Source organism: Aeromonas sp. S12(2024), assembly GCF_041402305.1.
GTDB lineage: Bacteria > Pseudomonadota > Gammaproteobacteria > Enterobacterales > Aeromonadaceae > Aeromonas > Aeromonas veronii.
In genome coordinates this window covers 57,672-258,564 of the sequence record NZ_JBGLRB010000004.1, presented here as the reverse complement: position 1 = coordinate 258,564, position 200,893 = coordinate 57,672, and the positions used below count along the sequence as shown (strand labels likewise).

189 protein-coding genes, 5 tRNA genes, 1 rRNA gene and 1 other RNA gene (1 of these 196 running past the window's edge) are annotated in these 200,893 nt (G+C 59.2%); 98 read left to right on the top strand and 98 right to left on the bottom strand.

The window, feature by feature from the left end:
- Nucleotides 1-70 (bottom strand): 16S ribosomal RNA (locus ACB035_RS06305); the annotation flags it as partial.
- Between the two features lie 492 nt (nucleotides 71-562).
- On the opposite strand from ACB035_RS06305, the gene ACB035_RS06300 reads away from it, so the two are divergent.
- Entirely contained in the window at nucleotides 563-1,759 is a 1,197-nt protein-coding gene (locus tag ACB035_RS06300; protein ID WP_371166921.1) for an NnrS family protein, read from the top strand.
- Between the two features lie 16 nt (nucleotides 1,760-1,775).
- Here ACB035_RS06300 and ACB035_RS06295 read toward each other — a convergent pair whose 3' ends face one another.
- Entirely contained in the window at nucleotides 1,776-2,345 is a 570-nt protein-coding gene (locus tag ACB035_RS06295) for a helix-turn-helix domain-containing protein (protein ID WP_371166920.1), read from the bottom strand.
- A 119-nt stretch (nucleotides 2,346-2,464) separates the two neighbouring features.
- Here ACB035_RS06295 and ACB035_RS06290 point away from each other — a divergent pair, with 119 nt between their 5' ends.
- Nucleotides 2,465-3,640 carry a benzoate/H(+) symporter BenE family transporter gene (locus tag ACB035_RS06290; protein ID WP_371166919.1) on the top strand — a complete coding sequence of 392 codons (1,176 nt, stop codon included), beginning with the start codon at nucleotides 2,465-2,467 and terminating at the stop codon, nucleotides 3,638-3,640.
- Nucleotides 3,641-3,762: 122 nt separating this feature from the next.
- A complete protein-coding gene (locus tag ACB035_RS06285) occupies nucleotides 3,763-4,827 on the top strand; it encodes a DUF3103 family protein (protein WP_021231648.1) in 1,065 nt (354 codons plus the stop codon).
- Nucleotides 4,828-4,896: 69 nt separating this feature from the next.
- Here the strand turns inward: ACB035_RS06285 and metF are convergent, their stop codons facing one another.
- A complete protein-coding gene (gene metF / locus ACB035_RS06280; RefSeq protein ID WP_005340191.1) occupies nucleotides 4,897-5,787 on the bottom strand; it encodes a methylenetetrahydrofolate reductase in 891 nt (296 codons plus the stop codon).
- Between the two features lie 329 nt (nucleotides 5,788-6,116).
- On the opposite strand from metF, the gene ACB035_RS06275 reads away from it, so the two are divergent.
- Nucleotides 6,117-6,917, top strand: coding sequence for a GNAT family N-acetyltransferase (locus tag ACB035_RS06275; RefSeq protein ID WP_110304485.1), 801 nt, complete (start codon nucleotides 6,117-6,119; stop codon nucleotides 6,915-6,917).
- A gap of 73 nt (nucleotides 6,918-6,990) precedes the next feature.
- On the opposite strand, the gene ACB035_RS06270 is transcribed toward ACB035_RS06275, so the two are convergent.
- The 3 genes from ACB035_RS06270 to ACB035_RS06260 form a co-directional block, all read right to left on the bottom strand.
- Complete coding sequence (locus tag ACB035_RS06270) at nucleotides 6,991-8,454, bottom strand: ABC transporter substrate-binding protein (protein ID WP_216950078.1); 1,464 nt, start codon at nucleotides 8,452-8,454, stop codon at nucleotides 6,991-6,993.
- Nucleotides 8,455-8,462: 8 nt separating this feature from the next.
- On the bottom strand, nucleotides 8,463-10,442 hold the full coding sequence (locus ACB035_RS06265; RefSeq protein WP_371166918.1) for a methyl-accepting chemotaxis protein: 1,980 nt from the start codon (nucleotides 10,440-10,442) through the stop codon (nucleotides 8,463-8,465).
- A 221-nt stretch (nucleotides 10,443-10,663) separates the two neighbouring features.
- Nucleotides 10,664-11,260: an OmpW family outer membrane protein gene (locus ACB035_RS06260; RefSeq protein ID WP_005340187.1), complete on the bottom strand. Its 597-nt coding sequence runs from the start codon at nucleotides 11,258-11,260 to the stop codon at nucleotides 10,664-10,666.
- A gap of 330 nt (nucleotides 11,261-11,590) precedes the next feature.
- Between ACB035_RS06260 and ACB035_RS06255 the strand changes: the two genes are divergently transcribed.
- Nucleotides 11,591-11,722 carry a hypothetical protein gene (locus ACB035_RS06255; RefSeq protein ID WP_019445201.1) on the top strand — a complete coding sequence of 44 codons (132 nt, stop codon included), beginning with the start codon at nucleotides 11,591-11,593 and terminating at the stop codon, nucleotides 11,720-11,722.
- Here ACB035_RS06255 and ACB035_RS06250 read toward each other — a convergent pair.
- From ACB035_RS06250 to ACB035_RS06210, 9 genes are all read right to left on the bottom strand, one after another.
- Nucleotides 11,719-13,392 (bottom strand): diguanylate cyclase, encoded by a 1,674-nt coding sequence (locus tag ACB035_RS06250; protein WP_100652624.1) that lies wholly within the window; start codon nucleotides 13,390-13,392, stop codon nucleotides 11,719-11,721. The two genes, ACB035_RS06255 and ACB035_RS06250, sit on opposite strands and share 4 nt — an antisense overlap.
- 120 nt (nucleotides 13,393-13,512) lie before the next feature.
- Nucleotides 13,513-16,341: an excinuclease ABC subunit UvrA gene (uvrA, locus tag ACB035_RS06245; RefSeq protein WP_371166917.1), complete on the bottom strand. Its 2,829-nt coding sequence runs from the start codon at nucleotides 16,339-16,341 to the stop codon at nucleotides 13,513-13,515.
- Nucleotides 16,342-16,430: 89 nt separating this feature from the next.
- The gene (csgH, locus tag ACB035_RS06240; RefSeq protein WP_233267781.1) at nucleotides 16,431-16,721 is read right to left on the bottom strand and encodes a curli-like amyloid fiber formation chaperone CsgH; all 291 of its coding nucleotides are present in this window, start codon (nucleotides 16,719-16,721) and stop codon (nucleotides 16,431-16,433) included.
- A gap of 134 nt (nucleotides 16,722-16,855) precedes the next feature.
- The gene (locus tag ACB035_RS06235) at nucleotides 16,856-18,445 is read right to left on the bottom strand and encodes a curlin (RefSeq protein ID WP_167566681.1); all 1,590 of its coding nucleotides are present in this window, start codon (nucleotides 18,443-18,445) and stop codon (nucleotides 16,856-16,858) included.
- A 34-nt stretch (nucleotides 18,446-18,479) separates the two neighbouring features.
- Entirely contained in the window at nucleotides 18,480-19,001 is a 522-nt protein-coding gene (locus ACB035_RS06230; protein ID WP_371166916.1) for a curlin, read from the bottom strand.
- A 186-nt stretch (nucleotides 19,002-19,187) separates the two neighbouring features.
- Nucleotides 19,188-20,027 (bottom strand): CsgG/HfaB family protein, encoded by an 840-nt coding sequence (locus ACB035_RS06225; protein WP_005355003.1) that lies wholly within the window; start codon nucleotides 20,025-20,027, stop codon nucleotides 19,188-19,190.
- Nucleotides 20,028-20,034: 7 nt separating this feature from the next.
- A complete protein-coding gene (locus tag ACB035_RS06220) occupies nucleotides 20,035-20,436 on the bottom strand; it encodes a curli assembly protein CsgF (RefSeq protein ID WP_019445195.1) in 402 nt (133 codons plus the stop codon).
- 11 nt (nucleotides 20,437-20,447) lie between these two features.
- Nucleotides 20,448-20,891, bottom strand: coding sequence for a curli production assembly/transport protein CsgE (locus ACB035_RS06215; protein WP_371166915.1), 444 nt, complete (start codon nucleotides 20,889-20,891; stop codon nucleotides 20,448-20,450).
- Nucleotides 20,891-21,538 (bottom strand): LuxR C-terminal-related transcriptional regulator, encoded by a 648-nt coding sequence (locus ACB035_RS06210; protein WP_042080923.1) that lies wholly within the window; start codon nucleotides 21,536-21,538, stop codon nucleotides 20,891-20,893. Before ACB035_RS06210 ends, ACB035_RS06215 begins: the two co-directional genes overlap by 1 nt.
- Nucleotides 21,539-21,964: 426 nt before the next feature.
- Here ACB035_RS06210 and ACB035_RS06205 point away from each other — a divergent pair, with 426 nt between their 5' ends.
- Together ACB035_RS06205 and ACB035_RS06200 are read left to right on the top strand one after the other, a co-directional pair.
- Nucleotides 21,965-22,552 carry a single-stranded DNA-binding protein gene (locus ACB035_RS06205; RefSeq protein ID WP_005340181.1) on the top strand — a complete coding sequence of 196 codons (588 nt, stop codon included), beginning with the start codon at nucleotides 21,965-21,967 and terminating at the stop codon, nucleotides 22,550-22,552.
- Between the two features lie 149 nt (nucleotides 22,553-22,701).
- Complete coding sequence (locus tag ACB035_RS06200; protein WP_371166927.1) at nucleotides 22,702-23,445, top strand: substrate-binding periplasmic protein; 744 nt, start codon at nucleotides 22,702-22,704, stop codon at nucleotides 23,443-23,445.
- Between the two features lie 72 nt (nucleotides 23,446-23,517).
- Here ACB035_RS06200 and ACB035_RS06195 read toward each other — a convergent pair whose 3' ends face one another.
- On the bottom strand, nucleotides 23,518-23,643 hold the full coding sequence (locus tag ACB035_RS06195; RefSeq protein WP_019445191.1) for a hypothetical protein: 126 nt from the start codon (nucleotides 23,641-23,643) through the stop codon (nucleotides 23,518-23,520).
- Between the two features lie 461 nt (nucleotides 23,644-24,104).
- Between ACB035_RS06195 and ACB035_RS06190 the strand changes: the two genes are divergently transcribed.
- The 8 genes from ACB035_RS06190 (at nucleotide 24,105) to ACB035_RS06155 (ending at nucleotide 31,793) form a co-directional block, all read left to right on the top strand.
- The gene (locus ACB035_RS06190; RefSeq protein ID WP_371166914.1) at nucleotides 24,105-25,007 is read left to right on the top strand and encodes a cation diffusion facilitator family transporter; all 903 of its coding nucleotides are present in this window, start codon (nucleotides 24,105-24,107) and stop codon (nucleotides 25,005-25,007) included.
- 145 nt (nucleotides 25,008-25,152) lie between these two features.
- Complete coding sequence (gene yjbD, locus ACB035_RS06185; RefSeq protein ID WP_005340165.1) at nucleotides 25,153-25,437, top strand: DUF3811 domain-containing protein; 285 nt, start codon at nucleotides 25,153-25,155, stop codon at nucleotides 25,435-25,437.
- Between the two features lie 593 nt (nucleotides 25,438-26,030).
- A complete protein-coding gene (cspA, locus tag ACB035_RS06180; RefSeq protein ID WP_005316548.1) occupies nucleotides 26,031-26,243 on the top strand; it encodes an RNA chaperone/antiterminator CspA in 213 nt (70 codons plus the stop codon).
- Between the two features lie 305 nt (nucleotides 26,244-26,548).
- Entirely contained in the window at nucleotides 26,549-27,907 is a 1,359-nt protein-coding gene (locus ACB035_RS06175; RefSeq protein WP_005340164.1) for an NCS2 family permease, read from the top strand.
- A 238-nt stretch (nucleotides 27,908-28,145) separates the two neighbouring features.
- Nucleotides 28,146-29,216 (top strand): dihydroxyacetone kinase subunit DhaK, encoded by a 1,071-nt coding sequence (dhaK, locus tag ACB035_RS06170; protein WP_371166913.1) that lies wholly within the window; start codon nucleotides 28,146-28,148, stop codon nucleotides 29,214-29,216.
- A 15-nt stretch (nucleotides 29,217-29,231) separates the two neighbouring features.
- Complete coding sequence (dhaL, locus tag ACB035_RS06165; RefSeq protein ID WP_371166912.1) at nucleotides 29,232-29,861, top strand: dihydroxyacetone kinase subunit DhaL; 630 nt, start codon at nucleotides 29,232-29,234, stop codon at nucleotides 29,859-29,861.
- A gap of 1 nt (nucleotide 29,862) precedes the next feature.
- Nucleotides 29,863-30,579: a dihydroxyacetone kinase phosphoryl donor subunit DhaM gene (dhaM, locus tag ACB035_RS06160; protein WP_371166911.1), complete on the top strand. Its 717-nt coding sequence runs from the start codon at nucleotides 29,863-29,865 to the stop codon at nucleotides 30,577-30,579.
- Between the two features lie 131 nt (nucleotides 30,580-30,710).
- Nucleotides 30,711-31,793, top strand: coding sequence for a glycerol dehydrogenase (locus ACB035_RS06155; protein ID WP_042032199.1), 1,083 nt, complete (start codon nucleotides 30,711-30,713; stop codon nucleotides 31,791-31,793).
- Between the two features lie 94 nt (nucleotides 31,794-31,887).
- On the opposite strand, the gene dhaR is transcribed toward ACB035_RS06155, so the two are convergent.
- Entirely contained in the window at nucleotides 31,888-33,789 is a 1,902-nt protein-coding gene (gene dhaR, locus ACB035_RS06150; RefSeq protein ID WP_371166910.1) for a dihydroxyacetone kinase operon transcriptional regulator DhaR, read from the bottom strand.
- A 501-nt stretch (nucleotides 33,790-34,290) separates the two neighbouring features.
- Here dhaR and ACB035_RS06145 point away from each other — a divergent pair.
- Genes ACB035_RS06145 through ACB035_RS06130 form a run of 4 tightly spaced genes read left to right on the top strand, consistent with a single transcriptional unit; the run spans nucleotide 34,291 to nucleotide 36,774 of the window.
- Nucleotides 34,291-34,752, top strand: coding sequence for a hypothetical protein (locus ACB035_RS06145; protein WP_236373226.1), 462 nt, complete (start codon nucleotides 34,291-34,293; stop codon nucleotides 34,750-34,752).
- Nucleotides 34,752-35,171 (top strand): TIR domain-containing protein, encoded by a 420-nt coding sequence (locus ACB035_RS06140; protein ID WP_371166909.1) that lies wholly within the window; start codon nucleotides 34,752-34,754, stop codon nucleotides 35,169-35,171. Before ACB035_RS06145 ends, ACB035_RS06140 begins: the two co-directional genes overlap by 1 nt.
- A 27-nt stretch (nucleotides 35,172-35,198) precedes the next feature.
- Nucleotides 35,199-35,408 (top strand): LPXTG cell wall anchor domain-containing protein, encoded by a 210-nt coding sequence (locus ACB035_RS06135; RefSeq protein WP_236373236.1) that lies wholly within the window; start codon nucleotides 35,199-35,201, stop codon nucleotides 35,406-35,408.
- Nucleotides 35,380-36,774: a hypothetical protein gene (locus ACB035_RS06130; protein WP_371166908.1), complete on the top strand. Its 1,395-nt coding sequence runs from the start codon at nucleotides 35,380-35,382 to the stop codon at nucleotides 36,772-36,774. Before ACB035_RS06135 ends, ACB035_RS06130 begins: the two co-directional genes overlap by 29 nt.
- Before the next feature lie 828 nt (nucleotides 36,775-37,602).
- On the opposite strand, the gene ydiK is transcribed toward ACB035_RS06130, so the two are convergent.
- Both ydiK and ACB035_RS06120 read right to left on the bottom strand, forming a co-directional pair.
- The gene (ydiK, locus tag ACB035_RS06125) at nucleotides 37,603-38,688 is read right to left on the bottom strand and encodes an AI-2E family transporter YdiK (RefSeq protein ID WP_371166907.1); all 1,086 of its coding nucleotides are present in this window, start codon (nucleotides 38,686-38,688) and stop codon (nucleotides 37,603-37,605) included.
- The gene (locus ACB035_RS06120; protein ID WP_371166906.1) at nucleotides 38,685-40,073 is read right to left on the bottom strand and encodes a phosphatase PAP2 family protein; all 1,389 of its coding nucleotides are present in this window, start codon (nucleotides 40,071-40,073) and stop codon (nucleotides 38,685-38,687) included. Before ACB035_RS06120 ends, ydiK begins: the two co-directional genes overlap by 4 nt.
- 185 nt (nucleotides 40,074-40,258) lie before the next feature.
- On the opposite strand from ACB035_RS06120, the gene ACB035_RS06115 reads away from it, so the two are divergent.
- The 9 genes from ACB035_RS06115 (at nucleotide 40,259) to ACB035_RS06075 (ending at nucleotide 48,394) form a co-directional block, all read left to right on the top strand.
- Nucleotides 40,259-40,639, top strand: coding sequence for a hypothetical protein (locus ACB035_RS06115; protein WP_005340143.1), 381 nt, complete (start codon nucleotides 40,259-40,261; stop codon nucleotides 40,637-40,639).
- 256 nt (nucleotides 40,640-40,895) lie between these two features.
- Nucleotides 40,896-41,294, top strand: a complete 399-nt coding sequence (hslR, locus tag ACB035_RS06110; protein WP_005340141.1) for a ribosome-associated heat shock protein Hsp15 — start codon at nucleotides 40,896-40,898, stop codon at nucleotides 41,292-41,294.
- Nucleotides 41,295-41,371: 77 nt separating this feature from the next.
- A complete protein-coding gene (hslO, locus tag ACB035_RS06105) occupies nucleotides 41,372-42,256 on the top strand; it encodes an Hsp33 family molecular chaperone HslO (RefSeq protein WP_005340140.1) in 885 nt (294 codons plus the stop codon).
- Between the two features lie 149 nt (nucleotides 42,257-42,405).
- A complete protein-coding gene (gene pckA, locus ACB035_RS06100) occupies nucleotides 42,406-44,031 on the top strand; it encodes a phosphoenolpyruvate carboxykinase (ATP) (protein ID WP_005340139.1) in 1,626 nt (541 codons plus the stop codon).
- Between the two features lie 193 nt (nucleotides 44,032-44,224).
- On the top strand, nucleotides 44,225-44,890 hold the full coding sequence (locus ACB035_RS06095) for a GntR family transcriptional regulator (protein ID WP_005340138.1): 666 nt from the start codon (nucleotides 44,225-44,227) through the stop codon (nucleotides 44,888-44,890).
- Between the two features lie 33 nt (nucleotides 44,891-44,923).
- Nucleotides 44,924-46,726, top strand: a complete 1,803-nt coding sequence (locus tag ACB035_RS06090) for an aminopeptidase P family protein (RefSeq protein WP_371166905.1) — start codon at nucleotides 44,924-44,926, stop codon at nucleotides 46,724-46,726.
- Nucleotides 46,727-46,814: 88 nt separating this feature from the next.
- Nucleotides 46,815-47,219: a nitrous oxide-stimulated promoter family protein gene (locus ACB035_RS06085; RefSeq protein WP_139438560.1), complete on the top strand. Its 405-nt coding sequence runs from the start codon at nucleotides 46,815-46,817 to the stop codon at nucleotides 47,217-47,219.
- A gap of 112 nt (nucleotides 47,220-47,331) precedes the next feature.
- On the top strand, nucleotides 47,332-47,829 hold the full coding sequence (locus ACB035_RS06080) for a GNAT family N-acetyltransferase (RefSeq protein WP_058054152.1): 498 nt from the start codon (nucleotides 47,332-47,334) through the stop codon (nucleotides 47,827-47,829).
- A 97-nt stretch (nucleotides 47,830-47,926) separates the two neighbouring features.
- Nucleotides 47,927-48,394 (top strand): glycine zipper 2TM domain-containing protein, encoded by a 468-nt coding sequence (locus ACB035_RS06075; protein ID WP_005340126.1) that lies wholly within the window; start codon nucleotides 47,927-47,929, stop codon nucleotides 48,392-48,394.
- Between the two features lie 82 nt (nucleotides 48,395-48,476).
- Here the strand turns inward: ACB035_RS06075 and amt are convergent, their stop codons facing one another.
- Nucleotides 48,477-49,904: an ammonium transporter gene (gene amt, locus ACB035_RS06070; RefSeq protein ID WP_371166904.1), complete on the bottom strand. Its 1,428-nt coding sequence runs from the start codon at nucleotides 49,902-49,904 to the stop codon at nucleotides 48,477-48,479.
- Nucleotides 49,905-50,409: 505 nt separating this feature from the next.
- Between amt and ACB035_RS06065 the strand changes: the two genes are divergently transcribed.
- The gene (locus ACB035_RS06065; RefSeq protein ID WP_139732667.1) at nucleotides 50,410-51,333 is read left to right on the top strand and encodes a GGDEF domain-containing protein; all 924 of its coding nucleotides are present in this window, start codon (nucleotides 50,410-50,412) and stop codon (nucleotides 51,331-51,333) included.
- An 82-nt stretch (nucleotides 51,334-51,415) separates the two neighbouring features.
- Here the strand turns inward: ACB035_RS06065 and ACB035_RS06060 are convergent, their stop codons facing one another.
- Nucleotides 51,416-52,039: an outer membrane beta-barrel protein gene (locus ACB035_RS06060; protein ID WP_201974789.1), complete on the bottom strand. Its 624-nt coding sequence runs from the start codon at nucleotides 52,037-52,039 to the stop codon at nucleotides 51,416-51,418.
- Nucleotides 52,040-52,287: 248 nt separating this feature from the next.
- Between ACB035_RS06060 and ACB035_RS06055 the strand changes: the two genes are divergently transcribed.
- Nucleotides 52,288-52,926, top strand: coding sequence for an exopolysaccharide biosynthesis protein (locus ACB035_RS06055; RefSeq protein ID WP_371166903.1), 639 nt, complete (start codon nucleotides 52,288-52,290; stop codon nucleotides 52,924-52,926).
- A gap of 66 nt (nucleotides 52,927-52,992) precedes the next feature.
- Here ACB035_RS06055 and ACB035_RS06050 read toward each other — a convergent pair whose 3' ends face one another.
- Both ACB035_RS06050 and ACB035_RS06045 read right to left on the bottom strand, forming a co-directional pair.
- Nucleotides 52,993-54,267, bottom strand: coding sequence for an amino acid permease (locus ACB035_RS06050; protein WP_371166902.1), 1,275 nt, complete (start codon nucleotides 54,265-54,267; stop codon nucleotides 52,993-52,995).
- 471 nt (nucleotides 54,268-54,738) lie between these two features.
- Nucleotides 54,739-55,629: a diguanylate cyclase gene (locus tag ACB035_RS06045; protein ID WP_371166901.1), complete on the bottom strand. Its 891-nt coding sequence runs from the start codon at nucleotides 55,627-55,629 to the stop codon at nucleotides 54,739-54,741.
- A 348-nt stretch (nucleotides 55,630-55,977) separates the two neighbouring features.
- On the opposite strand from ACB035_RS06045, the gene ACB035_RS06040 reads away from it, so the two are divergent.
- Together ACB035_RS06040 and ACB035_RS06035 are read left to right on the top strand one after the other, a co-directional pair.
- Nucleotides 55,978-56,295 carry a hypothetical protein gene (locus tag ACB035_RS06040; RefSeq protein ID WP_005355042.1) on the top strand — a complete coding sequence of 106 codons (318 nt, stop codon included), beginning with the start codon at nucleotides 55,978-55,980 and terminating at the stop codon, nucleotides 56,293-56,295.
- A 224-nt stretch (nucleotides 56,296-56,519) separates the two neighbouring features.
- A complete protein-coding gene (locus ACB035_RS06035; protein WP_371166900.1) occupies nucleotides 56,520-57,095 on the top strand; it encodes a hypothetical protein in 576 nt (191 codons plus the stop codon).
- A gap of 371 nt (nucleotides 57,096-57,466) precedes the next feature.
- On the opposite strand, the gene ppc is transcribed toward ACB035_RS06035, so the two are convergent.
- Nucleotides 57,467-60,100 (bottom strand): phosphoenolpyruvate carboxylase, encoded by a 2,634-nt coding sequence (gene ppc / locus ACB035_RS06030; protein WP_005356550.1) that lies wholly within the window; start codon nucleotides 60,098-60,100, stop codon nucleotides 57,467-57,469.
- Between the two features lie 231 nt (nucleotides 60,101-60,331).
- Nucleotides 60,332-61,477 carry an acetylornithine deacetylase gene (argE, locus tag ACB035_RS06025; RefSeq protein WP_371166899.1) on the bottom strand — a complete coding sequence of 382 codons (1,146 nt, stop codon included), beginning with the start codon at nucleotides 61,475-61,477 and terminating at the stop codon, nucleotides 60,332-60,334.
- Nucleotides 61,478-61,748: 271 nt separating this feature from the next.
- On the opposite strand from argE, the gene argC reads away from it, so the two are divergent.
- The 5 genes from argC to argH all read left to right on the top strand — a co-directional run bounded on the left by argC (nucleotide 61,749) and on the right by argH (nucleotide 67,380).
- Complete coding sequence (gene argC / locus ACB035_RS06020) at nucleotides 61,749-62,756, top strand: N-acetyl-gamma-glutamyl-phosphate reductase (RefSeq protein ID WP_371166898.1); 1,008 nt, start codon at nucleotides 61,749-61,751, stop codon at nucleotides 62,754-62,756.
- Between the two features lie 22 nt (nucleotides 62,757-62,778).
- Nucleotides 62,779-63,558 carry an acetylglutamate kinase gene (gene argB, locus ACB035_RS06015; RefSeq protein ID WP_043851575.1) on the top strand — a complete coding sequence of 260 codons (780 nt, stop codon included), beginning with the start codon at nucleotides 62,779-62,781 and terminating at the stop codon, nucleotides 63,556-63,558.
- Between the two features lie 25 nt (nucleotides 63,559-63,583).
- On the top strand, nucleotides 63,584-64,495 hold the full coding sequence (locus ACB035_RS06010; protein WP_371166897.1) for an ornithine carbamoyltransferase: 912 nt from the start codon (nucleotides 63,584-63,586) through the stop codon (nucleotides 64,493-64,495).
- 56 nt (nucleotides 64,496-64,551) lie between these two features.
- A complete protein-coding gene (locus tag ACB035_RS06005; RefSeq protein WP_033115910.1) occupies nucleotides 64,552-65,787 on the top strand; it encodes an argininosuccinate synthase in 1,236 nt (411 codons plus the stop codon).
- 207 nt (nucleotides 65,788-65,994) lie between these two features.
- Nucleotides 65,995-67,380 carry an argininosuccinate lyase gene (gene argH / locus ACB035_RS06000; protein WP_371166896.1) on the top strand — a complete coding sequence of 462 codons (1,386 nt, stop codon included), beginning with the start codon at nucleotides 65,995-65,997 and terminating at the stop codon, nucleotides 67,378-67,380.
- 75 nt (nucleotides 67,381-67,455) lie between these two features.
- Here the strand turns inward: argH and ACB035_RS05995 are convergent, their stop codons facing one another.
- Both ACB035_RS05995 and ACB035_RS05990 read right to left on the bottom strand, forming a co-directional pair.
- On the bottom strand, nucleotides 67,456-67,911 hold the full coding sequence (locus tag ACB035_RS05995; RefSeq protein WP_139494793.1) for a hypothetical protein: 456 nt from the start codon (nucleotides 67,909-67,911) through the stop codon (nucleotides 67,456-67,458).
- Between the two features lie 253 nt (nucleotides 67,912-68,164).
- Nucleotides 68,165-68,680: a ClbS/DfsB family four-helix bundle protein gene (locus ACB035_RS05990; RefSeq protein WP_371166895.1), complete on the bottom strand. Its 516-nt coding sequence runs from the start codon at nucleotides 68,678-68,680 to the stop codon at nucleotides 68,165-68,167.
- A 133-nt stretch (nucleotides 68,681-68,813) separates the two neighbouring features.
- Between ACB035_RS05990 and ACB035_RS05985 the strand changes: the two genes are divergently transcribed.
- Nucleotides 68,814-69,146, top strand: a complete 333-nt coding sequence (locus tag ACB035_RS05985; RefSeq protein ID WP_371166894.1) for a hypothetical protein — start codon at nucleotides 68,814-68,816, stop codon at nucleotides 69,144-69,146.
- Between the two features lie 86 nt (nucleotides 69,147-69,232).
- On the opposite strand, the gene ACB035_RS05980 is transcribed toward ACB035_RS05985, so the two are convergent.
- The 6 genes from ACB035_RS05980 to plsY form a co-directional block, all read right to left on the bottom strand.
- Complete coding sequence (locus ACB035_RS05980; protein ID WP_236563405.1) at nucleotides 69,233-70,405, bottom strand: nucleoside recognition domain-containing protein; 1,173 nt, start codon at nucleotides 70,403-70,405, stop codon at nucleotides 69,233-69,235.
- Nucleotides 70,406-70,510: 105 nt separating this feature from the next.
- Nucleotides 70,511-70,586: transfer RNA gene (locus tag ACB035_RS05975), tRNA-Asn, on the bottom strand.
- An 8-nt stretch (nucleotides 70,587-70,594) separates the two neighbouring features.
- Nucleotides 70,595-70,670 (bottom strand) — tRNA-Phe (locus tag ACB035_RS05970).
- A gap of 3 nt (nucleotides 70,671-70,673) precedes the next feature.
- Nucleotides 70,674-70,749, bottom strand: a tRNA-Thr gene (locus ACB035_RS05965).
- 51 nt (nucleotides 70,750-70,800) lie between these two features.
- Nucleotides 70,801-70,876, bottom strand: a tRNA-Phe gene (locus ACB035_RS05960).
- Between the two features lie 47 nt (nucleotides 70,877-70,923).
- Complete coding sequence (gene plsY, locus ACB035_RS05955; RefSeq protein WP_139405176.1) at nucleotides 70,924-71,586, bottom strand: glycerol-3-phosphate 1-O-acyltransferase PlsY; 663 nt, start codon at nucleotides 71,584-71,586, stop codon at nucleotides 70,924-70,926.
- Between the two features lie 157 nt (nucleotides 71,587-71,743).
- Here plsY and folB point away from each other — a divergent pair, with 157 nt between their 5' ends.
- The 3 genes from folB (at nucleotide 71,744) to ACB035_RS05940 (ending at nucleotide 73,239) form a co-directional block, all read left to right on the top strand.
- Nucleotides 71,744-72,115, top strand: coding sequence for a dihydroneopterin aldolase (gene folB, locus ACB035_RS05950; RefSeq protein ID WP_335848659.1), 372 nt, complete (start codon nucleotides 71,744-71,746; stop codon nucleotides 72,113-72,115).
- Nucleotides 72,115-72,624, top strand: a complete 510-nt coding sequence (folK, locus tag ACB035_RS05945) for a 2-amino-4-hydroxy-6-hydroxymethyldihydropteridine diphosphokinase (protein WP_323926754.1) — start codon at nucleotides 72,115-72,117, stop codon at nucleotides 72,622-72,624. Before folB ends, folK begins: the two co-directional genes overlap by 1 nt.
- Nucleotides 72,625-72,750: 126 nt before the next feature.
- Complete coding sequence (locus tag ACB035_RS05940) at nucleotides 72,751-73,239, top strand: YbaK/EbsC family protein (protein WP_371166893.1); 489 nt, start codon at nucleotides 72,751-72,753, stop codon at nucleotides 73,237-73,239.
- Here ACB035_RS05940 and mdtD read toward each other — a convergent pair.
- Nucleotides 73,211-74,614 (bottom strand): multidrug transporter subunit MdtD, encoded by a 1,404-nt coding sequence (gene mdtD, locus ACB035_RS05935; RefSeq protein WP_371166892.1) that lies wholly within the window; start codon nucleotides 74,612-74,614, stop codon nucleotides 73,211-73,213. The genes ACB035_RS05940 and mdtD overlap by 29 nt on opposite strands.
- A gap of 11 nt (nucleotides 74,615-74,625) precedes the next feature.
- Nucleotides 74,626-75,234 carry a TetR/AcrR family transcriptional regulator gene (locus ACB035_RS05930; protein WP_005336110.1) on the bottom strand — a complete coding sequence of 203 codons (609 nt, stop codon included), beginning with the start codon at nucleotides 75,232-75,234 and terminating at the stop codon, nucleotides 74,626-74,628.
- Between the two features lie 90 nt (nucleotides 75,235-75,324).
- On the opposite strand from ACB035_RS05930, the gene ACB035_RS05925 reads away from it, so the two are divergent.
- Together ACB035_RS05925 and ACB035_RS05920 are read left to right on the top strand one after the other, a co-directional pair.
- A complete protein-coding gene (locus ACB035_RS05925) occupies nucleotides 75,325-76,425 on the top strand; it encodes an efflux RND transporter periplasmic adaptor subunit (protein ID WP_371166891.1) in 1,101 nt (366 codons plus the stop codon).
- Complete coding sequence (locus ACB035_RS05920) at nucleotides 76,422-79,529, top strand: efflux RND transporter permease subunit (RefSeq protein ID WP_371166890.1); 3,108 nt, start codon at nucleotides 76,422-76,424, stop codon at nucleotides 79,527-79,529. The genes ACB035_RS05925 and ACB035_RS05920 overlap by 4 nt, the downstream gene beginning before the upstream one ends.
- Here ACB035_RS05920 and ACB035_RS05915 read toward each other — a convergent pair.
- The 5 genes from ACB035_RS05915 to ACB035_RS05895 form a co-directional block, all read right to left on the bottom strand.
- Entirely contained in the window at nucleotides 79,514-80,641 is a 1,128-nt protein-coding gene (locus ACB035_RS05915; RefSeq protein ID WP_371166889.1) for a GTP-binding protein, read from the bottom strand. The two genes, ACB035_RS05920 and ACB035_RS05915, sit on opposite strands and share 16 nt — an antisense overlap.
- Nucleotides 80,642-80,650: 9 nt before the next feature.
- Nucleotides 80,651-82,045 (bottom strand): D-arabinono-1,4-lactone oxidase, encoded by a 1,395-nt coding sequence (locus ACB035_RS05910; RefSeq protein ID WP_371166888.1) that lies wholly within the window; start codon nucleotides 82,043-82,045, stop codon nucleotides 80,651-80,653.
- A 162-nt stretch (nucleotides 82,046-82,207) separates the two neighbouring features.
- Nucleotides 82,208-83,794 (bottom strand): EAL domain-containing protein, encoded by a 1,587-nt coding sequence (locus ACB035_RS05905; protein ID WP_021231269.1) that lies wholly within the window; start codon nucleotides 83,792-83,794, stop codon nucleotides 82,208-82,210.
- A gap of 271 nt (nucleotides 83,795-84,065) precedes the next feature.
- The gene (acnB, locus tag ACB035_RS05900; RefSeq protein WP_371166887.1) at nucleotides 84,066-86,663 is read right to left on the bottom strand and encodes a bifunctional aconitate hydratase 2/2-methylisocitrate dehydratase; all 2,598 of its coding nucleotides are present in this window, start codon (nucleotides 86,661-86,663) and stop codon (nucleotides 84,066-84,068) included.
- Nucleotides 86,664-86,892: 229 nt separating this feature from the next.
- Nucleotides 86,893-89,154 (bottom strand): patatin-like phospholipase family protein, encoded by a 2,262-nt coding sequence (locus tag ACB035_RS05895; protein ID WP_371166926.1) that lies wholly within the window; start codon nucleotides 89,152-89,154, stop codon nucleotides 86,893-86,895.
- A gap of 234 nt (nucleotides 89,155-89,388) precedes the next feature.
- Here ACB035_RS05895 and ACB035_RS05890 point away from each other — a divergent pair, with 234 nt between their 5' ends.
- The gene (locus ACB035_RS05890; protein WP_371166886.1) at nucleotides 89,389-91,299 is read left to right on the top strand and encodes a methyl-accepting chemotaxis protein; all 1,911 of its coding nucleotides are present in this window, start codon (nucleotides 89,389-89,391) and stop codon (nucleotides 91,297-91,299) included.
- Between the two features lie 84 nt (nucleotides 91,300-91,383).
- Here ACB035_RS05890 and ACB035_RS05885 read toward each other — a convergent pair whose 3' ends face one another.
- The 6 genes from ACB035_RS05885 to ampD all read right to left on the bottom strand — a co-directional run bounded on the left by ACB035_RS05885 (nucleotide 91,384) and on the right by ampD (nucleotide 100,414).
- On the bottom strand, nucleotides 91,384-92,346 hold the full coding sequence (locus ACB035_RS05885) for a sensor domain-containing diguanylate cyclase (RefSeq protein WP_236382013.1): 963 nt from the start codon (nucleotides 92,344-92,346) through the stop codon (nucleotides 91,384-91,386).
- A gap of 124 nt (nucleotides 92,347-92,470) precedes the next feature.
- On the bottom strand, nucleotides 92,471-93,898 hold the full coding sequence (gene lpdA, locus ACB035_RS05880; RefSeq protein ID WP_005341659.1) for a dihydrolipoyl dehydrogenase: 1,428 nt from the start codon (nucleotides 93,896-93,898) through the stop codon (nucleotides 92,471-92,473).
- Nucleotides 93,899-94,046: 148 nt separating this feature from the next.
- A complete protein-coding gene (gene aceF, locus ACB035_RS05875; RefSeq protein WP_005336125.1) occupies nucleotides 94,047-95,936 on the bottom strand; it encodes a pyruvate dehydrogenase complex dihydrolipoyllysine-residue acetyltransferase in 1,890 nt (629 codons plus the stop codon).
- 119 nt (nucleotides 95,937-96,055) lie between these two features.
- The gene (gene aceE, locus ACB035_RS05870; protein ID WP_371166885.1) at nucleotides 96,056-98,716 is read right to left on the bottom strand and encodes a pyruvate dehydrogenase (acetyl-transferring), homodimeric type; all 2,661 of its coding nucleotides are present in this window, start codon (nucleotides 98,714-98,716) and stop codon (nucleotides 96,056-96,058) included.
- A gap of 79 nt (nucleotides 98,717-98,795) precedes the next feature.
- Nucleotides 98,796-99,560 carry a pyruvate dehydrogenase complex transcriptional repressor PdhR gene (gene pdhR, locus ACB035_RS05865; protein ID WP_005336127.1) on the bottom strand — a complete coding sequence of 255 codons (765 nt, stop codon included), beginning with the start codon at nucleotides 99,558-99,560 and terminating at the stop codon, nucleotides 98,796-98,798.
- Nucleotides 99,561-99,838: 278 nt separating this feature from the next.
- Entirely contained in the window at nucleotides 99,839-100,414 is a 576-nt protein-coding gene (gene ampD / locus ACB035_RS05860; protein ID WP_371166884.1) for a 1,6-anhydro-N-acetylmuramyl-L-alanine amidase AmpD, read from the bottom strand.
- A gap of 130 nt (nucleotides 100,415-100,544) precedes the next feature.
- On the opposite strand from ampD, the gene ACB035_RS05855 reads away from it, so the two are divergent.
- The 9 genes from ACB035_RS05855 (at nucleotide 100,545) to yacG (ending at nucleotide 108,345) form a co-directional block, all read left to right on the top strand.
- Nucleotides 100,545-101,015, top strand: a complete 471-nt coding sequence (locus tag ACB035_RS05855) for a TIGR02281 family clan AA aspartic protease (RefSeq protein WP_371166883.1) — start codon at nucleotides 100,545-100,547, stop codon at nucleotides 101,013-101,015.
- A 3-nt stretch (nucleotides 101,016-101,018) separates the two neighbouring features.
- Entirely contained in the window at nucleotides 101,019-101,894 is an 876-nt protein-coding gene (nadC, locus tag ACB035_RS05850; RefSeq protein WP_371166882.1) for a carboxylating nicotinate-nucleotide diphosphorylase, read from the top strand.
- A gap of 315 nt (nucleotides 101,895-102,209) precedes the next feature.
- Nucleotides 102,210-102,632 carry a prepilin-type N-terminal cleavage/methylation domain-containing protein gene (locus ACB035_RS05845; protein ID WP_371166881.1) on the top strand — a complete coding sequence of 141 codons (423 nt, stop codon included), beginning with the start codon at nucleotides 102,210-102,212 and terminating at the stop codon, nucleotides 102,630-102,632.
- On the top strand, nucleotides 102,623-104,338 hold the full coding sequence (gene tapB / locus ACB035_RS05840) for a PilB family type IVa pilus assembly ATPase TapB (protein ID WP_335861463.1): 1,716 nt from the start codon (nucleotides 102,623-102,625) through the stop codon (nucleotides 104,336-104,338). Before ACB035_RS05845 ends, tapB begins: the two co-directional genes overlap by 10 nt.
- 239 nt (nucleotides 104,339-104,577) lie before the next feature.
- On the top strand, nucleotides 104,578-105,819 hold the full coding sequence (locus ACB035_RS05835; protein ID WP_371166880.1) for a type II secretion system F family protein: 1,242 nt from the start codon (nucleotides 104,578-104,580) through the stop codon (nucleotides 105,817-105,819).
- 61 nt (nucleotides 105,820-105,880) lie between these two features.
- Nucleotides 105,881-106,753 carry an A24 family peptidase gene (locus ACB035_RS05830; protein ID WP_371166879.1) on the top strand — a complete coding sequence of 291 codons (873 nt, stop codon included), beginning with the start codon at nucleotides 105,881-105,883 and terminating at the stop codon, nucleotides 106,751-106,753.
- A gap of 13 nt (nucleotides 106,754-106,766) precedes the next feature.
- On the top strand, nucleotides 106,767-107,381 hold the full coding sequence (gene coaE / locus ACB035_RS05825) for a dephospho-CoA kinase (RefSeq protein ID WP_107684319.1): 615 nt from the start codon (nucleotides 106,767-106,769) through the stop codon (nucleotides 107,379-107,381).
- A gap of 37 nt (nucleotides 107,382-107,418) precedes the next feature.
- Entirely contained in the window at nucleotides 107,419-108,141 is a 723-nt protein-coding gene (zapD, locus tag ACB035_RS05820; RefSeq protein ID WP_005356622.1) for a cell division protein ZapD, read from the top strand.
- A 9-nt stretch (nucleotides 108,142-108,150) separates the two neighbouring features.
- Entirely contained in the window at nucleotides 108,151-108,345 is a 195-nt protein-coding gene (gene yacG, locus ACB035_RS05815) for a DNA gyrase inhibitor YacG (RefSeq protein ID WP_005336142.1), read from the top strand.
- 77 nt (nucleotides 108,346-108,422) lie between these two features.
- On the opposite strand, the gene mutT is transcribed toward yacG, so the two are convergent.
- The 20 genes from mutT to rsmI all read right to left on the bottom strand — a co-directional run bounded on the left by mutT (nucleotide 108,423) and on the right by rsmI (nucleotide 131,325).
- On the bottom strand, nucleotides 108,423-108,827 hold the full coding sequence (gene mutT, locus ACB035_RS05810; protein ID WP_368171058.1) for an 8-oxo-dGTP diphosphatase MutT: 405 nt from the start codon (nucleotides 108,825-108,827) through the stop codon (nucleotides 108,423-108,425).
- Nucleotides 108,828-108,902: 75 nt separating this feature from the next.
- Nucleotides 108,903-111,623 carry a preprotein translocase subunit SecA gene (gene secA, locus ACB035_RS05805; RefSeq protein ID WP_371166878.1) on the bottom strand — a complete coding sequence of 907 codons (2,721 nt, stop codon included), beginning with the start codon at nucleotides 111,621-111,623 and terminating at the stop codon, nucleotides 108,903-108,905.
- A 59-nt stretch (nucleotides 111,624-111,682) separates the two neighbouring features.
- Entirely contained in the window at nucleotides 111,683-112,588 is a 906-nt protein-coding gene (locus tag ACB035_RS05800) for a peptidoglycan DD-metalloendopeptidase family protein (protein WP_371166877.1), read from the bottom strand.
- A gap of 140 nt (nucleotides 112,589-112,728) precedes the next feature.
- Nucleotides 112,729-113,652, bottom strand: a complete 924-nt coding sequence (gene lpxC, locus ACB035_RS05795; protein WP_005336146.1) for a UDP-3-O-acyl-N-acetylglucosamine deacetylase — start codon at nucleotides 113,650-113,652, stop codon at nucleotides 112,729-112,731.
- Between the two features lie 99 nt (nucleotides 113,653-113,751).
- Nucleotides 113,752-114,903, bottom strand: coding sequence for a cell division protein FtsZ (ftsZ, locus tag ACB035_RS05790; protein ID WP_005336147.1), 1,152 nt, complete (start codon nucleotides 114,901-114,903; stop codon nucleotides 113,752-113,754).
- A 39-nt stretch (nucleotides 114,904-114,942) separates the two neighbouring features.
- Nucleotides 114,943-116,202, bottom strand: a complete 1,260-nt coding sequence (gene ftsA, locus ACB035_RS05785; protein WP_005336148.1) for a cell division protein FtsA — start codon at nucleotides 116,200-116,202, stop codon at nucleotides 114,943-114,945.
- Nucleotides 116,183-116,935 carry a cell division protein FtsQ/DivIB gene (locus ACB035_RS05780; RefSeq protein ID WP_005336149.1) on the bottom strand — a complete coding sequence of 251 codons (753 nt, stop codon included), beginning with the start codon at nucleotides 116,933-116,935 and terminating at the stop codon, nucleotides 116,183-116,185. The genes ftsA and ACB035_RS05780 overlap by 20 nt, the downstream gene beginning before the upstream one ends.
- 97 nt (nucleotides 116,936-117,032) lie before the next feature.
- Complete coding sequence (gene murC / locus ACB035_RS05775; protein WP_005336150.1) at nucleotides 117,033-118,487, bottom strand: UDP-N-acetylmuramate--L-alanine ligase; 1,455 nt, start codon at nucleotides 118,485-118,487, stop codon at nucleotides 117,033-117,035.
- A 111-nt stretch (nucleotides 118,488-118,598) separates the two neighbouring features.
- Nucleotides 118,599-119,681: an undecaprenyldiphospho-muramoylpentapeptide beta-N-acetylglucosaminyltransferase gene (gene murG, locus ACB035_RS05770; protein WP_371166876.1), complete on the bottom strand. Its 1,083-nt coding sequence runs from the start codon at nucleotides 119,679-119,681 to the stop codon at nucleotides 118,599-118,601.
- Complete coding sequence (gene ftsW / locus ACB035_RS05765) at nucleotides 119,681-120,862, bottom strand: cell division protein FtsW (protein WP_005336154.1); 1,182 nt, start codon at nucleotides 120,860-120,862, stop codon at nucleotides 119,681-119,683. Before ftsW ends, murG begins: the two co-directional genes overlap by 1 nt.
- Nucleotides 120,859-122,142 carry a UDP-N-acetylmuramoyl-L-alanine--D-glutamate ligase gene (gene murD, locus ACB035_RS05760; RefSeq protein WP_371166875.1) on the bottom strand — a complete coding sequence of 428 codons (1,284 nt, stop codon included), beginning with the start codon at nucleotides 122,140-122,142 and terminating at the stop codon, nucleotides 120,859-120,861. The genes ftsW and murD overlap by 4 nt, the downstream gene beginning before the upstream one ends.
- 4 nt (nucleotides 122,143-122,146) lie before the next feature.
- The gene (gene mraY / locus ACB035_RS05755) at nucleotides 122,147-123,229 is read right to left on the bottom strand and encodes a phospho-N-acetylmuramoyl-pentapeptide-transferase (protein ID WP_005356635.1); all 1,083 of its coding nucleotides are present in this window, start codon (nucleotides 123,227-123,229) and stop codon (nucleotides 122,147-122,149) included.
- Complete coding sequence (murF, locus tag ACB035_RS05750; protein ID WP_129503153.1) at nucleotides 123,223-124,578, bottom strand: UDP-N-acetylmuramoyl-tripeptide--D-alanyl-D-alanine ligase; 1,356 nt, start codon at nucleotides 124,576-124,578, stop codon at nucleotides 123,223-123,225. The genes mraY and murF overlap by 7 nt, the downstream gene beginning before the upstream one ends.
- The gene (gene murE / locus ACB035_RS05745) at nucleotides 124,575-126,107 is read right to left on the bottom strand and encodes a UDP-N-acetylmuramoyl-L-alanyl-D-glutamate--2,6-diaminopimelate ligase (protein WP_371166874.1); all 1,533 of its coding nucleotides are present in this window, start codon (nucleotides 126,105-126,107) and stop codon (nucleotides 124,575-124,577) included. The genes murF and murE overlap by 4 nt, the downstream gene beginning before the upstream one ends.
- On the bottom strand, nucleotides 126,040-127,794 hold the full coding sequence (locus ACB035_RS05740) for a peptidoglycan glycosyltransferase FtsI (protein WP_005336163.1): 1,755 nt from the start codon (nucleotides 127,792-127,794) through the stop codon (nucleotides 126,040-126,042). The genes murE and ACB035_RS05740 overlap by 68 nt, the downstream gene beginning before the upstream one ends.
- Nucleotides 127,791-128,105, bottom strand: coding sequence for a cell division protein FtsL (gene ftsL, locus ACB035_RS05735; RefSeq protein ID WP_005336166.1), 315 nt, complete (start codon nucleotides 128,103-128,105; stop codon nucleotides 127,791-127,793). The genes ACB035_RS05740 and ftsL overlap by 4 nt, the downstream gene beginning before the upstream one ends.
- A 3-nt stretch (nucleotides 128,106-128,108) precedes the next feature.
- Complete coding sequence (gene rsmH / locus ACB035_RS05730) at nucleotides 128,109-129,047, bottom strand: 16S rRNA (cytosine(1402)-N(4))-methyltransferase RsmH (RefSeq protein ID WP_194495598.1); 939 nt, start codon at nucleotides 129,045-129,047, stop codon at nucleotides 128,109-128,111.
- Nucleotides 129,048-129,506 (bottom strand): division/cell wall cluster transcriptional repressor MraZ, encoded by a 459-nt coding sequence (mraZ, locus tag ACB035_RS05725; RefSeq protein WP_013723406.1) that lies wholly within the window; start codon nucleotides 129,504-129,506, stop codon nucleotides 129,048-129,050.
- Between the two features lie 443 nt (nucleotides 129,507-129,949).
- An RNA gene (rnpB, locus tag ACB035_RS05720) (RNase P RNA component class A) lies at nucleotides 129,950-130,336 on the bottom strand.
- 155 nt (nucleotides 130,337-130,491) lie between these two features.
- Nucleotides 130,492-131,325, bottom strand: coding sequence for a 16S rRNA (cytidine(1402)-2'-O)-methyltransferase (gene rsmI / locus ACB035_RS05715; RefSeq protein WP_362775126.1), 834 nt, complete (start codon nucleotides 131,323-131,325; stop codon nucleotides 130,492-130,494).
- Between the two features lie 199 nt (nucleotides 131,326-131,524).
- Here rsmI and ACB035_RS05710 point away from each other — a divergent pair, with 199 nt between their 5' ends.
- Genes ACB035_RS05710 through dolP form a run of 4 tightly spaced genes read left to right on the top strand, consistent with a single transcriptional unit; the run spans nucleotide 131,525 to nucleotide 134,808 of the window.
- Nucleotides 131,525-133,312, top strand: coding sequence for a penicillin-binding protein activator (locus ACB035_RS05710; protein WP_371166873.1), 1,788 nt, complete (start codon nucleotides 131,525-131,527; stop codon nucleotides 133,310-133,312).
- Entirely contained in the window at nucleotides 133,254-133,625 is a 372-nt protein-coding gene (locus tag ACB035_RS05705) for a YraN family protein (RefSeq protein WP_371166925.1), read from the top strand. The genes ACB035_RS05710 and ACB035_RS05705 overlap by 59 nt, the downstream gene beginning before the upstream one ends.
- Before the next feature lie 9 nt (nucleotides 133,626-133,634).
- Nucleotides 133,635-134,225, top strand: coding sequence for an SIS domain-containing protein (locus ACB035_RS05700; RefSeq protein WP_005336275.1), 591 nt, complete (start codon nucleotides 133,635-133,637; stop codon nucleotides 134,223-134,225).
- A 4-nt stretch (nucleotides 134,226-134,229) separates the two neighbouring features.
- Nucleotides 134,230-134,808 carry a division/outer membrane stress-associated lipid-binding lipoprotein gene (gene dolP, locus ACB035_RS05695; RefSeq protein ID WP_005336277.1) on the top strand — a complete coding sequence of 193 codons (579 nt, stop codon included), beginning with the start codon at nucleotides 134,230-134,232 and terminating at the stop codon, nucleotides 134,806-134,808.
- Nucleotides 134,809-134,852: 44 nt separating this feature from the next.
- Here the strand turns inward: dolP and ACB035_RS05690 are convergent, their stop codons facing one another.
- The 8 genes from ACB035_RS05690 to zapE all read right to left on the bottom strand — a co-directional run bounded on the left by ACB035_RS05690 (nucleotide 134,853) and on the right by zapE (nucleotide 141,026).
- A complete protein-coding gene (locus tag ACB035_RS05690) occupies nucleotides 134,853-135,278 on the bottom strand; it encodes a ClpXP protease specificity-enhancing factor (protein WP_005336278.1) in 426 nt (141 codons plus the stop codon).
- The gene (gene sspA, locus ACB035_RS05685) at nucleotides 135,275-135,904 is read right to left on the bottom strand and encodes a stringent starvation protein SspA (RefSeq protein WP_005336279.1); all 630 of its coding nucleotides are present in this window, start codon (nucleotides 135,902-135,904) and stop codon (nucleotides 135,275-135,277) included. The genes ACB035_RS05690 and sspA overlap by 4 nt, the downstream gene beginning before the upstream one ends.
- Before the next feature lie 87 nt (nucleotides 135,905-135,991).
- On the bottom strand, nucleotides 135,992-136,726 hold the full coding sequence (locus ACB035_RS05680; protein WP_005336280.1) for a cytochrome c1: 735 nt from the start codon (nucleotides 136,724-136,726) through the stop codon (nucleotides 135,992-135,994).
- Nucleotides 136,723-137,940: a cytochrome bc complex cytochrome b subunit gene (locus ACB035_RS05675; protein WP_005336282.1), complete on the bottom strand. Its 1,218-nt coding sequence runs from the start codon at nucleotides 137,938-137,940 to the stop codon at nucleotides 136,723-136,725. The genes ACB035_RS05680 and ACB035_RS05675 overlap by 4 nt, the downstream gene beginning before the upstream one ends.
- A 2-nt stretch (nucleotides 137,941-137,942) precedes the next feature.
- The gene (petA, locus tag ACB035_RS05670) at nucleotides 137,943-138,533 is read right to left on the bottom strand and encodes a ubiquinol-cytochrome c reductase iron-sulfur subunit (protein ID WP_005336284.1); all 591 of its coding nucleotides are present in this window, start codon (nucleotides 138,531-138,533) and stop codon (nucleotides 137,943-137,945) included.
- Between the two features lie 295 nt (nucleotides 138,534-138,828).
- Nucleotides 138,829-139,221 (bottom strand): 30S ribosomal protein S9, encoded by a 393-nt coding sequence (gene rpsI / locus ACB035_RS05665; RefSeq protein ID WP_005336286.1) that lies wholly within the window; start codon nucleotides 139,219-139,221, stop codon nucleotides 138,829-138,831.
- Nucleotides 139,222-139,236: 15 nt separating this feature from the next.
- Complete coding sequence (gene rplM, locus ACB035_RS05660; RefSeq protein WP_005336289.1) at nucleotides 139,237-139,665, bottom strand: 50S ribosomal protein L13; 429 nt, start codon at nucleotides 139,663-139,665, stop codon at nucleotides 139,237-139,239.
- Between the two features lie 266 nt (nucleotides 139,666-139,931).
- Nucleotides 139,932-141,026, bottom strand: coding sequence for a cell division protein ZapE (zapE, locus tag ACB035_RS05655; RefSeq protein WP_371166872.1), 1,095 nt, complete (start codon nucleotides 141,024-141,026; stop codon nucleotides 139,932-139,934).
- A 140-nt stretch (nucleotides 141,027-141,166) separates the two neighbouring features.
- On the opposite strand from zapE, the gene ACB035_RS05650 reads away from it, so the two are divergent.
- From ACB035_RS05650 to ACB035_RS05595, 12 genes are all read left to right on the top strand, one after another.
- Nucleotides 141,167-141,547, top strand: coding sequence for a YhcB family protein (locus tag ACB035_RS05650; RefSeq protein ID WP_005356646.1), 381 nt, complete (start codon nucleotides 141,167-141,169; stop codon nucleotides 141,545-141,547).
- An 81-nt stretch (nucleotides 141,548-141,628) separates the two neighbouring features.
- A complete protein-coding gene (locus ACB035_RS05645; protein ID WP_005336295.1) occupies nucleotides 141,629-142,990 on the top strand; it encodes a Do family serine endopeptidase in 1,362 nt (453 codons plus the stop codon).
- 109 nt (nucleotides 142,991-143,099) lie between these two features.
- The gene (gene degS / locus ACB035_RS05640) at nucleotides 143,100-144,203 is read left to right on the top strand and encodes an outer membrane-stress sensor serine endopeptidase DegS (protein WP_265061976.1); all 1,104 of its coding nucleotides are present in this window, start codon (nucleotides 143,100-143,102) and stop codon (nucleotides 144,201-144,203) included.
- A gap of 313 nt (nucleotides 144,204-144,516) precedes the next feature.
- On the top strand, nucleotides 144,517-144,876 hold the full coding sequence (locus ACB035_RS05635) for a transcriptional regulator (RefSeq protein WP_371166871.1): 360 nt from the start codon (nucleotides 144,517-144,519) through the stop codon (nucleotides 144,874-144,876).
- Nucleotides 144,877-144,893: 17 nt separating this feature from the next.
- Complete coding sequence (locus ACB035_RS05630) at nucleotides 144,894-145,259, top strand: SFCGS family glycine-rich protein (RefSeq protein WP_005355141.1); 366 nt, start codon at nucleotides 144,894-144,896, stop codon at nucleotides 145,257-145,259.
- Nucleotides 145,259-145,555, top strand: coding sequence for a DUF4312 family protein (locus ACB035_RS05625; protein WP_100652517.1), 297 nt, complete (start codon nucleotides 145,259-145,261; stop codon nucleotides 145,553-145,555). The genes ACB035_RS05630 and ACB035_RS05625 overlap by 1 nt, the downstream gene beginning before the upstream one ends.
- Nucleotides 145,556-145,594: 39 nt before the next feature.
- Entirely contained in the window at nucleotides 145,595-146,371 is a 777-nt protein-coding gene (locus tag ACB035_RS05620) for a DUF4311 domain-containing protein (RefSeq protein ID WP_100646903.1), read from the top strand.
- A gap of 11 nt (nucleotides 146,372-146,382) precedes the next feature.
- Complete coding sequence (locus tag ACB035_RS05615; RefSeq protein ID WP_005341755.1) at nucleotides 146,383-147,033, top strand: DUF4310 family protein; 651 nt, start codon at nucleotides 146,383-146,385, stop codon at nucleotides 147,031-147,033.
- A gap of 42 nt (nucleotides 147,034-147,075) precedes the next feature.
- Nucleotides 147,076-148,215 carry an amidohydrolase/deacetylase family metallohydrolase gene (locus tag ACB035_RS05610; RefSeq protein ID WP_371166870.1) on the top strand — a complete coding sequence of 380 codons (1,140 nt, stop codon included), beginning with the start codon at nucleotides 147,076-147,078 and terminating at the stop codon, nucleotides 148,213-148,215.
- Complete coding sequence (locus ACB035_RS05605; protein WP_371166869.1) at nucleotides 148,199-149,314, top strand: DgaE family pyridoxal phosphate-dependent ammonia lyase; 1,116 nt, start codon at nucleotides 148,199-148,201, stop codon at nucleotides 149,312-149,314. The genes ACB035_RS05610 and ACB035_RS05605 overlap by 17 nt, the downstream gene beginning before the upstream one ends.
- Entirely contained in the window at nucleotides 149,314-150,054 is a 741-nt protein-coding gene (locus tag ACB035_RS05600) for a KDGP aldolase family protein (RefSeq protein ID WP_042079669.1), read from the top strand. The genes ACB035_RS05605 and ACB035_RS05600 overlap by 1 nt, the downstream gene beginning before the upstream one ends.
- A 107-nt stretch (nucleotides 150,055-150,161) precedes the next feature.
- Complete coding sequence (locus tag ACB035_RS05595; RefSeq protein ID WP_371166868.1) at nucleotides 150,162-152,066, top strand: transcription antiterminator; 1,905 nt, start codon at nucleotides 150,162-150,164, stop codon at nucleotides 152,064-152,066.
- Between the two features lie 17 nt (nucleotides 152,067-152,083).
- On the opposite strand, the gene npr is transcribed toward ACB035_RS05595, so the two are convergent.
- The 10 genes from npr to ACB035_RS05545 form a co-directional block, all read right to left on the bottom strand.
- The gene (npr, locus tag ACB035_RS05590) at nucleotides 152,084-152,356 is read right to left on the bottom strand and encodes a PTS phosphocarrier protein NPr (protein WP_005336318.1); all 273 of its coding nucleotides are present in this window, start codon (nucleotides 152,354-152,356) and stop codon (nucleotides 152,084-152,086) included.
- Between the two features lie 20 nt (nucleotides 152,357-152,376).
- On the bottom strand, nucleotides 152,377-153,243 hold the full coding sequence (gene rapZ / locus ACB035_RS05585) for an RNase adapter RapZ (RefSeq protein WP_021231839.1): 867 nt from the start codon (nucleotides 153,241-153,243) through the stop codon (nucleotides 152,377-152,379).
- 45 nt (nucleotides 153,244-153,288) lie between these two features.
- Nucleotides 153,289-153,735 carry a PTS IIA-like nitrogen regulatory protein PtsN gene (gene ptsN, locus ACB035_RS05580; RefSeq protein ID WP_129503140.1) on the bottom strand — a complete coding sequence of 149 codons (447 nt, stop codon included), beginning with the start codon at nucleotides 153,733-153,735 and terminating at the stop codon, nucleotides 153,289-153,291.
- A gap of 2 nt (nucleotides 153,736-153,737) precedes the next feature.
- The gene (gene hpf, locus ACB035_RS05575; RefSeq protein ID WP_005336323.1) at nucleotides 153,738-154,025 is read right to left on the bottom strand and encodes a ribosome hibernation promoting factor; all 288 of its coding nucleotides are present in this window, start codon (nucleotides 154,023-154,025) and stop codon (nucleotides 153,738-153,740) included.
- A gap of 20 nt (nucleotides 154,026-154,045) precedes the next feature.
- Nucleotides 154,046-155,485, bottom strand: coding sequence for an RNA polymerase factor sigma-54 (locus tag ACB035_RS05570; protein WP_005336331.1), 1,440 nt, complete (start codon nucleotides 155,483-155,485; stop codon nucleotides 154,046-154,048).
- Between the two features lie 65 nt (nucleotides 155,486-155,550).
- Entirely contained in the window at nucleotides 155,551-156,276 is a 726-nt protein-coding gene (gene lptB / locus ACB035_RS05565) for an LPS export ABC transporter ATP-binding protein (protein WP_005336333.1), read from the bottom strand.
- A 3-nt stretch (nucleotides 156,277-156,279) separates the two neighbouring features.
- Nucleotides 156,280-156,807, bottom strand: a complete 528-nt coding sequence (gene lptA, locus ACB035_RS05560; protein ID WP_040068817.1) for a lipopolysaccharide transport periplasmic protein LptA — start codon at nucleotides 156,805-156,807, stop codon at nucleotides 156,280-156,282.
- A complete protein-coding gene (gene lptC, locus ACB035_RS05555; protein WP_139740506.1) occupies nucleotides 156,794-157,354 on the bottom strand; it encodes an LPS export ABC transporter periplasmic protein LptC in 561 nt (186 codons plus the stop codon). Before lptC ends, lptA begins: the two co-directional genes overlap by 14 nt.
- On the bottom strand, nucleotides 157,351-157,905 hold the full coding sequence (kdsC, locus tag ACB035_RS05550; protein WP_108542371.1) for a 3-deoxy-manno-octulosonate-8-phosphatase KdsC: 555 nt from the start codon (nucleotides 157,903-157,905) through the stop codon (nucleotides 157,351-157,353). Before kdsC ends, lptC begins: the two co-directional genes overlap by 4 nt.
- The gene (locus ACB035_RS05545) at nucleotides 157,905-158,900 is read right to left on the bottom strand and encodes a KpsF/GutQ family sugar-phosphate isomerase (protein ID WP_058057518.1); all 996 of its coding nucleotides are present in this window, start codon (nucleotides 158,898-158,900) and stop codon (nucleotides 157,905-157,907) included. The genes kdsC and ACB035_RS05545 overlap by 1 nt, the downstream gene beginning before the upstream one ends.
- Before the next feature lie 207 nt (nucleotides 158,901-159,107).
- Here ACB035_RS05545 and mlaF point away from each other — a divergent pair, with 207 nt between their 5' ends.
- From mlaF to murA, 7 genes are read left to right on the top strand one after another with little or no spacing between them, the layout of a single operon-like run.
- Nucleotides 159,108-159,908, top strand: coding sequence for a phospholipid ABC transporter ATP-binding protein MlaF (gene mlaF / locus ACB035_RS05540; protein WP_005336343.1), 801 nt, complete (start codon nucleotides 159,108-159,110; stop codon nucleotides 159,906-159,908).
- A complete protein-coding gene (gene mlaE / locus ACB035_RS05535; RefSeq protein WP_005336345.1) occupies nucleotides 159,908-160,687 on the top strand; it encodes a lipid asymmetry maintenance ABC transporter permease subunit MlaE in 780 nt (259 codons plus the stop codon). The genes mlaF and mlaE overlap by 1 nt, the downstream gene beginning before the upstream one ends.
- 7 nt (nucleotides 160,688-160,694) lie before the next feature.
- Nucleotides 160,695-161,192, top strand: a complete 498-nt coding sequence (gene mlaD, locus ACB035_RS05530) for an outer membrane lipid asymmetry maintenance protein MlaD (RefSeq protein WP_005341789.1) — start codon at nucleotides 160,695-160,697, stop codon at nucleotides 161,190-161,192.
- A 2-nt stretch (nucleotides 161,193-161,194) separates the two neighbouring features.
- On the top strand, nucleotides 161,195-161,827 hold the full coding sequence (locus ACB035_RS05525) for a phospholipid-binding protein MlaC (RefSeq protein ID WP_005336350.1): 633 nt from the start codon (nucleotides 161,195-161,197) through the stop codon (nucleotides 161,825-161,827).
- On the top strand, nucleotides 161,824-162,096 hold the full coding sequence (locus ACB035_RS05520) for a lipid asymmetry maintenance protein MlaB (protein ID WP_005336352.1): 273 nt from the start codon (nucleotides 161,824-161,826) through the stop codon (nucleotides 162,094-162,096). The genes ACB035_RS05525 and ACB035_RS05520 overlap by 4 nt, the downstream gene beginning before the upstream one ends.
- Entirely contained in the window at nucleotides 162,096-162,353 is a 258-nt protein-coding gene (gene ibaG, locus ACB035_RS05515) for a BolA family iron metabolism protein IbaG (RefSeq protein ID WP_005306001.1), read from the top strand. The genes ACB035_RS05520 and ibaG overlap by 1 nt, the downstream gene beginning before the upstream one ends.
- 19 nt (nucleotides 162,354-162,372) lie before the next feature.
- The gene (gene murA / locus ACB035_RS05510; protein ID WP_371166867.1) at nucleotides 162,373-163,629 is read left to right on the top strand and encodes a UDP-N-acetylglucosamine 1-carboxyvinyltransferase; all 1,257 of its coding nucleotides are present in this window, start codon (nucleotides 162,373-162,375) and stop codon (nucleotides 163,627-163,629) included.
- 87 nt (nucleotides 163,630-163,716) lie between these two features.
- Here murA and pmbA read toward each other — a convergent pair whose 3' ends face one another.
- A complete protein-coding gene (pmbA, locus tag ACB035_RS05505) occupies nucleotides 163,717-165,060 on the bottom strand; it encodes a metalloprotease PmbA (RefSeq protein WP_040068810.1) in 1,344 nt (447 codons plus the stop codon).
- A gap of 114 nt (nucleotides 165,061-165,174) precedes the next feature.
- Between pmbA and yjgA the strand changes: the two genes are divergently transcribed.
- Nucleotides 165,175-165,699, top strand: a complete 525-nt coding sequence (gene yjgA / locus ACB035_RS05500; RefSeq protein WP_321146112.1) for a ribosome biogenesis factor YjgA — start codon at nucleotides 165,175-165,177, stop codon at nucleotides 165,697-165,699.
- A 395-nt stretch (nucleotides 165,700-166,094) separates the two neighbouring features.
- Complete coding sequence (locus ACB035_RS05495; RefSeq protein WP_371166866.1) at nucleotides 166,095-166,877, top strand: gamma-glutamyl-gamma-aminobutyrate hydrolase family protein; 783 nt, start codon at nucleotides 166,095-166,097, stop codon at nucleotides 166,875-166,877.
- Nucleotides 166,878-166,889: 12 nt separating this feature from the next.
- Here the strand turns inward: ACB035_RS05495 and ACB035_RS05490 are convergent, their stop codons facing one another.
- Nucleotides 166,890-167,273, bottom strand: coding sequence for a hypothetical protein (locus ACB035_RS05490; protein ID WP_040069030.1), 384 nt, complete (start codon nucleotides 167,271-167,273; stop codon nucleotides 166,890-166,892).
- Between the two features lie 145 nt (nucleotides 167,274-167,418).
- Here ACB035_RS05490 and ACB035_RS05485 point away from each other — a divergent pair, with 145 nt between their 5' ends.
- Together ACB035_RS05485 and ACB035_RS05480 are read left to right on the top strand one after the other, a co-directional pair.
- Complete coding sequence (locus tag ACB035_RS05485) at nucleotides 167,419-168,945, top strand: cyclic nucleotide-binding domain-containing protein (RefSeq protein ID WP_371166865.1); 1,527 nt, start codon at nucleotides 167,419-167,421, stop codon at nucleotides 168,943-168,945.
- Between the two features lie 45 nt (nucleotides 168,946-168,990).
- Nucleotides 168,991-169,389, top strand: coding sequence for an STY0301 family protein (locus ACB035_RS05480; RefSeq protein WP_270905766.1), 399 nt, complete (start codon nucleotides 168,991-168,993; stop codon nucleotides 169,387-169,389).
- A gap of 76 nt (nucleotides 169,390-169,465) precedes the next feature.
- On the opposite strand, the gene ACB035_RS05475 is transcribed toward ACB035_RS05480, so the two are convergent.
- From ACB035_RS05475 to ACB035_RS05450, 6 genes are all read right to left on the bottom strand, one after another.
- Nucleotides 169,466-170,176 carry an HAD-IA family hydrolase gene (locus ACB035_RS05475; RefSeq protein WP_139442781.1) on the bottom strand — a complete coding sequence of 237 codons (711 nt, stop codon included), beginning with the start codon at nucleotides 170,174-170,176 and terminating at the stop codon, nucleotides 169,466-169,468.
- A 32-nt stretch (nucleotides 170,177-170,208) separates the two neighbouring features.
- Nucleotides 170,209-171,186 (bottom strand): tyrosine recombinase XerC, encoded by a 978-nt coding sequence (xerC, locus tag ACB035_RS05470; RefSeq protein ID WP_043821861.1) that lies wholly within the window; start codon nucleotides 171,184-171,186, stop codon nucleotides 170,209-170,211.
- Entirely contained in the window at nucleotides 171,179-171,859 is a 681-nt protein-coding gene (locus ACB035_RS05465; protein ID WP_043821859.1) for a DUF484 family protein, read from the bottom strand. The genes xerC and ACB035_RS05465 overlap by 8 nt, the downstream gene beginning before the upstream one ends.
- Nucleotides 171,860-171,950: 91 nt before the next feature.
- Nucleotides 171,951-172,781 (bottom strand): diaminopimelate epimerase, encoded by an 831-nt coding sequence (gene dapF, locus ACB035_RS05460; protein WP_005336371.1) that lies wholly within the window; start codon nucleotides 172,779-172,781, stop codon nucleotides 171,951-171,953.
- A gap of 75 nt (nucleotides 172,782-172,856) precedes the next feature.
- Nucleotides 172,857-174,107, bottom strand: coding sequence for a diaminopimelate decarboxylase (lysA, locus tag ACB035_RS05455; RefSeq protein ID WP_371166864.1), 1,251 nt, complete (start codon nucleotides 174,105-174,107; stop codon nucleotides 172,857-172,859).
- Between the two features lie 32 nt (nucleotides 174,108-174,139).
- Nucleotides 174,140-174,316 (bottom strand): lipoprotein, encoded by a 177-nt coding sequence (locus tag ACB035_RS05450; RefSeq protein WP_371166863.1) that lies wholly within the window; start codon nucleotides 174,314-174,316, stop codon nucleotides 174,140-174,142.
- A gap of 73 nt (nucleotides 174,317-174,389) precedes the next feature.
- Here ACB035_RS05450 and cyaY point away from each other — a divergent pair, with 73 nt between their 5' ends.
- On the top strand, nucleotides 174,390-174,704 hold the full coding sequence (cyaY, locus tag ACB035_RS05445; protein ID WP_069554181.1) for an iron donor protein CyaY: 315 nt from the start codon (nucleotides 174,390-174,392) through the stop codon (nucleotides 174,702-174,704).
- A complete protein-coding gene (locus tag ACB035_RS05440; protein ID WP_371166862.1) occupies nucleotides 174,701-175,354 on the top strand; it encodes an alpha/beta hydrolase in 654 nt (217 codons plus the stop codon). The genes cyaY and ACB035_RS05440 overlap by 4 nt, the downstream gene beginning before the upstream one ends.
- Nucleotides 175,355-175,420: 66 nt before the next feature.
- On the opposite strand, the gene ACB035_RS05435 is transcribed toward ACB035_RS05440, so the two are convergent.
- A complete protein-coding gene (locus ACB035_RS05435) occupies nucleotides 175,421-177,940 on the bottom strand; it encodes a class I adenylate cyclase (RefSeq protein WP_371166861.1) in 2,520 nt (839 codons plus the stop codon).
- Nucleotides 177,941-178,263: 323 nt separating this feature from the next.
- Between ACB035_RS05435 and hemC the strand changes: the two genes are divergently transcribed.
- From hemC to ACB035_RS05415, 4 genes are read left to right on the top strand one after another with little or no spacing between them, the layout of a single operon-like run.
- Complete coding sequence (gene hemC, locus ACB035_RS05430; protein ID WP_371166924.1) at nucleotides 178,264-179,193, top strand: hydroxymethylbilane synthase; 930 nt, start codon at nucleotides 178,264-178,266, stop codon at nucleotides 179,191-179,193.
- Entirely contained in the window at nucleotides 179,190-179,924 is a 735-nt protein-coding gene (locus tag ACB035_RS05425) for a uroporphyrinogen-III synthase (protein WP_371166860.1), read from the top strand. Before hemC ends, ACB035_RS05425 begins: the two co-directional genes overlap by 4 nt.
- The gene (locus tag ACB035_RS05420) at nucleotides 179,921-180,970 is read left to right on the top strand and encodes a uroporphyrinogen-III C-methyltransferase (RefSeq protein WP_064339218.1); all 1,050 of its coding nucleotides are present in this window, start codon (nucleotides 179,921-179,923) and stop codon (nucleotides 180,968-180,970) included. Before ACB035_RS05425 ends, ACB035_RS05420 begins: the two co-directional genes overlap by 4 nt.
- 10 nt (nucleotides 180,971-180,980) lie before the next feature.
- Nucleotides 180,981-182,144 carry a heme biosynthesis HemY N-terminal domain-containing protein gene (locus ACB035_RS05415; protein ID WP_371166859.1) on the top strand — a complete coding sequence of 388 codons (1,164 nt, stop codon included), beginning with the start codon at nucleotides 180,981-180,983 and terminating at the stop codon, nucleotides 182,142-182,144.
- 69 nt (nucleotides 182,145-182,213) lie between these two features.
- On the opposite strand, the gene ACB035_RS05410 is transcribed toward ACB035_RS05415, so the two are convergent.
- Together ACB035_RS05410 and glpX are read right to left on the bottom strand one after the other, a co-directional pair.
- A complete protein-coding gene (locus ACB035_RS05410; RefSeq protein ID WP_005336384.1) occupies nucleotides 182,214-182,465 on the bottom strand; it encodes a YkgJ family cysteine cluster protein in 252 nt (83 codons plus the stop codon).
- Between the two features lie 134 nt (nucleotides 182,466-182,599).
- Nucleotides 182,600-183,610 (bottom strand): class II fructose-bisphosphatase, encoded by a 1,011-nt coding sequence (glpX, locus tag ACB035_RS05405; protein ID WP_005336386.1) that lies wholly within the window; start codon nucleotides 183,608-183,610, stop codon nucleotides 182,600-182,602.
- Between the two features lie 221 nt (nucleotides 183,611-183,831).
- On the opposite strand from glpX, the gene ACB035_RS05400 reads away from it, so the two are divergent.
- The 8 genes from ACB035_RS05400 (at nucleotide 183,832) to ACB035_RS05365 (ending at nucleotide 194,195) form a co-directional block, all read left to right on the top strand.
- A complete protein-coding gene (locus ACB035_RS05400; RefSeq protein WP_019444867.1) occupies nucleotides 183,832-184,887 on the top strand; it encodes a porin in 1,056 nt (351 codons plus the stop codon).
- A gap of 120 nt (nucleotides 184,888-185,007) precedes the next feature.
- Entirely contained in the window at nucleotides 185,008-185,928 is a 921-nt protein-coding gene (locus tag ACB035_RS05395) for an ABC transporter substrate-binding protein (protein WP_371166858.1), read from the top strand.
- Nucleotides 185,929-185,961: 33 nt separating this feature from the next.
- A complete protein-coding gene (locus tag ACB035_RS05390; protein ID WP_371166857.1) occupies nucleotides 185,962-186,840 on the top strand; it encodes an EamA family transporter in 879 nt (292 codons plus the stop codon).
- A gap of 435 nt (nucleotides 186,841-187,275) precedes the next feature.
- Nucleotides 187,276-188,742: a glutamate/gamma-aminobutyrate family transporter YjeM gene (yjeM, locus tag ACB035_RS05385; protein WP_371166856.1), complete on the top strand. Its 1,467-nt coding sequence runs from the start codon at nucleotides 187,276-187,278 to the stop codon at nucleotides 188,740-188,742.
- Between the two features lie 259 nt (nucleotides 188,743-189,001).
- The gene (gene pbpG, locus ACB035_RS05380) at nucleotides 189,002-189,913 is read left to right on the top strand and encodes a D-alanyl-D-alanine endopeptidase (RefSeq protein WP_005336410.1); all 912 of its coding nucleotides are present in this window, start codon (nucleotides 189,002-189,004) and stop codon (nucleotides 189,911-189,913) included.
- 221 nt (nucleotides 189,914-190,134) lie between these two features.
- Nucleotides 190,135-191,172, top strand: coding sequence for an acyltransferase (locus ACB035_RS05375; RefSeq protein WP_115521635.1), 1,038 nt, complete (start codon nucleotides 190,135-190,137; stop codon nucleotides 191,170-191,172).
- Nucleotides 191,173-191,465: 293 nt separating this feature from the next.
- Entirely contained in the window at nucleotides 191,466-193,508 is a 2,043-nt protein-coding gene (locus ACB035_RS05370) for a TonB-dependent receptor (RefSeq protein WP_371166855.1), read from the top strand.
- Nucleotides 193,509-193,529: 21 nt separating this feature from the next.
- Nucleotides 193,530-194,195, top strand: a complete 666-nt coding sequence (locus tag ACB035_RS05365; RefSeq protein WP_323670611.1) for a PepSY-associated TM helix domain-containing protein — start codon at nucleotides 193,530-193,532, stop codon at nucleotides 194,193-194,195.
- 238 nt (nucleotides 194,196-194,433) lie between these two features.
- Here ACB035_RS05365 and ACB035_RS05360 read toward each other — a convergent pair.
- Nucleotides 194,434-194,519 (bottom strand) — tRNA-Leu (locus ACB035_RS05360).
- Between the two features lie 143 nt (nucleotides 194,520-194,662).
- Here ACB035_RS05360 and ACB035_RS05355 point away from each other — a divergent pair.
- Nucleotides 194,663-195,196, top strand: a complete 534-nt coding sequence (locus ACB035_RS05355; protein WP_162511651.1) for an RDD family protein — start codon at nucleotides 194,663-194,665, stop codon at nucleotides 195,194-195,196.
- A 74-nt stretch (nucleotides 195,197-195,270) separates the two neighbouring features.
- Here the strand turns inward: ACB035_RS05355 and lptG are convergent, their stop codons facing one another.
- Nucleotides 195,271-196,341 carry an LPS export ABC transporter permease LptG gene (lptG, locus tag ACB035_RS05350; RefSeq protein WP_005355217.1) on the bottom strand — a complete coding sequence of 357 codons (1,071 nt, stop codon included), beginning with the start codon at nucleotides 196,339-196,341 and terminating at the stop codon, nucleotides 195,271-195,273.
- A 25-nt stretch (nucleotides 196,342-196,366) separates the two neighbouring features.
- On the bottom strand, nucleotides 196,367-197,479 hold the full coding sequence (gene lptF / locus ACB035_RS05345) for an LPS export ABC transporter permease LptF (protein ID WP_005356742.1): 1,113 nt from the start codon (nucleotides 197,477-197,479) through the stop codon (nucleotides 196,367-196,369).
- Nucleotides 197,480-197,651: 172 nt separating this feature from the next.
- Here lptF and pepA point away from each other — a divergent pair, with 172 nt between their 5' ends.
- The 3 genes from pepA to ACB035_RS05330 all read left to right on the top strand — a co-directional run.
- Nucleotides 197,652-199,160, top strand: a complete 1,509-nt coding sequence (gene pepA, locus ACB035_RS05340) for a leucyl aminopeptidase (RefSeq protein WP_005336423.1) — start codon at nucleotides 197,652-197,654, stop codon at nucleotides 199,158-199,160.
- 174 nt (nucleotides 199,161-199,334) lie between these two features.
- Complete coding sequence (locus tag ACB035_RS05335; RefSeq protein WP_005336425.1) at nucleotides 199,335-199,790, top strand: DNA polymerase III subunit chi; 456 nt, start codon at nucleotides 199,335-199,337, stop codon at nucleotides 199,788-199,790.
- Between the two features lie 64 nt (nucleotides 199,791-199,854).
- Nucleotides 199,855-200,893: the 5' portion of a valine--tRNA ligase gene (locus ACB035_RS05330; RefSeq protein ID WP_371166854.1), read on the top strand. Its footprint extends 1,814 nt past the window's final position; only the first 1,039 of its 2,853 coding nucleotides appear in the window; the start codon lies at nucleotides 199,855-199,857; the stop codon falls past the right edge of the window.

The window sequence follows — 200,893 nt, the reverse complement described above, 5'->3', positions numbered from 1 at the left end:
GCCGCTCGACTTGCATGTGTTAGGCCTGCCGCCAGCGTTCAATCTGAGCCATGATCAAACTCTTCAATTTAAGTTTGGTTGCTTCGAAAAGCGGCTCAATGAATTGCTGAATTAACTGCTGCAACTTTCGTTGCTTTGGTCACTTCACCAGACATTGAAAATCAAAAATTGTTTTTGATGCTCGATGCTGTGAGTGCCCACACAGATTGCTTGATTCAAATTGTTAAAGAGCGTCACGCTTGTCGCGTTGAGGAGGCGCATGTTACGCCTCTCACTTCGAAAGTCAAGCGATTGTTTTCGCTTTTCTTTCGGCGCCCACTTCGCTAGGAAGCTGGCTCATCAGGTTGGCGTGTTCCGCCGTGCTGGTAGGGGCGCATTATAGGGAGCCGCGCCGGGATGACAAGGGCTTTTTCAGCAAAAAAGGTTCGTTCGCTCAGATATCAAGCAACCACCTCTTTTCTTGCTCAAAATGACATCAATCCTGACTATTGCCGGATTTAAATTGAACATTTGAAAAGCCAATTTATAATTGCCATCTCAAATGTTCAATTGGAATGCCCTCATGCATCAAATCCTCGATAGCCATAAGGAAGAGCAAATCGTCCCGCTGTTCCGCTTGGGGTTCCGACCCTTCTTCTTGTTCGGGGCTCTGTTTGCTGCCGTCGCCATGTTGCTCTGGCTGGGGCAGCTCAACGGTTGGCTAACCTTGCCAGGGATTGCCAACCCGATCTGGTGGCATGGTCATGAAATGCTGTTTGGTTTCGGTGCAGCCATCGTCGCGGGCTTTCTGCTCACCGCGGTGCAGAACTGGACGGCCCATCCCGGTATTCGGAGCTGGCCATTGGCGCTGGTGGTGGGGTTGTGGATATTGCCAAGGACCTTGTTACCCTGGCTGGGTGAAGAGAATACGCTCCTGATGGTGGCAGACCTGCTCTGGTTGCCGCTTTGCACCTGGTTCCTTGCCAAGCCTATCTTGATAACCCGGCAATGGCGCAACCTCTTCTTCGTGCCCCTGTTGCTGATACTGACCTTGCTCAATGGTGCCAGCTGGTTATGGCAGGCCGATTGGACCACCGTTGAGCACCTATTGATCACCACTGTGCTGTTGTTTACCACCCTGATCGCCGTGATGGGGGGAAGGGTAATTCCGTTCTTCACCGCCCGAGCAACCGGTCAGGAGAAAGCTGCACCTCTACTCTGGCTGGAACGGACTGCGCTCGCGACACTGTGGCTTATCTTGCTCTGCTGGCTGTTACTCCCCACCCAATGGGTCACCAGCATATATATAGTGCCTCTCTATATAGTGGCGGCGAGTTTGCATCTGTGGCGGCAACTACGTTGGCATCTGCCATCGACCCTTGCGCATCACCTGCTGTGGTCACTCCATCTCGCCTATCTGTTTATCCCTCTTGGCCTGCTCGCCCTTGCGGCACATAGCGCGGGTCTGCCCATCACGTTGTCGATGGCCAGTCACCTGCTCAGCGCAGGCTGTATGGGCACCATGATCCTGGGCATGATTGCGCGAGTCTCCCTCGGCCATAGCGGTCGGGCCTTGCAGGTAGGACGCAGGATCACTGGCGCATTCGCCCTGGTTATCGCTGCCGCTACAATGCGGGTGACGATTCCGCTGTTCTGGCCTGCTTATACCCTGCATGGCTGGAACCTCAGCGCGCTTGCCTGGATCGCTGCCTATGGTCTGTTTGTCTGGGTCTATACCCCGATACTGATCCGCCCCAGAGCAGATGGTCGACCGGGTTGATGACTGCGGAACATGTTCAGGGTGTTGCCACCGGATAGTGGATGAGGTTGTGGAAAATCGCCGGGGCTATGCCCAGATTGCGATAACCGTGGGGACGGTCGGCAGCAAAACGCACCGCCTCTCCTTGCACCAATGAACGCCACTCCCCTTCCACCAGCACCTCCATCATGCCGCTGATGACGATGACATGTTCGGTCACTCCCGGCTCATGGGGCTCGGATTCACGCTGGTAACCCGGCAACAGGGTTAGCTCAAGCAACTCGAAACCAAACCGGTTTTCATAAGGGAAGAGCGGTGCCACTTGCATGCCCTCTCCCGCAGGCTGCTGGCGAATAGCATCGGCGGTGCGATAGAGCACCTCTGCCTGCACTGCGGGTGTGGGCTCAATGAAACTGGAAAATGAGACTCGAAAACCGGTGGCTATCTTCCACAGCGTCGCCACTGTCGGGCTGGACTCTCCCCGCTCAATCTGCCCCAGCATCGCCTTGCTGACACCCGTTTCGCGCGCGGCGGCCTCCAGGCTCCAGCCGCGCTCGCTGCGCAGCCCCTTCAGTCGAGCAGCCAGATGCTGACTCATCTCTTGCATAACTGCCTCTTTATTACTCTTGCACGATGCGCCTTGTGCGCTATAGCGCCCGGCGATATAGTCAAAGTTTTATTGTACGTAATAACGCACAGCGCGTCACAACGCCAAGAGGAAGAGTCATGCCCTTCGCACTCCCCCATCTGGTCGCAGGCTTTATCGCCGTGATGGTCGGCTACACCAGTTCCGTTATCCTGATCATCCAGGCCGCCACGGCAGCAGGTGCTGATACTGCTCAAGTCGCCTCCTGGCTCTGGACGCTGGGGATCGGCATGGGGGTGAGCTGCATCGGCCTCTCTCTCTATTACCGCATACCCATACTAACCGCCTGGTCCACACCGGGCGCGGCACTGCTGATCACCACGCTGGGCAACTTCACTCTGGCGGAAGCGATCGGCGCCTTTGTGATCTCCTCCCTGCTGATCACTCTGTGTGGCATCAGCGGCTGGTTCGACCGTTTGATGAAACATATCCCGGCTCCACTGGCCGCCTCCATGCTGGCTGGCGTGCTGCTCAAATTCGGGTTGGATCTGTTCAAGGTCGCCCCGCAAGATCCCTTGCTGCTTGGCACCCTGCTGCTGACCTTCCTGCTGGGTCGTCATCTCTGGCCCCGCTATACCATGGTGCTGGTACTGGGAGTGGGGATGCTGATCTGCAGCGTGCGGGGGGATTTGCAAATGGGCACCCTTCACTGGCAACTCGCCAGCCCGGTCTGGACATGGCCAGCCTTCTCCCTTGATGCTCTGTTTGGTATCGCGCTGCCGCTGTTCATTGTCACCATGACATCGCAAAACATGCCGGGGATTGCCATCTTGCGAGCCCACGGCTATCAGCCTGCCACCTCCTCGCTGATCAGCTGGACCGGCCTGACCGGCCTGCTGCTCGCCCCTTTTGGCGGCTATGCCTTCAATCTGGCCGCCATCACTGCCGCCATCTGCATGGGAAAAGAGGTCGACCCGGATACCAAGCGCCGCTGGCCTGCTGCGGTTTGGGCGGGTTGCTTTTATCTCGTGACCGGCTGCTTCGGTGCGACCGTCGCAGCCCTGTTTAGCGCCTTTCCGGCAGCCCTTGTCACCTGCATCGCTGGTTTGGCCCTGCTAGGTACCATCGGCAGCAGCCTGCACTCTGCCTTGCAAGAGAATGAAGCGCGAGAAGCTGCGCTGCTCACCTTTATCATTACCGCGTCCGGGATCAGCCTGCTCGGCATCGCGGCAGCCTGCTGGGGTCTGCTGATTGGTCTGGCTATCTATCAGTTCCAATTATATCGACAAAGGAATCAATTGAACCTCAAACCGTGAACCTCTGCACACTATCCAGATAAAATGATTCACAAGTGAAACTAATTTCCCTCTAGTGGTGTCAGGGCGCCAATCTTCCCGGACATGGTGCCCTGTCAGGTTCCATGCAACGGAGTATAAAAATGAAAAATCAGGCTGTCTTGTTACTACTGGCCATACTGGGTGCTACGAGCGTCCAGGCTGCCGATACGGATCGAGAGCTGGCTCGCCAGCTCGCACTTCAGCAGAAAAACCTGCTGCCCCTACTGAGCAATCAGCAATACCAGAGCCCGCTTCCCAACCTGCTGCAGAAGGCCAGCCCGCGCCTTAAGCGGCAGGCGAGCGATGCCAACCAGGCAGCCATCAGCCGGCAAGGACTGGATGGCGAGGTCAAGCAACTGATGCAGTTGCGGCTGGCCAACACCGATCAGGCCGCCGCACTGCAACAAGGGGTCGAACCGCTGGTCGCCTATGTTCCAAGTGGAGACGAGAAGAGCTGGAGCGCCATTGAAGCGTTCGACAGCGCTGGCAATCCCGTCTATCTGGATGTGGACAAGGCACCGGCCCGGCCGGTTCTGGTAGTCGAAGCCGATCCCGTCAAAGCCAAAAACGCAGGCTTGAAGGTGATGCGCAAGGCGCTGGCCGATGCGGATCTGCAAAGCGCTCCGCGAGTAGCAGCCAGCACGGCGCCACTCAAGACCAGTATCCTGAAAAAGATCAGACTGAAGGATGATCAGGAGCCCTGGCTGCTCGGCGCAGCCGAAGTGTATGCGGTGGTCGCAGGGGTTAATCCCAGCCGGGATGAGCCTGTGGTCGATATTGTCGACATGCCCTACCTCGACTATGACAACACAGACTACACCCCCAACCAGATCCTGGTTTACTGGGATCGCTATCGTTGGGGTGCCGTCGATGTGGTGATGATGGAGCAGGATGACAACGTCAACTACAAGGAGCTGAGCGCCCTGCTGATTGAAGCCCTCAAACTCGGCTTTACCGCGGGTGGCGTGCCGGAAGCCCTGCCCTTCCTCGATCTCGGCGGTCGCATCGTCAAGGCGCTGCCCGACTCCTGGATGACCAACAACGACGACTATCTGGATACCTTCTACACACTGGAGCAGGATCAGGTCTATCGTCAGTATCCGGGGGCTGCCGGTAATGCGGTTATCGATCTTGAGCCAAAAGAGATCGCCCCGACCAGACCTTGATAATCGGCCATAACGAAAAAGCCAATGAGCAACTCATTGGCTTTTTGCTTTTATCGCGGTGACCACCGGTCAACCCTTGGGACGAACCCCCAGAGTATGGCAGATGGCATAAGTCAGCTCGGAGCGGTTCAGGGTATAGAAGTGGAAATCCTTCACCCCTTCCTGACTCAGCACGCGCACCTGATCGATGGCGATGCTCGCCCCCACCAGATTGCGGGTCATCTGATCGTTATCCAGCCCCTCGAAACGCTGATGCATCCAACGCGGGATCTTCACGTTGGTAAAACCGGCAAACTTGGCCAGGGTCTGATAGTTGGAGACCGGCAGGATCCCCGGCACGATTTCGGCATCGATACCGATGGCGGCACAGCGATCCCGAAAGCGCAAATACGTTTCCACATCGAAGAAGAACTGAGTGATGGCGCGGTTGGCACCGGCATCGATCTTGCGCTTGAGGTTGAGCAGGTCGGATTGCGCACTCTTGGCCTCCGGGTGCCCTTCAGGATAGGCGGCAACCGAGATATCGAAGTCGGCCTCTGACTTGAGCAGGGCAACCAGATCGGTGGCATACATATCCGGCTTCTCCAACCCCTGCGGCAAATCACCGCGCAGAGCCACGATGTGACGAATACCGCTATTCCAGTAGTCGCGGGCGATGGTGCGCAGCTCGTCGCGACTGGCATCGATACAGGTCAGGTGCGGCGCGGCAATCAGGCCTGTCCGCTCCTTTATGTCCTTGATCACCTTGTGGGTGCGATCACGGGTGCCAGAGTTGGCACCATAGGTGACGGAGACGAACTTGGGTTCCAGCACTTTCAGCCGTTCGATGGACTGCCAGAGGGTATTTTCCATCCCTTCACTGTTGGGCGGAAAAAACTCGAAACTGACCGATATATCGCCATTCAAATCTGCCAAGCTCTGGTTGAGCGCCTCAACCTGACGTGCACTGTGAAAACCCATCTGCTCTTCTCCCTGTCCTGCAATCCATCTGTCTACGTCAAAACGGATGTTTGGACGTCTAAACGTCTTTATATTTATGGGCAAAACGACACAAAGTCAACAGGGATTTACCTCACATCCGATCTGACGAACTTCATATTTACAAAATTAACGGTACGTAACCGAAAAGTGCCCATCCCAAAATTGCCCCACTCGAGTTATGATGGGGGCAGATCGTCCTGGACGTTCTGAATCTGCGTGTGATTGTTTGGCCGGAGGTTTCTCCGGCCCCTTTTCATCTATTTCCCACTCCTGCCGATAACAGAATGAGTCTTTGCAGGAGCACCATCATGGATACCCACCCCGGCTTTGCCACCGACTTGCTGTTTGATCGCTACCAGGGCGAGGTCATCCAGCATGAGCAGTTCTGGACGGTTCGCACGCCGGATGCTCCCGACTACTACTTCGGCAACTACCTGCTACTCCCCAACCCACCCAGCGACCGTGACAAAGGCTGGCTGGAAGCCACATTTGATCAGCTGATCGGCCAGGATCCTCGAGTGCGCCACCGCACCTTCCAATGGCCACTGGCGGCCGGACAAAACAGCCGGATCGCCGGTTTTGTCGCAACGGGTTACCAATATATGGAGTGCGTGGTGCTGGCGCTGGATGAGCAGAGCTGCCCACCCCCTCACGACGACATGAACAAGGTTGAGGCACGCACCTTCACCACTGCCGATTGGCCTGAGTGGCTCGACTTCGAACTCCATGAGCGGGATGAGGGGCACTCGGAACAGAGTTATCTCCCCTATCTGCAATCCCGCCAGGCGCTCTATCAGGCCATGATTGCCGATGGTCTCGGGGACTGGTGGGGGATCTGGCGAGAGGGTCAACTGGTCGCCAGCTGTGGCCTCTTCTTTTGCGGCACACTTGGGCGCTTCCAGTTGGTACGCACGCACCATGCGTGGCGCAATCAGGGGTTATGCCGCCAGCTGCTGAGTCAAGTGGCTCGCGCAGGATTGTCACGCGCCAAACAACTCATCATAGTGGCTGACGAGCACTACCATGCCCAGCGCATTTACCGCTCTCTGGGGTTTGCCCCGGTTGCCCGCATCGGCAGCCTCTGCCGCTGGCCCCACGAAGCACAATAAAGCGATACATGCTGGCCACGAGCCATAAAAAAACGGGAGGCTGATGCCTCCCGTTTTTATTGATGCCGATGACCTATTGCTGTGGCTGCTGTGGCGCTTCCAACTCGTTGGAGAGCGCCTGCTCCACCTCATCCGACGGCGCCGGTAATGGGGCCGCTGATACGGGTTCTGCGGGAGTCACAGCAGGTGACACCACGGCCGATGTTTCACTGGTCGCGGGGGCTGCGGACACCTCAGTCGTCGGCGCTGAAACAGGAGCAGGGGCAACCGCATCACACTGACAATCCGTGCTCTTGGCCTTGTTGCCCTGATGAGGGGCATACCAGCCCCTCAAGCCACCTTCCAGTCGATCTGCGGCAGCCTTGGGCTCCATCTTGCCAAGCAACACAGCCTGACTCACCTCGGCCAGTTCATCCCCCAACTTGGGCGTACCACGGGAGAGGATCTGGGTCGCCACCCGAATGGTCGAGTCACACTGATCACGCCACTCCATCATCTCTTTGGCCGCCGGATTGGTGACATCGAAGAAGTGGTTGGAGAGGGAGAAGAATCCCGGCAACGAGTTGGTATAGAGCTCGGCAAATTGCGGCGTCGTCAGCCACTGCAGGAAAGCCATCGCCCCCTCTTTGTTCTTGCTGGCAGGGTTCATCCCCATACCGATATCGGTATGGTCGGTAAAGAAACAGCCATCACCCTGTTTGGCCACCGGCGGACGCATGACGCCAAAATCGACCTTGCCGGTGAAGGGAGCAATCTCCCAGGAGCCCGCCACATAGAAGGCAGCCTTGCCCGAAGTGAACAACTCGTTGCTGGTCGCGTAATCGCGGCTCTCTCCACCTTCACCGAGGTAGGAACGCCAGCGGGCCAGCTCGTCGAACACCTTCACATATTGCGGGTTGTCCAACCGCTCCTGCCCGCCAATCAAAGCCAGACGGCCGTCCTCTCCCTTCCAGTAGTTGGGGCCAATGTTCTGGAACCCCAGTTCGGAGGCAACCCAGCTCTCGGAACCGCTCATGGCCAGCGGCACATAGCGACCGTCGGCCTTGATCTTGTCCAGCACGGCGAAGAACTGATCGCGGGTTTGCGGCAAGGTGAGTCCCAACTCACTGAAGATCTTCTTGTTATAGAAGAAGCCATGGATCACCGAGGCCATCGGCACGCAGAAGGTCTGGGCACCGGAATCGGTCTGCCAGGGTGACTGGGCAAAACTCGGGAAGTTCTCCATCCCCGCCATTTCGGTCAACTCGGCCAGATGGCCCGCCTTGAACAGGGCGAGCGAGTCATCAAACGGACGACAGGTAATGAGATCCCCCGCCTTACCGCCTTTCAGGCTCTCCCACAGGGTGGGCATGTAGTTGACGTTCTGCACCGGATGAAAACTCACCTTGATACCGGGATGCGCCGCTTCAAAGGCCGGGATGATTTTCTGCTCCCACAACGCCTTGTCATCGGTTCGCCAGCTTTCAATCACCAACTCGCTGGCCATCAGCTGGCCACACAACAGGAGACTCAGGGCTCCAATCCACTTTTTAGACATAAGCCCTCCTAGACCTTGAAATGTGCGATCAATTGCTGCTGTTTGGCGACCAGGTCGGCCAGTACTTCACTGCTGCTGGCGGATTCGCGCGCCTCCCGCTCGGTCTCGTATGCCACATCGGCAATACCGGCGATATGACGAGCGACCCCCTGACTGACGGAGATCTGCTCCTGAGCAGCATGGGCCACCTGATCCGCCATCGACTTGATGGCCCCCATCCGATCGGCAATGGATTGCAGCGCCACATCCATCTCGCGAGTCTGCTCAACACAGCTCTGGGTCTGCTCCTGGCTACGCCCCATCACTTCAACCACATGCTTGCTGGAACTTTGCAGGTTCTCAATCATCCCCTGGATCTCTTCGGTCGAAGTCTGGGTGCGATTGGCCAGCGCCCGTACCTCATCGGCCACCACCGCAAAACCGCGACCTGCATCGCCAGCACGGGCCGCTTCGATGGCGGCGTTCAACGCCAGCAGGTTGGTCTGCTCGGCAATGCTGCGGATCACATCGAGAATGCTGCCAATGTTGTTACTGAATTCCCCAAGTTTGTAGGTGATCCCGACCGCCTCTTCCATGGCGCCAGCCAGCTGCTCGGTGATCCGGCGAGTGGTGGCCACTTTCTGGCGACCATTGCGCGCCTCTTCGTCAGCCAGATCCACTTCCCGCTTGGTGCCATCGGTAGAGCGGGCCACCTCGGTCGCACTCACTTCCAACTCGGTAATGGCGGCGGCTACCTGATCAGTCTGGCTCTTCTGCTCCTGCACCCGGGACATGGCCCGTTCGCTGATCTCGGCAGCGCGACTCGCCTCGTCCACCAGATGGCGGGAGCCCGCATTGATTTGGGAGAGCAGCTCGCCAGTCTTGCCCGCCAGCGTATCGATGGAGCGAGAGAGGCTGCCAAATTCGCAACTGCTGCGGTAGTTGATGCGCCGTGTCATGTCGCCGGCCGCCATGTAATCGAGCTCCTTGTTGATCATCTGCAACGGACGCTGAATGCTGCGTGCCGTGGTATAGCCGATCACCAGTGCGGCAGCAGCCGACATCGCGGCAACCACCAGGATCCAGAAGCTGGCACTGCTGACCGCCTCATCCGCATTGACACGGCTCTCGCTGGCGATGGCTCCGGCAGACTTGCCCATCTCATCGAGCAAATTGAGGCTGTTGACCAGACTGGCATCCAGCTGTTGATTCTGAGTAGCCAACGACAGCTCCAGTTGTTGGGCCTGACGCATGGTCGCCAGCAATCCCTGAGCGCCGAGCGCCAGCTCCTGCATCCGATCCAGGTTGGAGACAAAGCGCGCTTTCACATCATCGGGCACCAGCACCCGCTCCAACCGCTTGCGGGCCATCTCGATATCCTTGCTCAACACCTTTTCCAGCTCGTTCAGGTCGGTTTTGGCATCGGCACGACGGATATTCTTCAGATCGCGGGCGATACCCGAGGTAATAAGCTCCGCCTTGTTGCGCATGGAGCGTTTGCTGGCGGTCTGTTGCAGCAGCAGATCCGCCGCCCACTGGTAGGTATCCTCAAGGCGGATAAATTCCATCTCCAGCTTGTGGCGCTGATCTAATGCACTAACCCACTGCCGATGCTTGGCCAACACCTGATCCGCCAAGCCATAAAATTGAGTGGTAGCACTCTCGACCTGCTGGAAGCGGGCACGAGCATCCGCTACATCGGTAAATTTACCCATCTCCTGACTCAGCTGGGCGAAGCGGTTCTGCTGCTCCTTGAACTGATTGGCCAGCTGCGGCAACTGGGCGGCATCTTCACTGGTGCGGTAGACCAGCACCCAGCGGTTACTATCCTGCAGTGCACCCTTGAGACCTGCGACAGCCACTACCAGCGGGGTTGCCCGGTCAGATACGGCAGAGAGGCCGTCATTTATACCCTTGATTTTAAAGGTACTGATCACACCAAGCAGGATCAGCAACAGCAGCATCAACACGAATCCGGCGATGATCCGCTGCACGATAGATAAGCCCATGGAGACATCCTCACTCATTGGGGGAAGGTAAAGTGAACATAGTCACTATCGGCAGGGGTGGCGAATAACTGAAATAAAGCGGCAGGTATTTAATTGATTTGTATCGGGTTGGATCACAGTACAGACAAAATCAGACAACCAAAAAAGCCCGGCACAAGCCGGGCTGAAAGAGACGTACTTTGCTATCTTCCGCGGTCCGTTCAGAACCGCAGTCAGAATCATTAGAAGCGGTAGCCAACACCCACCATAAAGGCCATCGGGTCGACCTTGGTATTAATGGTGCCAATCGCTGTATGCACATCGGTATCGATATCCATGATCCAGGCTGAACCGTTGACAAACCAGCGGTCAGTGATCGCCATATCGATACCAACTTGTCCGGCAACCCCCCAGGAGTCATCGACTTTGACATCGGTTCCTGACAGTGCACCACGACCCTCTTCATCAAAGAAGGTGGTGTAGTTCACGCCAATACCGACATACGGGCGAACCTTGCTTTGAGCATCGCCAAAATAGTACTGACCCATCAGAGTCGGCGGCAAATGCTTGATCTTGGCAACTTCAGCGCCACCCAGTTTGACTGAATGAGAGAAGGGGGTTGCAGCCAGCAATTCGACACCCCAGTTATCAGTAATCATGTAAGAGAGAGTCAATCCCAATTGCATGTTGTCATTAATTTCCAGCTCTACAGGCGTGCTGCTTTCCTGCGGCGATACAAATGCCAAACCACCACGAACCAGAATATCACCAGCCTGATGGGCCATGGCGAAAGGAGAGGTCACTGCAGCGGCAATCATCAGAGGAAGTAATTTTTTCATCACGTAATCCCTTTTTTTGTTTTCATTTGATGCTGTAAGCCCGCTGACTATATGCCCTTGTAAATGCAAAGTTATTGACTTGGAGCAAAGGTTGCACAGAAATAAATCGATTGGTGTGACATCTTTGCGCGCCATCCCAATCTCGTTGAGTCCCCAGACAACAAGCCGAAATACCTGTTTCGACAGGTTGTAACTACCCGCACCCAGCGCCAAAAGGAGCAAACAAACCACACCTTATTGCGCGGCAGAGCGGCTATTAATTGTTGTTAATATGGGCAAATCAGCGTATTTTTTGCGCCATACAAGTTACTGGGAAGTAATGGTTTATTTATGAAAAATGAGTCGAAATGGCAAAAGGTGGGGGCCTTTCTCGCGGCCGTGTGGGGAATCGGATCCTTTCTCTTTATCCTGCTCGGTTTTATTGTCGCCCTGGCCTATCTGGTATTGGTACGGCAGGGTTAATCCGGATTGATAGAGTGCAGCAGGGTGATATTCCCCCCTTCAGCAAGCTGTTCCGGAGTCTGGCCCATTCCCTCAGCAGAGAGGCTACCAGCGTAGCCACACCACCGATTTCGCCCGCCGACTTTGGCCTGATACAGCGCCATGTCCGCCAGTTTGAAGCTATGACTCCAGAATGAATCCGGGTACTCCGGGTGCAACGGATAGCGGCAGAACCCCAGCGACACCGTCAACCAGAGTGGCGCATCCTCTTTGCCAAAGCGGTGCTGAGCGACACGCTGGCGCAGATATTCGACCCGCAGCGCCAACTCTTGCTCGTCATCCACCTGCAACAGCAACAAGAACTCCTCCCCGCCCAGCCGGATGATCGGCTCGCGCTCTCCTGTCACCACCTTGCGCAGCAGATCCGCCAGCTGTTTCAGCACCAGATCCCCGATGTCATGGCCAAGGCGGTCATTGATCCGCTTGAAATGATCCAGATCCAGCAGCAATAACAGACAAGGTTTGGCCCGGTTGGCCTGCAACCAACCATCGAGATAGCGACGATTGAAACAACGGGTCAAGGGGTCGGTGAATGCAGCCATCTCCATCTGGCTGGATTTTTCCAACAAATCATCGTGTTGCTGCCTGACCTTGCTGGCCATCTCCTTGAACTTGCCGCTCAAGGTCGCCATCTCGGCGCTGCTGTCGATATAGGGGATCAAGGTGGCATCTGGCCGATCGCCAAAGCGTTGCAGCGCCGACACCAGCTGCTGCAACGGGGTAAGCACAATGCTGTTAAGCCGATACATGGCGATCATGACGCAGATAAAACTGATAAACAGCATGCCGATAAAGGTCCAGAGCGCCCCCTCCATGACGCCACTCAAGATCTTTCTCTCCTCCTCAATCACCAGAGTCAGCACCGGCTGGTTATCGCTGTTGAGCAGTCGCACCTCTCCCCTGAGCCGGGTGAGCCCAAGGTCAATCAGGCGATACGTTATTTGCGGTTTCAGTGGTTTGAAGGTAGCGGTGACATCCAGATTGGCGTGGGAGATCGCCAGAGGCAGCGCGGTACGCTCCGATACCTGCTCGAGATAGGCCTTGTCGAGCCAACGTACAACCAGCAAGAAACCGTTGAACGGTGCCGACTCGTCACTGTTTCTGATCGGCTGCCACGAGTACATCAGCGGCCCCCACTGGGAAGCACGGATCCCATGCAGATTGATGCCCCCTTGCGCCACCGAGCGCGCCCTTAACTGCTTTTTCAGTTCATCAAGGAAGTAGGGAAACTGGTCCGGATTGATCCCCGGCGCATCGGGTAGCAGGGTGCGCGTCCAGATTTCGTAACCGGCGAGATCCATGAAGCTCATCAGGTTGAGACTAAAATCCCGCATCGGCATATCACTGAACAGGTTGGATTCGATGTACGCCCTGCTTTTGTTGTCCATAAAACGGTGACTGTCATCCCAGATGCCCCAATCCCGACTGAATGCATCCAGAGCGGCCACATCCGCCTGCACCGCCTTGGTCACGCGCAGCAGATGCTCCTTCATTCGCTGCTCTTCAATCCGGCTGGCAGACGGGATCTGGGCCCACGCCAGCAGGACCAGCAATAGCAGGATCGCCCCCAGCCAGATGGGGAACATGGAGTAAGCCAACTGATGATCAATCGTGCGCGGAGCCTGAGCCATAACCCGATATATCCATTACCATGACGCTGAGATGCCAAGCCTGCACCACTTGACGAGCTTCTCCCTATGCTCCCGATTTTTATAACAAAAAGGGGCCAAAGGCCCCTCGATTATAACGGCTTATCGCGCCAATAGCGGTCGTAAAAAACGAGCTGTATGAGACTCTTTATTGGTGCAAATCTCTTCCGGCGTCCCCGTCACCAGAATGCTGCCACCACCGGCGCCTCCCTCCGGTCCCAAATCGACGATCCAGTCGGCAGTTTTTACCACATCAAGGTTGTGCTCGATGATGACGATGGTGTTGCCGCGATCCCGCAACTGGTGCAGCACCTTGAGTAGCTGCTGGATGTCGTGGAAGTGCAGCCCTGTGGTCGGCTCATCCAGAATGTAGAGAGTCTGACCGGTGTCCCGCTTGGAGAGCTCACGCGCCAGCTTGACCCGCTGCGCCTCGCCGCCCGACAGCGTGGTGGCCGACTGGCCGAGACGGATATAGGAGAGGCCCACATCCATCAGGGTCTGCAGCTTGCGTGCCACCGCCGGCACCGGATCGAAGAACTCGCGGGCATCTTCCACCGTCATCTCGAGGATTTCGTGGATGTTCTTGCCCTTGTATTTCACCTCCAGGGTCTCGCGGTTGTAGCGCTTGCCCTTGCAGACGTCGCACGGCACGTAGACATCCGGCAGGAAGTGCATCTCTACCTTGATGACCCCGTCCCCCTGGCACGCTTCGCAGCGGCCCCCTTTCACGTTGAAGGAGAAGCGGCCCGGCTGATAGCCGCGTGAACGCGCCTCCTGGGTGCCGGAGAGCAGCTCGCGGATCGGAGTGAACAAACCGGTATAGGTGGCCGGGTTGGAGCGCGGGGTACGGCCGATGGGGCTCTGGTCGATATCCACCACCTTGTCCAGATGCTCCAGCCCCTCGACGCTGCGATAGGGTGCCGGGGTGGACTCGGTGGCCTTGTTGAGCTCGCGGTGGGCGATGCGGAACAGGGTGTCGTTGATCAAGGTCGACTTGCCGGAGCCGGAGACACCTGTAACGCAGGTCATCACTCCGATGGGCAGATCCAGGTTGACGTTGCGCAGGTTGTTGCCGCTCGCCCCCTTGAGTTTCAACCACTTGCCGGTGAGCGGGGTGCGCTCGGCCGGAATGGCGATCTGTTTGCGACCGGAGAGGTAGTCACCGGTCAGCGACTCCGGATTGTCGATGATCTGCTGGGGGGTGCCCTGCGCAACAATTTCGCCACCGTGCACGCCCGCCCCCGGGCCGATATCGAGCACATGGTCGGCGAGTCGAATGGCATCCTCATCGTGCTCCACCACGATCACCGTGTTGCCCAGATCGCGCAGATGGGTGAGGGTCTTGAGCAACCGCTCGTTGTCGCGCTGATGCAGACCGATGGAGGGCTCATCCAGCACGTACATCACCCCCACCAGACCGGCACCGATCTGGCTGGCCAGCCGGATCCGCTGCGCTTCGCCGCCGGAGAGGGTCTCTGCGCTGCGCGACAGGCTCAGGTAGTTGAGACCCACATTCACCAGGAAGCCAAGCCGCTCGACGATCTCTTTCAAGATCTTCTCGGCAATCTGGGCGCGCTGGCCGGTGAGGTTCAACCCTTCGAAGAAGGCGAGCGCATCGCCGATGGACTGCTCGGCAATGGCCGGCAGGTTGCGGTTGTCGACGAAGACGTGACGCGCCTCTTCCCGCAGTCGGCTGCCACCGCAGCTGGTACAGGATTTGTTGGCGATGTATTTGGAGAGCTCTTCACGCACCGAGTTGGACTCGGTTTCCCGGTAGCGTCGCTCCATGTTGTGCAGGATCCCCTCGAACGGGTGCTTGCGCACCACCACATCGCCGCGATCGTTCATGTAGCGGAACTCGATCTCGGTGCGACCGGAGCCACGCAGGATCACCTCTTGGGTCTTGAGCGGCAGATCCTCCCACGGCGTCTCCAGATCGAACTTGTAGTGCTCGGAGAGAGATTTCAGCATCTGAAAGTAGTAGAAGCTGCGCTTGTCCCAGCCACGGATGGCGCCGTTGGCCAGACTGATGGCCGGATCGCCGATCACCTTGGCCGGGTCGAAGTACTGCTGCACCCCGAGACCGTCACAAGTCGGGCAGGCACCGGCCGGGTTGTTGAAGGAGAAGATGCGCGGCTCCAGCTCCGACATGGAGTAGCCGCACTCCGGGCAGGCGAAGTTGGCGGAGAAGGTCATGGGGGCGACCCCCTCCTCCCCGTCCATCGGCACTACCAGTACGATGCCACCGGAGAGGGTCAGCGCCGTCTCGAACGACTCGGCCAGACGCAAGGCAAGGTCCTCGCGCACCTTGAAGCGATCCACCACCACCTCGATGGTGTGCTTCTTATGCAGCTCCAGAGTCGGAGGATCTGAGAGATCGCACACCTCGCCGTCGATGCGGGCACGGATGTAGCCCTGAGCCGCCAGATTCTCCAGCAGCTTTGTGTGCTCCCCCTTGCGGTCACGCACCACCGGGGCCAGCAACATCAGCTTGCTCCCCTCCGGCTGAGCCAGCACCTGATCCACCATCTGGCTGATGGTCTGGGCGGCAAGCGGAATGGCGTGGGTCGGACAGCGCGGCTCACCGACCCGGGCAAACAGCAGACGCAGGTAGTCGTAGATTTCGGTGATGGTGCCGACGGTCGAGCGCGGGTTATGGGAGGTAGACTTCTGCTCGATGGAGATGGCGGGCGAGAGCCCCTCGATATGGTCAACGTCCGGCTTCTCCATCAAGGAGAGGAATTGGCGAGCATAGGCGGAGAGGGACTCCACATAGCGGCGCTGCCCCTCGGCATAGAGGGTATCGAACGCCAGAGAGGATTTGCCCGAACCGGAGAGGCCGGTGACCACGATCAGCTTGTCGCGGGGCAGGGTCAGATTGATGTTCTTGAGGTTGTGGGTGCGAGCACCCCGGACCACGATCTTTTCCATCTTGTTGCACGCTCGATACAGAAACCTGAGCGAGTCAGTATGGCATAGAGACTACTGGATGAATAGACAGTCATGAGATGAAATGCGCATCATCCGGCGCACCCCATCTGCTCTTTTTTCTCCACCAGCAGCCGCTCGTTTTGCCATATCCGGGCGGTGACCTCGACCCGATAGGGGCAACGCAAACCCAGCCCTATTTTGCCAACCGCCATGACCACTCCAGCCTGCAGCGACAGATTACGGCTCTGGCGCTGAGTCGTGCTCCCGGCCGCCCCTTCGCCATGCACCAGCAACCTGAAGCTCACCTTCAAATTGCGCTTGCTGAGCAGCGTCGGTGCCAGTGACAGCCCCTGTTCGCTCTGCACCATATTGAGGGACAAGCGGATCGACGGATCGGGTTCTATCTCGGTTTCCCTTGCAGTTGCTGGTGAAGGAACGCGATAAACCAGTATCAACCCACAGAGCAGCACCAATAAAAGAGGGGCCCGCAGGCCCCTGAATCCGGAGATGACCATCAGTTGCTACCAGAACCCTGATAGACATAGGCCATGTTATCGCTGCCATAGACAGTCACATTGGCAGTGTTGAGGCTGTCGGTTTGTGCTACGTCGACTTCATTATTGCCACCGCCCATGCCGCCATTGACGTAAACGTTGGCCACGTGTTTTTCACCGAACTGGCTCACGGTGAGCGTGTTGTCGCTACCCAGATAGGATTCGACCTTGGCGCTGTTCAGTTTCCCATCCTGAGTCACTGTCACCACAGAGTCAGAGTGAGACGCATCGGCATAAGCCCAGTTGTCAGTGCCTTTCTGAGCCACGACCAGCTCGTTGTCCGAGCCCCAGGTCCAGGCTCCTTTGCCCTCAACGCCACGCGCGGCAGCAACCTGGTTGCCAGTGCCGTTCTGGTCAATATCGACCTTGTTGCGACTACCTTCCTCTTGCACTGCATTGGCATAGTTGTCGCTACCCAACTGATCGATAGTGACAGACCCACCCACGCTGCTGGCCAGCTGATCAACCACTGCCTGGTTATTGCTGCCATTCTGAGTGACCTGTGCAGTGTTGCCAGACCCCTGCTGGTTGGTATCGGCCTGGTTGCCATTACCCAGCTGAGTCACGACCGCCGTTTCACCAGTTCCGCTCTGTCTGGCATTGGCGATGTTCTCGTTACCATTCTGGGTGATGGTCAACAGATCCTCAGAACCTCTCTGCTCAGAGTCGATCTGGTTACGACTCCCGGTCTGGGTCAGAAGGGCGGTTTCACCGGAACCAGCCTGCTTGGCCAGCAGGTTGTTCCCTTGTCCGGCGGTTGCACCAGACTGCTGGGCTGTCACGCTGCCAGCGGTCCCGCTTTGCTCCACTGTTGCCACGTTGGCCAGCCCCAGCTGAGTGACCTCGGCAGTGTTGTCATTGCCACTTTGCTTGACGACCGCAGAGGTGCCCTCGTTTGCGCCGTAACCGAAGTTGCTTGTACGTTGTGCGACTAAGGCCGTGTTATTGCCACCCTCTTGAGCCACGCTGGCAACGGCACCATCGGATTCGCGTTGATCGACATCCGCAATATGCCCACCTTCTCCTGACTGGGTAATGGTCGCGCTGGCATAATCAGACCAGTAGTTATTGATCTGCGCACTGTTATCGTTCGATTGCTGCTCAATCACTGAATTGGCACGGTCACCATCATCCTGCTTGATACGGGCATCGTTACCATCACCAAGCTGGCTCACCCTGGCCGTGGCCTCACCGTTGTAGTACTGCTGGGTAATCGAGGCCTTGTTCAGCTGTCCGTTGGTATCAATGGTCGCGGTCGATTTATTGGTCACCCCCTGCTGCAATACCTCCCCTTCGTTCTTGCCACCGGCTTGCTTGATATCAGCAGTGGAAGCACCGGTATTGCGCTGCTCGGTCAAGGCGAGGTTGTCGTTACCCTGTTGATAGATCGCCGCCTTGTTAGCCGTGCTCTCCTCAACCTGCTGGATGTACGCCAGGTTGCCGCTGGAGAATTGAGCCTGAGTCACCTCAGCCTGATTGCCAGTAGATGCCGCCCAAGCGGTGCTGGTCGCCAGAAGAACTGCCGAGGCAATGATGGTACGTTTAAACATGATTTCCCTCTCGTGCTAATGGTTGAGCCTAGGCTCAGTTGGTTTGAACGACATTTACTTGCTGATTGGCTCCCGTCTGAATAACCGTTGCCGCCAATCCGTTACCGTTTTGCTCGATGCTGGCCTGATTGCTATCACCCAGCTGGATCGCCCGGGCCTGATTATCTGCCCCTTGCTGACTGATCCAGGCTTCATTGCCGCTGCCTTGTTGCAGCAGCCAAATCCGGTTATTGATGCCCGCCTGATAGAGCTCGGCGCTATTGCCCTCGCCCAGTTGCGCACCATTGACCCAGTTCTCATCTCCCACCTGGGAGAGCGACAACTCATTGGCCCAACCCTGTTGCAGCAGACGCGCCTGATTCAGCTCCCCTTGCTGGGTGAGATGCAGTTGCTGCTCGCTACCGAGTTGCCACAACAGCGCCTGATTCCCATCGTTCTGCAGACCGGAATCCAGCTCGTTTGCCATCGCCAGCTCGTCGAAGACGGCAGGCTCTGCGGCGAGTTGCGGGGCACCCGATATCAGCAGAAAAAAGAGAGCACTCAACAGGTGTTTCATCGCGCCATCGCCTTGTTGGAAAACGCCCACAGTATCCCTGTCAGACCAGAGGCGGCCTATCAGGCACTCCGCTGATTCGAGGATGAAAAGCGCCGCCCTGTCGCTGAGCAGAAAGTCTTAATTCGTATTCGATGGAGGCCAAAAAAATGCCCTCCACCAGGGAGGGCATTGTGAGAACGGGAAAACTCAAAGTAGCGGGGCATTGTCTTGCAGGTACTCCTGCAGGATCGGATTGTCGATATCCCGCTGGTCAGCCAGTTGCCACAGATTGTCCCGCACGCCATTGGCTATTAGCCGGATCACCCCGGACTCGATAGCCGACATGACACACATCTGTACCGGTTCATTGGTGCTGAAACCGGCCTCGGCCTCCAGCAGGCGCTTGTACTCGACGAAACGGAATACCCCAGCCTGCACCTGTTGCGACAATACGGTCTTGGAGGTGGTGACACTGTTCAGGATCCGGCCTGAACGGATATCGACGGCGCGCAGATTGACCGTCACCTGATCGACCCGATACTCCCCGCTGGCGCCAATGCCAAAATACTTGGCCCCCGCCCCGCCGGTTCGTACATTGCTGTCATAGGCGACTATCCCCCCCTCGATCAGGATGTTGGCGGCAACCAGCGAGGGCAGTTGATTGGCATTGTTGCCGGGCACGTTGGGCTTGTTCTGGGCCGCCCGCACAATCTTGCGCTCGGTCAGCAGGTTCTGCAGCCCTTCCCGCTCCAGCGGCACAAACCATTGGGAATCCCACAAAGCAGTGCTCAGCATGGCCACCCCGCCCTGAGTGACCGCCGTGGAAAAGTTGGACGCCGGTGCTGGCAGGTACTGACCTGTCTGATCGCGAAAATCGTAGACGGCCGCGACAATTTTCCCTTTTGGCTTGGGCAGACTGATCAGCTCCTTGTAAGAGACGGAGCGCGGCATCAGGGTTGCCTTCTCATCGGCAACGGGCGAGCCGATATGGGTCGCACAGCCAGCCAGCGCAAGCAGGGGCACTATCAATAACAGTTGTCGTTTCATCGCGCCCTCAGTCAGCAATCAGACCATTCACTTCGATCATGGTGGTCTGGTTGGTCACCCGGTCGGTGATTGAAACCACCAGGGTGCCATCTTCATCCACCACATTGATGGCAAAATCATCGGTCACCAGACTGCCGCTCTGGCTGCCATCCTTGCCGATATCGGCCAGCAGTTGGCTGATCAGGCGGGATTGCAGGTTGGAGGTCAGGCGATCCAGCGCCGAGGTGCCGCTGCTACCGCTGCCACTGGCGGGATCCTTGTAATCATTCTGCGCATTGGCGGTGCCAAGCAGATGACTGCTGTTGAGAGGGTTACCCCCAAAGCTGGGGTTGACGGGGCGATAGACAAGCTCCGACGCATGGAGCGTTGGCGCTATCAGGGCTGCAACTAGCCATAACCGGGCACGCATGAGAAATATCCTTATAGTTCATCATGTTCCAAATCGAAGGTATCCATGAACAGGGTCGCGATCTTTTGCTGTTCGAGGGTCAGCCTGACCTGTGACCAAGCCAGTTTGGCGCTCTGCTCCTGCTGATTGCGGCCGGGAGAGAGAGCGGTTTTAAAAATCACCTTCCGGTTATGGGTGATCCAGATCAGGCTGCCCCAGCGAGCTGTCGGGCGCTCATGAATCGTCAGATTTTCTCTGGCATCCGGGTCTTCATCGCTGCGCAACCGGGTAAATTCGTTATAAAAGCCCTGACCGAAACGGGTAAAAGTGCGGTCCAGCACCAGACCATCCACATCCAGCCGATCACTCTCCTGCTCCGGCTGTACCGACTCCAGCGGTGCATCGGCCTCGGCCGCTACAACGGTCGTGCAGCCCCAGAGCAGCGCGAGGCAACACGCAAGAGAGAACGCTTTCATCAGTGGGAGTCCGGAGCATCGAGATACTCTTTGGCCCAGCTCACCGCCTGGATCCGGTTCTTCACATTCAGCTTTTTAAAGACGTTATAGAGGTGGGATTTGACGGTGTGCTCGCTGACAAACAGGCTGTCGGCGATCTCGACATTGGAGGCGCCCGTCATCAGATAACGGATGATCTCCTGCTCTCTGGCTGTCAGCAGAGTGTCGTTACGCAGCAGGTAGCTATTGCCCTGGCGATAGTATTCGACCAGCTCGCACAGCAGGTGGCGCGGCATCCAGTACTCGCCCAGCAGGATTTTCTGCAACCCGGCAACCAGCCGGTCGAGCGGATCCTGACGGAAAAACAGACCGCAGATCTGCGGCCACATCAGCAACAGGTCGCGATCCGTCGCAGTGGGAGCATTGAGCAGCACGGTGGTCGCCATGCCAAAGCGTTCGGAGATCGCCCGGTTCCAGCCCAGTGACTGGCCAGAGCGGATATAGTCGAGATCGATGAGAAACAGCGTGCCGTCACACTGGTTATCTAGCTGATTAATCTCGTGGATTAGCTGGACGGGACGGCTCAAATGAGAGATGAGGTATGCAGCAAATGTGCTGGCCTGCACATTATTTTCAGTGACCAGTGCGATCGGGCATGCGGCTTTCATTGTGTGCTCTTCCTTGAACCTGTAAACCACCTAATCTGGCCGACTGAGTCTACCAAGGAGGTATGGGAGCACAATATTAAAAAAGTATGAGAATGGATCTCATAAATATCGTAACCATATGTTTTTAGTCGATTTAAAAACCTATTCCAATTCGCCAATCGGCCAGCATAACAGGAATATATGGCAGAAATGTGATGCCGGACGCGCCCAAAACAGCTGCAACCCGACCATCACTGCAGCAGGAGCCAACAGTTGTCTTTGGCACATCAAGCCGGTTAAGGATGCTGCCAATCCGCTTCGCAACTGTTACTATGACCGTCACATGCGTCTGCGGGACATTGCGCCCCGCACACAGCAACTAATCAGGTATCTAGTCGTGTTGGACCAGGTTTCGACCTGGCCGGTAAATAAGGTGGAAGAGAGATTATGGCCAGTCGAGGCATCAATAAAGTCATTCTGATCGGTAACCTCGGGCAAGACCCGGAAGTACGCTACATGCCGAGTGGCGGTGCTGTGACCAACATTACTCTGGCTACCTCCGAAACCTGGCGCGACAAGCAGACCGGTGAGCAGAAAGAGCGTACCGAATGGCATCGCGTCGTCTTCATGGGCAAGCTGGCCGAAGTGGCTGGCGAGTACCTGAAGAAGGGCTCCCAGGTCTATGTGGAAGGCAAACTGCAAACCCGCAAATGGCAGGATCAGAGCGGCCAGGAGCGCTACACCACTGAAGTGCTGGTCGACAGCTTCACTGGCGTGATGCAGATGCTGGGTGGTCGTCCGCAAGGCGGTCAGGGTATGGGCCAGAACATGGGTGGCCAATCCCAGGGTAACTGGGGTCAGCCACAGCAGAGCATGCCTGCCCAGCAGCCGATGAATCAGCAGCGCCCGGCACCGGCTCCGCAGCAGAACATGCAGCCGCAAGGCGGTTATGGCCGTCCTGCCCAGCAGCCGCAATCTGCGCCGCCGGTATATAACGAGCCGCCGATGGATTTCGACGACGATATCCCGTTCTAAGAACAGAATATTGAAAAGGCCCTGATAACTCAGGGTCTTTTTTTATGCACTCAGGCTGAACCTCTCAGCCCGAAAGGGATATAACGCTTTTTGGTTGCCTCTCTTACAGTGATGGATATTCTCCACAGGAACGCTTTGTGAAAAGTGCAATGAAACTGCTCACCCCTTTATTGCTAATGCTGACCAGCTTGCTCTCCGGCCAGTTGCAGGCAACGCCACTCAAGGTCGGGGTCAGCTTTGCCATCCCTCCATATGTGATCGAAAGTAATCAGCGTGGCATCGAGCTGGATCTGCTGAAAGAGGCGTTCGCTGGCAGCGGCTATGAGCCCAGCTTTGAATTTCTGCCGCTGGAGCGTACCTTCCGCCTGTTCGAGTCAGGAAAGCTGGATGCCATCATCAACGTCAGACCCGGGATGGTTGATCCTCACGTTCTGACCCAGCCCGTTATCACCTTCCATAACCGGATTTTCACCCTGCGCAGCACCCACATCAGCACTCTGGACGACCTGCATTCAAAACGGGTCACCGCCTTTCAACGGGCAAGGATCATTCTGGGGGGGGCATTCGCCACCATGGCCAACCAGAATCCCCACTATGAGGAGGTAGCCAAGCAGCAGGTGCAGGTACATCAGCTGATGCGCGGCAGGGTCGATGCAGTCGTACTGGAGGAGCGGGTGTTCTACTACTACCTCGACCAGCTGATTGCCACCGCCCAGGCAGGCGAGCACTACGAGCGCAATCAGGTCAGGCAAGCAGACCTCTTCCCGCCCACTGTCTATCACTTTGCCTTCCGTACGGCCGATGCTCGCAATCTGTTTGATAAGCGCCTTGAGGCGATGCGTCAGGATGGTCGTTATCACCAGATTTTCGCGGCTTACGGCGCCACGCCGTGAGCCACAAACATAAAAGCCAGCCGGTAAGGGCTGGCTTTGTACTGGCTCCGAAGGAACAGCAGTAGGGGAGCGTTACTTCATTGCGCTGCCGTTTTTCAGTTCTGCTTTCTGACGTTTGGCTTCGCGTTTCTCTTTCAGTGACATCTGCGGTTTTTTCTTGGCATCTTTGCCGTTGTGATGTTCTTTGTTACTCATCATCAAACTCCAAAAATGTTACCCAGACAGTTGGTTCCTCATGGGAGCCAGCATGCCATCCGAATCATCAACTTCAGTACGCTTGGTGGGATGGTGCAAGACCATCACCAGACCCAGCATACCCTCCAGTGGCATCCGGATCCAGCCTCATTCTCGTCCAAAAGATGTCGCGCGCAGCCCCTTGAGCGGGGAGGCCAAACGACCTCGACAGGAAAGACCAAAAAAGAGTAATTCGCATTATTAAATGTTGTCACGCTTATATTAAGTCATCGTTACCTGGATATTTTCACGGATAAACATAAATCCCTCTCATTATTTATTGCCGCGCAAGAGGTCACCATTTTAATAAGCATTCGCAATATCATCGGGAACATCAGGTTACAACACCGAATAGGTTATTTCCGGTCAGCTGGATATAATGCATGCCGCACCGAAATATCCGTTTTTATTCAGGAAGCTGTGACATGAACAGAAAAACCAGAGCCGCCATGGTGTCGGTCTGCTCCAATATCAGTCTGATCATCATGAAAATGGTGGCCGGGTTCGCCAGCGGCTCGGTCAGTATCATCTCGGAGGCGATCCACTCCGCCATGGATCTGGTGGCGGCCCTGATCGCCCTGTTCGCGGTGAAAAAGTCCGATCTCCCGCCCGATGAACGCCACCCATATGGTCATGACAAGATTGAAAATGTCTCCGGCGTCATCGAAGCACTGCTTATCTTGCTGGCCGCGGGCTGGATCATCTTCGAAGCCGTCGACAAGCTGATCACCCCCAGCCCGATTGAAAGCATTGGCTGGGGCGTGCTGGTGATGGTGATCTCGGCGCTGGTCAACAGCGGCGTCTCTGCCTACCTCTACAAGGTGGCCCGAGAGGAGGAGTCGGTCGCGCTGGCTGCCGATGCGCTTCATCTCAAGGCGGATGTGCTCACCTCCGCCGGGGTCGCCGTCGGTCTTGGCGGGATCTGGCTGGCCGGTCTGTTCGGCCATTCACTCGCCATCCTCGACCCGCTGGTCGCCATTGCGGTCGCCATCTTTATTGTCAGAGAGGCCATCAGCATGCTCAACGAGGCCTTCCAGCCGCTGATCGACCAGAGCATGAGCCCGGAAGAGCTGGCGATGACCAGCCGCATCATCACCGAATGCTGCCCTGCCGCCAGCGGTTTCCACGATCTGCGCAGCCGTCGTGCCGGTCGTCGCCGCCATATCGACTTCCATCTCACCCTGCCCCCGGAGATGAGCATCGGTGAAGCCCACGATATCTGTGATCGCATCGAACACGCCATCATGGAACAACTGCCCCACGCCATCGTGCTTATCCACGTCGAGCCGGAGGAACAAGAGCTGTCCTCGCCGCTCGCCATAAATTGAAATGTGGCAAACAGGCGGGAAAGTGGCAGTGAAATAACGGAAAGTTGGCACAAACCTGCATTTTTACGCCGGAAAGCCGATTGCATAAGAAGTGATCGGCACAACTGTGTTAGGGTGTCTAACCACCCTGCCGCAGGAGCGCGCCGTGAAAAAGCTGGAAATGAAAGATCTGACCGAGGCCGAAAAAGCCGAGATAGCCTTGTTATTGCAAAAGGCACAAGCCAATGCAGACCACCAGCTGACCAACGGAGAGCGGAACAAGATCCGCGAAGAGGGTCGCCTGAAAATTGTGGCGGACCGCGCCGAAGCAGCCAAGGCTGCCTCCAAGCTGGCTCGCGAGAAAGCCAAAGAGCGTGCCAAGAACCAGGTACTGCCGGAAACCTTCAGCTGGATTGATTCGGTCAGCAACAAGTTTCGCAGCAAGCGCTGATCCCTTCTTGGCAAAACGCCCGCAGGCACTTGTGCCTGCGGGCGTTTGCATGTCTGGGCGATGCTCGATGAGCCAGATTTGGCGCCGCCATTGATTTGCAGCCCAGAAGCTAACCGCAGCAGCAAAGAAGTGATTTACATTGTGAGTTAGAGAGAACGTCAACTGACAATCCCATCTATCGCCAGCTTTTCATTTTTTCTCATATTTTTTGCCAGAACTGGCTACATAGTCAGGACAAAAAAGCCGAATCTGGTTTGCTACAGGGTGATATGAGTCCTCGTTGATTTTTCTATGCCTTTGAAATGCATCATATTTCTATAAAAAATGATATTTTTGGCTGTTACAAAACATTAATATTGAGATAAAGTTTGCTTTAAAAATGAGAGCGTGTTTTAATCTTTCTCGATGGTTCGGCAGTTCAGACCTGATTATGTTAGGCAGTCATTTTAGTAAAGCAGTGATTAGCATAAGCGTTATCCTCGGATAATTCTTATCAAATAATTCTCCTTCTTTAGTGCTCCCCATACGTATTGCTGACGAAAAATCAAAAATTGCCATTTAGGTGGCATTCAACACTATTTAAGGAAATTATTATGTCTAACAAAATGACTGGTACCGTTAAGTTCTTCAACGCTGAGAAAGGTTTTGGTTTCATCTCCCCGGCTGACGGCAGCAAAGACGTGTTCGTACACTTCTCCGCTATCCAGTCCACCAGCTTCAAAACCCTGGACGAAGGTCAGCGCGTTGAGTTCACCATCGAGCAAGGCCAGAAAGGCCCGGCTGCTGCCAACGTAGTTGGTCTGTAATTCAAGCCGGAGCATGCTGCTGATGGCTCATGCCAACTGCTGACAGCTCTGCAAGAATTTAAAAAAACCCGCTTCGGCGGGTTTTTTGTTTTTCCCCGCTTTTTCCTCACTGATCTCCCCTCCCCCGACAACTTGATCCCTCCCTTACACGCTCTCACCGCTTGAGTCTTAGAATGAGCTCCGAATGGACTCAAAATGTAAAATAGTGACGAAAAAGTCAGGTTATCCGCTGTATTTGCCGCGAATTCTTGCTATTTTGCGCGCCACCAACGCAAACGATTTCCTTCACACTTTCAGGATTAGTTATGGCAAAGCAAGATATGGCCGCCCAAACAGGGACTGGCGGCTTTCTGGACTCTTATTTTTCCATTTCTGCGCGCGGCAGCAGCGTGCGTCAGGAGCTGGTCGCGGGGCTGACCACCTTCCTGGCGATGGTCTACAGCATCATAGTGGTGCCGAACATGCTGGGCGCTGCCGGCTTTGAGCAGGGCCCGGTGTTTGTGGCCACCTGTTTGATCGCCGCCTTCGGCTCCCTGCTGATGGGCCTGTGGGCCAAGCTGCCGATGGCTATCGGTTGCGCCATCTCCCTCACCGCCTTTACCGCATTCAGTTTGGTGCTGGGTCAGGGGCTGAGCATTCCGGTCGCCCTGGGCGCCATCTTCCTGATGGGTGTGCTGTTTACCCTGATCAGCGTCACCGGCGTGCGCCAGTGGATCCTGGATAACCTCCCCTCCGGCATCGCCCACGGTACCGGCATCGGTATCGGTCTGTTCCTGCTGCTGATCGCCACCAACGGCGTTGGCATGGTGATCAAGAACGAAGGGGCCGGTCTGCCGGTGCAACTGGGTGAAGTGACCGCCTTCCCGGTGATCATGACGGTGCTGGGTCTGGCCGCCATCTTCGGTCTGGAGCGTCGCAAGGTGCCGGGCGGCATCCTGATGGTGATCATCGCCATCTCCATCCTCGGCCTTATCTTCGACCCCAAAGTGACCTGGCAGGGCTTCTTCGCCATGCCGAGCCTGACTGGCGAGAAGGGCTCGCTGGTAGGCAGCATGGATCTGCTGGGCGCCCTCAATCCGGTAGTCATTCCGACCGTACTGGCGCTGGTGATGACCGCTGTGTTTGACGCTACCGGCACCATCCGTGCCGTGGCCGGTCAGGCTGGCCTCATCAACGAGCGTGGCCACATCATCAGTGGCGGCAAGGCCCTGACTGCCGACTCCGTCAGCAGCATGGTGGCAGGTGCCGTTGGTGGTGCTCCGGCGGCCGTCTACATCGAATCCGCCGCAGGCACCGCGGCCGGAGGCAAGACCGGTCTGACCGCGGCACTGGTCGGTGTACTGTTCCTGCTGATGATCTTCCTCTCCCCGCTCAGCTATCTGGTACCGGCTTACGCCACCGCACCGGCGCTGATGTATGTCGGTCTGCTGATGCTGGGCAACGTCACCAAGCTGGACTTCAGCGACTCGGTCGATGCGCTCTCCGGCATGCTGTGCGCCGTCTTTATCGTGCTGACCTGCAACATCGTGACCGGCATCATGCTGGGCTTCGTGGCGCTGGTCGTTGGCCGCATCTTCGCTGCCGAGTGGAAGAAGCTGAACGTCGGCACCGTCATCATCGCCCTGGCGCTGGTGATCTTCTACGCCGGTGGCTGGGCCATCTAACCCGTCCGCATATTCCGGTTATAGCGAAGGGCCCTGCGGGGCCCTTTTTCATGGCTGTGAGTCAGCTAACAGTTTCCCGCCCGCTTGCCCTGCGCCGTTTCAGATTGAAACGCCGAGCCCCCTTCTGCTGTTTCAAATCCGAACCAAACAGGCCGTCATTTTTATCCCTCTTTCTGTCGTTAGACTGGCTCCATCAACCATTTGCCCACCCGAGCGGTGGCAAGCCAAGGAGTGAGCCATGAAGAAACTGATCAATGCCGTCGATGCCGTGGTCCGTGAACAACTGATGGGGATGGCAGCCGCCCACCCCGAGCTCAAGGTACGTATCGAACCCCACTACATCACCCGCGTCGACTCCCCCGTGATGGGCAAGGTGGCGCTGGTCTCCGGCGGTGGCAGCGGCCACGAGCCGATGCACGGCGGTCTGGTGGGCAAAGGGATGCTGGATGGCGCCTGCCCCGGCGAGATTTTTACCTCCCCGACCCCGGATCAGATGTACGAGTGCGGTCAGGCCGTTGATGGCGGCGCGGGCGTGCTGTTTCTGGTGAAGAACTACACAGGCGACGTACTCAACTTCGAGACCGCGGTCGAGCTGCTGCACGGCGATGGTGTAAAAGTGGGCTTCGCCCTGATCGATGACGACGTGGCGGTCAAAGACAGCCTCTATACCGCCGGTCGCCGTGGCGTTGCCACCACAGTGCTGTGCGAGAAGCTGGTCGGTGCCGCCGCCGAGGCGGGCTACGATCTGGCGCGCTGCGAGGCGCTGGCCCGTCGCATCAACAACCAGAGCCGCACCATAGGCGTGGCCATGCATGCCTGCACCGTGCCGGCCGCTGGCAAGCCCTCCTTCACTCTGGCGGACAACGAGCTGGAGTTCGGCGTCGGTATCCACGGCGAACCAGGCATCGAGCGCCGCCCCTTCACCGACCTCAATACCCTGGTGGACGACATGTTCAGCGAGCTTGCTGACAACACCCCCTACGGCCGCACCCTGCGCCACTGGGATCGCACCAGCGGCAGCTGGCAGGAAGAGCACACCTTTATCGAGCCGCTCAACAAGGGCGATCGGGTCATCGCGCTGGTCAACAGCCTGGGCGGCACCCCGATTTCAGAGCTGTATGGTGTCTATGGTCGCCTTGCTACCCTGTGCGAAGAGGCGGGCATCCATCTGGTGCGCAACCTGATCGGCCCCTATTGCACCTCCCTCGATATGACCGGCATCTCCATCACCCTGCTCAAGGTGGATGACGAGCTGATGACCCTATGGGATGCCCCCGTTCACACCCCCGCCCTGCGTCGCGGCTGCTAAGGAGTGCCGATAGCCATGCTAAGCAAACACCAAATCGTCAACTGGCTGCTCGACTGCGAACACATCTTTACCGAGCAGCGTGACTACCTCACCGCGCTGGATACCGACATCGGCGACGGCGACCACGGCCTCAACATGCAGCGCGGCTTCGCCAAGGTGGCCGAGAAGCTGCCCGCGGTGGCAGACAAGGATATCGGGCAGGTACTGAAAACCACCGGCATGACATTGCTCTCCTCGGTCGGCGGCGCCAGCGGCCCGCTCTACGGCACCTTCTTTATCCGGGCCGCGGCCAGCAGCGACGCCTGCCAGAGCCTGAGCCTCAGCCAGCTGTGCAAAATGCTGAGTGACGGGGTCGAGGGGATCGTCTCCCGCGGCCGTGCCGAGCCGGGCGACAAGACCATGTGCGATGCCTGGTGGCCGGCACTGGCCGCCCTGCAACAGGCGCAGCAGCAAGATCTGCCGCTCAACGATGCGCTGGACAAGGCGGTGGCAGCCGCCGCAGCCGGTACCGAGGCCACCATCCAGATGCAGGCCCGCAAGGGGCGCGCCAGCTATCTTGGCGAGCGCAGCATCGGCCATCAGGATGCCGGGGCCACCTCGACCCTGCTGCTGCTGACCGCCCTGCGTGACAGAGCGAGGTTGTGACATGATCGGAATCGTAGTTGTCTCTCACAGCGCCCTGCTGGCAGCCGGCTTGAAAGCGCTGGCCGACCAGCTCGGCAGCCCGGCCCGATTGCTGCTGGCGGCCGGGGTCGATGACCCCGACCACCCCATCGGCACCGACGCCATCGCGGTGATGAGTGCGATTGAAGAAGCGGATGACGGCAGCGGCGTGCTGGTACTGATGGACTTGGGCAGCGCTCTGCTGAGCGCCGAAACCGCCCTCGAACTGCTGCCCCCCGAGTTAAGCGCGAGGGTGCGGCTCTGCCCCGCCCCGCTGGTCGAAGGTACTCTGGCCGCTGTGGTGGCGGCCGGTTCCGGCCTGACGCTGGATGAGGTCGCGGCCGAGGCACTCGGCGCGCTGGGCCCGAAACAGGCGATGCTGCCAGCCCGCGCGGCGCAGGCCGCCACCGAGAAAGCCCCCGTTGCCGACGACGGCTGGCTGCGCTGTGAGGTGGTGGTGGATAACCCCCACGGCCTGCATGTGCGCCCCGCCGCCCGACTGGTAGCCGCCCTCAAGCCCTTTGCCGCCGAACTCAAGCTGCAAAAGGGGGATAAAGAGGCCAGCCCCCGCAGCCTGACCCGGCTCGCCATGCTCAACGTGCGCCAGGGCGACCAGCTCACCCTGCTGGCGCGCGGCGAGGATGCCAACGCCGCCCTGGCCTGCTTCCAGCAGCTGGCCGACGAGCGTTTTGGCGACTGACGCCGCACGCCACTGTTTCAAGGGCTGCACTCGCTCGCTGAGCCTGTGCAGCTTCATTCAAGACGAAGGAGTCCCCGGCACTGCCGCCCCTTCGCCCCGATTCTTAATTAGTAAAGAGAGAGGGATAGAATATGGACCGCATTATCATCAGCCCCAGCAAATACGTGCAAGGCAACGGGGCCCTCGCCAATATCGGCAACTACGTCAAAGCGCTCGGTAGCAAGCCGCTGATCCTGGCTGACGCCTTCGTCACCAAGCTGGTAGGCGATACCGTGGCCACCAGCTTCCACGGCGCCGGTATCAAGCCGGAGTTCGACTGCTTCAACGGCGAATGCTCCCGCCCCGAGATCGACCGCCTGCTGGCTCGCTGCCAGCAGACCCCGTTTGACGTCATCATCGGCATCGGCGGCGGCAAGACGCTGGATACCGCCAAGTCGGTCGCCTTCTACCAGAAAGTGCCGGTGGTCATAGTGCCGACCATCGCCTCCACCGATGCCCCCACCAGCGCGCTGGCGGTCATCTACACCCCGGAAGGGCAGTTCAGCGAATACCTGATGATCCCGACCAACCCCAATATGGTCATCATGGATACCGGCGTGGTCTCCCGCGCCCCGGTGCGGCTCTTGGTCTCCGGCATGGGGGATGCGCTCTCCACCTACTTCGAGGCGCGCGCCAACAAGGTCTCCGGTTGCCAGACCATGGCCGGTGGCGCCTCCACGCTGGCGGCGCAGGCCATTGCCGAGCTCTGCTACAAGACCCTGCTGGCCGATGGTTACAAGGCCAAGCTGGCGGTGGAGCAGGGGCTCTGCACCAAGGCGGTGGAGAACATCATCGAGGCCAACACCTATCTGAGCGGTATCGGCTTCGAGAGCAGCGGGCTGGCCGCCGCCCACGCCATCCACAACGGCCTGACCCAGCTCGCCGAGTGCCACCACCTCTACCACGGTGAGAAGGTGGCGTTCGGTACCCTGGTGCAGCTGGTGCTGGAGAACGCACCGATGGCGGAGATCGAAACCGTGTTGGGCTTCTGCCGCTCGGTGGGCCTGCCGACCAACCTGCATATGATGGGGGTCAAGGAGCTGGATATGGCGCGCCTGATGGAGGTGGCCAAAGCCTCCACCGCCGAGGGCGAGACCATCCACAATATGCCGTTCAAGGTCACTGCCGAAGATGTGCTGGCGGCCATCGTCACCGCCCACCAGCTGGGGCTGTAACCACGCCACCACTGACCTGCCATATAAAAACGGCCCCGCATCTGCGGGGCCTTTTCGTTTTCTACGGGCCGGTTCGCAACGGCCTTAATAACCGTCAGCCGTGATAGTCAGCGGGATCGATCTCGAGCAGTTTGAGCCGCCGCCAGAGGGTGGTGCGACTGATGCCAAGATGCTGGGCCATCTGGCTCACCTGCCCCTTGCAGGCGTGAGCGCAGCGCAAGATGGCTTGCCGCTCCAGCTCCGCCAGGGTGAGCAGCGGTTGCCCCACTACCTCGTCCGCCACCTGCTGATAGCCGTGCCGAATGGCAGCGGGCAGTGCCTCGGGCGGGATCGGCCCCTGACCGACGTGAAGCAGGGCATGCTCGACGGCGCTGCGCAGCTCCCCCAGATTGCCGGGCCAGGGATAGGCCAGCAGACAGTCGAGGGCCGCCGGGCTGAACTGGCGCACCGGCTCGCGCCCCTGCGCCGCCAGCTGCTGGCTGATAAGGCCCGGCAGGTCCGCCGCGCGCTCCCGCAATCCCGGCAGCCACAGCTCGCACGCCTGCAAGGCATAGAGCAACTGGCGGCCAAACAGCCCCTCCTGCACCAACTGCTCCAGCGGAGCGCTGCTGGTGGCGATGATCCGCACCTTGAGCGGCAGGATGCGGGCCGAATCGAAGCGCTGGATGCGGCCGGTCTTGAGCAGTTGCAGCAACGCCGCCTGCATGGGGGCAGAGAGACACTCCACCTGCTCCAGCACTAACGTGCCGCCGTGGGCCAGCTCGAACTTGCCTGCCCGCTCCTGCCCCGCCTCGTCAGAGCCCATCAACTCCAGCGCCATCCGCTCGCTCGGCAGCGCCTTGCAGTTGAGGGTAATAAGCGGCCCGGCGGCCCGTTCGCTGCCAAAGTGGATCGCCTCCGCCAGCTGGGCCTTGCCCACCTCCTCCTCGCCGCGCAGCAGGATCGGCCCCTGACTCTGGGCCGCCTGCCGGGCATAGCGCAGCAGCTTGCGCATGGCGCTCGATTCGCCCACCAGCGCCGAGAGCTCGGGCACCGTCTGGCGCAGCTGGTGAATGGCCCGCAGCCGATCGACCGGGTGCAGCAGGGCGATAAAGCTGACCCCCTCCGGCCCCGGCAGCGGCTTGAGGCTCACCAGCGCATTGATAAACTCCCCCTCCTGAGCGCCAAGCCGCTCCAGCGTCACCTCCACATGGCTGAGCGGCGTCTGCCCCTTGATGGCCAGCTGCAACCGCTGGGGCAGCAGCAGGTGCTGCTCCAGCGGCTGGCCGAGACAGAGCGCCGGATCGAGCCGCAGCCGGTGTGCCGCCAGCGCGTTGAGGTAGCGCAGTCGGCCCTGCGGATCCCAGGCCAGCACGCCGTCATCCATGCCATCGAGCAGGGCGTAGAGCTCGCTCAGGTGGTGCTGGGACTCCTGCATCAGGGTCTCCATCTGCAGCAGATGGGCCAGCTCGCGCCCGGCGCTGACGGTGAGCGCCAGATCGCCGGCGCTCGCCTCCTCCACCTTGCAGATCAAAGCTATGATGGCGACCTGACGGCCATTGCTGTTGTAGACCGGGCTGGCGCAGCTGTGCCACGGGTGCAGAGTCTGGTTGAAGTGCTGGGGGCCGCTGACGCAGAGCGGCACTCCCTCCAGCGCAGCCAGATTGATGGCATTGGTGCCGATGCGCCCCTCGCTGAAAAAGGCGCCAGGGCCAAATCCCAGCGCCGCCAGCTCGCGCAGGGTGTCGGGGTGGCCGGTCTGGGCCAGCAGGCAGCCGCTCTCGTCGGTGAGCAGCAGGGCGCAGGGGCGCCCCTCCATAAATTCGTAGAGATCTTCGAGGGCCATCTCGCCGGTGGTGAGCAGGTCCCGCTTGCGCTGGCGCAGGCTCTGCAAGGTCTGCCCCTTGGCGCAGTGGGGCGGATGCCAGAGGGTGGCACTGGTCTGGTGGGCGCAGCGCAGCCAGGATGCCTGCAGATAGTCGGGCCAGGCGAGCAGCGGCTGAAGGTCAGATGGCATGGTCACAGCAATATCCGGCAAGATGTGAGCCGACCATTTAACCACGCCAGCGCCCCCGATTCAGTGACCTACCTCAGAGGGTGGCAAGCCCGCCCTCCTCCCGCTCGGGTTTACGTCGGCAAACTGCTGGCCGAGCCAGTGGCAGAAGGCGCGGCACTCCTTCGATTTTTTGATATATAGCCCCCGATCACACTACTGACTTGTTTATGAAAAAGAGGCCAGATGGCGCTTTCCATTGCCGCCCCAAAAGTGTATTTTTGCTCAGTAGCGAAAAGCAGAGCCAAAAGAGGATGTTGCTCGAGTACGTTCAGCACTATAGGAAGGTAGGTAACATTCTGATTTAAAATTATTTTTTCGTATAATCGATCATGACGAACCGGAGTTATATGGAAGGCTCTATTAACGGATTAGTACCACCTTCCATCTAATCACTGTTAGCTTTTTATCGTAACACTATCCAGCATAATAGCGGCATATAAAGAAAAATAGAGATTAGATTGAATGAGTGATGATAGTAATTTTCAAGAATACAAGCGTAATGCTGCTGACGAAATGGATTGGGTTGAAGTTGATCAACTTCATGAAGCAACGTTGAAAATTAGTCAAAATTGTTTCGAGTTTAAAAAACTATGTGTTGCGGTAATCGGTATAGCAGCTGTCGCACTTGGTAAACTAACATCTGATACTCTAGACCCTTCATACTTTATAGTTCCCTTTCTTATTGCGTTTGGCTTTTGGATTGCTGACTTTACTGCATATTATTATCAACGAGTTACCAGAAAGCGCATGAATACACGGCTTCATGCAATCGCATCAAGAAACAGACTTTCAACCGATAAAGTCTCAATAGTAAATGTTAGTTGGTTTGACGCTATGTTTAATTTATCTATGTCGCTTTACTTTGTTATAATGTCTTTGTCTATATTTGGGTTTTTATTGTTTTCTCAAGGTCGCATTGCGTAATGAATATTTTTATTAGCTATACCCTTCGAGATGAGGTGATCACGGTTGATCATCTTAAGTCTATATCGGAGGTTGTCTCTGACTATGGCAAGCCGTTTGTAGACATCATAGATAATGACGCAAAAGACAAACAAAAATTTGTCATTGAGCAACTAGATAATTCGGATCTGGTCGTGCTACTTAACACTGATTCTGTTTCAAAATCTAAGTGGGTTAGGTTAGAAATCGACCGAGCAAATAAAAACAATACGCCTGTAATTAGTATTCCGTTAAACGGAAACCAGTCAATCAGCTTAAATTACATAAACAAGTACTTACGTGCTGAACTAAAAAAAGCTAACAAAGCATTTAAGAGTGATTCGCAACGCTTGCCATTTGCGCTTCGCTCAAAATGTAGGCAAGCGCTGCTCACACCTTAATGCGGCGTTAGGCATTACGGAGAAATTATGATTCAGTGGATTATCGACAACAAAGACTGGGTATTCAGTGGTATTGGAGTTACAGTTGTAACTCTATTCTTGTCTTTGTTTCTAAAACGTAAAAGAAAGGATGTTACTAAAATAGATAATGTTCAAATTGGAGGGAGTAACTCTACTAATTATCAGTCGAAAGGCGATATGTATTTTGGTGAAAGCAATGATAAAAAGAGAAAGTAATAATTTTCAAATTGGCGGTGAAAATGCAACTAATTATCAAGCCGCAGGAGACATCACTGTTAACAATGGTCTCAACCAAGCTGAACTAGAGAAGTACATCGAATCACTAGTAGTATCTAATGAATGTGGTGATGATTTCCTTGTTAACCATTATGTATGCGAAGATTTTGCAAATCTTTATGAAATTTCCTGTAGGGATTATCGTCGATTCCCATTAACCAATGTTCGTTTTTTAAAAAATAAAGTTACGGAAGCATTATTTGACATCGTGCAATGCCACAATCTGCCAGATAGAGATCATATTTTGCGTAGTGAACACTATAACAGTGTTGAGCAATACTGTAGCCGATTTAAAAATGTAACATTTCCTAAGCAAACGTCGAGCCCTTTTAAGTACTATGAGGTCTTACGTGACGTTGAGATTGAAGAATTAGAAGAGTTATCAAAACAAGATGGTTTGCTGCAAATTATGCTAAAGCATAATTTGCAGCAAGAAGCTAATATTGCGAAAGCTGTCGGATATGAACATGGGTGTTGGGGTATTCCATTACTTGAAGAAGTTATTACTAGACGCTTATGGGGTGCTTTTACTGCAATAACTAACGTAAGTGAAAGCACTATAATTATTGACTCAATAGAATGTGATTACTTGTCAAATAATGGCTTTACTTTACTTGGTAGTGAACGAGACAATAAAACCATAAAACTTCCACCTGTACCACTAGCAAAGGATATGACTTTAGTCATTCCTGTTGCCTTAGTGCTACCGCAAGTAGGTCCGGTAGCTCGCCGAAACTTATCGTCATATTGTGGGGAAGATGGTGAGCGAGTTCAGATTTTACAGCACGGTTCAATTTCAATTGACCATGATGATACATTTTTATTCGGGGATTCATTACACATTAATTCAGTTAATTATAAAAAAAATAGCAAGGAACTCAGCCAAGCCGTTCAAAGCTTAGACTTTGATAATTTGCTTAGTTACGATATGCATTGGCAAATTGGATCGTGCCCTCATTTATTTATCAACGATGGCGAACTGAAATACGTTAGAGAGATTATAGCGAGTTGTCAAAATGTGGTTGGTGTTGATCAATTTGTAGTTACAAGAGATATACATGAACTTTTAGTTTGTGAGCTTGAAGATGAAATAACTTACTTTGAAAACATCTATATTAATGAAAGGGAATTCATTTCCAATATTACTTTGAACAAAGGTGAGCAATTATCCATACCAGTATCTAAGGGTGATTGCGTTACTTTTAAAGGTAAGTACGTTCCATTAGGTCTGCCTTCAACCGAATGCTCGCAGTCTTTGATCCGTGCGGAAATAATAAATCAATATGTTTTGAACCAAAATGCCTAACAAAGCATTTAAGAGTCATTCGCAACGCTTGGCAGTTTCGCTTCGCTCAAGTATAGCCAAGCGTCGCTCACACCTCGACGTTATGCCGATTTACCAAAATCTCATTGAGGATAAAAAATGATTAGAACAAATACTGTTTGCCCAAAATGCGGTTCAAAAAAAACACCTATCAAAGAAAAAATCATGGGCCAAGACACCCAAGATCTTATTTGTTATGACTGCAAGCACATTGGGTGGTGGAAGGACTTTCAACCCAAAGAGCAAGAAGAAAATAAAGGCGAGAACGTCTAACAGCATAACTATTGGTTCAGCGCGCTCGCTTCGCTCACTGGGACGGGCTAAAGCCCGCCCCTTAACCAAGCGTTATGTGCTAAGGGCGGGTCATGGAAGTATCAGCTGAAGAAGAGATTAACCAGATCATTGTGGGAAAGTCCCACGTCGTAATACTTGGCGCAGGCGCTAGTTATGCGGCGTTCCCTGGTGGCGACAAGCACGGGAGAAAGCTCCCGTTAATGAATAATCTCATTGAGACGCTTGGTCTCCAGGATTTGATTGCCAGCCCGTAGGTTCGATTAGCCGCAAGGCGTAATCGGACGTTCGCGTAAATCGAGCCCCCCGCTATAACGGCCACCCGATTTTCCCCTCTGGCAGATGCCGCTGACTCACGAATACAACCTGGACTGCGGCATCTCGATCGTCCGATCACACTTCGCCCATCGAAGCGGCATGGGATGGCAATAAACAAAAGAGCCGCCCTTTTGGGCGGCTCCTGGCATCAGCGATGGTGACTGATTCGTCTTGTTACCGAATCGTCTTTTTACTGAATCGTCACTCGGCCTTGGGCGCTTCAACCGCAGAGGCCACCGGTTGGTCATCTTCCTTGATCCATGCATCCAGCAGGGTGTAACCCACCGCCAGCACCACGGGGCCGATAAAGAGACCGATGATCCCCATGGTCAGCAAGCCACCGATTACCCCCACCAGAATGAGGATGAGCGGCAGGTCGGCGCCCCGCTTGATCAGGAAGGGGCGCAGGAAGTTGTCCATGGTGCCCGCAATCAGTGACCACACCAGCAGGAAGGTGCCCCAGGTGGTATCACCGCTCCAGTAGAGGTAACCGATACAGGCCAGCAACACCGGGAAGGGGCCGATCTGGGCGACGATCAGCAGGAACATCACCACCACCAGCACCATGGCATAAGGGATACCGGCAATCAGCAGTCCGACACCAGCTACCGAGGATTGCACCAGCGCGGTCACCACCACCCCCATCGCCACGGCACGGATCGCCTGTGAAGCGAGCACAGTGGCGTTGTCACCACGCTGACCCGCCAGCCGGTGGGCAAAGCGGCGAATGCCGGTCGCCACCATTTCACCCGAGTGATAGAGCACCCCGCAGATACCGACGGTCAGCAGGAAGTGGACGAACAGCAAGCCAAGATTACCGGCCTGAGAGGCCAACCAGCGGGCGGTCTGACCAAAGTAGGGGGCCAGCTTGGCAAACAGCACCTGACCACCGCTCGCCAGAATTTGCTGCCAGAAGTCATAGAGCTTGTCGCCCACCAGCGGGATCTGTTGCAGCCAGAGCAGCTCCGGCGGCGGTGACTGGCTGATATGGGTACCCAGCTCGATCAGCATGGGCGCCTTCTCCGCCACATTGGCCAGCGTCATAAAGAGCGGGATAACGAACATCAGCAGCAGCACCAGCGTCATAAAGAGGGCCGCCAGGGTACGCTTGCCCCACAACAGGCGCTGCACCATCAACATCAGCGGCCAGGTAGCGATGGTGATCATGGTGGCCCACACCAGCGCAGGCAGGAAGGGCTGCAACACCAGGAAACAGGAGATAATCAGGATGCTGAGAAACAGCACCCCCAGGGTTATCTTGGCCAAATCCACTTTTTTCACATTCATAGAGTTCCCTTGTCAGAGCCGTTGCCCTTGGGTCGTGTGTCGCATTTCAAGAAAGAGAGTATCCACCAGAGGCCAGCGCTCAACCAGAGCCCCAGCCCGAAAAAGAGCACAAACTGACCAAGCAGGATAGCCAGCGAACTGCTGGTCAGCAGCGGCAGCGACCAGAGCCCCGCCCCGATCACCGCGCCCCCCGCCAGGGTGACCACGCCGGTCACAATGGGGGGATAACCGCCGCGGATCAGGGAGCGCAAACCGCCAACCCAGAGCCCGAGCGCAGCCATGCCGATCCCGGCCAGATGGGCCGATTGGGTCAGCACCCCGAGCGCCAGCGCAGATGCAATCAGCAGCAGCCAAGCCGCCGTATGCCTGTCGGCACGCCAGCAGGGACGCGCGGCCAGCAGCAAGGCGCCGAGCAGCAGGCCAACCGCCACATCGGAGATAAAGTGCACCCCAAGCCAGACCCGCGCCAGACCTGTGGTCAGCGCCAGCAGCAAGGCCAGCGAATAAGCCAGCCCGCGCCGGGCAGGCCAGAGCCCGCCAAGCAGTGCCCCCCAGAACAGCAGGGCCGAAGCGGTATGGCCGCTCGGCATGCCAAAGCCTTGCGCGCTCTGGGCCGCCAGCAGCGGTTGCAGATGGAAGGGGCGCGGCCAGCCGATCCCCTCCTTGCTTGCCTGCACCAGCAGCCCAAGCCAGAGCATGGCGAACAGCAACTGGCGCAGCCGCGGCCACCCCAGCAGCGGGAGCAGCAAAGGTATCAGGGCAAGCTGAAAGCCGCCTGAACCAAACAGATTGCTGACCGACAGCCACCAGACATCGGGCCCCAGCCACTGCTGCAGCCGCACCATCAGCGGAATCTCGGCCTGATGCAGCGCATTGCCCTGCGCCACGAAATCGGCCTGCCAGTGCACCTCGCTCTCCGGCACCTTATCCAGTCGGGATTGCAGCCAGTCGAGCTGATCCGGGAAACGGCGCTGCTCGCGGGGGAGCTGGTCGATGGCGATCAGCCGGGCGTTAAGGATCTCGCCGCCCAGATTGGGAGCTTTCAGCAGAGAGACAAAATCGGAATCTTGCTGGGCGACGATAGGCTCCAGAGTGCGGCAGGCGAAGATAAGCGCCCGCTGCCAGCGGCCCAACTCCTGCACCACCTCCCCCCGCAAGCCGGTCTCTTCATAGAGTTCGCGCAGCGCCGCCTGCTGCGGGCTCTCGCCGCCATCGATATAGCCACCGCTCAGGCTGTAGCGGGAGGAGATGCGATCCTGCACCAGCAGCAGTTGATCCTGATGACGGATGGCGCAGGCCGCTGCCGTCGGTGCCGCCGGTTCGGCACTCAGGGCTGGCAGAGCGGCAAACAGCGCCAGCAAGAGTAAAAAGAGGGTTCTCGACATCAATTTGCTTTCCCTATGCACAATGGCGACAAGCCTCCCAGAAATCAGATAGTTGGGCAACGGTAGCGGCCGGATCGCCGCCGTTCCCGCCGCGCTGGCGGTGCACGGAAGATTGCGATGAAGCAGGGCACTCCCTACTATTGGCGGCTATCTTCAATTTCATGCAGCAAATGCTGGAGCCCTCCATGAGACAGTTCGGCTTTTTCCTCGGCATCGCCATCGGTGTCATTTTGATCCTGTTCGGCAGCATCGTCATCTTCCAGGCGCTCCCTGCCGCACTGGATGTACTGGAGATGCCAAGCCGCATCCCGTTCGTGCGCGAGGTCTACACCTGGCTGATGACCAGCGCCAACGGCCTGACCGCCCAGCTGGAGCAGAACTTCCTGGAAGCCTTCCAGACCGTGCTCAAGCTGATCCTGCTCATCACCTTCATGTGGGTCTGCGTCAAGCTGGTCAACATGGGGGTGCTGATTATCCGTGCCGGGGTTGACCTCATCCGTACCGCCATCGCCCACAGCGAAGGCCCCCACGACCAGAAGAAGCCGGATCAGCACGATCACTTCTGACTCTGACATGGCCGATGGATGTGAACACTGCCGCCCCTGTTGGGGGCGGCAGTGTTATATGCGCGGTATGAAGGCCCTTCCCAGTCCCCATGAACACCCGATAAAGCAGCGGCTTTCCCTTGTGAATCAGCAAACTGCCCATATGTTGCATCACCTTGACATGGTTTGCGCCCCGCGCGGCGGCTGCCCGGTTTCTATCCCGACCCCGTGCTCTGGTATAATCGACCACCTCTTTTCCCCGTTATGGAGCCTGTTCATGCCCAATCATGCAGAAAGTGCCCTCGAGGTTCGTCTCGACAAGTGGTTGTGGGCGGCCCGTTTCTACAAGACCCGCTCCATTGCGCGGGATCAGATCGACGGGGGCAAGGTGCACTACAATGGTCAGCGCAGCAAACCGGGCAAACAGGTGGAAGTGGGTGCATTGATCCGCTTCTGGCAGGGGCAGGACGAACGCGAAGTGCGGGTGCTGGCCTTGAGCGAGCAGCGCAAATCGGCACCGCTCGCCCAGCAGCTCTATGAAGAGACCGCCGAGAGCCTGAAAAAACGGGCCGAGAACAGCGAGGCGCGCCGCTTCAACAGCCAGTTTGCCCCCAGCCCCGAGCGCCGCCCCGACAAGCAGGAGCGACGCCAGTTGCTCAAGGTCAAACAGTACTGACCGACCCCGATTTGATACCGGGCTGGCATCAACCCCAGCCCGCCCGATTTACCTCACCGAAAAGCCAGGAATACATGATGAGCAACCAAGATCTGCTGTATCGCTATCTGTTTGAAGAGTACGAAGTGCGTGGCGAGCTGGTCCAGCTGGATCACACCTACCGCCACGTAGTGGAAGCCCAGAACTACCCGGTGCAGGTGCAAAAACTGCTGGGCGAGCTGCTGGTCGCCACCAGCCTGCTGACCGCCACCCTCAAGTTTGAAGGCTCCATCACGGTGCAGCTGCAGGGTGATGGCCCGGTGCGTCTGGCCGTGATCAACGGTGACAACAACCAGCAGCTGCGCGGCGTGGCCCGCTATGAAGGCGAGCTGCCGAGCGATGGCAAGCTGCAGAGCCTGATTGGCAACGGCCAGCTGATCATCACCATCACCCCGGAGCAGGGTGAGCGCTATCAGGGCATCATCGCGCTGGATGCCGACACCCTGGCGGGCTGCCTGGAGCACTACTTCGCCCGCTCCGAACAGCTGGCCACCAAGCTGTGGATCCGCACCGGCTATCACGAAGGTGCGCCGCGCGCTGCCGGCATCATGCTGCAGGAGCTGCCCGCCCAGAGCGAGGATCACAGCAACGATTTCGATCACCTGACCCAGCTCACCAGCACCATCAAGGATGAAGAGCTGTTCGGCCTGCAGGCAGAAGAGATCCTCTACCGTCTCTACCATCAGGACAAGGTGCGGGTGTTCGATCCGCAGGCGGTCGAGTTCCGCTGCACCTGCTCCCGCGAGCGCTGCGAAGGAGCCCTGTTGCAGATAGAAAAGGAAGAGGTGATGGAGATGGTGCAGGAGCTCGGCAAGATCGACATGCACTGTGATTATTGCGGCGCCCAGTACCAATTTAATGGGATCGATGTCGAAACCCTGTTCAGCAGGGCTCCCGGCAATGATGCAAACCAGTTACACTAATTAAAGGCGGGCAAAACCCGCCTTTAACTTTAATAACAAAAAAATACCCTATTTTATAAAGTTTGATGGCGATCGCTAAACTCTACCACCTAAGTGATAGGATGACCGTCAGATAGAACCCTACCAACCTCTGAACCCAGGAGAATACAATGACAATCGTGGCAGAACCCACCCTGGCCCAACAATTAGGACTGGACCAGTACGGCATCAAAAACAGCCAAGAAATCGTTCGCAACCCCTCTTACGAGCAGCTTTTCGCGGAAGAGACACGCCCTGACCTGGAAGGGTTCGAGCGCGGTGTGGTGACCGAACTGGGCGCCGTCAACGTAAACACCGGTATCTTCACCGGTCGCTCCCCGAAAGATAAATATATCGTCAAAGATGCCACTACCCAGGATACTGTGTGGTGGTCTGACCAGGGTAAAAACGATAACAAAGCCATTACCCCGGAAGTGTGGTCACATCTGAAAGGGCTGGTCACCAAACAGCTCTCCGGCAAGCGCCTGTTTGTGGTCGACGGTTTCTGCGGTGCCAACCCGGATACCCGCCTGGCCGTGCGCATCATCACCGAGGTGGCCTGGCAGGCACACTTCGTGAAAAACATGTTCATCCGCCCGAGCGATGAAGAGCTGAAAACCTTCAAGCCTGACTTCGTGGTGATGAACGGTGCCAAGTGCACCAACCCGAACTGGAAGGAGCAGGGTCTCAACTCCGAGAACTTTGTTGCCTTCAACATGACCGAGAAGATGCAGCTCATCGGTGGCACCTGGTACGGTGGCGAGATGAAGAAGGGCATGTTCTCCATGATGAACTACTTCCTGCCCCTGCGCGGCATTGCCTCCATGCACTGCTCCGCCAACGTGGGTCAGGACGGCGACGTTGCCATCTTCTTCGGCCTCTCCGGCACCGGCAAGACCACCCTCTCCACCGATCCCAAGCGTCAGCTGATCGGCGATGACGAGCACGGCTGGGATGACCACGGCGTGTTCAACTTCGAAGGGGGCTGCTACGCCAAGACCATCAAGCTCTCCGAAGAGGCCGAGCCGGACATCTACCACGCCATCCGTCGCGATGCGCTGCTGGAGAACGTGACCGTTGCTGCCGATGGCACCATCGACTTCGATGATGGCTCCAAGACCGAGAACACCCGCGTCTCCTACCCCATCTATCATATCGACAACATCGTCAAGCCGGTCTCCAAGGCAGGTCACGCCACCAAGGTGATCTTCCTGACTGCCGACGCTTTCGGCGTGCTGCCCCCGGTCTCCAAACTGACCAAGGAGCAGACCAAGTACCACTTCCTGTCTGGCTTCACCGCTAAACTGGCCGGTACCGAGCGCGGCATCACAGAGCCGACTCCGACCTTCTCCTCCTGCTTCGGCGCAGCCTTCCTCTCCCTGCACCCGACCAAGTACGGTCAGGAGCTGGTGAAACGGATGGAAGCGGCAGGTGCAGAGGCCTATCTGGTCAACACCGGCTGGAACGGCACTGGCAAGCGCATCTCCATCAAGGATACCCGCGCCATCATCGACGCCATCCTGGATGGCTCCATCGAGAAGGCCGAGACCAAGGTGCTGCCGATCTTCAATCTGGAGATCCCGACCGCGCTGCACGATGTGAACCCGGCGATCCTCGACCCGCGCGACACTTACGCCGACAAGGCCGAGTGGGATGCCAAGGCCGTCGATCTGGCAGGGCGCTTCATCAAGAACTTCGAGCGCTTCACCGATAACGACGAAGGCAAACGTCTGGTTGCGGCAGGCCCGCAGCTGTAACAGGCTCGCTTCGTATCAGTGACATCATGCCGGTCAGCCACGCTGACCGGCATTTTTGTTTTTGTGGAGCCCCGAACGCCGCCATCGCTCCCGTTAAAGGGGCCAAAACCTTGCCTTTGCCTGTTGTGACAGGTTAGATTCAGCCAAACTTTATACAATATACAATTCTGTAACGCCCAATCGTGACCCGACCATGACCCCACCCTACAAGACCCGAACCCAGATGGTGATGGAAAACCTCCGTGGCCGGATCCTCCGTGGGGAGTTCCCCGCTGGCGCCCCCTTGCGTCAGGATGCCATTGCCAAAGAGCTGGCCGTGAGCCGCATTCCGGTGCGCGAAGCCCTGATGCAACTGGAAGCGCAGGGGCTGGTGAAGTTCGAAGCCCATCGCGGCGCCGTGGTCACCATGCTGGACGCCTCGGCCATTGAAGAGCTCTTTTATTTGCGAGCGCTGCTGGAAGCCGATACCCTGTTTCACGCCGTCGACAAGATGACGGAAGCCACCTTCGCACAAGCGGAGGCGATCCTCGCCCAGTTTGATCACGCCCTAGAGTCAGGCACCCAGATCGAACATTGGGCCGAGTTGAACCACAGCTTTCACGCCACCCTCTATCAGGCAGCCGGTCGCCCCCAGGCACTTGAACTGATCGCCCAGATCAATCTGAGCTGTGACCGCTATGTCCGCTTCGAGCTGCTGTTTGCCAGCGACGGGGTGGACAAGGCGGAGCGTGAACACGCCCAATTGCTGGAACTGTGCCGCGCCCGGCGCAAGCACGAGGCGGTGGTGCTGCTCAGGCAGCATATCGAAGCAGCGGGTCAGTCGATCAAGCGGATCCTGGCCAGCGGCCATAAAAACTGAACACTCATATAGCAACCATCTGGCACTAACGACATGAATAATTTCGAGATAATTGAAACCCGCGTCGCCCAAGTCAGGGCCGAGCTGGCCATGCAGGAGTTGGACGCCTTTATCGTCCCCCACGATGATGAGCACCTCGGCGAGTACATCCCCGCCTATGCCGAGCGGCTTGACTGGATCACCGGTTTCAACGGCTCTGCCGGAGTCTCCATCATCATGGCCCAGCGGGCAGCCCTCTTTGTCGATGGTCGCTATACGGTGCAGGCGCGGATGCAAACTCCCGCCGAACTGTTCGAATTCCTCCACCTCATTGAAAATCCTCATGTCCAGTGGCTGGCCGAGCAGCTGCCGTCAGGCTCCCGGGTTGGCTTCGATGCCCGCCTGCACAGCCTGACCTGGTACAAGAACGCCAAGGCCGTGCTGGCCGATCGTGGTATCGAGCTGATCCGCGTCGAGCAGAACCCCATCGACCTGAACTGGAGCGATCGCCCGGAGCCGACCAAGAGCCCGGTCATCCTCTACAGCGAGGAGCTGGCGGGCCAGTCCAGCCAGTCCAAACGTGAACAGCTGGCGGCCGACCTGCGCAAGCGCGGGCTGGATGCGGTGCTGCTGACCCAGGCCGAGCCCATCAACTGGCTGCTCAACCTGCGCGGCCGCGATATCGACCGGCTGCCGGTGGTGCTGGGCTTTGCGGTGCTCTACGCCAACACCAGCATGGATTTCTTCGTCGATACCGACAAAATTGACTGCTTCGCCTTTACCCAACACGTGGGGCAGGATGTCTCCGTCTACCCCATCGACAAGCTGGGCGACGTGCTGCAGCGCATCGGTGAAGATCAGCAGAAGGTGCTGGCCGATCCGGACAGCGCCAACGCCTGGACCCAGCTCGTCATGGAAGAGGCGGGTGCCATTCTGGTGGCTGGCCAAGACCCCACCATGCTGCCGAAAGCGTGCAAGAACGAAATCGAGCTGACCGGTATGCGTGCCGCTCACCTGCGCGATGGCGTGGCCATGACCCGCTTCCTCGCCTGGCTGGATCGGCTGGTCGCCTCCGGCGAGTTCGAGGGGGTGGATGAAGGCACTCTGGCCGATCAGGTGGAAGCGTTCCGCCGCGAGCAGGAGCACTACGTCGAGCCGAGCTTCGATACCATCTCCGCGCTCGGCCCCAACGCCGCCATGTGCCACTACCACCACACCAACGGCACCCCGCGCGCGTTTGGCCAGGACAGCCTCTATCTGCTGGACTCCGGCGCCCAGTATATGGATGGCACCACCGACATCACCCGCACCATCAAGGTGGGTGAGGTGAGCGACGAGCAGAAGGCGATGTTTACCCGGGTACTGCAGGGCCATATCGCGCTGGATCAGGCCCGCTTCCCCCGCGGCACCGCCGGTATCCAGCTCGACGTGCTGGCCCGCATGCCGCTGTGGCAAGCCGGTTACAACTACGACCACGGCACCGGCCACGGCGTCGGCCACTTCCTGAGCGTCCACGAAGGGCCCCAGCGCATCGCGCCGAAAGGGAGCTTGGTCGCCCTGCAACCGGGCATGGTGCTCTCCAACGAGCCGGGCTACTACCGTGAAGATGGCTTCGGCATCCGCTGCGAGAACCTGGTAGTCGTGACCGAGCTGGAACCGGTTGGCGAGCTGCCGATGCTGGGCTTCGAGCGGCTGACCTACGTGCCGTTCGATACCCGCCTGATCGACCGCAGCCTGCTGAGCCCGGCCGAATTCCGCTGGATCAACGAATACCATGTCGAGGTGTTCCGCCGCCTGAGCCCACTGCTCGAAGGCGAGGATCTCGCCTGGCTGGAGCAGGCAACCAGCCTCATCTGATGACACAGGGCCTGCGGGCCCTGTTTTTTTATCCCCCCTTTTGACCTGTATCAACACCCAAAGCGAGCAGGTCAGGAGAATGGCGACCATGAAAAGTCATCATGCCAGCCCAGCCCGGGGCTCACACGCCGCAGCCAGCAAAAAGGCGAGTGACCATCCCAGACTCATGCGCGAGCAGCAGACGGTCAGCGCCATGATCCGCCTCTACTGCCAGCACCATCATCAGGATCCCCATTGCCGCCACTGTCGCCAGTTGCGGGATTTCGCCCATCAGCGCCTTCGTCGCTGCCGTTATGGCCACGGCCACAAACCCACCTGCGCCAATTGCAATATCCACTGTTACGCACCGGCGATGCGCAAACAGATCCAGCAGGTGATGAAGTGGAGCGGCCCGCGCATGTTGCTGCACCACCCCTGGCTCACCCTCCGCCATCTGCTCGACGGCTTGCGCAAAGCTCCCAAACTGCCCCAGAGCCGCCCCCTGCCGCCATAACCGCCAATCCCTTGCATCCGGCAGGGGATGACCACTACCCTATGACTCCTTTTCTGCCGTTGACTCCAAGGTCAGCGGCGTTGCCGATCCGTTTGCTGACAATGGAGTCCTGATGCACCACAACCCGCCCCTGCTACGCCCCGCCACCCACCATGACATGCACGCCATCTGGCAGATCGATGCCAAGGTGTTTGGCGAAGATGTCTATCCCGCCTTCTTCTTCCGTCAGGCGATGGATTTGTGGCCCGAGTTGTTGCTGGTGGCTGAATACGAGGGGCAGCTGGTGGGTTATGTGCTGGGGGGATTCGGTCAGGAGCGGTCGCAAGGCTGGGTGCTCTCACTGGCGGTGCTGCCCGAGGCACGCGGTTTTGGTCTGGCCGAGCGAATGATGCGCCAGATGGAGGCCAACCAGCAGGCACTGCAGATCAGCGAACTGCGGCTCACAGTCGATCCGGCCAATCCGGCCCAGCGCCTCTACTACCGGCTCGGTTACACATTGCAGGCGGAAGTAGCCGACTATTTCGGCCCCGGAGAAGACCGTCTGCTGCTGGTTAAAACCCTCTCCGGTACAGCTGCGATTCAAGGACAAAACCGGTTACAGAACGCATAATTGGTTACATTTTGCCGATTTCATGTGTGACGGGGTTGGAGTAAAGTTCACTCATCAACCGGATTGTTCAAATTACGTGCAGCCCAGGAGGCCCACCATGTTGAAGCGTATGACCCTTATTGCCCTGCTGGCAGCAACCACCATCACCGGATGCGCCAACAGTGACGTTTACTCTGGCGATGTTTACACCAAAGACCGCGCCAAACAGGTGCAGACCGTCAGCTACGGCACCATCATCTCCACCCGCCCGGTGAAGATCCAGGCCGATGAGAACTCCCTGATTGGCACCATTGGCGGCGCCGTAGTCGGTGGCCTGCTGGGCAGCACTGTGGGTGGCGGCACCGGACGCGACATCGCCGCCGCAGGCGGCGCCATCGCCGGTGCGGCGGCGGGCAACGCCATCGGCAACAAGATGAATCAGGTCGACGGCGTCGAGCTGGAGATCAAGAAAGAGAACGGCGAAGCCATCGTGGTGGTGCAGAAAGCCAGCCCCACCTTCACCCCGGGCGCCCGTGTACGCATGACCCAGGGCAATGGCAGCATCAACGTGGCCGTCGTGAATTAAGCGTGTGAACTCAGGCTTTGCAGCTTTAGAGTCATAAAAAAACCGCCGGTTCCGGCGGTTTTTTGTTCTCTGGCATTCGGGGTTACATGCTGTAAGCCTTCTCGCCGTGGGAGGTGACATCCAGCCCTTCCCGCTCGGCATCGCCGTTCACCCGCAGACCCACCAGCATGTCGACCGCCTTGAAGGCAATCGCCGCCACGGCACCGGACCAGAGCAGGGTGACACCGACCCCGATAGCCTGGATCTTCACCTGAGTCAGGATCGAGTACCCCTCGGCAACCTGATTGGTGACATAGTCCCACACCCCGGTACCGCCCAGATCCGGGCTGGCAAAGACACCGGTCAGCAGGGCGCCGAGAATGCCGCACACCCCGTGTACGCCAAAGACGTCCAGACTGTCATCGGCCCCCAGCAGGCGCTTGAGACCGTGGACGCCCCACAGACCCGCCACGCCACTGATAAGGCCCATCACCAGACCACCGCCCACACCGACGAAACCGGCTGCCGGGGTGATCACCACCAGACCGGACACCGCACCGGATGCCGCACCCAGCAGGGAGGGACGTCCCTTCATCACCCACTCGGCCAGCGTCCATGAGAGAGCTGCCGCAGCCGGCGCTACCCAGGTGTTGATAAAGGCGAGTGAGGCGATACCGTTGGCTTCCAGCGCGGAGCCCGCGTTGAAACCGAACCAGCCGAACCAGAGCAGGGAGGCACCGATCATGGTCATGGTCAGGCTGTGGGGGGTCATGGGATCACGACCGTAGCCCAGACGCTTGCCCACCAGATAGGCACCCACCAGACCCGCCACGGCAGCGTTGATGTGCACCACTGTGCCGCCTGCAAAGTCCAGCGCACCATGCTGGAACAGATAGCCGGCAGTTGCAGTCGCCGTGGCCGCAGCCTCGGCGCTGGTATAGGCATCCGGACCCGCCCAATACCACACCATATGAGCCAGCGGGATATAGGCGAAGGTGAACCAGATCACCGAGAAGAGCAGCACGGCAGCAAACTTGATGCGCTCGGCAAACGCCCCCACGATAAGGCCGCAGGTGATGGCGGCAAAGGCCCCCTGGAACACCACATAGATCAGCTCGCTGATCCCGACACCCTTGCTGAAGGTGGCGGCGATGGAGTCAGGGGTCACCCCCTTGAGCAACACCTTGCTGAAGGAGCCGTAGAAATTGCCCCCTTCGGTAAAGGCCAGCGAATAGCCGTAGATCACCCAGAGCACGCAGATGAGGCAGAACAGGGTAAAGACCTGCATCAGCACGCTCAGCATGTTTTTGGCCCGCACCAGACCACCGTAGAAGAGGGCGAGACCGGGGATCGACATCAGGATCACCAGCGCCGCCGAGAGAAGCATCCAAGTGTTGTCACCCTTGTTGATTGTCATGGCGGCAACCGGCGCCACCGCCGCCTGTACCTGAGCGACCTCTTCGGCCCAACTTGGGGTAACCAGCAAGGCAGGCAACATCGTCAGACCCGCCATCATCCATTTTTTGACCATAGAGCACTCTCCTTCCCTGTCGTACCGGTACAAGACCGGCTCCGTTTCCCTGATTGAATCTGTGGCGAACCGCAAGGTGTTGCTGCAACCCGCCAGAATCACACCCGCGCCCGGCACGGGGATGTCTCTTGCCACTTCCTCATCACTGCGTCTGCCGCCGATGACCGCAAGAGACCGTCTGACATCTAAAAAGCATAAAGCGGGCCATAAATTTAAATCCTTTTAAATCATTGCATTAGAAAGATCATACATCATCAATGCACCAATTTGGCGCATGAGCTGCGCTAACCTGCCCAGGGTCGCCCTGTCGCAGGGCAGGCGATACGTCGCGCACCAGAAGTGCGCAAACCCTGAGCCAGCCCACAAGCTGACGTCATCGATATCGCGCGCTGCGGGCCCGCTCGTTTACACTGACAGACCAGCCGTTTCCTGTTATCCGACCACGGCATGCCATTACACAGCCCCTTGTTTGCAAGGTGATGGCAGTCCCAATCCGAGGAACACCATGCAGTTCGATCGTCTCGACATCAGCCTCTCCCACTACCGTCACCTCGACCGGGAGCATCGCGCCCACATCGCGCTGCTGGGGATAGTGATGCTGGCCATCATGGCCCTTCATCTGTTGCTGCTGCCCCACTTCCCCTACGAGCGCTTTTACGCCGTCAGCTTTGGCTTCGAGGTGATCAACTGGCTCACCATGCTGTTCCTGTTCTGGGTGGTGCAGTGCGCCCACCTGCCCACCCACACCTACCGCATGCTCTCCTGCGGTCTGATGTTGTGGATCATGGGGGCCACCGCCGACATCATGGATGAACTGGTGGCGCAGCCACTCTGGCTCGCCATCTATGCCGAGGATTTGCTGCGCTCCAGCGGCATCCTGCTCAGCAGCATCGGCATCCTGAGCACCATGCACCATCTCTTTCACATCAATACCCAGCTCAGACAGCAGGCGCTGTTTGACGATCTGACTAGGCTGCCAAACCGGCGCTACTTTCATCAGCAGCTGTTTCTGGAACAGGGGATTTGCCACGCTCTCATCCTGCTGGATCTGGATCACTTCAAGCTGATCAATGACAACTACGGCCACGATATCGGGGATCGGGTGTTGCAACAGTTTGGCGAGCTGTTGCAACAGCACTGCCCACCCGGTGCGCTGGCGGCCCGTGTCGGGGGTGAAGAGTTTGCCCTGCTGCTGCCCGTCGCCCACGAAGCCGAGCTGCAGCAACTGGCCAACACCCTGCTCACTGCGACCCGCACCATAGCACCCGACCCGGCCCATACCATGACGGTCAGTCTGGGAGTGGGGATCCGCGAGCCCAGGGAACCGGCCGTCTCGCTGTTCAAGCGGGTGGATCAGGCGCTTTATGGCGCCAAGGAAGCGGGCAGAAACTGCGCGGTATGGGCGACGCCGACTAACAAGGGGGCGTGAAGAGCTACCGATTGATTAACGATCACAGCGGAAGATTACTACTGAAACAGGAGCCCCTGTTTCATAGGGAAAATCCCCTCGCCTAAAAGCGGAAGGTAAGACCGATATTGGCCTGCCACTGGGTTACCAGCTCCCCGCGCACCTTGAACACGCACTGCTCCGGGTTGCAGAGAAACTGGTTGTTGTCGTTGACCAGCGAGCCATAACCGCGCACCTCGGCCCGCAGGGCCAGATGCTCGGCGAGGCGCGGTTGCACCCCGAGCGCCAGCGACATGGAAGGGGTCACCTCGCTGTCGTAGGCGGCAAAACGGGTCACCCCGATCCCGGCGCCGATATAGGGCGCCATCAGGTTGTCAGAGAGGGTCAAGGCACCGGAAAAGTGCAGGGTATCGACCGTCAGGCGATCCGGCTGGTCGGGAGAGAGGGTGGTGGACTGATGGCTGTAGAGCAGCTCGATCATGCCGGGATCATCCACCTCCTTGCTAATAAAAAGACCCCAGCTGCCGGAGCTCTGCCCCTGCAGTGAATCAAACGATGCAGAAAGCGGCACCGGCTGCACCACATCGCCACTCTTCTCGAAGTCGATGGCTGAGCTGTAGCCGAAAAACGGCGTCACCTGCCAACCGGATGTGGCTGAACCCTCAGCACTCCAGACCGGCCCCAGTGGCAACAACAGCCCCATCATCGCTATACCGGCTCTCTTCATCATCCCCTGCTCCCTGTGTGATTGTGCAGAAAGCATACCAGAGGCGTCCTGCGCCCATCCTAAACGGCGGCTGTACCGGATCACTTTCATCGCGGGATTTCCCTCTCGCCGGAACCTCTGCCGAACCGCCCCACTGGCGCCGCTATGCGCCCCTGCCACCATTCATCGACGGTTAACCTCTGCCACGTATGCTGGCGCCAAATCGGGTCATCGGGGCCCGTTATCACCACTCAGAAGGACATCAGGGAATGGTTGCCGCGCAACTTCACGACCCCAAAACCACCCTCGCGGATACCCTGCGGGCCACCGCGCATGCCATCGACGAGAGCCATATCAGCCTGCGCCAGATGCTCGCGCTGGTGGGTGAGCAGGGGATGCTGCTGTTCTGCGTGCTGCTCACCGTCCCCTTCCTGCTGCCGGTCTCCATTCCCGGGGTCAGCACCCCGTTTGGCCTGCTGATCCTCTTTATCGGCATCGGCATCACCCTCAACCGGGTGCCCTGGCTGCCCGCCATGCTGATGGAGCGCCGCTTCGCCGCCGACCAGCTCAAGCCGACCCTGCACAAGGGGGCGGATCTGCTGGCCCGGGTCGATCGCGTTATCCGCCCGCGCCTGCTGGTGCTGACCGGCAGCAGCACGGTCAACCGCTGCAACGGCCTGCTGATCATGCTGGCCGCCCTGCTGCTGATGCTGCCCCTGGGCGCCATCCCGTTCACCAACGCCATGCCTGCCTGGGCCATCCTGCTGCTGGCCACCGGCATGTTGCAGCGGGACGGTCTGTTCGTCGCCAGCGGCTATCTGCTGGTAAGCGCAACCCTGGTCTGGTTCAGCGTGCTGGCCATCGGCTTGCTGATGGCAGGCCAGAGCGCCAGCGGCCTGCTCGGCTAACCCCGATGCACAGAAAAAGGGCGACCAGATGGTCGCCCTTTTTGATTTGTGCGGGATACCGCCCGGTCAAAGCAGATCGTAGATAAGGGCCGAGATGGCAAGCAGCCCCATCACCAACACAAAAAGGGTACTCGGCCCGCGATAACGCTTGAGTGCGGGCAAGCGATAGATGGAGCAGGCCGGCAGCAGAAACAGGATCACCGCGATCAGCGGGCCACTGACGCGCTCGATGATGTCGAGCACGTTGGGGTTCAGATAGGTAATGACGGCGGTCACCATAAACAGGATCACCGATGACACCCGGGCGATGGTTGACTCCTTGAGGGAGAGCCCCAGCCCCTGACAGGCACCGCTCACCATGCTCACCGTCCCCTCGCTCACCCCCATGGAGGTGCCGAGGAAGGATTTGGACATGGCCAGAATGGCGATGAGCGGCCCCACATAGGCGATCAGCGGATTGGAGAACTTGTTCGCCAGCGCCGACAGCACGGAGATATTGTCGGTGCGGGCCAGCGCCATCTCGGCCTGACTCAGACTCATCACGCAGCTCACCACGAAAAAGAGCACGCTGCCGCAAATCAGCATGCTGCTGCACTTGATGATCCGCTTGGCGCGCAGATCGGCACTCTCTTGGCAACGCTTCTTCTGCGCCGCGCTGAAGGAAGAAATAATGGGCGCATGGCTGAAGGAGAAGACCATCACCGGCACGATCAGCCAGAGGGATTTCCAGAACACCGGATCACGCCAGTCCACAGACTGACTCTCGCTGAAATAGGAGAGGCTCCACTGGGGCAGCAGATAGATGGAGAGGCCAATCAGAAAGGCGACCATGGGCAGCGCCAGCACGCTGATGGCCGACACCACGATCTGTTTGCCGGCCAGCAGCACCAGATGCAGGCCCAGCATCACCCCCAGCACCAGCAAGCCGCGCGGAAGCTCGGCATCCCCCAGCTGGTGGACCACGAAGCTCTGGATCGCATTGGTGATGGAGATGCTGTAGACCAGAATGATGGGGTAGAAGGCCATCAGATAGACCAGCATCAGCAGCTTGCCCGCCCTGGCACCGAAGTGCTCCTCCACCACATGGGTGATATCCCCTTCCCGATGGGAGCTGGAGAGCACAAAGCGGCTCAATGCCCGGTGGGAATAATAAGAAAGCGGAAAAGCCAGCAATAAAATAAACAGCAAAATAACCGGAGAATTACTGCCAACCGTAATAGGGAGAAATAACGTACCGGCACCGACAGCAGTGGCATATAGGCCCATGGTCCATACCGAATCGCTTTTCTCCCATTTCAATTTTGAAACAGGGTTACTCTTTTCAGCAATAGAAACACTCATTGCAATATATACCTTATTAATCTGTCATCATTATTTTTATTGGCCCGAATAACAGGCTGGAGATATGTCGTTGCATATCGCCCTGCACATGAAAAAACAACGCCGCCAGCGGCCAACAGGGCCACCGGAGAGAAACGGAGCTGCCACGCTACCATCGTTGAAATCGCTATCCGGGTCAAGGTTAATAATTCATGACTGTTTGAATCGGAATGTTTCAAAAGACAACAGGATGTATCACATTCGTCACCCAAAACCAGATTCACGCCTGTTTGATAACATACCGATAAAACCTCATGCTGTTGCCCAACAACACAAATAAGACCAGCGATCAGGCCGATAATATTAACACCTTAAGCTGTGGAATATGAGTTAAATAATACGGCCAACTTTTCTACTAATTGACAGTGATGTCAGCCAATTTATTCAGGGTAAAAGCGCAGGCTATTTCCCACAGCGACCGGGGCGGCACTCTCAACCTGCCGGGCAGTGCGCCACCCGGTTGCGGCCTGCTCGCTTGGCCCGATAGAGCCACTCGTCGGCCCGAGCCAGCGCCTGATTGATCTCCTCCTCCGGCTGCACCAGGGTTGTGCCCAGACTGACCGTGATGGCGACCGGATCGGCAGGCAGCGCTTCGACGGCGGCACGGATCTGCTCCGCCATCTGCTGCAAACCGGCCTCATCGATCCGCGGTAGCAGGATCAGAAACTCCTCGCCACCGCTGCGCACAAAGAGATCGTCCGCCCGCAACAGGGCATCGATGCAGCCACTGAATCGCTGCAAGGCTCGATCTCCCTGCTGATGGCCGTAACGATCGTTGATCTGCTTGAAGTGATCGATGTCGAGCATGATAAGACCGCAGGGCGCCTCCCCTGCCCGCAGCGGCTGACAGTGTTCGAAGAAGAACCGGCGGTTGTAGAGGCCGGTCAGCTGGTCGGTTTCACTCTGGCGCAGCAGCCGCTGCTGCAACTCGTACTGGCGGGTGATATTGCGGGTCACCCAGGCCACCGCCCGCTTGCCGTCATAGAGGGAGGGCAGCGGCGCAATCTTGCCCTCAAAACGCTGTACCCCTTGCGGCCCGACGGCGGCATTAATCCCCCCCACCTCGGCGGCGGAGAGCTCATACTCCACCACCCGCACCTGACCGCTCGCCAGCGACTCGGCCACCTGCGCCTTGACCCACATGGCCATCTCGGGTGGCAGCACATCGGCCAGCTGTTTTCCCGCCAGCGGATTGCCGTCGTGATAGGATTGCTGCTCCATGCCGCCGATATATTCCACGTAATAGCCATCTTCACTGAGGATAAAGACGGGATCTGGCAGCTGGGCCATCACTTCATAAAGCTGGGTTACCGAAAGCGCCACGAAGACTCCTGTACTTCAACGTCAAACAGGGGGGAGATATTCTGCCTCAAGAGGACTAACTCGCCCTCATCGTCAGCGCAGAAAAATCTGCGGCCACAGCCAACAATCCTTTACATCTAGCAGCCCGCCAGCCTCTCGGCCACCACAGGTGGCCAGCGCGTTGCTACTCCCGCCACTACGCTCGCTCACGGCGGCGAAAGCCCCCTCACCCGGTCGCGCATATCCCATTGTTTCAACTCACAAGTTCATTTACGCTGGCCGTCCTGAGTCCAGTTTTCACCTCATCAGCCATCAGGGAGCCAGCCACCCGCAACCGCAGGGGCTGTACCACGGAAAAGGAATCGCCAGATGAAAAACGCCATCGTTACCGCCCGCTTCGACGCTATCAGCACCGAAGGGGAACAGCTCACCCTCAAGATCGCCATCAAGGCCCCCGAGCCGGATCCCAAGTCCGCCAGCGGTGACTGGCGCTGCAAGGTGAAGCTGGCAGGGCTGAGCGACAAGACCTTTATCTACGGCATCGACAGCCTGCAGGCCCTGAGCCTCGCCATCAAGTTTGTCGAAACCGAACTGCGCGCTTTCTCCGATGCGGGCTGGCAGTTCTATCTGCCCAATTGCCCCGATCACCCCATCGACATGAGCGCCTGCTACTTCCCGGCGCTCTAGCCCAAGGTCAACTCAGGGAGCATGGGGTGCAGCCCAGCTCCCACAATATCCCTTTCATCGACAACGAGCTCATCATAGGCAAGTGCTGCCCCACAACCCGCAATGCCAAGGGTACTGTCAGAAAATTTGACAATTAAATCAATAGCATGCATCCAAAAACAATTGACAATAATTCTCATTTAATCAATGGTTGATTTCCAAATGAACCACTCTGGAGATAGTGGATGAAGCTCTGTTTGGCCACAGCATTATTGCTGTGCAGTATTTCAAGTGCCAATGCCAATACTTGCCCATTGAGTAACTGCAACACACTACACGCTGGTGAACATTACTCTATTAATGCCGATGGAAAGTATTGCATCAATTTCAACAAAGAAAACATCACGGTGGTAAACCTTTCGAGTCGATACATTGAAATAGAAGACAAAAATTCAAATCCAACTGTTATATACCCTGGTGAATTTGTTGATGTCGATACCATATCAACAATCGCAAATTCAACCAAGGTAGTTATCAGCATAGAGCACGATAGCTTTATCGTGATAAGAGATATAAATGAAAGCAAGCGTAATAAGAGAGCGGCACCAGCATTGGTATGGGCAGGCGGCGGGGCCGTTATGGGGGTGATGGGCGTCATTGCCAACAATCCTGATGCCAGCATGAGAGAGATTGCTGCAGGTGCATTTGGTGGTGCCGTTACCGGTAGGTTAAGCCCCATCATGGGAAGTGGTGTCGCAGGCATGATGGCTTCAGGCAGTGCTGGCCTGGCAGCAAGCGGTGGCTGTGCCTCATGTCACTAGTGATGATGATCGTCACATTGATAGCGGCCGTTGTAGTACCCTTTCTTTTAAGCAACAACCTTGCCCATCGAATTGCACTGCTACTAATTTCAAGCGGTTCAATACTATTTAATTATTTCTCGGGCACTTTCTCAGCCTGGATATATTTAACCTTTATTGTATTTACAGTTATTTTAAAGGCTAACTATCGTTCTACTCTGGTGCGTTGTGATGATGCAATACTAGGTTGCTATATAATTTTCTACATCCAGCCATTAGTTTTCAGGATGATTTAAAACTCTCTATTTAAATGAAGCTGACAAAATAAACTAGCCATAAAAAGAGCGCATATTATACGCTCTTTTTATTTCAGACCTGTTTGGTAATATTTATCAACCCGTATTACGCATCCCTGCGGCAATACCGGCGATGGTAACCATCAGTGCCTTGTCCAGCTCGGGGTGCAGGGTCTCCGGGTGGTTGCGGGAGCGGTTGAGCAGCTCGGCCTGCAGCACGTTGAGCGGGTCTGTGTAGGGGTTGCGGAGCTTGATGGACTCCTTGATCCAGGGCTGATCCTCCAGCAGATCCCCGCGCGGGCTCAGTTTCAGCACTACCTCGATGGATTCGGCGAGCTCCTGACGCAGCTGTTTGCCAAGGCCCCACAGCTCCTGCGGCACCAGACGGGTGTCGTAGTACTCGGCGAGCCAGACGTCCGCCTTGAGGAACACCATCTCCAGCATTTCGAGGCGAGTGCGGAAGAAGGGCCACTGGGCGCTCATCTCTTCCAGCACCGCCAGCTTGCCGCCGTCGATAGCCTGTTGCAGCGCCTTGTGGGCACCGAGCCAGGCCGGCAGCATCAGGCGGTTCTGGGTCCAGGCGAAGATCCACGGAATGGCGCGCAGGCTCTCGACGCCGCCGTTGGGCTTGCGCTTGGAGGGACGGGAGCCGAGCGGCAGCTTGCCGAGCTCCATCTCCGGGGTGGCGGCACGGAAGTAAGGGACGAAGTCCGGATGACCGCGCACGATACTGCGGTAGTGCTCGCAGGAGTCGGCGGCCAGCTGTTCCATCACCTCGCGCCAGCACTCTTTCGGCTTGGGCGGCGGCAGCAGGTTCCCTTCCAGCACGGCGCTGGTGTAGAGCTCCAGACTCTTGATCGCCACTTTCGGCAGACCGAACTTGAAGCGGATCATCTCCCCCTGTTCGGTGGTACGCAGACCGCCGCGCAGGGATCCCGGCGGCTGGGAGAGGATGGCCTGATGGGCAGGCGCACCACCACGACCGACGGTACCGCCACGGCCATGGAACAGGGTGAGGCGGATGTTGTTGGCTTCGGCCAGCCCCACCAGGGATTCCATGGCGGCGTACTGGGCCCAGCCAGCGGCCATCATGCCCGCATCCTTGGCAGAGTCGGAGTAACCGATCATCACATACTGACGACCCTGAATGTAGCCGCGATACCAGTCCACCGAGAGCAGGCGCTCCATCACGGCGGTGCCTGCCATCAGGTCATCCTGGGTTTCAAACAGCGGGGCGACCGGCATGCGGAACTTGCAGCCTGCCTCTTTGAGCAGCAGTTGCACCGACAGCACGTCAGACGGCGCACCTGCCATGGAGATGATGTAGATGCCGAACGCATCGGGGTCGTGCTGGGCGATGACCTGACAGGTATCCAGCGTCTCGCGCACCTCGGCGCTCGGCTCCCAGTCGTGGGGAATGAGCGGGCGACGGGAGTTCAGTTCGTTGAGCAGGAAGGCCTGCTTGTCATCTTCGCTCCACTCGGCGTAGTCACCCAGACCCAGATAGCGGGTCAGCTCGGAGAAGACCAGCCCGTGACGCTCGCCATCCTGACGGATATCCAGCTTGACCAGATGGATGCCGAAACAGGCGACCTTGCGCAGCACATCCAGCAGCATGCCATCGGCGATGTTGCCCATGCCGCAGGCGTGCAATGAGTGGTAGCAGAGCTCCAGCGGCTCGCGCAGCTGGGCGGTGGTCTTGACCAGATCCTGGCTCTCGCTCGCCTGGCCCTGCACCTTGGCGGTGAGGTGCTCCTTGGTTTCGCGCAGCGCTTCACGCAGCTCGCGCACCAGCGCACGGTAAGGCTCGGGGTGATCGCCAACGCGAGCGCGCACGGCGTCGGTACAGTCAGACATGGAGAGCTCGGAGGTGAGCTCCTTGATGTCTTTGTAGAACAGGCTCACCGCCATCCAGCGACCCAGCTCCAGCACTTCGGCAGTCACCTTGGCGGTGACGAAGGGGTTGCCGTCACGGTCACCGCCCATCCAGGAGGTGAACTTGACCGGCGCGGCATCCAGCGGCAGCCGCACACCCAGATGGTGTTGCAGACGCTCGTCCAGATTGCGCATGAATTCGGGAATGGCGGGCCACAGGCTGTTCTCCACCACGGCGAAGCCCCACTTGGCCTCGTCGACCGGAGTCGGGCGCTGTTCGCGGATCTCGTTGGTGTGCCACGCCTGATTGATCAGCTGCTCGATACGATTGAGGATCTTGTCCCGCTCGCGGGGCAGCAGGTCGGAGAGCTCCAGCGCCTCGAGGCAGTCGTTGAGCTGTACGTGCTTGTGAATCAGGGTGCGGCGGGTCACCTCAGTGGGGTGGGCGGTCAGCACCAGATCAATGTCCAGCTCGCGCACGGCCTGAATGATGGCCTCTTGCGACAGGTTGGAGGCTTTCAGCTTGTCGAACATCTGCTCCAGCGGGTCCGGGGTGCAGACCTGCTCTTCGCAGCGACGGGAGATGGTGTGGAACTGTTCCGCCACGTTGGCCAGATTGAGGAACTGGCTGAAGGCGCGGGCCACCGGCAGCAGTTCATCATCGCTCAGGGTGCGCAGGGTATCGAGCAGACGTTCCCGGTCTGATTCATTGCCCTTGCGGGAGGACTTGGCCAATTGGCGAATGGTTTCGATCTTGTCGAGAAAGGCCTGACCCTGATGATCCTTGATGGATTTACCCAGCAGCTGACCCAGCATACCTACGTTGGCGCGTAGTGCGGCGTACTTTTCGTTCATTCCACATCCTTATCTTGTTGGTGCCTGACACCCATCCGGGGTGCTAGACGACCTCACTTATTGTTGTGCGATTACAACATATGCTCCGTCATCTTAGGGTGACAATCTACCCAGATTGTCTGCGCAAGGTCAAATAACAGGCCGATTCAGAACATGTATTTCCATCACCACTCCACAACCGGCTTGTTATGTAACTTACTTACAGTTTTTACGCCCCTTTCACCGCCGCCGCTACAGGCAAAAACGTCTGATCAGGTGTTGCAACACCGAGGTGGTCGGCTTGACGAAGGAGAGGTCGAGATACTCGTCAGGCTGGTGCGCCTGGGTGATATGACCTGGGCCCATCACTATGGTCTCGCAGCCAAGCTGCTGGATAAACGGCGCTTCGGTGCAGTAGTTGACCGACTCGGCGGCGCGGCCGCTCGCCTTCTCAGCTTCGCGCACCAGCACAGAGTCGTCGGCGCAAGCGTAGGCGGGAATGGGTTCATGCAGATGTTGCAGATGCAGGCAGCCCGGCTGGTGGATCTCGATGGGCGACAGCGCCTCTTTGAGCATCCCCATCAGCTCATCCGGCCCCACCTGCGGGGTGGGTCGCAGGTCGATATGCAGCTCGCAGCAGCCGCAGATGCGGTTCGGGCTGTCGCCGCCCTGAATGTAACCCAGGTTAAGGGTCGGCTGCGGCACGGCAAAGCGGTGGTCGGCGTAGCGATCTTTCAGATCCTGCTGCAAGCGCAGCACCTGCCCCATCGCCTTGTGCATGATCTCCATGGCGTTGACGCCGTTGGCGGGATCCGAGCTGTGACCGCTCTTGCCGGTAATACGGATCGCCTCCGACATATGCCCCTTGTGGGCCACCACCGGCACCAGTCCGGTCGGCTCGCCAATCACAGCGTAGTCGGGTTTCAGCTCGGCCGCCGCGGCGATGGCGCGGGCCCCCGCCATGGTGGTCTCTTCATCGGCAGTGGCGAGAATGCGAAGGGGCTTGGTCAGCTTGGTGAGCTCGATCTCTTTGAGCGCTTCCACTATGAAGGCGAAGAAGCCCTTCATATCGATGGTGCCGAGGCCATAGAGGCGATTGCCCTCTTCGGTTACCTTGAAGGGATCCTTGCTCCAACCCCCCTCATCGAACGGCACCGTATCGGTGTGGCCTGCCAGCAGCAGACCGCCCTCCCCCTGACCGATCGTCGCCACCAGATTGAATTTGCCCGGCAGATCAGGAAGCGCCGTCACCTCGCACTGAAAACCGAGTTGACCGAACCAGTCAGCCAGCAGCCGGATCACAGCCTCATTGCTCTGATCCCACTTGGGATCCGTGCTGCTGATAGAGGGAATCGCAATAATATTCTTATAAAGTGAAAAAAAATCCAGATTGGCCATCAGCTCCTCCTTGCGTCCCCGGAATGTTTCTGTTAGAAAATACAAATGCAAAGTGAGTGCATGAATATTCTGTAATTTTACCTGAATATCTGGCTCATCAACAAAGGCTTCTAGTTGTAAGGGAAAGTTAATGTTCTGTCACCTGATCTATAACCGACGACACACACCCGCCTGAATTGCCCCTCCGCACTTGTGCAAAGGGGCGCTCGAACACCCTTGTGCACTGCAGCGTCATGCTGTGAATCTCGAACTCTGACTTGGAATATTCAACATGCTTAACACCGTTATCGTCGGTGCCAGTGGCTACGCGGGAGCCGAACTGGCCGCACTGGTACAGAACCATCCACAACTCAAACTGTTCGGCCTCTATGTCTCCGCCGGCAGTCAGGATGCCCACAAGCGCTTCTCTTCCCTGCATCCCCAGTGGGTCGGAGTCCTCGATCAGCCGCTGCTGCCGCTGGACGACGACGGCATGACCCGGATCCTGACCCAGGCCGATCTGGTGCTGCTAGCCACCGCCCACGAGGTGAGCGCCGAGCTCGCACCCAAGTTTCTCGCCAAGGGGCTGCCGGTGTTCGATCTCTCCGGCGCCTTCAGGGTCAAGGATCAGGGCTTTTACGACAGCTTCTATGGCTTCACCCACCAGAGCGAACAGTGGCTGGATCAGGCCGCCTACGGTCTGGCCGAGTGGAATGCCGATGCCATCGCCAGCGCCCAGCTGATTGCGGTACCGGGTTGTTACCCGACCGCATCGCTGTGCGCCCTCAAGCCGCTGCAGCAGGATGGCCTGATTGCCAAGGGGTGGCAGCCCATCATCAACGCCGTCTCCGGGGTCTCCGGCGCCGGGCGCAAGGCGGCCATCAATACCAGCTTCTGCGAAGTGAGCCTTAACCCTTACGGCACCTTCAATCACAGACACCAGCCGGAGATCAGCCATCACCTCGGCAAGGAGGTGCTGTTCCAGCCCCACCTTGGCAACTATGTGCGCGGCATCCTGGCCACCATCTATGTGCAGCTGGCGGACGGCGTCACCCCCACTCAGGTGGATCAGGCCTTCCTCAAGGCTTACGAAGGCAAGCCGTTGGTGCGCCTCACCGGCCAGATGCCCTCTATTCGCGGTGTGGCAAACACCCCTTACTGCGATATCGCCTGGCAACAGCAGGGCAACATGCTGGTGGTGGTCTCTGCCATCGACAACCTGCTCAAGGGAGCCGCCTCGCAAGCCATTCAGTGCATAAATATCAAATTCGGATTTGAACCGGCCACCGGCCTGATTTAAGGACTTAGGAAGGATCTCGAACATGGACAAACAGACGTTGGTAATCAAGCTGGGCGGCGCCCTTATCGAGAATGACGAGGCGCTGACCGCCCTGTTCGCCACCCTCAAAACCTTTCTCGACGATCAGCACCGTCCGCTGGTGCTGGTGCACGGCGGTGGCTGTCTGGTGGATGACCTGCTCAAGGGGCTGGGTCTTACCTCTACCAAGAAGAACGGCCTGCGGGTTACCCCGTTCGAGCAGATCCCCTTTATTGCCGGGGCTCTGGCGGGCACTGCCAACAAGCAGATGATGGCCAAGGCGATCGCCACCGGCATTCCGGCGGTGGGTCTCTGTCTGGCGGATGGCGGCCTGTGTCAGGTGACCCAGCTCGACCCGGATCTCGGCGCGGTCGGCGAGTGCAAGCCGGGCAATCCGGCACTGGTGGCTGGCATCCTCGGTCAGGGCTTCCTGCCGGTAGTGAGCTCCATCGGCATCACCGCCGACGGGCAACTGATGAACGTCAACGCGGATCAGGCTGCCACCGCCATTGCCGAGGCGCTCGGTGCCGATCTGGTGATGCTCTCCGATGTGAGCGGCATTCTCGATGGCAAGGGCAAGCTGGTGCCCCAGCTCGACAAGCTGACCGCACTGGATCTGATGGAGAAAGGGGTGATCCGCGATGGCATGGCGGTCAAGGTAGAAGCGGCCCTGCACGCCGCCCAGACCCTCGGCAAGCCGGTCTGTGTCGCCAGCTGGCGTTACCCGGATCAGCTGCTCAAGCTGCTGGCTGGCGGCGCGGTCGGCACTCAAGTGGCCATTTGATCTCCACCGGAACAAGGAACATCCGATGCAACATCTTCTGAAAGACAGTGATCTGAACAAAGCCCAGATCGAAGCGCTGATTGCGCTGGGCAAAGCAGTGAAAGCCGACCCGAAGAAGTACAGCCAGGCGCTGGCCGGCAAGAGCGTGGTCACTCTATTCGAGAAGCCCTCCCTGCGCACCCGGGTCACCTTCGACATCGGCATCGCCAAACTGGGCGGCCACAGCGTCTATCTGGATCAGCAGAACGGCGCGCTGGGCAAGCGGGAGTCGGTGAAAGATTTCGCCACCAACCTGTCGCGCTGGTGTGATGCCATCGTCGCCCGGGTGTTCGATCACCAGACCCTGGTCGAGCTGGCAGCGCACGGCGCTGTGCCGGTAGTGAACAGCCTGTGCAACCTTTACCACCCCTGTCAGGGGCTGGCCGACTTTATGACCATTGCCGAGCACTACGACGACCTGTCGAAGGTGAAGCTTGCCTACCTCGGTGATGGCAACAACGTCAGCCACTCTCTGCTGCTGCTGGGGGCCACCCTGGGCACCGACGTCACCCTGATCTGCCCGAAAGGCCACGGCCCGGATACCCAGATTTTCCTGCAGGCGCAGGCACTGGCAGCCAAGTCGGGGGCGACCATCCACATCAGCGATGACGTGGCGGATATCGAAGGGTTCGACGTGGCCTACACCGACACCTGGGTCTCCATGGGTGACAACACCCCGATGGAGCAGGTCAAAGACCTCTTTATGCCTTACCAGATCAATCAGGCCCTGCTCGACCGTACCGGCATCCAGCACGTGCTGCATTGCCAGCCGGCTCATCGGGAGCTGGAGATCACCTCGCAGGTGATGGATGGCCCCGCCTCCCTCATCATGGACGAGGCCGAAAACCGGATGCATATCCAGAACGCCGTGTTGCTGACCCTTCTCGGCGGCAAGTAACGCGGCACTCAACCTGAATCACGACCCTTTATCGAATCATCATGGAGAGAAGTAAAATGAGCGGAATCAACAAGATCGTACTGGCTTACTCGGGTGGACTGGATACCTCGGCCATCATTCCCTGGCTGAAAGAGCACTATGACGCCGAAATCATCGCCTTCGTGGCAGACGTCGGTCAGGAGCGTGACGATCTGGAAGGGATCGAGCAGAAGGCGATCGCCTCCGGCGCCACCAAGTGCATCATCAAGGATCTTCGCGAAGAGTTCGTCAAAGAGTACGTCTACCCGACCCTGAAGACCGGCGCTGTCTATGAGGGCACCTACCTGCTGGGCACCTCCATGGCCCGTCCGGTGATCGCCAAGGCGATGGTCGAGGCGGCGCTGGCGGAAGGTGCCGATGCCATCTCCCACGGTTGTACCGGCAAGGGTAACGATCAGGTACGTTTCGAAGGTGCGGTCGCCGCGCTGGCGCCCCAGCTGAAAGTCATCGCCCCGTGGCGGATCTGGGACATGCGCTCCCGGGAAGATCTGCTCTCCTATCTAGAGACCCGCAACATCCCCTGCAAGGCGACTTTGAAGAAGATCTACAGCCGCGATGCCAACGCCTGGCACATCTCCACCGAGGGTGGCGAGCTGGAGAGCACCTGGAACGAGCCCTCCGAAGCGGTCTGGCAGTGGACCGTACCGGCCGAACAGGCCCCGGATCAGCCGGAGTACGTCAAGCTGACCGTGGCGCAGGGTGAAGTGGTGGCCGTTGACGACCAGCCGCTCAGCCCGCACCAGATCCTGATGACCCTGAACGAGCGTGCCGGCAAGCACGGCGTGGGCCGCATCGACATCACCGAGAACCGGATGGTGGGGATGAAGTCCCGCGGCTGCTACGAAACCCCGGGCGGTACCGTGATGGTCGCCGCGCTGCGCGCGGTGGAAGAGCTGGTACTGGATCGCCCGACCCGCGCCTGGCGGGAGAAACTGGGTGCCGAGTTCTCCCATCTGGTCTATGACGGCCGCTGGTTCACCCCGCTGTGCAAGGCGATCCTCGCCTCTGCCAACGCCATCGCCGAAGATCTGGATGGTGAAGTGGTGCTGAAGATGTACAAGGGTCAGGTCACTGCGGTGCAGAAGAAGTCGCCGAACAGCCTCTACTCCGAAGACTTCGCCACTTTCGGGGCCGATGAAGTGTATGACCAGAGCCATGCCGAAGGCTTTATCCGTCTCTACACCCTGGCCAGCCGGATCCGCGCCATGAAGGAGCAGCATCAGGCGATCGGTGGCGATCACACCCACGGCTAAGCAAACGAGATAACCCGTTGATTCCGTTGAGGGGGCATGGCCCCCTCTTCTATAGGCCGATGATGGCCCCTGAGCCATCATCGGCGGTGTGACAAGAGCGGCAGCGCCCCGGCCGCTTCTGTGAGATAACAGGCTCGCAGAAAAACAGGGCACGATTTCAAGCTCGGTGGCCAAGGCGCCGCCGACAACGCATTCAAGGAGAGCAGTATGGCACTTTGGGGTGGACGCTTCAGTCAGGGAGCCGATAGCCGGTTCAAGCAGTTCAACGATTCGCTGCGGTTCGATTACCGGCTGGCGGAGCAGGATATTCAGGGCTCCATGGCCTGGGCCAAAGCGCTGGTGAAAGTGGGCGTATTGACCGCCGATGAACAGGGCAAACTGCAACAGGCGATGGAGGTGCTGCTCGCCTCGGTGCAGCAGGATCCGCAGCAGATCCTGAGTTCGGATGCCGAAGATATCCACTCCTGGGTCGAGAGCCAGCTCATCGCCGCCGTCGGCGATCTTGGCAAGAAGCTGCACACCGGCCGCTCGCGCAACGATCAGGTCGCCACCGACCTGAAACTATGGTGCAAGGCCCAGGGCGAGCTGCTGCTCGGTTCCATCACCGCCCTGCAGCAGGGGCTGATCGCCTCCGCCCGTGCCAATCAGGCTGCAGTACTGCCCGGTTACACCCACCTGCAGCGGGCCCAGCCGGTCACCTACGCCCACTGGGCGCTGGCCTATGTAGAGATGCTGGAGCGGGACTACTCCCGGCTGCAGGATGCCCTCAAGCGCCTCGATACCAGTCCGCTCGGCTGCGGCGCGCTGGCGGGCACCGCCTACGCCATCGACCGTGAAGCCTTGGCGCTCGACATGGGCTTTAGTGGCGCCACCCGCAACAGTCTGGATTCGGTCTCCGATCGGGATCACGTGGTGGAGCTGATGCACGTGGCGTCCCTCTCCATGACCCACCTGTCGCGCTTTGCCGAAGATCTCATCTTCTACAACACCGGTGAGGCGGGCTTTGTCGAGCTCTCCGATGCGGTGACCTCAGGGTCGTCGCTGATGCCTCAGAAGAAGAACCCGGATGCGCTGGAGCTGATCCGTGGCAAGACAGGTCGGGTGGTGGGCGCCCAGATGGGCATGCTGATGAGCCTCAAGGCACTGCCGCTGGCCTACAACAAGGACATGCAGGAAGACAAAGAGGGGCTGTTCGATGCCCTCGACACCTGGCACGACTGCCTCGATATGGCGGCGCTGGTGCTGATCGATCTGAAAGTGAATGGCGAGCGCACCATGGCGGCGGCGCAGGGCGGCTATGCCAACGCCACCGAGCTGGCAGACTATCTGGTGGCCAAAGGGATTCCGTTCCGTGAAGCGCACCATATCGTCGGTGAAACCGTGGTCTTTGCCATCAGCGTGGGCCGCCCGCTGGAGGAACTCTCCATCGGCGAGTTCCAGCGTTTCAGCCCGGTGATCGAGTTCGACGTCTACCCCAATCTGGAGCTGGAAGCGACCCTCGCCAAACGGGTCGCCAAAGGCGGTGTTGCCCGCGAGCAGGTTGAGGCAGCCCTGACCGCAGCCGAAACCTGGCTGGCAAAACGGACGGGTTAAACCAACCTGCTTGTCATTCGAACTAGAAAGCAAAACGGCAACCTCAGGTTGCCGTTTTTTATTGCCTGCCACCGTTCACGCGCTGGCATTGAGCAGCTTGCCAACCCCCTCCCCCTTGCCATTGGGCAGGGTCTGCTTAAAGGCACCGAGCAGCTGGTCGAGGTTGAGATGGCTGGCGCCGAGGGAATCCTTGAGGGTATCGAGCTCGCTTTGCAGCGCATCGAGGCGGGTACTCTGGGTGCCGCTCGCCAGCTGGTTGCGGGCGCTGTCGATGGCAGCTGGGAGGGATTGACCACCATTCTCCTGCCCCAGAGTCTGCATCAGCTCCCCCATAAAGTGGTTGATGGCCGAGCGGTTCTGTTCGCTATCGGCATCCTTGATACCGAGCCGCTGGAACAGGCTCTGGACGGTCGGGGCAAGGCGATCCTCCTGCACGGCGGGCTGCACGGGCTGGGGTTTGCTACTGCTGCCAAGCAGCTGACTGCCCAGATTGAGGGCGATCGAGGCAAGGGGAAGCAGGCTGCTGATCATGATAACTCTCCGCGACGACGACCTTGAATGGTGTTGCCAAGAGATGTGCATAAGCGGGGCCAGCGCGGCGATAAAACGCACCGCACCGGCTAATCCCTTGAATGGCTGATCTATTTATTCAACCTGCACACCAGCACGCAGGAGATGGCCGAGCGCAAAGGGGAGTCAGGCGGCCAGTAGCTGCCGCCACGGGCGGTAGTGGCAATATGGTGGCAAAGCCTTTTGCCGCCCACCCGAGCCGGCCCCCTTCCTTTCACACCCTGATCGCCAACTCTTTGAGCCACTTGCGCAGCCGCCCGTTGGCGTTGAGATAGGGGGAGGCGCTATTGAACTGGATCATCCGCCCGAGCGTCCACTTCTCATACCAGAGGCAGCCATACAGCTGCAGGTCGCTGCGCGCCTCCACCAGTTCAATGATGTGCCCTCTGGCGGCAGCCAACCGCTGTAACAACGCCGGATAGCTGAGCCCCTCGTAAGCCCGATAGAACTTTTGGGCCAGCCTGCCCAGCTCGTTCCACTTAAAACCGGTTTCGGGAAAATCCACTGGCAGACCCGCCGCATCCCGCTCGCTCCACCTGATCAGCAGTTCGTTCCAGCCGATAAGGTAGGCCAACAGATTGACGACGCTCATGGTGGTTCCCCTGCTGTGCCCTGCCAGGGTCGGCTCCCGCACCCGGCTCTCGGGGACGGCCTGCAACGCCTTGAACAACTTGCTGAAATTGGTATCGATCGCGAGTAGCAGCTCGGCCTTGTTTTGCGGGATCCCCATTGCTCTCCCCTTTTCTGATTTGCTTGCGGTGCAGCCGAGGCGATTGCCGCAACCCCGGCAGCACGTTACGCTAGCCCTCTTCCATCCTGTGCAGCTCATCCAGTGCAGGCCAACCATCACGGCAAGATCGGCAATGAATCAACTAATCAGCTATATCAGGGCCATTCATCGACAGGAGTGCCCCGTCACTCTCACCCGCCAAGAGAGTGAACACTATAGCGAGCATGATGAGAGCGGCACTGTGATCCAACACCAGATAACCACCAGCTGGTTTACCAATGGAGTCGTCATCCGCCAGCAAACCGAACAGGACGAAGCGCCATCGCAGCAGCTTTGTACCGAGTGCTGGATCAGCTATCGGGTCATCGCCAGTCCCATTCCCATCACTCCAGCCAGCAAGCTGTTTCACAACCACTGTCAGGAGCGATTCTGGTTGAAGGTGCAGGGCATCACGCAGCAAAGGTGATTGGTGCGCCCGTGAGCAGGGCGCGGCAGGGGGAAACGCAAAGAGGCTCCGAAGAGCCTCTTTTTGTATCCGTGTCTGAACCCGACTCAGCCCAGCAGCAGATAGAGCTGGTGAGCGGCCACACCGGCGCACAGGCCACCGATAGTGTGGGCGACGATGGCGCGGGAGGTGAGATGGCGATAGCCGAGGGCATCGAGCATGGCTGTATGGGTGCTCAAAAAGCCGCTCCAGCACATCCCCATGGCGGTAAACACCGCGACCTCGTTACCAGTGATCCACCCCTTGGCGATAAAAGGGGGCACCAGCGACATGGCGGCACCGACCGCACCAAGGGAGGTAGCCGGGAAGGCAACCAGCTCCGGCTGCTGGAAGCCGAACAGCAGGTCAAACAGCCAGCTCACCTTGGCGGCCAGCACCGGCAGCAGGGCAACCCCTTGAAACGCTTCGCCGGTATAGCCCTTGTCGCCTGGGCCAAAGGTGAGCAGCATCACGAAGGTACTGATTATCAGCACCCCGGGGATCACCGCCATCCCCAGCTCCACGCCAGATTTGCCGCCATCGAGCAGAGAGTTGAGGATCCGCAGCCAGCCGGGAGCCGCCTCTTTGGTCACTCCCACCTTGGGGCCGTTGCCCGCAGGCTGGTCATCGATCAGCACTTCCCCCACCAGTGGGCGAATCATCCGCTGCATCAGTCGGGTAGAGACCACCGAGCCCACCAGAGCACCGAGCAGCCCGATCAGCGCCGCGCTGGCGGTGGATTCACCGCTCGGCAGTTGCAGGGTGGCCATAAAGGTGACCACGATCAGCCCCATGCCGAAGGCGGTGCCGAAGTTGGTGAGCGACACTAGCTGCCAGGGGGTGAAGCCCTTGCGAAAGCGGCTGTCCTTGGCGAGGCTGATCACCGCCGGGTTGTCGGAGAAGAAGGTCATCAGGGCCGCCAATGCGGTGCGACCGGGCAGGCGAAACACCGGCTTCATCAGCGGGGCCAGCAGCACCTCCAGCAGGCGGATCACCCCGAACTCGCTCAAGAGTTGGCTCAGGGCACCGGAGAGCACCGTGATCCCCATGATAAAGAGCACGGTATTGAGCAGCAGCTGGTGGGCTGTATTGAACAGGGTGTTGACCATGGCAGAGAGGCCCATCTGGCTGCCGAGGTAACCGAACAGGCTGCCGAGAATAAGCAGCACCAGCACGGGTTCCATCCAGTTCCGAATGGCGGCAAGTCGCCCCTTTGACTCTATAACTACATGATTTTCCATATCTATCCTGCGGTTCATCTGTGCGTGTGTGGTTGTTTTTATGGTTAAAAAATGGCTGCGCCAAATAGAAAAAAGCCCTTGTCTTGCGACAAGGGCTTTTTGAATTGGCTCCTCCTACTGGACTTGAACCAGTGACATACGGATTAACAGTCCGCCGTTCTACCGACTGAACTAAGGAGGAATTGTAATTGGTGCCCAGAGACGGAATCGAACCGCCGACACGGGGATTTTCAATCCCCTGCTCTACCGACTGAGCTATCTGGGCAAATGGTGCCGGCTACCGGAATCGAACTGGTGACCTACTGATTACAAGTCAGTTGCTCTACCTACTGAGCTAAGCCGGCACACTTTAAACCATTGTGCATGAACAAATTTTTATTTCATGGCACCAAAATTGGTGCCCAGAGACGGAATCGAACCGCCGACACGGGGATTTTCAATCCCCTGCTCTACCGACTGAGCTATCTGGGCGTGGGCGCTATTAAACGGATTTTAAGGCGGATGGTCAACGGGAAATTTCACTTTTTGTCTCGTTCGTCTCTTTTTTGCGCAACATCGTCCATTTCTGCCACTTCTTCGGCACAGGCCGCGCCTTTTCGCCCCCAGACTCTGGGTTCCTCCCCCTTGAGCAGGCGGGAGATGTTCTCGTGATGGCGGATCAGAATGAGGCAGGAGAGCAGGGAGACTGGCAGGGTATATTCGGGTTTGAGCAGATAGGTGAAGAGCGGCGTCAGCAGCACGGTAATGATGGAGGCCAGCGAGGAGTAGCCGCTCACCAGCAGCACCAGCAGCCAGGTGCCAATCACGGCGCCCCCCATGGTAAAGCCGATGGGCATCATGGTGCCCAGCGCCGTCGCCACCCCTTTGCCACCACGAAAATGAAAGAAGATGGGGTACATATGGCCGAGACAGGCGGCGACCCCGATAAAGCCGAGGTAGACGGGTTTGATCTGCAGATACCAGGCGAGATAGACGGGCACAGTGCCCTTGAGCACATCGAGCAACAGCACCACCAGCGCCGCCATCCGGCCACCGAGGCGCAGCACATTGGTTGCCCCCGGATTGTGGGAGCCATGATCCCGCGGGTCGGGCAGACCGCTGCAGCGGGAGACCAGCACAGCACTGGATAGTGAACCACCCAGGTAGGCCAGAATAATCATCAAAATCGTCAGGGCCGTCATCTTGGTCGTTTTTACCACGATATGAATGGGGTATGATGCGGGCCACATACGCTGGCATGGGCCCATGCCCACCCAGAACGCCTCGGCAAGCCTGTTGCCCGGCCAGCATCCCTGCGCTGTCATCACAGCCCATCAAGAGTAAAGAAGAAGTACAGTCATGGACAAGGTGTTTATTCGCGGACTCGAAGTTTTGACCACCATCGGTGTATATGAGTGGGAGAAGGGCATTCGCCAAAAGCTCCGTTTTGACCTTGAGATGGGGTTCGACAACCGCCCCGCGGCAGCAACCGACGACATTAATCTGGCACTGGATTATGCCGACCTCTCCAACAAGATTTGCGAGCATGTCAGCAGCAAGGTGGTCGAGCTGGTCGAGACCATGGCCGAGCAGGTCGCCATGCTGGTTCTGACCGACGAGCGGGTACAGTGGGTCAAGGTGACCCTCACCAAGCCGGGCGCCGTGCCCAATGCCGCAGGGGTCGGCGTCGAGATCCTGCGCCATCGCACCCCGACCGCGAGCAGCAACTGATGACCACCATCTATATCAGCCTGGGCTCCAACATCGAGCGGGATCGCCATATTCGCGCCGGGCTCGATGCCCTGCACGCCGAATTTGGCGAGCTGCGGGTCTCCCGGGTATTCGAGAGCGAGGCGGTCGGCTTCAACGGCCGCCCCTTCTACAACCTGGTGGCGGCTGCCGAGACCGATCTGCCGCTGACCACCGTCTGCCAGCGACTGCGGGCCATGGAGTTCGCCCACGGCCGTGAGCCGGATGCCAAGAAGTTCGCCCCGCGCACCCTGGATCTCGATCTGCTGCTCTATGGCGATCTGGTCTGCGACACCCCGCTGGCGCTGCCGCGCGGTGAAGTGCTCACCAACGCCTTCGTGCTCTGGCCGCTGGCCGAGCTGGCCCCCAAACTGCGCCACCCCGTCGATGGCCGCACCATGGGCGAGCTGTGGCAGGCCTATGACAAGGCCTCCCAGCAGCTGTGCCCTATTCCCTTTCACTGGGAAGCGTGCGAATTGCAGCATCACTGATCCGCAAGGGCGCCTCACGGCGCCCTTGTTGTTTGCACGGACAGGGTTGCTTATCACGGATAAGAAAGTGTCATTGGGCCTGACCCTGCGAGGCTGGCAGGATAGCGCCCACTACAGGAGAACCCCATGCCACTCGATACCATTCACCACTTCAACTGCCAGCTGCTGGCCGAACTGCCCCACCAGCGCTATGAGCATGAACCCATCCTCGACTACGCCACCGACGAAAAGGTCAAGGCCCGCCTCGGCTGGCAGGCGGAGTTCAGCAAGACCCTGTTTCTCAAGTTCAAGGATGGCCGCTTCGCCCTGCTGCTGACCCACAGGGACGGACGGCTCGACAACAAGGCGGTCAAGGCCGCACTCGGTGCCAAGCCCTCCATCTGCACCGCCGAAGAGATGCAGGCGGAGATTGGCTGCCTGCCGGGGGCGGTCTGCCCCTTCCTGCCCCGCGCCGATATTCCACTACTGGTGGACCCGCAACTGCTCAACCACACCGCCTTCACCTGGACTCCGGGCCACCCGGAGCAGACCTTTCTGCTGGCGACCGAGCATCTGGCCGAAGTGCTGGCGCAGCTCCCCTGCAAGGTCAGCTATCTGCCCGCCCCGACGGCGTAGCCCCATCGCGCGCCAGCTGTGCGAAGATCAGCGCCGCCAGCATGGAGAGCAACCCGACACAGAGGTAGGTAAGATGGAACCCGGCCAGCCACTGGCCGTTGGCCGCTGAGGTACCCGCCGAGAAGAGCCCGAGCAGGCTGGCGGCAATCGCCACCCCCAAGCTCATGGAGAGCTGCATCACCACCGAGAGCAGACCGTTGCCACTGCTGGCCAGGGTCGGGCTGAGATCTTGCAGCGTGAGAGTGTTCATGGCGGAGAACTGCAGCGAGTTGATGGCGCCGAAGATCGCCAGCCAGCCCAGCAGGACCCCGTAGGGGAGCTGGTTGTCGATAAAGTAGAAGCTGGCGATCATCGCCCCCAGTAGCAGGGTGTTGCCGATCAGAATGCGGCGATAGCCCACCTTCGGAATCAGCTTGTTCACCAGCGTCTTGGTCAGCATGGCGCCAATCACTGTGGGGATCATGGTCATCCCCGCCTTGCTCGGGGAGAAGCCGAGCCCCAGCTGCAGAAACAGCGGGGTGAGGAAAGGCATGGCGCCGCTGCCAAGGCGGGCAAACAGGTTGCCCCAGATGCCGATGGCAAAGGTGGCGGTCTTGAACAGGTTCAGGCTAAAGAGCGGCTGCGGTGCATTGGCGGCATAGAGCCAGTAGCTCGCCATCGCCGCCAAGCCGAAGATCAGTGCAAACAGCGCCCAACCGGTGGAGATGCTGTGCTCCCCCAGCCCCTGCAAGCCGACCGACACCAGCACCATGCCGACGCTGAACAGCACAAATCCCTGCCAGTCAAACCGGGCGGTCTGCTGCCGCAGCTCCGGCATAAAGTGCCAGCTGGCGATAAAGCCGAGCAGCCCCACCGGCAGGTTGATGAGAAATACCCAGTGCCAGCTCGCCACTTCCACCAGCCAGCCACCGAGTGCCGGCCCCATCAGCGGGCCGAGCAGCCCCGGGATGGTGACAAACGACATCACCCGCAGCAGCTCATGCTTGTCATAGACCCGCAGCACCGCCAACCGTCCCACCGGCATCAGCAGCGCACCGCCAATCCCCTGCAACACCCGGGCGGCCACCAGCATGGAGAGCGAATTGGAGGCGGCGCAGGCGAGCGAGCCGAGGGTAAAGAGCGAGATGGCGGTCAGATAGATGCGGCGGGTGCCGAATCTGTCTGCCAGCCAGCCGGAGGCCGGGATCAGCAGCGCCACCGTCAACATGTAGGCGATGATCACCGACTGCATCTGCAGCGGGCTCTCTCCCAAGGTCTCGGCCATGCTGGGCAGGGCGGTGTTGAGAATGGTGCCATCCAGCGCCTGCATAAAGAAACCGACCGCCGCCAGCAGGGGCAGCCACTTGCGCTGGGCATCTGTCACTGTGTGGCTCATTGCCACCTCCATTATTTTTGCGGGGGAGCGGCGGCGGTCAGGAAGAGATCGACACAACTCAGGGTCCAGGCATCCTGCTCGGCAGCACTCTGGGTCAACGGCAGACCCAGCTCACGGAGCATGCGCTCCTTGCCCTGCCACATCAGCAACAGCTGCAAGGCGGCCTGTTCACTGTCTTGATGGCACAGCAGGCCTTGCTGCTTCTGCTGCTCCAGCCAGTTGGACAGCATCTTGGTCACATAGAGCGGGCCCGCCTCGAAAAAAAGGGTGGCCAGCTGGGCATCGTTGCAGCTGATGCAGGTGCGAAAGATATTGATGGCATCATCGCTCAGGATCAACTTGCGAAAGCTGCGACCAAAGGCAATCAGGCTCTCCCGCACATTGTTGCCACGCAACAATACCTCCGGCATCAGCTCGCTGCTGACGCACTTGCTGCCCACCGCTTCGGCAAACAGCGACTCCTTGTTGGCAAAATGGCTGTAGACCGTCTGCTTGGAGACGCCCGCTTCACTGGCCACCATGTCCATGCTGACCAGATGCAGACCGTGCTGACAGAAGAGCCGCCCGGCAGCATCGAGGATCGCAGCCCGCTTCTGCTGACTACGGGGTGAAATGTTCATTTTTCCTCCACAATCAAACTGGACAGTCTAGTTTCGAAAAACTAGACTCACCGGTGTGATTTGATGTTATGTCAACCAGAGGATGATGTCATGACACTTTGCTTAATCCTGCTGGCGCTGTTACTGAGTGGCTGCAGCCCGGTCACAGAGTCAGAAGAAACACCCGCCCTGACCCGGGTGATCGCCCAGCCGCTGCAAGCCAGCGATCACTACCCGGTGCTGCACCGCTTCAATGGCAGGGTGATCGCCCCCGAGCACAGCCAGATAGGCTTCGAGCTGGCAGGGCGGATCGCCACCCTGCACAAGGGACGCGGAGAGCCGGTAGCGGCCGGTGAGCTGCTCGCCACACTGGACACCCGGCTGCTGGAAGTGGAAGCCAAAGAGCTGGCCGCCCGGGCTGCCCAGAACGAGGCCGAGCTGACCCTTGCCCGGCAGACGCTCGACCGGCTCACCGCCTTGCGCCAGCAGCAGTTCAGCTCCCGTCAGGCGCTGGATGAACAGCAAGGCAAAGTCCGCATGCTGGAGGCAAGCGCCAACCAGCTGGCCGCCGCCCTCGAAGCCAACCGGGTCAAACAGGAGAAATCACAGCTGCGCGCCCCCTTCAACGGGATCGTAGTCAGCCGCGAGCAGGCATTGGGGGCCGTGGTGGCCGCAGGCCAGCCTCTCTTCTCCCTGACCCGCAGCGGCCAGTGGGAGGCCGATATCGGCGTGCCGGTGAAACAGGCCGAGTCCCTGATCATCGGCCAACACTACCCCCTGCAAAGCGGTGCGCAATCACTGGAGGGGCGCCTGCTTAATCTGGGGGTACAAGTGGACGGGCAGACCCACACCCGCACCGCCCGCTTCCAGCTGACCCGGGGCGGCGAACAACTGGCAGAGGGGCAACTGATCACCCTGTTGCATCAGACCCGCGAGCCCACCCGCGCCTACGAGGTGCCGCTCACCGCACTGACCCAGGGATTGCGCGGCAGTTGGACCCTCTATCTGCTCAACGATGAAACACCACCCCGGGTGGTCAGTCGGGACGTCACCCTGCTGCAGCAAGATGGCGAACGAGCCTGGATCAGTGGAGCCCTGAACGGACAGGAACAGCTGGTGACCGATGGCCTGCATAAACTGGTGCCGGGCCAGCAGGTCACCCTGACAACCAGCGTGGATCATCAGGCAGCTCATCCGGAGCCACAGTCATGATCCGCCCGTTTATCGAAAATGGCCGACTGCTGCTGTTGACGGTCGCGCTGCTGCTGACGGCCGCCCTTGCGGCATTGCAGACCCTGCCCAGAACCGAAGATCCCCAGCTCACCAGCCGCTTTGCCAGCGTGGTTACCCACTTCCCCGGGGCCAGCGCCGAGCGGGTGGAGGCGCTGGTGAGCGAGCCCATCGAGAACCGGCTGCGGGCCCAGAGCGAGATCAAGCTGATCGAGTCGAGCTCTCGCCCCGGTCTCTCCATCATCAATCTGGAGCTCAAGGATGAGGTCAGCGATGTCGAGCCCGTCTGGTCCAGAGTCCGTGACCGGCTGGCAGATCTTGCCGCCGGGCTGCCAGCTGGCGCCAGTGCCCCCAAGCTGGATGATGAGAAAGGCTATCCCTTCACCCGGCTGGTCAATGTGGTCTGGCGCGGGCCGGGCCAGCCGCAGCTGGATCGCCTCGCCCGCTACAGCGCCGAGCTGGAACGCCGGGCTCGCCAGCTGCCGGGCACCGAATACGTCGAGCGGGTCGGGGCACCACAGGAGGAGATCGAGGTGCGGTTCGATCCCCTCGCCCTCAGTGCCAGCGGCATGAGTGGCGAACAGCTTGCCCAGGCGCTGAGTGGTGCCGATGCCAAAGTAGCCGCCGGGGAGTTGCAGGGCAGCCACAATCGCTTTCAGGTGGAGATCCGCGGTGCCCTCGATACTCTGGAGCGGATCCGCCAGATCCCGCTGCGTACCGGCGAGCAGGGCCAGACCCTGCGCCTTGGCGATCTGGCCGAGGTACGGCGTACCCTGCACCAGCCGGAGAGCCAGCTGGCTTTTGCCAATGGTGAACGGGCCGTGGTGGTCGGCCTGCGCATGGCACAGGATCACCGCATCGACCTCTGGTCGGCACGGGTCGATACCATGCTGGCCCAGCTGCAACAGGACTTGCCGGATAATATCGGCCTCGTCACCAGCTTCGATCAGCAGCGTTATACCGATCAGCGGCTCGACACCCTGCTCATCAACATTGTGCAGGGATTCCTCATCATAGTGGCCGTGCTGCTGGTGACCTTGGGAGTCAAGGCCGCCATTATCGTGGCCCTGTCGCTGCCGCTTACCGTAGCGTTCTCATTCGCCTGCATGAACCTGAGCAATCTGCCCATTCACCAGATGTCGGTCACCGGTCTGGTGGTGGCGCTCGGGATCATGGTGGACAACGCCATCGTCATGGCGGATCGGGTGCAGTATCAGCGCCGTCACGGCATGGCCATGAGTGCCGCCGCACTGGAAGCCATCGGCCACCTCTGGCTGCCACTGCTGGGCTCCACCCTCACCACCATGCTCGCCTTTATGCCGATCATTCTGATGCCGGGCCCGGCGGGCGAGTTTGTCGGCGGCATCGCCTGGGCGGTGATCTGTTCGCTGCTGGGATCCTACCTCATCGCCCACACCCTGGTGGCTGGCCTCGCAGCCCGCTGGATTGGCAGTGATCAGGGGGGGCGCTGGTATCAGGATGGCTTGCACCTGCCCCGGGTGAGCGCCCTTTTCCAGCAGAGCATCGCCATGGCGCTGGCTCACCCCTGGCGGACCCTGCTGCTGGTCAGTCTGCTGCCCCTGCTCGGTTTCTGGGTGGCGGGCCGCCTCACCGAACAGTTCTTTCCCCCTGCCGACCGGGACATGATCCACATCGAGGCCAGCCTCTCTCCACAGGCGAGCCTGGCGCGCACCCGCGAACTGGCACTGGGGATCTCCGCCGAGCTGGCCAGCCTCCCCGAACTGGTTCGTCAGGACTGGGTGGTGGGCGACAATGCCCCCAGCTTCTACTACAACCTGGTGCCCAGAAAACAGGGGCGGGCCGATTACGCCCAGGGGATGATCACCCTGCAGGATGCCGATGCCGCCGAGCGGCTCATTCCACAACTGCAGCAGCGGCTCGATGCAAAATATCCCGAAGCGCAGATCCTGGTGCGCAAGCTGGAACAGGGGCCGCCTTTCAATGCCCCGGTCGAGCTGCGGCTGTTTGGCCCCGACCTTGAACAACTACACCGTCTGGGAGAGGAGCTGCGCAGTCTGCTCGCCAATACCCCGGCCGTGGTGCAGACCCGCGCCACCTTGCAGGCAGGGGCACCCAAACTCTGGTTGCAGGTCGATGAGGAGGCCGCCCGACTGGCAGGCATGAGCCTGACCGATGTTGCCTCCCGGCTGGCGGGCGCACTGGATGGCAGGTTGGGCGGCACTGTGCTGGAAGGCACCGAGTCAATCCCGGTTCGGGTGCGACTGGCCGAGCCCTTGCGTCAGGATCCGGATGCGCTGCTCAATGTGCCGCTATCGCTCACCGGCACCGGCCAGCAAGGGGTAGCCAATCTCACCTTGCGGGCACTGGCCACTCCCGAGCTGCTGCCAAGTTGGGGGGAGATCAGCCGTCGGGATGGTGAGCGGGTCAATGTGCTGGAGGCCTATCTGGCTGTCGGCGTACTGCCGCAAACCGTGCTGGAGCAGGTCAAAGAGAGGCTGGCCGCCAAGGCGCTGGCGTTGCCGCCGGGTTATCGACTGGAGTTTGGCGGGGAAGCCGCCAAGCGGGATGAATCGGTGGGCAATCTGATGGCGCACGTCAGCCTGGTCGCCGTGCTGCTGGTGGCCGTGCTGGTGCTCAGCTTCAACTCGTTCCGGCTGGCAGGCATCGTCACCCTGGTGGCGATCCAGTCGGCGGGGCTCGGGCTGCTGTGGGTCTGGCTGCTGGGTTACCCTTTCGGGTTTACGGTGATCATCGCCCTGCTGGGACTGATGGGGCTGGCCATCAACGCCGCCATCGTCATTCTGGCTGAGTTGAAGGCAGACCCGCTGGCACAGCAGGGCAATCTGCCGCAGATCCGCGATCTGGTGGCCGGTTGCAGCCGCCACATCGTATCGACCACCATCACCACAGTGGGCGGCTTCATCCCGCTATTGCTGGGGGGCGGCGGCTTCTGGCCCCCCTTTGCCATCGCCATCGCCGGTGGCACAGCGCTGGCGACCCTGCTCTCGTTCTACTTTGTGCCGGTGGCGTTTGTGTTGTTCAACCGCCGCCGTCCTGACCCGGTACAGGAGAGTTGCAACGCGCAAGATCAGTTGTCGGGCTGACCCAGCATGGCTTTGAGCCGCTCTTCCAGAGTGGGCTCGGGGGCCTTGAGGGTCGCCATAAAGAGCTGCTCGATACCGGCCTTGTCCTGACATTTCACGATAAACACCAGTCGGGACTGGGCCTTGCCCTCCGGCCAGTCACCCAATGCCTGCAGCGGATAGAGCTGGCCGTGGACGCCGTGGATCACCACCGGCTGGCTCTCCCCTTCCAGCTGCAAAATCCCCTTGAGGCGCAGCAGGGCATCGCCATACTGCGCCTGCACCGCATCGATGGCGGCCAGCAGACGAGAGGGCTTGAGCGGCTCGCCGATACGCAAAGAGAAACTCTCGATGTTGCCGTGCTCGAAGTGGGTGGGCGCTGCTGTGCCCACCTTGGCGGCGAACGGTTGCATCTTCGGCTGCATCGGTGACGCCAGCCCCTGCTTGGGGGATTCGGTGCGCAGCCAAGCCAGCAGCTGGCGCACATCGCGCCCTGCCGCTTCGTTGTAGGCGCCGAGCTTCTCCAGCACTGCTGGCGACAGTTCGCCATTGGTCACCTGCTGGATGGGGGCCGCCGGATTGAGGGCCGCCAGCTGGGCTTCGACCCGTGCCAGCTGTTCGTCCTCCACCAGATCCCCCTTGCTCACCACCAGCAGATCCGCCAGCGCCACCTGTTTCACCGCTTCATATTGAGCCGCCAACTGCTGCTCGATATGGCCGGCATCCACCACGGTGACGGTGCCATCGAAGCGGTAGCGCTGGGCGATAAAGCCCTCTTCGCGCAGGGTAAAGAGCACGGGGGCCGGATCGGCGAGGCCAGTGGTCTCGATAATCAGCCGCTTGAACGGTTTGATCTTGCGCTGGATAGCCTTCATAAACAGCCCCTGCAACGCCTCCACCAACGAGCCCTGTACCGAGCAGCAGATGCAGCCGGAGTCGAGCAGCATCACCTGCTCATCCACCTGCTGCACCAGATGGTGATCCAGCCCCACCGAGCCGAACTCGTTGATCAGCACGGCGCACTCACCGAGCTCCGCCTGCTTGACCCAATGGTTGAGCAAGGTGGTCTTGCCGCTGCCGAGAAAGCCGGTCAGCAGGGTCACTGGGATACGGGTATCTTGCATATCGGTCATGTCAGATCCTTACCGGTTGGCAAACAGGTCGCTGAGCCAGCGGTTTTCAAAGCGGCCGTGGGGGTCGAGCTCGGCTTTCAACGCCACGAAGTCGTTCCAGCGCGGCAGCAGGGCCGGGAAATCGTAGAGATCCATCGCCAGATGCTTGCCGAAGTGGGGGATGCCGCCAAGGGGCGCCAGCAGTTGCTGCAGCTCGCGCATCTGCTCCATGGAGCCGTTGACGAAGGTGCCGTCCGCCGCCAGATAGACCAGAAAACCGATCCAGCAGACCGGCTGGCCGTAAGCAGCACTGAGCCAGGCCTCGGAAGGGCCAGTGCAGCGCAGGATAAAGGGGTAGTGCAACACACCCGGATTGGCCTGCTGCCAGGCCTGCAGGGTCTCCAGTGCCTCGTTCATGCGATTAAGCGGCACCGCCACCTCGCAGTTGATCTGGGGGGCCGGGATCCCCTTGCAGAGGATCTGGTAGACGTTGCCCACCAGATCGGAGGCATCCTTGAAGCGGCGCACCGTCTCGAAGTGCTCGCCAGCCAGCGCCTCATCCTTTGTGTCTTTCGCCATCTTCTGCAAGGTGGCATCAATGGTGGCATTCATGCGGGCGTCGATATCACCATCCAGCAGCAGCGGCTCGCTGCCGCCGGCGCGGTAACGGGCCACTTCCTCATCAGAGGCGGGATCCACCAGCCAGATGTGGCTCTCGCCGGTCCAGGCAAACCACCAGCTCTTCACAAAGCCATGCTCGCGGTTGAGCCGTTCGTTGTGCTCCAGGAGGAAGGGGTAATCGGTGGTGAACTTGGTGCAGCGCATGATGCGGTTGGGCACGGTGCGCAGGGTGACGTCGAGCAGGATGCCGAGCATCCCCATCCCCATCACGAAGGCACCGAAGCGCGGATCGGTGCGATCCACCCGGATGATGTCGCCACTGGCCAGCATCACCGTCATCGCCTCCACCGCATCGCAGAGGGCTGACTGGTGCAGCCCCTGGCCGTGGGTGCCGGTGCTGAGGGCGCCGCCCAGGGTCTGGATGCCGATAACGCCCGGGGATGCGGGCAGCATCCGCTCCATGGCGATCAGCTCGGCATAAACGGTATCGAGCGGCGTCCCCGCCTGATAGGTCACGGTATCGGCCGTTTTCGCCAGCTGGCCGCGCAGGTGGTGCAAGTCCACCAGCAGCGCCTGACTGCCCTCGGCATAGACGCTGTGGATGGGTTCGAAGGAGAGGCCGGAGCCGATAAGGCGCAGCTTGCGCTCGGGGTGTTCCCGCAGCAGCATTTGCAGCTCGTCGCGGCTTTTCGGGCGCCATACCTGATCCAGCGCCCCGAGGGGATTGGTTCTCGACCAGTTGAACAGCACCTCCCGATTACCGATCGCCTTGATGCTGTGAAATGCCTGGAACTGAACCGTCATACCGCGCCTCATCTTTTACTGACGTCAAAATGAGCGCTGATTCTACCGAAAAGCGAGCCGCAAGGCATGAAAAACAAGCCCCTGCACTCGAGGGGGGATAGGGAGAGAGCACTCCCCTACCCTGCCAGACGGGAGCTTGTCCGCCCGTCAGTCACCGATAAATCAGGTCGCATTCGGGATGCCTCGCACCCCATCTGGCTGGCGGGTCTGTGCCTCTTCCGGCAGCAGCTCCTCACAGAACTGGCGCAGCGGCATGGGGCGGGCAAACAGGTATCCCTGCAGATAGTCGACCCCTTTGGCCCTGAGGTAGTCAGCCTGACGCTCGCTCTCCACCCCTTCCGCCACCAGCGCCAGACCGAGCCGGGTCGCCAGATCGATCACGTTGTCCACGATATGTTCCGAGAGCGACTCGGTACCGATGCGGGCGATAAAGGATTTGTCGATCTTGAGGTAATCCACATGAAACTGCTGCAGGTAAGCCAGGCTGGAGTGGCCGGTACCAAAGTCGTCGATGGCGAGTTTTACCCCCATCTCGTCCAGCTGGCGGAACAGGGAGAGGGTCTGGGGATCTGACATCAGCAGCTCCCGCTCGGTCAACTCCAACACCAGTACCACCTTGCCGGGGAGGAAATGCCCGAGGAAGGCGCGACACTCGGCCAGCAGGGCAAAATCGTGGCAATGGGCGGCGCTGATGTTGAAGCTGATATGAAACCCATCGGGCAACTGCTCCTGAGAGCGGTTCAACCGTGTCGCCACCTGCTTCATGATATGGGTGGTCATGGGAACGATCAGTCCCGACTCCTCCGCTTGCGGGATAAAGAGATCGGGCCGGATCACCCCTTCATTGACATGCTCCCAGCGCATCAGCACCTCGGCGCCCATCATCTTGCCGTCGTGGCTGGCAATCAGCGGCTGCAAGTAGGGAACAAACTCCCTGGCCCGCAGGGCGCGTCGCAATTCATCTGTTGGCGAGCCGGGACGCCCCAGCACCCACCACACCAGCCAGGCCAGCAAAAGCGAGGAAACCGCCAGCCACGACAGCGCCACATGCCGCGCGGCCCACAGCGACTTCCAGTAGACCGGCATGGCATAACCGGCATGGATGGTGAAAGGATAATGGGATGAGGTGAGGGCCTGGCTGATCCCGCGATGGAGGGTGGGCGCCTCGCTCAGATAGCGGCCAGACTCATTGAGCCAGGCCGATCCCACCTGCAGATAGAGCGCACTGGATTTTCCGCTCATGGAGAGCATGAAGCTGAGCTGGGTACTGTCGATGGCACTCAAGGCGGCATCCTTGCCCTGCTCGGTGCGCACCACCAGCAGCGGGTGATTTTGCCGCACCCGGTTGCCACTCATCAGCAACAGCTTGCGGCCGGTGTAGATGGAGCCGTCATCGGCATCATTGGCCTCACCAAACAGCGAGGTGCAATTGATGATGCCGTTTCGCACCAGATTGACCGAACGCAGGAAGGGCTCGATGGCGACCTTCTTGCGCAGCACCAGCAGGTTGTCGCGACAGGGAGCCTTCACCAGAGGCAGCACGGAGCGATTGGCCTGCTCCGCATGATCCAGCATCGACTCCATCAGGGTTCTGGCCTTGTGGGCCGAGGCGCTGGATTCCGCTTTCAGCTCCTGCACATAATTGCTGTGGATGAGCCAAGCTCCCACCAGCAGCGGCAGGGTAAAGACCAGCAAGGCACCGCCGAAGCGTAACCCGGTTCGGGAGAGATCGATCCTGAACAGAAACATAAAGAACCACGCCGCAATTCGTCAGGCCTGCCAACGCAAGCACCCAGTGAACAGATATCCACTTTCCCTCGATAACGATGCCTCATCATTACCGCACATAACCGAACAACATAACCCAAAGCGTTTATAAAACGAACCACCAAACAGGTGGTTGGATCTCTCTAGCAAGGATCGTGCAAACAATCTTCAAAAAAGACGGTGAATAACACACAAATAAATAATGCCGCGTAAATACGCGGCATTATTGGCTTCTTATCGCGCAAGAACTCCGTTAAACGGCTTGTTGCAGGATCACCGCATCGGCCTTCTTGGTGTAGGAGGCGATCTCGTTGAAGTTGAGGTAGCGGTAAGTATCTGCCGCAGTGGCATCCAGCGCCTTGGCGTACTGCAGGTACTCCGCCACAGTCGGGATCTTGCCGAGGATGGCGGCAACAGCGGCCAGCTCCGCAGAGGCCAGATAGACGTTGGCACCTTTACCCAGACGGTTCGGGAAGTTACGGGTGGAAGTGGAGACCACCGATGCCCCTTCCGCTACCCGCGCCTGGTTACCCATGCAGAGGGAGCAGCCCGGGATCTCGATGCGGGCACCGACGCGACCAAAGATGCCGAAGTAGCCCTCTTCGGTCAGCTGATCCTTGTCCATCTTGGTGGGCGGCGCGATCCACATGCGGGTCGGCAGCTCGCCCTGATACTTCTCGAGCAGTTTGCCGGCGGCACGGAAGTGACCGATGTTGGTCATGCAGGAACCGATGAACACCTCGTCGATCTTGTCGCCAGCCACGTCGCTCAGCAGACGGGCGTCGTCCGGATCGTTCGGCGCACAGAGGATCGGCTCCTTGATGGTGGCCAGATCGATCTCGATGATTTCGGCGTACTCGGCATCCTTGTCCGCTTCCATCAGGGTCGGGTTGGCCAGCCACTCTTCCATCCCCTTGATGCGACGGGTGATGGTGCGTACGTCGCCGTAGCCTTCGGAGAGCATCCATTTCAGCATCACGATGTTGGACTTCAGATACTCGATGATCGGCTCTTTATCCAGCTTGATGGTGCAACCGGCAGCGGAACGCTCGGCACTGGCATCTGCCAGCTCGAACGCCTGCTCTACTTTCAGGGTCGGCAGACCTTCGATCTCGAGGATGCGGCCGGAGAAGATGTTCTTCTTGCCCGCTTTCTCGACGGTCAGCAGCCCTTTCTGGATGGCGGCGTAGGGAATGGCATGGACCAGATCACGCAGGGTGATGCCCGGTTGCAGCTCGCCCTTGAAGCGCACCAGCACGGATTCCGGCATGTCCAGCGGCATCACGCCGGTGGCGGCGGCGAAAGCCACCAGACCGGAGCCCGCCGGGAAGGAGATCCCGATGGGGAAACGGGTGTGGGAGTCACCACCGGTACCGACGGTATCCGGCAGCAGCATGCGGTTCAGCCAGGAGTGGATGACGCCGTCACCCGGACGCAAGCTCACACCACCGCGGTTCATGATGAAGTCCGGCAGGGTGTGGTGGGTCTGTACGTCGATGGGCTTCGGATAGGCGGCAGTGTGGCAGAAGGACTGCATGGTCAGATCGGCGGAGAAGCCGAGACAGGCCAGATCTTTGAGCTCGTCGCGGGTCATCGGGCCCGTGGTGTCCTGAGAGCCGACCGTGGTCATCTTGGGCTCGCAGTAAGTGCCCGGGCGAATGCCCTTCACGCCGCACGCCTTGCCGACCATCTTCTGGGCCAGGGTGAAGCCTTTGCCGGTATCGGCCACCGGCTGCGGACGGCGGAACACGGTGGAAAACGGCAGACCCAGCGCTTCGCGGGCCTTGTCAGTGAGGCCGCGACCGATGATCAGCGGAATACGGCCACCGGCGCGCACTTCGTCGATCAGCACGTCGGTTTTCAGTTCAAACTGCGCCAGCACCTGGTCGGTGCCGTGTTTGCAGATCTTGCCGGCATAGGGGTAGATGTCGATCACATCGCCCATTTCCAGCTTGGAGACGTCCACTTCGATAGGCAGAGCGCCGGCATCTTCCATGGTGTTGAAGAAGATCGGGGCAATCTTGCCACCCAGACAGACACCGCCAGCGCGCTTGTTCGGCACGAACGGAATGTCGTCGCCCATAAACCAGAGCACCGAGTTGGTGGCGGATTTACGGGAAGAACCGGTACCGACCACGTCACCCACATAGGCCAGCGGGAAGCCTTTCTCTTTCAGGGCATCGATGGTCTTGATGGGGCCGACGGCGCCATCCTTGTCCGGAGTAATGCCGGGACGGGCGTTTTTCAGCATCGCCAGCGCGTGCAGCGGAATGTCCGGGCGGGACCAGGCGTCCGGCGCCGGAGAAAGGTCGTCGGTGTTGGTTTCGCCGGTCACCTTGAACACGGTGACGGTGATCTTCTCGGCCAGCTCCGGGCGGGAGAGGAACCACTCGGCATCAGCCCAGGACTGCATCACCTGTTTGGCGTGGACATTGCCCGCCTTGGCCTTCTCTTCCACGTCGTGGAAGGAGTCAAACATCAGCAGGGTGTGAGAGAGCCCCTTGGCGGCAAGCGGCGCCAGGGAGGCGTGATCCAGCAGGTCGATCAGCGGTTGAATGTTGTAACCACCCTGCATGGTGCCCAGCAGCTCAACAGCTTCGGCGGCAGTCAGGATGGGAGAGTGGGCTTCGCCCTTGGCGACGGCGGTGAGGAAACCGGCTTTGACATAGGCCGCTTCATCAACACCGGGGGGAATACGGGAGGACAACAGCTCTTTCAGAAAGTCTTCTTCGCCAGCGGGCGGGTTCTTGAGAAGCGTTACCAGGGCGGCGACCTGCTCTGCATCCAGAGGTTTGGCAACCACGCCCTCGGCGGCACGTTCTGCGACGTGTTTACGGTATGTTTCAAGCACGACTAATTCCTCTTTGGTCTTTTTTTGGGGTTCGCCCACGCTCGCGGCGATCGTCCTTGCGGGACACCCCGTAGGGTGCTCCCCACTATATAAGTTTTAACGACTAATTAAAATCCAAACCCTGTTTACTTATTCACCACAAAGTCGTAACCAATTAAACGAACTGGTGTTTTTTGAAAATTAATTGAACGCCCTCAACCATAGTTAACAAATTGGCATCATTTCGGCATTATTCGAACGTACTGCCCAATTGCAGATAGAAGACGTCATTGCCCCCCTCCGCCATGCCGTAGCCGAGGAACACAGGGCCAAGGAAGCTCTCCACCCCGACATAAAGCGAACCGGCGGTGAAGGAGCTCTCCAGACTGATATCCTCACCCTTGTTCCAGACCCCGCCCTGCTCCAGAGATCCACCCAGATAGAGCGGCATCTTGAGGGCACCAAAGTCGTTGTCCGCCACCCGATAGATGTAGCGCAGGCCACCAAACAGGCTGTAGCGACCGCTCAGCTGGTAGCGCTGGAAACCGGAGAGGCGGAACAGCCCGCCCAGATCCTGAATATGCAGCGGCACCACCTCTTCACTGCCCGAGCCACCCCCTTCGAGGATCAGGTTGAGGCTGTGCCTGTCCCATGACCAGGGCTTGATCATCGAGAGCTGATAATTCCAGCCTTCACTGCGACCATCTGCTGACTCGAGTCCATCCACACTGACGTGGGAGTGGCCCAGTTTCATGTCCCATTTCATCCCCTGATAGGGGAAATAGCGGCTATCCAGATTGTCGTGTTCAAAGCGGACATAGGGGCCCCACGCCGTGGCATCCATCTCCAGCCCCTTGAAGTTCTTCACATCAATCGTGCCCAGTTGTCCCTCCAGTCCCATCGACAACCGGCTCCAGGGCTGGCGGTTCCAGCCCACCGCCAGATCACCGCTGAAGAAGGAGTATTCGGAGTCGAGATAGCTTATCGAAACCGTCTCGGGATCCGGATTGGGGAAAAACAGGCGGCGCAGGGTCTGGTCATAGGCCAGACTCGCCTCACCATAGAAGGTCTGGGAGGGTTCGAGCGGGGTATAGAAGTCGGTCTTGATATGTTTGGCCGTGCCCAGCGACGCCTCGGTCAGCCACTCCGCCCCCCACTCGTTGACGTTGGTGAGGGTATAGGACATGCCGACGTTGTAGTTGGAGGTGTTCTCGAAGTCATCGGTGAAACCGAACTGGAAGTTGAGGTAGCCCGGCCCCCAGTTCTTCTCGCTGGCATCCACCAGCAGCACGTTTTCCCCGTCACGCTCCTCCACCTCGTAGGTGATGCGATCGAACGACTCCAGCGCGTAGAGGCGGCGAATGCCCGCTTCCAGACTCTCGTTGGTCTGCACCTTGTCCGGACGCACTTTCAGCATGGCGCGCACCGTCTCATCGGAGAGGCGCGACTTGTTGATGATCTCCACCTTGTCGATGAAGTAGGCGGGCTGACCGCTACGCTCGGCACGGCGGCTCAGCTTCTGGTTGCGATAGGCGTTGTACTGCGCCTTGGTGAGCGACAGTTTATCGAGTTGCAGCGACACCTTGTCAGCCGCCGTTTCACCGATCTTGATCCCCTCCGGCATCCGGGCAAAGTCGGCGATCCCCATATCGCCAAACTCGGGAGCGATCAGTATGTCTTTCGGCCCCATCAGCGCCTTCTGCTTGTCGGTGCCCACCTGGGTCATGTAGGTGGTGAGCTGGTCGATCATCGCCAACCCTGACTTGAGGGACTCCCGGGTACGCAGCTTGGCACCGATATCCACCGCGATCACCACGTCGGCCCCCATCGCCTTGGCGACATCCACCGGCATGTTGTTGACGCTGCCGCCGTCCGCCAGGATGTGCCCCTCCCACTCCACCGGCTTGAGGGCGCCGGGAATGGACATGGAGGCCTGCATCGCCTTGGCCAGGCTGCCGTGATCGAGCACGAAGGGGGTGACCGTCTCCATGTCGGTCGCCATGGCGCGGTAGGGAATGGGGAGATCATCGAAGCTCTCCTGCACCGGCAGGTTGGAGGTGGCCCCCCGCAGCAGGCTGGCCATGGATTGGCCCTGGAAGAAACCGTCCGGCAGCTGGGTGGTGTCGCCATTCACCCCGATGTCGGTGCGCAGCTGGTACTGCTCGTTCTGCTGCTTCTTGCGCAACGACAGCTCGTCGCGGCCCACCTTGTCCTGATACCCCTTGTTCCAGTCGATGGCCAAAGTGGTGCGCTCCACCTCCTCGGCACTGAGCCCCATGGCGTACATCCCCGCCACATAAGAGCCCATGCTGGTGCCGACTATGATGTCGACCGGAATCCGTTTCTGCTCCAGCACCTTGAGAATGCCGATATGGGCCGATCCCTTGGCGCCGCCGCCGCTGAGCACCACCGCAATTTTCGGGCGCTCCCCCTGTGCCGCCACAGCCAGCAGCGGCATCGCCGCCAGCATAACCAAAAGCAGACGGGTCCATCCCGCACCTAAGCTGCGCATCATATTTTCCATATTATTCAGAGGGTCAGTCACCAAGGATGGCCTCTACTATAAGGGGCCCGGCAGTTAGCGCAACCGTCAATCCGCATCCCGCCTGTGCAGCATGCCGACGGGGCAAGCCGCCACCCCTGTGAGCGCAAACGTAATCCGCAAATAAAGGGCTGCAAGCCTCATGGGTAGCGCCGCGCTGCCGCTAATATGAGCGTCGTCAATCTCAACCTTTTGAGCACCTTTATGCTGGCAACCCTCACTCTTAAACAGAAAATACTGGCCACGGTCACCCTGGCTGTGGTCGTCTCCTGCCTGCTGGTAGGCTACTTCAGTCAACGCTCGGCCCAGCAACTGATCGAAAACCGGATGTTCGAGCAGGAGCTCCCCAACCTGACCCAGCGGATCAGCAAGGAGATTGAACAGGATCTCCACGGCATCGCCCAGGCCGCACGCCAACTGGCCACCGACCGCTTCATCCTCGACTGGGTGGATCGGGGCATGCCCAAAGAGCAGGAGCCAATCCTCATCAACCAGCTCAAGGATGTGGCCAACCAGTATGGTCTGGTGACCGCCTCCTTCGCCGATCGCCAGAGTGCAGCCTACTACAACCAGGATGGCTTTCTGCGCAACCTGACACCCACACAAGACGCCTGGTTCTATGACTACACCAAGAGCCAGAAGGAGATGACCCTCAGCATCTTCCGCGAGAGCAACGGCGAGGTGAAGCTGTTCGTCAACTTCCAGCAGCTCAACGGGCGCGGGCTGGCCGGCTTTGCCAAATCCCTCGACACCATGGTGACCATGGTCTCCAACTTCCGGCTGGAAGAGAGCGGCATCGTCTTTATGGTCGATGGCAGCGGCAAGGTGAAGCTGCACCCCGAGGCCAACCGCATCGAGCGTGACACCCTTGGCAACATTGCCAGCGGTGATACCGGCAGCCTGCTGGCCAAACGCCCCTTTGCTGTCATCAACGCCGAAGTCAATGGCGAGCCCATGGTACTGGCCAGCAGCTATATCCCGCTGCTCGACTGGTATCTGGTAGCCCAGGTGCCAGAAGCCGAGATCTATGCCGAGCTGGATCAGACCCGCAACGAGATCCTGATGATCTCGCTGGTGATTGCGCTCGCCATGGGGCTGATGGGGATGCTGCTGGCAGGCTCGGTCAGCCTCCCGCTCAACGAGCTGGCCCGCCTGTTCAAGGAACTGGGCAGCGGCGATGGGGATCTCACCCAGCGCCTGAAAGTGGAGGGGCGTGACGAACTGAGTCAGGTCGCCACCGGCTTCAACAACTTCGTCGCCAAGATCCACGGCTCCATCGAGCAGGTGGCGGAGAACTCCCGCCAGCTCGCGGCCACCGCCAACGAGGTGGCCAACAAGGCGCAGCTGACCCAGCATAACTGTACTGCCCAGCGTGACCGCACCGTGCAGGTGGCCACCGCTATCCACGAAATGGGGGCCACGGTGAGCGAGATCGCCGGTAACGCTTCGCTGGCAGCCGAAGTAGCCAGACAGGCCAACGATCAGGCCGATGCAGGGGCAGTAGTGGTAGCGCAGGCGCGCCACGGCATCGTCGACCTCTCCGGCGAGATTGAGCAGGTGGCAGGGGTTATCGAGTCGCTGGCGAGCCAGACCGACTCCATCGGCAGCATCCTCGAAACCATCCGCAGCATCTCGGAGCAGACCAACCTGCTGGCATTGAACGCCGCCATCGAGGCCGCTCGCGCCGGTGAACAGGGTCGCGGTTTCGCCGTGGTGGCAGATGAGGTGCGTAACCTCGCCAACCGCTCCGCCGCCTCGACCGCCGAGATCCAGGGGATGATCAACCGCTTGCAGGAGCAGAGTGCCCGCGCCGTCAGCGCCATGGCGCAGGGTCGCAACCAGAGTCTGGAGGTGGTGAGCCAGGCCGATGAGGCCAACGCCGCCCTCGGCCAGATCACCGCCCACATCACCCAGATCAACGACATGAATATCCAGGTCGCCACCGCCACCGAGGAGCAGTCCAGTGTGGTCGGCGAGATCAACCGCAACGTGGAAGATATCAACCAGCTCACCATGGAGACCGCCGATATCGCCCACCAGCTGACCGAATCGAGCCGCAGCCTGCAGCAGCTCTCCGGTCATCTGGACAAGCTGGTTGGCAACTTCCGACTCTGACCCAGGCCTTGACCTAAGCCATCAACAACAGAGAGCACCGTGGCGCTCTCTGTTGTTTTGGTGGCGGCTAATCCGGCATAGCCGTCAGCCCTTGCCATCCCGTTTGCGCTGATACATCAGCTCATCTGCGCGGGTGAGCAGCTCGGCCAGAGACACACAACCGCGCCCGTCGTAGCAGACAATCCCGGTGCTGCAGGTCAGCGCATAGCCGCAACCACTGTGCTGATTGTGCTCGGCCAAGATGGCATTGAAACGCTCATAGGCTAGTTGTGCCTGCGCCTCTAGCACATTGGGCAACAGGACGGCGAACTCATCGCCGCCCATGCGGGCAAACACGTCTGCGCCCCGAAAAGCCTGCTTGAGCAGAGTGGCAAAGGCGATCAGGGCCCGATCCCCTTCCGCATGCCCCCACCGATCATTGATCCCCTTGAAGCCATTGAGATCCAGATAGAGCAGCGCCAGTGGCATCTGCAAGCGACTGGCCAGCGAGAGGCTCTTCTCCGCCAGCATCACGAACCCGCGCCGATTGGAGATCAGGGTCAACTCATCAATGGTGGCCAACTGCACTGCTTCTAGCTCCCGCACCACCATCGCCGCCAGATCCTTGAGCAGCCCGACATCCTCCTCACTCAATTCCCGCGGCACCGTATCAATGATGCAGAGCGTCCCCAGTTTGCAGCCGTTGGCGATCCGCAGTGGCTGTCCGGCATAGAAGCGGATACCGGGCCCGCCCACCACCAGCGGATTGTCGGCAAAGCGGGGATCCTGCGAAGCATCCGGCACGATAAAGGTCTCATTGCCCATGATGGCGTGGCCACAGAACGAAATGTCCCGGGCGGTCTCGTGGACCTCCAGTCCGATACAGGATTTGAACCACTGGCGATCTTCATCCACCAGACTCACCAGCGCGATGGGGACATTGAATACCCGTCGGGCCATGCGGGTCAGCCGGTCAAACCGCTCCTCGGCCTCGGAATCCAGCAAAGATAGCCGCCGCAGGGTCTCCAACCGCAATGCCTCATCGGGTGGAATGGGTGCTTCTAGCATCGTGCCTCTCTCATCAGTGCCAAAACCTATCTTTAGCATATTGGGCTTTGTCGAAGTCGGGGCAGCAAGGAGAAAACAAAAAGCCGCTCATTCGAGCGGCTTTTTAGACAAGCGGGGAAGAAAATTACTTTTTCTTCTTGGCCTTGGCGTTCGGCAGGTCGGTGATGGAGCCTTCGAACACTTCGGCAGCCAGACCCACGGACTCGTGCAGAGTCGGGTGAGCGTGGATGGTCAGCGCGATATCTTCGGCGTCAGCACCCATCTCGATGGCCAGACCGATTTCACCCAGCAGTTCACCACCGTTGGTACCCACGATGGCACCACCGATGACGCGGCCGCTCTCCTTGTCGAAGATCAGCTTGGTCATACCGTCGGAACAGTCGGACGCAATGGCGCGGCCGGAAGCAGCCCACGGGAAGGTGGCGACTTCGAAGTTCAGGCCCTGTTGCTTGGCTTCCTTCTCGGTCAGACCAACCCATGCCATCTCTGGCTCGGTGTAGGCGATGGACGGGATCACTTTCGGGTCGAAGTAGTGCTTCTTGCCGGCGATCACTTCAGCGGCAACGTGACCTTCGTGAACACCTTTGTGCGCCAGCATCGGCTGACCCACGATGTCACCAATGGCGTGGATATGCGCCACGTTGGTACGCAGCTGCTTGTCCACCTCGATGAAACCGCGCTCGGTCACGGCAACGCCTGCCTTCTCGGCATCCAGCATCTTGCCGTTCGGCACACGACCTACGGCAACCAGCACGTTGTCGTAGCGAACCGGCTCGGCCGGAGCGTGTTTGCCTTCGTAGGAGACGTACAGGCCGTCTTCGCGCGCTTCAACTGCGGTGACCTTGGTCTCCAGCATGATGTTGAATTTCTTGGCGACGCGCTTGGTATAGATCTTGACGATGTCTTTGTCGGCAGCCGGAACCAGCTGGTCGGCAAATTCCACCACGTCGATCTCGGAACCCAGAGAGGAGTAAACGGTACCCATCTCCAGACCGATGATGCCGCCACCGATAACCAGCAGTTTGCCGGGAACGGTTTTCAGCTCCAGCGCATCGGTAGAGTCCCATACGCGCGGGTCATCGTGGGGGATGAACGGCAGCTTCACCGGACGGGAACCAGCCGCGATGATGGCGTTGTCGAAGGTCACGGTAGTCTTGCCGTCTTCCCCGGTCACTTCGAGCGTGTTCGGGCCGGTAAATTTACCCAAGCCGTTAACAACCTGAACTTTACGCATCTTGGCCATGCCAGCCAGACCGCCGGTCAGCTGGTTGATAACCTTCTCTTTCCACAGACGGATCTTGTCGATGTCGGTCTGCGGTGCACCGAAGACGATGCCGTGCTCGGCCAGCGCCTTGGCTTCTTCAATCACTTTGGCAACGTGCAGCAGCGCCTTGGAGGGGATGCAGCCCACGTTCAGGCAGACGCCACCCAGGGTGGAGTAACGCTCGACGATAATAGTATCCAGACCCAGATCGGCTGCACGGAAAGCAGCGGAATAACCGGCAGGGCCAGCACCCAGTACTACGACCTGGGTTTTGATTTCTTTACTCATCATGACCTCTTTGTCGTTCTTATATCCCCGGACAGCGCAGTCTTATACCGAAACGGGTGGCTGCAGCCGTGAAAAAAACGGGGCAAGTTTACGATCATGTTAATGAAATGAGAAGTAAAAAGGGCAGGCTCTGGGCCCGCCCTCTCACTTACAGGACCAGTCGACGAATGTCGGACAGCACGCCGTTCATGGTGGTGATGAAGCGAGCCCCATCGGCACCATCGATCACGCGGTGGTCGTAGCTCAGAGCCAACGGCAGCATCAGGCGCGGCGCAAACTCTTTGCCATTCCACTTCGGCTTCATCTCGGACTTGGAGACACCGAGGATGGCCACTTCCGGCGCGTTGACGATCGGGGTAAAGCTGGTACCGCCGATGCCACCCAGGCTGGAGATGGTGAAGCAACCGCCCTGCATGTCGGCAGCGGTCAGCTTGCCGGCACGGGCCTTCTTGGAGATCTCGGCCAGATCGCGAGACAGCTCCATGATGCCCTTCTTGTTAACATCGCGCACCACGGGCACAACCAGACCGTTGGGAGTATCAACCGCCACACCGATGTGGATGTACTTCTTCATGATCAGCTTGCTGCCATCTTCGGACAGGGAGCTGCAGAAGCGCGGGTGAGCTTCCAGCGCCTTGGCGGCGGCTTTCAGGATGAACACCAGCGGGGTGATCTTCACGTCTGCCTTTTGCTTCTCGAGCATCGCATTCTGCTCTTTGCGGAACGCTTCCAGCTCGGTGGTATCGGCTTCGTCGAACTGGGTGACATGAGGGATCATGACCCAGTTGCGGTGCAGGTTCGGACCGGAGATCTTCTGGATGCGGGTCAGCTCGACCTCTTCCACATCACCGAACTTGCTGAAGTCTACTTTCGGCCACGGCAGTACGCCCAGACCGTTGCCACCGGCTACGCCGGCAGAAGCAGGAGCGGACTCGGCACGCTTGATGGCATCCTTCACGTAGGCTTGCACGTCTTCTTTGACGATGCGGCCCTTGCGACCGGAGGCTTTCACCTTGGCCAGGTTGACGCCGAACTCGCGCGCCAGACGGCGTACTGCCGGAGAGGCGTGCACGTAGGCGTCGTTGGCAACGAAATCGGTCGCAGCGGCAGCAGCCTGGGCAACCGGAGCCGGAGCAGCGGCAACAGGGGCGGCAGCGACCGGAGCGGCAGCTTGAGCAACCGGCGCGGCAGCAGGAGCTGCGCCAGCCACTTCGAATACCATGATCAGGGAACCGGTGGAGACCTTGTCACCCGCCTTCACCTTGATCTCTTTAACCACACCGGCGAACGGCGCAGGCACTTCCATGGAGGCCTTGTCACCTTCCACGGCGATCAGGGACTGGTCAGCTTCAACCTTGTCACCCACGGCAACCATGATCTCGGTGACTTCCACTTCATCGCCACCGATATCCGGTACGTTGACCTCTTTGGCAGCAGCGGCAACCGGGGCAGCAGCCACAGGCGCGGCGGCTTGAGCCGGAGCAGCAACGGCAGCAGGCGCAGCGCCAGCCACTTCAAATACCATCACCAGAGAGCCGGTAGAGACCTTGGCACCAGCGGCAACCTTGATCTCGACTACGCGGCCTGCGAACGGTGCCGGTACTTCCATGGAGGCCTTGTCACCTTCCACAGCAATGATGGACTGGTCAGCTTCTACCATGTCGCCGACGGCAACCATGATTTCAGTCACGTCCACTTCGTCGTCACCGATGTCCGGCACGTGCACATCTTTGCGCACGGCAGCGGCAGGTGCGGCGGCCGGAGCAGCAGCAACCGGTGCAGCCACTTCAGCAGGGGCGGCAGCGCCTTCGGCTTCGAAGATCATGATCTGGGAACCGGTGGCAACCTTGTCGCCCACCTTGATCAGGATCTCTTTAACGATACCGGCGGACGGGGCCGGAACTTCCATGGAGGCCTTGTCGCCTTCTACCGCGATGATGGACTGGTCCAGCTCGACCTTGTCACCCACGGCCACCATGATCTCGGTGACTTCAACCTCATCGGCGCCGATATCCGGCACCATAATCTGTTTGGACATTGTGCTTTATCCTCTTGCGTCGATCCGCGTGACTGGCTGATGCCGCCACGCACACCTCGCGTTAACCGTTTTAAATCCTGGCAGGGTCGCGCCGCATGACGGCGCGCCCCTTGATCCACTTACGCGTACAGCGGGTTGACCTTGTCGGCATCGATGCCGTACTTGGCGATGGCGTCGGCCACAACCTGCTTGTCTACCTCGCCGCGCTTGGCCAGTTCGGTCAGGGCAGCAACAACCACGTAGAACTCGTTCACTTCGAAGTGACGACGCAGGTTGGCACGGCTGTCGGAACGGCCGTAACCGTCGGTACCCAGCACGCGGTAGTTCTCGGTCGGAACGAAGGCGCGAACCTGATCGGCGAAGGACTTCATGTAGTCGGTCGCAGCGATGGTGGCTTCGGAACCCAGTACCTGAGCGATGTAGGGAACACGCGCCTCAGAGGTCGGGTGCAGCATGTTCCAGCGATCCGCGTCCTGACCGTCACGGGCCAGCTCGTTGAAGGAGGTGACGCTGAACACATCGGAACCGATGCCGTACTCGCTGGCCAGGATCTGGGCAGCCTTGCGCACGTGACCCAGGATGGAACCACAACCCAGCAGCTGAACTTTCGCCTTGGCACCGGCGACGGATTCCAGCTTGTAGATACCCTTGCGGATGCCTTCCTCGGCGCCTTCCGGCATGGCCGGCATGGCATAGTTCTCGTTCAGGGTGGTGATGTAGTAGAACACGTTCTCCGGGTTCTCACCGTACATGCGGCGCAGGCCATCCTGTACGATCACCGCAACTTCATAGGCGTAGGACGGGTCATAGGAGATGCAGTTCGGAATGGTGTTCGCCAGGATGTGGCTGTGACCATCTTCGTGTTGCAGACCTTCACCGTTCAGGGTAGTACGACCGGAGGTTGCACCCAGCAGGAAGCCACGGGCTTGCTGGTCACCGGCTGCCCACGCCATGTCGCCGATCCGCTGGAAGCCGAACATGGAGTAGTAGATGTAGAACGGGATCATCGGGCAGTCGTTGGTGCTGTAAGAGGTCGCAGCAGCCAGCCAGGAGGACATGGCGCCCAGCTCGTTGATACCGTCTTGCAGAACCTGACCCTGCTTGTCTTCCTTGTAGTAGGAGACGATGTCGCGGTCTTGCGGGGTGTACTGCTGACCGTGCGGGCTGTAGATACCGATCTGGCGGAACAGACCTTCCATACCGAAGGTACGGGCTTCGTCAGCCAGGATCGGAACGATGCGCTTGCCGATGGACTTGTCTTTCAGCATCACGTTCAGGGAACGCACGAACGCCATGGTGGTGGAGATTTCGCGCGCCTGCTCACCCAGCAGCGGGCCGAAGGCGTCCAGCGCCGGAATTTCCAGCTTGGTGGTGCTTTCGCGCAGACGGGTCGGCACATAGCCTTTCAGGGCAGTGCGACGGTCGTGCAGATATTTGTGCTCGGCAGAACCGGCTTCAATCTTCAGGTACGGCAGATCGGCCAGCTGCTCGTCGGCCACTGGCAGGTTGAAGCGGTCACGCAGGTGACGCACGGAGTCCAGCTCCATCTTCTTGACCTGGTGAGCGATGTTCTTGCCTTCAGCCGCTTCACCCATGCCGTAACCCTTGATGGTCTTGGCCAGAATAACGGTCGGCTTGCCCTTGGTCTGGGTCGCCTTGTTGAACGCGGCGAACAGTTTGCGAGGATCGTGACCACCGCGGTTCAGAGCGAAGATCTCCTCGTCGGTCATGTCTTTGACCAGCGCGGCAGTTTCCGGATAACGGTTGAAGAAGTGCTCGCGGATGTAAGCACCGTCGCGGGACTTCATGGTCTGGTAGTCACCGTCCACGGTCTCGTTCATCAGCTGGATCAGCTTGCCGGAAGTGTCTTTCTTCAGCAGCTCATCCCACTTGCGACCCCAGATAACCTTTGTCACGTCCCAACCGGCGCCAGCGAACAGGCCTTCCAGCTCGTTGATAACCTTGCCGTTACCAACAACCGGGCCATCCAGACGCTGCAGGTTGCAGTTAACCACAAACACCAGGTTGTCGAGCTTTTCACGCACGGCAACGGTCAGGGCACCTTTGGCTTCCGGCTCGTCCATCTCGCCGTCACCCAGGAAGGCGTAAACGGTCTGCTCGGAGCAATCCTTGATACCACGGTCGGTCAGGTACTTCAGGAAGCGAGCCTGATAGATGGCGGCGATGGGGCCCAGACCCATGGATACGGTCGGGAACTGCCAGAAGTCCGGCATCAGTTTCGGGTGCGGATAGGAAGGGATACCCTTGCCGTCCACTTCCTGACGGAAGTTGTCCAGCTGCTCTTCGGTCAGACGACCTTCAGCGAAGGCGCGAGCATAGATGCCCGGGGAGATGTGACCCTGGAAGTAAACCAGATCGCCACCATCCTTCTCGTTGCGAGCACGGAAGAAGTGGTTGAAGCAGACATCATAGATGGTCGCAGAAGAAGCGAAGGAAGACATGTGACCACCCAGGTCCAGGTCTTTCTTGGACGCGCGCAGTACGATCATCATGGCGTTCCAGCGGATGATGGCGCGAATGCGGCGTTCCATCTCCAGGTCACCCGGGTAGTCCGGCTCATCGCTGGACGGGATGGTGTTGATGTAATCGCGATTTGCCTTGGCAGCCACGTCCACACCGCTTACGCGGGCTTTCTCGGCCAACTGTTCAAGGATGAACTGAGCGCGTTGCGGACCCTCTTCACGCAGCAGGGATTCCAGAGAGGCAAGCCACTCCAGCGTTTCTATCGGGTCCACATCGTTCTTCAGGATATCAGACATGGCTGGTTCCTATGTTGTTGTGATTGCACGGCATTGCACGGCGAAGGGCGCAAGCATTCGACAATAGAGCCTTGTGGGATTAGTTTTCCTGCTGACGGATCCGACGCATGGATCGCTGGATCCGGCTGTCTTCCCTCTGCATATCCAACAAGGTGTCCTCGATAAAGGCCAGATGCTCATGACAAGCTGTTCTGGCCCGCTCCGGAGCCCCCGAAAGAATAGCCTCGATCAGATTCGCGCGATGGCGACGTATCTTGGCTACCACTCCCGGGCGGCGATTCAAAATCTCGTTATTCTGCAGAATGTTCTGTTCGAGCATCGGGCTCATGGCCCGCAGCAGGTGCAGCAGCACCACGTTGTGGGACGCCTCGGCCACCGCCAGATAGAACTGGGTCACGGCTGCCGACTCGGCCACCAGCGAGCCCAGCTGGCCCGCCTCTTCGATGGTGGTTTGCACCTGACGAATGCGCTCGAAATCAGACCCGGTTCCCCGCAAGGCCGCGTAGTAGGCACAGATGCCTTCCAATGCGTGGCGAAACTCCAGCAGATCATACTGGGCTTCCGGGTGGGTACTGAGCAGTTCGAACAGAGGATCGGCGATCCCCTTGCTCAGGGCATTCTGCACATAAGTGCCGCCGCCCTGACGGCGATAAAGCAATCCGCGCGCTTCCAGTCGCTGGATGGCTTCGCGCAGGGAGGGGCGCGATACCTGAAACTGGATGGCGAGTTCCCGCTCGGGAGGCAATTTCTGCCCCGGTTGCAGGCTGCCTTCCAGAATCATCTGTTCCAGCTCGGCGACAATGGAGTCGGCCAACTTGGGTTGCGTAATCTTGCGATAGGGCATGAGGCTACTTTGTTAAATTGGTATTACCAATTTTATGGATGGGGCGAAAATTAGCAGAGGCCTTTTGAAAAGTCCACTCAAAAGATGATCTGAGTCAAGAATCAACCCCACCACTTAAGGGGTAAAGCAGGGGAAACATGATTTAGCTCATAGAAAATGGTCTGACCAATATTCTTGACCACGCTCACAAATAACATTTGCGCAACCAGAGACAAAAATGGCCTGCCAGATAGGCAAGCCATTGATTTTAAAATCCAAACTAAATTTTAATATTTACTTTAGCTGTTTAGTAACTGACGGTAGTAATCCCACTGGAAACTGGCTCCGGGATCCGTCTTGCGCCCTGGCGCGATATCGCAATGGCCGACAATTTTTTCGTGGGTAATCGCCGGATAGCGCTCCGATATGGCTCGTGTGAGCCCCGCCAGCGCCCGGTATTGAGCCTCGGTGTAGGGGATTTCGTCAGTCCCCTCCAGCTCGATACCGATGGAGAAGTCATTGCACGCCTCCCTCCCCTGCCAGCTCGATACCCCCGCATGCCAGGCGCGCTTGCCGAACGGCACATACTGCACCAGCTCGCCATCACGGCGGATCAGGCAATGGGCCGAGACCCGCAACTGATGGATACCGGCAAAATAGGGGTGAGCCTCCGGGTCGAGTCGCCCCATAAAGAGATCGTCGATAAAGGGGCCACCAAACTCCCCCGGCGGCAGGCTGATGCCATGCACCACCAGCAGGGAGATATCATCCGGCGCTGCCCGTTCGTTGTGATGGGGAGAAGGCACCCGGCGCGCCTGCTGGCACCAGCCAGCAGCATCGATAGAGAAACAAGGTTGCGAAGCGAGTTGAGTCATCGGCTACTCGAGTTGGCTGATAAATGGCGAGAACACGAAGATACCTGATAGGCAACCCGACACCAACTCACTGAATCAAAGGGAAATGGTATGTTAGGCTGAGTCATCTTCCGCTCGATATGGATGGGGTATGCAGCACACGGCACGCTGGATGTGGTTACTGACCTGGCTATCTTTAATGGGCCTGCTGACCCTCTATTTTCACTCCCGCAACCAACCAAGCGTAACCGCCAGCGGCGAGTTGTTGGTGCGGGCCGACCAGAGCGGCCACTATCGTCTGGAGGGTGCCATCAACGGTCAGCCGGTGCAACTGCTGCTCGATACCGGCGCCACCCGGATCACCATCCCGCAGCAGGTTGCCGAGCGGCTCGGCCTGACCGCTCATGGCAGCAGCCAGGTCAATACCGCCGCGGGGCAGATCCGAGTCGGCAACGGCACCATCGAAACGCTGGCGATGGGGCCATTGACCTTGTACGATCTGGCCATCTTTATCAATCCGGCGGCAGACGGTGACGAAGTGCTGGTTGGCATGAACGCCCTCGGTCGGCTGGAGCTGGTTCAAAAGGAGCGGCAACTGCTGCTCAGACCCTTGCAGGAATAAGGCATGTTTCAACAGGATGTCAGCCGCGCCGTGCGCGCCGCACTACTCGAAGATCTGGGCGATGCCCTCACCACGCTGGACCAACCGGATGCCAGCGCCGATATCACCGCCCAGCTGATCCCGGCCGACCGGATGGCCAGCGCCCGGGTCATCACCCGTGAAGCAGGAGTATTCTGCGGCCAGCCCTGGGTGGATGAAGTCTTCCTGCAACTGAAGGCCCAGCTCGGCGGCGACGTGAAGGTGGAGTGGAAGGTGCAGGATGGGGAAGTGCTCTCCCCCAATCAGGAGCTGTTCCGCCTCCATGGCCCTGCCCGCCTGCTGCTGACCGGCGAGCGCAATGCCCTGAACTTTGTCCAGACCCTATCCGGCGTCGCCACCCTCACCGCCCGCTATGTGGCAGAGCTGGAGGGCACCGACTGCCGTTTACTCGACACCCGCAAAACCATCCCTGGACTGCGCACCGCCCAGAAGTACGCAGTCACCTGTGGCGGCGGCAAGAATCACCGCATCGGCCTCTACGACGCCTATCTCATCAAGGAGAACCATATCCTCGCCTGCGGTGGCATTGCCGAGGCGATTAATGAGGCTCGTCATCTCAATCCGGGCAAACCGGTGGAGGTGGAAGTGGAATCGCTGGCCGAGCTGGAACAGGCGCTGGTGGCAAAGGCCGATATCGTGATGCTGGACAACTTCGATGTTGCCATGATGCGGGAAGCGGTCGCCATCAATCAGGGCCGCGCCAAGCTGGAAGTCTCCGGCAATGTCACCCTCGATACTCTGGCCGAGTTTGCGGCCACCGGCGTCGATTTTATCTCCGTCGGGGCGCTCACCAAGCATGTGCGGGCGCTCGATCTCTCCATGCGCTTTATCCAGCAGTGAGATTCACCCCGCAGGCCTGAGCAAATACTCGACCTAACCGGATAAACAACTTGCAAAAGGCGCCATAGGCGCCTTTTCTTTATGCAGGCTCCCTCAGCAAAGGAGTGTAATGACGGACCCGCTTTCACCCGTAAAAAAGAGTCATAAGAAGCCACTTGTTTTATGACTCGCATCAAGTTTTTGGTAAATGACATGAAAGTGGTTAACAAAGGCAGCAATCTCTGTTGCCACCCCTGACAGCTCGGATAAGATACTGACGTTCGGACGATTTTCTACCGACACTTCCCAGGAACCAAGGATAAAAGGATATTTCAAATGAAGAAACAATCGGGTTTTACCCTTATTGAACTGATGATCGTGGTCGCGATCGTTGCCATTCTGGCGGCGGTAGCGCTGCCGGCGTATCAGAACTACACCAAAAAAGCCAAGATGACTGAGTTGGTTGCTGCAACAGGAGCATTGAAGACCGCTGTTGAAATCTGTGTACAAACAGGCTCAAACTGCCCGGCAGCGCAAACTGACACAGCTCAAGGTAACGTGCTTGTTTCATATACTGCTGGTACTTCGAGTGCCCCTTATACCATTAGTGTGAAACCAGCCTCAGGAAAATTAAGCCCACTTACTTCAACCGATATTTATACATTACAGGCCTCAGCTCCGACGGGAACAGACTTAACTCTAGTATGGACTGGGACGTGTACCGCCGGAGGCACAGCAAACACTACCTATTGCCCATAATGACCTCTAACCCTAATAGCGGCCTGGCGTTAAGCCTGGCCGCCTCTTCACTTATCAGTGAAGAGGACTCCCAGCGCTATCTGAGCCAGGCCAAGGCCCAGCGCAAACCCTTTGTGACCTTTCTGATAGAAAACGAGATCCTCGACAGCAAGGCGCTCGCCGATTTTTGCGAGCTGGAGTATGGGGTACCTCTGCTGGATCTTGCCGCCTTCGATTTGGCCGAGATCCCGCAGAAATACCTCAATCAGAAGCTGATTGAAAAACACCACGTGCTGCCCATCTACACCCAGGGCCACACCCTCTATATCGCCATGTCGGATCCGACCAATGTCTCGGCATTGGAGGACTTTGGCTTCAGCTTCGGACTTCATACTGAAGCCCTGCTGGTGGAGGAGAACAAGCTCACCGCCGCCATCGGCAAGCTGCTGGAGAGCGAAAATGACGCCCTCGGCATGGAGGATATCGACGAGTCCGAGATTTCGGATCTCGAGGTCTCCGACGAGAACAGCCGGCTGGACGAAAGCGTCAATACCGCCGATGACGATGCTCCCATCGTCAAGTACATCAACAAGATCCTGATGGATGCCATCAAGCGCGGTGCCTCCGACCTGCATTTCGAGCCCTATGAGTTCAAGTATCGGGTGCGCTTTCGCATCGATGGCATTCTGCATGAGATCGCCACACCGCCGGTTAACCTCTCCAACCGCTTCTCCGCTCGCCTCAAGGTGATGGCGCGGCTCGATATCGCCGAGCGGCGGCTGCCGCAGGATGGCCGCATCAAGTTGAAGCTGTCGCGCAACAAGTCGATGGATATGCGGGTCAACACCCTGCCCACCATGTGGGGGGAGAAGATCGTTATCCGTCTGCTCGACTCCTCGGCGGCACGCCTCAATATCGAGCAACTCGGCTTTGATGACCGGCAGAAGGCGCAGTACCTGCGCGCCCTCTCCAAACCACAGGGGATGATCCTGGTGACCGGCCCCACCGGCTCGGGCAAAACGGTCTCGCTCTATACCGGCCTAAATATTCTCAACACCACCGAGGTAAACATCTCCACCGCCGAAGATCCGGTGGAGATCAACTTGCCCGGCGTCAACCAGGTGCAGGTCAACCCCAAGGCGGGGCTCACCTTCGCCAGCGCCCTGCGCTCCTTCCTGCGGCAAGATCCGGATGTAGTGATGGTGGGGGAAATTCGCGATCTCGAAACCGCCGAGATCGCCATCAAGGCGGCGCAGACAGGTCACCTGGTGCTCTCCACCCTGCATACCAACTCCGCCGCCGAGACCCTGACCCGGATGATGAACATGGGGGTACCGGCCTTCAACATCGCCTCCTCGGTGACCCTGATCATGGCCCAGCGGCTGGCCCGTAAATTGTGCGACCACTGCAAAGCGCCGGAAGTAGTGCCGGAAGCCGAACTGCTGGAGCTGGGCTTTACGCCGCAGCAGCTGGCAGCAGGGCTGCGACTGTTCAAACCGGTCGGTTGCAAGGAGTGTTCCGGCGGCTACAAGGGACGGGTCGGCATCTACGAAATCATGCTGATGTCGGAGAACATCGCCAAATTGATCATGCAAGGGGCCAACTCCCTGCAAATTGCCGCTATCGCGCAGAAGGAGGGGATGCGCACCCTGCGCACCTCGGGGCTGGAGAAGGCCCGGCTTGGGGTCACCAGCCTGGCCGAGGTCAACCGGGTCACCACCAACTGATCCGTGTGCGGGACGACCCGCCGAGTTGGTTGGCAGAGCGAATTCGTCGTTCACGAATACGAAACGGATGATAATCCGAACGACAGAGTAATCAGATATTCAAATGACCGGGTTGGCGCCAAGAAGGTACCACCCACCCTATCAGTACCCCGCAGGCATCAAGCCAGTCGGGCACCTTGACCAGGTTGGTGACGTGCAGAGCAAGGCTCTGACAACCAACCCCATTGCAGGATGCAAAGATGGCAACCCTAACGAAAAAGAACAATGCCCCCAAGAAAGTCTTCGCCTTCCGCTGGCACGGGGTAAACCGCAAGGGGCAGAAGGTCTCCGGCGAGCTGCAGGCCGACAGCATCAACACCGTCAAGACCGAACTGCGCAAGCAGGGGGTCAACGTCACCAAGGTAGCCAAGAAATCCCAAGGGCTCTTCTCCAAGGGCGGCGCCAAGATCAAGCCGATGGATATCGCCATCGTCTCACGCCAGATCACCACCATGCTCTCCGCCGGCGTACCGCTGGTGCAGAGCCTGCAGATCATCGCCCGCAGTCACGAGAAAGCCTCGATGCGCGAGCTGATGGGGCAGATTGCCGCCGATGTGGAGACCGGTACCCCCATGTCGGAAGCGCTGCGCCGCCATCCCCTCTACTTTGACGATCTCTACTGCGATCTGGTGGAAGCCGGTGAGCAATCCGGTGCGCTGGAGACCATCTACGACCGTATCGCCACTTACCGGGAAAAGTCGGAAGCGCTCAAGTCGAAGATCAAGAAGGCGATGTTCTACCCCACCATGGTCATTCTGGTCGCCATCGTGGTCACCTCCATCCTGCTGCTGTTCGTCATTCCGCAGTTCGAGGATATCTTCAAGAGCTTCGGCGCCGAGCTGCCGGTGTTCACCCAGTTTGTTATCGGCATCTCCCGCTTTATGCAGAACTGGTGGTATGTCTTCTTTGGTGGCTCCGCCCTTGGTATCTTCCTTTACGTGCGGGCCTGGCGGGCCTCCCAGAAGGTGAAAGACAATACCGACAAGTTCGTCCTCACCATTCCGGTGGTCGGGATGATCCTGCACAAGGCGGCCATGGCCCGCTTTGCCCGTACTCTGTCAACCACCTTCTCCGCCGGTATTCCGCTGGTAGATGCGCTGATTTCGGCGGCTGGGGCCTCGGGTAACTATGTCTATCGCACCGCGGTCATGGCGATCCGCAACGAGGTGGTGGCCGGTATGCAGATCAACGTGGCGATGCGTACCGTCGATCTCTTCCCCGACATGGTGATCCAGATGGTGATGATCGGTGAGGAGTCCGGCGCCATCGATGATATGCTCTCCAAGGTCGCCACCATCTTCGAACAGGAGGTGGATGATCTGGTCGATGGCCTCACCAGCCTGCTGGAACCCCTCATCATGGTGGTGCTCGGGGTGCTGGTCGGCGGCATGGTTATCGCCATGTACCTGCCCATCTTCAAGCTTGGCGACGTGGTAGGCTGATTTATCAGGGCATGGCACCACAACCATGCCCTCCCCCTCATTCAATAACTGACGGTTGGTTATGACACTTCTTCTCGAGCTGGCTCACAGCTTGCCCTGGCTCTACTTCTCGCTGGTTTTTCTTTTCTCCCTGATGATCGGCAGCTTCCTTAACGTGGTCATCCACCGCTTGCCCATCATGCTGGAGCGGGAGTGGCAGGCCGAGTATCGCAGTTACTTCGCCCCCGATGAGGAGGCTACTGCACCAGAGCGCTACAACCTGATGGTGCCGCGCTCCGCATGCCCTCACTGTGGCCACGCCATCACTGCGCTGGAGAACATCCCGCTGTTGAGCTGGCTCTGGCTCAAAGGGCGTTGCCGTGACTGTCAGGCCCCCATCTCGGCCCGCTATCCGCTGGTAGAGCTGCTGACCGCCCTGCTCTCGGTGGCCGTAGCCATGGTCATAACGCCGGGCTGGGGTACGTTGGCCGCCCTGTTGCTGACCTGGGTGCTGGTCGCCCTCACCTTTATCGATCTCGACAAGATGTTGCTGCCCGACCAGCTCACCCTGCCACTGCTGTGGGGCGGGCTGCTGTGCAACCTGGCAGGCGGCTTCGTGCCGCTGGCGGATGCCGTGATCGGTGCAATGGCGGGCTATCTGGTGCTCTGGAGCCTCTACTGGGCCTTCAAGCTGCTCACTGGCAAGGAGGGGATGGGCTATGGCGACTTCAAGCTGCTGGCGGCGCTGGGCGCCTGGCTCGGTTGGCAGGCGCTGCCCATAATTCTGCTGCTCTCATCTCTGGTCGGTGCCGTGATCGGCATCAGCCTGATCGCCTTGCAAAAACATCATCAGGGCAAGCCCATCCCCTTCGGCCCCTACCTCGCCATCGCGGGCTGGATTGCGCTGCTATGGGGCGATACCATCACCCGCTGGTATCTCTCTACCCTGCTTTGAGCAAGAGGCCCCCATGTATGTAGTTGCTATCACAGGTGGTATCGGCAGCGGCAAGACTACTATCGCCAATCAGTTTGCCGCGCTGGGTATCGAGGTGGTGGATGCCGATGTGATCGCCCGCGAAGTGGTCGAGCCGGGCACCCCGGCCCTTGCCGCCATCGCCGACCATTTTGGCCCGAATGTGATTGATCCGAGCGGTCAACTCGACCGTCGTGCCCTGCGCGAGCGGGTCTTCAGCGATCCACAGGCCAAGGAGTGGCTCAATGCCCTGCTCCACCCGCTGATTCGCAGTGAAATGCTGCGCCAATGTGCCGCGGCCAGTTCTCCTTACTGCCTGTTGGTGGTGCCACTGCTGGTGGAGAACAAACTCACCGGCCTCGCCAACCGGGTGCTGGTGATCGATGTGGATGAAGCCACCCAGATTGAGCGCACCTGTCGCCGTGATGGGGTATCGGCCGAGCAAGCCCGCGCCATCATCGCCGCCCAAGCGAGTCGGGTGGAACGCCTCGCTGCGGCGGATGATGTCATCGAAAACCACAATGGCAGCGAAATGGCGATTAAAACGCGGATTTTGGCGCTGCACGAGACATATCTGGCAATTGCCTCTCAACAAGGCCGCCAAGTGTGAGTACACTAGGCCGGTTTATGGCTGGCCAGGATTAGGCATGATTTACGATTTCCCCCTCAATGAAAAAAGCCGGACCTATCTTCGTCTGGAGTCCCTGTTTTCCCAGATCCGCGACAATCTGGAGAGTGAACAATCCTGGGCACATATCGCCTTCTTCAAGGGGCTGTTCGATCTGCAGGAGTTGCTGGAGCGTGGTGACCTGCGCGCCGACCTCATCAAGGATCTGGAGCGTCTCGGCCAGCGTCTGAGCCACTGGGCCAGCCTGCCCGATGTCGATCTGGAGCAGATCAAACTGATGCAGCAAGAGAGCAGCCAGCTCTCTCGCAACCTGCTCAACTCGCCACGCCCGGGTGCCCGCCTGAAAGAGGATCGTCTGCTCGGCTCCATCCGCCAGCGCTTCTCCATCCCCGGTGGCCTGTGTGCCTTCGATGTGCCGCAGCTGCACCACTGGCTCGGTACCCCGGCCATCACCCGTCACCAGCAGATGCAAGGCTGGCTGAGCGACATCAACCTGCTGATGAATGCCATCACCCTGCTGCTGCGTCTGTGGCGCGAATCAGGCAGCTTCAGTGAGCAGATTGCCAGCAACGGTTTCTTCCAGGACACCGCCGAGAGCGCCGAGCTGATCCGCATCAAGCTGCCGGGCAATCTGTTCTGCTACCCGACCCTGAGCGGCCACAAGAACCGCTTCGCCCTGCGCTTTCTGCCCACCGCAGAACAGCCGATTGGCGATGTGCCGTTCCAGCTCGCCTGCTGCTAAGGAGCGCTTATGGTCACCAAGGTAAAGTGCCCGACCTGTCAGAGCGAAGTGGAGTGGGGCCCGCAGAGTCCGTTCCGCCCCTTCTGCAGCAAGCGCTGCCAGCTGATCGATCTCGGCGAATGGGCCGATGAAGAGAAGCGGATCCCGGGGGAGATCAACCCGGATCTGCTGCCGGAGCCGGAAGAGGGCGATCAGTGGCTATAAGCCCCTGGTCACGCACCTCTGCAATATCAAAAAAGGGCCGATTGGCCCTTTTTTCATGTTTGTTGATTACTACCGGCTCAAGCCTGCAGACCCTGTATCCGCGCTACAATCGGGCCATTGGCATCAGGGAAGTGGTAGTTGTTCAGCTCGGCCACCGGCACCCACAGGCACTCCTGCCCCTCTTTGCCGAACGGCTCACCGCTGAAACGGGTCACCTTCCAGATATCCAGCAATACCTGCTTCTCGGGGTAGTCGTGCTGCAGTTCCATGAAGGGGGCACAATCCAATACCCGGATGCCGATCTCTTCCCACAGCTCCCGATCCAGTGCGGTGAGCAGATCCTCACCCGACTCCACCTTGCCACCGGGAAACTCCCAGCGATCCCCCTGATGGCGATCGGAGGAGCGTCGGGCGATGAAGATATCGCCCCGTTCATTCTCGATGACGCCAACCGCCACCCAGATCCGTTTTTTCTGTTCCATCAATTACCTCTGTTCGCTTGTTGCCACCAATAACAAGGCGGGCTCTTGGCCCGCCTTGTTATGGCATAGCGTCGATCAGGTCAACTGACCGTGGCAGTGCTTGTACTTCTTGCCTGAACCACACGGGCAGGGATCGTTTCGGCCGACCTTCTGCTCGTCGCGTACGAAGGTGGTGTGCCCCTCTTCGCCTGCGGCCTGTTCATCGGCCAGCTGGCTCTCTGCAGCGGCGTGGGTATAGGTACGGGGAGCGGCTTCCGCCTGCTGGCGCTGCTGCTCTTCCATCGCTGCCACATCGCGCTCCTGCACCTGAACACGGCTCAGGATGCTGACCACGTCGCGTTTGAGGGTTTCCAGCATCTGGGTGAACAGATCGAAGGATTCGCGCTTGTACTCCTGCTTGGGGTTCTTCTGGGCGTAACCGCGCAGATGGATACCCTGACGCAGGTGATCCATGGCCGCCAGATGCTCTTTCCACAGACCATCCAGGGTTTGCAGCATCACCGCCTTCTCGAAGTTGCGCAGCACCTCTTTGCCGACCAGCTCCTCCTTGTGGGCATAAAGCTTGGTGGCTTCGTCCAGAATGCGCTCGCGCAGCTTCTCTTCGTACAGCTTGTCATCTTCCGCCAACCACTGTTGCAGCGGCAGATCCAGCGCGAAGTCCGCCTTCAGGCGCGCTTCCAGACCCGGCACGTCCCACATCTCTTCCAGAGACTGGGGCGGGATGTATTCGTCGATCACCGCACCGTAGACATCGTCACGGATAACATGGATGGTCTCGGAAATGTCGTTGGTATCCAGCAGCTCATTGCGCTGCTCGTAGACCACCTTGCGCTGGTCGTTGGCAACGTCATCAAACTCCAGCAAGCTCTTGCGGATGTCGAAGTTGCGACCTTCCACCTTGCGCTGAGCGTTTTCGATCGCCTTGGTGACCCACGGGTGCTCGATGGCTTCGCCCTCTTCCATGCCCAGCTTCTTCATCATGCCGGTCACGCGGTCGGAGGCGAAGATCCGCATCAGGGTATCTTCCATGGAGAGGTAGAAACGGGAGGAGCCCGGGTCACCCTGACGACCGGAACGGCCGCGCAGCTGGTTGTCGATACGACGGGATTCGTGACGCTCGGTACCGATAATGTGCAGACCACCGGCGGCCAGCACCGCATCGTGACGCACCTGCCAGGCGGCTTTCAGCTCGGCAATCTGCTCGCTGGTCGGGTTCTCCAGCTTGGCAATCTCTGCCTGCCAGTTGCCGCCCAACACGATGTCGGTACCACGACCGGCCATGTTGGTGGCGATGGTGACCGCACCAGTCTGACCGGCCTGGGCAACGATCTCCGCTTCCATGGCGTGGAACTTGGCGTTCAGCACCTTGTGCGGGATCTTCTCCTTGGTCAGAATGCCGGAGAGCAGCTCGGAGTTCTCGATAGAGACAGTACCGACCAGTACAGGCTGGCCCTTGGCCACGCACTGACGGATATCTTCGATGATGGCGGCATACTTCTCGTTGGCGGTCAGGTAGACCAGATCGCCCATGTCTTTGCGCACCATCGGCTTGTTGGTCGGGATAACCACGGTATCCAGGCCATAAATCTGCTGGAATTCAAAGGCTTCGGTATCCGCAGTACCTGTCATCCCCGCCAGCTTGTTGTAGAGGCGGAAGTAGTTCTGGAAGGTGATGGATGCCAGCGTCTGGTTCTCGTTCTGGATCTTCACCCCTTCCTTCGCTTCAACGGCCTGATGCAGGCCATCGGACCAGCGACGACCCGGCATGGTACGGCCGGTGTGCTCGTCGACGATGACGATCTCGTCTTTCTGGACGATGTAGTCGACGTTGCGCTCGAACAGGGTGTGAGCGCGCAGACCGGCGTTGACGTGGTGCAGCAGGCTAATGTTGGAGGCGGAGAACAGAGAGTCGTTCTCATCCAGCAGCCCCTCTTTCTTGAGCAGCTCTTCCACGAAGATCTGACCGTTTTCGGTCAGCAGGGCCTGACGGTTCTTCTCATCCACCGTGTAGTGACCGTCGCCGGTGTATTCTTCGGTGTCTTCCTTGTCCTGCTTGACCAGCAGCGGGATCAGCTTGTTGACGCGAATATAGAGCTCGGAGCTATCTTCGGCCGGACCGGAGATGATGAGCGGAGTCCGGGCTTCATCGATAAGCACCGAGTCCACCTCATCCACCAGCGCGTAGTTGAGCGGGCGCTGTACGCGCTGCTCCGGCGAGAACGCCATGTTGTCGCGCAGGTAGTCGAAACCGAATTCGTTGTTGGTACCGTAGGTGATGTCGGCGGCGTAGGCGTCACGCTTCTGGGACGCATCCATACCGGGCACGTTGCAATCGACGGTCATGCCGAGGAAGGCAAACAGCGGGCGGTTTGCCTCAGCGTCACGTTTGGCCAGGTAGTCGTTCACCGTCACGACGTGGACGCCGCGGCCACTCAGGGCATTCAGGTAAGCTGGCAGAGTTGCGGTCAGGGTCTTACCTTCACCGGTTTTCATTTCCGCGATACGGTTGGAGTTCAGCACCATGCCGCCGATCAGCTGCACATCGAAGTGGCGCATGCCAAACACCCGCTTGGAGGCTTCACGCACGGTCGCGAACGCTTCCGGCAGCAACTGCTCCAGGGTCTCACCCTGCTCGATACGCTGACGATATTCAGCCGTTTTGGCCTGCAACTCGGCATCGGACAGAGCCTCGAACTGCGGCTCCATGGCATTGATCTGTTTTACAATTTTGCGCAAAGCCTTGAGCGTTCTGTCGTTCCGGCTGCCGATAATCTTGGTAAGCAGTGTGCTAATCATGGGTACCAACTATTTCTGGTTATAAAAGCGTTCCGTCACTGGAACCTGAAGAAAAAAACCTAACCCCGTCTGGCACTGAGAAACCGTGCGGGGTTGACCTGACGACCATCTTTCAACACTTCGTAATGCAGATGGACCCCGGTCGCGCGACCGGTGCGTCCCATCAAGGCAATCTTCTGACCCTGATCAACCAGAGTGCCCACCTCGACCAGCAACTTGGAGTTGTGGGCATAGCGGGTGACCAGGCCATTGCCGTGATTAATCTCCACCATATTGCCAAATTCCGGATGACGGCCCGCCCAGCTGACAATGCCGGGCCCGGTGGCCAGAATCGGGGTTCCGGGTTTGCCACGGAAATCGACCCCTTTGTGCATCTTGGCACGCCCGTTGAACGGATCGACCCGTCCACCAAACCCGGACGAGACCCAAACTCGCTCCTGTTTGACTGGCGTGCCGGAAATAAAACCGGCATCGGTGATATGGTGATTCATGATGAAAGATTCAAGTACCGACAGCTGCTCTTCGTGGCTGCTGAGCTGCTGGCTGAGGTGTTTCATCGAGGCTTGCAGCTCGTTGAGGCTCACTTCCAGCTCTTCATCATAAGAAGGGCCGCCCATGGGGGGCAGCTCTTTGAAATTGAACTCGTCGGGATCGAGATCGGCCTGCTCGGTCAATCGTTCGCCGAGGGCATTGAGACGGCCAAGCTGGCCCTGCATGGTGCCCACCTGAGCAGCCAGCATCGCCAACTGTTCACGGGCTTCGTCACCACTCTGGTCAACGGACTGTTGCTCGGCAACGGCAAGCGCCACTTCCAGCGCCTCCATTTTCTGGTGCCAGCTCTGCCAGAGCCAACCACCACCAAGGGCCAACAGGGAGAAGAGAATACCGCCGACCCAGGCCAGACGTTGTTTGGGCAGGTGCAACTTGCGTCGCTGCTTGCCGTGGAGGATCAGGGTAATGCTCATAGAAATCAGTCTGCTCGGTCAGGTGCGGCCAGGAGCCTGCACGGGAAATAAAACCGGGAGATAATCGGTATTAAAGGATGGAGTAAACAAATGACGGAACGTCGGTGCGGAGAGAGGACCGACGTTCCGTTGCACAGCTATCAGGCCAGAACCAGACCGTTATCGTAGTAAGCGATAGGCGCTTTGTCGCCCTCACCCTCGAAGGTCACCAGTTCCCAAGCCTCCTGCTCGGCCAGCAAGGCACGCAGCAGCTTGTTGTTCAGGGCATGTCCGGTCTTGTAGGCACGGAACTCACCGATGATGCTGCGGTTACACATATAGAGGTCACCGATCGCGTCTAGCATCTTGTGCTTGACGAACTCGTCCTCATAACGCAAACCGTCTTCGTTCAGCACCCGATAGTCGTCCAGTACCACGGCGTTTTCCAGGCTTCCGCCCAGCGCCAGGTTCTGGGAACGCAGGTACTCGATATCGCGCATGAACCCGAAGGTACGGGCACGGCTGATCTCTTTCACGAAGGAGGCACCGGAGAAATCCAGCACACAACGCTGGTTGCGCCCTTCAAAGACCGGATGCTGGAAATCGATCTCGAGATCCATCTTGAAGCCGTTGCGATAGGGGTGGAATTCCGCCCACTTGTCGCCGTCTTCAACCCGGATGCTCTTCTTGATCCGCACAAACTGCTTGGCAGCATTCTGCTCACGGATCCCGACTTCCTGCAGCAGGTAGATAAAGGGATGCGCACTGCCATCCATCACCGGGATCTCGGGCGCGTCAACCTCAACGTAGAGGTTGTCGATCCCCATACCGGCCAGCGCGGCAGAGAGGTGCTCGATGGTAGAGACACGGACACCCGCTTCGTTGACCAGAGCGGTACAGAGCACGGTATCGCGCACCTGATCGGCATTGGCTGGCAGCTCCACCACAGGATTCAGGTCGGTACGCAAGTAAACGATTCCTGTGTTCACAGGCGCCGGACGGAACGTCATGGTGACTTTCCGGCCCGAATGCAGGCCGACACCAGTCGCCTGTACACTCGTTTTCAAGGTTCTTTGTCTAATCATGGGTGTACCCTAAACAGCTTAAAATCCGGACCAGATGGTCGTTGGCAGGCCATCTTAGCACATTCCTTGAACAACAAACAAACGAGAGCCATAAGAGGCTTAGTCAGCTTGCTTGCGCAGGAACGCCGGAATATCCAGGTAATCCGGTTCGCGACGAGCTTGCGGCTCGGCGTTGACCACCTTGGCCGGGGCTTCGTCCATCACGCGGCCTTGCATCATGTCGCTAACCAGCGGCTGACGCACCGGGCGCTCTTGCACCTGGCTGCTCTTGACTAGCGTGATGTCCGGCTTGCGCTCGGCACCGATACCGGTAGCAACCACAGTCACACGCAGTTCATCGTGCATTTCCGGATCGATTACGGTACCCACTACTACAGTGGCGTTCTCGGAAGCGAAGGCCTTGACCGCGTTACCCACGGTTTCGAACTCTTCGATGGTCATGTCCATACCGGCGGTGATGTTGACCAGGATGCCACGGGCACCAGCCAGATCCACATCTTCCAACAGCGGGCTGGAGATGGCTTTCTCGGCCGCTTCTTCGGCACGGTCATCGCCGGAGGCGGAACCGGTACCCATCATGGCGGTACCCATTTCACGCATCACTGTACGCACGTCCGCGAAGTCGACGTTGATCAAGCCCGGACGGGTGATCAGCTCGGCAATGCCCTGTACCGCGCCAAGCAGTACATCGTTGGCCGCCTTGAAGGCATCCAGCAGGGAGATACCGCGACCCAGCACCTTCAGCAACTTGTCGTTGGGGATGGTGATCAGGGAGTCGACGTTTTTGGAGAGCTCTTCGATACCGTGGGCGGCGAAGCCCATCCGCTTCTTCCCTTCGAAGGAGAACGGCTTGGTCACCACAGCAACGGTCAGGATGCCCATCTCGCGCGCCACTTCGGCCACGATCGGCGCAGCACCGGTACCGGTACCACCACCCATACCGGCGGCGATGAACACCATGTCGGAACCGGTCAGCAGCTCACGCAGCGCTTCGCGATCTTCCATGGCCGCATCACGACCCACTTCCGGATTGGCGCCGGCACCCAGACCCTTGGTGATGCCACCGCCGATCTGCAGGGTAGTGTTGGCGCTGGAGTTACGCAGAGCCTGGGCGTCGGTGTTGACGGTAATAAACTCAACACCCTCAATATTTTGACGAACCATGTGCTCGACAGCGTTACCGCCGCCGCCACCTACACCGATCACTTTAATGACGGCTTCGTCAGTGTGGCTATCCATAAATTCAAACATGTTGTCTCTCCGCTTTATTTGCCTGACTCAGCAAAATTCTTAGAACTCGCCACGCAGCCAGTTGCTAACCCGTTTGACCAGGCCACCGACGCTTGCCTTGGCGGCATATTCTTTGTTGCTACCTGTGGCTTGATGGGTGCGGCCATATTGCAGCAACCCGACCGCAGTCGAGTACACCGGTGCCTGCACGTAATCACTCAAACCACGTATGTTCATGGGCTCTCCCACCCGGACCTGGCTCTGGAAGATCTGCTCTGCACACTCCACAATGCCTTCAATCTGGGCAGCGCCGCCGGTCAAGACCACACCGGCTGCCAGCTGATGCTTGACCCCCTGCGCTTTCAACTCGCTTTGTACCCGCACCAGCTCATCATTCACCATGGAGAGCAACTCGGTGTAACGGGGCTCAATCACTTCAGCCAGTGTCTGCCGTTGCAGGCTGCGCGCCGGGCGACCGCCGACACTGGGTACTTCAATATTGTCTTCCTTGCTGACCAGACGACCGAGGGCGCAACCGTAGCGCACCTTGATCGCTTCCGCGTCGAGCGGCGGCGTGCCGAAGGCATAGGCGATGTCGCTGGTCACAGTGCTGCCAGCGTACGGGATCACCTTGGTGTGGCGCAGAGCACCGCCGGTAAACAGCGACATGTCCATGGTGCCGCCACCGATGTCCACCACGCAGACACCCAGCTCTTTCTCGTCTTCGGTCAACACGGCATAGCTGGAGGCCAGCGCGGAGAAGATCAGTTGATCCACACGCAAACCGACCTTCTCCACACATTTCTCGATGTTGCGGGCCATGTCGTTATGGCAGGTGATCAGGTGAACCTTGGCAGCCATCCTTACACCGGAGAGGCCGACCGGATTCTTGATCCCTTCCTGATAATCGATGGCAAACTCCTGAGGCAGCACATGCAGCACGCGCAGCTCATCGGAGAGGCGAACCGACTTGGCGGTATGGATCACGTTGTCCACATCCTCCTGGGTCACCTCTTCATCGGAGATGGGCACCATACCGGTCTCGTTGCGGCAATCGATATGCTTGCCGGACAACCCCAGATAGACCGAGCTGATCTGGCAATCTGCCATCATCTCGGCCTCTTCCACCGCGCGGCGCAGTGACTTGACCACGGAGTCGAGGTCATTAACCCCGCCCTTCTCCATTCCGCGAGAAGCGTGACTGCCCATACCGATGACGTTCAGTTCACCGTCCGGCAATACTTCCCCGACCAGAACCGCCACCTTGGTTGTGCCGATATCCAGTCCGACAATCAAATTCCTATCTGCGGTGTTGGTCATGCACTTTCTCTTCGCTCTTCTTCCAGCCAACTGCCATTCCGGTGTCGTATCGAAGATCCACGTAAGCGACTTGCGCACGGGGTTCGATAACCGGGAAGGCATCGATAAACCGCTGCAACCGGAGCGCAATGTCATTGCGTCCCAGGAACAGCTTGATATTGCCATCCAGGGTCAGTTCCCAGGCATGGCGGGGGGTCAGATTCACCCCCAGCAACTTGTATCCCTTGGCAGCCAGTTGCGACTCGTACTGCCGACTCTCTTTCAACACCCGGGCGGCCTGGTCATCCGGCCCTGACAGCTGTAACAGCGGCGTCTTCACCCGATCCGGGGCACTGAATACCTTGCCCTTGGTGTTGACGAAGCGGTTGCCATTCCAGCGCGCCGCCACATCTTGTTCCGTGAGGTAGATCTTGATCTTGTTCGGCCACTTCTTTCGTACCGAGACCGAGGCCACCCATGGCAAGGCATTGAGCCTTGCCTGCAATTCGTTGACATCCAATTCGAAGAAGTTGCGCAGCTCGGCGCCATCCAGCACGGCCATCCGCAGCTCTTCGGTTTGCAAATACTGGTGTTGCCCCTGCAGCAACAGCTCGCTCATGGGCAACCGGTTGGCATCTGTCAGCCAACCTTTAACATCCAGCGCCGTCCGGTAGCAGCCCCATATCACCAGCAGGAAAAACGCTACCCCTGCGATGAAGCCACCCTTGGTGCGCCCCTGTGCCCTTGCCTCCACCCGATCGATCCCCGTGTAACGCGCTAAACCGGCCTTTGACAGACCGGTTCGCCATTATATAGGCCCCGGCTTGGCGGTCAAAATACTCATTGGGCCCTCAGGCGCCAGATTTCATGCTATCTATGCTCAATTTCATCTCTCCGAGACGACGGGCCAGCGCCCCGACGTTCCCGGCGCCTTGAGTCAGCACCAAATCCCCCTCGCCGATCAGGTCGGCCAGCACGGCTGGCACGTCATCTGGCGTGGCGACGAAGATGGGTTCCAGGTTGCCGCGCGAGCGAATGGAGCGGCACAGTGCCCGTCCATCAGCGCCCGGGATCGGCTCCTCACCGGCAGCATAAACCTCCAGCATCACCAGCACGTCTACCTTGGAGAGCACATCGGCGAAGTCCTCGTAGAGGTCGCGGGTGCGGGTATAACGGTGCGGCTGGAACACCATCACCAGACGCTTCTCGGGCCAACCGGCACGGGCAGCATTGATCGTGACCTTCACTTCGCTCGGGTGGTGACCGTAATCGTCCACCAGCATCGCCTTGCCGCGACCGGTTTCAAACTCGCCATACTGCTGGAAGCGACGACCGACCCCTTCAAATTTGGCCAGTGCAGAGATGATGGCCTCATCGCTAACACCGTCCTCTGTCGCGACAGCTATCGCCGCTGCGGCGTTCAATGCGTTGTGAATACCCGGCAAATTGAGGGTCACCTGCAGCTCACCCGCCTCTTTGCGGCGAACACGGAAGCAGCTGTGGTTGGTGGTCTGGACAAAATCCAGCACCTGCACATCGGCATCGTCAGAGAGACCGTAGGTCAAGGTCGGACGGGCAATCTCGGGCAACATGCCACGGATCACCGGATCATCGATGCAGACCACCGCCAGTCCGTAGAAGGGGAGGTTGTGCAGAAACTCGATGAAGGTGGCCTTCAGCTTGGAGAAATCACCGCCGTAGGTATCCATGTGATCCGCTTCGATGTTGGTCACGATAGAGACCATCGGCTGCAGATGCAGGAAAGATGCGTCGCTCTCATCCGCCTCGGCAATCAGGTAGCGGCTGCTGCCCAGGCGGGCATTGGTGCCGGCACTGTTGAGCAGGCCACCGATGACGAAGGTCGGGTCGCGGTCGGCTTCGGCATAGATACTCGCCACCAGACTGGTGGTGGTGGTCTTGCCGTGGGTACCGGCAATGGCGATACCGTGACGGAAACGCATCAGCTCGGCCAGCATCTCGGCGCGGCGAACCACCGGGATCCGCAGTTCGCGGGCAGCCAGCAGCTCCGGGTTGTCCTGCTTGATGGCGGTAGAGACCACCACCACGCTGGCACCCTCAACGTGTTCGGCACTGTGGCCGACGAAGATGTGGGCGCCCAGTCCGGCCAACCGCTCGGTCACGGCGTTACGAGCCAGATCAGAACCCGTTACCTGATACCCTTCGTTGGCAAGCACTTCGGCGATCCCGCCCATACCGGCACCACCGATGCCGATAAAGTGGATGCGACGCACGCGGCGCATTTCGGGGATCACAGTACGCAGTTTTGCCAGTTCAACCTTGGTCATAATCGTCTCTTTAGTCTGCCGCAGGCCATGTGCCGTCAAAGCGCGGCTGCACGGCGGCATCAATACATACAGGTACAAGGCTGCCCGGTGTCACCGCTGCAACCTTGCTCATCAATCTTTACCATGCGGCCCGGTTGCGAGCTGTTTGCACTCATCCGCAACCCGCTCGGCCGCATCGGTGATGGCGACGCGGCGAGCCGCTTTCGCCATGTTAAACAGGGTCTCCCGGCGACCAGCCAGCCAGGTCAGGCGCGCCGCCAGTGAAGCGGTATTCAGCTCGGACTGGGGCAGAAACTCGGCTGCACCGCCGTCGACCAGTGTCAGGGCGTTACGGGTCTGGTGATCATCCACCGCATGGGGCAGCGGCACGAAAATGGCGGCCACACCGGCGGCAGCCACTTCGGAAACAGTCAGGGCACCGGCACGGCAGACCACCAGGTCGGCCCAGGCGTAGGCGCTGGCCATATCCTTGATAAATTCGCTCACCTCGGCATTGATGCCGTGCTGGGCATAGGCAGCAGAGACAGTCTCGGCATTGCCCTTGCCACACTGGTGACGCACTTCAATGGGCACGCCGGACGCCGCCACCGCAGCAGGTACCTGCTCGTTGAGCACCCGCGCCCCCAGACTGCCACCCACGATCAGCAGATGCAGTGGCTCATCTCCGCTGCGCAGTTGCGGATCCGGCAGGGCGACCACTTCGGGACGTACCGGATTACCGACCACGGCGGTGCGGCGGCTCGGCGCGAAGGCGCCCGGAAATGCCATCAACACCCGCCTGGCGATACGGGCCAGCAACTTGTTGGTCATGCCGGCAGCGGCATTCTGCTCATGGAGCAGCAACGGGATGCCGGAGAACCAGGCCGCCACGCCACCCGGGCCGGAAGCAAAACCGCCCATGCCGAGCACCACATCAGGACGAACGGTCTTGAGCACCTGACGCGCCTGCAGGATCGACTTGACGATGCGATAGGGCGCCACCAGCAGTCGCTTGATGCCGTTGCCACGTACTCCCTGAATATCGATGAAGGAGATGGGATAACCGTGGGCGGGCACCAGCTCCGCCTCCATCCGGTCGGCAGTGCCGAGCCAGTGGACAGTCCAGCCCTGGGCCTTCAGGCGATCGGCCACAGCCAGACCGGGGAACACATGCCCACCGGTACCACCTGCCATCACCAACAGAGTCTTGCTCACTAAACCTCCCGCACGCGCGCCTGGGCTGTCGCCTGACGCAACTCAAAATCGATTCGAATCAACATGCTCACCGCCACCGACATGATGATGAGACTGGAACCACCGTAACTGACCAGCGGCAGGGTCAAGCCCTTGGTCGGCATCATACCGCTGGCCGCGCCAACGTTGACGAAGGTCTGGAAGCTGAACCAGATGCCGATACCGATGGCCAGATAACCGTCATAGAGCCGCTCGGCCACCAGCGCGCGATGCCCCAGCTTGAGCGCCTTGACCGCCAGCGCAAAAATCAGGAACAGGGCGCCCAGCACCCCGACGTAACCCAGCTCTTCACCGAGGATCGCAAACACGAAGTCGGTGTGCGCTTCCGGCAAGTACTCCATCTTCTGGATGGAGTTGCCAAGCCCTTCGCCAAACCAGCTGCCACGACCAAACGCCATCAGCGACTGGGTCAACTGGTAGCCGCTGCCGAACGGATCGGCCCAGGGATCCATAAAGGAGGTCACCCGCCGCATCCGGTAGGGCTCGACGATAATCAGCATCACCACCGAGCCGAGGCCTGCGCCGATCAGGGTCAAAAACTGTCCCAGTCGGGCACCGGCCAGAAACAGCATGCCGAACGAGGTAACGAACATCACCACGGTGGAACCCAGGTCAGGCTGCAACAGCAGCAAGACCGCCAGCACCCCGAACACCGCCAGAGGTTTCAGGAAGCCGATCCAGGCTTCACGCACTTCGCTCTGGCGTCGCACCAGATAGCCGGCCAGATAGACAAACAGCGCCAGCTTGCCAAACTCGGCAGGTTGCAGGTTGAAGGGGCCGAGCGGCAACCAGCGCACCGCACCGTTGACGTTGCGGCCCACCAGCAGCACCAGCACCAGCATCAAGATCGCCAGCAGCAGCATGGGGCCGTTGTGCTGTTGCCAGCGCGCCATCGGCACCTGCAACACAAACCAGGAGATACCGAGCGCCATCACCAGAAACAGGGCGTGACGCTTCACAAACATGAAGGGGTCATCCCCCAGCGCAATCCCCTCGGGAATCGACGCCGAGGCCACGATGACCACCCCGACCGCCATCAGGGAGAGCGCCAGCAGTACCAGCTGCCGATCGTAGAGACCAGCAGGACGCGCCGGTAACAACCAGCGCTGGAACAGACCCGCTGCTGCGCGAAGGGCGTTCATAGCGCCAACACCATCTCGGTGAAGCGATCGCCGCGCACCTCGAACGACTTGAACTGATCGAGGCTGGCACAGGCTGGCGCCAGCAGCACCCAGTCACCGGGCTTGGCATCGGCCGCCGCTTTGGCAACCGCAGCGGCCAGGTCGGCCACCCGTTCGGTCTGCTCGCCCAGTGCCAGCAGCACCTCGGCATCCTGACCGAAGCAGTACATGTGATCGATCTGGTTGCCCAACAGCGCCTGGATCGGGCCAAAATCCTGCCCCTTCCCCTGACCACCGGCCAGCAGCAGCAGGCGCCCCTTGACCGACTCGCGCACACCGGCAACGGCAGCCAGAGTCGCCCCCACGTTGGTGGCCTTGGAGTCGTTGATCCAGCGCACCCCGTTTACCTCGCGCACGAAGCGGGCGCGATGGGGCAAGCCCTCGAAACGACGCAGCACGGTGAGTTGCGCAGCACGGGGAATGCCGACCGCATCGCACAACGCCATGGCGGCCAGCGCGTTGGCCTGATTGTGGGCACCGACGATCTTCATCTCGTCCACCGCCAGCAGTGGTTCACCGTGCAGGGTCAACCAGTAGCGGCCATCCAGCAGGCAGCGGCCATAGCCATTGCAGTCGAGACCAAAGCTCTGCCACACCTGACCCACATCAGGCAGGGTCTGGGCATCATCACGATTGACCAGAATGTGTTTGGAGTGCTGATGGATCTCCATCTTGGCGGCGCGATAGTCGGCCATGCCCTGATAACGATCCATGTGATCTTCTGAGAGGTTCAGCACCACGGAGGCGGCAGCACGCAAACTGTGAGTAGTTTCCAACTGGAAGCTGGAGAGCTCCAGTACGCAGAGATCCATCGGCTGCTTGAGCAGCTCCAGCGCAGGCGTGCCGATATTGCCGCCCACACCGACATTGAGGCCGGCTTCGGCAATTATCTCGCCCACCAGGGTAGTGACGGTGCTCTTGCCGTTCGAGCCGGTGATGGCGATGACCGGGGTCTGGGTCTCGCGCACAAACAGCTCGATGTCACCGACGATCTGCACGCCACACTCGGCAGCCGCTTTCAGTTCGGGGGTCGCCAGCGCGATACCCGGGCTCGCGACGATCATGTGCGCCTGCTTGAGCAGCGCCTCGTCGAGACCGTGAATGAGCTCAACCTCAGACGGCAGTTGATCCTTGCCGGGCGGGTTGGCACGGGTATCCATCACCAGTGGCGTCACGCCACGGCCGAGGAAGTAATCGACACAGGAGAGCCCGGTTTTGCCCAATCCGATGATGATGACCATGGCCTTACCTCACCTTCAGGGTGGCAAGACCCAGCAGCACCAGCACGAGGGTGATGATCCAGAAGCGCACGATGACGCGCGGCTCCGGCCAGCCCTTCTTCTCGTAGTGGTGATGGATCGGCGCCATGCGGAAGATCCGCACGCCGCGCAGCTTGTAGGAACCCACTTGCAGGATCACCGAGACGGTCTCCATCACGAAGACGCCGCCCATGATCACCAACAGGAACTCCTGACGGACCAGCACGGCGATGGTGCCAAGCGCGCCGCCCAGCGCCAGGGAACCAACGTCCCCCATAAAGACCTGGGCCGGATAGGTGTTGAACCAGAGGAAACCAAGACCCGCCCCGACGATGGCGGTACAGACGATCACCAGCTCGGAGGTATAGGGCACGTAGGGAATGTGCAGGTAGCTGGCAAAGTTGACGTTACCGGTAGCCCAGGCGATCAGGGCAAAGCCCCCTGCCACCATCACGGTCGGCATGATGGCCAGGCCATCGAGACCGTCGGTCAGGTTGACTGCATTGGAGGTACCGACGATGACAAAGTAGGTCAGCACGATAAACATCAGGCCAAGCTGCGGCATCACATCCTTGAGGAAAGGCACCACCAGCTGGGTCTGCCCCTCATGGGTTGCAGTCGCATAGAGGAACACCGCCACCGCCAGCGCTACCGCGGATTGCCAGAAATACTTCCAGCGTGCGATCAGGCCGTCGGTGTTCTTGCGCACCACCTTGAGGTAGTCGTCGGCAAAGCCGATGGCGCCATAGGCACCCAGCACAAACAGCACCAGCCAGACATAGGGGTTGTCGAGGCGGCACCAGAGCAGCACAGACGTGAAAATCGCAGCAATGATCATCAGGCCACCCATGGTCGGGGTACCCCGCTTGCTGAGGTGGGACTCGGGACCGTCGTTGCGGATCACCTGACCAAACTTCAGGATCTGCAGACGGCGAATGAGGCGTGGCCCCATCCAGAGGGCAACCCCCAGTCCGGTGATGATCGACAGGATGGCGCGAAACGTCAGGTAGGAGAAGACGTTGAAGAAGGTGAAGTGCGGGGTGAGCAGTTCGGCCAGCCAGACTAGCATGTGGCTGACTCCTGACGGTCTTTGACCATCTCGACGATATCTTCCATGCGGGAGCCACGTGCCCCCTTGACCAGAATCGAAATTTCCTGATGTGTATTTATCATTTGCGCAAGCACTTCAAACAACGACGCCTTGTTATCGAAATGTCGGCCAACCGCGGCATCTGCGGTGTGGCGACTCTCTTCCCCCACTGTCAGCACGGCATCCAGACCGCGCTCGCGGGCATGACGGCCAACCCGGGCGTGTTGCTCGGCAGACTCCTCACCCAGTTCCCGCATATCACCGAACACCAGCACCTTGAAGCCGCTCATGGCGGTCAGGGCATCGATGCCCGCCAGCACGGACTCCACGCTGGCATTGTAGGTGTCATCCACCAGAGTCAGACCGCCCCAGCGCTGCACGCAGAAGCGCCCCTTGACCGGCGCCATCTGTTCCAGCCCAGCCTTGACACAGGAGAGGGATGCGCCGAGGGCCAGACAGCCCGCGGCGGCAGCCAACGCATTGGCCACGTTGTGGCGACCCGGGATCGCCAGAGTCAGGCTCAGCTCGCCTTGCGGGGTCACCATCACGAACTCGGCACAACCCTGAGTGTTGAGAACTACATCGCGAGCATGGAACGGCTGGCTCTGCTCGTCGATGGAGAAGGCGCACTGAATGCCGCGTTCCCGCCACTTCGGCCAGAATTCGTTGTCGGCATTGACGATGGCGGTGCCACCTTCGCTCAAGCCCTCAAAAATTTCACTCTTGGCGTGGAACACCCCTTCCAGCGAGCCGAAGCCCTCCAGATGGGCCGCCGCCACGTTGTTGATGATGGCGGCATCGGGTTTGGCCAATGAAGTAGTCCAGGCGATTTCGCCCGGATGGTTGGCACCCAGCTCCATCACCGCAAACTTGTGTTGCGGTTCGAGGCGCAGCAGGGTGAGCGGCACGCCCACCTCGTTGTTGAAGTTGCCAGCGGTGGCCAGCACTTCCCCTTCGTTGCGCAGGATGGCGGTTGCCATCTCCTTCACCGTGGTCTTGCCGCAGCTGCCGGTAATGGCCAGCACTTTCGGGTTGATGCGCTCGCGCACCAGTTTGCCGAGGCGACCCAGTCCCTTCAGACTGTCGGTCACCACCAGCTGGGGGATGGCCAGCGGCAGCTCACGCTCGACCAGCAGGGCAGAGGCCCCTGCCTGAACGGCCTGTTCGCAAAAATCGTGGGCATCGAAGCGCTCGCCGCGCAGAGCAACGAACAGGGCACCCGCGCCCAAAGTGCGGGTGTCGGTACTGACGACGGTGATCTCGCCGTCGTCACCAATCAGACGGGCATCGAGTACCTGCGCCAGCTCGGCAAGCCTGAGGGTCATCATTTGAATGACTCCAATAATGTGTGCAAGGCGGCCGCAACGGTTTCCCGGTCGCTGTAGTGCCGCTTGTCGGTTCCAATGATCTGATAATCCTCGTGACCCTTACCGGCCACCAGGATGATGTCCTGTTTGCTCGCCTGACCGATGGCCAGCGCAATCGCCTTGACCCGGTCGTGCTCCACCTGCACCGCAGCAGGATCGCGAAGACCCGCCACCATGTCGGCCATGATCCGGGCCGGCTCCTCGGTACGGGGATTGTCGTCGGTCAGGATCACGCGATCCGCATACTGCTCGGCCATGGCGGCCATCATGGGGCGCTTGCCGCGATCGCGGTCGCCACCACAACCGACCAGACACCAGAGCTGCCCTTTGCAGTGCACCCGCAGGGCCTGCAATGCCTTCTCCAGCGCATCCGGGGTGTGGGCGTAATCGACCACCGCCAGCGGCGTATCACCACCGCCAAAACACTCCATGCGGCCGGTCACCGGCTGCAATTGAGGCGCTGTCGCCAGCAGCTCGTTGAAGTCGTAACCGAGCACCAGCATCACGCCCATTGCGGCAAGCACATTGCTGACGTTGAAGCGCCCGAGCAAGGGGGCGGATAATACACCATTCCCCCAGCTGGAGTTAATCTGCGCGCGAAAACCTTGCTGGTGAAAATCGAGCTGCTGCGCCGTTAATTGACGGCCAGAATGGTGTTCAATCGGGCCATCCACACTGAAGGCCACCGCTGCTGGGTATTTTTCGATCCACTTGGCACCCAGCTCGTCATCACGGTTGATCACCGCATTCGACTCATCGACCAGCTGCAGCAACTGCTCTTTGGCCGCGCCATAGGCTTCCATGGTGCCGTGGTAGTCGAGGTGATCCCGGCTCAGGTTGGTGAAAACGGCAGCGGCAAACGGCAGTGCGGCAACACGATGCTGCACAAGACCATGGCTGGAGACCTCCATCGCCACCAGATCCGCCCCCTGCGCTTGCAGCGCAGCCAGATTGGCTTGCACCTGCACGGCGCTGCCGGTGGTATTTTCCGCTTCGATCAAATTGCCAAACAGGCCGTTGCCGATGGTGCCCATCACACCCGCCTTGCCACCCAGCAGGGTGCGCCAGTTGGCGACCAGCAAAGCGGTAGTGCTCTTGCCGTTGGTGCCGGTGATCCCGACCAGATCCAATTTTTGGGCTGGCTGATCGTAGAAATAGCCCGCAAGAGCAGAGAGGTGAGCGGGCAGATCCCGCATCCCGATACAGGAAACCGGAGTCGATGGTGGGATAAATTCACCATCCTCCTCAAACACAACAGCGGTCGCTCCCTGAGCCACCGCCTGTTCGATAAACCGTCTGCCATCCACCTGATGACCACGAATGGCCACGAAGAGCGAGCCGGGGCCAACCCGCCGACTATCCAGCTGGATATCGGTCAGGGTGAGCGCCGGCGCCTGGATACCGAAGGGGCGCAGTAATGCATCAAGTGCGCGGGACAAGAGAAGCCTCCGTACGGGCAAGTTTGGTGGGCACCGCTGGCGGCACCGCATCGGGACGAATATTGAAGAGCTGCAGCACCCCGCCCATGGCCTCTGCAAACGGTGGGGTCGCCACGGCGCCGCCATAATAGGCGCTGCCTTTTGGCTCGTTGATCACCACCACCATGACGAAACGGGGATCACTGGCGGGTGCGAAACCGGCAAACCAGGCCATGTAATCCTTGCCATAGCCACCGGCGACGGCGACCTTGGCGGTACCACTCTTGCCGCCAACCCGATAGCCCGGGATCTTGGCTTTTGGAATGGCGTTGTCGACCACATACTCCAGCGCCTGCAACATGGCAGCGGCGTTGTTGTGATCGATAACTTGCTCACCCTTGGGCGGCGTAGTCACCTTGACGATGGAGAGCGGCACCCGCTTGCCCTTGTTGGCCAGGGTGGCGTAGGCGGAGGCCAGCTGCAGCGGGGTGACCCGCAGACCATAACCGAACGAGAGGGTCGCTCGCTCGATATCGGACCAGCGGCGACGCTGGGGCAGCATGCCGCTGCTCTCGCCCATCAGCCCGCTGCCAGTATCCATGCCGAAACCGAACATGCTGAGGGTGTTGATCATCTCCTGCGCCGGCATCCGCAACGCGATGCGCGACATACCGATGTTGGAGGAGTAGCGCAGGATATCGTAGAGGTTGGTCGCCTTGTGGATACTGACGTCCTTGATCTGCTTGGCACCGATAAAGAGCGGACCACCGGGAATGAAATCCTTCCAGCTGGTGACACCTGCCTGCAAGGCACTGAGCAAAATCAATGGCTTGACGGTAGAGCCCGGTTCGTAGGTATCGGTCACCACCCGGTTGCGTACCCGGAAGCTCTGATACTGGCCGCGGTTGTTCGGGTTATAGGAGGGGGTGTTGACCATGGCGAGTACTTCACCGGTCTTGATATCCAGCATCACCATGGAGCCGGAGGTCGCCTTGTTCTCGTCGGTTGCCCGCTTGAGGGCACGGTAGGCCAATGCCTGCACCCGCTGATCGATACTGAGCTGCAGATCGTTGGCGTTCTTGCCCTCTTTGACGATGCCAAGCCGCTCGATGACGCGCCCCTGACGATCCTTGCGCACCCGCATTTCGCCGGGTGTCGCAGTCAACCACTCGTTGTAGCTGCGCTCGATCCCTTCAATACCGCTGCCATCGATGTTGGTCACCCCCACCAGATGAGCGCTGATCTCGCCGGTCGGATAGAAGCGGCGCGCTTCGGGGCGCAGGTAGACGCCACCCAGCTTGAGCCCCTTGATATATTCCGCCACCGCAGGAGTAACCTGACGCTGCAGATAGACGAAGCGCTTGCTGGGGTTGGCGATGCGGTGTTTGAGGGTATTGATGTCGAGCTTGAGCACGGCGGAGAGCGCCAGCCAGGCTCGCTCATTATTGATGGCACCGGATTCATGCACTGTCTTGGGATCGGCCCAGACCGCTTCGACCGGCACAGAAACCGCCAGCTGCTCGCCGTTGCGATCGGTGATCATGCCGCGCACCGCTTGGGTAGAGGTGGTACGCAGGGAACGCATGTCCCCTTCCTGACGCAGGCGATCCGGATTGATCACCTGGATCCAGGCCAGACGCAGGATCAGACCCACAAACGCGATGCCGATAAACACCGCAAGCGTGCGAAAGCGCCACGGATAGATCGATGGCGCTTTGACATTCGCTTTGGCAGCTTTGGCTGTAGCCTTGCGTTTCATGGTTGGGTAATTACCTTCTCGGTGGTCACCAGCGGACGACCCATCTGCAACTTGTCCATCGCCAGACTCGCCACCCGGGAGTGTTCAGCCAGGGTGCCCTGTTCCAACAACAGGTGGCGCCATTCGATATTGAGGCGATCCTCTTCTGCCATCAGATCGTTCTGCTTGGCCGTCAGACCACGGGTCATGTTGGTCACCAGGATCACGGCAAACGCGGTCACCAGCACGGCGACCGACAGAAAAATCTGCAGCTTGTGCCGCCAGAGATCGGCAACGATCTCCTTGGCCAGATGAACACGCACTTCGCTCATCGCTTACTCCGCCAGCCGTTCGGCAACCCGCAGCACCGAGCTGCGTGACCGGCTGTTTTCAGATACTTCATGATCAGAAGGCTTGAGTGCCTTGCCGACCGACTTCAATTTGCGACCGCCAGCCAGCTGGGCCTCGGTCAACGGAATGCCGTAAGGCACTTCCGGCCCCTTCTCGTGCTTGCGGATGAAATGCTTTACCAATCGGTCTTCCAACGAATGGAAGCTGATAACCGACAAACGGCCATTTGGTGCCAGCACCTCCAGCGCACCGTTGAGTGCGGTTTCGATCTCGTCCAGCTCGCTGTTGATATAGATGCGAATGGCCTGGAAACTGCGGGTTGCCGCATGCTTGCCCTTCTCCTTGCTCGGATTGACCCGGGCAATCATCTCCGCCAGTTGACGGGTGCGCACATAAGGCTCGGTCACCCGGTCGTGCACAATGGCACGGGCGATCTTCTTGGCAAAACGCTCCTCACCGAAGGTCTTCAGCACCCAGGCGATGTCATCCACATCGGCCTTGGCCAGCCACTCGGCGGCGCTCTGACCGGAGGTGGGGTCCATCCGCATATCGAGCGGACCATCTTTCATAAAGCTGAAGCCGCGCTCGGCATCATCCAACTGGGGTGAAGAGACCCCCAGATCCAGCAGAAAGCCATCCACCTTGCCCAGCAAACCGCGCTCATCCAGATAGGAGGCAATGCCAGAGAAGGGGCCGTGCACGATTTCGAAACGGGGATCCTGGATCTTGGCCGCTTCGGCGATCGCCTGGGGATCGCGGTCGATGGCGATCAGGCGGCCATTGGGGCCAAGGTGCTGCAGGATCAGACGAGAATGACCACCACGGCCAAAAGTACCGTCGACGTAGACACCGTCCGGCTTGATGGCCAGACCTTCAACGGCTTCGTGCAGCAGCACTGTGATGTGTTCAGCGGCTTGGGTCATTTATAAAGAGAAATCCTGTAGTCGTGGTGAGCTTGCCCAATCGTCCCCGGGCAGACCCAAGATGTCGTCATTGACCTGTTGTTGCCAGCGGGCTTCATCCCACAGCTCAAACTTGTTGAGCTGGCCCACCAGCATGATTTTCTTGTCCAGCCCCGCATGGTTGCGCAGTGGCTGACTGAGCAGCAGACGGCCATTGCCATCCAGCTCGCATTCGGTTGCATGTCCCAGCAGCAGTCGCTGCAAACGGCGCTCTTGCGGATTCATGCTGGAGAGAGTCTTGAGCTTGCGCTCGACCTCTTCCCATTCATTCAGGGGATAAAGCAGCAGACAGGGATGGGCAATATCGATGGTGCAGACCAGCTGGCCGTCGCTTTCATCGCGCAGCCAATCACGGAATTTGGTCGGAATTGCCAGCCGCCCTTTACTGTCCAGGCTGATGGCATGAGCGCCACGCAACAAATTGCAGTCCCTGAAGGTGAGTGAGCAGGCAGATTGCCCCTCTAAAAACCACTTTGATCCACTTTTCCCCACCTTGAAGTTTAAGGACGTGCAGGGGGCTTTTCAAGCAAGGAGATGGGACAGAGGGAACATATTGACGCAGCAATTGCATACCGCGGATTGAGTGGGTTGATTTTCCACAAGTTATTTGGCGTTAAACTCTGGTGATTAATTGAAATAAGTGAATGAACTGAGAACATACACAATATGTGGGTGCGAACAACCATCCTCGGTTCTATCACCATCTATCGCTGCCATCGTGCCAAATACAAAACTATTCGATTGATTTAAAACATATAATTTCATTCAAAATGACAAGGTCGAAAATATCCTGCCAACGAAGCCATATTTTCTCATGCATAAAAAAAGAGCCCCGCGATAAATCGCGGGGCTCTTCGGAATGAGGTCGGAGTCGGCCTGTAAGCCGGGTTCTGTACCGGGTTGCCCCGGGTAGCAATCATTCCTCTAGGCCAGCAATCGCTCACTGGCTCAAGCAACCTACCCGCCCCCAACGCGGGCCGCGCCAATAGGGGCCTATTTGGTCTTGCTTCGGGTGGAGTTTACCGTGCCACGAACTGTTGCCAGTCGCGCGGTGCGCTCTTACCGCACCCTTTCACCCTTACCTGATCCCTTGCGGGCCATCGGCGGTCTGCTCTCTGTTGCACTGGTCGTAGGCTCACGCCCCCCAGGCGTTACCTGGCACCCTGCCCTGTGAAGCCCGGACTTTCCTCCCCTCCGCCCGTCTGTCCCGAGGGACACAACGACGAAGCAGCGATTGCCCAGCCAACTCCGAGGCGCGGATTATAGCCTTGCGATACGCACGGGGTAAACCGGCAATTCCCGTTTACAGCCATTTATCGCGCTTTGGCCCCGTTTACAGGCTGAATGCTTGTCAGTACGGGGGATTGTGCAGGTCAGAAAACAGCCTTACGGCCGATTAACCGACTCAATAGTGCTCGAGACCGTATTTATAGAGGGCATTCTTCTTCACACCGTGGATCTCGGCGGTCAGGGCAGCCGCTTTTTTCAGTGGCAGTTCGGTCACTAGCAACCCAAGGGTACGGATCGCTTCTGCTGGCAGATCCTCTTCCTCTTTGGAGGCGCCAGCCACCACCAGCACGATCTCGCCGCGGCAGCGGTTGTCATCTTCACCAAGCCAGGCCAGCATTTCGGAGGCTGGCAGACCGTGGATCGACTCAAAGGTCTTGGTCAGCTCGCGGCACACCACCACCTGACGCTCGCCGAGAATGCGAGCAATCGCTTCCACTGTATCCTGCACACGGCGCGGAGATTCGTAAAACACCAGCGAACGGGTATCTTCGATAACGGCTTGCAGGCGATCGTCACGTCCCTTGCTCTTGGCGGGCAGGAAGCCTTCAAAGGCAAAGCGATCAGTGGGCAGACCGGCCGCGCTCAGGGCGGTAATGGCGGCACAGGGCCCAGGCAGCGGCACCACCTTGACCCCGGCTTCACGACAGCGGGTGACCAAGTGATAACCGGGGTCGCTAATAAGCGGGGTGCCGGCATCGGAGACCAGCGCAACACTCTTGCCCTCTTTGATCCGGCCGATCAGCACATCGGCTTTCTGCTGCTCGTTGTGATCGTGCAGGGCGAAGGTCGGCACCGAGATTTGGTAGTGGTTGAGCAGGATACCGGTATGACGGGTATCTTCGGCTGCCACCAGATCGACACTGCGTAAAATGTCCAATGCACGCTGGGTGATGTCCGCCAGATTGCCGATCGGAGTGGGGACTATATACAGGGTTGGGATGTCACTCATGGGATCTCCGAGTGCCCCGACAATTGTGTCGCCATATTGGCCCGTTTACACTATGGGGAACTTCAACACTGGTCGGGGAATGAACTTGAACCGGGTTACAAAGCAGCTAAGTGTATCACGACTCTTCGGCATCATACTCGCGGCAGTACTGCTCGCCGCCTGTGCGTCGGAGCCCAATCAACCGTCAGGGCCGTCAGGCATGCCCTCTGCGTTCTCCAATCTGACCAAGAATGCCCAGTGGTATCTTGAGCAGGTGGACCCCGCCAAGCCGGCCGAAGCCTTTACCTGGCAGATGCTGGCGGCACGCAGCTATCTGGCGCTGGGCCAGGCCAAACCGGCCTCGGCACTGTTCCAGCAATTGCAGAAGCAGGCCAAGGATCCCGTTCAGAAGGCGCAGTTGCAACTGCTGCAAGCCCATCTGTTGCTGGCGCAAGGCCACGCCAATCAGGCGCTGATCCTGCTGGAAGGCAAACCTGAGGTGGTGCTGGATGCCGATACCCAGAAGGATTGGTATCGCCAGCGCGTCGTGCTGCAGCTCGACATCAACAACAAGTTTGGCGCAGCCAAGTCGTTGATTGCACTGGAGCCCTACCTCAATCAGAGCGAGCAGGCGACCAACCATCAGCAGATCTGGTCGTTGCTGAAAAGCATGACCCCTTCCACCCTGCAAGCGCTGGAAGAGGCTCCGGCCCCTGATGTGACCACCGGCTGGTTGCGACTGGCGGCACTGGTCAACGAGTTTGGCGCCCAGCCGAACCTGCTGGCCCGCCAACTGGCAGGCTGGAAGCGCGACTTCCCCAACCATCCAGCCCAGAAGGATATGCCGGCAGGATTGGGCGATCTGGCTGCCACTGCCAGCACCTCGGTGCAGCAGATCGCAGTGCTGCTCCCCCTCTCCGGCAATCTGGAGCCGCAGGGCGCCGCCATCCGTAACGGTATGCTGATGTCTTATAAGGAAAATCAGGGGCAATTCACCCTGAACTTCTACGACACTCAGAGCAAGTCGACCGGCGACCTTTATAAGCAGGCGATTCAGGAAGGGGCAGACATGATCATCGGCCCGCTGCTCAAAGATCGGGTCGAGGAGCTGCTCAAGGCCAATCCGACCGTGCCGGTACTGGCGCTCAACGAGCTGGACAAGCCGGTCGTCAACGACACCACCTACTACTTCTCCCTCTCTGCCGCAGCAGATGCCGCGCAGGCAGCCCAGTACCTCTACACCCAGGGCTACCGCAAACCGCTGCTGATCGCCGCTCAGGGGCGGATCGGTTACAGCAGTATCAAGGCGTTCGAGCAGAGCTGGGCCACCCTGAGCCAGGATAAGCCGGTCGTTGCCACCTTCGGTGCCCGCAACGAAGTGCAGGGGATGGTCAAGAATGCCCTGAGCGGCCGCTCTACCGCCCGTGCTGGCGAGGTAGTGCAACTCTCTGATGCCGCACCGCGCAGCATCGATGCCGTTTATGTGGTGGCCAACAGCCTGGAAACCCGGATGATCAAGCCCTACGTGGATGTCTCGGTCAATCCGATGGGCAGCCTGCCCATCTACACCAGCTCCCGTGGCTACGACAGCGCAGCCACCGAGGTCGCCTCCGAGCTCAACGGCATGCATATCGCCGATATGCCGCTGCTGCTGGGCGGCTACGAGAAACAGCGCGAGCAGATCGCCCTGCTCTGGCCGCAGACTCAGGGTGACCTGCTGCGTCTGTTTGCCATGGGCTACGATGCCGTCAGTCTGGCTGAGAACCTGCAGCAGATGCGCAAGGTGGGCGGCATGCAGCAGGCCGGCATGAGCGGTCAGCTGAGCGTGGATGCCCAGGGCAATATCGTACGTATGCTGAGCTGGGGTACTTACCAGAACGGCAAACTGGTCGACGAGAACGCCGTTCAGCAACTGGAGGAGCCCTCCAATGAAGGAACTATGGAAACGGATGCGCCAGCAGTTGCCGAGCCTGTTCCCCTCACCAACGAGCAAAGGACAGCACTTTGAACAAGTCGCTGAACGCTGGTTGCAGGCCCGGGGCCTGCAACCGGTAGCTCGCAACTACCGCTGTCGTGGCGGTGAAATAGATCTCATCATGCACCAGGGCCAGACCCTGGTGTTTGTTGAGGTGCGCTACCGGGCCACCGGCAGCCATGGCGGGGCCGCCAGCTCGGTCACCCGCAGCAAACAGCGCAAGATCATGCTGGCAGCGCGCCACTATTTGAAGCAACATGCCATCAACGAGGCCAATCAGGCCTGCCGATTCGATGTGATTGCGTTCGAGGGCGACCAGCCAGCCTGGATCCAGAACGCATTTTAAGAGGACCCTATGACTGACCGCATCAAAGAGAACTACACCGAAAGCATCCAGACCAAGATAGCCGCCGCCGAGGCGCTGCCGGATGCCATCCATACTGCAGCCCAGATGATCACCATCTGCCTGCTCAATGGCCACAAGGTGCTGGCATGCGGTAACGGTCCTTCTGCCGCACTGGCGCAACTGTTCATCTCCGAACTGGTCAACTGCTACGAGACACAGCGCCCCTCCCTGCCCGGCATGGCCCTGACCCCGGACATGGCGACCATCAGCGCCATCGCCACCGATCACGGTTTTGAAGAGGTCTACGCCAAGCAGATCCGCGCGCTGGGCCAGCCTGGCGACATTCTGGTGGTCATCACCACCTCCGGCCACAGCCGCAGCCTGATCAAGGCCGCCGAGGCGGCCCTCTCCCGTGACATGACCATAGTGGTGCTGAGCGGGGGGGACGGGGGCGAAATGGCTGGTTTGCTCGGCCCGAACGATGTGGAGATCCGTGTTCCCTCCGCCCGTCGCCCTCGCATTCTGGAAGTGAACCTGTTGACCCTGCACTGCCTGTGTGATCTCATCGACCAGACACTTTTCCCGCAACAGGAAGATTGAAACCATGAAAAAGCACACTATCCTGCTCGGTCTGCTGGTTAGCACCCTGCTGCTGCAAGGCTGCGCAGCCCTGGTTGTTGGCGGCGCCGCAGGGACTGCCAAGGCCTCTGGCGATCGCCGAACCCTGGGCGCGCAGTGGGATGACCAGACCATCGAGCTGAAAGCGGCCAATCTGCTGGCCGACAACAAACCGCTCAGCGCAGCCAGCAAGATCAGCGTCTACAGCAACAATGGCCGCGTCCTGCTAGTCGGCCAGACACCTTCTGACGTTTACAAGATTGAGGCGGGCAAAATTGTCAGTCGCATCGAAGGGGTCCGCCACGTCTACAACGAATTGCGCATCGGCCAACCTGCCAGTTTCACCACTCGCAGCAATGACTCCTGGATCACCTCCAAGGTGAAAGCCGACATGTTCGGCACCAAGAACTTCGACAGCACCAAGGTCAAGGTGGTCACCGAGAACGGCGAGGTGTTCCTGATTGGTCTGGTGACTCGCCAGGAGGGAGAGCAGGCAGTCAACATCGCCCGCCATGTCACCGGCGTGAAGCGCGTGATCAAGGCCTTCGAATTCGCCCAGAACTAAGCTCGACCGCACATAAAAAAACGCAGCCAATCGGCTGCGTTTTTTTATTTGATCACCTTCAGGGTCGGACGACCGCTTGGACGCGGCGGTTCCGGCTCAGGCTCCACCGGCGCTTCAGCCTGCTCCAGCCAGATATCGTAACCCGGCTCGGGCGGGAACATGGTGCCCACGCCGTTCTCCCGGGCATGGATAGCCAGCACTGCCGCCATCGGGATGTAAACCTGCTGGGAGACGCCGCCAAAGCGGGCACTGAAGCTGATAGCCTCGTTATCCATGTGAAATTGCATCACGGCTCGGGGTGCGATATTCAGTACAATTTGCCCGTCCTGAGCAAACTGCATCGGCACCATCACATGGGGAATGTTGACGTTGACCACCAGATGAGGGGTCAGATCGTTGTCCAGCAACCAGTCAAAGAACGCCCGTAACAAGTACGGGCGGCTCGGTGTCATTGTCGGTTCCATGCTCATACGCCAGCACGGATCTCGCGTTCGGCTTCGGTCAGGGAAGCCTGGAAGGACTCACGCTCGAACAAACGAACCATGTAGGCCTTCAGCTCTTTGGCGCCACGACCGGTCAGGTCGATGCCAAGGCTCGGCAGACGCCACAGCAGCGGTGCCATGTAGCAATCCACCAGACCGAACTCTTCGCTCATGAAATAGGGCATTTCACCGAAGATCGGCGCGATGGCCAGCAGGTTGTCACGCAGTTCGTTGCGTGCCGCTTCAGCATCGGTACCGGCCATGATCTTGTCGGCCAATGAGTACCAGTCCAGTTCGATGCGGTGCATCATCAGACGGCTGTTACCACGGGCAACCGGGTAAACAGGCATCAGGGGCGGATGCGGGAAGCGCTCGTCCAGATACTCCATGATGATGCGCGAGGTGTAGAGTGCCAGCTCACGATCAACCAGGGTCGGTACAGAGTTGTACGGGTTCAGCTCGGCCAGCTCATCCGGCAGATTGGCTGGATCAACCTGGCAGATATCCACGCTAACACCCTTCTCCGCCAGGACAATACGCACCTGATGGCTGAACATATCGTTGGCACCGGAAAACAGCGTCATTACCGAACGCTTATTGGCAGCTACAGCCATTGAACCCTCCCGTCATTAAAAAGCAGAAACGGCAATGAAGCATCTTGGTCTTCATTGCCGTGCATTATATTACCCGGATCTGGTCGCTTAGTGAACGTCGCGCCAGAATTCCTTCTTCAACAGCACAGTGAAGATGAAGAAGATCACGATGAAACCAAGCACCCAGAAGCCCATACGTTCACGCTCCTGTTGTACCGGTTCAGCCGAGTAGACCAAGAAGTTTACCAGATCCAGTACCGTCTGATCATACTCTTCGTCATCCATTTCACCATTACCGTCAGATTTGATGCTGACAACCTGCTGGGTTTCCACTCCGTCGACCGTGTGAGTAGCGAACTCTGCACGGGGGGTTCCCTGCAACGGCTCCAGCACATGGGGCATGCCCACGGACGGGAACACGGCGTTATTCACCCCGAACGGACGGGTCTCATCCACGTAGAAGGAACGCAGATAGGTGTAGATCCAGTCTGCACCGCGCACCCGGGCAACCAGAGTCAGATCGGGGGGCGGCGCACCAAACCACTTGGCGGCATCCTTCTCTGACATGGCGCTCTTCATCAGGTCACCGACCTTTGCGCCGGTGAAAATCAGGTTCTCTTTCATCAAATCTTCGGGGATCCCGAGATCTTCTGCGACCCGGTTATAGCGCTGATACTGGGTGGAGTGGCATCCGGCGCAATAGTTCATGAAGGTGGCCGCGCCGCGTTGCAGCGATGCCTTGTCACTCAGATCGTAATTGGCTTTGTCCAGATGAACAGCTCCGCCACTTGCAAATACCAGAGATGGCAGCAGGGTCAGCACTGCAAATATTATTCTTTTCATTTAAATGTCACCCTCTCCGGCAGCGGCTTGGTGCTTTCATTCTTGCTATAGAAGAACAGCAGGACGAAGAACCCGAAATATCCCAGTGAACAGATCTGGGCAACCAGCGTCAACGTCGGCGTCGATGGCAACACCCCCAACACCCCCAGGATGATAAAGCAGACCACAAACTGGGCAATGTTCAGCTTGTGCAGCATGCTGCGATAACGCACCGAGCGCACCTTGCAGCGATCCAGCCACGGCAGCAGGAACAATACCACGATGGAGAGACCCATCATGATGACGCCAAGCAGCTTGTCAGGCACCGCCCGCAAAATGGCGTAAAACGGCGTGAAGTACCACACAGGCGCAATGTGCTCCGGGGTTTTCAGGCCGTTGGCCACTTCAAAGTTCGGCTTCTCGAGGAAGTAACCCCACATATCCGGTTTGAAGAAGATGATGGCGCAGAAGAAGAACAGGAAGCCTGCCACACCGATCATATCCTTGACGGTGAAGTAAGGGTGGAACGCCACCGCATCCAGCGGCCAGCCGTTTTCGTCCTTGTGCTTCTTGATGTCGATACCGTCCGGGTTGTTGGATCCTACTTCGTGCAGCGCCAGAATGTGCATGGCAACCAGCATCACCAGCACCAGCGGCAACGCAATGACGTGCAGCGCAAAGAAGCGGTTAAGGGTCGCACCAGAGATCACGTAGTCACCGCGGATCCACAGGGTCAGATCGTCACCGATGACCGGAATGGCGCCAAACAGCGAGATGATGACCTGAGCACCCCAGAATGACATCTGGCCCCAGGGCAACAAGTAGCCCATAAAGGCTTCCGCCATCAGCACCAGGAAGATCAGCATGCCGAAGATCCACAGCAGTTCACGAGGCTTCTGATAAGAGCCATAGATCATGCCGCGGAACATGTGCATGTAGACCACGATGAAGAATGCAGACGCACCGGTTGAGTGCATGTAACGCAGCAACCAGCCGTACTCCACATCGCGCATGATGTACTCCACGGAGGCAAACGCACCTTCCGCGGAGGGGTTGTAGTTCATGGTCAGCCAGATACCGGTGATGATCTGGTTGACCAGCACCAGCATGGCCAGCGAGCCGAAGAAGTACCAGAAGTTCAGATTCTTCGGTGCCGGATACTTGGCCATGTGGTCGTTGTACATGGCCGTGAGCGGGAATCGATAATCGATCCAGCCCATCAGTTTACTCAACATGGTCAGGCCTCCTTGCCATCGGCACCGACCTGGATGGTGGTGTCATTAATGAATTGATAGGGCGGAATGACCAGGTTCAGCGGTGCAGGCACCCCCTGGAACACACGGCCGGCCATGTCGAACTTGGAGCCATGGCACGGGCAGAAGAAGCCGGACGTAACGCCCTGCACCTGCTCGCCAAAGCTGTCAGGCAGATAGGAAGGTGAACACCCCAAGTGGGTGCAAATACCGACCGCGACAAAAATTTCGGGCTTAATCGATCTGTACCCGTTATGGGCATAGTCAGGCTGCTGCGGCTCTTCAGATGAGGGATCCCGCAGCTTGTCATCATGCGCGGCCAAGGCATCCAGCGTCTGTTTGGTGCGTTTCACCACCCAGACAGGCTTGCCTCGCCACTCGACACGGATGAGCTGACCCGGTTCCAACTTGCTGATATCGACTTCAACCGGCGCACCGGCTGCTTTGGCCTTGGCGCTCGGATTCCATGACTTTATAAACGGCACTGCGGTAAACGCAGCTCCTACCCCACCAACGGCAACCGTTGACCAGGTAAGAAATCTGCGGCGACCGGTATCAACTGGCGCATTGCTCATCCAAAAACTCTCCCATGTGGACTCCGCACATTCTTATAGTGTCCCTGTTCCCCATTTTTCCCGTGACAACAGCGGCGGAAGCTGGATTTACAATTGCCACAGAAAACAGGGGAAATTTTAAAGAAAAGATAACAACTTGACAAGAAAGAGCGATGAGCAATGAAAACAATAAAGAAACAATTTTTTGTCTTTTGTGACGCGTGGTTAGCATTGATGTCGGTAATATTACCAATAAAAAAAGCCTGGCGGTTGCCAGGCTTTTTTGACACTCGAAAGAGTGAGTACCAAAAGCGAATTAACGCTTGGAGTACTGCGGACGCTTACGAGCTTTGTGCAGACCAACTTTCTTACGCTCAACCTTACGGGCATCACGAGTAACAAAGCCAGCTTTACGCAGTTCGGAACGCAGGGTTTCGTCGTACTGCATCAGAGCACGAGTGATACCGTGGCGGATCGCACCAGCTTGACCGGAGATGCCACCACCGTTAACGGTGATGTACAGGTCCAGTTTCTCGGTCATCTCAACCAGTTCCAGCGGCTGACGAACTACCATGCGGGCAGTCGGACGGCCGAAGTACTGCTCCAGGGAGCGCTGGTTGATTACGATCTTGCCGCTACCCGCTTTGATAAATACGCGAGCAGTGGAGCTTTTGCGACGGCCGGTACCGTAGTATTGATTTTCTGCCATGTTGCCAGTTCCCGATTAGATATCCAGTACTTGAGGTTGCTGAGCAGCATGAGCATGCTCGGCGCCTGCGTAAACTTTCAGTTTACGGAACATGGCACGGCCCAGAGGACCTTTCGGCAGCATGCCTTTGACGGCTGCTTCGATTACCATTTCCGGTTTACGCTGAATCAGCTTGTCGAAGCTGATTGACTTGATACCACCCGGGAAACCGGAGTGAGCGTGGTACATTTTGTCGGTAAATTTCTTACCGGTTACGTGTACCTTCTCAGCGTTTACAACGATGATGTAATCACCGGTGTCAACGTGCGGAGTGTACTCAGCTTTGTGCTTACCACGCAGACGAGCAGCGATCTCGGTTGCGATACGACCCAGAGTTTTACCTTCTGCGTCCACAATGTACCAGTCACGTTTTACGGTTTCTGGCTTGGCAACGAAAGTTTTCATTAAGTTAAACCCAATTACCTGTTACAGACCCAATTGCTTATGGGGGCTCTCCCACAAACAACAAACGATGGCCTACCTGTACCCCTTCGAATACAAGTAAAGCTTAAAGTGTTGCTGTCTTATCGACAGCTGTAACGTGGGCCGAGCGATTATAAGTGAAGTTGCCTTAAATATCACCTGCTAATTTCACTGCCATGAAACCAGCAAATGTCGCCCGGCCCTACCTGCCGCAGATGCCCATCCGACTGGCAGGCGCGGTATTGTGACTAAGGAAGGTGCACTCTGGCAAGGTATTCGTGCGATTGCATTTCCTGAAGCCGTGAAAGACAGCGTTGGAATTCGAAATTCAGCAGCCCTTCGCCGTAGAGTTCTGCCATGGGAACAGCCGCAGACATGATGAGTTTGACGTGCCGTTCGTAGAACTCATCGACCATGGCAATGAAGCGGCGAGCCGCGTCATCCGTGCCTGTGCCCATTGGCTGCACATTGGCCAGCAGAACGGTATGGAACAGTCTGGCCAGCTCGATATAGTCGTTCTGGGAGCGGGGAGTACAGCAAAGTTGCTCAAACTCCATATAGAGCACCCCTTCCCCCATCCCGAGCGACATCAGCTGACGATGATTGACCTCGAACGTCCCCTCGCAAGCCGTGTGTCCGCCGGTTAATTGCTGAAAATAGTGGTCAAGATTGGCTTTTGCCTGCAAGTCCAGCGGGCAGTGATAAATCTCCGCTTGTTCCAGCGTACGCAGGCGATAGTCGATACCGCCATCTACGTTAAGTACCTCGCAATGACGCTCGATAAGCTCAATAGCTGGCAGAAAACGGGCTCGCTGCAGCCCGTTGCGATAAAGATCCTGCGGCGGAATATTTGAAGTGGCGACCAGCACAACACCGTGACCAAACAGCTCCTGGAACAGCGTGCCCAGCAGCATGGCGTCGGTGATGTCGGAGACAAAAAATTCGTCGAAACAGATGATGTCTGTCTCGCTGGCAAGCTTGCTGGCCACCAGCTTGAGGGGATCGGACTGCCCGCTCAGCCCCTGCAGTTCATCGTGAATGCGGTGCATGAAGCGGTGGAAATGGCTGCGCATCTTGCGCGTCCCAGGCAGGCTGTCGAAAAAAGTATCCATCAGCCAGGTCTTGCCTCGGCCCACTCCGCCCCACATATAGATACCAAGGACGCGCTCCGGCGGCTTGGGCTTTTGCAGCCAACCCAGCAGCCCTCGAGATCTGGTCGGAGTCGGGCGCCGTAGCAAATCCTGATACAGTCGCTCCAGCCTGCTAATGGCCATCCCCTGCGCGGGGTCGGCCACAAAGCCGGGGCGCAGCAGATCCTGCTGGTATTTTTGCTGCGGTGTCATCCTTGAGCACCTCTCCAAGTCCCTGAATCGAGGACAAAATGGTATCACGGCCTCAGGACGCACGGTATAGTGCCATCAAGGCATGGCGGTTATGACGACCGCATAAACCCACTCTGTTTTAGCTGTAACAAGGAGCATCTATGAGTCTGTTAACTGGGATCCTGCTGGCTGTCGCGGCCTTGATTATCGGTATCGTTCTCGGCCGTTTTTCGGTACGTAGCCGCGATGCTGGCCGTCTCGAACAGGAACTGAAGAAGGCCCACAAGGAGCTCGAGAGTTATCAGGGCCAGATCAACACCCACTTCGCCGACAGTGCCGCCCTGATGGAGCAACTGGCCGAGCAGTATCAAACCCTCTATCGCCACATGGCCGAGCAGAGCAAATTCCTGGCCAAGGCGCAGGAACCACTGTTCCGCGAATCATTGGTAGAAGAAGCCCCTGCCAATGTGGCAGAAGAGCCGGGCGTTCCGCCTCGCGACTATGCTGGCGCCTCTTCCGGACTGCTCAAGCAACCAAACTAGTTCCTCGCGGAACTAATTGGCCAGTCCCGTGGTCTGACCTTGACGATTGCAATGCAACTTTTTCTGGGAGCTGTTTTTCATATGCGTAAACCTCTTTCCATGCTCAGTGTGCTAGCCCTCAGTGTCGGTATCGCCATGTCTGCGGCCCCTGCTCAGGCTGCACTGCCTTCCCTGTTAGGTTCAAATCAGGAGATGCCAAGCCTGGCGCCTGTTCTCGAACAGGTCACCCCGGCGGTGGTCAATATCTCGGTTTCTGGCAAAAAAATTACCCGTCAGCGTCTGCCGGAACAGTTCAAGTTCTTCTTCGGCCCCAACATGCCCGATGAACAGGTGAGCGAGCAGCCGTTCCAGGCGCTCGGCTCCGGTGTCATCGTCGATGCCAAGAAGGGTTACGTGATCACCAACGCCCACGTGGTTCACGAGGCGGACGAGATCAAGGTCAACCTGAAGGATGGTCGTGAATATGCGGCCAAGAAGATTGGTGAAGACAAGCAGTCCGACATCGCCCTGCTGCAAATCAAGGCCGAGGACCTGGTACAGATCAAGTTCGCCGACTCCGACGAGCTGCGGGTAGGTGACTATGCGCTGGCCATCGGCAACCCGTTTGGTCTGGGCCAGACCGTCACCTCCGGTATTGTCAGTGCGCTGGGTCGCAGCGGCCTCAACATCGAGAATCTGGAGAACTTCATCCAGACCGATGCGGCCATCAACTCCGGTAACTCCGGCGGCGCCCTGCTCAACCTGCGTGGCGAGCTGATCGGTATCAACACCGCGATTCTGGGCCCGAACGGCGGCAACATCGGCATCGGCTTTGCCATCCCTTCCAACATGGTGCGGGATCTGACCGAGCAGATCGTCAAGTACGGTGAAGTGCGTCGCGGCCAGCTGGGGATTACCGGCACCGAGCTCACCTCCGACATCGCCAAAACCTTCGGTTACAACAAGAAGGATGGTGCCTTCGTCAATCAGGTCATGCCTGATTCGGCGGCCGACAAGGCGGGCATCAAGGCCGGCGATATCATCGTCAGCATCGATGGCAAACCGGTTCGCTCCTTCGGCGAGCTGCGTGCCAAGATCGCCACCATGGGCGCTGGCAAGCAGGTCGAACTGGGGCTGATCCGCGATGGCAAGTCACAAACTGCCAAGGTAACCCTGAAGCAGGCCGATGACAGCGAAGTACGCGCCAGCGCGCTGCATCCGGCACTGGAAGGGGCCAAGCTGAGCACCACTACCGACCCGGTCTCCGGTGTTGCGGTGGCCGACATTGATCCTCGCTCTCCGGCAGCCGCTTCTGGCCTGCAGAAGGGTGACATCATCATCGGGGTCAACCGCCTGCGCATCAACACCCTGGGCGAGCTGACCAAGGCGCTCAAGAACAAGCCTGACGTGCTGGCACTCAACATCCAGCGCGGTGACTCCTCGCTCTATCTGGTGATCCGCTAACACCCAGATTTTTCGCCACTCCCTCTATCACCCGCGGCTTTCACCGCGGGTGATTTTTATCCATCGATAGTGTTATTCTCTGCGCGCAGCCTGTACGGATGAGAATGACATGAAAATCCCCCCTTTAGTCAGTTACTTGGGCAAGTCTGTCGGTTTTGGATTGACCGTCGCGGCGCTGCTGTTGCTGCTGTTTCCCCATTTTCGCGGTGGTGCCCAACTGCCCGGCATCATCACCAATGCCCGTGAACTGAGTTTCTCCTATGCCGCCCATCGGGCAGGCCCCGCCGTCGTCAACATCTATACCCGCAGCTTTGCCCCCAATCAGGGCAATCAGGGGGAACTGCGCCCGCAAGGGCTGGGTTCTGGCGTCATCATGAATCAGCGCGGCTATGTGCTGACCAACTACCACGTCATCGCCGATGCCGACCAGATCATCGTCGCGTTGCAGGATGGCCGGGTCTTCAGTGCCGAGCTGGTCGGTACCGATCAGCTCACCGACCTCGCCGTGCTCTATATCGAGTCAGACAACCTGCCGGTGATCCCGCAGGATCCCGAGCGACTGCCAGAAGTGGGAGATGTGGTGCTCGCCATCGGCAACCCCTACAACGTCGGCCAGACCATCACTCAGGGCATTATCAGCGCGACCGGCCGTACCGGCCTCTCCAGCATGGGGCCCGACAGCAATGGCCGTCAGGATCTGCTGCAGACCGATGCCGCCATCAACGAGGGCAACTCGGGCGGCGCGCTGGTCAACGGTCGTGGCGATCTGGTGGGTATCAACACCGCCACCTATCACCTCAACGGCAATCAGGAGAGCTACGGCATCAGCTTCGCCATCCCCTACCGGCTGGCCAAACGGATCATGGATGAGCTGATCGCCAACGGCCGGGTGATCCGCGGCTACCTCGGGATCTCCAGCGTCGAGATCAACCCCATAGTCGCGCGGATGATGAACCTCGGCGACCTGCGTGGTCTGGTGGTGGAGAGTCTGGACCCCAACGGCCCGGCGGCCAAAGGCGGCCTGCAGCGAGGGGATGTGCTGCTCAAGATCAACGGAGAGGCCATCAGTGGCGTACGCAGCGCCATGGACAAGATTGTCGAGAGCCGCCCCGGCACCAAGCTGACCATCTCGGTATTCCGCTCCGGCAAGCCGCTGGAAGTGGTGGTCACCATAGAGGAAGACCTGCGCTATCAGCAGAGAACGGCCAGCTAGCGTCACTCCTTGTTATGAGAAGGGCGGGAAACCGCCCTTTTCCATATCTGCCCTCTCGGCAACGTCTCTACCGTGAGATGACTCACAGTTTCCCGCAACGCTTGCCCTGCTCCCGCCCCCCGATTTGTGCGCTACCGATCACACAAAACCGGCCCCAATGGGCACTCTTTTTGTCTTTTCAGCAACCAAACGCTCACTTCGGGGCCATTTCCTCAGGAATTTCCGCTTCGAATCGGAAAAACACTGCCTCCTCCACATCGACGCGCAGGCTTAGGGTAACGCCATACCTTCTGCCAGCCTTGGAGAGCAGACATTGCAAACAGAGACTCACGACCAGACCCTGACCCCGAACAGCCCGGAGTTGCTGCGCCAGACCGATCATATCCTCGCGCGCATTTATCCCCTGCTGGCCGAACAGGGCATCATCCCCAACGAGGTGCAACGGCAGATGCTGGCCTCCCATGTCAAAGCCATGGTGTGGCGCTCCCACAGCGGCGAGCCCCTGCCAGAAGTTGACCTCAGCCTGTTTGAAGAGATCTCCCCCCTCTCACTGCGCCTCGCCGAACAGGTCGTCAGCTGGCTGGATCAGCTTGCTTATGAGGAGGTACACCTCTTGTCCGTCCATTTTGAAGTCGCCAAAGAAAACGAACTCAGCTCGGTGCAGAACCCGTAACTCAAGGAGAAATCGATATGACAGCCATCAAACTCGTGATCGGAGACCGTCTCGGCAAGGGTCAGAAAGTGGGCGCAGGCGCGGAAGCTGCCGGAGCCAACGTGACCATCATCCCAGGCATGGCCGCTGACATGAAGCTCGGCGATGTGATGAACAAGGAGCAAGCGGATCTCGGCATCTCCTTCTGCGGCAGCGGCGGCGCCGGGGCGATCACCGCCCAGACCAAATACGGCTACAAGTGCCGCTACGGCATGCGCTCTGTTGAAGAGGGCGTCACCGCCATCAACGAAGGGTGCGTGGTGCTGGGCTTCGGTTTCATGGACAAGGAAGAGCTGGGTCAGAAGCTGGTCGAAGCCTTCGCCAAGAAGCACGGACGCGCCTGATGAAAGAGAACTTCACCACCCAGGTCATCGTCAACGGCAAGGGGACGACCCGCCAGCAGGCGTTTGCCTCCGCCCTCAGCCAGGTGCAACCCACACTGCTCAAGGACAACCAGCAGGTACTGCTGCGCATTGAGCCGGTCGATGTACAGGTGCTCAAAGCCGAGGAGTCGGTCCGGGTGGAGAAGTTCCTGTTCTTCTTCCTGCCGCGCCAGCGCTGCGAATACCGCGTCCAGCTGGAGATCAAGGTTCAGGTCACCAGTCTGGATGTCGCCAAGGTGACATTCACCCAGGTGTGATGCCTGCGCAGGCACAACCCCACAAGAAGGATACGTTGGATGTTTCTAATCATTTTTATCAAGTCACTCATCATTGGCGGCCTGGTTGGCGTCGGGGTGGGGGCCGGCGCGGCGCGGATGTTCCACGCCCCGACCGTACAGGGTATGGGAGCCTTCCGCACCCTGGGCGAACTCAACTCCTGCGAAGGGGATCCCGCTTCTCACTTCTCGTTTGGTCTGGGCTTCTTCTTCAACGCCTGGGCCTCGACCGTGGCAGCAGGCGCCTTCACCCAGGATGTGGATCACCGCATCATCCCGCACTGGGCCACGGCGGCACTGCTGTTCAAAAATCGGGATCTCGCCACCACTCTGCACGACCCGAAAAAGATGGCCATCGCCGGCGGCATCATAGGTGCCATCGTGGTCGCCTTCCTCAACAGCACGGCCGCAGCCGTCCCGGCCGCCCTGCAGGTCACTGCGGTCAAGGTGCTGGTACCGGCTGCCAACCTGCTGGTCAATACCGTCATGCCGGTGATCTTCTGGCTGGCCGCCATCGAAGCGGGCAAGAAGTCCGGTTTCTGGGCCACCATCTTCGGCGGTCTGGCACAGCTCATCATGGGCAACGCGGTACCGGGTCTGGTACTCGGCATCCTGATCGGCAAGGGCGTGGAAGAGAGCGGCTGGAACCACGTCACCAAGGTGATGATGACGGCCATCGTCCTGCTGTTCGTGCTGAGCGGCTTCTTCCGCGGCTTCGACATGAAACTGATTGAATCCTTCCATATGGGTGTCCCCCTGTGGCTGGAAAACGTCCATAACCTGCTGAGCGGCAAATAAGGGGTCACACCATGGATGAGAAACTGAAAAACAACTTCTGGTATGCCGACTGGTCCTTCCCCATCTTCGTCGGCCTGCTATCGGCCGGGGTCTTTGCCGGTACCCACATGTTCTATCTGTACGGGGTCGGTGCCTTCAACGAGGTAGCCTTCGTCGCCATGCTGAAAGCCGGAATGGACACGGGAGCCTACGGCGCGGTAGCCGCGTTCGGTGCCAGCTTCCTGTTCGCCCGCATCATCGAGGGATCCCTGGTGGGGATCCTGGATATCGGCGGCGCCATCCAGACCGGGGTCGGCCTCGGAGTGCCAGCCCTGCTGCTGGGGGCTGGCATCGTCTATCCGGTGGAGAACTTCGGCGCCTCGTTGGCAACCGGCATGGGGATTGGTCTGGCCATCGGCTACATCATCATTCTGGCGCGCAAGTTCACCATCAACCAGAGCAACTCCACTTACGGTGCTGACGTGATGATGGGGGCTGGCAACAGCTCTGGCCGCTTCCTCGGCCCCCTCATCATCCTCTCCGCCATGGGCGCCTCCATTCCCATCGGTATCGGTTCCCTGCTGGGTGCGCTGCTGTTCTACGTGTGGGGCAAGCCCATCACCGGCGGTGCCATTCTGGGAGCCATGCTGCTGGGTACCTTCTTCCCGGTCGCCCTTGTGTAAGTACCAGCCGCCCAGCGGGGCGGCTCGCCAGAGGTTCTCAGCATGTACGACATCATCATCAAAGCGGGGCGCCAGGGAGATGGCCAGCTCGTCGACATCGCCATCAGGGAGGGCAAAATCGCCGCCATCGGCTCCCTGCCGGAGATGGCAGCGGCGCAGCAGATCCTGGATCTCGCCGGCCGGGTGCATGTGAGCGCAGGCTGGATCGACGGCCACACCCACTGCTACCCCGCCTCTCCCATCTATCACGATGAGCCGGACAAGGTGGGTGTGGAGTCCGGCGTCACCACCGTCATCGACGCCGGCAGCACCGGGGCCGACGATGTGGATGACTTCCAGCAGATCGCTGCGGGTTGCAAGACCCGGGTGCATGCCCTGCTCAACATCTCCCGCATCGGCCTGCTGCGCCAGAACGAGCTGGCCGACAACCGGGACCTCGACATGGATCTCGCCTCGGCGGCCATTGCCCGCCACCCCGGCTTTATTGTCGGCATCAAGGCGCGGATGAGCGGCAGCGTGGTGGGTGAGAACGGCCTGCAGCCGCTGCGCATGGCCAAGGCACTGCAACAGGCACACGGCCAGCTGCCGCTAATGGTGCACGTGGGCAACACGCCGCCGGATCTGGACGAGATCGTCGCTCTGCTGGGGGATGGCGATCTGCTGACCCACTGCTTCAACGGCAAACCGAACCGCATCCTGACTCCGGCTGGCGAGCTGCGGGTCGCGGTGCGCGAGGCGATGAAACGGGGCCTGTTGCTCGACATCGGCCACGGCGGCGCCAGCTTCAGCTTCGAGGTGGCGGAGCTGGCTATCCGACAGGGGATCCTGCCTCGCACCATCAGCTCCGACATCTACTGCAAGAACCGCATCAAGGGGCCGGTCTACAGTCTGGCTCACGTGATGTCGAAGTTTCTCGCCATCGGCATGACGCTGGAGCAGGTGATTGCCTGCGTCACCCATCAGGCCGCCGATGCCCTGCGCCTTTCCGGCAAGGGGCGGCTCGAGGTGGGCGCCGATGCCGATCTGACCCTGTTCGAGGTCACCAGCGGCCCGACCCTGTTTATGGATACCGAAGCCCAGTCCCGCAGCGGTGACCAACAACTGCAGCCTCTCGCCGCCCTGGTCGGTGGCGAACTGGTTCTGACTCACTATGGGAAATCACACCATGCCTTCTGTTTATGAGAAATATCAGCTCAAACCGGTGATCAACGCCTCCGGGCGCATGACCATTCTCGGCGTCTCCACCCCCGAGCAGGAGGTGGTCGATGCGGTCAATTTTGGCCTGGGCCACTACTTCGAGGTCAAGGATCTGATCAACAAGACCGGCGCCTATCTGGCTGGTTTACTGGATGTGGAAGATGCGGTGGTGGTCTCCTGTGCCAGCGCCGGCATCGCCCAGTCAGTCGCCGCCATGATAGTGCGCGGCGATCCCTACCGCCTCGAGCACCTGCATGCCCATCACCATGAGGTGCCGAGTGAAATCGTGCTGCCCAAGGGGCATAACGTCAACTTCGGCGCCCCGGTCGGTACCATGGTCAATCTGGGTGGCGGCAAAGTAGTAGAAGCCGGTTACGCCAACGAGTGCTCCCCTTCCCAGCTGGCCGCTGCCATCAATGCCAACACAGCAGCCATCCTCTACATCAAATCCCACCACTGCGTGCAGAAGAGCATTCTGTCGGTGGCAGAGGCCGCCGAAGTGGCCAAGACCCACGGGCTCCCGCTCATCGTCGATGCGGCTGCCGAAGAGGATCTTCGCCTCTACTACAACCAGGGTGCGGACCTGGTCATCTACAGCGGAGCCAAGGCCATCGAAGGGCCCACCAGCGGGCTGGTACTCGGCAAGCGCCAGTACGTGGAGTGGGTCAAGCAGCAGGCCAACGGCATCGGCCGTGCCATGAAGGTGGGCAAGGAGGGGATCCTCGGCCTCACCCATGCCATCGAGCGCTACCTGGCCAAAGAGAAGGAGAACGGCGCCGCCATGGTCGCCAAGATGACCCCCTTCATCGAACGTCTCAACCAGCTGCCCGGCGTCACCGCCAAGGTGGTGTGGGACAGCGCCGGACGCGACATCGCCCGCACGGATATCGCGTTTGACCACCAGCAGATCGGCATGACCACAGTGCAGGTCGTCACCCGTCTGCAACAGGGCACGCCTGCCATCTACTGCCGCGGCTACAAGGCCAACGAGGGGCACATCGAGATCGATGTGCGCAGCGTCACCGTGCCCCAGCTCGACCAAATCCACTCTGCCATTGCCCACCTCGTTCAGGAGAATCGCTGATGTCCCTTACCCCCAACTACTACCGTGATCGGGTCTGTCTCAACGTGCTGGCCGGTTCCAAAGAGAATGCCGTCGAGGTGTACGACGCAGCCGAAGGCCACGTGCTGGTCGGTGTGCTCTCCAAAAACTACCCGGATATTCCCTCCGCAGTTGCCGATATGAAGGAGTACGCCAAGCTTATCGACAACGCACTCTCCATCGGACTGGGCGCCGGCGATCCACGCCAGTCCGCCATGGTGGCCGAGCTGGCCTGCCAACTGCAGCCCCAGCACGTCAACCAGGTGTTCACCGGTGTCGGCGCCAGCAGGGCGCTGCTCGGCCAATCACAAACGCTGGTCAACGGCCTGATCTCCCCCACCGGCATGCCGGGCATGGTGAAGATCTCCACCGGTCCACTCAGCGCCGGGCAGCCGGATGGCATCGTGCCCATCGATACCGCCATTGCCCTGCTCAAGGACATGGGCGGCAGCTCGGTCAAGTTCTTCCCCATGGGCGGGCTGGCCTGCCGCGACGAGTATCAGGCAGTAGCCGAGGCTTGTGCCCGCAACAACTTCTGGCTGGAGCCCACCGGTGGCATCGATCTGGAGAACTTCGAGGAGATAGTGCGGATTGCGCTGGACGCCGGAGTCGAGAAGGTGATCCCGCACGTCTACAGCTCCATCATCGACAGCGCGAGCGGGCACACTCGCCCCGAGGATGTGCGGACTCTGCTGGCCATAGTGAAACGACTGTTGGCCTGATGGCAGCCACGGGCGCCGGTTCAATCACTGACCGGTGCCTGGCTTGTTGATGACCCACTTGTTAACATCGACCCTTTATCTCGCAACAGGAGTCTTGCATACCCCCTATGATCAAGCTGCCACACCCCAGGCTCCATCAACTGCTGCTCCAGCTCCACGCCGAACCGCTGCCACAGGAGGAGCTGGCTCGCCGCCTCAATGTCTCCACCCGCACGGTGCGCACCGATGTGGCGACCCTCAACGAACTGATTGCCACGCACGGCGCTCACCTGATCCACCAGCGTGGCAGCGGCTACCAGCTGAAAATCTACAATCAGGGACTGTTCGAGGCTCTGCTGGCGGCCCAGGGTCAGGATAGCGGCCTGCCACGCACCAGCCGGGAGCGGGTGCTGCACCTGCAGATCCTGCTATTGACGGCAGAGCAGGGGATCAAGCTCGATGAGCTGGCTGATACCTGGTATCTGAGCCGGGCGGCACTGCAGGGGGATATGACGGAAGTCCGCGAGCAGCTCAGCCACTTCAGGCTCAGCGTTGAGAGCAAACCCCGCCTGGGGATGCGCATTCAGGGGGAGGAGACGGCGATCCGGGCCTGCCTGACCCAGCTGCTCTATCAGGAGTTGCTGCACAACAACCAGTTGCAAACCCTGCTACCCAACCTCTGCCCCAGCAAGACGATGGAGGTAGTGGGCAATCACATCCATGCCCAGCTTGCCCGACATCAGCTGCGTCTCGCTGACGAGAGCTTGCAGCAGCTCACCATCTACTGCGCCGTTGCCCTGCTGCGTCAGGCATCCGGTCACGAGTTGCGCCACTTCGCCAGCGAAGATCTGACTCTGCCGCTGCTGGCAGTATCTCGCGATATATATGCGGTATTGCCAACCTTGACGCCCCCCGTAGAGGACGAGATCGCCGGTCTCGCCATCCAGATCCAGGCGCGCCTGATTGCCGATACTCCCCAGCTCAGCCCGGCAATGGCCGCCGAGAGCGAACAGCTGGTTGAGCATCTGCTGACCTACATTCATCAACACTACCCTTACGACCTGCGAGGCGACCAACAGCTGCGGGCCGACCTGCAAACCCATATCAGCGCCATGCTGCTACGGGTCAAATACCAGATTGGCAACCACAACCCGCTGGCCGATCACATCAAGCAGTACTACCCCCTCGCCTACGACATCACGCTGGCGGCCATTTCGGAGTGGATCAAGCAGACCCCCTACCGACTGACCCACCACGAGATCGGCTATCTGGTGATCCATATCGGGGTCGGGCTGGAGCGCCATTACGATATCGGCTATACCCGCCGCCCGCAGGCGCTATTGCTTTGCGATGCGGGCAACGCCACCTTCCGGGTGCTGGAAGCACGCATCAAGCGAGAGTATCCCCAGTTGCAGCTGACCACACTTGAATCGGTGCGGGATTACGAAGGTCTAGTGCAGATCGCGCAGGACTTTGTCATCAGTACCGTCAAGGTGAACGAAAAAAACGCCCCCGTGGTACTCGTTGCCCCCTTCCCGACCCAATACCAGCTGGAGCAGCTTGGCAAGCTGGTGCTGATCGACCGCACCCGCCCCTACATGCTCGACAAATATTTCGATGCCGACCACTTCATGGTGGTCAAAGAACCCCTTACCCAGGCCGAACTGTTTGCCCGTATCTGTGATCAGCTGGAGGCGGAAGATCTGGTGGAGAGCGGCTTCAGAGCCTCACTGCAGGAGCGGGAGCGGATCGTCTCCACCATGCTGGGAGAAGGGATCGCCCTGCCCCACTCTCTCGGTCTGCTGGCGCGCCGCACTCTGGTGTACACCGTACTGGCACCGCAGGGGATCGACTGGGGCAACGGGGAAATCGCGACGCTCATCTTCGTGCTGGCCATCAGCAAAGCCGATTACGAGGAGGCGATGGGTCTCTACGACCTGTTTCTGGCACTGATGAACGAAAAAGCCAGCAGGAATCTGCTGGCTTGTCGCGATTTTGCCAGCTTCAAAGCGCTGGCGCGTACCGGTTCATAACATATAACGAGGAGTGACTACTCCTCATTGAAGCCGGAGGTGAACAGCTCCACCACGGCGGCCAGGGCCTCGACCTCTTCGGGGCCCTCAACCTGTACTTCCACCTGCCGCCCTTGCGCGGAATCCAGCATCAGCAGGCCGATGATGCTGTCAGCATCGGCCTCCACACCATCTTCATTGCGCAGCAGCACGTGAGCATCGAAACCCTGCACCAGCTCGAACAGCATCATGGCTGGTCTGGCATGAATACCCAGCTTGTTTTTCACTTCAACCGAGGCGGAAACAGTCATCGGGTCGTCCTATTGGTCCGTCAGGATTGGGGGGCACTCTTGTCTAGAGTGCGGTGGCGGATCTGCACGTTCTTGCCAAGCAAACGGAATGCACTGGCCAGCCGCTCAGCAATAAAGACCGAGCGGTGCTGACCGCCGGTGCAACCGATGCCGACCGTGAGGTAGCTGCGATTGTTGCGCTCCAGATGGGGCAACCAGGTCACCAGCATGTTCTCGATCTGCTGGGTAAACAGCATCACGTCAGCCTGCGCCGAGAGGTAGTTGGCGACCGGCTCATCCTTGCCGGTGAAGGGCTTGAGCTCGGGGATCCAGTGTGGATTGGGCAGGAAGCGAGCATCGAACACGAAGTCGGCATCCTTGGGAATGCCATACTTGAAGCCGAACGACTCGAACACCAGCACCAGCTCGTTCTCTTTCTTGCCGAGTACCCGGGTCTTGATGAGCTCGCTCAGGTCGTGAATGCTGAGGGTGGTGGTGTCGATGCGCAGGTCAGCGGTCGAGGAGATGGGCGCCAGCAGGTGGGTCTCCTCCCGAATCGCCTCATCCAGCGACAGCTTGTTGCGTGAGAGGGGGTGCAAGCGGCGGCTCTCGCCATAGCGCTTGAGCAGAGTGCCATTGTCAGCGTCGAAGAAAAAGCTGGAGAACTCAACCCGCCCTTCATTGCGCACCTGAGCCAGCAAATTTTCCAGTTTCTCCGGATCGCTCGGCAGGTTGCGCACATCGATGCTGACCGCCAGTTTGTCATACTGGCTCTCCACCGACACAATCAGCTGGGGCAGCAGATTGACCGGCAGGTTGTCCACACAGTAGTAACCCAGATCTTCCAGCACTCGCAGGGCTACCGTTTTACCGGAGCCCGAACGTCCACTTACCACGATTAACTGCATCTTGTTCCCTCACGCCAAAACGGGTGTCTCATCCTTGGCCTGCTGTCAGGCCGAGATCATGATCTGATAGAGCTCTTCGTCGCTGGTTGCCTGACGCAACTGGCGGCAAACCGCCTTGTCACCCAGCTTGGAAGCCATCAGAGAAAGGGTCTTGAGATGCTGCTTGCACTCGCTTTCCGGCACCAGCAAGGCAAACAGCAGGTCAACCGGTTGATTGTCGATGGAGTCGAAAGGAATAGGGTCGGCAAAGGTCATCAGGATCGCGGTTGGCGGGAACTCATCGTCAATGCGACCGTGGGGGATTGCAATACCGGCACCGATCCCGGTACTACCCATTTTTTCGCGGGCCAGCAAGCATTCAAACAGCGCCTGACGGGAGGTGCCAAGGCGTTCGGCGGCCAGCTCGCTGATGATTTCGAGGGCGCGTTTCTTGCTGGTACAAGGGACTGCACTCTTGGTGCAGTCCCGACTCAGTATGTGTTCAAGTTGCATGGTTATTTTTTATTTAACTTATCTTTGTGCTTGATGATCTGCCTGTCCAGCTTGTCGAGCAAGGTGTCTATCGCAGCATACATATCGGCATGTTCAGAGTTGGCAAACACTTCGCCACCGCTGACGTGCAATTTGGCTTCCGCTATCTGGTTCAGTTTTTCCACGCTAAGCACAACATGAACATTGTTGATGTGGTCGAAGTGACGCTCGAGTTTGGCAAATTTGTTATTCACATAATCACGCAGAGCTTCGGTGATCTCGACATGGTGTCCGGTCAGGTTAATTTGCATAACATCATCCTTTTGTTTGCCTAAACCAGGCGTTTGCGCTGATTGGAAGGTGGGATAAACAAGGATTCGCGATACTTAGCGATCGTGCGTCTCGCCACCATAATACCCTGTTCGGCCAGCAAATCCGCGATCTTGCTATCACTTAACGGCTTGGCAGGATTCTCTGCCGTGACCAGCTTCTTGATGAGCGCGCGAATTGCGGTCGATGAGCACTCTCCTCCTCCTTCGGTGTTCACATGGCTGGAGAAAAAAAACTTCAATTCGAAGATACCACGGGGGGTATGCATGTACTTCTGGGTCGTCACCCGGGAGATGGTCGACTCATGCATCTCCACCGCTTCGGCGATGTCATTGAGCACCATCGGCTTCATCGCCTCTTCACCATACTCGAAAAAGCCCTGTTGCTGCTCGACAATGCAACTGGCCACTTTCAGCAGGGTGTCATTGCGACTTTCCAGGCTCTTGATGAACCACTTGGCTTCCTGCAAATGGGAGCGGATAAACTGGGTGTCGGTGCTGCTGCGGGCGTTGCGGGCCATGGCGGCATAGGTCTCGTTGACCCGAATGCGGGGGGCAGAGTCGGGATTGAGCTCGACCACCCACTTGCTGCCCTTCTTGACCACGGAGACGTCGGGGATCACGTACTGGGAGTCGCTCTGGATGATGCCGTTACCGGGGCGGGGTTCCAGCAGCTGGATCAGATCCAGCACCTCCTTGAGGTCGCTCTCCTTCAGTTTGGTCTTGCGGGCAAGGGTACGGTAATCCCGGTTGCCGAGCAGCTCCATGTGCTCGAGGATCACCTCCTTGGCCTCATTGAGCCAGGGGGTCTGCGGGTCATACTGATCCAGCTGGATGAGCAAACACTCCTGCACAGAACGGGCAGCAATACCGACCGGATCGAAGTGCTGCACCCGCTTGAGTACCGCCTCGACCTCATCGAGTTCCACCTCTACGTCATCGCTGGTGACGGCAGCCTGGATATCCTCCAGCGCAACGGTCAGATAACCGGATTCGTCGATAGCATCGATGATGGCGAGCGCGATGGCGGCATCCACATCGCTAAACGGTGTGAGCCGCATCTGCCACAGCAGATAATCCTGCAGGTTTTCGGTGGTTTCACCCTGATAGACGCTATCTTCCCCATCGTGGATGGGGCCCGCACTCTGGGCGGTGCCGGCAGAGTAAACCTCGTCCCAGGTGGTATCCACCGGCAACTCGTCCGGCATCTGCTCCTGAGCCATGGCATCGCTGGAATCCAGCTGGCTGGCATCGACCGGCGCTTCCGGACTGGTCTCTTGCGCCTCGCTCTCTTCCTGCTCCAGCAGAGGGTTGTTTTCGAGCGCTTGCTGAATTTCCTGCTGAAGTTCCAGAGTGGAGAGCTGGAGCAGACGAATCGCTTGTTGTAATTGCGGCGTCATGGTCAGGGACTGACCGAGACGCAACTGTAATGTCGGCTTCATCTACGTCGGGATATCCTTATGTTCAGCGAGGCACTCGTCAAAGGAAATGAAGGCATGCCCCCTTACTATAGACTGAATTGATCGCCCAAATAGACGCGCTTGACCTGCTCATCGGCAAGGATGTCAGCCGGTGCACCTTCGGCAATCATCTTGCCGTGGCTGACGATATAGGCCTTCTCACATACGTCCAGAGTCTCTCTGACGTTGTGGTCGGTAATCAAGACGCCAAGGCCTCTATCTTTCAGATGCTGAATGATCTTCTTGATGTCTATCACAGAAATCGGGTCAACCCCTGCAAAGGGTTCATCCAGCAGAATAAAACGCGGCTCGGCCGCCAGCGCACGGGCGATCTCGACCCGACGGCGTTCACCGCCGGAGAGGCTCTGACCCAGGTTGTCGCGAATGTGGGTGATGTTGAACTCTTCCAGCAGTTGCTGAACCTTGTCCTCACGCTCCTCACGACTCAACCCCTTGCGGGTCTGCATCACCCCCATCAGGTTGTCGAACACCGACAGGCGACGGAAGATTGAGGCCTCCTGCGGCAGGTAACCGATGCCATTGCGCGCCCGCACATGCATGGGCTGCAGGCTGATGTCCTGATCGTCGATGGTGATGAGACCGGCATCGCGCTGCACCAGCCCCACGATCATGTAGAAGGAGGTGGTCTTGCCCGCCCCGTTGGGGCCGAGCAGGCCGACAATCTGGCCGGTGCCTACTTCAAGACTGACGTCACTCACCACCATGCGGCGCTTGTAGCTCTTCTGCAGGCCCACTGCTTTTAACACTGCCATGGCTTATTTTCCCTGCTTCTTCTGGTCGGCGGGCTTGTCGAAATTCTCTACCTGATCCGGCAGGAACACGGTTTTGACCCGCTGGCTCGGGCTCTTGCTCTCGGCAATCATCTTCTGTTTGACGATGTCGTAGCGGATCAGATCGCCATTGACCTGGCTATCTTCCTGCTTGAGCTGACCGTTGCCGGTGATGGTCACCAGCCGGTTCTTCAGCTCGTAGCGGATAGTGTTGCCGTGGGCATTGACCGGCTTGCCGTTATCCAGGATCTGGAAGAAGGTGGCGGGCTTGCCGTAGGCAGTCATCACCTCGGCCCCTTTCTCGCCGGAACGGGTCACTACCACCTTGTCAGCCTTGATCCGGATGGTGCCCTGATTGATGGTCACATCCTCTTCGAAGGTGATGCGGTTGTCCTGCATCTCGGCCACCTGTTTGACGGCATCGACGTAGACCTTCTCGGCAAAGTCGGACTCTTTGGCGGTCACCGCACCACACAACAACAGGGCTGCGAGGGCCAGATTAGCGTTTTTCATTGAAATAGATGGCATGGCCTTGATCCAGTAACTCAAAATATTTGCGGTCCAGATGGCCCTTGAGGCCAACCCCTTGGGTCTGGAAATCCCGACCCAGAATGTTCACTTCCCGGTTGCTGCGCACATCCTGTGTCACCAGATCCAGCTCCAGATAAGGGGTATCCAGTGTGGAGATAAAGGAGGTGGGCAGCAGACCATCCAGATGCACCTTGTCCCGCAGGATGACGTTGTCGCCGGTGTTGAGCACGCCGGTTTCGGCGGTCACCTTCCACTCGGCAGCACCCTGAGCGTCATACATGTAGACCACCGGCTTGTCGAAGGTGGCCTGCTCGAGGATTTGATAATACTCGGCGTAGGTCGACTCCAGCCGCTCGGTGCGCTTGCCGTTGATATCAAAACGGGTGGTCACCAGATCTTTGGCGACAAAATCCGGCTGATAGTTTTCGATTTTGACGGCGCTCTCAGGCACCAGCTCAACCTTGCCCAGCTGCCAGGCAACCAGTGCAACCAGAAACAGCAGGGCAAACAACAGGGTCTGTCTGCTCATACCGAGGCCTCGGGCTGATAATCGTCATGGCCCTGCGCCTGCAAAATGAGGTCACACACCTCACGCACCGCGCCCATGCCACCGCCAAGCCGGGTCACCATATCGGCACGGCTCAGCACCAGCGGATGGGCATCGGCCACCGCGATACCCAAGCCGCAGGCGGCCATCACCGGCAGATCGATGGTGTCATCGCCCATATAGGCAGCCTGCTCCGGGCTCAGCCCCAGCTTGGCCAGCAGCGCTTCGAAGTGAGGCAGCTTTTTATCAGCCCCCTGCACCACATGAGCCACACCCAGGCTTTTCATCCGATCGCTGACGATACGGGAGTTGCGCCCTGTGATGATGGCGATCTCGATCCCGGCATTGAGCAGCGCTCGCATGCCCGCACCATCGCGGGTACAGAAGGTTTTCAGCTCTTCGCCGTTGTTTCCCATGTAGATGAGGCCGTTGGAGAGCACCCCGTCCACATCGCACACCAGCAGGCGGATTTGCGCCGCCTTGTCGAACTGGCTGCGCGTCACCGGACCATAGAGGGTCGGTACGTTTTGCATCAAATTACTCCGGCTTTCAGCAGGTCGTGCATGTTGAAGGCGCCGAGCGGGCGTTTCTCTTCATCCACGACCAGTAATCCGTTGATTTTTCTCGTTTCCATCAGCTTGACGGCTTCCGCAGCCATCATCTCTGGACCTACGGTAACACAGTTGGCCGTCATCACACGGCTGATGGGGGTGTGATGGATATCGATCTGCTGGTCGAGAATGCGGCGCAGGTCGCCGTCGGTAAAGAGCCCGGCCAGCAGGCCATTGCCATCGACCACCGCCGTCATACCAAGCCCCTTGCGGCTCACTTCCAGCAGCGCCTGGCTGATGGTGGCATCTATCCCCACCCGGGGCAACAGCTCACCGCTGTGCATCAGATCGCCGACCCGCAGCAACAGACGCTTGCCAAGGGAACCGCCCGGGTGAGAGAGGGCGAAGTCATCGGCGGTAAAACCGCGCGCTTCCAGCAGAGCCACTGCCAGGGCATCGCCCATGACTAAGGTTGCCGTGGTGCTGGAAGTGGGTGCCAGACCCAGCGGGCAGGCCTCTTTCTCTACCTTGATGCACAGATGCACGTTGGCCTCTTTGGCCATGGTGGAGGCGGGATTGCCGGTCATGCAGATGAGCGGAATGCCGCGGCGCTTGAGTACCGGCAGCAGGGCCAGGATTTCGTCACTCTCGCCGGAGTTGGAGATGGCGATGATAAGGTCGCCGCTGGAGATCATCCCCAGATCACCGTGACTCGCTTCTCCCGGATGAAGGAAGAAGGCCGGTGTGCCGGTGCTGGCGAGGGTGGCGGCGATCTTGCTGCCGATATGGCCCGATTTGCCCATGCCGGTGACCACTATCTTGCCACCGCAGCGCAGCACCATTTCGCACGCCTTGTCGAAGGCGTCATTCAGATACTGATAGAGTCCATCAATGGCTTGCTTTTCTGTGTCCAGCACCGCGCGGGCACTGCGACGAAAATCGAACAGTTCAGACACTTTCTCAGGCTTTACAGACATAAAGACACAGCTCCGGGCCGAAATTAGCTGCGGGATTATAAAAAAGTCTGCCCGGATAAGCGAATCGGATGGCAAGTCCCGCTCTCAATGACGCACTTTGTTACAGAAAACTGTCGTGCAAATGGGCTTGCAGCCTGTTCAATAGTTGTTCCTTGCTGTTGCTTAGACCTAGACTACCCCATAAAATTCGCACCTCATTTACACCGGATGGACAATTGTTTGAACAATGACCTGATCACCATCTCCGACCTGACCTTCAGTCACGGAGATCGGCTGTTGTATGACGGGATCAACCTGACCATTCCTCGTGGCAAGGTGACCGCCGTCATGGGCCCGAGCGGCATCGGTAAAACCACCCTGCTGCGGCTGATCGGTGGCCAGCTCAAGCCGGAGTCCGGTCACATTCTGTTTGACGGGGAAGATATCCCCACCCTCTCCCGTTCGCGCCTCTATGAAGTGCGCAAGCGGATGAGCATGCTGTTCCAGAGCGGCGCCCTGTTTACCGGCATGACGGTCTACGACAACGTGGCCTTCCCGCTGCGAGAGCACTCCGGCCTGCCGGAGGAGCTGATCCACACCATCGTCATGATGAAGCTGCAGGCGGTGGGCTTGCGCGGCGCAGCGAAACTGATGCCCTCCGAGCTCTCCGGCGGCATGGCGCGCCGGGCGGCGCTGGCACGGGCAATTGCGCTCGATCCTGACCTCATCATGTATGACGAGCCGTTTGTCGGGCAGGACCCCATCACCATGGCGGTGCTGGTCAAGCTGATCAAGGAGCTGAACGATGCCCTCGGTATTACCTCCGTCATCGTCACCCACGATGTAAAAGAGGTGCTGAGCATCGCCGATTACGCCTACATCATTGCCAATCGCAAGGTGGTGGCGCACGGCACGCCGGATCAGCTGCGCGAGGAGCACAATCCCGAAGTCGAGCAGTTCCTCAAAGGATTGCCCGATGGTCCTGTTCCGTTTCATTTTCCGGCAGGCGATCTGCTACAGGATCTCTGATGTTGATAAGTCAAATAAGCAAGCTGGGGCGGGTCGGAGTGCGGTTTATCAGCTCCGTCGGTCGCGCCACCATCATGTTGTTCCATGCGCTGGCGGGCAAACCCGAACCGCGCAAGCACTTCCCGCTGCTTGTCCAGCAGTTGTATGTGGTGGGCGTACAGTCGGTAGCCATCATTCTGGTCTCCGGCCTGTTCATCGGCATGGTGCTCTCGCTGCAGGGTTACAACGTATTGAAGGATTTCGGCGCCGAGCAGAGTCTGGGGCCGCTGGTCTCCCTCTCCCTGCTGCGGGAGCTGGGTCCTGTGGTCACGGCGCTACTGTTTGCCGGCCGTGCCGGTTCGGCCCTGACCGCTGAAATTGGCCTGATGAAGGCCACCGAGCAGCTTTCAAGCCTCGAGATGATGGCGGTCGACCCGCTGCGCCGGGTGGTTGCCCCCCGCTTCTGGGCTGGCGTCATCAGTATGCCGCTGCTGGCCTTTATGTTCAGCCTGATCGGCATCTTCGGCGGCAAGCTGGTCGGCGTGGACTGGCTCGGCGTGGACGAAGGGGGCTTCTGGTCTGCCATGCAGGCCTCCGTCGACTGGCATGAAGACATCATGCAGGGCGCCATCAAGAGCCTGATTTTCGCCCTGGTGGTCACCTGGATTGCGCTCTTTAACGGCTATGATGCCAAGCCGACCTCGGCCGGGATCAGTCAGGCCACGACCCGAACTGTGGTCCACTCATCCCTCGCCGTGCTCGGCCTGGATTTTATACTCACTGCAGTCATGTTTGGATAAGGTAAAGATGAAGTTCAGCAAAGTAGAATTCCTGGTCGGCACCTTCATGCTGGCTGGCATCGGTGCCATTCTGGCACTGGCCCTGCAAGTGGCCGGTTTGAGCTTCAAACCGGAAGGAGAAACCTATACCCTGCGCGCGCATTTCGATAATATCGGCGGCCTGAAAGTCCGTTCGCCGGTCAAGGTCGGCGGCGTGGTGGTCGGTCGGGTCAGTGACATCGTACTGGACCCGAAAACCCAGGTGCCCGAAGTCACCCTGATGATGCAAAAGAGCGCTGGCGAGTTCGCCGATACCAGCACCCTCTCCATCCTCACTTCCGGTCTGCTCGGCGAGCAGTACATCGGTCTGGCCCCCGGCTTCAGCGATGAGGAGATGGGCACCGAGATGCTCAAGGATGGCGACCTGATTGAAGACACCAAATCCGCCATCGTGCTGGAAGATCTGATTGGCAAGTTCCTCTACAGCCAATCCTCCGACAGCAAATCAGACAGCAAGAAGGAGTAATCATGTTCAAGAAAATCGCCCTGCTGCTGGGTCTGATGACCAGCATGCTCTTTTCCCTGTCTGCTCAGGCCGCAGTCGATGCCACCGACCCCAATGCGCTGGTGGATCAGGCTGCCAAGCAGACCTTTGCCCGCCTGAAAGCCGATCAGGCCCAGGTGAAAAGCAATCCGGATCACCTGCGGGTGATCATCCGCGAAGAGCTGCTGCCCTATGTGGACAACCGCTTCGCCGCCTACAAGGTGCTTGGCAACCAGATTAAAGAGACTACCGAAGCGCAGCGCAATGCCTTCGTCGAGGTGTTCACCGAGTACATGGTGAGCTCCTACGCCGATGCGCTGGCCCATTTTGACAAGCAGACCGTCAAGGTCGAGCCGGGCAAAGCTCCCAGCGGCAACATCACCGCCGTCAACGTCAGCGTGAAAGAGGCCGGCAAGCCGGACATCTTCCTCGAGTTCAAGCTGCGCAAGAACAACAAGACCGGCGAGTGGAAAGCTTTCGACATGGTGGCAGAGGGGATCAGCCTGCTCTCCGCCAAGCAGAGCGAGCTGGGCGGCCTCATTCGCCAGAATGGCATCGATGCAGTGATCGCCCAGTTGCGCGAACACAACGCCAAGCCGCTGGTACTCAAACCATGACTCTCAGCGGTGAGCTGCAGGCGCCACAGGTCAATGACCTGTGGCAACGCCGCGCCGAATGGTGGCAGGACGACCAGCTTGAGCTCGGCGGCGTCACCACCCTCGACTCTGCCGGACTGGCCCTGCTGGTCAAATGGGCCAAAGCCGTATTAGCGCGAGGCGCCACACCGCAATTGGTGGGCGCCTCCAGTGATTTCTATACCCTGGCCAACCTCTACGGGGTGGCCGGGCTGTTTCAGTCAACCCCGCTCACAACTGAGGACGCATAATGCAAGTCTCTGAAATTGAAGCGATACTCCTTGAGGCTCTGCCATTGTCCGAAGTCCATGTCAAAGGGGACGGTAGTCACTACCAAGTGATCGCCGTCGGTGACATGTTTGACGGCATGAGCCGGGTCAAGAAGCAGCAGGCCATCTATGCCCCGCTGATGGACAAGATCGCCAGCAACGCCATTCACGCCCTCTCCATCAAAGCGTTCACCGACGCCGAGTGGAAACGCGAACGTAAATTCCTATTGCCCTCCTGATTTGGTAACGAAGTAAAAAATGGACAAATTCAAAATCGATGGTCGTTGTACTCTCAACGGCGAAGTGACCATCTCCGGCGCCAAAAACGCCGCGCTGCCGATCCTGTTCGCAACCCTGCTCTGTGATGAAGAGGTACACCTCTCCAACGTGCCGCGCCTGAAAGATGTGGGCACCACCATCAAGCTGCTGGAGATGCTGGGCGCGACCACCAAGGTCAACGGCAACGTCACAGTGCTGACCGGTGCGGTGAACAACCATGTCGCCCCCTACGAGCTGGTGAAGACCATGCGCGCCTCCATTCTGGCGCTGGGCCCGCTGGCCGCCCGTTTCGGTGCTGCTGATGTCTCCCTGCCCGGCGGCTGCGCCATCGGTGCCCGTCCGGTCAACCTGCACGTCCACGGCCTGGAGCTGATGGGTGCCAAGATCACCATCGAAGATGGTTACATCAAGGCCCGTGTCGATGGTCGCCTGAAAGGCGCCCACATCCTGATGGATATGGTCTCCGTGACCGGTACCGAAAACCTGATGATGGCTGCGACCCTGGCTGATGGCCGCACCGTGATCGAAAACGCCGCGCGCGAGCCGGAAGTGGTCGATCTGGCCAACTTCCTCAATGCTCTGGGCGCCAAGATCCAGGGCGCGGGCACCGATACCCTGACCATCGACGGTGTCGAGCGTCTGCACGGCGGCAACTACAGTGTGCAGCCTGACCGCATCGAAACCGGTACCTTCCTGGTGGGCGCAGCGGTCACCGGCGGCAAGATCACCTGCCGCAAGACCGACCCGACTCTGCTGGAAGCGGTACTGGTCAAGCTGGAAGAGGCTGGCGCCCTGATTGAGAAGGGTGAAGACTGGATCACCCTCGACATGACTGGCCGCACGCTCAAGCCGGTCACCATCAAGACTGCCCCCTACCCTGCATTCCCGACCGACATGCAGGCACAGTTCACTGTGCTGAACGCCGTCGCCAAAGGCACCGGCATGGTCACCGAGACCATCTTCGAGAACCGCTTCATGCACGTTCCCGAACTGGTACGGATGGGTGCAGACATCGAACTGCAGGGCAATGTGGCCATCTGCCGTGACACCGAGCAACTCAAGGGTGCCCAGGTGATGGCGACCGATCTGCGCGCCTCCGCCAGTCTGGTACTGGCCGGCTTCGTGGCCGAAGGCTCCACCATCGTCGACCGTATCTATCACATCGACCGTGGCTACGAAGACATCGAGCAGAAGCTGCAGGGTCTGGGTGGCCGCATCGAGCGCATCAAGGGCTGATAGCCCACTGATAGCTAGCCGATAAAAAGGCCCCCTCGCGTTGGCGAGGGGGCCTTTTTCATGGTTTCGGTTCTGTTGAAACCGGGATCAGTGACCCGCCAGCTTCATATTCTCTACCAGCACCGAGCCGGTCTTGAGACTGGAGCGCTCATCCTCGTCACGGCCCACCGCCACGATATGGCTGAACATCTCGGCCAGATTGCCGGCGATGGTGATCTCCTCGACCGGATAGGCTATTTCGCCATTCTCGACCCAGAAACCGGCGGCGCCGCGGGAGTAATCGCCATTTACGATATTGACCCCCTGTCCCATCAGCTCGGTCACCAGCAGGCCGGTGCCCATCTCTTTCAGCATGCCCTGAAAATCCTGGCCGGTATTGGAGACCTGCCAGTTGTGGATGCCACCGGCATGACCGGTGGTGGTCAAGCCCAGCTTGCGCGCAGAGTAGGAGGTAAGCAGCCAGCTCATCAGCTCGCCGTTACGGATGATATCCATGTCGCGGGTACGCACCCCTTCGCCATCGAACGGGGTACTGGCAAGCCCGCCCAGCAGGTGGGGGAACTCCTGAATGGTGAGCCACTCTGGCAGGATCTGCTTGCCCAATTTGTCGAGCAGGAAGCTCGACTTGCGATAGAGGTTGCCACCGCTGATGGCCATCACCAGATGGCCCCACAGACCGGAGGCTGTGTCAGGATGGAACAGCACAGGCGCATGACGGGTAGAGATCTTGCGGGCGCCGAGGCGGGAGACGGTACGCTCAACGGCTTCGTCGGCGATGCGCTGCGGGCTCCAGAGCCCGTCGAGGGTACGGCTGGAGGAGTAGCCGTAATCCCGTTGCATGTCGCCATCCTGCTCGCCGATCAGCACACAGCTCAGAGAGTTGCGCGACGCCGCGTAGCCTTTGACGAAGCCGTGGCTGTTGCCATAGACCTTGATGCCAAGATGGCTGGAGAAACCGGCGCCGTCGGAGTGCTTGATACGGGCATCGCGACCCAGAGCGAGTCGTTCGCACTCGATGGCCAGTTCGATGCCGCGCTGGGGATCCAGTTCGATTTGGTGGCACAGTTGTAGATCGGGGGCATCCCAGGCCAGCAGCTCGGCGTCCGCCAGACCGGCGCAATCATCGGCCGAGGTGTGGCGGGCAATCTCGATGGCCGCTTCAACGGCGGCACGAATGGCGGGTTTGCTCAGATCGGTGGTCGAGGAAGATCCCTTGCAACCATCGCGATAGACGGCGATACCGAGGGCGCCATCCTTATTGAATTCAATGCTTTCTAGTTCACAACCCCGGGTGTTCACCGACAACCCGGTCTGCTTGCTGATGGAGACTTCGGCCAGCGAGGCGCCCAGTCCTTTGGCTATCTCCAGGGCTTCGGCAACCACGGCCTCGAGATGGGCTTGATCCTGGCGGATTTGGTCTTGCTGATCCATAACTCACATCTGTATGAAAGAAGGAAAGGGGGGTAAGCATATCAGACCCCTGCGCCCAGCGGGAGAAGCTGGTAACATATCCGCCAAACGTGAATGACAGGAATCAAGAGACCGATGAGTCAATATCAAGACGACAACGAGTTCGAAGACTGGGGCCCCAGCAAGAGCCAGCTCAAGCGCGATGCCGAAGCATTGCAGAAAATGGGGGAAGAGATCGTCTCCCTCAGCCACAGCGAGCTGGAAAAAATCCCGTTGGATGAAGAGCTTGCAGAAGCTGTCGAGCTGGGTCGCAAACTCAAGCCGAAGAAGGATGAGTCCTTCCGTCGCCATCTGCAGTTCATCGGCCGCCTGATGCGCAGCCGCGATATCGAGCCGATTGCCGAAGCACTCTCTATCATCAAGAACCGTCACTCCACCGTGAATGCGCGCCTGCATCGCCTGGAGCAGTGGCGCGAGCGGCTGATCAGCGAGGGAGACAGCGCCCTCAACGAGCTGATGTCCCAGTTCCACGAACTGGATCGCCAGAAGCTGCGCCAGCTGATCCGCAGCGCCAACAAGGAACGGGAGCTGAACAAGCCGCCGGTCGCCTATCGCGAGATGTACCAGTATCTGCGCGGCGAGATTGAAGACCTGCTGTGATCCCCGAAAAACGCCTCCCCTCGGGGAGGCGTGCTTCTATTGATGCCTTTTCCTCTCCCCATACCCCGCCCCCCTGCGCGTTTAATATATCCACCATTTTGCTACCCCAGCCATAACGGCCCATCTCAACAACCCCGTTAAATCGCCGCTTCAGAGCAGACCAAAACAGACGCGTTAACAATTTGGTATCATTTTGTTTGACATATTGAACGGCCTTGGCAGACTGAAGAGAGGATCCAGGCTGTCGTTGCCGAGGCTGACCGACGATTCTGCCCCCCGGGCCGACACGGGATCCCTTGACCATGCCTTGAGGCATGCCCTTGCCCTGCCGGTTTGCAAGGGCCTGCCCAAGGCGCAGGATGAGACTTCAACGCCAAGGATAATCAAGGTGCCCTATGCCAAATCCCCAGCCTCCCGCTCCCCGTAAACCTGTCGTGCTGATGACCATGGGAGCCCAGCCCCGCAACGGCCACGCCTATCAGGTGATGACCCACAAATACATCATACCGCTGGTGGAAATAAGCGGCTGCGTCCCGCTGCTGGTGCCCACCTGCTGCGGCACCGCTGATCTGGAGCAGTATCTGGATCTGGCTGACGGCATCTATCTGAGCGGCGCCGGCTCCAACATCGATCCAGCCCTCTACGGTCAGGAGAACCTCACGCCGGAGAAACAGCAGGACAGGGATCGCGACCTGTTCGATCTGCCCCTCATCAAGGGGGCGCTCGCCCGTGGCTTGCCGATCCTCGGTATCTGCCGCGGTATGCAGGAGATCAACGTGGCGCTGGGGGGAGACATCCATCAGAAGGTCTATAACGAGCCGGGTTATGACGATCACCGGGAGGATGCCGACGATCCGGTCGACGAGCAGTATGGGCCGAGCCATCAGATCAAACTGCTGCCCGGAAGCTGGTTTGCCGAACTGATGGGGGAAGAACAGATTCCGGTCAACTCCCTGCATGGGCAGGGCATCAACCGGTTGGGGAAGGGTCTGGAGCCGTTGGCCCACGCCGAAGATGGGCTGATCGAGGCACTTCATGCTCCCACACTGTCACCCTTTTTGCTGGCAGTGCAGTGGCATCCGGAGTGGAAAGCCAATGAAAACCCCCACTCCATCAAGATCTTTCAAGCCTTTGGCGATGCCTGCCGCCAACGCAGTGCATTGATGGCGGCTAGTTAATCCCTCATCGATTCAGTCGCCAAACCCGCGCGCCTTGAGCTTGGGCAGTCCGCCCCGCTCGGGGCGCAGGGTACGGCAGATATCCATCCCCTTGAGCCCGCGCTGGATATGGTCAGGCGAATGGCCAAACACCATGCCGTTGCTGCGGTAGAGGTTGTTGTCATCCAGTTCGAACTTCTCGCCGCCAATCAGCAACTGCTCGCGGCCATTGACCGTGTCACCCCGCTTGATGGGCACCTTCATATCACTCAGCACCTCGCCGGTGGCACACCCCTCACGCCAGCGCGCCTCGCTGGAGAAGGGGGTAATGGCTATTTCACGCCAGGAGCCATCCCGGAATTCGACCCGATACTTCTCGGCCAGCAGGTCGCAGCCCGCCAATGGCAACAGGGCCATCAAACAGATGATTTTCTTTGAAAATTTCACTCAATCGCACTCCTTTGCCCGGTTCTGCACAGGATAAATAAATTGCCGCCCCAACGCACCATTTCCCCGCGCCGCAGCAGCTATGCTGGAAATAAAACCACAATAAGGTGCTGCTATGGCTGGCGAAAACCTCACCGCGCTACCGACGCTGATCTGGATTGGCGAACACCCGTTCTGGACCCTGCTCACCCTCTCCCTGATGCTGATCCACTTCTGGCGCCGTCCGGGACAGCGACGGGAGCTGCTCTCCGAGCTCAGTTTCGTGATGATAAGCGCGGTGGTGATCATGCTGATCCAGCTGGAAGGGGGCTGGTTCAAACTGCCGCTGCCCCATCAATTGCTGATCGAGATCTCCACCCTGCTGGCTGGCCTGATACTGGTCAAGATATGGGGGATCCTGCTGTTCGAATTCCTGCTCCCCCTCTGCCATGTGCGGATCCCGCGGATCATCGCCGATATCGTCATCACCATCGGCTATATCGGCTGGGGTCTGTTTCGCCTCTACGCCTCCGGCATGGCGCTCGGGGAGATAGTCACCACCTCGGCGGTGATCACCGCGGTCATCGCCTTCGCCATGCAGGACACCCTTGGCAACCTGCTGGCCGGGGTCTCCATTCAGCTCGACAACTCCATCGCCATCGGTGACTGGCTGCAAGTGGATACCACCCAGGGCCGGGTGGTGGAGATCAACTGGCGTGCTACCACCATCGAGACCCGCAACTGGGAGACTGTCGTCATCCCCAACAGCCACCTGCTCAAACAGCGCTTCACCGTGCTCGGGCGCCGCCGTGGCGAACCCTTGCAGTGGCGGCGCTGGGTCTGGTTCGATCTGACCCTGGATACCCTGCCGACCCAGATCATCGCGCTGATCGAGAAATCCCTGCGGGAGACCAAGCTCCCCTGCGTCGCCAAGCATCCACAACCGGACTGCCTGCTGATGAACGTCGAAGGGGGCATCGCCCGCTATGCGGTGCGCTACTGGCTCACTGACCTGGCTCGCGACGATCCGACCGACTCCATGGTGCGCAGCCTGATCGATGCCGCCCTGCGCCGCAACGATCGCCGCCTCACCCCGCCGATCTTCAACGTTTTTATGGCCAAGGAGAAGCAGCATCTGGATGCCCGCCACAAGCGCCACACCGCCGAACGAACCGATACCCTGCGCAAGCTGCCGCTGTTTGCCATGTTGCAGGAGAACGAGCTGCTCCAGCTGGCCGATCAGGTGAAGTTCGCCCCCTTCGTCAGCGGCGACATCATGCTGGAGCAGGGAGATGTCTCCAGCTGGCTGTTCGTGCTGGTCAAAGGGGAAGCCGAGATGGTGGTCAATGTCGAAGGGCGAGAGCTGAAACTCGGTACGCTCAACGCGGGAGACTTTTTTGGCGAACTGAGCCTGCTCACCGGCGAGCCCAGCTCCTTCACGGTACGGGCGGTGGCCACCGTCGAAACCTATCGCATCAATCAGGCAATGTTTCAGGAGCTGGTGATGCAGCGCGAGGCGCTGGTCGAGCCCCTCTACCGGGTGCTGAGCGACCGCCAGCAGGAGCAGCAGGCGCTGCTGGAGCGGGAAGCGGAAGCCATGAAACAGCCACCACAACAGCTTGATCTGCTTGATAAACTGATGAAGCTGTTCGGCGGAAGATGACGTAGCATGGCATCGTATTGAGGACGTGAAGAGAGAACCGCAGCCATGTTACTGACAACCCTGGCCCTTGCCGCCAGCCTGCAATTTGATTGTCCCGCCACCATCGAGACTCGCCAGAAGCTGCTGACCCCGCAGCAGGGCTGGCAGGCGTTCACCCGCAATGACGATGGCAAACCGGACGAAACCCTCAGCCATCGGCTCGATAATCTGGCCCTGTTCGACGGAGATCCTGCCGAACTGGCCCAGCTAAAACCGGATAATGGCGACAGCGACGAGATCCACTACTGGAGCCAGCTCGATAGCAGCCTGCGCCCGCTCTATCTGGTCTGCCGCTATCAGAACAGCGCCATCACCCTGCAGCAGGCGCTGCCCGCCGGCATCAGTTACTGCCGCGTCAACCAGCGCGACCGCTACACCCTGCTCGGGTTGGTTTGCCGCAAATAGCGGGCGTAACCCCTTGCCATATATCGCTATTCGCTGACAGCCATTACCGCCTGAGCCGAGCCTCCCGCCAGCGCCATCAGAGCAGCAGTTCGGCCAGCTCCTCCAGTGCCGTCAGCTCCACGTCCGGCAACAGTTGCAGCTGTTGCCACGGTTGTTGCCGCTCGTTGAGCCAGGCGGCGCGAAAGCCGTGCAAGCGGGCACCCAGCACATCGGTCTCGGGATGATCCCCAACATGGAGGATCCGCTCCGCAGGCAGCTTGAGGGCACTACGGGTTTGCTCAAACATATCCGGGGCAGGCTTCATTCTGGCATTCATCCCCGCCTTGCAGACCAGCGTGAAGTAGCGATCCAGCCCTGCCTGCGCCAGATCCAGATTACCGTTGGTGATGACCACCAGCGGGTAGCGTTCGGCCAGTCTGGCCAGCAGCTGATGAGTGGACTCGCTCACCTCGATCTTCGAGCGCTCTGCCAGAAACGCAGCAAACACCTGCTCCGCCTCGCGGCTGGCCTGCTGGTCAGCCATCCCCCCCGCCACCATAGCGGCGCGGATGGTCTGCTGGCGCGCCAGGCTGACATCGTGGCGCAGCTCGGGCCTGGCCAGCAACACGGTGCGTTTTAACTCCAGCCAGCGCGGCTTGTCGAGCATGGCGGTGGCCAGATATTCGCTGCGCAGATGGCTCAGCATCCACTGCTCGGCGCGCACGATGGCGGGGCCGTTGTCATAGAGGGTGTCATCGAGGTCAAACGAGATGGCAGCAACCGGCTGCCAGCGGCGATAGAAGTGCATGGACTCTCCTCTGCAACGGGGCTCAGGGCCCGTTATTCATCGTCCTGCGCATCCGGGTCACGCTTGGCCCTGGGGTGGGCGCTGTCGTAAACCTTGGCCAGATGCTGGAAGTCGAGGTGGGTATAGATCTGGGTGGTAGAGAGGTCGGCATGTCCCAACAGCTCCTGCACCGCCCGCAGATCGCCGGAGGACTCCAGCATATGGGTGGCGAAGCTGTGGCGCAGCTTGTGGGGATGAACGTGGGCGTTGAGCGCCTGCTTGTTGCCCCAGCCATCGAGGCGGGCCTGCACCGAGCGGGCCGACAGCCGCTGCTTGCGGCTGGAGACAAACAGCGCCTCGCTCTCGTCCCCGGCCAGCAACGGCCGCACCTTGAGCCACTTCTGCAGCCACTCGACCGCCATCCGGCCGATGGGCAGCACCCGCTCCCGCGAGCCCTTGCCGGTCACCTTGAGCTGGCGGTCGTCGAGCTTCAGGTCCACCAGATTGATCCCCACCAGCTCGGCCAGACGCAGCCCTGAAGAGTACATCAGCTCCATGATGGCGCGATCCCGCACCGCCAGCGGATCCTGCTCGTCGGTGATGTTGAGCAGCTGGTGCATCTCGTCCACATCGAGGTTTTTCGGCAGCGGCCGCCCCTGTTTGGGGGTGACGATGCCGCGGGCCGGATTGGCGGTCAGCCGCCCCTGCCGCACCTGCCAGTCGCAAAAGCTGCGCAGGGCCGAGACCTTGGTGGAAAGGGAACGAGGAGCAAGTCCCCCCTTGTGCATCCGGGTCACCAGAGTGCGCACCTGACTCGCCTCGAGCCGACCCCAGTCAGTGAGCCCCAGGGCCACCAGCTCGGCGGTCATCGCCTCCAGATGGGCTTGATAGTTATTGCGGGTATGAGGGCTGAGCTGACGCTCGACCCTCAGGTATTCGATAAAGGCCGCCAGCTCGTCCGCCAGTGCCGCAGGCAGTGGCGGTGCGACGACGGGAGCTTTGGCTGGCGCCCTGGCCGGTGTTCTAGCCATGAGTCAACTCGGGCAAACGCAGTTGCAGCAGGCGCCCCAGTTGGCCCAGCAGCAGGGTGTCGTTGTGGGGAGTAAAGTGGCCGGGATCCGAGCTGGCGAAGGCCAGCACACCGAGATCGCCGAGCCGCATCAGGGCCACCGAGTTGACCAGCACATCATGGCCAAACAGCGCCTGCTTCTCGCTCTGGCTCAGGCGGCCAAAGTAGTAATCCTGCCCCGGCAGACGTTGACCCAGCAGGGATTCGAGCTGCTTGCCCTGCGCCAGAAAACGCTGCTCTGGCCCGCTCAGGGTAAACTTCTTGGGATTGAGCCAGAGCCGCAGCCCGGTCAGGCGCAGCCGCTGGACAAAGGCCTTGCCCATCACGGCACTCACCTCGAACAGGGTCTGGCAGCCGTACAGCTCGCCGTAGAGATCGGCATAGACCCGGAAGATCCGCTCGTTCTCGCTGGCGATCCCCATCAATTCGGTGATCTCCTGCTCCAGCTGTTCGATCCGCTCGCGCTGACGCTCCAGCTGGCGCTCGACCAGCGAGACCGACCCTTTGCGTTCATGGGGAATGCGGATCCGGTCCAGCACGGCGGCATGGCGTTGGAAAAACTCGGGATAACGGGCCAGGTACTCCAGCACAGTGGCTTCATCCACCGATTGCTCCTGCCGTTTGAGTTCGCTCATAAATTGGTTGATCCATCAGAGAAATGGGGCTTGCTGCCCCGACATCATGGGCAAAGGAGGCCAGCGCCCCCCGTACCTGAACCTTTATCGGCTAAACCTCTATCTGGCCGTCAAACACATGCTCGGCGGGACCTGTCATATAGACCGGCTGGCCCGGCCCCTTCCAGGCGATTGTCAGCTTGCCGCCCGGCAGACTGACGGTGACCCGCTCCTTGAGCTTGCCCTGACTGATGCCAATTACTGCCGCCGCACAGGCACCGGTGCCGCAGGCCAGGGTCTCGCCACAGCCCCGCTCGAATACACGCAGTTTGATCTCGGTGGCGTTGACCATCTCCATGAAACCGACATTGACCCGCTCGGGAAAACGCTCGTGGCGCTCCATGATGGCACCCAGCGTTTCGACCGGCGCATCGGCGACCGAAGGCACCTCGATGACGCAGTGGGGATTGCCCATGGAGACCACGCCACACATCACGGTATGCTCCTGCGCCCGCAACAGATAGGTTTTCTCTGCCTTCTGGGCCCGGAACGGGATCTTGCCCGGCTCAAACTGGGGAACACCCATGTTGACCGTGACCTGATTCTCCCCCTCCAGCTGCAACACGATGCGACCCCGGGCGGTACTGACCGCGATGCGATCCCGGTTGATCAGCCCCTTGAGACGCACGAAACGGGCAAAACAGCGGGCACCGTTGCCACACTGCTCCACCTCGCTGCCATCGGCATTGAAAATGCGATAGTGAAAGTCGAGTTCAGGGTCATAGGGCGGCTCCACCAGCAGCAGCTGGTCAAAGCCGATCCCGAAGTGGCGATCTGCCAGCTTCTTGATGACGTCATTGCTGAAAAATACCTTCTGGGTGACGCCATCCACCACCATGAAGTCGTTGCCCAAGCCATGCATCTTGGAAAAATCTATCAACATCGTGCATTCCTGTGCTGTTAGGGCTGTAAAAACTCACCGTCAACCGTTATGAAATCATTGTCCCAGCCTGCGCCATCAGGGCAGCAGGTGCTCACCGCGCCAGAGATCGGCCAACTGCTCACGCTCGCGGATCAGGTGCGCCTCGGCACCATCCACCAGCACTTCGGCTGCGCGCGGACGGGTGTTGTAGTTGGATGACATGGTAAAGCCGTAGGCACCGGCCGAACGCACTGCCAGCAGGGAGCCCTCGGCAATGGCCAGGGTACGCTCCTTGCCGAGGAAGTCGCCGGTCTCGCACACCGGGCCCACCACGTCATAGAGCGCGGGAGCATGGCCGGCACGACTATCCACTTCGATGATGTTCATCCAGGCGCCGTAGAGCGAGGGACGCAGCATGTCGTTCATGCCGGCATCGATCAGCGCGAAGTTGCGGGTTTCGCCCGGTTTCAGGTACTCGACCCGGGTCAGCAGCACGCCGGCATTGGCGACGATGGCACGGCCCGGCTCGAACAGCAGGGTCAGATCCCGGCCCGCCAGCTTCTGCTTCAGCGCTTCGGCATACTCGGTCGGATGGGGTGGCTGCTCGGAACCATAGTTGACCCCAAGGCCGCCGCCCACGTCCAGATGATGGATATGAATGCCTTCCGCTGCCAGACCGTCGATCAGCCGCAGCAGCTTGTCAGCCGCTTCCATAAAGGGATTCAATTCAGTGAGTTGCGAGCCTATATGGCAATCCACCCCGACGATCTCGATGTTCACCATCGCGGCCGCCTTGCGATAGATGGCTGGCGCCTGCTCGATGGGAATGCCGAACTTGTTCTGCTTGAGGCCGGTGGAGATATAGGGGTGGGTACCGGCATCGATATCCGGATTGACCCGCACCGAGACGCGAGCTTTCTTGCCCATGCTGCCCGCCACCCGATTGAGGCGCTCCAGCTCGGCTTCCGACTCCAGATTGAAGCAGAGGATCTCTTTATCCAGCGCCAGGCGCATCTCCGCTTCGCTCTTTGCTACACCGGAGAAGACCACCTTGGCCGGATCACCGCCCGCCGCCAGTACCCGCGACAGCTCGCCACCGGAGACGATGTCAAACCCCGAGCCCAGACGGGCCAGCAGGTTGAGCAGCGCCAGGTTCGAGTTGGCCTTCACCGCATAGCAGATCAGATGGGGAATATCGCCAGCGGCCTTGTCGAAGGCGTGCCAGTGGCGCTCGAGGGTCGCACGGGAGTAGACGTAAAGCGGGGTACCGTACTGCTCGGCAAGCTGTTGCAGCGAGGTTTGCTCGGCCTGAAGCTGGCCGTCGGCGTCGTAGTTAAAGTGATCCAAGGGGGCGGTTCCTTCCTAGAATGGGTGCGGCATTAGTGCGGCGCGGCCTCGGTGGCAGCCTGAGTGGTCGCAGGCGGTGCTGCTTGCGGTGTACTCTGGCTCTGTGGCTGCTCGGGGGGCGGCATATAGAGAGGCCCCTTCAGACCGCACGCGGCCAACCCGAGGGACAGAAGAGTAGCAAGCAGACACTTGGTGAACTGGGTGATCATAATGGTTCGCTGCGAAAAAATTTTTGGCCCTCTATAATCGCACTCACATTGTTAAAAGCAACAGGATAAACCGATGAAGGATCACGAGTATCACGCCCTGACCGACGCCTTTTTCCAATATGTGGAAGACACGCTCGACGAGGGGTATCCGGATATCGACTGCGAACGCAACGGCGGCGTATTGACCCTCTCTTTCGAGAACAAGACCAAGGTCATCATCAACAAGCAGGAGCCACTGCACCAGATTTGGGTCGCCACCCGCGAGAACGGCTTCCACTTCGAACTGCAGGGTGACACCTGGATCGACAACCGCTTCGGCCACGAGCTCAAGGCGCTGCTGAGCCAATCCTGCACCGCCCAGGCGGGCGAAGAGGTGGTGTTCCCATGATCGACCTGCACCCGCAGGGCGCCCGTCATGCGGTGATCTGGCTGCATGGGCTGGGTGATTCCGGCGCCGGTCTCGCCCCGCTGGTGGACGCGCTGGATCTGCCCGCCGAGCTACCGGTGCGTCACCTGCTGCCGGATGCCCCCGAGCGCCCCATCACCATCAACATGGGCTACAAGATGCGCGGCTGGTACGACATCAGGAGCTTCGAGGATCCCGCCGAGCGGGCCGTGGAGTCCCATGTCCGTGAATCAGCCGACCAGATTGCCGCATTGCTCGATCAGCTGGTGGCCGACGGGTTTGCCCCCGAGCATATCGTGCTGGCAGGTTTCTCTCAGGGCGGGGTGATTGCCTCCTTCACCGCGCTGCGCTATCAGGCAACGCTGGCGGGCCTGCTCTGCATGTCCACCTATCTGGCCGCCCCCGACAAGCTGCTCGGCGAGATGAGCGAGGCTGCTCGCGCCCTGCCCATCTGCTACATGCACGGCATCTATGACGATGTGGTGAGCCTGTCGCTGGGTTGGGATGCCAAGAACCGGCTGGAAAGCGCCGGACTCCCCCCCGAGTGGCACGAGTACCCGATGCGTCACGAGATCTGCCGCCCGCAGCTGGGCGACATTCGCAGCTGGCTGCTGGCCCGCCTCGGCGCCTGAGCCCTTCCGGCAAAGCAAACGGCCTGCATCTGCAGGCCGTTTTTTATGGCGATTCCAACTGGCGGGTCAGCCCACTTCCCGGGTGGGCGACACCTGTTCGCGCAGAGTGCCCTGACTGCGATAGGGGATCACATCCAGCTCGCCATTCACCTGTACTATCTCGTAGTACTGGGGCAGGTTGAAGTTGATGAACTGCCCATCATCGCTGAACCGCTCGTGATTGGAGGTGTAGAAGCGGTTGACCCCCGCCACCAGCTCATCCTTGTTTCCAGCAAAGTGCTGGTAGATCTCCACCCGGTTCGCCTCATCGAGGATATAGATGTTGGTGCCCGCATCCCGGGTATCGAAGAAGAACTGCACCAATCCTTCGCTGGCGTAGGCATCGACGATGCTCGGCAGATGCTGGCTGTGGGTCTTGTCGAGCCGCAGCGGCAGGTGATCCAGCTTGTTGTGGGAGATGTGACGGTAAAAATCGATGGCGTTTTCCAGCTTCTTCACCGACACCCCGCGCCGCTCGAAGAAGATGCCGTACTTCTCGCGGCCAAGGGCCATGGTCTTGACCAGCTGCTGTTTGTCGCGGGCCAGGCGCAGGTCGATACACTCCGCCACCAGGGTCTGGAAGCGGGAGCGCACCAGAGAACGGAAGTGCTGGCTGTAGCAGAACACCTCGATCATCTCGGGGGCGGCAGCATCCTGATGCATCTTGCCGAGGATGGTGGTGAGGGCATCGACCACGGCTTCATCCCCCTGGAAGTGCAGGGTGCGGATCTCGCTCCAGGAGTTGCGGTAGACCAGATCCACAGATCCCACCAGACACTCCTGATTGCGGCCGAACGAGAAGACATCCACGGTATTGGCGTCAAATTCGATTACCTGACCGACCCAGTGACTGGTCGGATCCATCTCCAGATTGAGGAAGATGGAGAGCTGACGGATCTCGCACGGCCGACTGAGGGCCAGGTTGGTGGCCAGCGGGTACTTCTCGGGGAAGCAGCCGGAGAGATCGCGGCAGAACTGGTGCAGATTGTCGATGTGCAGATCCGAGCCCTGATTGAACAGGTGCACCCGCGACTGGGGCGTCAGCAGATCGTTGAAGTAGGCCCAGGAGACCAGCTTGCTGATGTAGCCGTTGAACTCCAGCGGCGCGCGGCCAATGATGTCCACCGGCTCCAGCGAATGTTTGTAGAGATACCAGCCGGCGCGGTTGAGGCGACCATGCGGCACCTGCACGAAGCTGAGATCCGGCTCGCTCAGATCTGGCGCTATCTTGAGGTTCACCCGCTGCACCTTGCCCGGCAGGCTCTCGAACGCGGCGTAGAGTTTGCGCGACAGAATGCCGATATCTTCCGGGTTGATCGACTCGCTGATGTTGTTGCGGCGGGCGAACTGGATCAGGTTGCGGTAGCTCTGCATCAGGGCTTCCAGCAGCTCGGCGTGAGCGATCTTCACCTCTTCGATCTTCCACTCATGGCGATGATCGAGTTGATAAAGTTTGTCCTGACTCCAGCCCCAGTAGGAGACCAGCTGGCTCATCTGCTCGCGACGCCATTCGGGGTAGTGATCATCCTTGGGATGGCTGAGACCGTCGCACACCTTGAGGTAGAAGCAGCGGCGCACCAGATCGAGCCGCGCCATGTCGCCGATGGACTTGAGGTAGTTGGTCACCTTGTCCAGCATCAGACAGTAGTTGTCGAGCCGGTAGTGCATCCCCTCGTTGTGCTGGAACCAGTCGCGACCAATCATCGACAGCAGGCGGGTGTTGGGATACTCGTGGGAGTAGGCCTCCATCAGCACCGACTTGAGCACCGCCTTGTAGGGGGAGTCGATCCCCTTGTAGAGCTGCCACAGGGCGGAGCCGAAATACTCTTCGGCCGGAATACGGTCAAAACTGCCGAGATCGAGCCAGTCGTCCTGATTGAGCTTGCCACTCTCGAACAGCTCGTTCACATACGCATCGTAGTGATCATCACACTCGGTGGGCACCAGATACCAGATCAAGCGTTTGCCCGCGATACGCATGGCACTGCGGTAGAACTCGTCGAGCAGCAGCAGGTGCTGGGCACTGCCGCAGCTCTCCCCCTGCATCTGGGCATCGTTGGTCTGGCGGAACTTGTCTTCCGGAATAAGGAAGAAGTTGAGATCGACCCCGCGCTGTTCGGCCCACTTGGAGAGTTGCTGGCATTTCAGCTCCAGCAGATCGAGCCGCTCCTGCGACAAACCGGCCACGTGGCAGACCCAGATATCGAGATCGGAGTGACAGCATTGACCGATGGAGGAGGTGCTGCCCATGGAGTAGAGCCCCTGAATGGCTCGATCATGGGTGGCCAGACCACTCTGGCAGTTGGCGTTGCGACAGAGGTCATCGATAAAGGCTTGCTGCTCGGCGGTGGCGCTGAAGCTCCAGATGCCATGAGGGACATCACCGGAGACATAACCGGGCAGCAGGGGATGATTGAAGTGCAGCATGACAGGCAGCAGTTGGAATACCTGCTGCCCATAGCGACTCATGAGGCCTAACGCCCGTTGCGTCTTGAGACGGGTAATGTCGTCATAACGCGCAACCAGCGTATCGATGTGTTCCTGCAATGCCCTGCCTATCACCTAAGTGAAAATGACGCACCAAAAGGGGGATACGTCAAAAAAGTGTGATCATGTTAACAATGCAAACAGCGGTGGTAAACAAGCCTTCAGCTAAACGTCAGATTATTTCTGGTATGACCACATCAAGTATCATGGGAAATCATTAAATTCCAATACATTCAATGAATTAATCAACACTACTTGCTTAATGAAAATCATTTTCAGCATGCATTTTTGAGCTTGGCCCCGCTTTTGCCGGCTCCGCCATGAAAGCCCGGGCAAAGGGTGGTAATATCGATTTCCTTCTAAAAATGAAACAACTGATTGATATGGCAGCCCGAACCCTGAAAATTGCCACTCGCAAGAGCCCGCTGGCCCTGTGGCAGGCCAACTTTGTCAAAGACCGGCTCGAAGCCCTGCACCCGCAGTTGCAGGTCGAACTGGTGCCCATGAGCACTCAGGGTGACAAGATCCTCGATACCCCGCTGGCCAAGGTCGGTGGCAAGGGGTTGTTCGTCAAGGAGCTGGAGACCGCCATGCTGGAAGGGCGGGCCGATATCGCCGTTCACTCCATGAAAGATGTGCCGGTGGAGTTCCCCGAGGGGCTCGGCCTGCACACCATCTGCGAGCGGGAAGATCCCCGCGATGCCTTCGTCTCCAACCGTTTCAAGGCCATTGCCGAACTGCCGCAAGGGGCCGTGGTCGGCACCTCCAGCCTGCGCCGCCAGTGCCAGCTGCGCGCCGCCCGCCCGGATCTGGTGATCCGCGACCTGCGTGGCAACGTCAACACTCGCCTCGCCAAGCTGGATGCCGGTGAGTACGACGCCATTATCCTCGCCGCCGCCGGTCTGAAACGACTGGAGATGGCGCACCGCATCACCGCCTTTATCGAGCCGGAGCAGAGCCTGCCGGCCAACGGTCAGGGGGCTGTCGGCATCGAATGCCGCCTCGACGATGTTGAGCTACACGCTCTGCTGGCGCCGCTGGAACACGCCGAGACCCGCGCCCGGGTGCTGACCGAACGCGCCATGAACCGCGCCCTGCAAGGGGGATGTCAGGTGCCTATCGGAGCCTACGCACTGGTCGACGGCGAGCAGATCTGGCTGCGTGGTCTGGTGGGTAGCCCGGATGGCACCCAGGTGATCCGTGACGAGATCCGCGGTCCGCTGACCGACGGTGAGGCCCTCGGCGAGCAACTGGCCCAGCGCCTGCTGGCCGCCGGTGCCGACGAGATCCTGGCCGAGGTCTACCGCGCATGACCCCGCTGGTGGTGCGTCCGGCCATTCAGGCCGCCGAGCTGGTGCAGTTGCTGCGCCAGCACGGCCATGCACCACTCTGCTGCCCGCTGCTGGAAACCGTGGCGGGCACTGAACTCCCTCTCCTGCCCGACCTGCTGCGCAGTGCTGACGCGGTTATCGCCGTCAGCATTCATGCCGTTCATTTTGCACACGATTTTCTGTTGCAAACTGGTCAGACCTGGCCACATATTGAGTACTTTGCGGTGGGTCAGGCCAGCGCAGATGCGTTTGCAGCCATCGGCATCACGGCAAGTTGCCCGGATGACCCGCGTAGCGAAGGGCTGCTGGCCCTGCCCGCCCTGCAGCAGGTAGCAGGCAAACGGGTACTGATCCTGCGCGGCAATGGCGGGCGGGATCTCATCGCCAGCACACTGGCATCACGCGGTGCTCTGGTGCACTATTGTGCGGCCTATGAGCGCCACTACCCCGAGCTTGACGGGGACAGATTGACCCACCACTGGCAGGCAGCGGGGCTGGACAGCCTGCTCATTACCAGTGGTGAACTGCTGCAACGGCTGCTGGAGCTGGTTCCCGACCACCAGCGGCCCTGGCTTTTTGACCGCCTGCTGGTGGTCCCCAGCCCGCGCGTGGCCGAGATGGCCCACTCCGCGGGCTTTATCCATATCACGATTGCCCAAGGTGCATCCAACCAGGCCCTGACGGCCGCACTGGAACTGAGGAAGATGGAATGACAGAACAACAAGAATCCCAGGTAAAGCCCCAGCCGACCGCTGCGGTCAATGGCAACAAGAGCCGCTCCGGTGCCGTACTGGGAGGGGTCGCCATCCTGCTGGCCCTTGGCCTGACCGGCGGTCTCTATCTGCACGGTCACAAGAATGCCGTTGCCCAGCAGGCCGAACTGGCCCAGCTCAAGCAACAGCTGGCGAGCGCCCTGAGCAAGATCGACCAGACCAGCAGCAAGGATGCCGAGCAGCTGGCCGCGCTGGATCAAACCCAGCAGCGGCTGCAGGGGGAGATGCAGGGTCTGCAGAACCGGGTACTGGACCTGAATGACAAGCGCCCCAACGACTGGATGCTGGCCGAATCCGAGTATCTGGTACGGATGGCGGGCCGCAAGCTGTGGCTGGAGCATGACCTCGTCTCCGCCATCACCCTGCTCGGCAATGCCGATGAGCGGATTGCTGCCCTCAACGACCCCAGCCTGATGCCGATCCGCAAGGCGCTGGCCGAGGATATCGCCAAGCTCAAGGGGATGCCGCGCATCGACCGCGAGGGGCTGACCCTCAAGCTGGCTGCACTGTCCGACCAGATCGAGCTGCTGCCCCTCTCCACCGTCAGCATGCCGGAAGCCAAGGCCGAGCCGGATCAGGCGGTCAGCACCAATCCCGACGAGTGGGAGAGCAACCTGAAGAAGAACTGGGTCAAGTTCACCGAGAACTTCGTCACCATCCGTCGCCGCGATGGCGCGGTCGAGGCGCTGCTCTCGCCGCAGCAGGAGATCTTCCTGCGTGAAAACCTCAAAACCAAGCTGTTGCAGGCCCAGCTCTCCGTCTATCGCGAGCAGCAGGCGCTCTACGAAGACAGCCTGGACAAGGCCCAACGCTGGCTGACCCAGTATTTCGACACCGACAACAGCGCCACCCGCTACATGCAGGGCGAGATCGACAAGCTCAAGGGTGAGCAGATCCAGATCGACTATCCGGCCCAGTTCAAGACCCAGGCCATGCTGGAGCAGGTGCTGACCGAACGCCTGCAACGCATTCTGGCCAGCAGCTGAGGAGGGCACCATGATCCGTATAATCATTCTGGTTGCCGTGATGGTCGCAGGGCTGATCTTTGGCCCGCAAGCCTCCGGCAACAAGGGCTATGTGCTGATTGCCCTTGGCAATTACACCATCGAATCCTCCGTCACCAGCGCGGTGATCCTGGCAGTGCTGTTCTACGGCGCCCTGCTGATCGTCGAGTGGCTGCTGGGTCGGGTATTCGGCCTGCGCCGCAAGACCCTCGGCTGGTACGGCTCGCGCCGCCGCCGCAAGGCCAATCAACAGACCGTCGCCGCCACCCTGGCAATGGCCGAAGGGCACTACAGTCAGGCTGAAAAGCTGATGATCAAGGGGGCCAGCAACAGCGACACCCCGCTGCTCAACTACCTGAGCGCCGCCAAGGCGGCACAGGCCCGTGGTGACGACGCCCGCCGGGATCAATACCTGCAAAAAGCGCAGGAGGAGAATCCCAAAGCCGAGCTGGCGCTCACCCTGACCCAGACCCAGTTGCAGATCGAGCAGGGCCAGTACGATACCGCGCTGGCGATGCTGGAGTCGGTCTACGCCCTCAACCCGCGTCACCCCATGGTGCTGGATCAGCTGCGTCAGGTACATCTGGCCCGTCAGGACTGGAGCGCCCTGTGCGACCTGATCCCGACACTGCACAAGGTGGGCAAGCTGACCCCGAAACAGGAAGAAGATCTGCTGCAACAGGCCTGGTGTGGTCGTCTGCAACAGGCTGCCGGCAGCCTCGAGACCCTCAAGGCGGTGTGGCAGGATCTGCCGCGCAAGCTGCGCCTCGAGCCAGAACTGCTGGCCTGCTACGGCGATCTGCTGCGCCAGCTGGGTACTGACAGCGAGGCTGCCACCCTGTGGCAGGAGGCGCTGCGCAAACAGCCGATACCCCAGTTGCTGGCTCGTCTGCCCAAGCTGAAACTCGACAGCTACCAGCCGCTGCTGGCGCTGCTGCAAAAACAGCAGGGGCAACCGGATGTGGACACCGCACTGGCCCAGCTCTATCTGCTGGCAGGTCAGCTGGACGATGCCCAGAAGCTGCTGGAGCAGGAGGTGGAGCGGGCGCCGAGCGCCGCCGCCTACCACGCCCTCGGCCAGCTGATGGACAAACGCCGCCTCACCAACAAGGCCAACGAGTACTATCGTCAGGCACTGGAACTGGCGGGAGTCTGATCCCCTGCGAACAGAAACGCGAGAGGCCGCATCATGCGGCCTCTTTTTTATCTCTTCGCCCTGCCCTCGTCAGGTGGTGAGCCGCTCCAGCTCGCCGATCAGCCAGATGGCCTCGGCGCGATGGCTGCCGCACACATCCATCATGGGGCGAAAACCGCCGCACACCGCCGGCCGCTCCGGTTGACCGAAGATCTTGCAGCCAAGGGCGCTATCGAGCTGGATACAGGGGACGCCAGCCGGTTTGCCATCTGGCATACCGGGAATGGCACTGCTGATACTGGGGGCGATGCAACAGGCAGCGCAGCCGCTACGACACTCCATAGACTCCACTCCTTTGGGATGGTCTGAGCCACCATAGCCGAAGCGGCGGCACAAACGTAGCTGGCACACAACAAAAAGCCCGACCGCACGGGCGATCGGGCTTCAGACAACACAGCCGGTTCAGCGAGCCATCATCACAGGATGATATCGCGTACCACGCTGTCTTTGCGCTCAAGGTAATGGATCGACTTGATACGGCGAATGGTGCGCGACTTGCCACGGATCAACAGAGTCTCGGTGGTCGCCATCACGCCATCGCTGGTGATGCCATCCAGCAGATCACCCTTGGTGATGCCGGTGGCGGAGAAGATGACGTTGTCATTCTTCGCCATGTCTTCCAGCTTGAGCACCTTGTTGACATCGATGCCCAGCGCTTCGCAGCGGGCAATTTCCTGCTCGCCCAGCGCACGCACTTCCGGGCTGTCGCCCTTGACGCGGTGACGCGGCACCAGACGGGCCTGCATGTCGCCATCCAGCGCGCGGATCACCGCCGCGGAGATCACCCCTTCCGGTGCGCCGCCGATGCCATACAGCATGTCGACTTCGCTGTCCGGCAGACAGGTGAGGATGGAGGCGGCAACGTCACCATCAGGAATGGCGAACACCCGCACGCCCAGACCCTGCATCTCCTTGATTGCCTTGTCATGACGCGGCTTGGCCAGGGTAATGACGGTCAGACGGGAGAGCGGCTTGCCCAGCGCCTTGGCCACGGACTTCAGGTTCAGCTCGAGAGCCTGATCCAGGTCGATAGCGCCTTTAGCCTTGGGCCCGACGATCAGCTTTTCCATGTACATGTCAGGCGCTTTCAGGAAAGAACCCTTGTCGCCCACCGCCAGCACGGCCAGCGCGTTGGCCTGACCCATGGCGGTCATGCGGGTACCCTCGATGGGATCGACCGCGATATCCACCGCGTCGCCGTGTCCGGTACCGACCTTCTCGCCGATATAGAGCATCGGCGCTTCATCAATTTCACCTTCGCCGATCACAATCTCACCATCGATCTCGATCTGGTTGAGAATGTGGCGCATGGCCGCTACGGCCGCCCCATCAGCGATATTCTTGTCACCACGTCCGAGCCACTTGTAGCCAGCCAGTGCAGCCGCTTCCGTCACTCGGGAAAACTCGATTGCCAGTTCACGTCTCATCGCATATCCAACCTATGGAGCTCGAAAACGGGCGGCATTCTACCACAAGGGCAAACCTTTGCGCACAAAAGTAGCCGCTGCGAGCAAGAATGTAGCCAATTCATCCAATTGCAACCCAATTGCCATCGACTCTTCATCCAACTGTCACCCCGCTGTCATCCCCGCTGCCTAGCATGACCCCGTTTTCAAAACAAAAGCTTGCAACACCACAAGGGATTAAGATGAAAAAGCTGACTGTAGTGGCACTGGCTCTCACCGCAGCCTTCCAGGCTCAAGCCGTTGAAGTGTACAAAAATGACACCTCCATGCTGGATCTCTATGGCCGTATCTACGCTGGCCACTTCTTTGGTGACAAGAAGGAACTGGATGCCAGCGGCAAACCGAAAAGCGAATATAGCGACAAGCAGGGTGCCAACCAGTTTGTCCGTTTCGGCGCCAAGGCCGAGACCCAGATCCAGAGTGGCCTGAAGGCTCTGGCTCAGTACGAAGTACAGATGTATATCAATGACAGCGAGAAGACCATCAGCGAGAACTCCGACAACCTGCGCACCCGTCTGGCGTTTGCCGGTGTCGGCGCTGACTGGGGCACCGTGACCTTCGGTCGCCAGAAAGGGGCCCCGGGCTTCCTGGCCGACTGGACTGATGTCTCCCTCTCCGACGGCTACGGCAACGAAGCGCTGGGCGCCAAGACCGACACCTTCGCCACCAACCGCGCCGGTTCCGTGCTGAAATACTCCGGCCTGTTCAATGGCTTCCAGCTCGACACCAGCTACAAGTTCGACGGTGGTGACACCGAAGAGACCACCAGCAAGGATAGCGACGCCGCCTACGGTGCTGCCGTGGCCTATACCTTCCCGTTCAACCTGTCACTGGGTACCGCTTACAACGTCGGTATCCGCGACAAGAGCGGTGAAGAAGATGCCAAGCTGTGGCTGATCTCTGCCAAGTTCGACAACAAGGCTGCCTACGCCGCCCTGAGCTATGCCGATGGCAGCGACTTCCTGGCGACCGGCACCGATCACACCGGTTGGGAAGCCGCGCTGGGCTACAACTTCGAGAACGGCTTCGGTCTGATGGCCCTGTGGAACAAACAGGAGCAGGACAAGGCTGGTATCAAGAAAGACAACGTGGATTACTACACCCTGGGTGCCCAGTACAAATTCAACAAGAACCTGCGGGTGATTGGCGAGTACCGCATCAACAATCTGGACAGCAAGGAGAGCGGCAAGCTCAACGTCAAGGATGACTTCCAGCTGGCTGCCCGCTACGACTTCTAATCGAGGTTTTGCGGATCCCAAAAGCGCGATGGCTTGCCATCGCGCTTTTTGCTGAGCGTCGCTCACGACCGGAGAAAGTGGCCTAGGCTCAACAGTAGATGTATCGCCGGAGAGATGATCATGGTCAGGCTGCCTTTCGTCCTGCTGTTGCTGCTGGCTCTTCCCGCTCACGCCCTCTCTATCGCCATGGTGCTGTGGCGCGGTGAAACCGCAGCCGAAGCGGGCTTTCGGGCAGAGCTGACCCGTCTTGGCTATCAGGCCACCATCACCACCTATAACGCCGATCAGGATCGTACGGCGCTGGCAACCATGCTGCGCCAGCAGATGCTGCCGAAACTGGCCGAATACGACTACATCTACACTTTTGGCACCACCGCCACCACCATGACCAAGAGTCTGGTGGCCAACCGCAAGCCACTGATTTTCAATGTGGTTTCCGATCCTGTCGGGGCAGACATCCTCTCGGAAGACAAAGCCCAGAACAGCATGGTGGCCGGGGTAAGCAACATGGTGCCGATGGCGCTGCAACTGGCCAACGCCAGCGAGCACCTGGCCACCGGAAAACGGCTGCTGCTACCCTTCAACCCCCGTGAGCAGAACACCCTGCTGGTGGCCGATATGCTGCTCAATGAAGCGAAACGCTACCAGTGGCAGATGGTCACCTGGCGAATGGCCCCTGACCCACGGCGGCTGGGCAACGAACTGAAGCGGCTGCAACAGGACGCCAAAAACGACATCGTCTTTCTGGCCGCAGACAGCTATCTGCTCTCCATCGCCCCCCGCCTGCTGAATGCACTCAACGCAGCCGCCATCCCTACCATCTGCAGTGCCGAGCTGTTCGTCGAACACGGCTGCAGCGTTGGCACCATCAGCAGCTACGAGGCGCTGGGCAAGATGGCCGCCGGGATCATCCACCGCCATCAGCAGGGAACAGAGTTGCAGGATATTCCGCTGCAGACCGACCCCCATCCCAAACTGGTGCTGGGGCAGCTGGGTAACGCTACCACGCAGGAGGCGAGCCCCGAAAAGCCGAAGCCTTGATAAAGATCTCGGCCAATCAGGCTCCGGGCGGGTATGCTGTTGACCCCCATCGCCCGAGAGCCCCTTCCCATGAGCACCACCGTCTTTTTTGCCGTTCTGCTGGCAGCCCTGCTTCACGCCAGCTGGAATGCGCTGGTCAAAATTGGCGAAGAGCGGCTGGTGGGCGTGTCACTGGTGGCGATCTTCTCAGGGCTTATCGCCGCCGTGGCGCTGCTGCCCATGGGGCTTCCCTCTGCTGCCGAGCTGCCCTGGCTCGGCCTCTCAGTCCTGCTCCATATCGGTTACTGCCTGTTTCTCAGCCATGCCTACAATCAGGGCGATTTTGGCCAGATCTATCCGCTGGCCCGTGGCAGTGCCCCACTGCTCGCCATGGCGTTAAGTGCCCTGCTGCTGGGGGACTACCCCGGTTACGGCGGCATCATCGGCGCCTGCGTGCTGATCATGGGTGTCTTGCTGATGGCCTGGCGAGGCGGGCAGCAACGCCTTGACAGCAAAGCGGTTCGGGCGGCACTGATCACGGCCATGTTCACGGCGACCTATACCCTCTCGGATGGAGCCGGCGCCCGCGCAGGAGGTGAACCGGTACGCTACACCCTCTGGCTCTTTGCCTGCACCGGGCTGGCGATGCTGCTGGTGCTGATCGTCCACCAGAAACGCAACGCATGGCGCCAGATCCGTCAATATGCACTGGTTGGCGCTACCGGAGGTGCCATGTCACTGCTCGCCTACGGAATTGTTATCTGGGCCATGACCCAAGCCCCCATTGGCGTGGTCGCGGCTCTGCGCGAAAGCAGTGTGCTGTTTGCCATGCTGCTCTCGGTCTGGCTGCTGAAAGAGCCGCTCGGGCGCATGCGGCTGACGGCAGCGGCCATTATCACTGGCGGCGTGCTGCTGACCCGGCTGGGAGGATAAGCGCTGTCGCCATTGGTGCGGATTTATCAGGCAGGATGGCGTAATTCACTCCGCCAAATATGCCGAATACCAATAATGGACATAAGTGTCAGCCCGAGCGTAAATGTTTACATCCGCAACGTATCAATTAACTGGCAGGTCTGTTTATTTCAAACACAGCTTCATTCGGGAAACTTACCTGCCCAGCAGCATTAATGATAAAATCGTTCACAGTTAATTTTCGGCAACGCTGACCAATACCGCGCATGGCACAGACCATGCAGCTCCGCCCATACATTCATTGACCGCCTGACGGGTAAGCCAGCCCGGTCAGAGATGACCCGATCGCGCACGCCACAGCAGGATGGCATGGCGCTACCGCGTTATTAATGGGTCCGGTTTCGTCTGTTTAATTTTTGATTATTTTAAATCCAGCACCATCAGGGAGTTTTTAATATGTCAGCAAAAAAGCTGAAGTTGGGCGCCTTTATATTGATGATATTAACATCGGTATTTGGCGTCACTAATATCGGGATCGGTTTTTACCGAATGGGATATGCCGCCATTCCGATGTTCGTGATCGGCGGTCTGTTTTTCTTCATCCCGTTCATTTTGATGATGATTGAGTTTGGTACCGGCTTTCGCAAAGAGGCGGGCGGTATCTTTACCTGGATGCGCCACTCGGTCTCGACCCGATTCGCCTTTATCGGTCTGACCATGTGGTTCGCCTCCTACGTCATCTGGATGTTTGGCAAGGCGCTCTCCATGTGGGTGCCCCTCTCCTTCATGCTGTTTGGCCGTGACATCACCGTCATCCCGGTCACCCTGGGCACCGGCATCGACTTCGGCCCCTTTATTCTGGGCGTGGTCGCCATCGCGCTGGTTGCCACCGTCACCAAGCTCATCACCCTGGGTAGCGCCCGCTTCGCCAAAGTGGCGGCCATCGGCGGTCTCTCCGTGGTGGCACTCAACGTGTTGCTGCTGGTCGGCGGCGTCTTCACCTTCGCGGTGAGCGGTATGACTCTGCAGGAGCCCTTCACCCAGGCATCGCTGACGGCCTCTCCCAATGCCGCTTTCAACGACATCATCCCCTTCCTCGGCTTTATGGTGTTCGCCATCTTCGCCTACGGCGGGGTCGAGGCGATGGCCGGGGTGGCTGACGAGCTGGAAGATCCCGAGCGTGACCTCAAGCGCGGCATCTTCCTCTCCGGCGCCTTCATCGTGCTCTGCTACATCATCGGCTTTCTGGCGGTCGGCTCCATCATGCGCTGGAGCGACTTCCCGGCCGAGGGGATCACCTCTCTCTCCGCCCTCTTCATCATCATGCTGGAGCTGGGGCGCCATCTCGGTGGCGAGTGGCTGGGACAGGTATTCATGCGCTTTGCAGGCCTTGGCATGTTCCTGAGCTATCTGGGTGCCTTTATCGCCCTCTCCTACGCGCCACTGCGCCAGTTCATCACCGGCACCCCGAGTTACTTCTGGCCGGAGCGTTTCCAACGCGAGAACGAGAATGGCGTGCGGATTGAAGCCCTCAAGGTGCAAGCCTGGGTGGTCTGTCTGTTCATTGCCGCCAAGTCCATCTTTACCCTGATCAACCCGGAAGGGGCCGCCGCCCTCTATGAGCTGATCATCACCATGACCAACGTCGGCATGACCCTGCCCTACATGTTCCTCATCTACGCCTGGTATCGCTATCGCAACAACCCGGCGCTGGGCAAGGACCTGATCTTCTTCAAGAGCGCGGGTTCCGTGCTGCTGGCTACCATCATCAGCCTGCTCCTGGTCGCCTTCGGCAACGTCTTTACCGTGGTAGCCCCCTTTATCTCCGGCGATATCTCCACCGGCGTCTGGACCATCATTGGCCCGCTGCTGTTCGTGGTGATCGCCATGCGCTTCAAGATCAAGCAGGAAGATGCCCACTAAACGGCAGGCAATGCTCCATGCCAATCGGGACCGTTCTGGTCCCGATTTTTTTAGCGCCGGCTTCCGCTCGCCATCACGACCAGCCCATAGTTTCAATGCAAAAAAAGACTCCATGGAGACCTCTTTTACGCTCTCCTCGCCGTCAGAGCGCGCTCAACGCCGTAAATTATCAATATCAAGGTGAGAATGATTGTGAAGCGCCAGTTCACGACATATAACTTAGCGAGATATCCCTGTATTTCGTCCGGTAGAGCTGATCATGATGATGCGTTCCCTCCTTCCCCTGTTGCTTGGCGCAGTAATGCTGCCGGCCACTATGGACAGTGCCCATGCCAACCCCTTTTCCGCCAGCAGCAAGAGCAGCAGCGGCTTTCTCGAGCGACGGGATGTGCCCAACCTCAGCTCGGCTGCCTTCGTGGTGGCCAACCACAGAACCGGCGAGGTGATCTCCGAGCGCAACGGCAACCGGGTAATGCCCATCGCCTCACTCACCAAGCTGATGACGGCGCTGGTGGTGCTGGATGCCAACCTGCGCCTCAACGAAATGCTCACCGTGACCAATGCCGACATCGACCGTATCAAGGGAACCGGCTCGCGCCTGGCCATCGGCTCCAGGCTCAGCCGCGCCGAAATGCTCCATATCGCCCTGATGTCCTCTGAAAACCGCGCCGCCTCGGCGCTGGCCCGCCACTATCCCGGCGGCCAGCGTGCCTTCGTCGAGGCGATGAATGCCAAGGCCCGCATGCTGGGGATGTGGAATACCCGCTACGCCGACAGCACCGGGCTCAACCCGCGCAATGTCTCCACCGCACAGGATCTCGCCAAGCTCGCCGCCGCAGCGGCCTCCTATCCGCTGATCCGCCAGTACTCCACCGACGAGCAGAGTTATGTGCGTACCAACAAGCGTCAGCTGCACTACCTCAACTCCAACCGGCTGATCCGCGAAGGGCAATGGGAGTTCACCCTCTCCAAGACCGGCTATATCCGCGAAGCGGGCCGCTGTCTGGTGCTGGGCACCAAGGTCAATCGTGAGCCGGTGATCATGGTGCTGCTCAATGCCGAGACCACCAACGATCGGGTCGCCGATGCCAAGCGGATCAAAACATGGCTGGAGAGCTCGGGCAGAACCACCCTGGCAGCCAACCAGAGCAGCATGCTGACTCACCAGTAAGCTCGAGATCCCCAACCAAGCGAGGCGCCCGCCTCGCTTTTTTATCTACATGAGCGCGCCCAAAAACGGGAGCTTGCTCCCGTTACAGGTAACACCTTCCGCCATCCCGTTACAAAACGTAACTACTCAACAGCGTGATTCACACTAATAGAATCAATTGGTTGTAAGTTTTCGGCAAGAATTTTAGCGTGCCATCACAACCCCTGTAGCGACGAGCCACCATGCGTATTTCCAGTATCGAGTGCGGGCGGGTACTGGCCATTCTGGCCGTGATGACCATTCACGTATCCCCCTTCGCCAATCCCTTCAATCCCGCCCTGTGGGGAAGTGGATCCTGGCTCTGGCTGAGCGGCACCATCAACCAGTTATGCCGCTTTGCCGTGCCGCTGTTTTTCCTCTGTGCCGGTTACTTTCTGCAGCCGAGACTGAGCCGCGAAGCGCCGCTGACCGTGGCCTGGCGCTACTGCCGCCCCTTGCTGATGCTCTGGCTGGTGTGGAGTCTGGTCTACCTGCTGGTGCCGTTCAATCCGCTGGATGCCGTGCAGCAAGGCTATCTGGCCTCCCTGAGCGGGCAGTGGCAATTCCAGCTCGGCGACCCCCTCAATGGCTGGCTGGTGGGCGGCATGATCCACCTCTGGTTCCTGCCAGCCCTGATCATGGCGGTGACCCTGCTGGCACTCTGCTACCGGCTTGGCAGACCAGCGCTCGCCCTCTGGCTGGGTCTTGGCCTCTACCTGCTGGCGCTGCTGGGGGGCTCCTATGCCAAGCCGCTGCTGGGCGCCGAGTGGCCACTGCTCACCCGTAACGGCCCCTTCTTCTCCCTGCTGTTTGTGGCGCTCGGGGCCCTGCTGCGCCAGCGCCAGTGGCAGCCAGATGCTCGCACCGGCTGGCAATTTCTGCTGGCAGGCGTGGCGCTCTATGGCTGTGAAGCCTGGGCGCTGCAGCACTTCGCCGCAGTGCCGCTCACCCGCCACGACTTCCTGCTCGGCTCTCTTCCCTGGGCTATCGGTCTGTTTGGCCTGCTGCTGGCCAACCCCGAGTGGGGCAAGGGCAGCTGGCTTGAGCGCCAGGCCCCCAAAGTGCTCGGGATCTACTGCCTGCACATGATGCTGGTGGTCTGGCTCTTCGTGTTCGGCCCGCAGGGCGCATCCATCCTGTGGGAGATCGCCAAAGTGCCGCTGCTGCTGGGAGCGTCTCTGCTGGCCTATCGCCTGCTGACGGCCCTGCCCCTCGCCCGCCGACTGCTGCGTACTCGCTGAGTCCGATATCCGGCCCGTCCTATCGGGCCGGATACCTCTTCACGTTTCGTCTCTTTCTCTTCCGCTACGCCCTTTTTCCCTCTCTTCGTTCTCGCGGTTTGCTGCAATGGCTCTGCTTTTCAGCCGAGCTCCCCCGACCGCACAACCCGCCTCCAATACCCCTCTCCATTTTCACCTTGCCAGACAAATGAAAATCAATATCATTGGCATCCCGCTTAAGCGGGTCAGGCTAATTATAATTAAATCAATATGTTCGAGCCGTCAGGTCGACATCCAAAGAGTCAATATTGAATATGCAGCACCCTCACTTTCGCAGAACGCTGGTTTCGCTGGCACTGCTGGGCACAGGCTTCACTGCCCAGGCCGCCGATGAAACCATGACAGTGGTTGGCAAACGATCCCAGCATCAGGAAGTTGCCACCGCAACCCGTACCAATACGCCAGCCAAGCTGGTTCCCCAGACCATCGACAGCGTCAAGGTCAGCGAGCTGACCGCCTTCGGCCAACCGACGCTGAGTGAAGCCCTGAGCGGCATTCCCGGGGTCAATGCCAGCGGTGATACCCGCTTCGACGGGGTCAATATCCGCGGCTTCAGCGCCAGCAACGACTTCTATCTCGATGGGTTCCGCGACGACATGCAGTACACCCGGGATCTCGGCAACATCGAGCGGGTGGAAGTGCTCAAGGGCCCGGCTGCCGTGCTCTACGGCCGCGGTAGCACGGGGGGCATCGTCAACCGGGTCAGCAAAAAGCCGCAAAAAGGGCAGGAGTCCAGCGTCACCGCCCGGGTCGGCAGCTTTGACAGTCAGCGACTGGCCGCCGACCTCAATGGTGAGGCGAGTGAGCAGGTGCAACTGCGCCTCAACATGGCGCAAGAGGACAAAGATAGCTTCCGCAACGGCGTGAAGAGCAAGCGCACTCTGCTGGCCCCTTCCGCCAACTGGGAGATCAGCGACAACCTCAACTGGCTGGTGCAGTACGAGCGCAACGAACATGACCGCACCCCGGATCGCGGCATCCCCGGTGTCAATGGCCGTCCAGCCGATGTGCCGCGGGAGTATGTTTACAGCGATACCAGCCGCGACTTCATCGATGACGTGGCGCAATCCACCCGTTCACGCATCTCCTGGGATATCAACGATCAATGGCAACTGCGCCAACAGCTAGGTTACTCCACCCTCGACAGCCAGTTTGACAACACCTATGTCACCAGCGTCAAAGGGGATAAGGTGACCCGCTCCCGCTGGCAGCAGGATCTGAAAGCGAAGAACCTGATCAGCAACACCGAGGCCGAAGGTCTGTTCCAGACCGGTCCGGTGGAACATCGCCTGCTGGTCGGCTTCGAGCAGAACTGGCAGGAGCGCACACCCAAGCTCTACCAAAATGCCACCGCCATCCCGTCCGGCAACCTCTACGATCCGGGCTCACTGCCTACCTACAATGGCGCCATGAAGCTCTCCAGCGACGCCAAACACAAGGTGCGCGGCAATGGCCTCTATCTGCAGGATCAGCTCAGCCTGGGTGACTGGCATCTGGTTGGCGGACTGCGCCGTGACGACTTCACCGTCACCAGTCGCCGCTACGACCTCAACAAGGAGGAGAGCGTCTCGGTCAACAGCCTGAGCCCGCGCCTCGGCCTGGTGTGGAATCCCCTCGAGGATCACGCCTTCTACACCTCCTACAGCAAGACCTTCACTCCGGTGGGCGGCGAGCTGATCGGCATCACCCCGGGTGACAAGAATAACGGGCTGGAACCCCAGCACACCCGCCTCTACGAAGGAGGTGTGAAGAGTGACTGGCTGAACGGCAAGCTGGCGACCACCCTCTCCCTCTATCGACTGGAGATGTACAACAAGCGCACCAAGGATCCGCTGGATCCCACCAAGGTAATCCTCACCGGCCTGCAGCGCACCGAAGGGATCGAGCTGAGCGCCCGTGCCGAACTGACCGACGAGATCTATCTGCGTGGCGGCTTTGCCATTCAGGATGCGGAGCAGGTCAAGGCGGATGCGGATCTGCAGGGCAAGCGCCCGATGAACGTCTCCCGCCAGAATGGCCAGTTCTACCTCGGCTACAAGAGTGGCGAGCAGGGCTGGTTCGGTGAAACCGGCGTAACGGCGGTGGGCGATCGCTTCGCCGACAACGCCAACACCACCACACTGCCCGGTTACGCCCGCTTCGATGCGCGCGCCGGTTATCGCTGGCAGCAGTGGGAAGCCGAGCTGAGCGCCGAAAACCTTACCGATCACGAGTACTTTGTCAGCGCCACCAGTGCCACCCAGATCATGCCGGGTACACCCCGTCAGCTGAGTCTGACCGGTACCTACCGCTTCTGATCTCTGTAACAACCACCCCGACTGGCCAGCCCTTGCTGGCCAGTTTTTTATGAAGCAACCACGATGAAACGCAGAAGAGTTCCCCTTCACAACAACAAATGGGTACGCCGCCTCCATGCCTGGGCCGGTTTTTTTACCCTCGCCCTGATGCTGATGTACGGCATCACCGGCCTCTGGCTGCAACACCGTGCCGTGTTGCCCATCCCCGGCCCCCACACCGACAAATCGAGTGAAGAGATAGTGCTGGAGGCGCCGCTCGCCAGCCCGGAGCAGCTGAAAAGCCTGTTGCAACAGCGCTATCCCGATACCTTTGCCGACGGGCGAACCATGATCACCCCGGCCCAGACCCTGCCCACCCCGAACGGCCCGCTCACCCTGCCCGCCAAGTGGGAAATGCGCGGCGTTACCCTCAGCCAGAGCGTGGCTGCCAGCTATGTTGAGGGTACCCTGCTGGTACGTACCGACCTGCAACTGGCCAACTTTGCCGCCAGCCTCAACCGGCTGCACCGCGGCATGGGCACCGGCCTCGGCTGGCAGCTGTTTGGCGATATCGCCGCCCTGGCCCTGCTGCTGCTCGCCCTCACCAGCCTGTTTATGTGGACCAAGCTGCACGGCACACCCAGAGCCATCATCGCGCTGACGCTCGCAGGCACCCTCGGTACCCTGCTGTTTGCCCTGCTGGGATAGTGCGGCAACCATGTTCTGATGCAGCAAGGTTTGGAAAAAACCGCAATAGAAACAGGCCGCTGGCGGTGATGCCGTCAGCGGCTATATCAAGGAAAGGAAATAACGGAGAGCGGGAAAAGAGAAGGGATACCAAGAGGTAACGGGAAGCACTGCCAGCTCAACAGTAACGCCCTAAAAGCGCAGAAACGCCAAAAAACAAAAGGCCATCATTGCTGATGGCCTTTTGTCATGAATTTGATGGTGCCCGGGGTCGGACTCGAACCGACACGGTTATTCACCGGCGGATTTTGAATCCGCTGCGTCTACCGATTTCGCCACCCGGGCAACTGCGAGGGATTATACGAATGGCGCGATGCCATGCAAGGTGTTTTTCGATTGAACACTCCCGTTTGTTCATTTATTCAACGCCTTGCCGATGCGGGGCCAGTTACATAGAATGCCGCCATCATCTTAATGGAATAAAAACGATGGCCAAGCCTAAAAAAGTCCAACTAAAATCCCCCTCTCCTGCCACTCAGCCATACCCGTCAGCAGGTCTGCTGCGTCGCCTCGGCGCTCTGATTTATGATGCGCTGGTGGTAACTTCGCTGCTGATCATCGCCGGCTTTATCGGCATGGGTGTCGCCAAGCTGTTGCTGGTCACCGGCATGGCCAGCGTACCGGCGGGTGAAGATACCGTCTGGTTGCTTACCCGCCACCACCTGAGCCTGATCTACACCCTGTGGCTCGCCTTCGTCATCTGCGGTTTCTACACCTGGTTCTGGACCCGTGCTGGCCAGACCGTCGGCATGCGCGCCTGGCGGCTGCGCATTCAGAACGAGGATGGCAGCCACATCCGCGTTACCCAGGCGCTGATCCGTCTCGCCACTGCCGCCTTTGGTCTGGGCAACCTGATGTGCCTGTTCAACCGCCAGCGCCCACGGGCGTTTCAGGATATCTGGGCCGAGTGCGAAGTGATCGTGCTGAGCAAGCAGGAGAATCTGGAATTGCTAAACAAGTAATCCCGGATCAATGCAGCAACGAAAGAGGGCACCAACAGGTGCCCTCTTTGCATTTCCTCATAACCTCGTGCGGATTACTGCTTGCGGCTGAGGATGTAGAAGGAGATACCGCCAAACAGCAGGCTGGGCGCGATAGCCGCCAGAATGGGCGGTACCGCATAGACCAGACTGATGGGGCCAAACACCCGATCACTCACGTAGACGGCGAAGCCGGTCATGATCCCCATCAGCATCCGCGCGCCCATGCTCACCGAGCGTAGCGGGCCGAAGATGAAGGAGGATGCCAGCAGGATCATCGCCACCACCGAGAGCGGTGACAGCAATTTGCGCCACATCTCCAGCTTGTAGCGACCGGCATCCTGCTTGTTGGCATCGAGATAGCCGATGTAGTCGAGCAGACCGGAGACCGAGAGGTTCTCGGGGTCGATACTCACCACCCCCAGCTGCTTGGGAGTCAGCTCCGAGCTCCACTCCATCTTGTCATGCTGTTCGCTGCGGATCTGCGCCGGGTCGTCGAAGCGGGTAACCTGGGTCTGCTTGAGCAGCCAGTGGTGGCGCTCGAACACCCCCTCCTGCGCCTGCACCACGTCGATCAGCTTGCGCTCGGGGGTGAAGCGATAGAGGGTGATGCCGGTGAGGGCGCCATCGTTACGCACCCCGTTGATATTGACGAAGTTGTTGCCATCGCGAGCCCACACCCCGTAGGCGGAAACCGTCAGACGACCTTCGGACAGCGCGCCCGCCTTGATGTCATCGGCCATCCGCTTGGCGATGGGGGCCACATATTCCCCCATCAACCCCACCATGATCATCAGCGGGATCGCCGTCTTGAGCGCCGCCATTACAATACTGATCTTGGAGCGACCCGCCGCCTGCATCACCACCAGCTCGGAGCTGGTCGCCAGCTGACCCAGACCAATCAGGCCACCCAGCAGCGCGGCCAGCGGGAAGAAGAGCACCGCCTCCTTGGGCATGGAGAGCAGCACATAGTAGAGGGCGTTGATCATGTCGTAGTTGCCGTCACCGACCGACTTGAGCTGCTCCACATATTTGATGAGCCCCGCCAGACCAACCAGCGTGATTTCACACAGCAGGATCGACATAAAGATGACCCTACCGATATATCTATCGAGAATGCCAAACATCAGCAGAAGTTCCTATGTTGCAGCATCATGCTGATTTTCTGTTGAAATAGCGCCCTTTCACCCCGTTCCACCAGCTGGTGCCCTGCAGATTGAGGGGCAGGCCGATAAACAGCAGGTAACCGAGCGGCACCAGGAACATCCCCGGCCAGTAGGGCAGCCGACCGCTGTCGATGGCCGAACGGGCGGCGCTGAGCAGCAGGAAGTAGGAGAGATAGAGCATGATGGCCGGCAACAGCTTGGCGTAGCGCCCCTGACGGGGATTGACCCGCGCCAGCGGTACCACCAGCAGGGTGAGCACCGGAATGGAGAGGGGCAGCGAGATACGCCACTGCAATTCCGCCATCATGGCGTTGTCCTGGGTACCGAACAGTTCCATGGTCGGCTTGGCCGCCGCCTTGCGGTTGGAACGCTCCATCTCCTGCTGACGGATCACCAGACCATATTCGCGAAAATCGGAGATCTGGAACTGCTTGCCGGAGAAGTTCCCTTCGTAGCGGGAGCCATCCATCAGGGTCAGCCACTGCAGGCCGTTCTCATCGACCGTCACCACCCCTTCGGTCGCCACCACCACCGAGGGAGGATTGTTCCCCTCCGCCCGCTGCAGCACGAAGATCTTTTGCAGTTTTGAGCCGTTGTCGTTCAAATCCTGGATATAGGCAACCAGACGCCCCTTGTCGAGCTCCATAAAGCGGCCAGCCTGCAGGAAGGAGATACCTGGATCCGACTTGAACTCGTCGATCACCTGATACTCGCGCTCCTTGGCCTGCGGGGCGATCCAGCCAGTGTTGAACGCCGCAACCACCGCCGTCAGCAAGGCCAGCAACATGGCGCTGCGCATCACAAAACGGTGGCTGAAGCCGACCGCATGCATCACCGTCATCTCGCTTTCGGCGTAGAGGCGACCATGGGCAAACAAAATGGCTAAAAAGAGACTGATAGGCAGCATCAACAGCGCCATATTGGGCAAGTTGAGCAGCAGCAGGGTGGAGACCAGACGTGTCGGCACCTCGCCATCGGCGGCGTCACCGATGATCTTGATAAATTGTTGGCTGACAAAGATAAGCAGCAATACGAATAACACTGCCAGCTGGGTTTTCAGGGTTTCCCTGAACAAATATCGGAAAACGATCACAGTCATTCCCAAGTAAACTTGTGTTTTTAGTCGAATGCCTGAAAAATAGGGCCGTATATTGGATTTTTACCAGTTTGAACTGCGGAGCCTGTGGCTGTTCGCTCCGCCTCTGATACCCCAACAAGCACCGCATTATTCAATAAAAGGTGCCTTTTGTCTTTAGGATGTAGGAGATTCCATGGAGTTCAGTGTAAAGAGTGGCAGTCCAGAGAAGCAACGGAGCGCCTGCGTCGTAGTCGGCGTATTTGAGCCTCGTCGCCTCTCTCCGGTTGCCGAACAACTGGACAAGATCAGCGATGGCTATATCAGTTCGCTGCTGCGCCGTGGCGACCTGGAAGGGAAACCAGGCCAGATGCTGCTGCTGCATCAAGTACCGGGCGTGCTCAGCGAGCGCGTACTGCTGGTCGGATGCGGCAAGGAGCGGGAACTCGACGAACGCCAGTACAAGCAGATCATCAACAAGACCATCACCACCCTGAACGAAACCGGCTCCATGGAAGCGGTCTGCTTCCTCACCGAGCTGCACGTCAAGGGTCGGGATACCTATTGGAAGGTGCGCCAGGCGGTAGAAACCACCAAGGCGGGCCTCTACAGCTTTGATCAGTTCAAGACCAACAAGGCCGAGCCACGTCGCCCGCTGCGCAAGCTGGTATTCAACGTGCCGACGCGTCGGGAACTGACCATTGGTGAAAAAGCCATCGCTCACGGTCTGGCCGTGGCCAAGGGTGTGCGGGTCTGCCGCGACGTGGCGAACATGCCGCCCAACGTCTGCAACCCGGCCTATCTGGCCTCCCAGGCCCGTCGTCTGGCCGATGCCTACGACAACATCACCACCAAGGTGGTGGGCGAGCAGGAGATGGCCGAGCTCGGCATGAACTCCTATCTGGCGGTGGCTCGCGGCTCCGACAACGAAGCCATGATGGCCATCATCGAATACAAGGGTCATCCGGATGCCAAGCCCATCGTGCTGGTCGGCAAGGGTCTGACCTTTGACTCCGGCGGCATCTCTATCAAACCGGCCGACGGCATGGACGAGATGAAGTACGACATGGGTGGCGCCGCCTCCGTGCTCGGTACCATGCATGCGCTGGCCCAGCTGCAACTGCCGATCAACGTCATCGGCGTACTGGCTGGCTGCGAGAACATGCCGGGTGGCAACGCCTATCGTCCGGGTGACATCCTCACCTCCATGTCCGGCCAGACCATCGAAGTGCTCAACACCGATGCGGAAGGTCGTCTGGTGCTGTGTGATGCGCTGACCTATGTGGACCGCTTCGATCCGGAAACCGTGATCGACGTGGCGACCCTGACCGGTGCCTGCGTCATCGCGCTGGGCCACCACACCTCGGGTCTGCTGGCCAACCACAACCCGCTGGCCCACGAGCTGCTCAACGCCTCCGAGCAGGCGGGTGATCGCGCCTGGCGTCTGCCGCTGTTTGACGAGTATCAGGAGCAGATCGACAGCCCGTTCGCCGACATGGCCAACATCGGCGGTCGTCCGGCCGGCACCATCACCGCAGCCGCCTTCCTGTCACGCTTCACCAAGAAGTACAACTGGGCCCACCTGGATATCGCCGGGACCGCCTGGAAGAGTGGCAAGGATAAAGGCTCCACCGGTCGTCCGGTGCCCCTGCTGACCCAGTTTCTGCTGAACCGGGCTGGCGTGGATATCGAAGAGAAAGAGTAACTCTCCGGCCCCTGCCGATGGCTGCATCGGAAGGGTTGGCGTTACCCTGAACCACAAGGAAGAGGCCCGCCTCTTCCTTGTTTCATTCTTGAATCAGTGAGCTGCGGACGGGAAACGCCCCGTCAGCCTCATGAGGCGGTCAACAGTCCGTCACCGCAAAACGGGATCAACCTGATGAGCCAAGTGACCTTTTACCTGATGAGCGAACAGGATGACGCGCAGGCCTCTGCGGTCGAGCGACTGGCCTGCACTCTTGCAGCCGAGTCGTGGGGCGCGGGCCATATCTACCTGTTCTGCGACGATGAGGCTCAGGCTCTGCGCCTGGACGAGCTGTTGTGGCAACTGCCGCCGGAGCGCTTCGTGCCGCACCAACTGCAAGGCGAAAGCGGCATGGCCCCGGTGGAGATCGGCTATCAGCCACCGAAACGGCGCTACGCCCGCCTCATCAATCTGGCCACTGCGACACCTTTGTTTGCAGGACACTTCGCTCAAGTGGTAGATTTTGTCCCCACTGACGAAACACAAAAGCAGCAAGCCCGCGAGCGCTACAAGCACTATCGCCAGGCAGGCCATACCCTCGAAATGAGGGATCAGCCCGTCCTTGCCGCACCGGATCCGGCGCAGCCCTGACTGCAACCAATTGATCCATAAAGAATCAACACCAGACTCCATCCATCCAGATTACGGCGAGACCATGGAAAAGACTTTTAATCACAACGCCATCGAACAGGCGCTCTATCAGCACTGGGAAGCCCAGGGTTACTTCAAGCCCCACGGCGACACCAGCAAAGACTCCTTCTGCATCATGATCCCGCCGCCGAACGTCACCGGCAGCCTGCACATGGGTCACGCCTTCCAGCAAACCCTGATGGATACCCTGATCCGCTACAACCGCATGCAGGGCAAGAACACCCTGTGGCAGGCAGGTACCGACCACGCCGGTATCGCCACCCAGATGGTGGTTGAGCGCAAGATCGCCGCAGAAGAGGGCAAGACTCGCCACGATTACGGCCGTGATGCCTTCATCGACAAGATTTGGCAGTGGAAGGAAGAGTCCGGTGGCACCATCACCCGCCAGATGCGCCGTCTGGGCGACTCCGTGGATTGGGAGCGCGAGCGCTTCACCATGGATGAGGGTCTCTCCGCCGCCGTGCAGGAAGTGTTCGTTCGTCTTTACGAAGATGGCCTGATGTACCGCGGCAAGCGTCTGGTGAACTGGGATCCGAAACTCAACACCGCCATCTCCGATCTGGAAGTGGAGAACCGCGAGATCAAGGGCCACATGTGGCACCTGCGCTATCCGCTTGCCAATGGAGCCAAGACTGCCGAAGGCAAGGATTACCTGATCGTCGCCACCACCCGTCCGGAGACCATGCTGGGCGATACCGCCGTGGCCGTGAACCCGGAAGACCCGCGCTACAAGGCGCTGATCGGCCAGCACATCCTGCTGCCGCTGGTGAACCGTCTGATCCCCATCGTTGCCGACGAACACGCCGACATGGAGAAGGGCACCGGTTGCGTGAAGATCACCCCGGCCCACGACTTCAACGATAACGAAGTGGGCAAGCGCCACAGCCTGCCGATGATCAACATCTTCACTCTGGACGCCCACGTGCGTGCCGAGGCCGAAGTTGTCGACACCAACGGCAACCCGAGCACTGCCTACGATGCAGCCCTGCCGGCCGAGTTCGCCGGTCTGGAGCGCTTCGCCGCCCGTAAAGCGATTCTGGCCA

What these genes read in the sequence shown, in the direction of transcription:
- ACB035_RS06300 (WP_371166921.1), top strand. Translation starts at nt 563, where the DNA reads ATGCATCAAATCCTCGATAGCCATAAGGAAGAGCAAATCGTCCCGCTG.
- ACB035_RS06295 (WP_371166920.1), bottom strand. Translation starts at nt 2,345, where the DNA reads ATGCAAGAGATGAGTCAGCATCTGGCTGCTCGACTGAAGGGGCTGCGC.
- ACB035_RS06290 (WP_371166919.1), top strand. Translation starts at nt 2,465, where the DNA reads ATGCCCTTCGCACTCCCCCATCTGGTCGCAGGCTTTATCGCCGTGATG.
- ACB035_RS06285 (WP_021231648.1), top strand. Translation starts at nt 3,763, where the DNA reads ATGAAAAATCAGGCTGTCTTGTTACTACTGGCCATACTGGGTGCTACG.
- metF (WP_005340191.1), bottom strand. Translation starts at nt 5,787, where the DNA reads ATGGGTTTTCACAGTGCACGTCAGGTTGAGGCGCTCAACCAGAGCTTG.
- ACB035_RS06275 (WP_110304485.1), top strand. Translation starts at nt 6,117, where the DNA reads ATGGATACCCACCCCGGCTTTGCCACCGACTTGCTGTTTGATCGCTAC.
- ACB035_RS06270 (WP_216950078.1), bottom strand. Translation starts at nt 8,454, where the DNA reads ATGTCTAAAAAGTGGATTGGAGCCCTGAGTCTCCTGTTGTGTGGCCAG.
- ACB035_RS06265 (WP_371166918.1), bottom strand. Translation starts at nt 10,442, where the DNA reads ATGGGCTTATCTATCGTGCAGCGGATCATCGCCGGATTCGTGTTGATG.
- ACB035_RS06260 (WP_005340187.1), bottom strand. Translation starts at nt 11,260, where the DNA reads ATGAAAAAATTACTTCCTCTGATGATTGCCGCTGCAGTGACCTCTCCT.
- ACB035_RS06255 (WP_019445201.1), top strand. Translation starts at nt 11,591, where the DNA reads ATGAAAAATGAGTCGAAATGGCAAAAGGTGGGGGCCTTTCTCGCGGCC.
- ACB035_RS06250 (WP_100652624.1), bottom strand. Translation starts at nt 13,392, where the DNA reads ATGGCTCAGGCTCCGCGCACGATTGATCATCAGTTGGCTTACTCCATG.
- uvrA (WP_371166917.1), bottom strand. Translation starts at nt 16,341, where the DNA reads ATGGAAAAGATCGTGGTCCGGGGTGCTCGCACCCACAACCTCAAGAAC.
- ACB035_RS06235 (WP_167566681.1), bottom strand. Translation starts at nt 18,445, where the DNA reads ATGTTTAAACGTACCATCATTGCCTCGGCAGTTCTTCTGGCGACCAGC.
- ACB035_RS06230 (WP_371166916.1), bottom strand. Translation starts at nt 19,001, where the DNA reads ATGAAACACCTGTTGAGTGCTCTCTTTTTTCTGCTGATATCGGGTGCC.
- ACB035_RS06225 (WP_005355003.1), bottom strand. Translation starts at nt 20,027, where the DNA reads ATGAAACGACAACTGTTATTGATAGTGCCCCTGCTTGCGCTGGCTGGC.
- ACB035_RS06220 (WP_019445195.1), bottom strand. Translation starts at nt 20,436, where the DNA reads ATGCGTGCCCGGTTATGGCTAGTTGCAGCCCTGATAGCGCCAACGCTC.
- ACB035_RS06215 (WP_371166915.1), bottom strand. Translation starts at nt 20,891, where the DNA reads ATGAAAGCGTTCTCTCTTGCGTGTTGCCTCGCGCTGCTCTGGGGCTGC.
- ACB035_RS06210 (WP_042080923.1), bottom strand. Translation starts at nt 21,538, where the DNA reads ATGAAAGCCGCATGCCCGATCGCACTGGTCACTGAAAATAATGTGCAG.
- ACB035_RS06205 (WP_005340181.1), top strand. Translation starts at nt 21,965, where the DNA reads ATGGCCAGTCGAGGCATCAATAAAGTCATTCTGATCGGTAACCTCGGG.
- ACB035_RS06200 (WP_371166927.1), top strand. Translation starts at nt 22,702, where the DNA reads ATGAAACTGCTCACCCCTTTATTGCTAATGCTGACCAGCTTGCTCTCC.
- ACB035_RS06195 (WP_019445191.1), bottom strand. Translation starts at nt 23,643, where the DNA reads ATGATGAGTAACAAAGAACATCACAACGGCAAAGATGCCAAGAAAAAA.
- ACB035_RS06190 (WP_371166914.1), top strand. Translation starts at nt 24,105, where the DNA reads ATGAACAGAAAAACCAGAGCCGCCATGGTGTCGGTCTGCTCCAATATC.
- cspA (WP_005316548.1), top strand. Translation starts at nt 26,031, where the DNA reads ATGTCTAACAAAATGACTGGTACCGTTAAGTTCTTCAACGCTGAGAAA.
- ACB035_RS06175 (WP_005340164.1), top strand. Translation starts at nt 26,549, where the DNA reads ATGGCAAAGCAAGATATGGCCGCCCAAACAGGGACTGGCGGCTTTCTG.
- dhaK (WP_371166913.1), top strand. Translation starts at nt 28,146, where the DNA reads ATGAAGAAACTGATCAATGCCGTCGATGCCGTGGTCCGTGAACAACTG.
- dhaL (WP_371166912.1), top strand. Translation starts at nt 29,232, where the DNA reads ATGCTAAGCAAACACCAAATCGTCAACTGGCTGCTCGACTGCGAACAC.
- dhaM (WP_371166911.1), top strand. Translation starts at nt 29,863, where the DNA reads ATGATCGGAATCGTAGTTGTCTCTCACAGCGCCCTGCTGGCAGCCGGC.
- ACB035_RS06155 (WP_042032199.1), top strand. Translation starts at nt 30,711, where the DNA reads ATGGACCGCATTATCATCAGCCCCAGCAAATACGTGCAAGGCAACGGG.
- dhaR (WP_371166910.1), bottom strand. Translation starts at nt 33,789, where the DNA reads ATGCCATCTGACCTTCAGCCGCTGCTCGCCTGGCCCGACTATCTGCAG.
- ACB035_RS06145 (WP_236373226.1), top strand. Translation starts at nt 34,291, where the DNA reads ATGAGTGATGATAGTAATTTTCAAGAATACAAGCGTAATGCTGCTGAC.
- ACB035_RS06140 (WP_371166909.1), top strand. Translation starts at nt 34,752, where the DNA reads ATGAATATTTTTATTAGCTATACCCTTCGAGATGAGGTGATCACGGTT.
- ACB035_RS06135 (WP_236373236.1), top strand. Translation starts at nt 35,199, where the DNA reads ATGATTCAGTGGATTATCGACAACAAAGACTGGGTATTCAGTGGTATT.
- ydiK (WP_371166907.1), bottom strand. Translation starts at nt 38,688, where the DNA reads ATGAATGTGAAAAAAGTGGATTTGGCCAAGATAACCCTGGGGGTGCTG.
- ACB035_RS06120 (WP_371166906.1), bottom strand. Translation starts at nt 40,073, where the DNA reads ATGTCGAGAACCCTCTTTTTACTCTTGCTGGCGCTGTTTGCCGCTCTG.
- ACB035_RS06115 (WP_005340143.1), top strand. Translation starts at nt 40,259, where the DNA reads ATGAGACAGTTCGGCTTTTTCCTCGGCATCGCCATCGGTGTCATTTTG.
- hslR (WP_005340141.1), top strand. Translation starts at nt 40,896, where the DNA reads ATGCCCAATCATGCAGAAAGTGCCCTCGAGGTTCGTCTCGACAAGTGG.
- hslO (WP_005340140.1), top strand. Translation starts at nt 41,372, where the DNA reads ATGAGCAACCAAGATCTGCTGTATCGCTATCTGTTTGAAGAGTACGAA.
- pckA (WP_005340139.1), top strand. Translation starts at nt 42,406, where the DNA reads ATGACAATCGTGGCAGAACCCACCCTGGCCCAACAATTAGGACTGGAC.
- ACB035_RS06095 (WP_005340138.1), top strand. Translation starts at nt 44,225, where the DNA reads ATGACCCCACCCTACAAGACCCGAACCCAGATGGTGATGGAAAACCTC.
- ACB035_RS06090 (WP_371166905.1), top strand. Translation starts at nt 44,924, where the DNA reads ATGAATAATTTCGAGATAATTGAAACCCGCGTCGCCCAAGTCAGGGCC.
- ACB035_RS06085 (WP_139438560.1), top strand. Translation starts at nt 46,815, where the DNA reads ATGAAAAGTCATCATGCCAGCCCAGCCCGGGGCTCACACGCCGCAGCC.
- ACB035_RS06080 (WP_058054152.1), top strand. Translation starts at nt 47,332, where the DNA reads ATGCACCACAACCCGCCCCTGCTACGCCCCGCCACCCACCATGACATG.
- ACB035_RS06075 (WP_005340126.1), top strand. Translation starts at nt 47,927, where the DNA reads ATGTTGAAGCGTATGACCCTTATTGCCCTGCTGGCAGCAACCACCATC.
- amt (WP_371166904.1), bottom strand. Translation starts at nt 49,904, where the DNA reads ATGGTCAAAAAATGGATGATGGCGGGTCTGACGATGTTGCCTGCCTTG.
- ACB035_RS06065 (WP_139732667.1), top strand. Translation starts at nt 50,410, where the DNA reads ATGCAGTTCGATCGTCTCGACATCAGCCTCTCCCACTACCGTCACCTC.
- ACB035_RS06060 (WP_201974789.1), bottom strand. Translation starts at nt 52,039, where the DNA reads ATGAAGAGAGCCGGTATAGCGATGATGGGGCTGTTGTTGCCACTGGGG.
- ACB035_RS06055 (WP_371166903.1), top strand. Translation starts at nt 52,288, where the DNA reads ATGGTTGCCGCGCAACTTCACGACCCCAAAACCACCCTCGCGGATACC.
- ACB035_RS06050 (WP_371166902.1), bottom strand. Translation starts at nt 54,267, where the DNA reads ATGAGTGTTTCTATTGCTGAAAAGAGTAACCCTGTTTCAAAATTGAAA.
- ACB035_RS06040 (WP_005355042.1), top strand. Translation starts at nt 55,978, where the DNA reads ATGAAAAACGCCATCGTTACCGCCCGCTTCGACGCTATCAGCACCGAA.
- ACB035_RS06035 (WP_371166900.1), top strand. Translation starts at nt 56,520, where the DNA reads ATGAAGCTCTGTTTGGCCACAGCATTATTGCTGTGCAGTATTTCAAGT.
- ppc (WP_005356550.1), bottom strand. Translation starts at nt 60,100, where the DNA reads ATGAACGAAAAGTACGCCGCACTACGCGCCAACGTAGGTATGCTGGGT.
- argE (WP_371166899.1), bottom strand. Translation starts at nt 61,477, where the DNA reads ATGGCCAATCTGGATTTTTTTTCACTTTATAAGAATATTATTGCGATT.
- argC (WP_371166898.1), top strand. Translation starts at nt 61,749, where the DNA reads ATGCTTAACACCGTTATCGTCGGTGCCAGTGGCTACGCGGGAGCCGAA.
- argB (WP_043851575.1), top strand. Translation starts at nt 62,779, where the DNA reads ATGGACAAACAGACGTTGGTAATCAAGCTGGGCGGCGCCCTTATCGAG.
- ACB035_RS06010 (WP_371166897.1), top strand. Translation starts at nt 63,584, where the DNA reads ATGCAACATCTTCTGAAAGACAGTGATCTGAACAAAGCCCAGATCGAA.
- ACB035_RS06005 (WP_033115910.1), top strand. Translation starts at nt 64,552, where the DNA reads ATGAGCGGAATCAACAAGATCGTACTGGCTTACTCGGGTGGACTGGAT.
- argH (WP_371166896.1), top strand. Translation starts at nt 65,995, where the DNA reads ATGGCACTTTGGGGTGGACGCTTCAGTCAGGGAGCCGATAGCCGGTTC.
- ACB035_RS05995 (WP_139494793.1), bottom strand. Translation starts at nt 67,911, where the DNA reads ATGATCAGCAGCCTGCTTCCCCTTGCCTCGATCGCCCTCAATCTGGGC.
- ACB035_RS05990 (WP_371166895.1), bottom strand. Translation starts at nt 68,680, where the DNA reads ATGGGGATCCCGCAAAACAAGGCCGAGCTGCTACTCGCGATCGATACC.
- ACB035_RS05985 (WP_371166894.1), top strand. Translation starts at nt 68,814, where the DNA reads ATGAATCAACTAATCAGCTATATCAGGGCCATTCATCGACAGGAGTGC.
- ACB035_RS05980 (WP_236563405.1), bottom strand. Translation starts at nt 70,405, where the DNA reads ATGGAAAATCATGTAGTTATAGAGTCAAAGGGGCGACTTGCCGCCATT.
- plsY (WP_139405176.1), bottom strand. Translation starts at nt 71,586, where the DNA reads ATGACGGCCCTGACGATTTTGATGATTATTCTGGCCTACCTGGGTGGT.
- folB (WP_335848659.1), top strand. Translation starts at nt 71,744, where the DNA reads ATGGACAAGGTGTTTATTCGCGGACTCGAAGTTTTGACCACCATCGGT.
- folK (WP_323926754.1), top strand. Translation starts at nt 72,115, where the DNA reads ATGACCACCATCTATATCAGCCTGGGCTCCAACATCGAGCGGGATCGC.
- ACB035_RS05940 (WP_371166893.1), top strand. Translation starts at nt 72,751, where the DNA reads ATGCCACTCGATACCATTCACCACTTCAACTGCCAGCTGCTGGCCGAA.
- mdtD (WP_371166892.1), bottom strand. Translation starts at nt 74,614, where the DNA reads ATGAGCCACACAGTGACAGATGCCCAGCGCAAGTGGCTGCCCCTGCTG.
- ACB035_RS05930 (WP_005336110.1), bottom strand. Translation starts at nt 75,234, where the DNA reads ATGAACATTTCACCCCGTAGTCAGCAGAAGCGGGCTGCGATCCTCGAT.
- ACB035_RS05925 (WP_371166891.1), top strand. Translation starts at nt 75,325, where the DNA reads ATGACACTTTGCTTAATCCTGCTGGCGCTGTTACTGAGTGGCTGCAGC.
- ACB035_RS05920 (WP_371166890.1), top strand. Translation starts at nt 76,422, where the DNA reads ATGATCCGCCCGTTTATCGAAAATGGCCGACTGCTGCTGTTGACGGTC.
- ACB035_RS05915 (WP_371166889.1), bottom strand. Translation starts at nt 80,641, where the DNA reads ATGACCGATATGCAAGATACCCGTATCCCAGTGACCCTGCTGACCGGC.
- ACB035_RS05910 (WP_371166888.1), bottom strand. Translation starts at nt 82,045, where the DNA reads ATGACGGTTCAGTTCCAGGCATTTCACAGCATCAAGGCGATCGGTAAT.
- ACB035_RS05905 (WP_021231269.1), bottom strand. Translation starts at nt 83,794, where the DNA reads ATGTTTCTGTTCAGGATCGATCTCTCCCGAACCGGGTTACGCTTCGGC.
- ACB035_RS05895 (WP_371166926.1), bottom strand. Translation starts at nt 89,154, where the DNA reads ATGCGCAGCTTAGGTGCGGGATGGACCCGTCTGCTTTTGGTTATGCTG.
- ACB035_RS05890 (WP_371166886.1), top strand. Translation starts at nt 89,389, where the DNA reads ATGCTGGCAACCCTCACTCTTAAACAGAAAATACTGGCCACGGTCACC.
- ACB035_RS05885 (WP_236382013.1), bottom strand. Translation starts at nt 92,346, where the DNA reads ATGCTAGAAGCACCCATTCCACCCGATGAGGCATTGCGGTTGGAGACC.
- lpdA (WP_005341659.1), bottom strand. Translation starts at nt 93,898, where the DNA reads ATGAGTAAAGAAATCAAAACCCAGGTCGTAGTACTGGGTGCTGGCCCT.
- aceF (WP_005336125.1), bottom strand. Translation starts at nt 95,936, where the DNA reads ATGTCCAAACAGATTATGGTGCCGGATATCGGCGCCGATGAGGTTGAA.
- aceE (WP_371166885.1), bottom strand. Translation starts at nt 98,716, where the DNA reads ATGTCTGATATCCTGAAGAACGATGTGGACCCGATAGAAACGCTGGAG.
- pdhR (WP_005336127.1), bottom strand. Translation starts at nt 99,560, where the DNA reads ATGCCCTATCGCAAGATTACGCAACCCAAGTTGGCCGACTCCATTGTC.
- ampD (WP_371166884.1), bottom strand. Translation starts at nt 100,414, where the DNA reads ATGACTCAACTCGCTTCGCAACCTTGTTTCTCTATCGATGCTGCTGGC.
- ACB035_RS05855 (WP_371166883.1), top strand. Translation starts at nt 100,545, where the DNA reads ATGCAGCACACGGCACGCTGGATGTGGTTACTGACCTGGCTATCTTTA.
- nadC (WP_371166882.1), top strand. Translation starts at nt 101,019, where the DNA reads ATGTTTCAACAGGATGTCAGCCGCGCCGTGCGCGCCGCACTACTCGAA.
- ACB035_RS05845 (WP_371166881.1), top strand. Translation starts at nt 102,210, where the DNA reads ATGAAGAAACAATCGGGTTTTACCCTTATTGAACTGATGATCGTGGTC.
- ACB035_RS05835 (WP_371166880.1), top strand. Translation starts at nt 104,578, where the DNA reads ATGGCAACCCTAACGAAAAAGAACAATGCCCCCAAGAAAGTCTTCGCC.
- ACB035_RS05830 (WP_371166879.1), top strand. Translation starts at nt 105,881, where the DNA reads ATGACACTTCTTCTCGAGCTGGCTCACAGCTTGCCCTGGCTCTACTTC.
- coaE (WP_107684319.1), top strand. Translation starts at nt 106,767, where the DNA reads ATGTATGTAGTTGCTATCACAGGTGGTATCGGCAGCGGCAAGACTACT.
- zapD (WP_005356622.1), top strand. Translation starts at nt 107,419, where the DNA reads ATGATTTACGATTTCCCCCTCAATGAAAAAAGCCGGACCTATCTTCGT.
- yacG (WP_005336142.1), top strand. Translation starts at nt 108,151, where the DNA reads ATGGTCACCAAGGTAAAGTGCCCGACCTGTCAGAGCGAAGTGGAGTGG.
- mutT (WP_368171058.1), bottom strand. Translation starts at nt 108,827, where the DNA reads ATGGAACAGAAAAAACGGATCTGGGTGGCGGTTGGCGTCATCGAGAAT.
- secA (WP_371166878.1), bottom strand. Translation starts at nt 111,623, where the DNA reads ATGATTAGCACACTGCTTACCAAGATTATCGGCAGCCGGAACGACAGA.
- ACB035_RS05800 (WP_371166877.1), bottom strand. Translation starts at nt 112,588, where the DNA reads ATGAGCATTACCCTGATCCTCCACGGCAAGCAGCGACGCAAGTTGCAC.
- lpxC (WP_005336146.1), bottom strand. Translation starts at nt 113,652, where the DNA reads ATGATTAGACAAAGAACCTTGAAAACGAGTGTACAGGCGACTGGTGTC.
- ftsZ (WP_005336147.1), bottom strand. Translation starts at nt 114,903, where the DNA reads ATGTTTGAATTTATGGATAGCCACACTGACGAAGCCGTCATTAAAGTG.
- ftsA (WP_005336148.1), bottom strand. Translation starts at nt 116,202, where the DNA reads ATGACCAACACCGCAGATAGGAATTTGATTGTCGGACTGGATATCGGC.
- murC (WP_005336150.1), bottom strand. Translation starts at nt 118,487, where the DNA reads ATGACCAAGGTTGAACTGGCAAAACTGCGTACTGTGATCCCCGAAATG.
- ftsW (WP_005336154.1), bottom strand. Translation starts at nt 120,862, where the DNA reads ATGAACGCCCTTCGCGCAGCAGCGGGTCTGTTCCAGCGCTGGTTGTTA.
- murD (WP_371166875.1), bottom strand. Translation starts at nt 122,142, where the DNA reads ATGGTCATCATCATCGGATTGGGCAAAACCGGGCTCTCCTGTGTCGAT.
- mraY (WP_005356635.1), bottom strand. Translation starts at nt 123,229, where the DNA reads ATGCTAGTCTGGCTGGCCGAACTGCTCACCCCGCACTTCACCTTCTTC.
- murF (WP_129503153.1), bottom strand. Translation starts at nt 124,578, where the DNA reads ATGATGACCCTCAGGCTTGCCGAGCTGGCGCAGGTACTCGATGCCCGT.
- murE (WP_371166874.1), bottom strand. Translation starts at nt 126,107, where the DNA reads ATGCGGTGCCGCCAGCGGTGCCCACCAAACTTGCCCGTACGGAGGCTT.
- ACB035_RS05740 (WP_005336163.1), bottom strand. Translation starts at nt 127,794, where the DNA reads ATGAAACGCAAGGCTACAGCCAAAGCTGCCAAAGCGAATGTCAAAGCG.
- ftsL (WP_005336166.1), bottom strand. Translation starts at nt 128,105, where the DNA reads ATGAGCGAAGTGCGTGTTCATCTGGCCAAGGAGATCGTTGCCGATCTC.
- rsmH (WP_194495598.1), bottom strand. Translation starts at nt 129,047, where the DNA reads ATGACCCAAGCCGCTGAACACATCACAGTGCTGCTGCACGAAGCCGTT.
- rsmI (WP_362775126.1), bottom strand. Translation starts at nt 131,325, where the DNA reads ATGAGTGACATCCCAACCCTGTATATAGTCCCCACTCCGATCGGCAAT.
- ACB035_RS05710 (WP_371166873.1), top strand. Translation starts at nt 131,525, where the DNA reads ATGCCCTCTGCGTTCTCCAATCTGACCAAGAATGCCCAGTGGTATCTT.
- ACB035_RS05705 (WP_371166925.1), top strand. Translation starts at nt 133,254, where the DNA reads ATGCGCCAGCAGTTGCCGAGCCTGTTCCCCTCACCAACGAGCAAAGGA.
- ACB035_RS05700 (WP_005336275.1), top strand. Translation starts at nt 133,635, where the DNA reads ATGACTGACCGCATCAAAGAGAACTACACCGAAAGCATCCAGACCAAG.
- dolP (WP_005336277.1), top strand. Translation starts at nt 134,230, where the DNA reads ATGAAAAAGCACACTATCCTGCTCGGTCTGCTGGTTAGCACCCTGCTG.
- ACB035_RS05690 (WP_005336278.1), bottom strand. Translation starts at nt 135,278, where the DNA reads ATGAGCATGGAACCGACAATGACACCGAGCCGCCCGTACTTGTTACGG.
- sspA (WP_005336279.1), bottom strand. Translation starts at nt 135,904, where the DNA reads ATGGCTGTAGCTGCCAATAAGCGTTCGGTAATGACGCTGTTTTCCGGT.
- ACB035_RS05680 (WP_005336280.1), bottom strand. Translation starts at nt 136,726, where the DNA reads ATGAAAAGAATAATATTTGCAGTGCTGACCCTGCTGCCATCTCTGGTA.
- ACB035_RS05675 (WP_005336282.1), bottom strand. Translation starts at nt 137,940, where the DNA reads ATGTTGAGTAAACTGATGGGCTGGATCGATTATCGATTCCCGCTCACG.
- petA (WP_005336284.1), bottom strand. Translation starts at nt 138,533, where the DNA reads ATGAGCAATGCGCCAGTTGATACCGGTCGCCGCAGATTTCTTACCTGG.
- rpsI (WP_005336286.1), bottom strand. Translation starts at nt 139,221, where the DNA reads ATGGCAGAAAATCAATACTACGGTACCGGCCGTCGCAAAAGCTCCACT.
- rplM (WP_005336289.1), bottom strand. Translation starts at nt 139,665, where the DNA reads ATGAAAACTTTCGTTGCCAAGCCAGAAACCGTAAAACGTGACTGGTAC.
- zapE (WP_371166872.1), bottom strand. Translation starts at nt 141,026, where the DNA reads ATGACACCGCAGCAAAAATACCAGCAGGATCTGCTGCGCCCCGGCTTT.
- ACB035_RS05650 (WP_005356646.1), top strand. Translation starts at nt 141,167, where the DNA reads ATGAGTCTGTTAACTGGGATCCTGCTGGCTGTCGCGGCCTTGATTATC.
- ACB035_RS05645 (WP_005336295.1), top strand. Translation starts at nt 141,629, where the DNA reads ATGCGTAAACCTCTTTCCATGCTCAGTGTGCTAGCCCTCAGTGTCGGT.
- degS (WP_265061976.1), top strand. Translation starts at nt 143,100, where the DNA reads ATGAAAATCCCCCCTTTAGTCAGTTACTTGGGCAAGTCTGTCGGTTTT.
- ACB035_RS05630 (WP_005355141.1), top strand. Translation starts at nt 144,894, where the DNA reads ATGACAGCCATCAAACTCGTGATCGGAGACCGTCTCGGCAAGGGTCAG.
- ACB035_RS05625 (WP_100652517.1), top strand. Translation starts at nt 145,259, where the DNA reads ATGAAAGAGAACTTCACCACCCAGGTCATCGTCAACGGCAAGGGGACG.
- ACB035_RS05620 (WP_100646903.1), top strand. Translation starts at nt 145,595, where the DNA reads ATGTTTCTAATCATTTTTATCAAGTCACTCATCATTGGCGGCCTGGTT.
- ACB035_RS05615 (WP_005341755.1), top strand. Translation starts at nt 146,383, where the DNA reads ATGGATGAGAAACTGAAAAACAACTTCTGGTATGCCGACTGGTCCTTC.
- ACB035_RS05610 (WP_371166870.1), top strand. Translation starts at nt 147,076, where the DNA reads ATGTACGACATCATCATCAAAGCGGGGCGCCAGGGAGATGGCCAGCTC.
- ACB035_RS05605 (WP_371166869.1), top strand. Translation starts at nt 148,199, where the DNA reads ATGCCTTCTGTTTATGAGAAATATCAGCTCAAACCGGTGATCAACGCC.
- ACB035_RS05600 (WP_042079669.1), top strand. Translation starts at nt 149,314, where the DNA reads ATGTCCCTTACCCCCAACTACTACCGTGATCGGGTCTGTCTCAACGTG.
- ACB035_RS05595 (WP_371166868.1), top strand. Translation starts at nt 150,162, where the DNA reads ATGATCAAGCTGCCACACCCCAGGCTCCATCAACTGCTGCTCCAGCTC.
- npr (WP_005336318.1), bottom strand. Translation starts at nt 152,356, where the DNA reads ATGACTGTTTCCGCCTCGGTTGAAGTGAAAAACAAGCTGGGTATTCAT.
- rapZ (WP_021231839.1), bottom strand. Translation starts at nt 153,243, where the DNA reads ATGCAGTTAATCGTGGTAAGTGGACGTTCGGGCTCCGGTAAAACGGTA.
- ptsN (WP_129503140.1), bottom strand. Translation starts at nt 153,735, where the DNA reads ATGCAACTTGAACACATACTGAGTCGGGACTGCACCAAGAGTGCAGTC.
- hpf (WP_005336323.1), bottom strand. Translation starts at nt 154,025, where the DNA reads ATGCAAATTAACCTGACCGGACACCATGTCGAGATCACCGAAGCTCTG.
- ACB035_RS05570 (WP_005336331.1), bottom strand. Translation starts at nt 155,485, where the DNA reads ATGAAGCCGACATTACAGTTGCGTCTCGGTCAGTCCCTGACCATGACG.
- lptB (WP_005336333.1), bottom strand. Translation starts at nt 156,276, where the DNA reads ATGGCAGTGTTAAAAGCAGTGGGCCTGCAGAAGAGCTACAAGCGCCGC.
- lptA (WP_040068817.1), bottom strand. Translation starts at nt 156,807, where the DNA reads ATGAAAAACGCTAATCTGGCCCTCGCAGCCCTGTTGTTGTGTGGTGCG.
- lptC (WP_139740506.1), bottom strand. Translation starts at nt 157,354, where the DNA reads ATGAGCAGACAGACCCTGTTGTTTGCCCTGCTGTTTCTGGTTGCACTG.
- kdsC (WP_108542371.1), bottom strand. Translation starts at nt 157,905, where the DNA reads ATGCAAAACGTACCGACCCTCTATGGTCCGGTGACGCGCAGCCAGTTC.
- ACB035_RS05545 (WP_058057518.1), bottom strand. Translation starts at nt 158,900, where the DNA reads ATGTCTGTAAAGCCTGAGAAAGTGTCTGAACTGTTCGATTTTCGTCGC.
- mlaF (WP_005336343.1), top strand. Translation starts at nt 159,108, where the DNA reads ATGGACAATTGTTTGAACAATGACCTGATCACCATCTCCGACCTGACC.
- mlaE (WP_005336345.1), top strand. Translation starts at nt 159,908, where the DNA reads ATGTTGATAAGTCAAATAAGCAAGCTGGGGCGGGTCGGAGTGCGGTTT.
- mlaD (WP_005341789.1), top strand. Translation starts at nt 160,695, where the DNA reads ATGAAGTTCAGCAAAGTAGAATTCCTGGTCGGCACCTTCATGCTGGCT.
- ACB035_RS05525 (WP_005336350.1), top strand. Translation starts at nt 161,195, where the DNA reads ATGTTCAAGAAAATCGCCCTGCTGCTGGGTCTGATGACCAGCATGCTC.
- ACB035_RS05520 (WP_005336352.1), top strand. Translation starts at nt 161,824, where the DNA reads ATGACTCTCAGCGGTGAGCTGCAGGCGCCACAGGTCAATGACCTGTGG.
- ibaG (WP_005306001.1), top strand. Translation starts at nt 162,096, where the DNA reads ATGCAAGTCTCTGAAATTGAAGCGATACTCCTTGAGGCTCTGCCATTG.
- murA (WP_371166867.1), top strand. Translation starts at nt 162,373, where the DNA reads ATGGACAAATTCAAAATCGATGGTCGTTGTACTCTCAACGGCGAAGTG.
- pmbA (WP_040068810.1), bottom strand. Translation starts at nt 165,060, where the DNA reads ATGGATCAGCAAGACCAAATCCGCCAGGATCAAGCCCATCTCGAGGCC.
- yjgA (WP_321146112.1), top strand. Translation starts at nt 165,175, where the DNA reads ATGAGTCAATATCAAGACGACAACGAGTTCGAAGACTGGGGCCCCAGC.
- ACB035_RS05495 (WP_371166866.1), top strand. Translation starts at nt 166,095, where the DNA reads ATGCCAAATCCCCAGCCTCCCGCTCCCCGTAAACCTGTCGTGCTGATG.
- ACB035_RS05490 (WP_040069030.1), bottom strand. Translation starts at nt 167,273, where the DNA reads ATGGCCCTGTTGCCATTGGCGGGCTGCGACCTGCTGGCCGAGAAGTAT.
- ACB035_RS05485 (WP_371166865.1), top strand. Translation starts at nt 167,419, where the DNA reads ATGGCTGGCGAAAACCTCACCGCGCTACCGACGCTGATCTGGATTGGC.
- ACB035_RS05480 (WP_270905766.1), top strand. Translation starts at nt 168,991, where the DNA reads ATGTTACTGACAACCCTGGCCCTTGCCGCCAGCCTGCAATTTGATTGT.
- ACB035_RS05475 (WP_139442781.1), bottom strand. Translation starts at nt 170,176, where the DNA reads ATGCACTTCTATCGCCGCTGGCAGCCGGTTGCTGCCATCTCGTTTGAC.
- xerC (WP_043821861.1), bottom strand. Translation starts at nt 171,186, where the DNA reads ATGGCTAGAACACCGGCCAGGGCGCCAGCCAAAGCTCCCGTCGTCGCA.
- ACB035_RS05465 (WP_043821859.1), bottom strand. Translation starts at nt 171,859, where the DNA reads ATGAGCGAACTCAAACGGCAGGAGCAATCGGTGGATGAAGCCACTGTG.
- dapF (WP_005336371.1), bottom strand. Translation starts at nt 172,781, where the DNA reads ATGTTGATAGATTTTTCCAAGATGCATGGCTTGGGCAACGACTTCATG.
- ACB035_RS05450 (WP_371166863.1), bottom strand. Translation starts at nt 174,316, where the DNA reads ATGATCACCCAGTTCACCAAGTGTCTGCTTGCTACTCTTCTGTCCCTC.
- cyaY (WP_069554181.1), top strand. Translation starts at nt 174,390, where the DNA reads ATGAAGGATCACGAGTATCACGCCCTGACCGACGCCTTTTTCCAATAT.
- ACB035_RS05440 (WP_371166862.1), top strand. Translation starts at nt 174,701, where the DNA reads ATGATCGACCTGCACCCGCAGGGCGCCCGTCATGCGGTGATCTGGCTG.
- hemC (WP_371166924.1), top strand. Translation starts at nt 178,264, where the DNA reads ATGGCAGCCCGAACCCTGAAAATTGCCACTCGCAAGAGCCCGCTGGCC.
- ACB035_RS05425 (WP_371166860.1), top strand. Translation starts at nt 179,190, where the DNA reads ATGACCCCGCTGGTGGTGCGTCCGGCCATTCAGGCCGCCGAGCTGGTG.
- ACB035_RS05420 (WP_064339218.1), top strand. Translation starts at nt 179,921, where the DNA reads ATGACAGAACAACAAGAATCCCAGGTAAAGCCCCAGCCGACCGCTGCG.
- ACB035_RS05415 (WP_371166859.1), top strand. Translation starts at nt 180,981, where the DNA reads ATGATCCGTATAATCATTCTGGTTGCCGTGATGGTCGCAGGGCTGATC.
- ACB035_RS05410 (WP_005336384.1), bottom strand. Translation starts at nt 182,465, where the DNA reads ATGGAGTGTCGTAGCGGCTGCGCTGCCTGTTGCATCGCCCCCAGTATC.
- glpX (WP_005336386.1), bottom strand. Translation starts at nt 183,610, where the DNA reads ATGAGACGTGAACTGGCAATCGAGTTTTCCCGAGTGACGGAAGCGGCT.
- ACB035_RS05400 (WP_019444867.1), top strand. Translation starts at nt 183,832, where the DNA reads ATGAAAAAGCTGACTGTAGTGGCACTGGCTCTCACCGCAGCCTTCCAG.
- ACB035_RS05395 (WP_371166858.1), top strand. Translation starts at nt 185,008, where the DNA reads ATGGTCAGGCTGCCTTTCGTCCTGCTGTTGCTGCTGGCTCTTCCCGCT.
- ACB035_RS05390 (WP_371166857.1), top strand. Translation starts at nt 185,962, where the DNA reads ATGCTGTTGACCCCCATCGCCCGAGAGCCCCTTCCCATGAGCACCACC.
- yjeM (WP_371166856.1), top strand. Translation starts at nt 187,276, where the DNA reads ATGTCAGCAAAAAAGCTGAAGTTGGGCGCCTTTATATTGATGATATTA.
- pbpG (WP_005336410.1), top strand. Translation starts at nt 189,002, where the DNA reads ATGATGATGCGTTCCCTCCTTCCCCTGTTGCTTGGCGCAGTAATGCTG.
- ACB035_RS05375 (WP_115521635.1), top strand. Translation starts at nt 190,135, where the DNA reads ATGCGTATTTCCAGTATCGAGTGCGGGCGGGTACTGGCCATTCTGGCC.
- ACB035_RS05370 (WP_371166855.1), top strand. Translation starts at nt 191,466, where the DNA reads ATGCAGCACCCTCACTTTCGCAGAACGCTGGTTTCGCTGGCACTGCTG.
- ACB035_RS05355 (WP_162511651.1), top strand. Translation starts at nt 194,663, where the DNA reads ATGGCCAAGCCTAAAAAAGTCCAACTAAAATCCCCCTCTCCTGCCACT.
- lptG (WP_005355217.1), bottom strand. Translation starts at nt 196,341, where the DNA reads ATGTTTGGCATTCTCGATAGATATATCGGTAGGGTCATCTTTATGTCG.
- lptF (WP_005356742.1), bottom strand. Translation starts at nt 197,479, where the DNA reads ATGACTGTGATCGTTTTCCGATATTTGTTCAGGGAAACCCTGAAAACC.
- pepA (WP_005336423.1), top strand. Translation starts at nt 197,652, where the DNA reads ATGGAGTTCAGTGTAAAGAGTGGCAGTCCAGAGAAGCAACGGAGCGCC.
- ACB035_RS05335 (WP_005336425.1), top strand. Translation starts at nt 199,335, where the DNA reads ATGAGCCAAGTGACCTTTTACCTGATGAGCGAACAGGATGACGCGCAG.